227 protein-coding genes, 2 tRNA genes and 14 pseudogenes (1 of these 243 cut by a window edge) are annotated in these 217,989 nt (G+C 68.6%); 144 read left to right on the top strand and 99 right to left on the bottom strand.

Features of this window, described 5'->3' with window-relative positions; translation table 11 throughout:
- Positions 1-300 precede the first annotated feature (300 nt).
- The 10 genes from cofG (at position 301) to IQ220_RS16520 (ending at position 10,422) form a co-directional block, all read left to right on the top strand.
- A complete protein-coding gene (gene cofG, locus IQ220_RS07845; RefSeq protein ID WP_193914150.1) occupies positions 301-1,275 on the top strand; it encodes a 7,8-didemethyl-8-hydroxy-5-deazariboflavin synthase subunit CofG in 975 nt (324 codons plus the stop codon).
- Positions 1,276-1,307: 32 nt separating this feature from the next.
- Entirely contained in the window at positions 1,308-2,888 is a 1,581-nt protein-coding gene (locus tag IQ220_RS07840; RefSeq protein ID WP_225875673.1) for a photosystem II high light acclimation radical SAM protein, read from the top strand.
- Between the two features lie 74 nt (positions 2,889-2,962).
- Complete coding sequence (locus IQ220_RS16525; protein WP_193914148.1) at positions 2,963-5,107, top strand: peptidase domain-containing ABC transporter; 2,145 nt, start codon at positions 2,963-2,965, stop codon at positions 5,105-5,107.
- Positions 5,104-5,787, top strand: coding sequence for an HlyD family secretion protein (locus tag IQ220_RS15695; protein WP_228008988.1), 684 nt, complete (start codon positions 5,104-5,106; stop codon positions 5,785-5,787). The genes IQ220_RS16525 and IQ220_RS15695 overlap by 4 nt, the downstream gene beginning before the upstream one ends.
- On the top strand, positions 5,784-6,212 hold the full coding sequence (locus tag IQ220_RS15690) for an HlyD family efflux transporter periplasmic adaptor subunit (protein WP_370566378.1): 429 nt from the start codon (positions 5,784-5,786) through the stop codon (positions 6,210-6,212). Before IQ220_RS15695 ends, IQ220_RS15690 begins: the two co-directional genes overlap by 4 nt.
- Before the next feature lie 639 nt (positions 6,213-6,851).
- The gene (locus IQ220_RS07825) at positions 6,852-7,094 is read left to right on the top strand and encodes a hypothetical protein (protein WP_193914146.1); all 243 of its coding nucleotides are present in this window, start codon (positions 6,852-6,854) and stop codon (positions 7,092-7,094) included.
- Between the two features lie 142 nt (positions 7,095-7,236).
- The gene (locus tag IQ220_RS07820; RefSeq protein WP_193914144.1) at positions 7,237-9,120 is read left to right on the top strand and encodes a phosphotransferase; all 1,884 of its coding nucleotides are present in this window, start codon (positions 7,237-7,239) and stop codon (positions 9,118-9,120) included.
- Positions 9,096-9,719 (top strand): T3SS effector HopA1 family protein, encoded by a 624-nt coding sequence (locus IQ220_RS07815; RefSeq protein WP_193914142.1) that lies wholly within the window; start codon positions 9,096-9,098, stop codon positions 9,717-9,719. Before IQ220_RS07820 ends, IQ220_RS07815 begins: the two co-directional genes overlap by 25 nt.
- Positions 9,704-10,051: a response regulator gene (locus IQ220_RS15685; protein WP_228008987.1), complete on the top strand. Its 348-nt coding sequence runs from the start codon at positions 9,704-9,706 to the stop codon at positions 10,049-10,051. The genes IQ220_RS07815 and IQ220_RS15685 overlap by 16 nt, the downstream gene beginning before the upstream one ends.
- Before the next feature lie 50 nt (positions 10,052-10,101).
- On the top strand, positions 10,102-10,422 hold the full coding sequence (locus IQ220_RS16520; protein ID WP_228008986.1) for a winged helix-turn-helix domain-containing protein: 321 nt from the start codon (positions 10,102-10,104) through the stop codon (positions 10,420-10,422).
- On the opposite strand, the gene IQ220_RS07805 is transcribed toward IQ220_RS16520, so the two are convergent.
- From IQ220_RS07805 to IQ220_RS07780, 6 genes are all read right to left on the bottom strand, one after another.
- Positions 10,371-10,526, bottom strand: coding sequence for an IS3 family transposase (locus IQ220_RS07805; protein WP_193914140.1), 156 nt, complete (start codon positions 10,524-10,526; stop codon positions 10,371-10,373). The genes IQ220_RS16520 and IQ220_RS07805 overlap by 52 nt on opposite strands.
- Positions 10,523-11,254: an IS3 family transposase gene (locus tag IQ220_RS07800; RefSeq protein WP_228009016.1), complete on the bottom strand. Its 732-nt coding sequence runs from the start codon at positions 11,252-11,254 to the stop codon at positions 10,523-10,525. The genes IQ220_RS07805 and IQ220_RS07800 overlap by 4 nt, the downstream gene beginning before the upstream one ends.
- 8 nt (positions 11,255-11,262) lie before the next feature.
- Positions 11,263-11,592, bottom strand: coding sequence for a transposase (locus IQ220_RS07795; RefSeq protein ID WP_193914138.1), 330 nt, complete (start codon positions 11,590-11,592; stop codon positions 11,263-11,265).
- A 32-nt stretch (positions 11,593-11,624) separates the two neighbouring features.
- A complete protein-coding gene (locus IQ220_RS07790) occupies positions 11,625-12,818 on the bottom strand; it encodes a DEAD/DEAH box helicase (protein ID WP_193914130.1) in 1,194 nt (397 codons plus the stop codon).
- Between the two features lie 193 nt (positions 12,819-13,011).
- Positions 13,012-13,491: a hypothetical protein gene (locus IQ220_RS07785; RefSeq protein ID WP_193914122.1), complete on the bottom strand. Its 480-nt coding sequence runs from the start codon at positions 13,489-13,491 to the stop codon at positions 13,012-13,014.
- Between the two features lie 178 nt (positions 13,492-13,669).
- A complete protein-coding gene (locus IQ220_RS07780; RefSeq protein WP_193914120.1) occupies positions 13,670-13,891 on the bottom strand; it encodes a hypothetical protein in 222 nt (73 codons plus the stop codon).
- Between the two features lie 74 nt (positions 13,892-13,965).
- Here IQ220_RS07780 and IQ220_RS07775 point away from each other — a divergent pair, with 74 nt between their 5' ends.
- The 4 genes from IQ220_RS07775 (at position 13,966) to IQ220_RS07760 (ending at position 16,322) form a co-directional block, all read left to right on the top strand.
- Complete coding sequence (locus tag IQ220_RS07775) at positions 13,966-14,208, top strand: hypothetical protein (RefSeq protein ID WP_193914118.1); 243 nt, start codon at positions 13,966-13,968, stop codon at positions 14,206-14,208.
- A gap of 257 nt (positions 14,209-14,465) precedes the next feature.
- Positions 14,466-15,146 (top strand): hypothetical protein, encoded by a 681-nt coding sequence (locus IQ220_RS07770; RefSeq protein WP_193914116.1) that lies wholly within the window; start codon positions 14,466-14,468, stop codon positions 15,144-15,146.
- The gene (locus IQ220_RS07765; RefSeq protein ID WP_228008985.1) at positions 15,121-15,615 is read left to right on the top strand and encodes a hypothetical protein; all 495 of its coding nucleotides are present in this window, start codon (positions 15,121-15,123) and stop codon (positions 15,613-15,615) included. The genes IQ220_RS07770 and IQ220_RS07765 overlap by 26 nt, the downstream gene beginning before the upstream one ends.
- Complete coding sequence (locus tag IQ220_RS07760; RefSeq protein ID WP_193914112.1) at positions 15,612-16,322, top strand: hypothetical protein; 711 nt, start codon at positions 15,612-15,614, stop codon at positions 16,320-16,322. Before IQ220_RS07765 ends, IQ220_RS07760 begins: the two co-directional genes overlap by 4 nt.
- Before the next feature lie 40 nt (positions 16,323-16,362).
- Here IQ220_RS07760 and IQ220_RS07755 read toward each other — a convergent pair whose 3' ends face one another.
- Both IQ220_RS07755 and IQ220_RS07750 read right to left on the bottom strand, forming a co-directional pair.
- Positions 16,363-16,569: a hypothetical protein gene (locus IQ220_RS07755; protein ID WP_193914110.1), complete on the bottom strand. Its 207-nt coding sequence runs from the start codon at positions 16,567-16,569 to the stop codon at positions 16,363-16,365.
- A gap of 29 nt (positions 16,570-16,598) precedes the next feature.
- Positions 16,599-17,543 carry an AraC family transcriptional regulator gene (locus tag IQ220_RS07750; protein WP_193914108.1) on the bottom strand — a complete coding sequence of 315 codons (945 nt, stop codon included), beginning with the start codon at positions 17,541-17,543 and terminating at the stop codon, positions 16,599-16,601.
- On the opposite strand from IQ220_RS07750, the gene IQ220_RS07745 reads away from it, so the two are divergent.
- Complete coding sequence (locus IQ220_RS07745) at positions 17,542-18,543, top strand: NAD(P)H-binding protein (RefSeq protein ID WP_228008984.1); 1,002 nt, start codon at positions 17,542-17,544, stop codon at positions 18,541-18,543. The two genes, IQ220_RS07750 and IQ220_RS07745, sit on opposite strands and share 2 nt — an antisense overlap.
- 269 nt (positions 18,544-18,812) lie before the next feature.
- Here IQ220_RS07745 and IQ220_RS07740 read toward each other — a convergent pair whose 3' ends face one another.
- The 3 genes from IQ220_RS07740 to IQ220_RS07730 form a co-directional block, all read right to left on the bottom strand.
- Positions 18,813-19,106 (bottom strand): 4a-hydroxytetrahydrobiopterin dehydratase, encoded by a 294-nt coding sequence (locus IQ220_RS07740; RefSeq protein ID WP_186696570.1) that lies wholly within the window; start codon positions 19,104-19,106, stop codon positions 18,813-18,815.
- 37 nt (positions 19,107-19,143) lie between these two features.
- A complete protein-coding gene (locus IQ220_RS07735) occupies positions 19,144-19,500 on the bottom strand; it encodes a hypothetical protein (RefSeq protein ID WP_193914106.1) in 357 nt (118 codons plus the stop codon).
- Positions 19,501-19,590: 90 nt separating this feature from the next.
- On the bottom strand, positions 19,591-20,028 hold the full coding sequence (locus tag IQ220_RS07730) for a secondary thiamine-phosphate synthase enzyme YjbQ (RefSeq protein WP_228008983.1): 438 nt from the start codon (positions 20,026-20,028) through the stop codon (positions 19,591-19,593).
- A gap of 65 nt (positions 20,029-20,093) precedes the next feature.
- Between IQ220_RS07730 and IQ220_RS07725 the strand changes: the two genes are divergently transcribed.
- Positions 20,094-20,567, top strand: coding sequence for a thiol-disulfide oxidoreductase DCC family protein (locus tag IQ220_RS07725; RefSeq protein WP_193914102.1), 474 nt, complete (start codon positions 20,094-20,096; stop codon positions 20,565-20,567).
- Here the strand turns inward: IQ220_RS07725 and IQ220_RS07720 are convergent.
- Positions 20,518-20,991: a DUF2721 domain-containing protein gene (locus IQ220_RS07720; protein WP_186696574.1), complete on the bottom strand. Its 474-nt coding sequence runs from the start codon at positions 20,989-20,991 to the stop codon at positions 20,518-20,520. The genes IQ220_RS07725 and IQ220_RS07720 overlap by 50 nt on opposite strands.
- A gap of 44 nt (positions 20,992-21,035) precedes the next feature.
- Between IQ220_RS07720 and IQ220_RS07715 the strand changes: the two genes are divergently transcribed.
- The 5 genes from IQ220_RS07715 (at position 21,036) to IQ220_RS07695 (ending at position 24,798) form a co-directional block, all read left to right on the top strand.
- Positions 21,036-21,443, top strand: a complete 408-nt coding sequence (locus tag IQ220_RS07715) for an OsmC family protein (protein WP_193815093.1) — start codon at positions 21,036-21,038, stop codon at positions 21,441-21,443.
- Between the two features lie 51 nt (positions 21,444-21,494).
- Positions 21,495-23,033: a carboxypeptidase M32 gene (locus IQ220_RS07710; protein WP_193914100.1), complete on the top strand. Its 1,539-nt coding sequence runs from the start codon at positions 21,495-21,497 to the stop codon at positions 23,031-23,033.
- A 68-nt stretch (positions 23,034-23,101) separates the two neighbouring features.
- Entirely contained in the window at positions 23,102-23,689 is a 588-nt protein-coding gene (locus IQ220_RS07705; protein WP_186696577.1) for an inorganic diphosphatase, read from the top strand.
- A 114-nt stretch (positions 23,690-23,803) separates the two neighbouring features.
- The gene (locus IQ220_RS07700; protein ID WP_228008981.1) at positions 23,804-24,421 is read left to right on the top strand and encodes a L,D-transpeptidase; all 618 of its coding nucleotides are present in this window, start codon (positions 23,804-23,806) and stop codon (positions 24,419-24,421) included.
- A 125-nt stretch (positions 24,422-24,546) separates the two neighbouring features.
- On the top strand, positions 24,547-24,798 hold the full coding sequence (locus tag IQ220_RS07695) for a hypothetical protein (protein ID WP_193914222.1): 252 nt from the start codon (positions 24,547-24,549) through the stop codon (positions 24,796-24,798).
- A 77-nt stretch (positions 24,799-24,875) separates the two neighbouring features.
- Here IQ220_RS07695 and hemC read toward each other — a convergent pair whose 3' ends face one another.
- The 3 genes from hemC to rpoD form a co-directional block, all read right to left on the bottom strand.
- Positions 24,876-25,841, bottom strand: coding sequence for a hydroxymethylbilane synthase (gene hemC, locus IQ220_RS07690; RefSeq protein ID WP_193914098.1), 966 nt, complete (start codon positions 25,839-25,841; stop codon positions 24,876-24,878).
- An 86-nt stretch (positions 25,842-25,927) separates the two neighbouring features.
- Positions 25,928-26,323, bottom strand: coding sequence for a DUF1824 family protein (locus tag IQ220_RS07685; protein ID WP_193914096.1), 396 nt, complete (start codon positions 26,321-26,323; stop codon positions 25,928-25,930).
- Between the two features lie 24 nt (positions 26,324-26,347).
- On the bottom strand, positions 26,348-27,712 hold the full coding sequence (gene rpoD / locus IQ220_RS07680) for an RNA polymerase sigma factor RpoD (RefSeq protein ID WP_193914094.1): 1,365 nt from the start codon (positions 27,710-27,712) through the stop codon (positions 26,348-26,350).
- A gap of 532 nt (positions 27,713-28,244) precedes the next feature.
- On the opposite strand from rpoD, the pseudogene priA reads away from it, so the two are divergent.
- Positions 28,245-30,505, top strand: a pseudogene (priA, locus tag IQ220_RS07675) (primosomal protein N').
- A gap of 15 nt (positions 30,506-30,520) precedes the next feature.
- Here priA and IQ220_RS07670 read toward each other — a convergent pair.
- The 3 genes and pseudogenes from IQ220_RS07670 to IQ220_RS07660 form a co-directional block, all read right to left on the bottom strand.
- Positions 30,521-31,627: a DUF3153 domain-containing protein gene (locus IQ220_RS07670; protein WP_193914092.1), complete on the bottom strand. Its 1,107-nt coding sequence runs from the start codon at positions 31,625-31,627 to the stop codon at positions 30,521-30,523.
- A 2-nt stretch (positions 31,628-31,629) separates the two neighbouring features.
- Positions 31,630-32,532 (bottom strand): acetylglutamate kinase, encoded by a 903-nt coding sequence (gene argB, locus IQ220_RS07665; protein WP_186696582.1) that lies wholly within the window; start codon positions 32,530-32,532, stop codon positions 31,630-31,632.
- A gap of 67 nt (positions 32,533-32,599) precedes the next feature.
- Positions 32,600-33,144: pseudogene (locus IQ220_RS07660) on the bottom strand (DUF2854 domain-containing protein).
- Between IQ220_RS07660 and IQ220_RS07655 the strand changes: the two are divergent.
- The gene (locus IQ220_RS07655; RefSeq protein ID WP_186700882.1) at positions 33,139-33,405 is read left to right on the top strand and encodes a hypothetical protein; all 267 of its coding nucleotides are present in this window, start codon (positions 33,139-33,141) and stop codon (positions 33,403-33,405) included. The pseudogene IQ220_RS07660 and the gene IQ220_RS07655 sit on opposite strands and share 6 nt — an antisense overlap.
- Before the next feature lie 3 nt (positions 33,406-33,408).
- Here the strand turns inward: IQ220_RS07655 and IQ220_RS07650 are convergent, their stop codons facing one another.
- Positions 33,409-33,933 (bottom strand): single-stranded DNA-binding protein, encoded by a 525-nt coding sequence (locus IQ220_RS07650; protein ID WP_193914090.1) that lies wholly within the window; start codon positions 33,931-33,933, stop codon positions 33,409-33,411.
- A 123-nt stretch (positions 33,934-34,056) separates the two neighbouring features.
- Here IQ220_RS07650 and IQ220_RS07645 point away from each other — a divergent pair, with 123 nt between their 5' ends.
- Together IQ220_RS07645 and IQ220_RS07640 are read left to right on the top strand one after the other, a co-directional pair.
- A complete protein-coding gene (locus IQ220_RS07645; RefSeq protein WP_193914088.1) occupies positions 34,057-34,539 on the top strand; it encodes a precorrin-6A/cobalt-precorrin-6A reductase in 483 nt (160 codons plus the stop codon).
- Positions 34,536-34,877: a precorrin-6A/cobalt-precorrin-6A reductase gene (locus IQ220_RS07640; RefSeq protein ID WP_193914086.1), complete on the top strand. Its 342-nt coding sequence runs from the start codon at positions 34,536-34,538 to the stop codon at positions 34,875-34,877. The genes IQ220_RS07645 and IQ220_RS07640 overlap by 4 nt, the downstream gene beginning before the upstream one ends.
- Here the strand turns inward: IQ220_RS07640 and IQ220_RS07635 are convergent.
- The 4 genes from IQ220_RS07635 to IQ220_RS07620 form a co-directional block, all read right to left on the bottom strand.
- Positions 34,874-35,875, bottom strand: a complete 1,002-nt coding sequence (locus IQ220_RS07635) for an adenosine kinase (protein WP_193914084.1) — start codon at positions 35,873-35,875, stop codon at positions 34,874-34,876. The genes IQ220_RS07640 and IQ220_RS07635 overlap by 4 nt on opposite strands.
- Before the next feature lie 5 nt (positions 35,876-35,880).
- The gene (locus IQ220_RS07630; RefSeq protein ID WP_186696587.1) at positions 35,881-37,200 is read right to left on the bottom strand and encodes an adenylosuccinate synthase; all 1,320 of its coding nucleotides are present in this window, start codon (positions 37,198-37,200) and stop codon (positions 35,881-35,883) included.
- Between the two features lie 78 nt (positions 37,201-37,278).
- Positions 37,279-37,710: a photosystem II protein Psb27 gene (gene psb27, locus IQ220_RS07625; protein WP_193914082.1), complete on the bottom strand. Its 432-nt coding sequence runs from the start codon at positions 37,708-37,710 to the stop codon at positions 37,279-37,281.
- A gap of 44 nt (positions 37,711-37,754) precedes the next feature.
- Positions 37,755-39,584, bottom strand: coding sequence for a proline--tRNA ligase (locus IQ220_RS07620; protein ID WP_193914080.1), 1,830 nt, complete (start codon positions 39,582-39,584; stop codon positions 37,755-37,757).
- A 155-nt stretch (positions 39,585-39,739) separates the two neighbouring features.
- On the opposite strand from IQ220_RS07620, the gene IQ220_RS07615 reads away from it, so the two are divergent.
- Positions 39,740-40,264 (top strand): resolvase, encoded by a 525-nt coding sequence (locus tag IQ220_RS07615; RefSeq protein ID WP_228008979.1) that lies wholly within the window; start codon positions 39,740-39,742, stop codon positions 40,262-40,264.
- A 406-nt stretch (positions 40,265-40,670) separates the two neighbouring features.
- A pseudogene (locus IQ220_RS07610) lies at positions 40,671-41,203 on the top strand (inorganic diphosphatase).
- On the opposite strand, the gene IQ220_RS07605 reads toward IQ220_RS07610, so the two are convergent.
- Complete coding sequence (locus IQ220_RS07605; RefSeq protein ID WP_186696591.1) at positions 41,200-41,874, bottom strand: class I SAM-dependent methyltransferase; 675 nt, start codon at positions 41,872-41,874, stop codon at positions 41,200-41,202. The pseudogene IQ220_RS07610 and the gene IQ220_RS07605 sit on opposite strands and share 4 nt — an antisense overlap.
- An 83-nt stretch (positions 41,875-41,957) precedes the next feature.
- Between IQ220_RS07605 and IQ220_RS07600 the strand changes: the two genes are divergently transcribed.
- Both IQ220_RS07600 and IQ220_RS07595 read left to right on the top strand, forming a co-directional pair.
- Positions 41,958-42,317, top strand: a complete 360-nt coding sequence (locus tag IQ220_RS07600; RefSeq protein ID WP_186696592.1) for a 2Fe-2S iron-sulfur cluster-binding protein — start codon at positions 41,958-41,960, stop codon at positions 42,315-42,317.
- Between the two features lie 19 nt (positions 42,318-42,336).
- A complete protein-coding gene (locus tag IQ220_RS07595) occupies positions 42,337-42,696 on the top strand; it encodes a Spx/MgsR family RNA polymerase-binding regulatory protein (protein ID WP_193914078.1) in 360 nt (119 codons plus the stop codon).
- Here the strand turns inward: IQ220_RS07595 and IQ220_RS07590 are convergent.
- Positions 42,647-44,161 (bottom strand): hypothetical protein, encoded by a 1,515-nt coding sequence (locus IQ220_RS07590; protein ID WP_186696594.1) that lies wholly within the window; start codon positions 44,159-44,161, stop codon positions 42,647-42,649. The two genes, IQ220_RS07595 and IQ220_RS07590, sit on opposite strands and share 50 nt — an antisense overlap.
- A 72-nt stretch (positions 44,162-44,233) precedes the next feature.
- Between IQ220_RS07590 and lepB the strand changes: the two genes are divergently transcribed.
- Complete coding sequence (lepB, locus tag IQ220_RS07585; RefSeq protein ID WP_228008978.1) at positions 44,234-44,986, top strand: signal peptidase I; 753 nt, start codon at positions 44,234-44,236, stop codon at positions 44,984-44,986.
- Here lepB and IQ220_RS07580 read toward each other — a convergent pair.
- Together IQ220_RS07580 and IQ220_RS07575 are read right to left on the bottom strand one after the other, a co-directional pair.
- Positions 44,919-46,235: a dihydroorotase gene (locus IQ220_RS07580; protein ID WP_193914076.1), complete on the bottom strand. Its 1,317-nt coding sequence runs from the start codon at positions 46,233-46,235 to the stop codon at positions 44,919-44,921. The genes lepB and IQ220_RS07580 overlap by 68 nt on opposite strands.
- 9 nt (positions 46,236-46,244) lie before the next feature.
- On the bottom strand, positions 46,245-47,660 hold the full coding sequence (locus IQ220_RS07575; protein ID WP_370566377.1) for a histidine phosphatase family protein: 1,416 nt from the start codon (positions 47,658-47,660) through the stop codon (positions 46,245-46,247).
- A 222-nt stretch (positions 47,661-47,882) separates the two neighbouring features.
- Between IQ220_RS07575 and IQ220_RS07570 the strand changes: the two genes are divergently transcribed.
- From IQ220_RS07570 to IQ220_RS07550, 5 genes and pseudogenes are all read left to right on the top strand, one after another.
- Positions 47,883-49,223 (top strand): lysostaphin resistance A-like protein, encoded by a 1,341-nt coding sequence (locus IQ220_RS07570; protein WP_370566376.1) that lies wholly within the window; start codon positions 47,883-47,885, stop codon positions 49,221-49,223.
- A gap of 56 nt (positions 49,224-49,279) precedes the next feature.
- Positions 49,280-49,789 carry a hypothetical protein gene (locus IQ220_RS07565; RefSeq protein ID WP_186696598.1) on the top strand — a complete coding sequence of 170 codons (510 nt, stop codon included), beginning with the start codon at positions 49,280-49,282 and terminating at the stop codon, positions 49,787-49,789.
- Positions 49,790-49,828: 39 nt separating this feature from the next.
- Positions 49,829-51,678: pseudogene (locus IQ220_RS07560) on the top strand (peptidoglycan D,D-transpeptidase FtsI family protein).
- 100 nt (positions 51,679-51,778) lie between these two features.
- A complete protein-coding gene (locus IQ220_RS07555) occupies positions 51,779-52,951 on the top strand; it encodes a transaldolase (RefSeq protein ID WP_193914070.1) in 1,173 nt (390 codons plus the stop codon).
- Positions 52,952-53,008: 57 nt separating this feature from the next.
- Positions 53,009-53,385 (top strand): annotated as a pseudogene (locus IQ220_RS07550) (Crp/Fnr family transcriptional regulator).
- 11 nt (positions 53,386-53,396) lie between these two features.
- Here IQ220_RS07550 and IQ220_RS07545 read toward each other — a convergent pair.
- From IQ220_RS07545 to pyrH, 3 genes are all read right to left on the bottom strand, one after another.
- On the bottom strand, positions 53,397-54,551 hold the full coding sequence (locus IQ220_RS07545; protein ID WP_193914068.1) for an NAD(P)/FAD-dependent oxidoreductase: 1,155 nt from the start codon (positions 54,549-54,551) through the stop codon (positions 53,397-53,399).
- Between the two features lie 10 nt (positions 54,552-54,561).
- The gene (gene frr, locus IQ220_RS07540) at positions 54,562-55,101 is read right to left on the bottom strand and encodes a ribosome recycling factor (protein WP_186696603.1); all 540 of its coding nucleotides are present in this window, start codon (positions 55,099-55,101) and stop codon (positions 54,562-54,564) included.
- Positions 55,102-55,220: 119 nt separating this feature from the next.
- The gene (gene pyrH, locus IQ220_RS07535; RefSeq protein ID WP_186700482.1) at positions 55,221-55,931 is read right to left on the bottom strand and encodes a UMP kinase; all 711 of its coding nucleotides are present in this window, start codon (positions 55,929-55,931) and stop codon (positions 55,221-55,223) included.
- Positions 55,932-56,054: 123 nt separating this feature from the next.
- Between pyrH and IQ220_RS07530 the strand changes: the two genes are divergently transcribed.
- Positions 56,055-56,246, top strand: coding sequence for a hypothetical protein (locus IQ220_RS07530; RefSeq protein ID WP_193914066.1), 192 nt, complete (start codon positions 56,055-56,057; stop codon positions 56,244-56,246).
- A gap of 23 nt (positions 56,247-56,269) precedes the next feature.
- Here IQ220_RS07530 and cobO read toward each other — a convergent pair whose 3' ends face one another.
- On the bottom strand, positions 56,270-56,935 hold the full coding sequence (gene cobO, locus IQ220_RS07525; RefSeq protein WP_193814478.1) for a cob(I)yrinic acid a,c-diamide adenosyltransferase: 666 nt from the start codon (positions 56,933-56,935) through the stop codon (positions 56,270-56,272).
- A gap of 34 nt (positions 56,936-56,969) precedes the next feature.
- Positions 56,970-58,214: a site-specific integrase gene (locus tag IQ220_RS07520; RefSeq protein ID WP_193914064.1), complete on the bottom strand. Its 1,245-nt coding sequence runs from the start codon at positions 58,212-58,214 to the stop codon at positions 56,970-56,972.
- Positions 58,215-58,356: 142 nt separating this feature from the next.
- Between IQ220_RS07520 and hemH the strand changes: the two genes are divergently transcribed.
- The 5 genes from hemH (at position 58,357) to IQ220_RS07495 (ending at position 62,658) form a co-directional block, all read left to right on the top strand.
- Positions 58,357-59,532, top strand: a complete 1,176-nt coding sequence (gene hemH, locus IQ220_RS07515) for a ferrochelatase (RefSeq protein WP_186696606.1) — start codon at positions 58,357-58,359, stop codon at positions 59,530-59,532.
- Complete coding sequence (locus tag IQ220_RS07510; RefSeq protein WP_228008977.1) at positions 59,519-60,133, top strand: M23 family metallopeptidase; 615 nt, start codon at positions 59,519-59,521, stop codon at positions 60,131-60,133. The genes hemH and IQ220_RS07510 overlap by 14 nt, the downstream gene beginning before the upstream one ends.
- 139 nt (positions 60,134-60,272) lie before the next feature.
- Positions 60,273-62,060, top strand: coding sequence for a biosynthetic-type acetolactate synthase large subunit (ilvB, locus tag IQ220_RS07505; RefSeq protein WP_370561810.1), 1,788 nt, complete (start codon positions 60,273-60,275; stop codon positions 62,058-62,060).
- Positions 61,991-62,434 carry a hypothetical protein gene (locus tag IQ220_RS07500; protein ID WP_228008976.1) on the top strand — a complete coding sequence of 148 codons (444 nt, stop codon included), beginning with the start codon at positions 61,991-61,993 and terminating at the stop codon, positions 62,432-62,434. Before ilvB ends, IQ220_RS07500 begins: the two co-directional genes overlap by 70 nt.
- On the top strand, positions 62,431-62,658 hold the full coding sequence (locus IQ220_RS07495; protein WP_193914063.1) for a GIVxVP protein: 228 nt from the start codon (positions 62,431-62,433) through the stop codon (positions 62,656-62,658). The genes IQ220_RS07500 and IQ220_RS07495 overlap by 4 nt, the downstream gene beginning before the upstream one ends.
- A gap of 66 nt (positions 62,659-62,724) precedes the next feature.
- Here IQ220_RS07495 and IQ220_RS07490 read toward each other — a convergent pair whose 3' ends face one another.
- On the bottom strand, positions 62,725-63,120 hold the full coding sequence (locus IQ220_RS07490) for a hypothetical protein (protein ID WP_186696610.1): 396 nt from the start codon (positions 63,118-63,120) through the stop codon (positions 62,725-62,727).
- Between the two features lie 202 nt (positions 63,121-63,322).
- Between IQ220_RS07490 and ppsA the strand changes: the two genes are divergently transcribed.
- Positions 63,323-65,776, top strand: coding sequence for a phosphoenolpyruvate synthase (ppsA, locus tag IQ220_RS07485; RefSeq protein WP_193914061.1), 2,454 nt, complete (start codon positions 63,323-63,325; stop codon positions 65,774-65,776).
- Between the two features lie 46 nt (positions 65,777-65,822).
- On the opposite strand, the gene IQ220_RS07480 is transcribed toward ppsA, so the two are convergent.
- Positions 65,823-66,596, bottom strand: a complete 774-nt coding sequence (locus IQ220_RS07480) for an MBL fold metallo-hydrolase (protein ID WP_193914059.1) — start codon at positions 66,594-66,596, stop codon at positions 65,823-65,825.
- A gap of 67 nt (positions 66,597-66,663) precedes the next feature.
- Positions 66,664-66,792: a hypothetical protein gene (locus IQ220_RS16030; protein ID WP_255510870.1), complete on the bottom strand. Its 129-nt coding sequence runs from the start codon at positions 66,790-66,792 to the stop codon at positions 66,664-66,666.
- A 136-nt stretch (positions 66,793-66,928) separates the two neighbouring features.
- On the opposite strand from IQ220_RS16030, the gene IQ220_RS07475 reads away from it, so the two are divergent.
- Complete coding sequence (locus IQ220_RS07475) at positions 66,929-68,608, top strand: NAD(P)/FAD-dependent oxidoreductase (RefSeq protein WP_193914057.1); 1,680 nt, start codon at positions 66,929-66,931, stop codon at positions 68,606-68,608.
- A 4-nt stretch (positions 68,609-68,612) separates the two neighbouring features.
- Here IQ220_RS07475 and IQ220_RS07470 read toward each other — a convergent pair whose 3' ends face one another.
- Entirely contained in the window at positions 68,613-68,975 is a 363-nt protein-coding gene (locus tag IQ220_RS07470) for an AbrB family transcriptional regulator (protein WP_193815814.1), read from the bottom strand.
- A 62-nt stretch (positions 68,976-69,037) separates the two neighbouring features.
- Here IQ220_RS07470 and IQ220_RS07465 point away from each other — a divergent pair, with 62 nt between their 5' ends.
- Positions 69,038-70,723 (top strand): FAD-binding domain-containing protein, encoded by a 1,686-nt coding sequence (locus tag IQ220_RS07465; RefSeq protein WP_193914055.1) that lies wholly within the window; start codon positions 69,038-69,040, stop codon positions 70,721-70,723.
- Positions 70,724-70,764: 41 nt separating this feature from the next.
- On the opposite strand, the gene pgeF is transcribed toward IQ220_RS07465, so the two are convergent.
- The 3 genes and pseudogenes from pgeF to IQ220_RS07450 all read right to left on the bottom strand — a co-directional run bounded on the left by pgeF (position 70,765) and on the right by IQ220_RS07450 (position 73,787).
- Positions 70,765-71,568, bottom strand: a complete 804-nt coding sequence (gene pgeF, locus IQ220_RS07460) for a peptidoglycan editing factor PgeF (RefSeq protein ID WP_193914053.1) — start codon at positions 71,566-71,568, stop codon at positions 70,765-70,767.
- A pseudogene (locus IQ220_RS07455) lies at positions 71,561-72,528 on the bottom strand (Tab2 family RNA-binding protein). Before IQ220_RS07455 ends, pgeF begins: the two are co-directional and overlap by 8 nt.
- Positions 72,525-73,787 (bottom strand): S1 RNA-binding domain-containing protein, encoded by a 1,263-nt coding sequence (locus tag IQ220_RS07450; RefSeq protein WP_193914051.1) that lies wholly within the window; start codon positions 73,785-73,787, stop codon positions 72,525-72,527. Before IQ220_RS07450 ends, IQ220_RS07455 begins: the two are co-directional and overlap by 4 nt.
- Positions 73,788-73,936: 149 nt before the next feature.
- On the opposite strand from IQ220_RS07450, the gene IQ220_RS07445 reads away from it, so the two are divergent.
- The 6 genes and pseudogenes from IQ220_RS07445 to folE all read left to right on the top strand — a co-directional run bounded on the left by IQ220_RS07445 (position 73,937) and on the right by folE (position 79,263).
- A complete protein-coding gene (locus IQ220_RS07445) occupies positions 73,937-74,749 on the top strand; it encodes a creatininase family protein (protein ID WP_186696616.1) in 813 nt (270 codons plus the stop codon).
- 94 nt (positions 74,750-74,843) lie between these two features.
- Positions 74,844-75,587, top strand: coding sequence for an aldehyde oxygenase (deformylating) (locus IQ220_RS07440; protein ID WP_228008975.1), 744 nt, complete (start codon positions 74,844-74,846; stop codon positions 75,585-75,587).
- Positions 75,588-75,648: 61 nt separating this feature from the next.
- Complete coding sequence (locus IQ220_RS07435) at positions 75,649-76,698, top strand: long-chain acyl-[acyl-carrier-protein] reductase (RefSeq protein ID WP_193914049.1); 1,050 nt, start codon at positions 75,649-75,651, stop codon at positions 76,696-76,698.
- Between the two features lie 36 nt (positions 76,699-76,734).
- Positions 76,735-77,723, top strand: a pseudogene (locus IQ220_RS07430) (acetyl-CoA carboxylase carboxyltransferase subunit alpha).
- A 79-nt stretch (positions 77,724-77,802) separates the two neighbouring features.
- Positions 77,803-78,513, top strand: coding sequence for an SDR family oxidoreductase (locus tag IQ220_RS07425; protein ID WP_186696619.1), 711 nt, complete (start codon positions 77,803-77,805; stop codon positions 78,511-78,513).
- A gap of 6 nt (positions 78,514-78,519) precedes the next feature.
- Complete coding sequence (folE, locus tag IQ220_RS07420) at positions 78,520-79,263, top strand: GTP cyclohydrolase I (protein ID WP_186696620.1); 744 nt, start codon at positions 78,520-78,522, stop codon at positions 79,261-79,263.
- A 34-nt stretch (positions 79,264-79,297) separates the two neighbouring features.
- On the opposite strand, the gene IQ220_RS07415 is transcribed toward folE, so the two are convergent.
- Together IQ220_RS07415 and IQ220_RS07410 are read right to left on the bottom strand one after the other, a co-directional pair.
- Positions 79,298-79,828 carry a hypothetical protein gene (locus tag IQ220_RS07415; RefSeq protein WP_186696621.1) on the bottom strand — a complete coding sequence of 177 codons (531 nt, stop codon included), beginning with the start codon at positions 79,826-79,828 and terminating at the stop codon, positions 79,298-79,300.
- 63 nt (positions 79,829-79,891) lie between these two features.
- The gene (locus IQ220_RS07410; protein ID WP_186696622.1) at positions 79,892-80,551 is read right to left on the bottom strand and encodes a phosphoribosylanthranilate isomerase; all 660 of its coding nucleotides are present in this window, start codon (positions 80,549-80,551) and stop codon (positions 79,892-79,894) included.
- Positions 80,552-80,665: 114 nt separating this feature from the next.
- On the opposite strand from IQ220_RS07410, the pseudogene IQ220_RS07405 reads away from it, so the two are divergent.
- Positions 80,666-81,921 (top strand): annotated as a pseudogene (locus IQ220_RS07405) (site-2 protease family protein).
- On the opposite strand, the gene IQ220_RS07400 reads toward IQ220_RS07405, so the two are convergent.
- Positions 81,901-82,686 (bottom strand): lipoate--protein ligase family protein, encoded by a 786-nt coding sequence (locus tag IQ220_RS07400; protein WP_228008974.1) that lies wholly within the window; start codon positions 82,684-82,686, stop codon positions 81,901-81,903. The pseudogene IQ220_RS07405 and the gene IQ220_RS07400 overlap by 21 nt on opposite strands.
- 9 nt (positions 82,687-82,695) lie before the next feature.
- On the opposite strand from IQ220_RS07400, the gene IQ220_RS07395 reads away from it, so the two are divergent.
- Positions 82,696-83,463 carry a sulfite exporter TauE/SafE family protein gene (locus IQ220_RS07395; protein ID WP_225875572.1) on the top strand — a complete coding sequence of 256 codons (768 nt, stop codon included), beginning with the start codon at positions 82,696-82,698 and terminating at the stop codon, positions 83,461-83,463.
- Here IQ220_RS07395 and IQ220_RS07390 read toward each other — a convergent pair.
- Positions 83,460-83,990 (bottom strand): CRR6 family NdhI maturation factor, encoded by a 531-nt coding sequence (locus IQ220_RS07390; RefSeq protein ID WP_186696625.1) that lies wholly within the window; start codon positions 83,988-83,990, stop codon positions 83,460-83,462. The two genes, IQ220_RS07395 and IQ220_RS07390, sit on opposite strands and share 4 nt — an antisense overlap.
- A gap of 88 nt (positions 83,991-84,078) precedes the next feature.
- On the opposite strand from IQ220_RS07390, the gene psaM reads away from it, so the two are divergent.
- The 3 genes from psaM (at position 84,079) to IQ220_RS07375 (ending at position 85,906) form a co-directional block, all read left to right on the top strand.
- Entirely contained in the window at positions 84,079-84,183 is a 105-nt protein-coding gene (gene psaM / locus IQ220_RS07385) for a photosystem I reaction center subunit XII (protein ID WP_186696626.1), read from the top strand.
- A 343-nt stretch (positions 84,184-84,526) separates the two neighbouring features.
- A complete protein-coding gene (locus IQ220_RS07380; protein ID WP_228008973.1) occupies positions 84,527-84,829 on the top strand; it encodes a hypothetical protein in 303 nt (100 codons plus the stop codon).
- A 39-nt stretch (positions 84,830-84,868) separates the two neighbouring features.
- Positions 84,869-85,906: a protochlorophyllide reductase gene (locus tag IQ220_RS07375; RefSeq protein WP_193914045.1), complete on the top strand. Its 1,038-nt coding sequence runs from the start codon at positions 84,869-84,871 to the stop codon at positions 85,904-85,906.
- Here the strand turns inward: IQ220_RS07375 and IQ220_RS07370 are convergent.
- Entirely contained in the window at positions 85,871-86,413 is a 543-nt protein-coding gene (locus IQ220_RS07370) for a hypothetical protein (RefSeq protein WP_370566375.1), read from the bottom strand. The genes IQ220_RS07375 and IQ220_RS07370 overlap by 36 nt on opposite strands.
- A 294-nt stretch (positions 86,414-86,707) precedes the next feature.
- Here IQ220_RS07370 and IQ220_RS07365 point away from each other — a divergent pair, with 294 nt between their 5' ends.
- Entirely contained in the window at positions 86,708-87,454 is a 747-nt protein-coding gene (locus tag IQ220_RS07365; protein ID WP_186700500.1) for a BMC domain-containing protein, read from the top strand.
- 11 nt (positions 87,455-87,465) lie between these two features.
- Here the strand turns inward: IQ220_RS07365 and IQ220_RS07360 are convergent, their stop codons facing one another.
- The gene (locus tag IQ220_RS07360) at positions 87,466-88,044 is read right to left on the bottom strand and encodes a non-canonical purine NTP pyrophosphatase (protein WP_193914043.1); all 579 of its coding nucleotides are present in this window, start codon (positions 88,042-88,044) and stop codon (positions 87,466-87,468) included.
- Between the two features lie 466 nt (positions 88,045-88,510).
- Here IQ220_RS07360 and IQ220_RS07355 point away from each other — a divergent pair, with 466 nt between their 5' ends.
- The 7 genes and pseudogenes from IQ220_RS07355 to IQ220_RS07325 all read left to right on the top strand — a co-directional run bounded on the left by IQ220_RS07355 (position 88,511) and on the right by IQ220_RS07325 (position 95,543).
- The gene (locus IQ220_RS07355) at positions 88,511-88,825 is read left to right on the top strand and encodes a BMC domain-containing protein (RefSeq protein ID WP_006909739.1); all 315 of its coding nucleotides are present in this window, start codon (positions 88,511-88,513) and stop codon (positions 88,823-88,825) included.
- A gap of 62 nt (positions 88,826-88,887) precedes the next feature.
- Positions 88,888-90,299, top strand: a pseudogene (locus IQ220_RS07350) (form I ribulose bisphosphate carboxylase large subunit).
- A 94-nt stretch (positions 90,300-90,393) separates the two neighbouring features.
- A complete protein-coding gene (locus tag IQ220_RS07345; protein ID WP_193815429.1) occupies positions 90,394-90,735 on the top strand; it encodes a ribulose bisphosphate carboxylase small subunit in 342 nt (113 codons plus the stop codon).
- Between the two features lie 136 nt (positions 90,736-90,871).
- Complete coding sequence (locus IQ220_RS07340; RefSeq protein WP_193914041.1) at positions 90,872-93,262, top strand: CsoS2 family carboxysome shell protein; 2,391 nt, start codon at positions 90,872-90,874, stop codon at positions 93,260-93,262.
- A gap of 7 nt (positions 93,263-93,269) precedes the next feature.
- Positions 93,270-94,994, top strand: coding sequence for a carboxysome shell carbonic anhydrase (locus IQ220_RS07335; protein WP_193914039.1), 1,725 nt, complete (start codon positions 93,270-93,272; stop codon positions 94,992-94,994).
- Between the two features lies 1 nt (position 94,995).
- A complete protein-coding gene (locus IQ220_RS07330) occupies positions 94,996-95,292 on the top strand; it encodes a carboxysome peptide A (RefSeq protein ID WP_186696633.1) in 297 nt (98 codons plus the stop codon).
- The gene (locus IQ220_RS07325) at positions 95,292-95,543 is read left to right on the top strand and encodes a carboxysome peptide B (RefSeq protein WP_193815878.1); all 252 of its coding nucleotides are present in this window, start codon (positions 95,292-95,294) and stop codon (positions 95,541-95,543) included. Before IQ220_RS07330 ends, IQ220_RS07325 begins: the two co-directional genes overlap by 1 nt.
- On the opposite strand, the gene IQ220_RS16515 is transcribed toward IQ220_RS07325, so the two are convergent.
- A complete protein-coding gene (locus IQ220_RS16515; protein WP_193914037.1) occupies positions 95,540-95,974 on the bottom strand; it encodes a hypothetical protein in 435 nt (144 codons plus the stop codon). The two genes, IQ220_RS07325 and IQ220_RS16515, sit on opposite strands and share 4 nt — an antisense overlap.
- Here IQ220_RS16515 and IQ220_RS16510 point away from each other — a divergent pair.
- The 7 genes from IQ220_RS16510 to cbbX all read left to right on the top strand — a co-directional run bounded on the left by IQ220_RS16510 (position 95,973) and on the right by cbbX (position 102,605).
- The gene (locus IQ220_RS16510; protein ID WP_193815484.1) at positions 95,973-96,281 is read left to right on the top strand and encodes a BMC domain-containing protein; all 309 of its coding nucleotides are present in this window, start codon (positions 95,973-95,975) and stop codon (positions 96,279-96,281) included. The two genes, IQ220_RS16515 and IQ220_RS16510, sit on opposite strands and share 2 nt — an antisense overlap.
- A gap of 5 nt (positions 96,282-96,286) precedes the next feature.
- Positions 96,287-96,754 (top strand): ferritin-like domain-containing protein, encoded by a 468-nt coding sequence (locus IQ220_RS07310; RefSeq protein WP_186700502.1) that lies wholly within the window; start codon positions 96,287-96,289, stop codon positions 96,752-96,754.
- A 79-nt stretch (positions 96,755-96,833) separates the two neighbouring features.
- Complete coding sequence (locus tag IQ220_RS07305) at positions 96,834-98,696, top strand: NAD(P)H-quinone oxidoreductase subunit F (protein WP_193914035.1); 1,863 nt, start codon at positions 96,834-96,836, stop codon at positions 98,694-98,696.
- A complete protein-coding gene (locus IQ220_RS07300) occupies positions 98,693-100,225 on the top strand; it encodes an NADH-quinone oxidoreductase subunit M (RefSeq protein WP_193914033.1) in 1,533 nt (510 codons plus the stop codon). Before IQ220_RS07305 ends, IQ220_RS07300 begins: the two co-directional genes overlap by 4 nt.
- On the top strand, positions 100,225-101,400 hold the full coding sequence (locus tag IQ220_RS07295) for a CO2 hydration protein (RefSeq protein WP_193914030.1): 1,176 nt from the start codon (positions 100,225-100,227) through the stop codon (positions 101,398-101,400). Before IQ220_RS07300 ends, IQ220_RS07295 begins: the two co-directional genes overlap by 1 nt.
- Before the next feature lie 9 nt (positions 101,401-101,409).
- A complete protein-coding gene (locus tag IQ220_RS07290; protein WP_193914028.1) occupies positions 101,410-101,694 on the top strand; it encodes a 4a-hydroxytetrahydrobiopterin dehydratase in 285 nt (94 codons plus the stop codon).
- A 5-nt stretch (positions 101,695-101,699) separates the two neighbouring features.
- Positions 101,700-102,605: a CbbX protein gene (gene cbbX / locus IQ220_RS07285; protein ID WP_193815939.1), complete on the top strand. Its 906-nt coding sequence runs from the start codon at positions 101,700-101,702 to the stop codon at positions 102,603-102,605.
- A 26-nt stretch (positions 102,606-102,631) separates the two neighbouring features.
- Here the strand turns inward: cbbX and IQ220_RS07280 are convergent, their stop codons facing one another.
- Positions 102,632-102,922 (bottom strand): hypothetical protein, encoded by a 291-nt coding sequence (locus IQ220_RS07280; RefSeq protein WP_225875578.1) that lies wholly within the window; start codon positions 102,920-102,922, stop codon positions 102,632-102,634.
- Positions 102,923-103,060: 138 nt separating this feature from the next.
- On the opposite strand from IQ220_RS07280, the gene IQ220_RS07275 reads away from it, so the two are divergent.
- Positions 103,061-103,597: a hypothetical protein gene (locus IQ220_RS07275; RefSeq protein WP_228008972.1), complete on the top strand. Its 537-nt coding sequence runs from the start codon at positions 103,061-103,063 to the stop codon at positions 103,595-103,597.
- A gap of 13 nt (positions 103,598-103,610) precedes the next feature.
- Here IQ220_RS07275 and dnaA read toward each other — a convergent pair whose 3' ends face one another.
- Positions 103,611-105,020 (bottom strand): chromosomal replication initiator protein DnaA, encoded by a 1,410-nt coding sequence (gene dnaA, locus IQ220_RS07270; protein WP_193914206.1) that lies wholly within the window; start codon positions 105,018-105,020, stop codon positions 103,611-103,613.
- Positions 105,021-105,140: 120 nt separating this feature from the next.
- Between dnaA and IQ220_RS07265 the strand changes: the two genes are divergently transcribed.
- Genes IQ220_RS07265 through IQ220_RS07255 form a run of 3 tightly spaced genes read left to right on the top strand, consistent with a single transcriptional unit; the run spans position 105,141 to position 107,756 of the window.
- Complete coding sequence (locus IQ220_RS07265; protein ID WP_193914027.1) at positions 105,141-106,289, top strand: trypsin-like peptidase domain-containing protein; 1,149 nt, start codon at positions 105,141-105,143, stop codon at positions 106,287-106,289.
- Positions 106,290-106,298: 9 nt separating this feature from the next.
- Positions 106,299-106,949, top strand: a complete 651-nt coding sequence (locus tag IQ220_RS07260; protein WP_370566374.1) for a TIGR04282 family arsenosugar biosynthesis glycosyltransferase — start codon at positions 106,299-106,301, stop codon at positions 106,947-106,949.
- 3 nt (positions 106,950-106,952) lie between these two features.
- On the top strand, positions 106,953-107,756 hold the full coding sequence (locus IQ220_RS07255) for a TIGR04283 family arsenosugar biosynthesis glycosyltransferase (RefSeq protein ID WP_193914025.1): 804 nt from the start codon (positions 106,953-106,955) through the stop codon (positions 107,754-107,756).
- Here IQ220_RS07255 and IQ220_RS07250 read toward each other — a convergent pair.
- Positions 107,656-108,144, bottom strand: coding sequence for a GNAT family N-acetyltransferase (locus tag IQ220_RS07250; protein WP_193914023.1), 489 nt, complete (start codon positions 108,142-108,144; stop codon positions 107,656-107,658). The genes IQ220_RS07255 and IQ220_RS07250 overlap by 101 nt on opposite strands.
- Before the next feature lie 35 nt (positions 108,145-108,179).
- On the opposite strand from IQ220_RS07250, the gene IQ220_RS15675 reads away from it, so the two are divergent.
- The 3 genes from IQ220_RS15675 to IQ220_RS15665 are packed head-to-tail and all read left to right on the top strand — an operon-like array spanning position 108,180 to position 108,972.
- Positions 108,180-108,458, top strand: coding sequence for an alpha/beta fold hydrolase (locus IQ220_RS15675; RefSeq protein WP_228008970.1), 279 nt, complete (start codon positions 108,180-108,182; stop codon positions 108,456-108,458).
- Complete coding sequence (locus IQ220_RS15670; protein WP_228008969.1) at positions 108,458-108,799, top strand: hypothetical protein; 342 nt, start codon at positions 108,458-108,460, stop codon at positions 108,797-108,799. The genes IQ220_RS15675 and IQ220_RS15670 overlap by 1 nt, the downstream gene beginning before the upstream one ends.
- A complete protein-coding gene (locus IQ220_RS15665; RefSeq protein WP_228008968.1) occupies positions 108,799-108,972 on the top strand; it encodes an alpha/beta fold hydrolase in 174 nt (57 codons plus the stop codon). The genes IQ220_RS15670 and IQ220_RS15665 overlap by 1 nt, the downstream gene beginning before the upstream one ends.
- Before the next feature lie 25 nt (positions 108,973-108,997).
- On the opposite strand, the gene ppk2 is transcribed toward IQ220_RS15665, so the two are convergent.
- From ppk2 to hisG, 3 genes are all read right to left on the bottom strand, one after another.
- Positions 108,998-110,002 carry a polyphosphate kinase 2 gene (gene ppk2 / locus IQ220_RS07240; protein WP_228008967.1) on the bottom strand — a complete coding sequence of 335 codons (1,005 nt, stop codon included), beginning with the start codon at positions 110,000-110,002 and terminating at the stop codon, positions 108,998-109,000.
- A 97-nt stretch (positions 110,003-110,099) separates the two neighbouring features.
- Positions 110,100-111,899, bottom strand: a complete 1,800-nt coding sequence (locus tag IQ220_RS07235; protein WP_193914021.1) for an ABC transporter ATP-binding protein — start codon at positions 111,897-111,899, stop codon at positions 110,100-110,102.
- Positions 111,899-112,558 carry an ATP phosphoribosyltransferase gene (hisG, locus tag IQ220_RS07230; protein WP_186696646.1) on the bottom strand — a complete coding sequence of 220 codons (660 nt, stop codon included), beginning with the start codon at positions 112,556-112,558 and terminating at the stop codon, positions 111,899-111,901. Before hisG ends, IQ220_RS07235 begins: the two co-directional genes overlap by 1 nt.
- 71 nt (positions 112,559-112,629) lie before the next feature.
- Here hisG and gloB point away from each other — a divergent pair, with 71 nt between their 5' ends.
- Entirely contained in the window at positions 112,630-113,409 is a 780-nt protein-coding gene (gene gloB, locus IQ220_RS07225) for a hydroxyacylglutathione hydrolase (RefSeq protein ID WP_193914019.1), read from the top strand.
- Between the two features lies 1 nt (position 113,410).
- On the opposite strand, the pseudogene IQ220_RS07220 reads toward gloB, so the two are convergent.
- Positions 113,411-114,546, bottom strand: a pseudogene (locus IQ220_RS07220) (ABC transporter ATP-binding protein).
- A gap of 45 nt (positions 114,547-114,591) precedes the next feature.
- Here IQ220_RS07220 and IQ220_RS07215 point away from each other — a divergent pair.
- Complete coding sequence (locus IQ220_RS07215) at positions 114,592-115,005, top strand: Rid family detoxifying hydrolase (RefSeq protein ID WP_186696649.1); 414 nt, start codon at positions 114,592-114,594, stop codon at positions 115,003-115,005.
- 140 nt (positions 115,006-115,145) lie between these two features.
- A complete protein-coding gene (locus tag IQ220_RS07210) occupies positions 115,146-115,583 on the top strand; it encodes a hypothetical protein (protein WP_193914017.1) in 438 nt (145 codons plus the stop codon).
- Positions 115,584-115,611: 28 nt separating this feature from the next.
- On the opposite strand, the gene IQ220_RS07205 is transcribed toward IQ220_RS07210, so the two are convergent.
- Entirely contained in the window at positions 115,612-116,973 is a 1,362-nt protein-coding gene (locus tag IQ220_RS07205) for a DUF2254 domain-containing protein (protein WP_193914015.1), read from the bottom strand.
- Between the two features lie 35 nt (positions 116,974-117,008).
- Between IQ220_RS07205 and IQ220_RS07200 the strand changes: the two genes are divergently transcribed.
- Entirely contained in the window at positions 117,009-117,500 is a 492-nt protein-coding gene (locus IQ220_RS07200; RefSeq protein ID WP_370566373.1) for a TspO/MBR family protein, read from the top strand.
- A 508-nt stretch (positions 117,501-118,008) separates the two neighbouring features.
- On the opposite strand, the gene IQ220_RS16505 is transcribed toward IQ220_RS07200, so the two are convergent.
- On the bottom strand, positions 118,009-119,757 hold the full coding sequence (locus tag IQ220_RS16505) for an SDR family NAD(P)-dependent oxidoreductase (protein WP_370566372.1): 1,749 nt from the start codon (positions 119,755-119,757) through the stop codon (positions 118,009-118,011).
- Positions 119,758-119,782: 25 nt separating this feature from the next.
- Here IQ220_RS16505 and IQ220_RS07190 point away from each other — a divergent pair, with 25 nt between their 5' ends.
- The 9 genes from IQ220_RS07190 (at position 119,783) to IQ220_RS07155 (ending at position 126,002) form a co-directional block, all read left to right on the top strand.
- Positions 119,783-120,592, top strand: coding sequence for an ABC transporter ATP-binding protein (locus tag IQ220_RS07190; RefSeq protein WP_193914004.1), 810 nt, complete (start codon positions 119,783-119,785; stop codon positions 120,590-120,592).
- Between the two features lie 29 nt (positions 120,593-120,621).
- Positions 120,622-120,695 (top strand) — tRNA-Pro (locus tag IQ220_RS07185).
- Positions 120,696-120,868: 173 nt separating this feature from the next.
- Positions 120,869-121,327 (top strand): hypothetical protein, encoded by a 459-nt coding sequence (locus IQ220_RS07180; protein WP_193914002.1) that lies wholly within the window; start codon positions 120,869-120,871, stop codon positions 121,325-121,327.
- Positions 121,328-121,541: 214 nt separating this feature from the next.
- Positions 121,542-122,459, top strand: a complete 918-nt coding sequence (locus tag IQ220_RS07175) for an ArdC family protein (protein ID WP_228008965.1) — start codon at positions 121,542-121,544, stop codon at positions 122,457-122,459.
- A gap of 205 nt (positions 122,460-122,664) precedes the next feature.
- The gene (locus IQ220_RS07170; RefSeq protein ID WP_370566371.1) at positions 122,665-123,021 is read left to right on the top strand and encodes a type II toxin-antitoxin system PrlF family antitoxin; all 357 of its coding nucleotides are present in this window, start codon (positions 122,665-122,667) and stop codon (positions 123,019-123,021) included.
- Positions 123,022-123,023: 2 nt separating this feature from the next.
- Positions 123,024-123,527: a type II toxin-antitoxin system YhaV family toxin gene (locus IQ220_RS07165; protein ID WP_370566370.1), complete on the top strand. Its 504-nt coding sequence runs from the start codon at positions 123,024-123,026 to the stop codon at positions 123,525-123,527.
- A 392-nt stretch (positions 123,528-123,919) separates the two neighbouring features.
- On the top strand, positions 123,920-124,438 hold the full coding sequence (locus tag IQ220_RS15655; RefSeq protein WP_228008964.1) for a DUF6880 family protein: 519 nt from the start codon (positions 123,920-123,922) through the stop codon (positions 124,436-124,438).
- Complete coding sequence (locus tag IQ220_RS07160) at positions 124,369-125,256, top strand: DUF6880 family protein (protein WP_228008963.1); 888 nt, start codon at positions 124,369-124,371, stop codon at positions 125,254-125,256. Before IQ220_RS15655 ends, IQ220_RS07160 begins: the two co-directional genes overlap by 70 nt.
- Before the next feature lie 98 nt (positions 125,257-125,354).
- Positions 125,355-126,002 carry a hypothetical protein gene (locus IQ220_RS07155; protein WP_193913998.1) on the top strand — a complete coding sequence of 216 codons (648 nt, stop codon included), beginning with the start codon at positions 125,355-125,357 and terminating at the stop codon, positions 126,000-126,002.
- Between the two features lie 62 nt (positions 126,003-126,064).
- Here IQ220_RS07155 and fetB read toward each other — a convergent pair whose 3' ends face one another.
- Both fetB and IQ220_RS07145 read right to left on the bottom strand, forming a co-directional pair.
- On the bottom strand, positions 126,065-126,877 hold the full coding sequence (fetB, locus tag IQ220_RS07150) for an iron export ABC transporter permease subunit FetB (protein WP_193913996.1): 813 nt from the start codon (positions 126,875-126,877) through the stop codon (positions 126,065-126,067).
- Positions 126,874-127,524 (bottom strand): ATP-binding cassette domain-containing protein, encoded by a 651-nt coding sequence (locus tag IQ220_RS07145; RefSeq protein WP_193913994.1) that lies wholly within the window; start codon positions 127,522-127,524, stop codon positions 126,874-126,876. Before IQ220_RS07145 ends, fetB begins: the two co-directional genes overlap by 4 nt.
- A 453-nt stretch (positions 127,525-127,977) precedes the next feature.
- Here IQ220_RS07145 and IQ220_RS07140 point away from each other — a divergent pair, with 453 nt between their 5' ends.
- Positions 127,978-128,643, top strand: coding sequence for a sterol desaturase family protein (locus IQ220_RS07140; RefSeq protein ID WP_228008962.1), 666 nt, complete (start codon positions 127,978-127,980; stop codon positions 128,641-128,643).
- On the opposite strand, the gene IQ220_RS07135 is transcribed toward IQ220_RS07140, so the two are convergent.
- Positions 128,640-129,611, bottom strand: coding sequence for a glutathione S-transferase family protein (locus IQ220_RS07135; protein WP_193913989.1), 972 nt, complete (start codon positions 129,609-129,611; stop codon positions 128,640-128,642). The genes IQ220_RS07140 and IQ220_RS07135 overlap by 4 nt on opposite strands.
- Positions 129,612-129,717: 106 nt before the next feature.
- On the opposite strand from IQ220_RS07135, the gene IQ220_RS07130 reads away from it, so the two are divergent.
- Positions 129,718-129,960: a chlorophyll a/b-binding protein gene (locus IQ220_RS07130; protein WP_186696742.1), complete on the top strand. Its 243-nt coding sequence runs from the start codon at positions 129,718-129,720 to the stop codon at positions 129,958-129,960.
- Positions 129,961-130,101: 141 nt separating this feature from the next.
- Here the strand turns inward: IQ220_RS07130 and IQ220_RS07125 are convergent, their stop codons facing one another.
- A complete protein-coding gene (locus IQ220_RS07125) occupies positions 130,102-131,394 on the bottom strand; it encodes a chloride channel protein (protein ID WP_193913987.1) in 1,293 nt (430 codons plus the stop codon).
- 154 nt (positions 131,395-131,548) lie between these two features.
- Between IQ220_RS07125 and IQ220_RS07120 the strand changes: the two genes are divergently transcribed.
- The gene (locus IQ220_RS07120; protein WP_193913985.1) at positions 131,549-133,795 is read left to right on the top strand and encodes an FdhF/YdeP family oxidoreductase; all 2,247 of its coding nucleotides are present in this window, start codon (positions 131,549-131,551) and stop codon (positions 133,793-133,795) included.
- Here the strand turns inward: IQ220_RS07120 and IQ220_RS07115 are convergent.
- The 3 genes from IQ220_RS07115 to IQ220_RS07105 form a co-directional block, all read right to left on the bottom strand.
- Positions 133,782-134,342 carry a phosphate-starvation-inducible PsiE family protein gene (locus IQ220_RS07115; RefSeq protein ID WP_186696745.1) on the bottom strand — a complete coding sequence of 187 codons (561 nt, stop codon included), beginning with the start codon at positions 134,340-134,342 and terminating at the stop codon, positions 133,782-133,784. The genes IQ220_RS07120 and IQ220_RS07115 overlap by 14 nt on opposite strands.
- A 182-nt stretch (positions 134,343-134,524) precedes the next feature.
- On the bottom strand, positions 134,525-135,475 hold the full coding sequence (locus tag IQ220_RS07110) for a hypothetical protein (RefSeq protein ID WP_186696746.1): 951 nt from the start codon (positions 135,473-135,475) through the stop codon (positions 134,525-134,527).
- Positions 135,476-135,491: 16 nt separating this feature from the next.
- On the bottom strand, positions 135,492-136,283 hold the full coding sequence (locus IQ220_RS07105) for a prohibitin family protein (RefSeq protein ID WP_225875596.1): 792 nt from the start codon (positions 136,281-136,283) through the stop codon (positions 135,492-135,494).
- Between the two features lie 793 nt (positions 136,284-137,076).
- Here IQ220_RS07105 and IQ220_RS07100 point away from each other — a divergent pair.
- From IQ220_RS07100 to IQ220_RS07060, 9 genes are all read left to right on the top strand, one after another.
- Entirely contained in the window at positions 137,077-137,541 is a 465-nt protein-coding gene (locus IQ220_RS07100; RefSeq protein ID WP_193913983.1) for an Hsp20/alpha crystallin family protein, read from the top strand.
- Positions 137,542-137,923: 382 nt separating this feature from the next.
- Positions 137,924-138,598, top strand: a complete 675-nt coding sequence (locus tag IQ220_RS07095; RefSeq protein WP_193913961.1) for a TIGR02117 family protein — start codon at positions 137,924-137,926, stop codon at positions 138,596-138,598.
- A gap of 158 nt (positions 138,599-138,756) precedes the next feature.
- Entirely contained in the window at positions 138,757-139,038 is a 282-nt protein-coding gene (locus IQ220_RS07090; RefSeq protein ID WP_193913959.1) for a hypothetical protein, read from the top strand.
- 54 nt (positions 139,039-139,092) lie between these two features.
- The gene (locus tag IQ220_RS07085; RefSeq protein WP_193913957.1) at positions 139,093-139,500 is read left to right on the top strand and encodes a hypothetical protein; all 408 of its coding nucleotides are present in this window, start codon (positions 139,093-139,095) and stop codon (positions 139,498-139,500) included.
- On the top strand, positions 139,497-139,904 hold the full coding sequence (locus IQ220_RS07080; RefSeq protein ID WP_193913955.1) for a hypothetical protein: 408 nt from the start codon (positions 139,497-139,499) through the stop codon (positions 139,902-139,904). The genes IQ220_RS07085 and IQ220_RS07080 overlap by 4 nt, the downstream gene beginning before the upstream one ends.
- Positions 139,905-139,931: 27 nt before the next feature.
- Positions 139,932-140,090: a hypothetical protein gene (locus IQ220_RS07075; protein WP_193913953.1), complete on the top strand. Its 159-nt coding sequence runs from the start codon at positions 139,932-139,934 to the stop codon at positions 140,088-140,090.
- A 40-nt stretch (positions 140,091-140,130) separates the two neighbouring features.
- Positions 140,131-140,667, top strand: a complete 537-nt coding sequence (locus IQ220_RS07070) for an aromatic acid exporter family protein (RefSeq protein WP_193913951.1) — start codon at positions 140,131-140,133, stop codon at positions 140,665-140,667.
- Between the two features lie 45 nt (positions 140,668-140,712).
- Positions 140,713-140,970 (top strand): DUF2164 domain-containing protein, encoded by a 258-nt coding sequence (locus tag IQ220_RS07065; protein WP_193913949.1) that lies wholly within the window; start codon positions 140,713-140,715, stop codon positions 140,968-140,970.
- 178 nt (positions 140,971-141,148) lie between these two features.
- Positions 141,149-141,661, top strand: coding sequence for a hypothetical protein (locus IQ220_RS07060; protein ID WP_193913947.1), 513 nt, complete (start codon positions 141,149-141,151; stop codon positions 141,659-141,661).
- A gap of 216 nt (positions 141,662-141,877) precedes the next feature.
- Here IQ220_RS07060 and IQ220_RS07055 read toward each other — a convergent pair whose 3' ends face one another.
- A complete protein-coding gene (locus IQ220_RS07055) occupies positions 141,878-142,294 on the bottom strand; it encodes a hypothetical protein (RefSeq protein WP_370566368.1) in 417 nt (138 codons plus the stop codon).
- 137 nt (positions 142,295-142,431) lie between these two features.
- Here IQ220_RS07055 and IQ220_RS07050 point away from each other — a divergent pair, with 137 nt between their 5' ends.
- Positions 142,432-144,156, top strand: coding sequence for a mechanosensitive ion channel family protein (locus tag IQ220_RS07050; protein ID WP_193913945.1), 1,725 nt, complete (start codon positions 142,432-142,434; stop codon positions 144,154-144,156).
- Positions 144,157-144,215: 59 nt separating this feature from the next.
- Positions 144,216-145,268 carry a transglycosylase SLT domain-containing protein gene (locus IQ220_RS07045; RefSeq protein WP_193913943.1) on the top strand — a complete coding sequence of 351 codons (1,053 nt, stop codon included), beginning with the start codon at positions 144,216-144,218 and terminating at the stop codon, positions 145,266-145,268.
- Here IQ220_RS07045 and IQ220_RS07040 read toward each other — a convergent pair.
- From IQ220_RS07040 to IQ220_RS07030, 4 genes are read right to left on the bottom strand one after another with little or no spacing between them, the layout of a single operon-like run.
- Positions 145,262-145,963 (bottom strand): sulfite exporter TauE/SafE family protein, encoded by a 702-nt coding sequence (locus IQ220_RS07040; RefSeq protein WP_370566367.1) that lies wholly within the window; start codon positions 145,961-145,963, stop codon positions 145,262-145,264. The genes IQ220_RS07045 and IQ220_RS07040 overlap by 7 nt on opposite strands.
- Positions 145,960-146,088 carry a hypothetical protein gene (locus IQ220_RS16025; RefSeq protein WP_255510864.1) on the bottom strand — a complete coding sequence of 43 codons (129 nt, stop codon included), beginning with the start codon at positions 146,086-146,088 and terminating at the stop codon, positions 145,960-145,962. The genes IQ220_RS07040 and IQ220_RS16025 overlap by 4 nt, the downstream gene beginning before the upstream one ends.
- The gene (locus IQ220_RS07035; protein ID WP_186696757.1) at positions 146,085-146,639 is read right to left on the bottom strand and encodes a rhodanese-like domain-containing protein; all 555 of its coding nucleotides are present in this window, start codon (positions 146,637-146,639) and stop codon (positions 146,085-146,087) included. The genes IQ220_RS16025 and IQ220_RS07035 overlap by 4 nt, the downstream gene beginning before the upstream one ends.
- A gap of 55 nt (positions 146,640-146,694) precedes the next feature.
- On the bottom strand, positions 146,695-147,783 hold the full coding sequence (locus tag IQ220_RS07030; RefSeq protein ID WP_193914190.1) for a rhodanese-like domain-containing protein: 1,089 nt from the start codon (positions 147,781-147,783) through the stop codon (positions 146,695-146,697).
- A 192-nt stretch (positions 147,784-147,975) separates the two neighbouring features.
- Between IQ220_RS07030 and IQ220_RS07025 the strand changes: the two genes are divergently transcribed.
- From IQ220_RS07025 to IQ220_RS07005, 5 genes are all read left to right on the top strand, one after another.
- Positions 147,976-148,314, top strand: a complete 339-nt coding sequence (locus IQ220_RS07025; protein ID WP_193913941.1) for a helix-turn-helix transcriptional regulator — start codon at positions 147,976-147,978, stop codon at positions 148,312-148,314.
- Positions 148,315-148,524: 210 nt separating this feature from the next.
- Positions 148,525-149,559 (top strand): amino acid ABC transporter substrate-binding protein, encoded by a 1,035-nt coding sequence (locus IQ220_RS07020; RefSeq protein WP_193914188.1) that lies wholly within the window; start codon positions 148,525-148,527, stop codon positions 149,557-149,559.
- Positions 149,559-150,617, top strand: a complete 1,059-nt coding sequence (locus IQ220_RS07015; RefSeq protein WP_193913939.1) for an ABC transporter permease subunit — start codon at positions 149,559-149,561, stop codon at positions 150,615-150,617. The genes IQ220_RS07020 and IQ220_RS07015 overlap by 1 nt, the downstream gene beginning before the upstream one ends.
- Before the next feature lies 1 nt (position 150,618).
- A complete protein-coding gene (locus IQ220_RS07010; RefSeq protein ID WP_193913938.1) occupies positions 150,619-151,872 on the top strand; it encodes an amino acid ABC transporter permease in 1,254 nt (417 codons plus the stop codon).
- A gap of 33 nt (positions 151,873-151,905) precedes the next feature.
- Positions 151,906-152,679: an amino acid ABC transporter ATP-binding protein gene (locus IQ220_RS07005; protein WP_193913936.1), complete on the top strand. Its 774-nt coding sequence runs from the start codon at positions 151,906-151,908 to the stop codon at positions 152,677-152,679.
- Positions 152,680-152,689: 10 nt separating this feature from the next.
- Here the strand turns inward: IQ220_RS07005 and IQ220_RS07000 are convergent, their stop codons facing one another.
- From IQ220_RS07000 to psbA, 3 genes are all read right to left on the bottom strand, one after another.
- Positions 152,690-153,949, bottom strand: coding sequence for an FAD/NAD(P)-binding oxidoreductase (locus IQ220_RS07000; protein ID WP_370566366.1), 1,260 nt, complete (start codon positions 153,947-153,949; stop codon positions 152,690-152,692).
- 14 nt (positions 153,950-153,963) lie between these two features.
- Positions 153,964-154,608, bottom strand: coding sequence for a DUF3365 domain-containing protein (locus IQ220_RS06995; protein ID WP_186696763.1), 645 nt, complete (start codon positions 154,606-154,608; stop codon positions 153,964-153,966).
- 77 nt (positions 154,609-154,685) lie between these two features.
- Positions 154,686-155,765 carry a photosystem II q(b) protein gene (psbA, locus tag IQ220_RS06990; protein WP_186696764.1) on the bottom strand — a complete coding sequence of 360 codons (1,080 nt, stop codon included), beginning with the start codon at positions 155,763-155,765 and terminating at the stop codon, positions 154,686-154,688.
- Positions 155,766-155,894: 129 nt separating this feature from the next.
- On the opposite strand from psbA, the gene IQ220_RS06985 reads away from it, so the two are divergent.
- Positions 155,895-156,461, top strand: a complete 567-nt coding sequence (locus tag IQ220_RS06985) for an EamA family transporter (RefSeq protein ID WP_370566380.1) — start codon at positions 155,895-155,897, stop codon at positions 156,459-156,461.
- Positions 156,398-156,880, top strand: coding sequence for an EamA family transporter (locus IQ220_RS06980; RefSeq protein WP_193913932.1), 483 nt, complete (start codon positions 156,398-156,400; stop codon positions 156,878-156,880). Before IQ220_RS06985 ends, IQ220_RS06980 begins: the two co-directional genes overlap by 64 nt.
- Positions 156,881-156,919: 39 nt before the next feature.
- Here IQ220_RS06980 and IQ220_RS06975 read toward each other — a convergent pair whose 3' ends face one another.
- Positions 156,920-157,135: a hypothetical protein gene (locus IQ220_RS06975; RefSeq protein ID WP_228009019.1), complete on the bottom strand. Its 216-nt coding sequence runs from the start codon at positions 157,133-157,135 to the stop codon at positions 156,920-156,922.
- 120 nt (positions 157,136-157,255) lie between these two features.
- Between IQ220_RS06975 and IQ220_RS06970 the strand changes: the two genes are divergently transcribed.
- Positions 157,256-157,831, top strand: coding sequence for a hypothetical protein (locus IQ220_RS06970; protein ID WP_193913930.1), 576 nt, complete (start codon positions 157,256-157,258; stop codon positions 157,829-157,831).
- A 29-nt stretch (positions 157,832-157,860) separates the two neighbouring features.
- Here the strand turns inward: IQ220_RS06970 and IQ220_RS06965 are convergent.
- A pseudogene (locus IQ220_RS06965) lies at positions 157,861-158,987 on the bottom strand (NAD-binding protein).
- Between the two features lie 176 nt (positions 158,988-159,163).
- Between IQ220_RS06965 and IQ220_RS06960 the strand changes: the two are divergent.
- The 5 genes from IQ220_RS06960 (at position 159,164) to IQ220_RS06940 (ending at position 166,821) form a co-directional block, all read left to right on the top strand.
- Positions 159,164-161,233, top strand: coding sequence for a transglutaminase family protein (locus IQ220_RS06960; RefSeq protein ID WP_228008961.1), 2,070 nt, complete (start codon positions 159,164-159,166; stop codon positions 161,231-161,233).
- Positions 161,234-161,362: 129 nt separating this feature from the next.
- A complete protein-coding gene (locus IQ220_RS06955) occupies positions 161,363-162,673 on the top strand; it encodes a ferredoxin:protochlorophyllide reductase (ATP-dependent) subunit N (protein ID WP_193913926.1) in 1,311 nt (436 codons plus the stop codon).
- Positions 162,673-164,292, top strand: a complete 1,620-nt coding sequence (locus tag IQ220_RS06950; RefSeq protein ID WP_193913924.1) for a ferredoxin:protochlorophyllide reductase (ATP-dependent) subunit B — start codon at positions 162,673-162,675, stop codon at positions 164,290-164,292. The genes IQ220_RS06955 and IQ220_RS06950 overlap by 1 nt, the downstream gene beginning before the upstream one ends.
- A 61-nt stretch (positions 164,293-164,353) precedes the next feature.
- Complete coding sequence (gene bchL / locus IQ220_RS06945) at positions 164,354-165,238, top strand: ferredoxin:protochlorophyllide reductase (ATP-dependent) iron-sulfur ATP-binding protein (protein ID WP_186696772.1); 885 nt, start codon at positions 164,354-164,356, stop codon at positions 165,236-165,238.
- Positions 165,239-165,279: 41 nt separating this feature from the next.
- The gene (locus IQ220_RS06940) at positions 165,280-166,821 is read left to right on the top strand and encodes an AAA family ATPase (protein WP_193913921.1); all 1,542 of its coding nucleotides are present in this window, start codon (positions 165,280-165,282) and stop codon (positions 166,819-166,821) included.
- On the opposite strand, the gene IQ220_RS06935 is transcribed toward IQ220_RS06940, so the two are convergent.
- Positions 166,809-167,930, bottom strand: a complete 1,122-nt coding sequence (locus IQ220_RS06935) for a DUF389 domain-containing protein (RefSeq protein ID WP_193913919.1) — start codon at positions 167,928-167,930, stop codon at positions 166,809-166,811. The two genes, IQ220_RS06940 and IQ220_RS06935, sit on opposite strands and share 13 nt — an antisense overlap.
- Before the next feature lie 79 nt (positions 167,931-168,009).
- Between IQ220_RS06935 and IQ220_RS06930 the strand changes: the two are divergent.
- Positions 168,010-168,755 (top strand): annotated as a pseudogene (locus IQ220_RS06930) (SDR family NAD(P)-dependent oxidoreductase).
- 50 nt (positions 168,756-168,805) lie between these two features.
- Entirely contained in the window at positions 168,806-169,705 is a 900-nt protein-coding gene (locus IQ220_RS06925) for a potassium channel family protein (protein WP_193913917.1), read from the top strand.
- Here IQ220_RS06925 and IQ220_RS06920 read toward each other — a convergent pair.
- The 3 genes from IQ220_RS06920 to IQ220_RS06910 form a co-directional block, all read right to left on the bottom strand.
- A complete protein-coding gene (locus IQ220_RS06920) occupies positions 169,697-172,849 on the bottom strand; it encodes an efflux RND transporter permease subunit (protein ID WP_193913915.1) in 3,153 nt (1,050 codons plus the stop codon). The genes IQ220_RS06925 and IQ220_RS06920 overlap by 9 nt on opposite strands.
- Positions 172,850-172,913: 64 nt before the next feature.
- On the bottom strand, positions 172,914-173,129 hold the full coding sequence (locus IQ220_RS06915; protein WP_186696778.1) for a DUF3136 domain-containing protein: 216 nt from the start codon (positions 173,127-173,129) through the stop codon (positions 172,914-172,916).
- A gap of 42 nt (positions 173,130-173,171) precedes the next feature.
- A complete protein-coding gene (locus IQ220_RS06910) occupies positions 173,172-174,731 on the bottom strand; it encodes a bifunctional orotidine-5'-phosphate decarboxylase/orotate phosphoribosyltransferase (RefSeq protein WP_193913913.1) in 1,560 nt (519 codons plus the stop codon).
- A gap of 148 nt (positions 174,732-174,879) precedes the next feature.
- Here IQ220_RS06910 and IQ220_RS06905 point away from each other — a divergent pair, with 148 nt between their 5' ends.
- Positions 174,880-176,277 (top strand): cation:proton antiporter, encoded by a 1,398-nt coding sequence (locus IQ220_RS06905; protein WP_370566365.1) that lies wholly within the window; start codon positions 174,880-174,882, stop codon positions 176,275-176,277.
- Positions 176,278-176,290: 13 nt separating this feature from the next.
- Here the strand turns inward: IQ220_RS06905 and pyrC are convergent, their stop codons facing one another.
- Positions 176,291-177,340, bottom strand: coding sequence for a dihydroorotase (pyrC, locus tag IQ220_RS06900; protein WP_193913909.1), 1,050 nt, complete (start codon positions 177,338-177,340; stop codon positions 176,291-176,293).
- A 184-nt stretch (positions 177,341-177,524) separates the two neighbouring features.
- Here pyrC and IQ220_RS06895 point away from each other — a divergent pair, with 184 nt between their 5' ends.
- From IQ220_RS06895 to IQ220_RS16495, 3 genes are all read left to right on the top strand, one after another.
- Positions 177,525-177,752, top strand: a complete 228-nt coding sequence (locus tag IQ220_RS06895; protein ID WP_186696782.1) for a DUF3136 domain-containing protein — start codon at positions 177,525-177,527, stop codon at positions 177,750-177,752.
- 142 nt (positions 177,753-177,894) lie between these two features.
- Complete coding sequence (locus tag IQ220_RS16500) at positions 177,895-178,467, top strand: FAD/NAD(P)-binding oxidoreductase (RefSeq protein ID WP_370566364.1); 573 nt, start codon at positions 177,895-177,897, stop codon at positions 178,465-178,467.
- The gene (locus tag IQ220_RS16495) at positions 178,464-179,129 is read left to right on the top strand and encodes a hypothetical protein (RefSeq protein WP_370566363.1); all 666 of its coding nucleotides are present in this window, start codon (positions 178,464-178,466) and stop codon (positions 179,127-179,129) included. Before IQ220_RS16500 ends, IQ220_RS16495 begins: the two co-directional genes overlap by 4 nt.
- On the opposite strand, the gene IQ220_RS06885 is transcribed toward IQ220_RS16495, so the two are convergent.
- Positions 179,107-180,201, bottom strand: a complete 1,095-nt coding sequence (locus tag IQ220_RS06885) for an acetate/propionate family kinase (protein WP_193913907.1) — start codon at positions 180,199-180,201, stop codon at positions 179,107-179,109. The genes IQ220_RS16495 and IQ220_RS06885 overlap by 23 nt on opposite strands.
- A gap of 86 nt (positions 180,202-180,287) precedes the next feature.
- Between IQ220_RS06885 and IQ220_RS06880 the strand changes: the two genes are divergently transcribed.
- The 3 genes and pseudogenes from IQ220_RS06880 to IQ220_RS06870 all read left to right on the top strand — a co-directional run bounded on the left by IQ220_RS06880 (position 180,288) and on the right by IQ220_RS06870 (position 183,618).
- Entirely contained in the window at positions 180,288-181,250 is a 963-nt protein-coding gene (locus IQ220_RS06880) for a CHAD domain-containing protein (RefSeq protein ID WP_193913905.1), read from the top strand.
- A gap of 135 nt (positions 181,251-181,385) precedes the next feature.
- A pseudogene (locus tag IQ220_RS06875) lies at positions 181,386-182,851 on the top strand (iron uptake porin).
- Between the two features lie 192 nt (positions 182,852-183,043).
- Positions 183,044-183,618 (top strand): annotated as a pseudogene (locus tag IQ220_RS06870) (ferritin).
- A gap of 23 nt (positions 183,619-183,641) precedes the next feature.
- On the opposite strand, the gene IQ220_RS06865 reads toward IQ220_RS06870, so the two are convergent.
- The 3 genes from IQ220_RS06865 to IQ220_RS06855 all read right to left on the bottom strand — a co-directional run bounded on the left by IQ220_RS06865 (position 183,642) and on the right by IQ220_RS06855 (position 186,305).
- Entirely contained in the window at positions 183,642-183,920 is a 279-nt protein-coding gene (locus IQ220_RS06865; RefSeq protein WP_193913903.1) for a hypothetical protein, read from the bottom strand.
- A gap of 106 nt (positions 183,921-184,026) precedes the next feature.
- Positions 184,027-185,280 carry an organoarsenical effux MFS transporter ArsJ gene (gene arsJ / locus IQ220_RS06860; protein ID WP_193913901.1) on the bottom strand — a complete coding sequence of 418 codons (1,254 nt, stop codon included), beginning with the start codon at positions 185,278-185,280 and terminating at the stop codon, positions 184,027-184,029.
- Entirely contained in the window at positions 185,280-186,305 is a 1,026-nt protein-coding gene (locus tag IQ220_RS06855; RefSeq protein WP_193913899.1) for an ArsJ-associated glyceraldehyde-3-phosphate dehydrogenase, read from the bottom strand. Before IQ220_RS06855 ends, arsJ begins: the two co-directional genes overlap by 1 nt.
- 121 nt (positions 186,306-186,426) lie before the next feature.
- Here IQ220_RS06855 and arsB point away from each other — a divergent pair, with 121 nt between their 5' ends.
- The 10 genes from arsB to IQ220_RS06810 all read left to right on the top strand — a co-directional run bounded on the left by arsB (position 186,427) and on the right by IQ220_RS06810 (position 194,470).
- A complete protein-coding gene (gene arsB, locus IQ220_RS06850) occupies positions 186,427-187,452 on the top strand; it encodes an ACR3 family arsenite efflux transporter (RefSeq protein WP_193913898.1) in 1,026 nt (341 codons plus the stop codon).
- 62 nt (positions 187,453-187,514) lie between these two features.
- On the top strand, positions 187,515-188,726 hold the full coding sequence (gene gltS, locus IQ220_RS06845) for a sodium/glutamate symporter (protein WP_193913896.1): 1,212 nt from the start codon (positions 187,515-187,517) through the stop codon (positions 188,724-188,726).
- 17 nt (positions 188,727-188,743) lie between these two features.
- Entirely contained in the window at positions 188,744-190,177 is a 1,434-nt protein-coding gene (locus tag IQ220_RS06840; protein WP_193913894.1) for a flavin monoamine oxidase family protein, read from the top strand.
- Positions 190,178-190,250: 73 nt separating this feature from the next.
- Positions 190,251-191,045, top strand: a complete 795-nt coding sequence (locus IQ220_RS06835; protein WP_193913892.1) for a substrate-binding domain-containing protein — start codon at positions 190,251-190,253, stop codon at positions 191,043-191,045.
- A complete protein-coding gene (locus IQ220_RS06830; RefSeq protein ID WP_193913890.1) occupies positions 191,042-191,293 on the top strand; it encodes a hypothetical protein in 252 nt (83 codons plus the stop codon). The genes IQ220_RS06835 and IQ220_RS06830 overlap by 4 nt, the downstream gene beginning before the upstream one ends.
- Before the next feature lie 89 nt (positions 191,294-191,382).
- Positions 191,383-191,532 (top strand): hypothetical protein, encoded by a 150-nt coding sequence (locus IQ220_RS16490; RefSeq protein WP_370566361.1) that lies wholly within the window; start codon positions 191,383-191,385, stop codon positions 191,530-191,532.
- Positions 191,529-191,771: an ArsR/SmtB family transcription factor gene (locus IQ220_RS06825; protein ID WP_370566360.1), complete on the top strand. Its 243-nt coding sequence runs from the start codon at positions 191,529-191,531 to the stop codon at positions 191,769-191,771. The genes IQ220_RS16490 and IQ220_RS06825 overlap by 4 nt, the downstream gene beginning before the upstream one ends.
- Before the next feature lie 134 nt (positions 191,772-191,905).
- A complete protein-coding gene (locus tag IQ220_RS06820) occupies positions 191,906-192,541 on the top strand; it encodes a Crp/Fnr family transcriptional regulator (protein WP_186696807.1) in 636 nt (211 codons plus the stop codon).
- Between the two features lie 86 nt (positions 192,542-192,627).
- Positions 192,628-193,320: a response regulator transcription factor gene (locus IQ220_RS06815; RefSeq protein WP_193914186.1), complete on the top strand. Its 693-nt coding sequence runs from the start codon at positions 192,628-192,630 to the stop codon at positions 193,318-193,320.
- On the top strand, positions 193,313-194,470 hold the full coding sequence (locus tag IQ220_RS06810) for a cell wall metabolism sensor histidine kinase WalK (protein ID WP_228008960.1): 1,158 nt from the start codon (positions 193,313-193,315) through the stop codon (positions 194,468-194,470). The genes IQ220_RS06815 and IQ220_RS06810 overlap by 8 nt, the downstream gene beginning before the upstream one ends.
- Here IQ220_RS06810 and IQ220_RS06805 read toward each other — a convergent pair.
- Entirely contained in the window at positions 194,457-195,377 is a 921-nt protein-coding gene (locus tag IQ220_RS06805) for a phycobilisome rod-core linker polypeptide (RefSeq protein ID WP_186696808.1), read from the bottom strand. The two genes, IQ220_RS06810 and IQ220_RS06805, sit on opposite strands and share 14 nt — an antisense overlap.
- A 284-nt stretch (positions 195,378-195,661) precedes the next feature.
- Here IQ220_RS06805 and IQ220_RS06800 point away from each other — a divergent pair, with 284 nt between their 5' ends.
- Positions 195,662-195,931, top strand: coding sequence for a hypothetical protein (locus IQ220_RS06800; protein WP_193913888.1), 270 nt, complete (start codon positions 195,662-195,664; stop codon positions 195,929-195,931).
- Here IQ220_RS06800 and IQ220_RS06795 read toward each other — a convergent pair.
- The gene (locus tag IQ220_RS06795; RefSeq protein WP_193913886.1) at positions 195,921-197,558 is read right to left on the bottom strand and encodes a peptide chain release factor 3; all 1,638 of its coding nucleotides are present in this window, start codon (positions 197,556-197,558) and stop codon (positions 195,921-195,923) included. The genes IQ220_RS06800 and IQ220_RS06795 overlap by 11 nt on opposite strands.
- A 209-nt stretch (positions 197,559-197,767) precedes the next feature.
- Between IQ220_RS06795 and nrdJ the strand changes: the two genes are divergently transcribed.
- Complete coding sequence (gene nrdJ / locus IQ220_RS06790) at positions 197,768-200,098, top strand: ribonucleoside-triphosphate reductase, adenosylcobalamin-dependent (protein WP_193914182.1); 2,331 nt, start codon at positions 197,768-197,770, stop codon at positions 200,096-200,098.
- Between the two features lie 74 nt (positions 200,099-200,172).
- A tRNA-Ser gene (locus IQ220_RS06785) sits at positions 200,173-200,257 on the top strand.
- Between the two features lie 319 nt (positions 200,258-200,576).
- Here the strand turns inward: IQ220_RS06785 and IQ220_RS06780 are convergent.
- The 4 genes from IQ220_RS06780 to IQ220_RS06765 all read right to left on the bottom strand — a co-directional run bounded on the left by IQ220_RS06780 (position 200,577) and on the right by IQ220_RS06765 (position 204,248).
- Entirely contained in the window at positions 200,577-200,900 is a 324-nt protein-coding gene (locus IQ220_RS06780) for a type II toxin-antitoxin system HicB family antitoxin (RefSeq protein ID WP_228008959.1), read from the bottom strand.
- Positions 200,901-200,905: 5 nt separating this feature from the next.
- Complete coding sequence (locus IQ220_RS06775) at positions 200,906-201,160, bottom strand: type II toxin-antitoxin system HicA family toxin (protein ID WP_193913882.1); 255 nt, start codon at positions 201,158-201,160, stop codon at positions 200,906-200,908.
- A 1,088-nt stretch (positions 201,161-202,248) separates the two neighbouring features.
- Positions 202,249-203,886, bottom strand: coding sequence for an alpha-amylase (locus tag IQ220_RS06770; RefSeq protein ID WP_193913880.1), 1,638 nt, complete (start codon positions 203,884-203,886; stop codon positions 202,249-202,251).
- Between the two features lie 8 nt (positions 203,887-203,894).
- Positions 203,895-204,248 carry a hypothetical protein gene (locus IQ220_RS06765; protein WP_228008958.1) on the bottom strand — a complete coding sequence of 118 codons (354 nt, stop codon included), beginning with the start codon at positions 204,246-204,248 and terminating at the stop codon, positions 203,895-203,897.
- Between the two features lie 87 nt (positions 204,249-204,335).
- Here IQ220_RS06765 and IQ220_RS16020 point away from each other — a divergent pair, with 87 nt between their 5' ends.
- Positions 204,336-204,464 (top strand): hypothetical protein, encoded by a 129-nt coding sequence (locus IQ220_RS16020; protein WP_255460158.1) that lies wholly within the window; start codon positions 204,336-204,338, stop codon positions 204,462-204,464.
- Positions 204,465-204,486: 22 nt separating this feature from the next.
- On the opposite strand, the gene IQ220_RS06760 is transcribed toward IQ220_RS16020, so the two are convergent.
- The 4 genes from IQ220_RS06760 to IQ220_RS06745 all read right to left on the bottom strand — a co-directional run bounded on the left by IQ220_RS06760 (position 204,487) and on the right by IQ220_RS06745 (position 206,382).
- Positions 204,487-204,843 carry a hypothetical protein gene (locus IQ220_RS06760; protein WP_193913878.1) on the bottom strand — a complete coding sequence of 119 codons (357 nt, stop codon included), beginning with the start codon at positions 204,841-204,843 and terminating at the stop codon, positions 204,487-204,489.
- On the bottom strand, positions 204,840-205,088 hold the full coding sequence (locus tag IQ220_RS06755) for a hypothetical protein (RefSeq protein WP_186696821.1): 249 nt from the start codon (positions 205,086-205,088) through the stop codon (positions 204,840-204,842). The genes IQ220_RS06760 and IQ220_RS06755 overlap by 4 nt, the downstream gene beginning before the upstream one ends.
- A gap of 105 nt (positions 205,089-205,193) precedes the next feature.
- Positions 205,194-205,814 carry a DUF4335 domain-containing protein gene (locus IQ220_RS06750; protein ID WP_193913876.1) on the bottom strand — a complete coding sequence of 207 codons (621 nt, stop codon included), beginning with the start codon at positions 205,812-205,814 and terminating at the stop codon, positions 205,194-205,196.
- A 7-nt stretch (positions 205,815-205,821) separates the two neighbouring features.
- A complete protein-coding gene (locus IQ220_RS06745) occupies positions 205,822-206,382 on the bottom strand; it encodes a DUF3038 domain-containing protein (protein ID WP_193913874.1) in 561 nt (186 codons plus the stop codon).
- Between the two features lie 41 nt (positions 206,383-206,423).
- Between IQ220_RS06745 and IQ220_RS06740 the strand changes: the two genes are divergently transcribed.
- Positions 206,424-206,948: an adenine phosphoribosyltransferase gene (locus IQ220_RS06740; RefSeq protein WP_186696824.1), complete on the top strand. Its 525-nt coding sequence runs from the start codon at positions 206,424-206,426 to the stop codon at positions 206,946-206,948.
- 14 nt (positions 206,949-206,962) lie between these two features.
- Here the strand turns inward: IQ220_RS06740 and IQ220_RS06735 are convergent, their stop codons facing one another.
- The 5 genes from IQ220_RS06735 to dapB form a co-directional block, all read right to left on the bottom strand.
- Positions 206,963-207,175 (bottom strand): DUF2949 domain-containing protein, encoded by a 213-nt coding sequence (locus tag IQ220_RS06735; RefSeq protein WP_186696825.1) that lies wholly within the window; start codon positions 207,173-207,175, stop codon positions 206,963-206,965.
- 25 nt (positions 207,176-207,200) lie between these two features.
- Positions 207,201-208,376, bottom strand: coding sequence for an FAD-dependent monooxygenase (locus IQ220_RS06730; protein WP_228008957.1), 1,176 nt, complete (start codon positions 208,374-208,376; stop codon positions 207,201-207,203).
- A gap of 111 nt (positions 208,377-208,487) precedes the next feature.
- Positions 208,488-208,733 (bottom strand): high light inducible protein, encoded by a 246-nt coding sequence (locus IQ220_RS06725; protein ID WP_186696826.1) that lies wholly within the window; start codon positions 208,731-208,733, stop codon positions 208,488-208,490.
- Between the two features lie 112 nt (positions 208,734-208,845).
- The gene (locus IQ220_RS06720) at positions 208,846-209,493 is read right to left on the bottom strand and encodes a hypothetical protein (protein ID WP_193913870.1); all 648 of its coding nucleotides are present in this window, start codon (positions 209,491-209,493) and stop codon (positions 208,846-208,848) included.
- A 34-nt stretch (positions 209,494-209,527) separates the two neighbouring features.
- The gene (gene dapB, locus IQ220_RS06715; protein ID WP_193913868.1) at positions 209,528-210,409 is read right to left on the bottom strand and encodes a 4-hydroxy-tetrahydrodipicolinate reductase; all 882 of its coding nucleotides are present in this window, start codon (positions 210,407-210,409) and stop codon (positions 209,528-209,530) included.
- Positions 210,410-210,512: 103 nt separating this feature from the next.
- Here dapB and IQ220_RS06710 point away from each other — a divergent pair, with 103 nt between their 5' ends.
- Positions 210,513-214,520, top strand: a complete 4,008-nt coding sequence (locus tag IQ220_RS06710; protein WP_193913866.1) for a magnesium chelatase subunit H — start codon at positions 210,513-210,515, stop codon at positions 214,518-214,520.
- A 25-nt stretch (positions 214,521-214,545) separates the two neighbouring features.
- A complete protein-coding gene (locus IQ220_RS06705; protein ID WP_193913864.1) occupies positions 214,546-215,316 on the top strand; it encodes an SDR family NAD(P)-dependent oxidoreductase in 771 nt (256 codons plus the stop codon).
- Here IQ220_RS06705 and folP read toward each other — a convergent pair.
- The 3 genes from folP to IQ220_RS06690 are packed head-to-tail and all read right to left on the bottom strand — an operon-like array spanning position 215,313 to position 217,154.
- Positions 215,313-216,155, bottom strand: a complete 843-nt coding sequence (gene folP / locus IQ220_RS06700; RefSeq protein ID WP_193913862.1) for a dihydropteroate synthase — start codon at positions 216,153-216,155, stop codon at positions 215,313-215,315. The genes IQ220_RS06705 and folP overlap by 4 nt on opposite strands.
- Positions 216,156-216,158: 3 nt before the next feature.
- Complete coding sequence (tpiA, locus tag IQ220_RS06695; RefSeq protein ID WP_193913860.1) at positions 216,159-216,899, bottom strand: triose-phosphate isomerase; 741 nt, start codon at positions 216,897-216,899, stop codon at positions 216,159-216,161.
- A gap of 45 nt (positions 216,900-216,944) precedes the next feature.
- The gene (locus tag IQ220_RS06690) at positions 216,945-217,154 is read right to left on the bottom strand and encodes an RNA-binding S4 domain-containing protein (RefSeq protein ID WP_193913858.1); all 210 of its coding nucleotides are present in this window, start codon (positions 217,152-217,154) and stop codon (positions 216,945-216,947) included.
- Positions 217,155-217,178: 24 nt separating this feature from the next.
- Between IQ220_RS06690 and IQ220_RS06685 the strand changes: the two genes are divergently transcribed.
- Positions 217,179-217,989 carry the start of an ABC transporter ATP-binding protein gene (locus IQ220_RS06685; protein WP_193913856.1) on the top strand. Its footprint extends 974 nt past the window's final position, so 811 of the gene's 1,785 nt are visible here — the first part of the coding sequence; the start codon lies at positions 217,179-217,181; the stop codon falls past the right edge of the window.

Genomic DNA, 217,989 nt, shown 5'->3' with positions numbered 1-217,989 from the left:
GTAGAGGCGGTTGTTGGTGGAGGTGACCCACTCGCAGAACTGCGCCCAGCTGCTGGCGCCGGAGCGCTGCTGGAGAGTGGTGGTCATGAGAACAGGTGATGGGTGCTCGAAAGAGCAGGTAAGTAGGTCGGCAGAAGCTCTCCTGGGCAAAGCCCGGAAGCAGGAACGGCCGCGGGACGGAACCCCGTCGCTGCTTAACGTAACAGAACGTTGCGGGGTTTGTGAAGAGGGGTTGAGTGTGGTGAACCGACCTTGCGCCTGGCGCCGGCCCCCTCGGCGTCTCCTTTCGGCTCGCGGGCGATGAGGGGTCGATCAAAGCTGGTCACCTGGAGCCCGAGCGTCACCCTGGTGCCCACCTCCAGCTGCTTCAACCACTGCGGCTACTGCGGCTTCCGCCAGACGCCCCACCTACAGGATCCCCTGGCGGACGCCCTCACAGAGCCCGAAGCGCAGGCCAGCCTCGAGCGCCGCCCCGGGGCCCGGGAGGTGCTGTTGCTCAGCGGTGAGGTGGCCCCGCAGGCGCCCCAGCGCCGGCCATGGTTGGCGCTGCTGCTGCGCCTCAGCCGACTGGCCCTGGCCAACGGCCGCCTGCCCCACACCAATGCCGGCCCTCTCTCGCTCCACGAAATGGCGGCTCTGGGGCGCCTCAATCCCTCCATGGGCCTGATGCTCGAAGGTCTGGGCCCGGTCTGGCAGCGCTGGCATCGCCAGGCCCCCAGCAAGCGGCTGGAGCTGCGCTTGCTGCAGCTGGAGCAGGCCGGCCGCCTCGGCATCCCCTTCACCACCGGCCTCCTGCTCGGGGTGGGCGAGAGCCCCAGGGATCGGCGCCAGGCCCTGGAGTTGATCGCCCTGCTGCAGGCCACCTGGGGCCATGTGCAGGAGGTGATCCTGCAGCCCTACCGCCCTCCCGGTCTGTCGCCGGCTGAGCTCGACCCGGCCCGCTGCGACGAACTGCTTGATCTGATCGGCGAGGCCCGCCACATCCTGCCGCCGGAGGTGCACCTGCAGCTGCCCCCCAACCTCTGGCCGCGACAGCGGCTGCTGGAGGCCCTCGAGGCCGGCATCGATGACCTCGGCGGCATCGACGGCGATCGGGATGTGATCAATCCCGCCTATGCCCAGCCCTCGCCTGAGGCGCTGACACGGCAGCTGGCGGCAGCCGGCTGGGAGCTGCGCCCACGGCTGTGCGTGCACCGGCCCTGGCTGGATCGGTTGCCGTCGCCCCTGCGGCAGCGGGCGCAGGCCATGGCCCAGCAGCTCGATCGCCCTGGTTAGTGTCGCGCCATCGCAGACGAGAGTGACGGCCGTTGAGCACCACCAGTTCCCACAGGGTGCTGCTCGTGAGGCTGCCCTGCAATCCGATTTTTCCGATCGGCCCCGTCTATCTCGCCGACCATCTGCACAAGCAGTTCCCCGATCTGCCGCAGCGGTTTCTCGACTTGGCCGCACTGCCGGTGCTGGATGTGGAACGCATCCTGGCCGCCGTGGTGGACAGTTTCCGCCCCACCGTGCTGGTGTTCTCCTGGCGTGACATCCAGATCTATGCCCCGGTGGATGGCCGCAGTGGCAACCCCCTGCAGCACTCCTTCGAGGTGTTCTACGCGCGCAATCCGCTCAAACGGCTGCGCGGAGCCCTGGGCGGCCTGGGCCTGATGCGGGCCTTCTACGCCGAGCTCTGGCGCAACCTGCGGCTGGTGCGGCAAGGGGTGAAGCGCGCCCGGCGCTATCAGCCCGAAGCCCGGGCCGTGATCGGTGGCGGTGCTGTGAGTGTGTTCTATGAGCAGCTCGGGCGGCAGCTGCCCGCTGGCACGGTGGTGTCGGTGGGTGAGGGCGAACCCCTGCTGGAGAAGTTGATCAGGGGCGACTCCCTGGCCGGAGAGCGCTGTTTTGTGGCCGGCGAGGAGCCCCGCCCGGGCCTGATCCATGAGCAGCCGGGCAGCCTGGAGAAAACGGCCTGCAACTACGACTACATCGCCTCGATCTGGCCCCAGCTCGACTGGTACCTCGAGGGGGGTGATTTCTACGTGGGCGTGCAGACCAAGCGGGGCTGCCCCCACAACTGCTGTTACTGCGTGTACACGGTGGTGGAGGGCAAGGCGGTGCGGGTGAATCCCGTTGAGGAGGTGATCGCTGAGATGCGGCAGCTCTACCGCCGCGGCGTGCGCGGCTTCTGGTTCACCGATGCCCAGTTCATCCCCGCCCGGCGCTACATCGAGGATGCCAAGGCCTTGCTGCGGGCGATTCAGGCTGAAGGCTGGGACGACATCCGCTGGGCCGCCTACATCCGCGCCGACAATCTCGATGCCGAACTGGCCGAGCTGATGGTGGCCACCGGCATGGAGTATTTCGAGATCGGCATCACCTCGGGATCCCAGGAACTGGTGCGCAAGATGCGCATGGGCTACAACCTGCGCACTGTGCTCGAGAGCTGCCGGCTGCTGGCTCGGGCCGGCTTCCGACACCATGTGTCCGTGAACTACTCGTTCAACGTGATCGATGAGCGCCCCGAAACCATCCGCCAGACCGTGGCCTATCACCGCGAGCTGGAGCGCATCTTCGGCGCCGACAAGGTGGAGCCGGCGATCTTCTTCATCGGCCTGCAGCCCCACACCCACCTGGAGCAGTACGGCTTCGAGCAGGGCCTGATCAAGCCGGGCTACAACCCGATGAGCATGATGCCGTGGACCGCCCGCAAGATGCTCTGGAATCCCGAGCCGATGGGCAGCACCTTCGGCCGCATCTGCCTGGAGGCGTTCGACCGCAATCCCGGCGACTTCGGCCGCACGGTGATGGACCTGCTGGAGCGTGATTACGGCCTGGCGCCCCTGGATGAGGCCCTCAGGGCTCCGGTGGAAGGCCGCCGCGCCCTGGCGAACGCGGTGCGTTGAAAGCCTGCGCGGCCAGAAACGGAGTCTTGAGCCGACTCCCTCCCTAGCTTGGAGCACCGCGATCCCGCTGCACGGTGCGTTACGAGTGGGTCGAGCAACATGCCGAGGAGGACTGCGGCGCCGCCTGCCTGGCGACGGTGGCCCGGCACCATGGCCGCCGGCTGGCCCTCTCCCGGGTGCGGGAACTGGTGGGCACCGGCACCCGGGGCACCACCCTGCTGGGTCTGCGCCGGGGGGCTGATGCTGTTGGTTTCCATGCCCGGGCCGTTCGGGCTGACGGGGCTCTGCTCGATCGCCTGGAGGCGTTGCCGCTGCCGGCGATCTGCCACTGGCAGGGCAACCACTGGGTGGTGCTGTACGGCCGGCAGGGTCGCAAGCTGGTGATCGCCGATCCGGCCGTCGGCATCCGCCGGCTGTCCCCTGAGGAGTTTCGGGAGGGCTGGGGCAACGGCGTGCTGCTGTTGCTGGAGCCAGACCTCAACCGGCTGCTGCAGCAGCCGCAGGAAGAGCGGCTGCCGTTCCTGCGCTTTCTGCGGCTGGCCTGGCCCTACCGGGGTCTGCTGCTGCAGGCCCTCGCCATCAACGTGGTGATCGGCCTGCTGGCTCTGGCCATGCCGCTGCTGATGCAGCTGCTCACTGATGACGTGCTGGTGCGCCGGGACAACCAGCTGCTCACCAGTCTCGGCCTGGCGATGCTGTTTCTGTTTGTCTTCCGCAGCGTCATCAGCCTGATCCAGGGCCACATCGTGGGTCATTTCGCCCAGCGCCTTCAGCTGGGGATGGTGCTGGAGTACGGCCACCGGCTGCTGCGGTTGCCGATGACCTATTTCGACAGCCATCGCAGTGGCGAGGTGGTGAGCCGGATCGGCGACATCAGCCGCATCAATGCCCTGATCAGCGATCTGGTGCTGGGCCTGCCCAGTGACTTCTTCATTGCCTCCATCTCGCTGGTGGTGATGCTGATCTACAGCCCGCCCCTCACGGCCGTGTCCCTGCTGGCCTTTGGCGTGCTGATCGCCGCTGGCCTGCTGTTCCTGCCGGCGCAATACGAAAAGAGCCGCCGGCTGATTGTGGAATCGGCTGAGAACCAGGGCTTTCTGGTGGAGATCTTCCGGGGTGCCCAGGTGCTCAAAACCACTGAGGCTTCGCCCCAGGCCTGGGATGAGTACCAGCGCAACTTCGGCAGCGTGGCCCACCTGCGCTGGGATGCCCTGCAGCTCTCGCTGTTCAGCGGCACCACCACAGGGCTGTTGTCACGCGTCACCACCCTGGCCCTGCTCTGGTATGGCAGCAGCTTCGTGATCTCGGGCCAGCTCTCGATCGGCCAACTACTGGCCTTCAGCGGCATGAGCGGCAATGTGCTCGGCTTTCTGGAAGCCCTCGTCGACTTCACCGACGACTACCTCACGGCCAACGTCGTGATCCGGCGGCTGTCGGAGGTGCTGGAGGGCAGCCTCGAGGACCCGAAAGCGATGGACAAGCCGTGGGTGGCCCTGCCCCAGGCGTGCGAGATCGACTGCCGCAACCTCAGCTTCCACCACGCCGGACGGCTCGATCTGCTCAGCAACCTCAACCTCACCCTGCCCGGGGGGCGCTGCACCGCCTTGATCGGTGAATCCGGCTGTGGCAAGAGCACCCTGGTGAAGCTGCTGGCCGGCCTCTATCCACCCCAGAGCGGCTCCATCCACTACGGACCCTATGGCCGCCACGACATCTCGCTGGAATGCCTGCGCCGCCAGGTGGTGCTGGTGCCCCAGGAGGCGCAGTTCTTCAATCGCACGATCTTCGAAAACTTTCGTTTTGCCTATCCGGATGTGAGCTTTGATCAGGTGGTGGCGGCCTGCGACCAGGCCCTCGCCGATGAGTTCATCCGCGACCTCCCCGATGGCTACCAGACCGTGCTGGGCGAATTCGGGGCCAATCTTTCGGGCGGCCAACGCCAGCGCCTGGCGATCGCCCGCGCGCTTGTGTCTTCCCCCTCGGTGTTGATTCTGGATGAGTCCACCGCAGCACTGGATCCAGTGCTGGAGCGCCGCTTGATGGACAATCTGTTGGCGGCACGCCGGGGACTGACCACAGTGATGATCAGCCACCGCCCCAGCGTCATCCATCGCTGTGATTGGCTCGTTTACCTGGAGCGAGGCCATGTTGTTTCCCAGGGTCGGCCGCAGGACCTGGGCAGCAGCGCACCCCTGGCCCCCTACCTCCTGCCGGCATGAGCGAGCAGCTGCGCCCGGCCTCCGTTCAGGAGTTCCTGCCCTCGGTGCGTCCCTGGGTGCGCCTGGCCGGCGCCGTGCTGGTGGGGAGTTTCCTGGCCGGCGTGGCGCTGATGGCGGTGTGGCCCTACCGGGTGGTGGTGAGGGCCTCTGGTTCGGTACGTCCCAGTGGCGAGACCAGCCTGGTGCACGCGCCGCGGGATGGGCGGGTGAGGGAGATCCGCATCCAGTCCAATCAGCAGGTGGAACGGGGTGAGGTGCTGGCGGTGATGGACCCCGACGATCTGGAGGGCAGGGAGCTGAAGCTGCAGCAGGGCGGCACGTCTCTCGACAACCAGCTGGCGGCGCAACGCAGGGAGAACACGGCTGCCCTGGAGGCGGCGCGACTGGAAGTGGAGAAGGCCCGGGCCAGCCTTGATCTGGCCCGTTCGGAGTACCAGCGCTACAGCCAGCTCGTCAGCAGTGGTGCCGCCTCCCGCGAGCAGATGGAGGAGAAGCGCGCCAGCCTGAGCGTGGCGGAATCCAACCTGGCCAAGGCCCAGCGGGATGTGGAGCAGCAGCAGTCCCGGGGAGAAAATGCCCTGGCGCGCCTGGGCCAGCAACAGAGCGAAAACCAGGCCGAACGGGCCCAGCTCAGCCGTGATCTCGGACGCCAGCTGATCAGGCGCCGGTGGGTGGGGTGATCTTCTCCCTCGCCCTGCGCAACCCCCTCCAGGTGGTGACGGCCGGCCAGGAGCTGGCGCAGATCGCGCCCGAGGGAGCGCCGTTCCTGGCGAAGGTGCTGGTGTCGTCTTCGGACATCGCCAACGTGGAGGTGGGCCAGCGGGCCGATCTGCGTCTGGCGGGCTGCCCCTTCCCCGACTTCGGCACCCTGCGGGCCGAGGTGGTGTCCGTGGCTCCCGATGCGGCCGCGGCTGCTGCGGCCCCGGGCGGGGCGGCGGCCAGCGGCTATGCGGTGACGCTGCGCCCGGAGCAGACCGAGCTGCGCTCATCGTCCCGGAGCTGCGGGCTGCGGCTGGGCATGGACCTCACCGCTGACATCACCACCCGGGTCGAGACCGTGCTCCAGTTCCTGCTGCGCAAGACCAGGCTGCTGGTGGGGCTGTGATGGCGGGTGGCTCCATCGCCGTTCAGGCGTGGTGAGGTCGGCGCTGGCGGTTGCCCGCCCAGCCTCAACGGGAACACAACAGGGCGGGTAAGAGTTTTCTTGCCGCTTTCCTGTCGTTTTCTTGCCAACCGGCTTCTAAGTTCTTCGAGTTGAGTTGATCAAGCGAAACAGCCAGTGCATACATAATCCACGCAAGACGTGACATTGCTGGGGCTCAATCTGCTTTCTGGAGCAGAGAGCTTCATCCACGATCTCAACCCAGAAGATGAAGCCTCAATCGCAGGCGGCAATCGCAGGCGCAGCCGCAGCCGTCGCCGCAACCTCCGCAGCCGTCTGCGCAGCCGTCGCAGTCGTCTGCGCAGTCGCCGCAGGCGCTAGGAGGAGGGTTAACCCAGCCTGTCCATGGCCGCCACCGCAGGAAAACGGTAAGACCACTCTTACCGTTTTCCTGCCGTTCTCTTGCCGTTCAGCCGTTACACTCCCTTCAATCCAGCCAGGAAGGCCGGACAGGTGGAAGGCTAGGCTGCAGATCGCAGATCGCAGATCGCAGATCGCAGAGCACTGATGATCTCGCGCCGCCAACGGTTCTCTCCATCGCTCAACCAACCCTGGCCCTTTGCCGGAACGGAGTCATACCGCATGAACACCCAACCCACCACCGACGTTGCCTTGCTGGGCCTCGACCTGCTGCTCGGGCCCGATAGCCTGATCAGCGAGCTCAGTCCCGAAGATGAGGCCTCGATCTCGGGTGGCCGCCGTCGCCGCAGCCGCATCAGCCGCCCCAGCCGCCGCAGCCGTCCCACGCGCCGCCGCCGTCGCAGCCGCCCCAGCCGTCCCAGCCGTCCCAGCCGCAGCTTCAGCCGCAATCGCAGGCGCCGTTGAGCAAGCCACTGACAGTAGGGGCCCCTCCCTGTCGTGAGCTTCAGACCCCGGGGCTGCTGGATGGCAGCCTCGGGGTTTTTCTATAGCCTTGATCAAGCCGCTTGGGGCTGGGGATGGTCGTTGACGTGGTGAGTCTGGAGTCATGGTCGTTCGTTTGAATTCGGCGGGCATCCACGAGTATTTGATGCATCAGGGCCTGTGCGATTCAACGGATGTTGTTGAAGACGTTCAACAGTTGCTGGGCAAAAATCTGAATCTGCTGGTGCAGATCAGAAAGCATGATGCCCCACCTTCAAGCGCCAGTCAGTTGCTGATCAAGCAGGCGCCGATCGGCCGCACTGAGCTTCCCAGGCAGGATTTTGAAGAGGAATGGAGAATTCACCAGCTGCTGGCCTGCCACGAACCACTGTTGCCCTTGCAGGCCTTGCTGCCGCAGGGTCTCAAGTTTGATGCCGACAATGCCATTCAGATCTTTCGATACCTTGGGCCCTATAGCGATCTGGGCGACTTCTATGACGATGCCGAGCAGTTTTCCGCCAAGATCCCTGTGGCCATCGGTAGCGCCCTTGCCACGCTGCACCAGGCCACTTTTCAACGCCAGGACTACCATCTGGAATTAGACCCAGAAAGCGCTGGACATGAGGTTGAACCACCTGACTTCCGTGACGAGCTTGAAAATCTGACTCCAGAGATCCTTCGGCAGATCTCGATTGATGGCTTGAAGTTCTACAGGCTGTATAACCGCTCAAAGGAGCTCTCAAAGGCCATTGCTGAGTTGGAGCATGACTACGAGCCATGCTGTCTGGTCCACCATGACTTGAAGTTCAGAAATATCTTGCTTCACGATGATTGGTTCCGCTGGCAGCCCCCGCCCTGCCTGCCTGCTGCTGTCGAGGCGTTGTGTCTGCCCGATGCACAGGGCCTTGTACGCCTGATTGATTGGGAGCAGTGGGCATGGGGAGACCCGGCCTTTGATGTTGGCGCCCTGGTGGCTGAGTATCTGCGGCTGTGGTTGAAGAGTCTGGTGCTCAGCCGCGATGTAGACCTGTCGGTGGCCTTGCAACTTGCTGCTGTGCCCCTGGACAGGCTTCAGCCCTCCCTCTCGGCTTTCATGCAGGCCTATCTGGCCCAGTTCCCGGGAATCCTGGCTGCGTTTCCGGCCTTTCCGGAACGGGTGCTTCGCTTCGCAGGCCTGGGTTTGATTGGAGCGATTCAGGATCGCCTGCACTATCGGGAGTCTTGTGGAAATCTGGAAATCGCGATGCTGCAGGTGGCCAGGTCATTGCTCTGCAATCCCGAAGCGGCCATGGTCACGGTGTTTGGCCGCAGCCATTTTTCACCTGACGACTTTCAACCTCCCGGCCCCGAGCCTGACCTTGAGCCAGACCGTGGAGGCATCGGCAGCACGTGTTCTGCCGCCCCATCTCCTCTGGACACGTTGGAGCTGCAGGCCGAGGTGCCTCAGCCTCACTGGCTGCAGCATGGCTCTGGCCAGGAGGCCCTCGCCGATCTGATCAACCATGTTCGCATTGAGCCTCCATTGATTTGTCATCCGGCCTATGCAGACCTCGATCTGGTGCACCCAGGGGAGCCTGTGAGCACGGGAGTGGATCAACGGCAGCAACGCTTGAGCAAGCTGCCCGAGCAGCTCCGCCAGGCCTATGTCGTTGGTCAAGTGAGAAACTACCTGCATGATATCTACTTCAGCGGAGAGCAGGAGAGGAAGAGCGCCGGCTCTGGGGTGACCAAGGAGTTCAAGAACGATGCTGTATCAGGACTCAACGTGGATTACTTTCATCGGATCCAGCTGGCCAATGGCGGCACTGGCTTCCTTGACTCCGACTGGGTGGTCATCGGCTGGGATGAGCATCGTGCCCAGGTCGAGAAGGATGGTCTGCGGCTTTGGGTTGATCCCAATATTGATCTGGTGTTGCAAGACGGCTTGAAGGCAGGCTGCGGCAGTGCCGAGCTGCGCCGGCCGCTGTGGGGACAATGGTGGTGTTGCGGCTGCCCAATGCCGTTCTGACGGAAGAGAGCTACAGCGCGATTGGCAATGCGGGAGAGCCAGCTCTCGATCAGGCTGGTATCAGCATCTACTTCAATATCAGTGCTGAAGGTGCTCTTGTGCTGATGGATGTTCTGACCAAGGCCCTGAATCCGCGGGATTTTCCCTTTGCTTTGACCATCCTCACCGATCCTGAGTCCTACAGCCGATACAATAGTGCCACCTTGATGATTGAGGCCGCTCACTACGAAGCCGTCCGCGCGCTGCTCTGCCAGCACCTGGTCAGACTGCAGCCCCATCTGAGCCATCCGATTCCCCTGTTCACCTGGCCTCTAGCCCCTGGCATCGGTCTGGCCGAATCCCCACAGGGCCAGGACGACTTCGGTCTGGATCGGTGTCAGATCCTGGCCGAAGCGTTGATCCTGGCTGATGCCAGTCCCCAGTCCCGGCGGCAAGCCATCCAGGACAAGTTTGCGGAGCGCAAGCTGAACTGGCAGCGCCCCCACCTCAATCCTGGGTCAGACTCCCAGTACCCACCCCTGCAGCCAGCGGCCCCTGTCGGGGCCGCAACTGTCCATCCCAACGAACCAGCGATCAGGATGCGATGCGAATTCTATTGATTGAAGATGATTCTGGGATCTCCAGGTTCATTCAGCAAGGACTGAGCGAGGCTGGCTATGCCATTGACGTGGCTTCTGATGGCCCCGAAGGCGTGCGGTTTGCCGAGGCCGCTGACTACGATGCCGTCGTGCTGGATGTGCTGCTGCCCGGCCAGGATGGCTTGAGCGTCCTGAAGATCCTGCGCCAGCGGGGGCTTCAGACCCCGGTGCTGCTGCTCACGGCCCTGGATACCGTCGAAGACCGGGTGCTGGGTCTGGATGCAGGGGCTGATGACTACCTGACCAAACCATTTGATTTCACAGAGCTGCTGGCGCGCTGCGGGCCTTGCTGAGGCGCCCGCCTCTGCATGCGGATGTTGTGCTCAAAGTGGGTGATCTGAAGATGGACACAGCCCACAGGATCGTCAAGCGGGATGAGCACCAGATTGATCTCAGCCCACGGGAGTACTCCCTGCTGGAATACCTGATGCGCAATGCAGATCACGTTCTCAGTCGCACCCAGATTGCCCAGCATGTCTGGAGTTTTGACTTCTATGGCGACTTCAAAGTCATTGATGTCTATGTTGGCTACCTGCGCCGAAAAATTGATCAACAGGGGTCCCCTTCGCTGATCAGGACTGTTTGGGGTTCCCCCGATTCCGTGGACACTGATCAGGGGTTCACAGGAGTGAGTGTACGGGCAGTGATGAACTGCTGCTCGTAGTCGATCGGACTTAGGTAACCGATCGTTGAATGGCGCCGTTCCCGGTTGTAGTAGCCCTCGATCCAGAAGGCCAGATCCCGCTGCAGCTGCTGGGGTGAGATCAAGGTGTCTCGATTGTCATCGAGACCGAGCTCCAGTTCATGGTGGAGAAGAAGCTCTCCACCACAGCGTTGTCCCAGCAGCAGCCCTTGGCGGACATGCTGCGGACGATCTTGCGCTCCCTCAGCAGGTCGCCGTAGTCGGTGGCCCGGTACTGGSYGSMYTGATCCGTGTGCAGCAGCAGCTGCTCCGGTTCCACCTGCCGGTGGCCGAGAGCCCGGTTGAGGGCCTCAACCACCAGGGCGGCATCCATTCGCTGATCGAGCGCCCAGCCGACCACCCGGCGGCTGAACAGATCGATCCAGACGGCGAGGTAGCGCCAGCCGGCGGTGGTGCGGATGTAGGTGATGTCGCCCGCCCAGCAGCGATTTGGAGCCGGGGGCTGAAAGTCCTGCTGGAGCAGGTTCTCCACCACCCCAACGGCTCCTCTGCTGGCCCTGGAGCAGGGCCTGAACGGCTTGCGGGTCCTGGCCCTCAGCTCGGCCCGCTGCATGAGCCGGGCAACGCGGTGGCGCCCGATCCGCCGGCCTGAGGCCCGCAGCTCCTGGTGGATCCGGGGCGAGCCGTAGAAGCCCCGGTGCTCGCCGAACACCGCCTTGATCTCAGCGGTGATCAAAGCGTTCTCGGCCGCCCGCTTTCCCGGCGCCTCCTGCCGCTGCCGCCAGGCGTAGAAGCCGCTGCGGGCCACACCCAGCTGCCGGCACAACCAGGCCACCGAGTGCTGAGCGGCCAGCTGATCGATCAGGCGAAACCTCTCGGCGGCAGCTGCTCTTTCGCAAAGTGCGCTGCCGCCAGCCTGAAAAAATCCTTCTCTCTCCTGAGCTCTCGAACCTCCTTGCGGAGCCGGCTGAGTTCAGCGCGCTCCTCGCTGGTGAGGAGGCCCTGGTCGCGGGGACCGGCCTGGCCTCGATCAATGCGGGCCTGCCGCACCCAGCGGGCCAGGCTGCTGGAGGGAAGACCAAGCCGCTCAGCGACGGCATTGCAGGAGAGGCCCTCCTGCAGGCAGAGCTCCACGGCCTCCGCTTTCTGCTGCGCCGTGAACCGACGCCTGGTTCTGGTGGGGTTGGTCATCGATGGACAGTCTGGTGGTCATGACGTGACCCTTACCGACCTGTCCTCAAAACCGGGGGAACCCCAACTCCGCTCAGGGTGGAGAGTTCGTCGGCTGCTTCGCGGAAAGCCCGCGGGTTGGAGCGAACCCACTTGCCATCGGCACGGTCGTCTTCCCGCCGTAGCCCCAGCTTCAGTTCGACCCAGCGCGCCAAAGGGTGGCGGCGCAGGCTCTCGACATCCCCGGTGAGGGCCTTTCCTTCAAGGGCCTGGCGCAATTCTTCTTGACCGGGATGCTCTCCTTCGGTGACACGTTCCAGCGTTTCTGTGACAACGTTCTCAGCCGGAATCGTGGTGCCGAACAACTTGCTGGCGACCGACGCCACCAGGGCATTGCGCTCGTCGGCGCTGCCCTCGCTGGCCATCGTCGCTGAGGTGCCGATGCAGATCAGTTTGTGATCGGGCGACAGACGTTGCCGTACTCGACGCACGAGCATCGCCACATCCGCGCCTTGTCGGCCCCGGTAGGTATGGAGCTCATCGAGCACGAGAAACTCCAGCCCCTGGGCCGCACGGATCACCTGCTGATCCAAGGGATTCTGGCGGGTGAGGATGTATTCCAGCATCACGTAGTTCGTGAGCAGGATGTCGGGGGGATTGTTCTGGATCTTCTCCCGTTCTTCTATCGACTCCTGGCCTGTGTAGCGAGCAAAGGTGACACGCTCAGAGCCCTTGGGAAAACCAAGGCAGAGATACTTCTCAAGCTCCTTGTATTGGCTATTGCAAAGGGCGTTCATCGGGTAGATGATGATCGCTCGAATCCTTTTGCTGGTGTCTCCATTTTCCTTGGCTTCGATGATGCGTTGCACCATCGGCAGGATGTAACCGATCGACTTGCCTGAACTGGTGCCGGTGGTGATGATTGCGCAGCCACCAGCGAGCACGATCCTGAGCGACTCCAACTGGTGCAGGTGCAGCTGCAGTTCCTGCCCCTCGCCGTTCTCCTTGCCCCAGCGGAAGATCTGCTGGCACTCCGGGTGCAGCAGGCCCTGCTCAACAAGCTCGCCAATGCACCCCCCGCCCACGAAGCTGGGGTTGAGCTGAATCAGCGGAGAGGGCCAGTACTCCTCATCCCCATAGCGGCCATCCACGAACTCGCGGATGTCATCGGCCCTGATCGTGGTGAAGCTGCGACTGAACTGTCCGTAGTCCTGGACGACCCGGTCTCGGAAGGAGAAGACGTCCATCAGCGGGTGGCCCCCAGCAGAACGGAAGGCTGGGCCTGCATCTTGAGGGGGAACGCTCGTCTCCGGGCAGTCTGCGCCCTGCAGCCGCTCCTGGAAACCACTAGCGCTGAAGTCGCACGATCAATCCGCGCCGCTATGAACCAAACACATACCTTCTCCACCGGGAACCTGGCTGCTTTGGCTGTCTGCTTGGTCATGCCCCCTCCCTGGTGATCAGTCCTGGCAGGCAGCGCAGCTTCTTCGCGGTGTGGGCCAGCACCGCCTGCTGTCGCCAGCCGGCCGGCAGCACCAGCCACAGCGGAAGGTGCAGTGGAACCGCCAATGGCAGGCGCAATAGCGGCTCCCACCAGTAGGCGGGCTCCAGCTCGGCCAGGGGCATCGCTAGAGGTGAGCATTCCAGGCGCTGCAGCCACTGGGCAGTGGTCTGGCAGGTGTTGCCCACAGTTTTCATGCTGAGTCCGCGCTCCGCCAAAGCCCGCTGCAGGCCCTGCGCCACCACGCGATTCGGCACGAGCACCAGAGGAAGGGGGGTGCTTCGCTCCGGCGCCATGTTGCTGGCCTCCGCCAGACCCAGCGGCAGCGCGCCCAAGGGCAGCAGCTCCAGCTCACTGGTGTTCAGCCGTTCGTTGCCCCGCAACTCCACCAACCCTGAGACCAGGGCCCCATCGAGCACGCCCTGGCGCGGGCCTCGTCGCCATCGCCATGGCGCAGCAGGTATTGATCGATGGCCTCACGGATGCACGCACTGCGGCTCATGCCCAACTGCTGCCCCACCGTGTCGAGCCGTTGTTCATGGCTGCACGGCCCCGCCGAGCTTGTCGGCGTGCAGGGCGTACGCGGCGGCGATCTGATCAACCAGGTCTGTCGCCCCAGCGGTACTCAGCAAACACCGCATCCCACTGGCGCGGATCCTCGCCGAACACCACCACTCTCAACCCTGCGGCATCGAGGGCCGAGCGCTGGCGTTCATCCAGCTGCTGCTGCAGCGGCTGCTTGTGGTGCGGCCCATCCACAAACACCAGCGCGCCGGCCTCCACGTCGGTGAAGTCGGGCACCACGGAGTGATCAAGCACCGGCGCCTGAACTGGGGGAGCCCCACCATGTTTTTCTATCCTCAATATCTGACTTCCCGCCTATCCCTGTGGTGTTGAGTCGGGAGAATCTGAACAGCACCTACCGCGAGCTATGCAACTGCTACAAGAGCTCGATTCGCAGCCGCGGGCAGCACCGCAGCCTGGCCAACAAGGCACGAGATGAAAAGGCACCGCTCAAGCAGCGCTTGCTGGATCTCGCCGCCCTGAAAGCCTCCGTTCGCAAGGACGTGTACGAAATGCTGGGGATCGTAACGCCCTGGCTGGTGACATTGAAGACGCTGGCGACGATCTGGTGAATGAATTCGGCCGCTACAAGCTTGGCCGTAGGACCTATCAGGGGGCTCCTTTCTTGGCGGCCTGGTTCAAGCGGTGATCCGCTTCATCAACTGCTGAACCCACACCAAAGAGAAGGTGGTGCAGCTGGACCAGAAACGCCAGGAGTTCATCGAGAAGACCAAGGAGCTCCCGCCGCTCACCTTGGGGGGCAATGGCCACAAGGGCCCCGTGAGCCAGTCAGAACCGGTTGCGCCAGCAAGGGTGGAGACGGAGGCCCATGGGCCAGATCACTGACAGCCTGCGGGCCACGCTGCGAGAGCTGGCCCAGTCCGATGCCCGCCTCTACCGCGGTCTGCAGGAGGAGCTGGGCGACACGCCCCAGGCCACCAGCCCTCCAGCACCGGTGCTGGAGGGTGATGCCCCTGCCAGTCGGGAGGAACTGGCGGGCTTGTCCATCGCTGCGCTCTGGACGCTCTGCAAGGCACGCGGGATCAAGGGCCTCTGCAAAGGCCCGGTGGAGAAGCAGGTGGACGCCCTGCTCAGCCATCCCGCAGGTCCCTCCCTGCGCAGCGCGCTTCCCGTCAAAGCGGCCAAGGGCGGCAGAGCCAGTGGCAAGTTGGCAGCCAGCGTCAGGAGCAGCGGCAAGGCCAGCAGCAAGGCCAGCAGCAAGGCCAGCGGCCCTGAGCTGCAGCAGCTGGAGCAATGCCTGGATCGGTTGGAGCAGCTGGTGGCGTTGATCGCCCAGCAGGTTGGCGTGTCCTATGAAGCGATCGAGCGGCTGCTGCCTTCCGCCCCCCATCCCTCTGAGGTGGCAGGGCGATCAAACCAGCTTCAGCGCTCTATATTCGCTATTCGCGAATGGCGAATTGCCGTCTCCGACGTTGGCCCGCTCCCCCTCCAACCCTCAGCTCGTCCTGCGTCCACAGGATCTGGTGGTGCTGCTGCGCCTGACCCTTGATCAAGGCCCGGCGCCCACCTATGAGGCCCTTGGCGGCGAACTGGGTATGACCGCCTCTGAGGCCCATGCGGCGATCAAGCGTGCCATAGCCGCCAAGCTGGCGATCAAAGATGCCGATGGCAAGCCGTCGGTGGTGCGTGCGGCCCTGAAATCGTTTGTGCAGCACGGCGCCCGCTACTGCTTCCCGGCCAGCCAGGGCGGTCTCTCCCGCGGCGTTCCCACTGGTTACGCCGCCTCCCCCCTCAAGGAGCAGATCCGGCCGGGCAACGACCCGCCTCCGGTCTGGCCGTGGAAGAAGGGCACGGCCCGTGGCATCGCCTTCTACCCCCTCTACCCCAGTGTCCCCGAGGCGGCGGCGCGCAACCCGGCGCTGGGGGAGTTGCTGGCTCTGTTTGACGCAGTGCGAGGCGGCAGCGCCCGTGAACAGGCCCTGGCCGTGGCCCTGCTCGAGAAGCGACTGCAGCCATGAACCCCAACGATCCCAACGTCAGCCTGCTCGAACGGGCGGCCGAGCATCTTGGCGATGCCCTGCTCGAGCAACTGGTGTTTGTCGGCGGGGCGGTGGCCGGCGTGCTGATCACAGACCCCGCCATGCCGGACATCCGGCCCACCCAGGATGTGGATGTGATCTGCCGAGTTATCGCCAGAGCCGACTACTACCAGCTGGGGATGCAGCTGAGGGGGCGAGGCTTCCAGGAAGACACTCGGCCCGGCGCACCCCTCTGCCGCTGGTGCATCGAGGAGATCATCCTCGATCTGATGCCAACCCAGGGCGAGATTCTTGGCTTCTCCAATCGCTGGTATCCCCTGGCGGTGGACACCGCCCAGCCTCAGGTGTTGCCGAGCGGCCGCTCGATTCAGATGGTGAGCGCACCGGTGTTTCTGGCCACCAAGCTGGAGGCCTTCCACGGCCGCGGCCAGGGAGATTTTCTTTGCAGCCATGATCTGGAGGATCTGATGGCGGTGGTCGATGGTCGTGAGTCGCTGCCGGAGGAGTGTCGCCTGAGCCCGCCTGAGCTGCGGAGCGAGCTCGCAGCACAGTTCAAAGACCTCTTGGCGACGCCCGCCTTCATTGAGGCACTTCCTGCGTTCCTCCCACCTGATCAGGCGAGCCAGCAACGGCTACCGGACCTGCTGGAAACGCTTCGTGCGATCGCAACTCTGGCTGAGCCATGACCTGATCCCTCCCGGCAGATGGGGCTCCAGAGGATGCCAGCTACTCCGGCAGCTTGGTGATGAAGCGCCGGCTCAGGTGGGTCTTCACCGCCTTGACCAGGGCCTGGCCGTAGGCAGAGGCCTGGCCGTCTGAGGTGGTCACATCCAGCTGCACCGTGCTCGTCGTGCCCCCCTGCTTCACCCGCAAGGTGTCGCCGACGCCGATCAAGAGCACCGCGGCCTGCCGGGGTTTCGCGACCGCGTGCACAGGCAGCAGCGAGCGCTCCGCTTTGCAGATCAAGGCGCCGGCCTCGCCCGCGCGCGGTGCTCCTGCGGGCTGATGCCGCGCACCCGCTTGAACGCCGTGCTGAGCGCGAAAGGCGTGCTGTAGCCGAGCGCGTGGGCCACCGTGCCGACGCTCGCCTCCGGATCGCAGAGCATGTCGGCGGCGAGGGCGAGTCGCCAGCTGGTCAGGAACTTCATCGGTGACTCCCCGACGACGTCCTGGAACCGCCGTGAAAGCGCGGCGCGCGAGGCTCCGACCTCCCGCGAGAGCTTCGCGAGCGTCCAGGGACACGCCGGGTCGTCGTGCATCGCCTGCAGCGCACGACTCACCACCGGGTCGCTCTGCGCCCGGTACCAGGTCGGGCTGTCGGCATCGGGTCGCGTGAACCAGGCGCGCAGGATCGCGATCAGCAGGAGGTCGATCAGACGATCCAGCACGGCGGCCTGGCCAGGACCCTCCTTGGCCATCTCGTCGCACAGCAGGGCGATGAGCGGCGAATTCCACCTGTCGTTCGACAGCGACAGCAGCGGCGGCAGGGCGCGCAGCAGGCGGTCGCTGATGTCGCTGGTCGACTCGTAGGCGCCGACGAGCATCAGCGTCGAACCGTTCGGGTCGTTGCCCCAGGTCCGGGCGCCGTGCATCAGCTCAGCCTCGATCGACTCGCCGTCGCGGTTGCAGCAACGCTGGCCGGGGTGGATCACAATCTCGGGCACCGTCGCCGGATTGTCCGCGACGTTGTAGTGAGCCGGTGCGCGGGTCACGGCGACATCACCGGCGTCAAGGCGCACCGGCTGGCCGTCGTCGGGGACGACCCAAGCGTGTCCGCGCACGATCGCCAGCACCGTGATCGGCGACTCGGCGATGATCCGCAGCGACCACGGCGGCGTCATCACGGTGCGGAGCGAGAAGGCGCCCCGCGCGCGCGGACCGTCGAGCAGACCTGCGAATGGATCCATGGCCGGCACGGTATTGGCTGGACGCTCGGATATGGAACTGAGCCTCTCGGCGATGGCCCAGGCGGCGCTCCCCGCAGAGGATTCAGAGGCGCCCTCAACAGGCTCGGCAGGCCGGGCTGGGGGTGAGACCCACCACCACCCCATCCACCTCATGCAGAACACGAATGTCAACGGCACGACCCTGGTGATCGGAGCGAGCGGCAAGACCGGCCGTCGCGTCACGGACCGCCTCATCGCCGAGGGACGGCGGGTCCGGCCCGTCTCCCGCTCCACGCAGCTGCGCTTCGACTGGCAGGACGACAGCAGCTGGGCCCCAGCCCTCGACGGCGTCGAGGCCGCCTACATCACCTACTTTCCCGACCTGGCGCTGCCCGGGGCGGCCGAGACCGTCGATGCGTTTGCGCGCCTTGCCGTCGCGCGCGGCGTGCGGCGCCTCGTTCTGCTCTCCGGCCGCGGCGAGGCGGGTGCCCAGCGGGCCGAGCGCTACCTGCAGAACTCCGGCGCCGATTGGACGATCGTCCGCTGCGCCTTCTTCAACCAGAACTTCGACGAGAATTTCGTCGACTCCGTGCGGCACGGGATCGTGGGGATGCCGGCGGGCGACACCGCCGAGCCATTCGTCGACGCCGACGACATCGCCGACGTCGTCGTCGCGGCGCTCACCGATGACCGCCACATCGGCGAGCTCTACGAGCTGACAGGCCCGCGCCTGCTCACCATCGCCGAAGCCGCCCACGCGCTCGGTGTCGCCATCGGCCGCGAGGTGCGCTACATCCCGCTGACCGCCGAGCAGTTCGGCGCCGAGCTGGGCGCGCACGGGATGCCGGAAGCGGACGCCACGCACCTCGCCGAGCTGCTCAGCGAGGTGCTCGACGGCCGCAGTTCCCACCTCGGCGATGGCGTGCAGCGGGCGCTGGGACGCCCGGCCCGCGACTTCGCCGACTACGCGCGGGACACGGCCGCGACGGGCGCGTGGAACCCTGAGGCCGTGGCGGCGTGACAGCGCTGTTCGCGCTGCTGCTGGTCGCAGCGGTGCCGCCCACCTGGCGTAGCTGAGGATCCCGAGCTGCTTGACCACCAGGATGCGGAGGCCGGAGATCAGCAGGATCTGACTCTTCGTGCCACCGCCCAGGTGTCGCGGGGAGTGCCCTCGGGCCAGTGGGAGTGATCGAGCTGACGCGTTTGCCGCAGAGGTGACACAGTTGGCGGCACTGGTCTTCACCACAGCAGAGCACTCCCTTGAAACGGAACACCGTTTCGGGGAGCTGGTTACTGCCCCCCCGCCAGCGCATCAATGCGCTGCGCGAGCTGCAGGTCGAGGTTCGAGAGGCCGCCGGTGTCATGGGTGGTGAGATCCACTGTGACCCGGTTCCAGACATTGCTCCACTCGGGGTGGTGGCCCATGGACTCCGCCACCAGGGCCACCTGGGCCATGAAGCCGAAGGCGGCCACGAAGTCTGTGAAGCGGAATTCGCGGTGCAGCTTGCCGTTCACCAGGCTCCAGGCCGGCAGGGTGCTGGCGAGATCGGCAGTCTGCTGGGGGGTGAGGGGAATGGCGGCCACGGCTCATACGCAGAACTGAGGCCATGTTGGCGCAGGCTCAGGCGCTGGGGCCGAACAGGATCGGACGCCGGGTGGGAACGGCGTCTTCGGCGTCGCTCCAGTCGATGCGGCAGGTGATGCTGCGCTGGCCTTCCTCGCCGGAGCGCCAGAAGTGCATCCGGGTGACGATCGAATCGGCGGGCCTCAGCATCTGGGCACGGTTGCAGGCGTCCACCTCAGAGATGGAGGAGGTGTAGGTCTCGCTGCCCCTCAGCGGTTGGGGGATCGGCTCGGCGACGGCCTCCGGGGCGGTGCTGGGCTCAGCCTCGGCCGGCTGGGCCCTGAGGGGAGCGCCGGCCAGGCCCCAGCAGCACAGCACGGACAGCAGGGAAGAGGAGAGGAGGGAGCGGATCATGGACCGAAGCGGCGGCAGGCCTGGGTGGGCTGGAGGCAACGTAGGTCCAATGGCCGGCAGGACAACGCCAAACCTGGAACCCAGGCACCTTCAGGCCCCGATCAGATGCAGGCTCAGCCGCCGCCGCTGCCCGGCCCGTCGGTGCTCCCAGAGGTACACGGCCTGCCAGGTGCCGAGCAGCAGGCGCCCCTGCTGGAAGGTGAGGCTGAGGCTCGTGGCGGTGAGGGCCGTGCGGATGTGGGAGGGCATGTCGTCGGGCCCCTCGTCGTTGTGGCGGTAGGGCTGCCAACCGCTCTGGCCGGGCAGAGGGGCCACGCCCGCCTCCGGTGCCAGGGCGGCAAAGGCCGCCGTGAGGTCGTGCAGCACCCGGGGATCGGCGTTCTCATTGATGGTGAGCGAGGCACTCGTGTGCTGGCACACCAGGGTGGCGGTGCCCAGCTGCAGACCGCTGGCGGCGATCTCGAGGTTGAGGCTGCCGGTGAGGTCGGTGAAGCCGGCGCCGGCGGTGTCCACCTCAAGCACCTGCATCGACTGGCTCAGCATCGGGACCCGCGGCGCAATCTCCCTAGCATCGCGCCACTGCCACCAGCCCATTGCGCATCCTCTACGACGGCGGCTGTCCGCTCTGCCTGCGGGAGGTGCGGCTGCTGCGGGCCCGCGACCACCAGCGCCACGGGGATCAGCCCGTGCTCGCCTTCATCGACATCGACGCCGCCGGCTACGACCCCAGCGCCCACGCGGGCATCACCTACCGCGACGCCATGGGCACCATCCATGGCATCAGTGGCGATGGAGAACTGCTCAGCGGTGTGGAGGTGTTCCGCCGCGCCTACGGCCTGGTGGGCCTGGGTTGGATCTATGCCCCCACCCGCTGGCCCCTGGTGCAGCCCCTGGTGGAGAGCCTCTACCGGCTCTGGGCCCGCTGGCGGCTGCGGCTCACCGGCCGCCCTGGCCTGGAAGAGCTCTGCCGGAACCGCTGTGCGGTCTCGAGCGTTGCGGAGCCGGCCCTCGGCGGCGTCAGAACCACCGCCGCAGCTGAGCCGCCGCCAGCTGCACCTCGCGCATGAACAGCAGCACCGCCACCATCAGGCAGAGCATGGCGGCCACGAACAGGGGCACCACCACCAGCGCCAGGTCGATGGCGGTGACGACACTCACAAACACGATCGCCACCACTAGCGCCACCAGCAGGATCGTCACGGTGCAGAGCTCGATCGCCTTGAGCACCAGGGTCATGCGCCGCTTCTGCAGCTGCAGCTCCTGCTTCGACTGCCTCGCCCTCGAGACAGTGGCATCGCCCATCTGCTCCTGCAGGCGACGGGAGCGATCGACAATGCGGGCCAATCGGTTGGTGAGCACCACCAGCAGACCGCCGATGCCGGCCAGCAGGAACACTGGCGCCACCGAGAGCTGGATGGCCCGTGCCAGGGTCTCCACCGTTGCCGTCTGCGCCGCCGCCAGGAGTGGATCAGGTGCCAGCAGCAACGGCATCGCAGGGCCACAGTGGGTGCCGTGAAGCTACCGGGCCAGGTGCCATGACCAGCATCAGCTGCCACTACAGCGGCTCCCTGGGCTGCAGCGCGGTGCATGGGCCCTCCGGCGCCACCCTCCACACGGATGCTCCCGCCGACAACCACGGCCAGGGCGGTGCCTTCTCCCCCACCGACCTGATCGCCACCTCCCTGGCCACCTGTCTGCTGACGATCATGGGGCTGGTGGCCGAACGCCATGGCTGGCGCATGGAGGGGGCCTCGGCCCGGGTGGAGAAGACCATGAGCCAGGAGCTGCCGCGCCGGATCGCTGCCCTGGAGGTGTGGCTGGTGCTGCCGGCCTCCCTGGAGGCCGGCGCGCGGGCCACCCTGCAGCGCGCCGCCGAAGGCTGTCCGGTCAAGGCCACCTTGAAGGGCGCCGTGCCGATCACCCTGCACTGGGATACGGCCTGAGCCACCTCACCCCGTCCAGCCGCCATGCTGAGCAGCTCTTCCCCCATCCCCATGAGCGCAACGGGCACGGCCCTGGCCCAGCTGCGGGCCTATCTGCACGAAACCCGCCTGCTCGGATCGATCAGCAGCGCCCTCTATTACGACCAGAACACGGTGATGCCTGCGGCCGGCGCGGCCTGGCGGGGCGAACAGCTGGCCCTGCTCGCCACCGAGCTGCACCGGCGCCAGGTGGCGGCTCCCTACGGCGACCTGCTGCAGGCCGCCGAGGCTGAAGCTGAAGCCACACCCCCCGAGGCCGGCCAGGCCGCCGTGAGCCGCAACCTGGAGCTGCTGCGCCAGGACCTGGAGCGCCAGCGTTGCCTCGACCCCGCCCTGGTGGCCGCCCTGGCGAAGGCCCGCTCGCGGGGCTATGCCCTCTGGCAGGAGGCCCGCGCCAAGCAGACCTTCGCCCTCTTCGCCCCGGCCCTGGAGGAGATGATCGGGCTGCGGCGGCATCAGGCAGGCCAGCTGGCCGCCGCCGAAGCAGCCGGCAGCAGCCCCTGGGAGATCCTGGCCCAGCCCTTCGAGCCGGACGTGCGCCAGGCCAGGCTGCAGGAGCTTTTTCTGCCCCTGCGCGAGCAGCTGCCCCGGCTGCTGGAGGCTGTGCGCAGCGCCCCTGGCCCGGCCAGCGAGGCGGTGGACATCCCTGAACCGGTGCAGGACAACCTCTGCGAGGCCCTGCTGCAGAGCTGGGGTTACGACCCCAGGCACTGCCAGCGCTCGCGCTCGCCCCATCCTTTCTCCTGCACCCTCGGCCCCGCCGACTTCCGCATCACCACCCGGGTGGTGCCCGGCCAGCCCCTCTCCGCCTTCCTGGCCACGGCCCATGAGTGGGGCCACTCGCTCTACGAGCAGGGCCTGCCCCGTGGCGATGACCACTACTTCCCCTGGCCCCTGGGGGAGGCCACCTCCATGGGGGTGCATGAATCGCAATCGCTGTTCTGGGAGTGCCGCATCGCCAGGGGAGAATCCTTCGCCAGCCGCTGGCAACCGCGCTTCACGGCGGCCCTGGGCCGCGATCCCTGGGGCGGCAGCCGCGGCTTCTGGCGGGCCCTCAACCCCATGCAGCCGGGGATGATTCGGGTGGAGGCCGATGAGCTGAGCTATGGCCTCCATATCGTGCTGCGCTTCGAACTGGAGCTGGCCCTGCTGGAGGAGGACATGCCGGTGGCGGAGCTGCCTTCTGCCTGGAACCGTCGCCACCAGGACCTGCTGGGCCTCACTCCGGCCAACGACGCCGAGGGCTGCCTGCAGGATGTGCACTGGAGCGAGGGACTGTTCGGCTATTTCCCCTCCTATGCCCTTGGCCACCTGATCAGTGCCCAGCTGGCCGAGGCGATGGAGTGCGATCTCGGCGGCCCCGGCGCCATCGAGGATCACGTCGCCCGTGGTGAGGAGGGGGAGCTGCGGCAGTGGCTGGGGCAGAAGGTGTGGCCGCTGGGCCGTCAGCTCAACGGCGAGCAGCTGGTGCAGCGGGTGAGCGGCAGGCCGCTGAGTGCCGGGCCCTTCCTGCGTTATCTGGAGCAGAAACTGGAGCGCCTCAGCGGCTGAGCCCCACCGCTGGAGTGGGGTGGCGCGGTGCCCTCCGTAGGATGCGCCACGCCGATCCACCTTGTTTCATGGCGAACATCGACCACGCTCCGAGCCGCACGATGCTCAACCTCCTGCACGTGCTGCCGGCCTTTGCCGATGAAGCCGAACTGCGCCTCAACGCCATCGTGGAGTTGAACTCCATGACCATCAACAAATACGAGCTGATCACCGAAACCGGCCATCTCAAGCTGGATCGCGTCGGCTATTCCTCCCTGGCCTATCCCTTTGCCTACGGCTGCATTCCCCGCACCTGGGATGAGGATGGTGATCCGCTCGACATCGAAATCGTGGGCGTGACCGAACCCCTGGTGCCGGGCTCCCTGGTGGAAGCACGCATCATCGGGGTGATGAAATTCGATGACGGCGGCGAAGTGGATGACAAGGTGATTGCCGTGCTCGCCGATGACAAGCGCATGGATCACATCACCAGCTTCACCCAACTGGGCGACCACTGGCTGAAGGAAACGCAGTACTACTGGGAGCGCTACAAAGACCTCAAGAAACCCGGCACCTGCAAGGTGAATGGCTTCTTCGAGGCAGCCGAGGCCGTGGCGATTGTCAAGGCCTGCGAGGCCCGCTATACCACCAGCATCGATCCCAGTCTGGTGAACTGAGGCCAGCCCGTCCTGCCGAGTTGAAACGCTGCTTGCCTGGCTTCAACCAGCAGCTCTGGCCGCCGATTCTGACCATCCGTTCTGATCCCGCCGTCTCACCCGCAGCCTCAATCGATGTCCCACCAGCGCATCCCACGCCCCGTGCTCGCCGTCAGCGCTCTGTGGCCGGGGCTCGCCCTGGGAACGGGGCTTCTGCTTGCCGCCGGGACCCTGCTGCCGAGGACGGCCCTGGCGCTGCCCCCAGTTCCACCGGCTCCCGAGGTTGCTGCAGCTGAGGAAGCACCAACAGAGCAAGCAGCAACGGAGGAGGCACCTGCGGCGGCCGCGATTCAGCGGCAGATCGTGCTGGAACTGGGTCGACGCCAGATCAGCCTCAAGGAGAACGGCACCGTGGTGGGCAGCTGGCCGGTGGCCATCGGCGACCCCAGCACCCCGACCCCGGTGGGCAGCTTCACGGTGCAGAACAAGGTGGTCAACCCCCAGTACCAGAGCACCCGCAGCGGCAAGATCAATGCCACCGTGGGCCCCCAGGCTCCGCTGGGTGACCGCTGGATCGGCTTCAAGCAGAGCGGCCTCAACCAGTACGGCATCCATGGCACGCCCACGGCCTGGGCCTGGACCGTGACCTCGCGCGCCGCCGTGTCCAACGGCTGTGTGCGCATGCTCACACCCCATGTGCGCGAGCTGTTCGAGAAGGTGGAGATCGGCACGCCCGTGATCGTCAAACGCTGAATGGCCAGCCGGAACTGAGCGGCAAGCCGGGCAGCTCAGATCCGGAAGACTTCCTGGAGATGCCTGCGGTTCGGTCAGGAAACCGCGGCTTTCACCTGTAAGTTTTCCTCTGCGTTTCCGGTTCGATGGTGCCTGCTTTCCGACCTCACCCCTCCACAGGACGGCAAGCCCCAGGCTCCGAGACCTTCATCTCGAACCGTCCAGCCGCTGATGAGCCCGGCCCCACCGTGGTGGCCGAGCCCAGCACCACCTTGAAATGGTCCAGTGACGGCGAACTCTCCGCCCTCGATCTGCATCGCATCATCGACCGGCTCGCCGATGCCGATCCGGTGGCCAGCAGCCTCACGGTGAGCCAGTTCGGCATGGAGAGCCGCTAGGCCCCAGAGGGGCTTTCAGCTGACCGCGTTCGCCCACCCAACTGGGGCGGCCGGGGGCCGCCACGCCCGGAGCAGCGTCAGGCCTCGGGGCGGACGGCGGCAAAGATCTCGGCCAGGATCTCCCCGGCGCCCTGGGCCTTGAGTTTGTGGGCCAGGGCCACACCGATCGCCTCGGGGTCGTTCTGGGGACCCTCGGCCTGATCGCGGATCAGCCGCAGCCCATCAAGGCTGGCCACCATGCCGGTGAGCTTGAGGCTGCCGCTGGCCTCGGGGCCGGAGAAGCTGGTGTTGACGCCGATCGGCACCTGACAGCCTCCTTCAAGCTCCCGCAGGAAGGCCCGCTCGGCCAGGCAGCGGCGCGCGGTGGGGGTGTGCTCCAGCACCTTGATCTGATCCAGCACCGCCGTGTCGCCGTGGCGGCATTCGATGCCGAGGGCCCCCTGCCCCACGGCGTGCAGCGAAATGGACGGGTCGATCAGCTCGTGAATGCGCCCGCCCAGCCCCAGCCGGCCCAGACCGGCGGCGGCCAGGATCAGACAGTCGAAGCCGCCGGCATCGAGCTTTTCCAGGCGGGTGATCACATTGCCGCGCACATCCTTGAAGGTGAGGTGCGGGAAGTGGTGGCGCAGCTGGGCCAGGCGGCGCAGGGAGCTGGTGCCCACCACGGCGCCTTCCGGCAGGGTGGCGAGGCTCTTGTCCTTGTGCTTCTCGTGCACCACCAGCGCATCGGCGGGATCCTCCCGCTCGGTGATGCAGCCGAGCATCAACCCCTCGGGCAGGTGGGTGGGCAGATCCTTGAGGCTGTGGACGGCGATGTCGGCCTGGTCCACCAGCATCTGGGCCTCGAGTTCCTTGGTGAACAGGCCCTTGTCGCCGATCTTGGCCAGGGCCACATCGAGGATCTTGTCCCCCTGGGTGGCCATGGCCTCGATCGTGATCGTGAGGTCGTCATGGGCCCTGGCCAGCTCATCGCGCACCCAGTGGGTCTGCACCATGGCGAGCTGGCTGCGGCGGGAGGCAATGCGCAGGGTGGAGCCGGCCATCGAGAACCTTCGGTTGGCAGTCAGCCTGCCGAGTAACAGCCGTCCACCCTAGGCACTGGCCCGCCGTTCTCCCTGGGGAGATGGTCTCAGCCGAAACACTGCAACGGCAGCGGCCCCCAGGTGTCCTGGGCGGCGGGATCCACCAGGCTGTGGCCCGTGATCAGCACCCCCTCGCCCAGACCCTGCTCCAGACGCAGCTGGTAGCGGCCGTTGTTCTGATTGGCTTTGAGAAACACCGGGCCCTCCGGGCCTTCGAGGGCAGTAGCGCCGGGATCCAGCTCCAGCGTGGGCCAGCCACAGATCTGCTCCAGCCGGCGCAGGCTGGCCACAGCGGCTGCGGCCGTGGGGGCCATCACCCCCACCGTGAACCACTCGCAGAGGGCCATCTTCTGGAGCAGTTCCTCCAGGAGCGCAGCGGTGGTCTGCTCATCGAGGCGCGGGGCGGTGCGGAGGCCCCGCAGAGAAGCCAGGGTCTCGGCCATGCCGGTGGTGCAGCGGCTGGGAGGTTACTTGATGTACTCCTTGAGCACGCCGTTGCGGTTGGGGTGACGCAGCTTGCGCAGGGCCTTGGCTTCGATCTGACGGATCCGCTCGCGGGTGACATCGAAGATCTGGCCGATCTCCTCGAGGGTCTTCATGCGGCCGTCATCGAGGCCGTAGCGGAGCCGCAGCACATCGCGCTCGCGGGGGCTGAGGGTGGCCAGCACCCCTTCGAGGTCTTCGCGCAGCAGGTTCTTGGCCACATCCTGCTCGGGGTTCTCGATATCGGCTTCGATGAAGTCGCCCAGGCGGGAATCCTCCTCCTTGCCGATGGGGGTCTCCAGGGAGATCGGCAGCTGAGCGCTCTTGGCGATGAAGCGCAGCTTCTCGATTGTCATCTCCATCGACTCGGCGATCTCCTCCTCGGTGGGCTTGCGGCCGAACTCCTGGGAGAGGGTCTTGGTGGTTTTCTTGATGCGCGAGATCGTCTCGTAGAGATGCACCGGCAGGCGGATGGTGCGACTCTGATCGGCGATGGCGCGGGTGATGGCCTGGCGGATCCACCAGGTGGCGTAGGTGGAGAACTTGTAGCCCTTCTCGTGGTCGAACTTCTCAGCCGCCCGGATCAGGCCGAGGCTGCCCTCCTGGATGAGGTCCTGAAAGCTCAGGCCCCGGTTCATGTATTTCTTGGCGATCGACACCACCAGGCGCAGGTTCGACTGCACCATCTTTTCCTTGGCGCGGCGGCCGAGCATCAGCCGGCGCCGGAACTTGATCGGCGGCATCTCCACCAGCACGGCCCACTCCTTGTTGTCGGGGTGGTGGCCGTGGTCGGCCTCGAACTGGGAGGCCAGCTCCTCGAGGTGCAGCAGGTCGGCGATCTTGCGGGCCAGCTCGATCTCCTCATCCGGCCGCAGCAGACGGATGCGGCCGATCTCCTGCAGATAGACGCGGATCGAGTCCTCGGTGTAGACGCCCTTGGGGCCCACCTTGATGCTGGCCAGGGCCTTGGCGGCCTTGTCGTCCTTGGCGCTCACGGCATCCCCTTTGGCCAGGGCGGCGGCACCAGAGGTGGTCGCCTCAGCAGCGGGGCTGGCGGCGGCGGCCTTGGCGGCAGCTGCTTTGGAGGCAGCGGCCTTGGCAGGGGTGGCCTTGGCAGGGGCGGCCTTGGCTGAGCTGGCCTTTGAGGAGGCGGCTTTGGCGGAAGCAGCCTTGGCGGAAGCAGCCTTGCCCGCAGCGGCCTTGGCAGAACCTGGCGGGGACTTGCGGGAGCGCGCCTTGGGGGTGGTCTTCACCTTGCCCGCCGCGTCCTCGCTGGCCCGGGCGGCATCGGTGGCAAGCGGGTCCTGGGGCTTCGGCCGCACCGTGTCGCCCTTCGCCGTCGCCACCATCACGACCTCAGCGGCTGGCTTGGCTTTGGGGAGTGCAGTACTCATCGCGGGAGGGGAGACAGGACAGGGAAGGGGAGAAGCGTTTGCGGGTCACACCCGGAGAGAGGCCCAGCCGGGGAGCGGTGACCACGGTTGATCAGGTGCCGAGGCGTCAAAGGCAGCCAGAGGGATCCACGAGCGCAGGGCCTCACAACATCGGCAGGACAGGATCTGATTCGCCAGGCGAAACAAACCTCTGCCGTGGGACCGATGCAGCGGATGCCGTTACCGCGCTATGGAGGAGACAGGACGCTTCAACAAATCAACGGGCAGCCCGGGAGCGGGTGGCGGACTGCAGCAGCAATGGAAAGGGGCCGAGGCCGGGGGCAGGGTTGTCAGGGGTGGTCGCAGACCGTGAGAGCGCGGTGGAGGGATACTCCGGGCCTCTCTGTACGTGTCTTCCCGCTGGACGGAACTCTGCCGTGTTCCGACGGCAGCCTGCAGCTGCCCAACACCACCATCCTATGAATAGCTCCAGCGATGTGCAAGTTCGTTGAGCCAGTGGCTCCAGATCTGGCTGGAGGCCGGCCGCGAGGGGCAGGTGTTCACCTACGCCCGTCCGCCGGAGCTGGCCGTGAAGCTGGGCGACCTCGTGCGGGTCCGGCTGCAGGGGCGGCCCCACAGCGGCCTGGTGGTGGAGGAGCTCGAAGCCTTGCCGGAAGCCCTCGCAGGCAAGGCCATCCAACCCGTGGAGGCCGTGCTGCAGAGCGCCGCGGTGGACGAGCACTGGCGCGCGCTGATCACGGCGGTGGCCCGCCAGTGCCACACCAGCAGCTTCCGCACCCTCAAGAGCGCCCTGCCGCCGGGTTGGCTTGGCCAGCGCGGCCATCGAGCCGGGGCGAACCGCCAGCCGCTGCTGGCCCTGCGGGCGACCCGCCGGCCCGAACCCCACGAGCGCCTCAGTGCCCGCCAGCAGGAGCTGCTGAACCAGCTCGCTGCCGCCGCCGGCCCCCTGCCGCTGCGGCAACTGTGCCGGCCCGGAGGCTTCAGCCGGGGCGTGGCCCAGGCGCTGGAACAGCGGGGGCTGGTGGAGCGGCTCTCCCTGCCAGCCGAGGCCTTTCCCCAGGCCTTGCTGGCGGCGCACGTAGCAGGGGCTGATCCAGAACCCCGGAACGTGGGGCTCGAACCGCTCCAGCCGCTCACCCCTGCCCAGGCCGAGGCCCTGGAGGCGATTCTGGCGGCCCAGCCGGGCCAGACCCTGCTGCTCTGGGGCGTCACCGGTTCCGGCAAGACCGAGGTGTATCTGCAGGCCGCCGCCGCGGCCCTGGCCCGGGGGCGCAGCGCCCTTGTGCTCACCCCGGAGATCGGCCTGATCCCCCAGCTGCTGGAGCGCTGCCGCCGGCGCTTCGGCACTGCCGTCGTGGAGTACCACAGCGGCCTCAGCGACGGCGCCCGGGTGGCCGCCTGGCGGCGCTGCCTGCAAGGCCGCCCCCTGCTGGCGGTGGGCACCCGCTCCGCCGTGTTTCTGCCCCTGGCCCGGCTCGACCTGATCGTGCTGGACGAGGAGCACGACAGCTCCTACAAGCAGGAGAGTCCGATGCCCTGTTACCACGCCCGCGACGTGGCCCGGATCAGGGTGCGGCAGGGCGGGGGGCGCCTGCTGCTGGGCAGTGCCACGCCGGCCCTGGAGACCTGGCTGGCCTGCCAGGGAGAGGCAGCCGAGCCGGTGCGGCTGTTGCGGCTGCGCGAGCGCATCGGCGGCCGCCCCCTGCCGCCGGTGCGGCTGGTGGACATGCGCCATGAGCTGGCCGAGGGGCACCGCAGCCTGCTCAGCCGGGCCCTGCTGCAGCGGCTGCAGGGGGTGCAGGCCAGGGGGGAACAGGCCGTGGTGCTGGTGCCCCGCCGCGGCTACCACACCTTCCTGAGCTGCCGCAGCTGCGGCGAGGCGGTGCTCTGCCCCCACTGCGACGTGCCCATGACGGTGCACCGCGGCAGCGGCGGCCGGGAGTGGCTGCGCTGCCACTGGTGCGACCACCGGGCCGACATCAGCCACCGCTGCGGCCACTGCGGCTCCACGGCCTTCAAGCCCTTCGGCGCCGGCACCCAGAGGGTGCTGGAGCAGCTGGCCCAGGAACTGGAGGGCCTGCGGGTGCTGCGCTTCGACCGCGACAGCACCCGCGGCCGCGATGGCCACGGCCAGCTGTTGGCCCGCTTCGCCGCCGGGGAGGCCGACGTGCTGGTGGGCACCCAGATGCTGGCCAAGGGGATGGACCTGCCCCGGGTGACCCTGGCGGCCGTGCTGGCGGCCGACAGCCTGCTGCACCGGCCCGATCTGCGCTCCTCCGAGCACTGCCTGCAGCTGCTGCTGCAGCTGGCGGGCCGGGCCGGCAGGGGCGAGCTGCCCGGCGAGGTGCTGGTGCAGACCTACAGCCCCGAGCACCCGGTGATCGCCCACCTGGTGGACGGCCGCTACGACCGTTTCCTGGCCAGCGAACTGGCCCTGCGCCGCAGCGGCGCCCAGGTGCCCTTCAGCCGCGCCTGCCTGCTGCGCTTCAGCGGCCCCAGTGCCAGTGGCACCGCCACCGCGGCGGCAGCGATCGCCGAGCTGCTGCGGCCGGCCTCGAGGCCAGCGGCTGGTGGCTGATCGGCCCGGCCCCGGCACCGGTGGCCCGGGTGGCTGGCCGCAGCCGCTGGCAACTGCTGCTGCACGGTCCTGCCGGCGCGCCCCTGCCCCTGCCGGGTGAGGCGGAGCTGCGGCGCTCCCTGCCGGCCGCCGTGGCCCTGGCGATCGATCCCGATCCGCTCAGCCTGTAGCTGCAGGCACCAGGCCTAGGCCGGCAACTGGGGCAGACCAAAACCCAGCTGCTGGCGCAGCCGACTCAGCGCGGCCACCAGCCCCAGGGCGAGCAGAATCAGCCCCGCCCCCAGGCCCAGGGGACTCCAGCGCCAGCAGCTGAGCTCCAGCCGGTTCTCAGCGCCCAGGCGCAGCGGCCAGCGCACGCCCCTGGTGCCAGGAATGGTCTGCACCGATTCCGGACCGGCCCGGCGGATCGCCGCCAGCCTCAGCGGCTCAAGGTCGAGGCTGAAGTCGGCGCCAGGCACGGGATCCGCGCCGCGCAGATCCACCGCCACCGACAGCCGCTGCTGCACCCCCAGCAGCCAGTTGCGCTCCTGCCAGCGCAGCTGCGGCACAGGCAGCTCCACCCCCGCCAGGCGAGCAGCGTCTTCGAGATTGGCCGCCAGCAACTCCAGGGCCTGGGCCGCCGGCATCGTGGCTCCCAGCACGTGGTCGTGACCGGGCTCACTGGCGCCGTCGGGCCTGAGGCCCGCCTGCTGCAGTGCCTGCAGCACGCCCCGCTCCCAGGGGGTCGCCACAGCCGTGGGGCCCCGCTCCAGCCGCTGGCCCACCTGCAGCCGGCCCGGTCCGTGGAAATGCAGCTCAGCGCGCACGCTGCCGCAGCCCCCCAGCAGCAGGCTGAGCAACAACAGCACCAGCACCAGGGCCGCGAAGCCCAGGGGCGCCCGGGTGGGGCCCACCGGCGGCGCCGGCGGCGGCGGCGGCCGTTGGGCGCGACGGCTGCGGGCCACCTGCTGCAGCCGGCCGGTGACCGATTCGGCCTCACCCAGCTCCGGCAGGGTGATCGACCAGCGGCGAGGTCGCTCCAGGGCCGGCGCCTCCAGCACCTCCAGCAGGTCCTTGGCCTGGGCGCGAAGGGTGGCATCGGAGCAGCGTTTCACCTGGCGGCAGCAGGCGATCGCCCGCACCGCATTGCCCTGCCCCATCCAGGCCGTGGCCATCAGCAGCTGGATCTGGGCCCCCTCCGCCGTGGCGGGCGGAAAGCTCGACACCAGGGGCTCCAGAGCGCCAAGGGCCTGGCCGTAGTCGCCGCGCTCCAGGCAGCGCCGGGCCCCGGCGCACGGATCCTCGGCCTCCATGCTCACGGCCTGCCGTCCAGCAACTGGGGACTGCCCACCACCATCGTGCCGATGCCGGCATCGGTGAACACCTCCAGCAGCACGGCATGGGGGACACGGCCATCGATGATGTGGGCGGCGGCAACCCCCTGGGCCAGGGCCCGGATGCAGCACTCGGTCTTGGGGGTCATGCCCCCCTCCACCACGCCGCTGGCGATCAGCTCGCGGGCACCGGCCAGGGTGAGCTGGCGCACCAGGGTGGAGGGATCGTGGCGGTCGCGCAGGATTCCGGGGGTGTCGGTGAGCAGGATCAGCTTCTCCGCCTGCAGGGCTGCGGCCAGCTCCCCCGCCACCGTGTCGGCGTTGATGTTGTGGGCCTGGCCCTCGGGGTCGGCGGCCACACTGGAGATCACCGGCACGTAGCCGGCCTCGAGCAGGGGCAGCAGCACGGCGGGATTCACCGCAGCCACCTCCCCCACCAGGCCGTTGCGGCCCTCGCCGTAGGGCCTGGCCGTGACCAGGGACCCATCGCTGCCGCAGAGCCCCACGGCCCTGCCCCCCAGCCTGTTGAGGCCGTTGACGATCTGCTTGTTGACCCGGCCCACCAGCACCATCTCCACCACATCCATGGTTTCGGGGGTGGTGACCCTCAGGCCTCCCTTGAATTCGGGCTCGATCTGCAGACGGGCCAGCCAGTCGTTGATCTCCGGGCCGCCGCCATGCACGATCACCGGCCGCACCCCCACCGAGGTGAGCAGGGCCAGATCGCGGTACACAGCCTGCCTCAGATCGGCGCGGGCCATGGCGGCGCCGCCGTACTTCACCACCACCCGGCGACCTCGGAAGCGCTGGATGTAGGGAAGGGCCTCGCTGAGCACGGACACCCGCAGGGCATCGGTGTGGCTGATGGCGTTGTCGGAGCTCACGGCAACAGGAGGGCTGAAATCTGGAGGGGGAAAGGGGGGCCGCCAGGGGCCCGGGCAAGGGCCGAGCTCAGGCGGCCGGGGAGAGCAGGAGACGGAGGTTGAAGCGGCGGCCGTCCAGGGGCTCGAGCTCAGCGGTAAGGCCCTCGCCGAAGAAGCGACCCAGGCGCTCCTGCTTGGCCTGCCAGCGCTCGAAGGGCACGCCGCCGGCGTCAAAGCAGAGCCTGAGGCCATAGCGCCCCTGCTCATCCAGCTCCTGCACGGACAGCAACTGGGGCGGGGCATCCTCATCCCAGAGCTTGAGCACCTCCAGCGAGCTCTCCAGGTGGGCCTTCTGGCCGTAGCGCCAGCGCATCACATCGCCGAGCAGCTTGCGCAGGGGTTCGCTCTCGGGCAACTGACGCAGGGCGCTGTGGACAGCGGCCGGTGTGAGGCGCCGTGGCGGCGGCAGCTCCGACGACTTCAGTGCCAGCCCGCCCAGCAGGATGGGGATGCCATAGAAGATCGTCGCAGGCTCAGGTTCGGGTTGCCGGAGGCATAGCCGATCCAGCCGATCACCGAGAGGGCGGCCCCGGCCAGGGTGACCAGGCTGCCGGGCGAGAAAAGTGCTTGCATGACGCCATCTTCCTGTACGCCGTGGGCCCCGAGATGATCAGTGATCCAAGCCGCCCCGTGGACGGCCCCGGCGAGCCGGAGCCCGCAGCCGCGATCAGCACGGCGGATCTGATCAGCCAGCTCCAGGCGGACCGCCTGTGGCTGCTGCGCCAGATCGACGCCGGCGCCTGGCCGGAATGGCGCCTGGATCTGGCCGCCCTGGAACGCGAACTGGGCGAACTGCTGGATCGTGTCGGCCCCGACCAGGCCAACGCCGGCTGAGGCTCAGAACGGAATGTCGTCGTCTCCCTCCGGCAGGTCCGGCACCAGGGGCGAGGTGTTCCAGGTGGGGGGCTCGACGCGGGCGGGCTGAGCCGCGGCGGGCGGAGCGGAGCGGGCCGCTGTCGGAGCGGCAGGAACAGGGCGCGCTGGAGCGGCGCCCGTGCGGGTCGCCCCGGGGGCCGGAGCCCCCGACTGGGCAGCGGCCATCGGGGCGGACGCCATCCCTGCTCCAAGGGGGTGGAGGCGCGACAGGGTGAACTCCGCCCGTTTCTCCTTGACCCCGTCCTGCCGGGTGACCGTGCTCATGCGCAGGCGGCCCTCGATCATCAGCCGCTGACCCACCTGCACCCGGTTCTGCAGATCCTGGGCCAGGTTGCCCCAGCCCACCACTTTGAGCTGGCCGGCCGGATCGTCAGGCCGCAGGCCGTCGAACTGCACCGCCATCTCGGCGACGGGCGTCTGGTTGTCCTGGGTGTAGCGGATCTGGGGTGCTTCCAGCACATCCACTTCCAACAGACAGTGATTCACGCCCCAGCCAGCGGCACAGCGTGTCCATCTTGCCGGATGCCAGAGGGCTTGCCGGATGCCGGAGGGCTTCGGGGGCAGACTGATGCAGCGAGGGGGGATTCGATGCCAGGCTCCCGGGCACCGGTGCTTGCCGCGCGCGGCCGCCTCTGGCTGTTCGCCGGCACGGGGGAGGGGCCTCCCTTGGCCGCTGCCCTGCAACGGCAGGGCTGGTGCCTGCGGGTGAGCGTGGTGAGCCCCGAGGCCGGCCAGGCCTATGGAGAGCTGCCGCACCTCGAGCTGTTCAGCGGAGCCCTGGCCGGCCCCCAGGCCCTGGAGCTGGCCCTGCGGCAGGCCCAGCAGCAGGGGGATCCCTTTGCCCTGGTGCTCGATGCCACCCATCCCTTTGCGACCACGATCAAGGCCACCCTGGCCGCCGGCTGCCGGGCAGCGCGCCTGCCCCTGTTGCGGCTGCAGCGCCCCTGGTGCGATCAGCAGGAGGGCGACGGCCCCGGGGCGGACGCGGCCGGCGCCGCCCTGCTGGCCGGGTTGGCGGCACTGGAGCATGAGCCGCTGGCGGGCACCCGCCTGCTGCTGGCCCTGGCGCGCGCCAGCTGCCGGCTGCGGTGAGCCGCAGCCCGGGGGCACGCCATCACGCCCGGCTGCTGCCGACGGCCTTCGGGCTGCAGCAGGCCATGGCGGCGGGACTGCCGGCCGAGCGGGTGGCCTGCCTGCGGCCCACGCGCTCCGGACAGGTCGAAACCGCCCTGCTGCGTCGCTGGGGGATCGAGGTGATCCTGGCGCGCCAGTCTGGCGGCGAACCGGAGCAGCGCTGGCGCCGGATCGCCCACAGCCAGGGCTGCCGGCTGTTGCTGCTGCGGCGCCCGCCGGAGGAGCCCGGCCGGACGGTTCTGAGCCAGGAGGCCTTGCTGGCCCACCTGGCCGCCTGGCCCGGGGCGACCGGCTAGGCGCCCGCGCCCAGGTGTGCGGCCGCCAGGGCCTGGAGGTCCTGCTGGGGCCTGGGGCCGAGCTGGGTCACCACCTGGCCGGCGCAGAGGGAGCCGAGGCGGCCACAGCGCTCGGCGCTCCAGCCCTGGGCCAGGCCGTGCAGGAATCCGGCGGCATAGAGATCGCCGGCGCCGGTGGTGTCCACCAGCGGGCCCAGCCGGAAGGGCTCGATCACGTGGCTGCTGGGACCTTCCAGCACCAGGGATCCCGCCTCGCTGCGGGTGAGGGCGGCGATGCGGCAGCGCCCCCTCACCTGCTCCACCGCCGCCTCGAAGCTCTCGCTTCCATACAGCGACAGGATTTCCTGTTCGTTGGCGAACAGGATGTCGACATGGCCATCGACGAGCTCCTGGAAGCTGTCGCGGTGGCGCTCCACACAGAAGGCATCCGAGAGGCTGAGGGCCACCTGGCCACCGTGGGCGCGGGCCACCTCCGCCGCCGCGATGAAGGCCTGCTTGGCGGCCTCGCTGTCCCAGAGATAGCCCTCCAGGTAGAGCAGCTTGGCGTCAGCCACCATCGAGAGGTCGAGATCGGCGGGATCGAGGCCCACCGACGCGCCCAGGTAGGTGCACATGGTGCGCTGGGCATCCGGGCTCACCAGGATCAGGCAGCGGGCCGTGGAGGGACCGCTGGTGGCCGCGGGCGTGTCGAAGCGGGCCCCGGCGGCGCGGATGTCATGGGCAAAGATGGCGCCGAGCTGGTCGTCACGCACCCGGCCGATGAAGCCGGCCCGCCCGCCCAGCTGGGCCACCCCGGCCAGGGTGTTGGCGGCCGAACCGCCGGAGGTTTCCAGCCCAGCTCCCAGCCGGGCGTAGAGCTGCTCAGCCTGCTCGGCATCCACCAGGGCCATGCTGCCCTTGGTGAGGCCTTCGCTGACGAGGAAGGCGTCGTCGGCGTGCACCAGCACATCCACGATGGCGTTGCCGATGCCGACGACATCGAGACTCTTGACTGTCATGGGGTTCAGGCGCTGAGGAGGGCGCGTTTGGGGCCGTGGATCGGGTCTTCCATCACGATGGTCTGGTCGCGGTCGGCCCCCAGGGAGATGATGGCGATCGGCACCTCCATCAGCTCAGCCAGGAAGCGCAGGTAGCTCATCGCCGTGGCGGGGAGCTCATCAAAGGTGCGGCATTCGGCCGTGGAGCTCTGCCAGCCCGGCAGGGTCTCGTAGATCGGCTTGCAGCGGGCGAACACCTCGGCGCTGCTGGGGAAGTGCTCGATGCGCTGGCCGTCGAGTTCGTAGGCCACGCACACCTGGATGGCATCGAGTTCATCGAGCACGTCGAGCTTGGTCACCGCCAGGCAGTCGAGCCCGTTCACCTCCACGGCGTAGCGGCCGATCACGCCATCGAACCAGCCGCAGCGCCGGCGGCGCCCGGTGGTGGTGCCGTACTCGCCGCCGCGATCGCAGAGGTGATCGTTGAGGCTGCCCTCCAGCTCAGTGGGGAAGGGGCCCTCGCCGACCCGGGTCGTGTAGGCCTTGGCCACGCCGATCACCCGGTCGATCAGGGTGGGGCCCACGCCGGCGCCGATGCAGGCGCCGCCGCTCACCGGATTGGACGAGGTGACGTAGGGGTAGGTGCCGTGGTCGAGGTCGAGCAGCGTGCCCTGGGCCCCCTCGAACAGGATGTTCTGGCGGGCGCGGGCCGCCTCGTGGATGGTGCGGGTGCAGTCCACCACGTGGGGGGCGAGGCGCTCGCCGTAGCCCAGGTAGTCCTCCACCACGGACTCAAAGTTGAGGGGCTCGATGCCGTAGAGCTTCTCGAGGATTTCGTTCTTCTCGGCCAGGGGACCGGCGAGGCGATCCCGCAGCCGGTCGCCATCGAGCAGGTCGATGACGCGGATGCCGTTGCGCTCGGCCTTGTCGGCATAGGTGGGGCCGATGCCGCGGCCGGTGGTGCCGATGCGCCGGTCGCCGCGACGCTGCTCCATGGCCTGATCCAGCAGGCGGTGGTAGGGCATGGTCACATGGGCCGTGGAGGCGAGCCGCAGGCCGCTCACGTCGATGCCGAAGCCCAGCAGCATGTCCAGCTCCTCCAGCATCACCCGCGGGTCCACCACGGTGCCCGAACCGATCAGGCAGATGGTGTCGGGATAGAGGATGCCGGAGGGGATCAGGTGCAGCTTCAGCACCTTGTCGTCAACGACGATCGTGTGGCCGGCGTTCACCCCGCCCTGGTAACGCACCACCACATCGGCCGAGCGGCTCAGCAGATCGGTGATCTTGCCCTTGCCCTCGTCACCCCACTGCGCACCGATGACGACGACGTTGGCCAAGGACACGGCGGCCCGCAGCCGCTTCAGAGCACAACTGCAGAGACTCTCAGATCAAGGTCCCGTTCGTCAAAAGAACCGGCCGGCTCAGGCGCCGCGCACCACGTTCTTCTCGGCCTTCAGCAGCTCCTTGCTGACCCGCTCACGCAGGGCCTCGGGCAGGGGCCGGTTGGGGTAGTTGGCGTAGTGCCCGGCGAGGGAATTGAGCGCCGTCTGCATCGTGGTGAAGGAGGAGAGCCCATTCACGGCGTTGCGGGGGCGGTAACGGGCCATGTACTCATTGATCAGTCTGCGGGCCTCCTGCTCCGCCTCGGCCCGGGAGGGATCGTCGGCTTCGAGACCCACCGTGGTGATCAGCACGTCGGCCACCGCCACCGTGTCGTCCACGTAGCTGCCGCTGAGCCCATCGGCGCTGCTGCAGCCGGCGAGCAGCAGACACAGCCCCAGGCAACCGGCCAGCAGGGATCGGCTCCAGCGTCCCAGCAGGCGCCGAAGGGAGCTCAGAAGGTCGGCGGCCATGGCGTGGGTGCGGATTGGGCGATCCTACGGACCCCGGCTGTCGCCTAAGCCGCGGGCAGCCCGCGGCGCTCGGCCGTCAGACGGGGCAGCAGATGATCGAGCAGCCCATCGGCCGCCAGGTCGGTGCGCTGACTTCCGGCCCGCTGCACCAGTTCCACCTGGCCGTCGGCCGCACCCCGGCCCACCACGACCCGCCAGGGAATGCCGATCAGATCGGCATCCTTGAACTTCACCCCGGCCCGCTCGCTGCGGTCGTCGAGCAGGGTCTCCGCCCCCGCTGCCGTGAGCTCGGCGTAGAGCCGCTCGCCCAGGGCCAGCTGCAGCGGCTCCCCCGTGTTGGCCACCACCACGATCACCTCGAACGGCGCGATCGCCGTGGGCCAGCAAATGCCGCTGGCGTCATGGTGCTGCTCCACCGCCGCCTGGGCCAGGCGCGACACGCCGATGCCGTAGCAGCCCATCCACAGGGCCTCCTCACTGCCGCATTCGGTGCTCACGGTGGCCCCCAGGGCCGTGGCATAGCGGCGGCCCAGCTGAAAGATGTGGCCCACCTCAATGCCGCGGCTGGCCTCCAGGCACTGGCCCGGATCGTGCCGGCAGCGGTCGCCGGGCTGGGCGGCCCGCAGGTCGAGGGCCTCGGGCCTCGGGCAGAGCGCACCCCAGGCCGCTCCCAGCCGGTGCTGATCCAGCTGGTTCGCGCCGCACACAAAGGCGTCCAGCTCTGCGGCGGTGGCATCGGCCAAGCGCAGGAAGGCCGGAGTCCAGCGGCGGGCACCCGCGAGGCAGGCGTCGGCCAGATCGGGCCCGAGATAGCCGAAGGGGAGCGGGGCCAGCCCCTCCCTGGCCACGGCCTCCTCGCTGAGGGGGACAATCTCCAGCAGAGTGCCGTGGCTGGGGGAACAGCTGGCGCTCACCACATTGGCCAGCTTCACGCTGTTGAGCTGCTGGTCGCCCCGCAGGCTCACCAGCAGGGGCAGCTCGGCCCCGTCGTCGAAGCGGGCCAGCAGCAGCAGCACCTTGAGGATCTGGCTGGCGTCAACGTCATGGGCCTGGACCAGGGCCTCGATCGTGCCCTGGCCCGGGGTGCTGAGCAGCTCTCCGGCACCGGCCAGGCGGGGGCCACCGATCAGGGGGCGGGGCTCGGGGGCCAGCGCGCTGGCCCGTTCCTGGTTGGCGGCGTAGCGGCCATCTGGGCTGCTGAGGATCAGGTCCTCGCCGGCCTCGGCGGTGACCATGAACTCCTGGCTGGCGGAGCCGCCGATGGCACCGCTGTCGGCCTCCACGGCCACGGCCCGCAGGCCGCAGCGGCGAAAGATGCGGCTGTAGGCCTGATCCATGGCCCCATAGGTGCGGCGCAGGCAGGCCTCATCGGCATGGAAGGAATAGCCGTCTTTCATGATGAATTCCCGGCCCCGCATCAGGCCGAAGCGGGGCCTGATTTCATCGCGGAACTTGGTCTGGATCTGGTACAGATGCACCGGCAGCTGGCGGTAGGAGCGCAGCAGATCGGCGGCCAGAACGGTCACCACCTCCTCGTGGGTCGGACCGAGGCCGAGTTCGCGCCCCTGGCGATCCTCCAGGTGGAACATGATCCCCTCGCCGGCGGTGTAGCCGCTCCAGCGGCCGCTGCGCTGCCAGAGCTCGGCCGGCTGCAGCTGCGGCAGGAGGGTTTCCAGCGCCCCGGTGGCCTCCATCTCCTGGCGCACGATCGCCTTCACCTTCTGCAGCACCCGCCAGAGCAAGGGCAGGTAGGCGTAGATGCCGCTGCCCAACCGGCGGATGTAGCCGGCCCGCAGCAGCAATTTGTGGGAGAGAATCTCGGCCTCGGCGGGATCGTCCCTGAGCGTCACCAGCATCAGGCGGGAGACGCGCATGGCCGAGGGTTCCGAAGAGGTCGGAAGCTACCACCGCTGACCCCTGAGGGCGGCAGGAGCGCTGGGCACACGGGCGGCAGTAACGGCTGCCACAGCTGCCGGCCGGGGGCTCTGCTAGCTTTTCAAAGCAATCCAATTCATCTCATCTGAGACTCATGCGTTCCCCCGCGGGTGACGCCCCTGCCCCGGCACCACCGTCGCTCCAGCCCTACGCGACCCTTGCTGATGGGCGCCCTGCTCAGGATGGGCGGGCCGACCTCACCACCCCTGCGGAAACCGGGAATGCCGATGCTCTGATCAGCATCGATGAGGTGCAGAAGGTGCTCAGTCGATCGAGGGCATCGGTGTATCGCTACACCAACACCGACCCCCGCAACCTCAATCCCCCCTTCAATCCCCGCCGCCTCAACCCGGAATACCGCAGCGATCAGAAGGATCCCCTCTTGTTCCACCCCCATGAGGTGGCCCGCTTCGCCAGGGACGTGCTGCGGATCAAGGAGGTCACCGTGGAGGTGCTCAACGCCCCTTCCACCGCCACCCATCAGCTGCTCGGCGCCATTCTCGATGAACTGCGCTCCATCCGCACCGAGCTGGCCCGGGTGAGCCCCCCTCCAGCCATCGCGGTGGCCCCGAGTGAACTCTCCTCACGCCACGACAATCAGTCGCGCCCAGCAGCCTGAAGGCCAGAGGCAGCGACAGCTCGCCTGGAACCTGCCCCCCACCGCCTCAGGGGGTGCCAGAATCAAAACGGTAATTTTCCTTCTGTCAGTCCGGTCTTCCCCGGGCCCCATCCACCCAGCTGAACAGACCATCGTTTCAGCCGGCGTGATCGGGCCTTGACCGTCCCCATGACCTCCACCATCTCCAGCTTCAGGCCCTCTGAATCGGCCCCAGCGTCCACCCGGTCTTCCAGCGACGCGAGCCCCTCAGCGGCCGCCCTCCCTGACCCCAGCGATGACCCCCACAGTCCGGGCGGAGAACCCCTTGCCTTCCTGATGGGAGCGGCCATCGCCCTGCTCACCGCCATCGTCCCCCTGGCCACCGTGGTGGCAGGACGTCCCAGCCCCCCGGGCCCCTACCTGTTCTATGGATCTCAGCCACCTGCCGGCATCCCCAGCGCCAGGGCTGGTGAACCTGGTGGTGGAGATCCCCGCCGGCAGCCGTAACAAATACGAATACAACAGCGTCGCCGGCGTGATGGCCCTCGATCGGGTGCTGCACTCCTCCGTGCGCTACCCCTTCGACTACGGCTTCATCCCCAACACCCTCGCCGACGACGGCGCTCCCCTGGACGCATGGTGATCATGGAGGAGCCCACCTTCGCGGGCTGTCTGATCCGGGCCCGGCCGATCGGGATCCTCGACATGGTGGATGAGGGCTGCCACGACGGCAAGCTGCTGTGTGTGCCGGAGGTGGGATTCCGCCAGCAGCACATCCACTCCATTCGACAGATCGCCCCCGACACCCTCGAAGAGGTGGCGGAGTTCTTCCGCACCTACAAGAACATGGAGGGGCGGATCACCCTGATCCAGGGTTGGCTCGACCCCGAGGCGGTGCCAGCCCTGCTGAAGCACTGCATCCAGGCAGCACTCCAGAGCCAGCCCAGCCCCCGGAGTTAGCTGGCGCGCTGCAGCAGGAAGCCCTCGTAACCCAGGGCCTGGAACACCCTGGCCGGATCGCTGAAGCCGGCGGCATTGACCAGGGCCGTGAGCCGGGCCACCCCGATCGGGTGCAGACCGTGGGTGAGGGCCGTGAGCTCGCCGTCTGCGCTGCTCGCCAGAGCCTCGAGGCCGCTGGCGCGCTGGAACCCCAGCCAGGCCTGCTGCACCTGGGCCTCCAGCGGCGAGCGCTCGGGGGCCATCAGGTCAACGAGCACCAGCTGGCCGCCCGGCTCGAGGCTGCGGGCCAAGGCGGTGAGGAAGGCCAGCTTGGTGCCGTCATCCGGCAGCGACTGCAGCACCAGCACCGACAGGGCGCCGGCGAAGCAACCCCTGGTCTCCAGGTCTTCCACCCTGGCCTGGCGCCAGTCAATGCCCTCGCCGCCAAGCCGCTGGCGGGCCGCCGCCAGCATCTCCGCTGAGGGATCGAGGGCGGTGATGCGCCAGTCGGGGCGCTGGGCCCGGGCCTCGACCAGCTCGGCGCCGGTGCCGCAACCCGCCACCAGCACCGCAGCCCCCTCGAGGCCAGCCCGGGCGGAGGCGGCCAGCAGAGCCACCGAGAGGCGGGCCAGGCTCGCGTAGCCCGGGATCAGCTGCTGGGCGGTGAGGTCGTCAGCCTGGGGAACAGCCAAGAACGCGCAACAAGTGCTTCGATGCTAGGCAGGGGGTACCCGGGGGCCTTAGGTTTGCGGACGCGTTTCACCCTTGATCGGCCGTGCCCACCATCCGATTCGAACAGGAAGGCCAGCAGGTCGGTTGCATCGAGGGGGCCAACCTCCGCAAGGCCGCTCTCGATGCCGGCATCAACCCCTACAAGGGCTTCAACAATGTCAATAATTGCGGCGGCATCGGCCAGTGCGGCACCTGCGTGATGGAGGTGCTGGAGGGCCTGCAGAACCTCTCCCCCCGCAGCGATGTCGAGGAGGTGTACCTGGCCGATCGCCCCGCCAACTACCGCCTCAGCTGCCGCACCAGTGTCAATGGCGACGTGACAGTGCGCACCCGCCCCGCCGATGGCGTGGGCAAGGGCACCAACAGCCTGGTGGGCGCCCTCAAGGCCCTGGTGGGCCGCTGAAGCTCGGCCCCGCCCGGCCATGAAGCTCTACAGCTATTCCGGCTGCAGCACCTGCCGCCGGGCCATCGCCTGGCTGCGGCAGCACGGCCTGACGGTGGAGCTGATCGACATCACCCTCACCCCGCCCGGCCGGCCCCTGCTGGAGCAGGCCATGAAGCAGCTCGGCCGGGGGCGACTGTTCAACACCAGTGGCCAGAGCTACCGGGCCCTGGGCGCCGCCACCGTGAAGGCCATGGACGACAGTCAGGCCATCGAGGCCCTGGCCGCCGATGGCCGGCTGATCAAGCGCCCCCTGCTGGTCAGCGACGACGGCCGCCTGCTGATCGGCTTCAAGCCCGAGGAGTGGCAGACCCTGCTGGAGGAGGGGGCGGCACCGTGAGGGCATCCAGCTCCTGCAGCAGCGACTCGATGCCGGCGCGGCTGATCTGGGTGAGGTAAGACCCCTTGAGCTGCTCCAGCAGGGCACAGAGCAGGCCCTGGGAGCGCTCCAGGGCCGGTCCGCTCTCCAGCGCCACGGCCAGTTCCTCCCAGAAGCGGTCCACGAAGCGCTGCAGCAGCTCCAGCTGGGCGTCATCGCGGCGCGACAGGCTGCTGCCGGCATTGCGCGAGAGCTCCAGCAGGCTCTCCACCATGCCGTTGGCCAGCTGGCGGCTGAGACCGCTCTCCATCTGCATCAGCGGCTGCAGCTGCCGCAGCGGCGGCGGCACCACCGTGCGATCCAGGCTCTGGCGCAGGCTGTAACTCAGCACCCCCTGGAGCTCCGGAGCCAGGCGCGGGGCCACCTGACTGAGCAGCAGGGGCGCCCAGATCCGCACCAGCTCGGCCAGCTCCCGCTCATCGCGGCTGCTGGCCACGCTCTGGTGGCTGCGCAGGCTGCGGATGCGCTGCGGCCACTGGCGCGAGCGGATCAGACCCTGGATGCCATCCAGCAGCTGCAGGGCCAGCACCTCGAACAGCTCCACCGCCAGGAGGGCAACCACGCCCCTGCTCACCACGGCCCGCAGGGGCTCCAGATTCACCAGCCCGGAGGTCTGCAGCCGCTCCCCCACGGGCACGATGCGCAGCCAGCGCCAGAAGGGCAGCAGCAGGGGCAGGTCGGTCCAGCGCCTCAACAGCACCTCGTGCCAGGCCAGGCCAGGCAGCCGCCGCTTGATCCGGATCAGCCGCTGCAGGATGTCCAGCAGGAACACGCTCTGGAACAGCAACAGGTCGATACGCCAGAAGTGGTCCGTGGGCCGGCCGTTCTCGTCGATCGAACGCCAGTAGTTGGTCTCCACCAGGGGCAGCACCTGGTCGGCCCAGAAGCGCCGCTCGCCCGCCCAGGGGTTGCTGGCCAGCCACTCGGGGCTGAGCAGCCGCTGGGCGGAATCCTTGGAGGAGTCGAGGTCGGCGCGCTGGCGCAGGCGGTTCTTGATCTTCTCCAGCGTGCCGGCCCGGTCGGAGGCCAGGAAGGGGTTGCTGTCCACCATCTGGGCCATCAGATCCGCCTGGCGCTGCAGCAGCCTCGTCTTCAGGGCGGGGTCGGCGGCAGGCTGGTCCATCACCCGCTCCAGCTCCTGGAACTGCTTCAAGAAGGTGCTGGTTTCCCGATGGGGCTCAATCCCCTTGATCGGATCCACCCAGGGGGTGATGTCCGGGATGAAGGTGAGCGGCACCGCCAGGGGCACCGAGGGAATCGGATAGAGGTTGCGCTGCAGCCAGAAGGTGCGCAGGGGCACATAGGTGATGTCGAAGGCCACCCAGAGCAGGTTCAGCGTGGCCCAGATCGCCACGAACCGATCCCAGGCGATGGCCCCCAGGCCGGCGGGAACAGGTCGGGATCGCTGCCAGCGGGGACGGGCCATCGGCAGGGCTGGGGGTAAGGCGTGCCTAATCTGCCCCGACGAGCCGTCATCCCGTCGCGGAGAGTTCAGGAGTTGAACCAGGAGAACAGGCCGATCGAGGCTGAGGATCCGGCGGAGGGCGCCCGCGTCACCCCGGCGCAGCAGCCGGAAAGCCCGTGGGTGTTCTGGCGCAGCGTGGTGCTCACCCTGGCGGTGGCCCTCGGCATCCGCCAGTTCGTGGTGGAGGCCCGCTACATCCCCTCGGGCTCGATGCTGCCCGGCTTGCAGCTGCAGGACCGGCTGCTGGTGGAGAAACTCACCTACCGCCGCGAGGCGCCCCAGCGCGGCGAGATCGTGGTGTTCCGCTCCCCCTACAGCTTTGATCCGGTGCTGGCCGGCGCCGGCGAGCCCAATCCGCTGCGCTGCCTTGTGGTCAACATCCCGTTTCTGGGTTCTCTGCCGGGGGTGAACGATCCGGCCTGCGACGCCTACATCAAGCGGGTGGTGGCCCTGCCAGGCGAACAGGTGGCGGTGAACCCGAAGGGCGAGGTGTTCATCGACGGCCAGAAGCTCGAGGAGCCCTACGTGGAGAACTACTGCCCCGTCGATGAGCGGGGCATGGGACCCTGCCGCACCCTGAAGGCGCAGGTGCCCCCTGGCCACGTGCTCACCCTGGGGGACAACCGGGCCAACAGCTGGGATGGACGCTTCTGGCCAGGGGGGGCCTTTCTGCCGAGCAGCGAGATCATCGGCCGGGCCTTCTGGCGCTTCTTCCCGTTCAACCAGGCGGGAACGCTGCTGCCCCAGGCGCAGCCGGATCCAGCCACCACTGATCCGGCGCCGTGAGCCCGGTGGCCCGCACGGCTCCCGCAGAGGCCTGCGGCGGCCCGGGTTGATTCGCCGCCAGCGAGCCGCCGCCGCCGCCCCAGGCGCTCGGCTGGGCCTCGGGATCAAACAGCAGCCAGCGGCGGCTTCCCGCTACCAGCCGCTCGGCCGGCTGCTGCAGCAGGCCTGAAGGCCCCCAGCTCAACACCTGCCACAGCTGGGACGCACTCCAGCCGCGGCCCCTCACCAACGCGTGCCAGAGCGCCGGCAGCACCAGTCCGTGGTGGCCGCCATGACCGGCTATCCCTGGAGGCCGCTGGTCGAGGGGCAGCATCTGCTCCTCCGCATCGAGGGCCTGATGGTGCACCGCCACGGCGCTGAGCGTGCCGGCGGCGAGAGCGGCGATCAGGGCCTGCCGGTCGGCGGGAGTGCCGAGGGAGGGCTCCAGCCGCCAGCCCTCGGCCGTGGGCGAGAGGCTGCCACTGTCGGCCACCAGATGCCACCAGGCCACCGTGGCCGGCGGGCGCCAGGGGGCCCGCTCCAGGGCGGCCACACCGGCCGCGGTGGAGAGGTTCATCAGGTTGAGCACCTGGCCACTGCCCGTGGCCGCCAGGGTGAGCAGGGATTGCAGGGGCAGGGTCTCGCTCACCTGGGGATCGATCGGCCAGCCGGCCCGCAGCGCCTCCACGCCCTCCCGCACGAAGCCGCCACTGGTGAGCGCCAGCTGGCGCGGTGCCACCAGCAGGGGCTGCCGCGGCGCCTCGGCCAGCAGCAGACCGCGCTCCAGCAGCGCCAGGGGCGGACACTCCGGCCCGCCTGCCAGGCCGATGGCGCCGGCGGCGACCTGGAGGGCGTGCAGGGCCAGATCGGTGTCGGCGCCGTCGCGGCTGAAGCTGCCCCAGAGCAGCAGTTGCAGCGGGGCCGGCCAGCTGAGATTGAGGCGCTCGGGTCGGTCGCGCCAGGGCCGTGCCCAGGGCAGCAGGGCCACGGTGCCGTAGCCGCCCCTGGCGGCGGCCTCGGCCAGGCTGGTGAGGGTCTCGGCCTGGCCGGTCCAGGGATCGTCCAGCACCGAGTGGGGATCGACCAGCACCGGCGCCAGCAGGGAGCCCCCGGCCGGCCGGGGGCTGAGGCCCAGACCAGCGGCCCGGCGGCTCGCCTCCACACCCAGGGCTTCGAGGCGGCCGTCGGCGCCCAGCAGGGCATCACCCAGCTCCAGCTCGGCCCCGGGACCGCGCAGCAGCTGGACCTGATGCAGCCAGATCGCCTTCATCGCGCTGCCCTAGAGGGCCCCGGCGGCGGTGCGGTCGAGCACCCCGCCGAGGTGGGGGGTGAGGTTCAGGGCGGCCACCATGGGCAGCTCCTGGGCTCCGTGGGGATAGTCGATCACGGTGACGCCGCCGTTGCCCTGCTTGATGGCCCAGATGTCAGCGGGCTTCAGCCCCAGCAGGCCACAGAGGATGGTCTTGTTGACGGCGTCATGGGCCACCACCAGCGCCGTCTCGTCGGGGCCCAGGCTGGCCACGATCCGCGCCCAGGCGGCCAGGGAGCGATCCCACACCTGCTGGAGCGTCTCCCCTTCGGGCATCTGCACGGTCTGGGGGGCCCGCTTCCAGTCAGCAAGGAGCTCTGGCCAGCCGGCCTGGATCTCAGGCTCCAGCTGGCCCTCCCAGAGCCCATGGCCGATCTCCACCAGGCCGCTGCAGGTGGTGAGCGGCACGCCGGGGTGGGAGGCCAGGATCGCTTCGGCGGTCTGGCGGGGCCGCGACAGGCCACTGCTGTAGGCCCGCTGAATGCTGATCGGCCCCAGGAAGCCGCCAGCCGCCTCCGCCTGGGCCAGGCCATGGGCATTGAGGGGGATGTCGATCTGGCCCTGGAACCGGCCCTGGCGGTTCCAGTCGGTTTCGCCGTGGCGCACCAGCAGCAAGCGGGGGCCCGATCCCTTCTTGGGCAGGGGCTCCCCGAGGTGGGCGGTTCCGTTCAGCGACTCCAACTGCACGGCCGGATCCGCACTGAGTTCGGGGCCGCCGGGGTTCGCGCCGCCTGGGGAGGGGCTGAGGTTGGGGCTGAGGTTGAGCACCGAGATCGAGCCGTTATCGATGCGCAGACGGCGAAAATCCGAGGCGTCGAGCTGCAGCAGGCGCAGCACCAGGCAGCGCAGAATCGCGTTGTGGGCCACCACCAGCACGCTGGCATCGGCTGCAGCGGCCTGGAGCCCCGACGGCTGAGGCTCCGCGTCAATCGCGGCGCCATGGCGCTGGAGCAGCCCCGTCAGGAAGCGATCGGCCTGCTGCATCAGCTCGGGAAGCGGCTGATAGTGGCGGCCATCGGCATGCTGGAGCGTCAGGGTGTGGGGCGCCTCCCGCCACAGCCGCTCCCCGTCGGGAAAGCGCTGGCCCAGCTCCTCACGGGTGACGCCGCTCCAGGGGGAGAGATCGATCTCGACCAGGTCGTCATCGTGGATCGCTTCCAGCCCCTGGCCATGGGCCTGGAGCAGGCTGGCGGCGGTGTGGCTGGCCCGGCGCAACGGCGAGGCGTAGGCCGCGCTGAAGGCCACCGCTCGCAGGGCCTCTCCAGCGCGGCGGGCCTGGTCGTGCCCCTCCGGCGTGAGCGTGGACAGATCGTCCCGTCCCTGGATGCGCCGCTCGGCGTTGAAGCTGCTGAGGCCGTGGCGAACCAACACGATCCGTAGGGCCACCGGCGCTCTGGCTGCTGGCGCCATCGTATGGGAGCACTGTGGAGGCCCCTGGCCGGGCCGCAGGGATCAGCCCCAGGCTGGCGTGCGGTCTGCGCCGGCAGCAGCGGCCCAGGGCGCGCAAGGACAGAATCGGGCCATCACCTTCCCTCCGCAGGACGCCAGCTTGAACGCCCGAGCTCGAGAACGCCAGCCTGGAAATCGCTTCTGGCCCTGCTCTGCCTGGTGATCACAGGCCTGCTCTGGCTGAACGGCCTCCTGCTCAGCCTGGAGAAACCCACCGTCACCGGGGCCCTGGACCAGCGGCAGCTGGAACTGCGGGCCCTGGCCATGCCTGCAGCGCCCCCCTCGCTGCAGCCCCTGCTCACCGGGGTCGATCCACTCGAGGAGCTGCGCCAGTCACTGCTCGCTCAGGACGATGCCGATCCGGGCCCAGGCCAGGGCGAGCCCCTGCTGCAGCTCGCCCTGCTGCAACAGCGCCAGGGCCAGGACATCAAGGCCAGCCAGCTGCGGGATCGCCTGCAGGAGCAGATCCCCAGCGACCAGAGAGCCCTGGTGACGGCCCTGGAGCGGGGACAGCGGCTGGAGCGCTCCCAGCTGGACACCCTGCAACAGCCCTGGAGCCTGCGGCCGCTCACCCAGAGACTGCTCTGTGAGGGGCTGAGCCAGGACCCCCAGGGGTGCGGCACCAGCACCGCAGCGCAACAGGCCGTGTGGCGGCTGGTGGGGGTGAGCTGGGCCCCGGGGCTGCTGCTCCTGCTGGGCGTGGGGCTGCTGCTGCGCCAGATCTGGCAACAGTGGCGGGGCCAGGCCCCGGCGGCACCGCGGCTGGAGGGGCCGCCCCTGGATCTGGTGGATGTGACCCTGCTGATCGCCGGCGGTTTCGTGGTGCTGGGGGAACTCACCGTGCCCCTGCTGCTGAGCCCGGCCCTGGGTGCCCTGCTGAGCCCCCTCAACGGCGAACCTGCCCTGCAGCAGGGCCTGCAGGTGCTGCTGCTCTATCTGGGCCTGATGCTGGCGCCCCTCACCATTCTCTGGGTCCAGATGCGAGGCCGCGCCAGCGAGCACATGGGGGAGGGCGAACCGACAGCCGGGCTGCAGTGGCACTGGCGCCCCTTCGGCAGCAGCGCCCTGCAGGCGCTGCAGGTGATGCTGATGCTGCTGCCGATGGTGGCCCTGGTGGGCTGGATCACAGACCGGATCGCCGGCGACCAGGGCGGCAGCAACCCTCTGCTGGAGCTGGTGCTGACCACCGGACAGCCCCTGGCCCTGGCCTGTTTCGCGCTGACAGCGGTGCTGCTGGCTCCCCTTTTTGAGGAAACCCTGTTCCGTGGTGTGCTGCTTCCGGTGCTGGGTCAGCGCGTCGGCCCGGGCCTGGCGGTGCTGCTCAGTGCCCTGATCTTCGCGGCCGCCCATCTCAGCCTCAACGAGCTGGCCCCGCTGATGGTGCTGGGGCTGGGGCTCGGCTGGCTGCGGCTGCGCAGCGGCCGGCTCGGCAGCTGCGTGCTGGTGCACGCGCTGTGGAATGGGTTCACCTTCGCCAATCTGCTGTTGCTGGCCGGATAGAAGCCTTGCTGAGGCCGCGGCGGGGTGGTTCACTTGCGCAGAGTTCCGCAGCATCCGTGGTCGCCTCGTTCGTCCCCCGGCAGGCCTCCACCCGCCAGCCCCTTGAGGGCCCCACTTCCGTGTTTCCTGCCCCTGCCACCCGGGCCACGGGAAACCGTCGCGCTGTCGACGGCGCCCCGCTCCAACTGATCCAGGGCTCGCTTTCGGGTCAGAAGGTGGCCCGGCGCGCCCCCTGGCTGGCTGGATTGCATCGGGTGGCCGATGGTGCCCTGGTCGGCCTGGGGCTCTGCATGCTGGGGCTCAGTGGCCTCACCCTGCACTGGCAGAACCACTGGGGGCAGAGCTATCAGGCCCTGGAAGCGGCCCAGGTGCTGGAGCACCGGCTGCAGGAGTCGGCTGCCCTGCTGGAGCAGCACCACCTCAGTGCCGTGGGTAAACCCGGCCGGCTCGTGCCCACCGCCAGCCACCAGCTGATCCACCTGCCCATGGCCAAAGGCCAGCCGCCCCACCCCGCCGAGCCCCTGCTCAGCAGCCTCGAGATCCGCCGGATCCCTGCCGGCTACTGAGTCCTACGGCCGCAGCCCACCCCCCGGCCCTCCCCAGCCATGGCGCAGCAAGCCCCTCCCCACACCCCCCGCCTGCCCCGCACCGCCAGGCCGGGCCGCCCTGGCCGCTCCGAGCGGGTGGTGGCCATGCAGCCCCTGCCGACGCACCGCCTGCTGCTGGTCTATGGCCTGCTGGCCACGGCCCTGGTCGGTCTTGGAGCGCGGCTGGCCTGGCTGCAGGTGATCGACACCCAGAACCTCCAGAACCGGGCCCGGGCAATCCAGACCCAGTCGGTGGCGCCGCTCGGCAAGCGGCGCACGATCGTGGATCGCAACGGCCGCCTGGTGGCCCTCGATGAGCAGCGCTTCACCCTCTGGGCCCACCCGCGCTACTTCAACTTTCCCGGCGACGATCCCCAGAAGCTGCGCCGACCCGACGAGGTGGCCAGCCGTCTCGGCGCGGTGCTGGCCCAGCCCAGCGAGACCCTGCTGCAGAGAATGGCGGGTCGCCCCAGCGGCGTGAAACTCGGCACCGACATCGATCCCGAAACCGCCGACCGCATCCGCCGGCTCAACATCAGCGGCATCGATCTTGAGGCCTACCCCCAGCGGGTGTATCCCCAGGGCAGCCTGTTCGCCAATGTGGTGGGCTTCCTCAACCTGGAGCGGGTGCCCCAGGCAGGGCTCGAGCAGAGCCGCAACAGCGACCTGCAGCGCAACGAGACCACCCTGCGCATGCGCCGCGGCGCCGACGGCACCCCGCTTCCGGAGGGCATGGCCGCCGGCTCGCTCTATGGCGACGACCTCAGGCTGCAGCTCACCCTCGACGCCCGCCTGCAGCAGGTGACCCAGAAGGCCCTGCACGACCAGGTGAAGAAGTGGAAGGCCAAGCGCGGCGCGGCTCTGGTGATGGACGTGCGCAACGGCGAGATGCTGGCGCTGGCCTCGGTGCCCACCTACGACCCCAACCGTTTCTGGAGTTTCAATCCGGGCCTGTTCCGTGAATGGTCCGTGCAGGACCTCTACGAGCCGGGCTCCACCTTCAAGCCGATCAACCTGGCTCTCGCCCTGCAGGAAAAGGCCATCCAGGCCGACGGCAAGGTGTTTGATAACGGCTCCCTGAGCATCGGCGGCTGGCCGATCTTCAACCACAACCGCCAGGGCAACGGCCTGATCGACTTCCCCACGGTGCTGGAGGCCTCCAGCAACGTGGCGATGGTGAAGGCCATGGGCAAGGTGAAGCGGGAGCGCTTCTGGCAGTGGCTGAGCACGATCGGTATCGACGAGCGCCCCGACACCGACCTGCCCGGGGCCGTGGCTGGCGAACTCAAGGACCGCAAGACCTTCGTGAGCCACCCGATCGAACCCGCCGTGGCGGCCTTCGGCCAGGGCTTCTCGCTCACGCCTCTGAAGCTGGCCCAGCTGCACGCCATGCTCGCCAACGGCGGCCGCCTGGTGAGCCCCCACATCACCCGGGGCCTGCGCTCGGGAGACGCCCTGGCTCCGGCCCCCGGCGGCGGGGGCCTGCAGGTGCTGGATCCGGAGGTCACCAAAGTGGTGATGGGCTGGATGGAAACCGTGGTGGCCAACAGCAAGAGCCTGGGCATCCACATTCCCGGCTACCGGATCGGCGGCAAGACGGGCACCGCCCAGAAGGCCGAGCGCGGCGTGTACATCCCTGGAGCCTGATCACCAGCTTCGTGGGCCATCTGCCGATCGACGATCCCCGCTATGTGGTGCTGGTGGTGGTGGATGAGCCCAAGGGCGGCAACACCTACGGCTCCACCGTGGCGGCGCCGGTGGCCCGCAAGATCATCGACGCCCTGCTGGTGCTGGAGCAACTGCCCCCCTCCGATCCCAAGGCCCTGGGCGTCAGTCGAAGCAAGGCGGCCAACCCTTCCGCGGGCTGAGCGGGCCCCGCTGTGTGGCCATTCGCGCAAGGAGCAAGGGCCTTGAGGGGCGGCAGCGGCGTTCTGGCTAGCGTGACCAGGCACCGGCACCCCACCAGGCATGGCCAATCTGCTCGACCAACTGTCCGCCATGACCGTGGTGGTCGCGGACACCGGCGACATCGAGGCCATCCAGCAGTTCACGCCCCGCGACACCACCACCAACCCCTCCCTGATCCTGGCGGCGGCCCAGATCCCGGCCTACCAGGAGCTGATCGACCGATCCCTGCGGGAGTCGAGAGCGGTGATGGGAGCCGAGGCCGGCGCCGATGCGGTGGTGCGCGAAGCTCTCGATGAGATCTGCGTCACCTTCGGCAAGGAGATCCTCAAGATCGTGCCGGGCCGCGTGTCCACCGAGGTGGATGCGCGGCTCAGCTACGACACCGAAGCCACGATCGCCAAGGCCCGGCGGCTGATCGAGCTCTACGCCGAAGCCGGCATCGGCAAGGACCGGGTGCTGATCAAGGTGGCCTCCACCTGGGAGGGCATCCGGGCCGCCGAGGCGCTGGAGCAGGAGGGCATCCACTGCAACCTCACCCTGCTGTTCTCCTTTGCCCAGGCCGTGGCCTGCGCCGAGGCCGGCGTCACCCTGATCTCCCCCTTCGTGGGCCGCATCCTCGACTGGTACAAGAAGAGCACCGGCCGCGACAGCTATCCCGGCCCCGAGGATCCGGGCGTGGTGTCGGTGACGGAGATCTTCAACTACTACAAGACCTACGGCTACAAGACCGAGGTGATGGGGGCCAGCTTCCGCAACACCGAGGAGATCATCGAACTGGCCGGCTGCGACCTGCTCACCATTTCCCCAGCCCTGCTGGCCCAGCTGCGTGGCACCCAGGGGGCCCTGGAGCGCAAGCTCAACGCCTTTGACCCGGCCCCGACCCGCCCCCAGATTCATCTCGACGAGGCTGCCTACCGGGCCATGCTGGCCGAGGACCCCATGGCCACCGAGAAGCTCGATGAGGGGATCGGCGGCTTCATCAAGGCCATCGAAACCCTGGAGGCCCAGCTGGCGCATCGGCTGGGGGAACTTGAGGGAGGCGCCGCCTTCGGCCATGCGGTCCACGAGATCTTCCTGCTCAACGACCTTGACGGCGACGGCTGCATCACCCGCGAGGAGTGGCTCGGCAGTGACGCCGTCTTCGACGCCCTCGACACCGACAAGGACGGCCGGCTGGCGCCTGAGGATGTGCGCGGCGGTCTCGGGGCGGCCCTGGCCCTGGCCGGTCGCTGAGCCGCAGCCCCACCGCCGCGGTGCAGACTGTCAGCCCTGCCCCATTGAGTCGGCTGCGTGAACGCCCTCCGCACCATGCGCGCCCTCGCCAGCACAGGCGAGGTGGTCAGCGTTGAACCCGGTGCCCTGATCTTCGGCTCGGGAGAATCCGGCGACTGCATGTTCGGCCTGCTCGAGGGCCGGGTGGAACTCACCTGGAACGGTGACCAGGGCCATGAACAGATCAACGCCGGCGATGTGTTCGGCGCAGGAGCCTGGTCACCAGTGAGCACCGCCGCTACGGCAATGCCCGGGCCCTCACCCCCTGCCGGCTGCTGGTGATGAACCGCGAGAAGTTCCTGTTCGCCGTTCAGGAATCACCGATGTTCGCCATCGAACTGCTGGGCTCGATCGACAAGCGCCTGCGCCAGCTCAAGGACTGCACCCGCATCTGAGTGCGCCGGCTTCAGCCGTTGCGCAGCAGCAGCCGGCGGATCACCCGCTGGGCGATGTCGCCATAGCCCATCTCCCCGGAGAGAATCTGGGCGATGCGCCGCGGCGCCGTGGGGCGCTTGATGCCCAGCTGATAACCCACCCGGGGCACCCGGTAGAACACCTGGGCCATGCGCCGGCCCCAGGCCATCGACTCGCCCCACTCCCGCCGCATCGTGGCGCTGTAGGCCGCCAGCGCCCCGGCCTCACCGCCCAGCCAGCGATCGATGGCGAAGGCGGCCTGGCAGCCACTGAGCAGGGCCGGTCGCAGGCCCTCGGCCAGGAAGGGATCGCACAGGGAGGCCGCATCACCGGCCAGCACCACCCCATCGCCATGCAGGGCGTGGTGGCCATCCCAGAGCCGCAGCTGGCCGGCGCTGCGCACCCCGGCCCCGGGGGCAAAACCGAGGCTGGGCAGCAGGCGCGTCAGCACGGCTTCGGCCGCCACCGGGTCGCGGCCCACAAAGGTGCCGAGGCCGATGCTGTAGCCACCCTGGCGCGGGAAAGCCCAGCAGAAGCCCTGGCGCACCAGGCCGAAATCAAAACGGGCCGCCGCCGGGTCGCTCACCTCGCCCTCCAGTTCCACCGACACGGTGGAGGCGAAGCGGGGCCGCCGCGGGCCAAGGCCCAGGGGGCCCGCCAGCCGGGAGCCGGAACCATCCGCCACCACCACGGCCCTGGCCTGCAGGCCCTGCGGCGTCCCATCAGGGCCCTGCACCTCCACTCGCCAGCCGCCCGCAACGGGCCTGAGGGAGCGCACCTCGGTGCTGGGCTGAAAGTCCACGCCGGCCGCCACACCCTGTTCGGCGAGGAAGGCATCCAGGCGGGAGCGGCGCACGATCCAGAAGGGGGCCTCCCCAGGCAACTCCGCCAGCACCGGATCCTGCAGGGCCCAGGTGAACCGCACCCGCTCAACCACGGTGTCGACGGCGGGGCGCAGATCGAAGGGAAACCAGCGCTGCACGGAGGCCGCCATGCCGCCGCCACAGGGCTTGCTGCGCGGGAAGGCAGCAGCGTCGAGAAGCAGCACCTCGCGGCCGAGCCGGGCCAGGTGGAAGGCCGCCGCCGCGCCGGCGGCACCGGCACCCACCACGATCACCTCGGGCCTGCAGCCCGCCAGCTCACTCACGGGGGAGCGCTCACACCTTGAGAATCTCGGCTTCCTTTTCGGCCAGGTGCTTGTCCAGCTCAGCGATGAACCGGTCGGTGAGCTTCTGCACCTTGTCCTGCTCGTCGCGGCTCTGATCTTCGGAGAGCTCGCCGTCCTTCTCCTGCTTCTTGATCCGGTCGATGCCGTCGCGCCGATTATTGCGCAGGGCAACCTTGCCCTCCTCGGCATACTTGGACGCGATCTTGCAGAGCTCCTTGCGCCGGTCTTCGGTGAGGGGAGGGATGTTGATGCGGATCAACCGGCCGTCGTTGTTGCAGGTGAGGCCGAGGTCGCTCATGGCGATCGCCTTTTCGATCAGCCCCATGGCGCCCATGTCGAAGGGCTGGATCTGAATCGTCTGGGAGTCGGGCGTGGAGAGGCTGGCCAGGGATTTGAGCGGCGTTTCAGCGCCGTAATACTCCACGCTGATCTTGTCGAGCAGTGAGGGGTTGGCCCTGCCGGTGCGGATGGTGTTGAAGTTGCGCAGGGCGGCATCCACCGATTTGCGCATGCTGGCTTCGAGGTCCATGGCGGGTGGTGCGGGGGCAGGGCGAAGAAAGGGAGGGCAGGTGCTGCCGAATGGCCGGGGCTTTCGGACTCGCTGATCGGGAACCGTGGGGAGAGTACTCACGGCTGCGGGCGGGCGCCTCAGGCGGGATGGATGCGGGTGCCGATCGGCTCGCCGGCCACGGCTCGGCCGATGTTGCCGGGCCCGAACAGGTCAAACACCACGATCGGGATGGCGTTGTCCTTGCAGAGGGCGATCGCCGCGCCATCCATCACCTCCAGCTCACTGCTGAGCACCTCCAGGAAGGAGAGGCTCTCAAAGCGGCGGGCATCGGCATGCTTGGCCGGGTCCTTGTCGTACACGCCGTCCACCTTGGTGGCCTTGAACACCACATCGGCACTGATCTCAGCGGCCCGCAGGGCGGCGGTGGTGTCGGTGGTGAAAAAGGGATTGCCGGTGCCGGCCGCAAAGATCACCACCCGCCCCTTCTCCATGTGGCGGATGGCGCGGCGGCGGATGTAGGGCTCCGCCACGGCCTGCATCGAGATCGCGCTCTGCACCCGGGTGGGCACCCCGGCCCGTTCGAGGCCGTCCTGCAGGGTGATGGCATTCATCACGGTGGCCAGCATGCCCACGTAGTCGGCGGTGGCCCGGTCCATGCCGGCGGCACTGCCCTTGAGGCCACGGAAGATGTTGCCGCCGCCCACCACGATCGCCAGCTGGGTGCCGTCGGCCACACAGGCCGCCACATCGGAGGCGATCGCCTTCACGATCTCCGGATCGATGCCGTAGCCCTGCTCTCCCATCAGCGCCTCACCGCTGAGTTTGAGGAGCACCCGCTGATAACCCATCGACACCACGGATTTGCCGCACCGTAGCAATGGCCCTGCTGTCGGCCCCGTCTCTGCCCTCGGCGGCGGCCAGGCTTGCCAGCCGCCAGGCCCGGCGCTTCACTGCTGCAAAGCAGCACAGCCATGGCTCCCCCGCCGAAGCCGCCCACGGTGCGGTCCTGTCAGCTGATGGCCCGGCTGACCCTCTCGGCCCTGGGTCGCGCCGCAGAGCAGCCCGGCGTCTGGAGCGAACCTGCTGTGCACCGGGCCGTGCTGATCAGCGGCCTCTCGGTGCTGGTGAGTGGCCTGGCCCAGCTGCAGGACGACCTGGGCTGATCGGGCAGCTTCGGTGCAGGTTTTCAGTATTCGATGCCGGCCTGGGCCTTGACGCCCTGCTCCCGGAACGGATGGCGCACCAGGGTCATCTCGGTGACGAGATCGGCCCGCTCCAGCAGCTGCGGCGGGGCGCCGCGTCCGGTGAGGGCAACGTGGGTGAGGGGCGGCCGCAGGGCCAGGCCCTCCAGCAACTGCTCCACCGCCAGGTAGCCCAGCTTGAGGGCCACGTTCACCTCATCCAGCACCACCAGCTTGCGCTCCGGGTCAGCGAGGTAGGCGCAGGAGCGCTCCCAGGCCTGCTGCACCAGGGCGCGGTCGCGCTCGCGGTCCTGGGTTTCCCAGGTGAAACCCTCACCCAGGGCATGCCAGTGCAGCGCCTCTCCGAACACGGCCAGGGCCCTGGCCTCCCCGGGCTGCCAGCCGCCCTTGATGAACTGCACCACCGCCACCTTCTCGTCGTGGCCCAGGGTGCGCAGCACCAGGCCCAGGGCCGCCGTGGTCTTGCCCTTGCCCTGGCCGGTGAACACCAGCACCAGCCCCTTCTCCAGGGAGCGCTCCCCCACCCGCTGCTGCTGCACCTCCTTGCGGCGGGCCATGCGGCGCTGATAGCCCTCCCGATCAGGCTCTGGAGCGAGGGCGCCGCCGGGGCCGAGGTCCTGGGCGATCTGATCGAGGCTGGAATCAGGCATCGGGGGGAGAGGGGAACGGGGAGACGGCGCCGGCTCACTCTGACCTGCCCCGGGCCAGGGCCGCGTCGACGGCCTGCTGCTGGTCGCGGCGGGTGATCCAGTGGTGGTAGGTGCGGGTGTGGATCGCCACGGAGTGGCCCATCATGCGGGCCGCCACCGTGTCGGGCAGGCCGATGTGGATCGTGCGCACGGCCCAGGCGTGGCGCAGGTCGTAGGGGGTGATCGGCAGCCCGTAACGCCGGAACTGCTCCGCCACCCGGCGGCCCACCTGCTGCAGGGTGGTGCGGCTCAGGTTGGTGGTCACCGGCGGCAGGGCGGCGGCGCCGCCGGCGATGGCCGCCAGGCCGAAGTGATCCACCCAGTGCGGCTGAAACGGCCACACCTGGTGTTCTCCGGTCTTGCTGGTGGGCAGCACCCGGATCACCCGGTCAGCCCCCGGGGCCAGGGCCGAAAGATCAGCGAAGAACGCCTCGTGGTTGCGCAGGCCGTAGGTGGCCAGCAGCCCGTACACCAGCCGCCAGCCGGGGTTGGGGATCTGCTCCACCAGCGCCAGGATCTCGGCGTCGCTGGGCAGCTGGCGGAAGCGGGCCAGATGCAGCCCGTAGCCGCTGGCCTGGGCGGCCCACTCCGGCGGCAGCACCAGCTGGCACTCGCGGGCCAGGGCGGCCAGGGCTGTGCCGCACTGCTGACGGCTGCGGCTACCCGGCGGGTAGCTCTCGAGGGTGCGCAACAGCAGGTTCTCGCCACCTGGGCCCGACTGCTCTGCGCTGAGCCGCAGCAGGCGGCGCAGATAGGGGCGGTAGGCGGCACTCCAGGTGGTGCGACTGCCAGCCGGGTTGAGCTGCCGGCGCGGATCGGCGAAGAAGGCGAGCTTGAAGGCCTGCACCTGGGCCCGCCAGCTGCCGGCATCCCCAGGGGCCGGACTGGGGGCCGCCGCGGCGGCATGGGTGGAAGGGATGATCGACGACACCGCCTGGCGCCGGCTCCAGCGGGCCCAGTCGAAGCGGCCCAGCTCCAGCTGGCGCTGCACCTCCCGCAGGGTCTCGAGAGCCTCCGCCACGCCAGCCGCCGTGGCGGGCAGGGCCAGGCTCAGCCGCTGCACCCGCCAGGCCCCGGCCCCGCTGCGGCAGGGCAGGGGGCCCCGCAGGCTGAGCTTGCCGCCGCGCATCTCCAGCCGCAGCCTGAGGCCGGCGGCCGCCAGACGCCGGTTGTGCTGCTGGATCAGCCTGGCTGTGGCGGCGGTGGAATCCACCCCAGCCAGGGCCCCGGAGGTGCCCATGGCAGGGCTCACGGCAGCAGCTGATCGGGGCGCGATGGCTCCGGTGCGTAATGCGCCGACCTTATCGATCGTCGTCGTGCACCGCTAGGGCCCGGCCTGCAGCGTTACGCTCACGGCCAACACGCCGAACGGAACAGAAGGCATGGCCAAGGTTGGCGTGCTGCTGCTGAACCTCGGGGGTCCCGAGCGGATCCAGGACGTGGGGCCGTTTCTCTACAACCTCTTCTCCGACCCGGAGATCATCCGGCTGCCCAATCCCGCCCTGCAGAAGCCCCTGGCCTGGCTGATCAGCAGCCTGCGGGCCGGCAAGTCCCAGGAGGCCTACCGCTCGATCGGCGGGGGTTCACCGCTGCGCCGCATCACCGAGCAGCAGGCGCGGGAGCTGCAGAGCAGCCTGCGGCAGCGGGGCATCGAGGCCACCAGCTACGTGGCGATGCGCTACTGGCACCCGTTCACCGAGTCGGCCGTGGCCGACATCAAGGCCGACGGCGTCGATGAGGTGGTGGTGCTGCCCCTCTACCCCCACTTCTCGATCAGCACCAGCGGCTCCAGCTTCCGGGAGCTCAAACGCCTGCGCCAGGCCGACCCCGGCTTCGAACGGCTGCCGATCCGCTGCATCCGCAGCTACTACGACGACCCCGGCTACATCAGCGCCATGGCGGGCTTGATCGCCAGGGAGATCGAGCAGTGCCCTGACCCGGCCACGGCCCATGTGTTCTTCAGCGCCCATGGCGTGCCGAAGAGCTACGTGGCCGAGGCCGGCGACCCCTACCAGCGGGAGATCGAAACCTGCGCCGAGCTGATCATGGCCAGGCTGAAAGCTGATCTGGGCCACTCCAACCCCTCCACCCTGGCCTACCAGAGCCGGGTGGGCCCGGTGGAGTGGCTGCGGCCCTACACCGACGAGGCCCTCGAAGACCTCGGCGCCCAGGGCGTGAAGGACCTGGTGGTGGTGCCGATCAGCTTCGTGAGCGAGCACATCGAGACGCTCGAAGAGATCGACATCGAATACCGCGAGATCGCCACGGAGGCAGGCATCACCAACTTCCGGCGGGTGCCGGCCCTGGACACCACGCCGGCCTTCATCACCGGCCTCGCCGACCTGGTGCAGCACGCCCTGGAGGGACCGGAAGTGAACCTGGATCAGGCCGCCGCCCTGCCCACCAAGGTGAAGCTCTATCCCCAGGACAAGTGGGCCTGGGGCTGGAACAACAGTTCCGAAGTGTGGAACGGCAGGCTGGCCATGGTGGGCTTCTCCGCCTTCCTGCTGGAACTGCTCAGTGGACGAGGACCGCTCCATGCCCTTGGGCTGCTCTGAAGGCATGGCCGTGCTCAGGGCCGCAGGGAGGGCAGTGACGCCGGCACGCCTGCTGCTGGCCTCCCTGGTGCTGACGCCCCTGCTGGCCGGCCCACCCTCCGCCCGTGCCGAAAGCTGGCGGCTCGGGGCCTTCCCCGTGGCCAGCTTCGCCGGCTTCACCAGCGCTTTCGGCATGCGCGTGCACCCGATCGGGGGCGACGTGCGCCCCCACTACGGTCTGGACATCGCCGCTCCCCTGGGCTCCCCGGTGCGCAGCTGGTGGGGCGGCGTGGTGCAGGAGGTGATCAACGACGGAGGCTGCGGCGTGGGGCTGGTGATCCGCTCCGGGGCCTACGAGCACATCTATTGCCACCTGGCGGGCCGGGGCTCAGCAGGTGTCTACCGCAGCGGCGCGGTGCAGCTCAGGGTGGGCCAGGGCGTGCGCACCGCCCAGCTGATCGGCCATGTGGGGATGAGCGGCAGCACCACCGGCCCCCACCTGCACTGGGGGTTGCGCCAAGGCGGGCGCTGGATCGATCCGGCCCAGGTACTGCGGGCCATGGCCCAGGCCAGACAAGCTCCAAAAACCGCTCCAGCGCCTAGGGTTGCTGGTGTCCGATAGTGGCCCCATTGGTGGGCCTGCTGCAGCCGTGACGCTTACGCCCCTCGCCTCTGCGGCCCAGTCCGCTCCCGCCCCAGCCGCGCTGGCTGAGAGTGAGGGCGGCCGGCGCAGCCAGCGGGTGACAGGCGGCTATGCCCTGATGGATGCCCTGCACCGCCATGGGGTGGAGCACATCTTCGGCTACCCCGGCGGGGCGATCCTGCCCATCTACGACGAGCTGCACCAGGCCGAGAGCCGCGGCTGGCTCAAGCACATCCTGGTGCGCCACGAGCAGGGGGGCACCCATGCCGCCGACGGCTACGCCCGCGCCACCGGCAAGGTGGGCGTGTGTTTCGGCACCTCCGGGCCCGGGGCCACCAATCTGGTCACGGGCATCGCCACCGCCCACATGGACTCGGTGCCCATGGTGGTGATCACCGGCCAGGTGCCACGGGCCTCGATCGGCACCGACGCCTTTCAGGAAACCGACATCTTCGGCATCACCCTGCCGATCGTGAAGCACTCCTGGGTGGTGCGCGATCCGCGCGAGATCGGTCGCATCGTGGCTGAGGCCTTCTTCATCGCCGCCACCGGCCGGCCCGGTCCGGTGCTGATCGACGTGCCCAAGGACGTGGGCGCCGAACAGTTCGACTACGTGCCCGTGGAGCCCGGCACGGCCATTCCGGCGGGCTTCCGCCTGCCCCCCCGGCCCGATCCCGACCGGATCCACCAGGCCCTGGACCTGATCGGCCAGGCTCGCCGCCCCCTGCTCTATGTGGGCGGTGGCGCCATCAGCAGTGGCGCCCACGACCAGGTGCGCCAGCTGGCCGAGGCCTTCCGCCTGCCCGTCACCACCACCTTGATGGGCAAAGGCGCCTTCGATGAAACCCACCCCTTGTCCGTGGGCATGCTGGGCATGCACGGCACCGCCTACGCCAACTTCGCCGTCACCGAGTGCGACCTGCTGATCGCCACGGGCGCCCGCTTCGATGACCGGGTGACCGGCAGGCTGGATGGCTTCGCCCCACGGGCCCAGGTGATTCACATCGACATCGACGCCGCTGAGGTGGGCAAGACCCGGGTGCCCGATGTGCCGCTCGTGGGTGACGTGCGCCAGGCGCTCGAAGGCCTGCTCCAGGCCGCCGGCGTCGACGGCTCCGGCACCGACCGCTCCCAGGGCCGCACCGAGGCCTGGCTGGAGCGCATCGACAGCTGGAAGCACCAGTACCCCCTGGTGACGCCGGCTCCGGAGGGTGAGATCGCCCCCCAGGAGGTGATGATCGCCCTGCAGGAGCTGGCCCCCAGTGCCTACGTCAGCACCGATGTGGGCCAGCATCAGATGTGGGCGGCCCAGTACCTGCACAACGGACCGCGCCGCTGGATCAGCAGTGCCGGCCTGGGCACGATGGGTTACGGCATGCCCGCGGCCATGGGCGTGCAGACCGCCTTCCCCGACCAGCAGGTGATCTGTGTGGCCGGCGATGCCTCGATCCTGATGAACATCCAGGAGCTCGGCACCCTGGCCCAGTACAACCTGGCCGTGAAGGTGGTGGTGATCAACAACGGCTGGCAGGGGATGGTGCGCCAGTGGCAGGAGAGCTTCTACGACGAGCGCTATTCCGCCTCCGAAATGACCGGTGGGATGCCGAACTTCGAAGCTCTGGCTGAGGCCTTCGGGGTGCGCGGCGTGTTGATCACCGAGCGCTCCAGCCTGCGCCAACAACTCCAGGAAGCCCTCGACCACCCCGGCCCGGCCTTCATCGATGTGAAGGTGCGCCGCAACGAGAACTGCTACCCGATGGTTCCCCCCGGCGCCAGCAATGCCCAGATGGTGGGGCTCCCCTCCCACCCCGAACTCGCCATCGACACCACCAGGCAATGCAACAGCTGCGGCATCAGTACAGCCAGCGACCACCGCTTCTGCCCCAGCTGTGGCGCCAAGCTCTGAGCCTGCTGCTGGCACTTCTGGCCGGATGGCTGCTCTGGCCCAGCGCGGCCCAGGCTGCTGAGGTGCTGCAGGTGCGGGGCAACGGCCAGTTGCAGGTGGGCGACGGCAACCGCAGCTACACCGTGGCCCTCGCCTGCATCCGCATTGACCCCTCTGGCCAGGCCGAAGTCGCCGACTGGCTGCGCAGCGAACTGCCCCGCCGCAGCCGCGTCAACCTGCGGCCGATGGGCACAGCCGATGGCATGCTGCTGGCCAGGGTCACCCGGCTGGCACCAGAGGGCTCAGACCAGCTCGACCTGGGTGCCAGCCTGGTGCAGCGAGGCCTGGCCACCCCTGACCCGGACGGTGGCGAGGACTGCCGGAGCAGCTCATGAGCCTGAATCGCACCGCCAAGGGGGTTGTGCTGGTGCCCACCCTGCTGCTGGGGGGCGCCTTCCTGGCGGCTGCCGTGTGGAGTGACGGGCCAGGGGGCGACAACCGCACCCTGGCCGCCGTGCTGGGCGGCCTGCTGATGGGCTCCGGGCTGCTGGCCCAGCTGCTGCCGGAGCCCGCCGCGGAAAACGTCCGCGACAGTCAGCGAACAGAAGAACAGTCCTGAAACGTGTCAGACAACGTCTCAGATCTGATGGCTCCGGACTGATGGCTCTGGACTGATGGCTCCGGACTAGTTCCTCTGAACGGCGTTGGAGTACTCAGTGATCACGTCATCGACAAACTTCTTGTCGGCGCCGGCGAGTTTGGCATAGCAGCCCTGGCGCACCCGGCCCACCACCTGAATGATCGCGCCATTGGCGATCTGCTCGGGCTGAAGCGTTCCGGCGTTGGCCACCTGGCTGCCGTAGCGGCTGGTCACCACATAGGTGATGGCCTTGGCGTTGGAGAGCACGACCTGTTCCACCGGAACCTTGGACTCCACGGCGAGCTCGCACACGTTGACCGCGGCGGCGAGGGCCATGTCATTCATCAACTCCATCGAGGCCGGCTTGGCGGCCGCCTGAGCCAGGGCCGCAGGAGCCAGGGAGGTCGCTGCCGCCAGCGCCACCGCCAGGGAGGTGGTCACGGATGCAGCAGTGGTGGCAAGCATCCGTGCGCTGAGGGCGGGGCCGGCCTGGGAGAAACGAAACACGAAAACCGTGGGTGGGGCGTGCTGAATCACTCCACTGTGCCACCCGGAATCGGGCTCACCCAGTCTTTAGGCCCATTCACAGTCGGAGCGCAGACTGTCCATCCGGGCCAGATTCAGCTCAGCCGCACCGCCGCTGATGGCCCCTGCCGACCCCCTGGTGCTGCCGCTGGCAGCGGTGGATCTGAAGGCCCTGCCCCAGGTGGGCGGCAAGAACGCCTCCCTCGGAGAGATGATCCGGGAGCTCGGCAGCCAGGGGGTGCAAGTGCCCGGCGGCTTTGCCACCACGGCGGCCGCCTACCGCCACTTCCTCGCCGTCAACGGCCTCGAACCCCAGCTCAAAGACCTGCTGGATGGGCTCGACAGCAGTGATCTCGGCGCCCTGCAGGCCGCAGGCGCGGCCTGCAGGGCGCTGCTGCTGCGCTCCCCCCTGCCGCCAGATCTGCAGCAGGCGATTGTGGAGGCCTTCCGAGCCCTGGAGCCCGGCGGCGCCCCGCCGGCGGTGGCTGTGCGCTCCAGCGCCACGGCCGAAGACCTGCCCCAGGCCTCCTTCGCGGGCCAGCAGGACACCTTCCTCAACGTGCGCGGGGAACAGGCCCTGCTGGCCGCCTGCCGCCGCTGCTACGCCTCCCTGTTCACCGACCGCGCCATCTCCTATCGCCAGATCCACGGCTTCGAGCATCTGGAAGTGGCCCTCTCGATCGGCGTGCAGCGGATGGTGCGCTCCGACCTGGCCGCCTCAGGCGTGATGTTCAGCATCGACACCGAGACGGGGTTCCGGGACGCGGTGCTGCTCACCGCCGCCTACGGCCTGGGGGAAACGGTGGTGCAGGGCGCGGTGAACCCCGATGAATATCTGATCTTCAAGCCCACCCTGGAGCAGGGATTCGACGCGATCGTGCACCGGCGCCTGGGCAGCAAGGCGATCCGGATGGTCTACGCCGACCCCCCTCCGAGCGGCGACGGCGCCCCCGAGCCCGGCCATGCCAGCACCCTCACCCAGCCGGTGCCGGAGCAGGAACGCTGCCGCTTCGCCATCAGCGATGCCGAAGCCCTGCAGCTGGCCCGCTGGGCCTGTGCGATCGAGCGCCACTACAGCGCCCAGCGGGGTGCCCCCACCCCCATGGACATCGAGTGGGCCAAGGACGGCGGCAGCGGTGCGCTGTACGTCCTGCAGGCCCGGCCGGAAACGGTGGAATCCCGCCGATCAGCCGCGGTGTTGAAAACCTGGAATCTGGCACCCCACAGCGCCGAGCCACTCGCCCAGGGGAGAGCGATCGGCGCCTCGGTGAGCAGCGGGCGGGCCCGGATCCTCAGCCATCCCGGCGAGATCGGCCGGTTCTCCCCGGGGGAGGTGCTCGTCACCGAGCGCACCGATCCCGACTGGGAGCCGATCCTCAAACGGGCCAGCGCCGTGATCACCGACCAGGGCGGCCGCACCTGCCACGCGGCGATCATTGCCCGCGAGATGGGGATCACGGCCATCGTCGGCACCGGCGACGGCAGCCGCCGCATCCCCGATGGGGAAGAGGTCACCGCCAGCTGCTGCGAGGGCGATCAGGGCCGGGTGTACCGCGGCGCCCTGCCCTTCAGCGTGGAGGAGAGCCCCCTGGACAACCTGCCCTCCACCCGCACCCAGATCCTGATGAACGTGGGCAACCCCGAGGAGGCCTTCAAGCTGGCGGCCATCCCCTGTGACGGGGTGGGGCTGGCCCGGTTGGAGTTCATCATCGCCAACCACATCCGGGTGCATCCGCTGGCCCTGCTGGAGCCGGAACGGGTGACGGACGCCGCTGAGCGCCAGGCGATCGCCCGGCTCACCGCTGGCTATGCCGAGGCCAGTGAGTACTACGTGGATCGCCTGGCCCAGGGCATGGCGCGCCTTGCCGCGGCGTTCTACCCCCGACCGGTGATCCTTCGCTTCTCGGATTTCAAGAGCAACGAGTACGCCCGACTGCTGGGCGGCGGCGGCTTCGAACCCCGCGAGGACAACCCGATGCTCGGCTGGCGCGGCGCCTCCCGCTACTACGCCCCGGCCTTTCGAGCGGCGTTCGGCCTCGAGTGCCGTGCCCTGCGGCGGGTGCGGCAGGCCATGGGGCTGGTGAACGTGATTCCGATGGTGCCCTTCTGCCGCACCCCCGAGGAGGGGGATCGGGTGTTGGCCGAGATGGCGCAGCACGGACTGGTGCGCGGCCAACACGGCCTGCAGGTGTACGTGATGTGCGAACTGCCCAGCAACGTGATCAGCGCCGAGGCCTTCGCCGAGCGCTTCGATGGCTTCTCGATCGGCTCCAACGACCTCACCCAGCTCACCCTGGGGCTGGATCGCGATTCAGCCCTGGTGGCGGACCTGTTCGACGAACGCGACGCCGCCGTGAAGGCGATGATCCAGCTGGCGATCCGCACGGCCCACCGCTGCGGCCGCAAGATCGGCCTCTGCGGTCAGGCCCCCAGCGACCATCCCGACTTCGCCGCCTTCCTGGTGGAAGAGGGCATCGATTCGATCAGCCTCAACCCCGATGCCGTGCTCAGCAGCCGCATCGCCGTGGCCGCGATCGAAGCCGAGCTGGCGGGCCGCAGTGGTGCCTGCTGAGGGGTCTCCGTCCAGCCACTCGCCCGGGGCGCTCCCGGCACGGCCATCACCCCGGCCGCGTCAGCCGGTAGGACTCGCCGGGAATCGGATCAATGAAGCGCGCAGGCTCAGCTACGGCGGCGATGGCTCCGGCAGCCTCGGCTGCACTGCCCCGCTGCCAGAGGGCGCGGCTGAGCAGGCCATCGAAACGCACCTCGCCACCGGCCGTGCTGGCCAGCACGGTGGAGGGCCGCAGCCGCTCCAGCAGCTGCGGCAACACCTGCCGGCCCCGCACAAAGGCCCCTGCCAGGGGAAGGCCCAGGTCCACCACCGGCGTGATCACCGCATCGAGGGGTTCGGCCGCCAGGCTGGGATCGAGGTAGCCGTGGGGCTCGAGGTAGAGGCTGCCGGCGGCATGCTCAAGCCGGTAACCGTTCTCCACCTGGGGCACCGGGGCCCCTGCGGTGGCAAGGATGGTGAGCCCTTGGATGCTGTGGGACTGCCCTGGTGCCAGGGCAGTCACCTGCTGAAAACCCAGCTCCCGGGCGCGGCGGGCCGCCGTGGGGGAGGCCACCACGGGCAGCTGTAGATCCAGCAGCGCCAGGCTGGCGGGATGGCAGTGGTCGGGCAGGCCCTGGGTGAGCAGCAGCAGATCCAGCCGTTCCGGGGCGGGCCAGGGGCGGGGCAACTCTCCGCGGAACAACCACGGGCCCGGCGGGAACTCCAGGGTGCCGGTGAGCCAGGGATCCACCAGCACCCTCAGCTGATCGAACTGCAGCAACCAGCCATTGGCACCGAAGTAGGTGACTTCGAGTCCGCAGACCTCGGGGACGGAAGACATGGAGGCAGGCGCTGCGAGATCGGGGTGGGAACGTGCACAGACTCGCCTGAGCCCCTGCCCCCGGACGCTAGGAGGTTGGCATCGGCAGCGGCACGGCAGCGGGCCTCAGCTGCCAGAGCTGCATGGCATGGGCGCCGCTGCGGAGCACGCAGAGCACCGCCAGGGCGACACAGAGAGGGCAGTGGGCCAGACCCATGGGCAGCGAGCAGGTCCCTGATGGGCACGGCGTTGTCCCCACCATGGCAGGGGCGCCGGGTGAGGAGGGTGGCGGAGCGGCACGATTGCAACAGAACCGGGCCGATCTACAACGGGAGCACCCTCCAGGAGATCCCTTGCTGCGGCTGAGTGAGCTGAAGCTGCCCCTGGACCATGGAGAGGCCGAGCTGCCGGCGGCGATCTGCCGGCGACTGCGGCTCAGGCCTGGCCAGCTGCGCGACCACCACCTGGTGAAGCGCAGTGTCGATGCACGCCGCGGCAAGCCGATCCAGCTGGTGTACAGCCTGGATCTGGTGCTTGATCTCAGTGAGCGTGAGCAGGAGCGGCTGCTGCAGCGCTTCCGCGGCGATCCCCACCTGAGGCCCAGCCCCGACAGCGCCTATCACCCCGTGCTGCCCGCCGGCAGCGGCAGCAACGGCGCCGCCACCCGGCCCGTGGTGGTGGGCGCCGGACCCTGCGGCTACTTCGCCGCCCTGCTGCTGGCCCAGATGGGGCTGCGCCCCCTGCTGCTGGAGCGGGGGCCGGCCGTGAAGCAGCGCAGCGCCGACACCTTCGGCTTCTGGAAGGGCCAGCTGCCGTTCAACCCGGAGTCGAATGCCCAGTTCGGCGAGGGCGGTGCCGGCACCTTCTCCGACGGCAAGCTCTACAGCCAGGTGAGCGAACCCCTCCCCTACTGCCGCAAGGTGCTGGAGGAACTGGTGGCGGCAGGAGCCAACCCGGAGATCCTCACCCTGCACCACCCGCACATCGGCACCTTCAAGCTGGCGACGGTGGTGCGGGGGCTGCGGCAGCGGATCGAGGCCCTCGGCGGGGAGGTGCGCTTCGGCAGCAGGGTGGAGGGGCTGCTGCTGGCCCCAGGCAGCCGCAGGGTGCAAGGGGTCAGACTGGCCGATGGCCACACGATCACCACCTCTGCGGTGGTCTTGGCGGTGGGTCACAGCGCCCGCGACACCTTCCTGAGGCTCGAGGAGTGCGGCGTCGCCCTGGAGCCCAAGCCCTTCGCCATCGGCCTGCGGATCGAGCATCCCCAGCCCCTGATCGACCGGGCCCGCTGGGGCGAGGCCGCCGGCCACCCCCGCCTGGGCGCCGCCGAGTACAAGCTGGTGCATCACTGCAGGGGGCCTGGCCTGAAAGGCCGCAGCGTCTACAGCTTCTGCATGTGCCCGGGCGGCCTGGTGGTGGGGGCCACCTCGGAGGCCGGCGCGGTGGTGACCAATGGCATGAGCCAGCACTCCCGCAACGAGCGCAATGCCAACAGCGGCCTGGTGGTGCCGGTGACACTTGAGGATCTTCGGCCCTACGGCCGCTTCGAAGACGACCCCCTGGCCGGGGTGGCCTTCCAGAGGCACTGGGAACAGCTGGCCTTTGCCGCAGGTGGAGGCACCTACCAGGCACCGGTCCAGACCGTTGCCGACTTCCTCACTGGCATCGACCCAGACGGACAGGGCGAAGGGGGCAGCACGGGCGTGGTTGCCTCCTACCAGCCAGGGGTGCGTGGGGCCAACCTGGGTGGGTGCCTGCCGCCCTATGTGCTGGAGGCCCTCAGGGAAGCGCTACCGGCCTTTGAGGCCAGGCTTGCGGGGTTCTGCAGCTCCAGTGCCCTGCTCACCGGCGTGGAAACACGCACGTCATCACCGGTGAGGATTCCACGCGATCGCACCAGCCTGGAAAGCCTCAACACCCCCGGGCTCTACCCGGGAGGTGAAGGGGCTGGCTATGCCGGCGGCATCCTTTCAGCCGCCATCGACGGCATCAAACTGGCTGAGCAGGTGGCTCTGGCCGTGGCTCAATCCTGAGCAGTCACTCGTCCTCGTCCTCACCACCGAGGGGCACCAGACGGATCTGCTTGCGACCCAGCTTGATCTCGAATTCATCTCCGGGCTCGAGGCCGAGCAAAGCGGTGTAGGCCTTGCCCACCATCAAGTTGCCGTTGAACTGTACCTTGGTGGAAAAGCTGAGCTTGCGCCCTCCCTTGCCGGTGGAGGGAGCAGCACCGAAATCCACCCCCTTCGCACTCAGAAGGGCTTCGTAGAACGCTGTGAAGTTCAGCCGCTCGCTGCCGTCTTTCTTGGTGGACACATACCCGCAAGCTCTCACGAGATCGGATTTACCAACATCGCCCAGCTCTTTGACCTTGGTGAGGAGGTCTGTTCCGGTCAGCATGAAATCAGAATCGCACTAATCACAGCTTAACCATTCAACCCAACCGATTGCAAGCAACGATCATGACTCTGCAGGTTGTCTGGTTTCGTCGGGATCTTCGGCTCAGCGATCATCCAGCCCTGTGTCATATCAGCTCCAGCGCAAGGGTTTTACCGCTTTTCATACTGGACCCTGCCCTGCTGAGGCATCCCGAAACGGGGGCCGCCCGTGTGGCCGTCATGCTGGACAGCCTGGCCAGCCTTGAGCAGGATCTCAGAGCCCGTCAGTCACGGCTGGAAGTGCGCTGGGGCGAACCAGCCACCACCCTCCTGCAGGTTGTCCGCGACTACGGCGCCGATGGCGTTGTGGCCCATGTGGACACAGAGCGCATCGTAGGCCGGGTCCGCGATGCCCGCGTCAATAGGATGTTGGCAGAGGCCAGGATTCCCATCCATTGGATAGAGCCTCCGGGAGCAGTCGCTCCACTGCTGGCCTATAGCGATTTTCGGCGATCCTGGCACGCGGCGATGGCGCAGAAACCGCTGCCTGCTCCCACCCGGCTGCGCACCCCTCCCCATCCCGGCGGACGCCCCTCGTCCATCCCGAATCTGACGGCCCTCGGTCTGCTTGACGATGGCAAACCCCGGCCGCCGGCCGGCACAGCAGCAGCCCTGAAGCGGCTGAAGCTGTTCTGCAGCCAGGGCGTGTCGTCGCGCTACTACTGGCAGCTCAGCTACCCCGCTGCCCGCGCCAGTTCCGGCCTCAGCCCCTACCTCAAGTTCGGGGTGGTGAGCCATCGCCAGTGCCTCGATGCCATCGCGCCGCTGCAACGGGGGGACAGCGGCCAGCAGCGCAGCTGGCGGCAGCTGGTGAGCCGGCTGCGCTGGGGGGCGGGTATGGCCCAGCGCTTTCGCTACCTCCCCCAGCTGGAACTGGAGCCCCTCTGGCACTGCCACCAGCAGGAGACCCGACTCAACGCCCGCCAGGAGGAGCTGTATCGGCGCTGGCAGGAGGGGCGCACCGGCTTCCCGATCGTCGATGCCGCCTCCCGTTGTCTGCTGTCCACCGGCGGCTGGCACGAGCTCAACTTCCGCAGCCGGGCCATTCACGCCAGCTTCCTCACCAATCTCTGCGGCATCGACTGGCGCTACGGAGCTCTCCACTACATGCGCCATCTGCTCGATGGCGACTGCCCCATCGATCACTACCAGTGGGCGATGCAGGCGGGCGTCACCACAGGTGGCGGCCAGCAGAGTGGCGGTGAGCGGGGCGACCAGGGAGCCTGGACCCGCATCTACCATCCCGGCCAGCTGGCGGTGGACCGCTGCGATCCCCAGGGGGTGTTCGTGCGTCGCTGGCTGCCGGAGCTCGCCGACCTCACCAACGACCAGCTGGGCCAGCCCCCTGCCATGGCCGACTATCCACCGCCGATGCTCGACTACACCAGCGCCCGAGCAGACCGCCTGGCCTGGCTGCAGCAGCGACGCCAGGGATGGAGCCGCGGCGGCTTCAGTGCCATGCCCAGCGATGTGACCCCCTTCGGGGCCAGCCGCATTCCCGGCAGCTGCCTCGACTGGTGCCAGGAGCGCCATCCGGCCCTGTTTCCCGAAGGCCTCGATCCCGGCAGCCTGGACAGAGAGCAGCAAGCCGCGCTGGAGAGCTGGTTCATGGGCGGGCCCACACCTGCTGAACGGCCCCGTTCCAGCCGGCGTCAGCGCAACAGCACCATGCAGCAACTGGAGCTGTTCGGCGGCGAGCGGGGAGACTGAACCGGGCGGCCCGAATCGGGCGGCCTGGAGCCAGCCAGGGATCAGCCCTGAGCCACGATGCCGCTCCACTGCACCGCCTTGACCTGGTCACGGCGCCAGGAGTGGAAGAGCTCGGTTTCGGTCACGGTGCAGAGGGGACAGGTGGCGATCTGCTCGGCGGGGATGCCGCCGAGCAGCAGCTGGGCCTGGGCAGCCGCCCGGATGTCGAGCCGGTCGTGGCCGGGCTGGGGATCGTTCAGCAAGGCACCACAGGCCTGGAGAACCTCCAGGGCCGCAGCGATCGGTTCAGGCGCAAGGCTGAGGGCCACCTGTTCGCTCACCTCGCGCCGCACCTGATAGCACTCGCCGGACACGGCGGGACCCAGGGCCACCCGCAGGTCAGCCGCCCGGCTGCCGGCCGCCTCCAGCTGGGCCACCGCAGCCGGCAGGATGCGTGACGCCACGCCCCGCCAGCCGGCATGGCAGGCCGCCACCCTGCCGCTGCGGGGGTCGGCCAGCAGCACGGGGGTGCAGTCGGCACCGCACACCCACAGGCTCTGGGCAGCGGCATCGCTGACCAGCCCATCCGCCTCGGGCCAGGGCTCCAGCGCCGCCGCGCTGGCGGGCAGCACCAGGGCTCCATGGACCTGCTGGGGTCGATGCACCGTGACGCCGGCGCTGAGGTAACCCACCAGCACCTCGGGAATCCGGCCCTGCCACTGGCGGGTGAAGAAGCCATGCTCAAAGCCTTCCAGCAGGTCGGCCTGCAGGTAATAGCCGCCGTAACAGCCCACCCAGGTCCAGCCAGCCAGTTGATTGAATCCCGCATCAGGCCGATCGAACGGCGGTGGCACGGCCTCAGCCATCGGGCAGATCCCGCAGCAGCCAGAAGCCCTCGAAGCGCTGATCGCTCTCGCGGCTCTGCACGGCGATGAACTGCAGGCCCGCTGCCTGCTGCCGCGAACTGGCGAAGGCCTGGGCCGCCGCCTCGGCCTCAGCCTCGGGCAACGAGGCCAGCAGCCAGCGATCATCCATGCCCGCTTCCAGCACCAGCTGGGTGCCCACGATCTCCAGGCGCACCGGCTCGAGGCCAGCCAGCCAGCCCGCCACCGCCAGGGCGCGGCTGGAGCTGAACAGGCGCAGACCCGGCACGCCAGCGTCAGCGGCGGCGGCCTCCGGCAGGGGCACCAGGCCCGAAAAGCCGCTGTCCCAGGCCTTCGCCCCGGCCAGGGCACTCACCGGCAGGCTGGCCCAGGCCCAGCTGTCACCTCGGGCGCCTCGGGCAGGGGCACCGGCACCGGACGCACGGCCTGGGGCGGCGGTGCCAGGGGACCGGCCAGGTAGCCCTCCTGCTGGGGATAGACCTCCCGCTCGCGCTGCTGCAGCCAACCCACCAGGGCATAGGTGCGGCGGCTGGGGATGAGGTCCAGCCCCAGGCCCTCGGCGGCCCGCTGCACCATGGTGCGCATCGAGGCCCGCCAGCAGCGCAGCCGCCGCGGCGGCGCCACTCCAGCGGCCGTCGCATCGGCCTGGGCCGCCTGCAGGGCCTCCCTCAGCCAGATCGAATTCACGCTGGAGGCCGGGCAGGTCCGCACCCAGCGAAAGCTGTCACTGGCCGCAGCGCCGTCCTCACCCACCTCGGGGGTGGAGCAGATCAGCAGCTCCCAGCGTTTTTTGCCCTCGGGATCCAGGATCGGACGGGAATAGAAATCGAGCTCCCAATCGGGGCCGATCGCCGAGCCAGCGGCCGCCGAGGCGAGGGCCGCCGACTCAGGCGATGGGGGTGGGGCCGAAGCGGCAGGTATTGGAGGGTTCAGATCGCTCATCCGGCTGCCTGCTCCTGCTGGCGCAGCTGGGAACGGGCCCGGTTGGCCCTGTCGGCAGCCTCCTCCATCACCCGCTGTTTGTCCGCCAGCAGCTCGCCGGCCTGGCCCTCCAGCAGGGCCGTGTTCAGGGCAATGCGACCGCGCCCGGGGTCGAGGTCGGTGACCAGGGCGCAGAGCCGCTCGCCCTGGCTGAAGGCCTGGCGCAGATCGCGCAGGTCGGCACCGGTGATGCAGCTGGCGTGCAGCAGTCCGCTGATGCCGCCCAGATCCACAAAGAAGCCGTAGGGCTTCACCGACACCACCACGCCCTCCACCAGCTGACCCACTTCCAGCTGGCTGAAGCGCGCCGCCGTGGCCGCCTTCTTCTCCGAAAGCACCAGCTTGCGGGTCTCGGCATTCACCTCCAGGAAGGTGACACCCAGGGTCTTGCCCACCAGGGCCTCGTGGTTCTCTCCCTCCACGAGCTGGGAGCGCGGGATGAAGCCCCGCAGCCCCTCGAGATCGCAGGTCACACCGCCACGATTGAAGCCGCTCACCTTCACCTGCACCACTTTGCCGTCCTTCTCGAGCGCCCTCACCTTCTCCCAGCTGTGGCGCAGGGCCAGGGCCCGGGCACTCACGGTGACCATGCCGTCGGCGTTCTGCTCCCGGGTCACCAGCACCTCCACGGCCGTGCCGCTGGGGAAGCGCTCCTTGAGATTGGTGATCACGCCCAGGGCGGCCTCCTTCTTGGGCATGAAGCCGGGAGCCTTGCCGCCGATGTCCACATAGACACCATCGCTCTCGAGGCCCACCACCACACCCGTCACCACCTCACCGGTGGAGCCCACGAAGTCTTGCTCGTCAAGGGCGGCGAGAAAGGCCTGCTCATCAAAGTCGAACTCATCGACGCTGCGGCTGACGGGACGATCAGCGGACTCGGCGGCTCGGGGGCGCCCCTGGCGGGAGCCATCGGGCCCCAGCAGGTCGGCCATGGTGAGACCCTCCATCCCCCCCAGGTCAAACAGCTCGTCGTCCGTCCGCGGGGCTGCCGGGGGCTGGCTCTGGGGCGGGTGGACCGGGGCTGCAGCCCGAGGGCTGGCTGGCGCCTGCTGGCCAGCTGCCGGCGCAGCGGCAGGAACCGGAGCCGCGGGCTGATCCTTCTTGATCAGCAACACCTGGGGGGGCTTGCGCTGGGGGGGCTCCGCGCCAGAACGGGGCGGCCTCGGCGGCACGGGCCGGGAGGACGGGGCGGGCGAGCTGTTGCCTGATCCGGCCATCGGTGCGGCTGCTGAGCGCAGCACACTGTAGAGATCGGATTCATGGGGATTCGGTGTGCGTCAGGGCCGCCCCGCCCCGATGCCCCGCTCCAATGCCCCGCCCCGATGCCACACCACGCGCCCCTTCATTCCGACCCCAGCCATCCCCCATGCCCCTGCAGCGCGAACTGATGGCTCTGACCTGGCCCGCGCTGCAGCGGGCGGGGGCTCGCAAGGGCAGCACCGTGGTCTGGCCCTGGGGCGCTGTGGAGCAGCACGGCCCCCAGCTGCCCCTCGGCACCGATGCCGTCTTCGCTGAGCGCCTGGTGGAGGCGGTGCTGGCCCGGCTGCCGGACGATCGGCCGATCTGGCGGCTGCCGCTCCAGTCCCTGGGGTTCTCGCCGGAGCACCTCGGCTTCCCCGGCACCCTGAGCCTGCCGGCCAGCCTCGTGGTGGAGCTGGTGCAGGGCATCGGCCAGCAACTCGCTGCTGCCGGATTCCGCAGGCTGGTGCTGCTGAACGGCCACGGCGGCCAGATCGCCCTGCTGCAGGCGGCAGCGCGGCAATTGCGGGCCGCCGCGCCCCAGATGGCCGTGTTGCCCTGCTTCCTGTGGAGCGGGCCGGAGGGGCTGGGCCCGCTGTTGCCCCAGGCCGAACGGCTGCAGGGCCTCCATGCCGGTCTGGCGGAAACCAGCCTGATGCTGCATCTCGCCCCCGAACTGGTGGGACCCGAGCGCCCCCGCGATGGCGTGGATGGACCGACGCCCCCCGAGGGCTGGAGCCTGGAGGGGGCGGCACCCTGCGCCTGGCTGAGCCACGACCTCACCAGCAGCGGCGTGATCGGTGACAGCCAGGGGGCCACGGCGGCCCTGGGGGCCGACCTGTTCGAGCGCCTGGTGGACGGGTGGACGCGCCGGCTGGAGTCCCTGCTGGCCAGCGACTGGCCGCCCGTTCCCCCGCAGAGGCAACGGGCGGGGGCCTGAACAGGGCAGGCCCGGGGTGGCTGTTCGGACAACCGCTGGGCCCAGTTCCACCCAAGGTGGTTACAGTCTGGCGATTGCTTGACCTGCGGCCCCTATGGCATCTGTCGCCCACCCTGCTGTCATCGAAACCACCAGTGCCGCCGGCAGCGGCCAGGCTCCGGCCGACGGTCTGCCGGATTTCGCCAGCTCCACCTACAAGGACGCCTACAGCCGCATCAATGCCATCGTGATCGAGGGTGAGCAGGAAGCCCACGACAACTACATCTCCCTGGGCACCCTGATTCCTGACCAGGCCGATGAGCTGGCCAAACTGGCCCGCATGGAGCTGAAGCACATGAAGGGCTTCACCGCCTGTGCCAACAATTTGAGCGTCACGGCGGACATGCCGTTCGCCAAGGAATTCTTCTCCCCGCTGCACAGCAACTTCCAGAAGGCACTGGCGGAAGGCAAGGTCACCACCTGTCTGCTGATTCAGGCCATCCTGATCGAAGCCTTCGCCATTTCGGCCTACCACATCTACATCCCGGTGGCTGACCCCTTCGCCCGCCGCATCACCGAGGGGGTGGTCAAGGATGAGTACACCCACCTCAACTACGGCCAGGAGTGGCTCAAGGCCAATCTGGACACCGTGCGCGAGGAGCTCGAGCAGGCCAACCGGGAGAATCTGCCTCTGGTGCGCAAGATGCTCGATCAGGTGGCCGATGACGCCGCCGTGCTGCTGATGGACAAGGAAGATCTGATGGCCGATTTCCTCAGTTCCTACCAGGAAGCCCTGATGGACATCGGCTTCACCGGCCGCGAAATTGCCAAGCTGGCCGCTGCTGCTCTGGTCGGCTGACGCGCTGCCCCACACACCCCATGGGAGGATGTAGCGTCCGCGACATCCTCCATCTCTGCGCATGTTCGGCCTCATCGGGCACTCCACCAGCTTTGAGGAGGCCAGGGCCAAGGCTCGCTCCCTTGGATTTGACGAGTTCGCCGATGGGGACCTCGACATGTGGTGTTCAGCGCCTCCCCAGCTCGTCGAGCACGTGGAGGTGACCAGTCGAACCGGCAAGGTGATCAAGGGCGCCTACATCGATTCGGTGTTCGTGCCAGAGATGTTGCGTCGTTTCAAGACGGCCAAGCGCAAGGTGCTCAAGGCCATGGAGCTGGTGCAACGCTCCGGCATTGACATCACGGCCCTCGGTGGTTTCACCTCCATCATTTTCGAAGATCTGAATCTGCTGCGTGAAGAACGCATCAGTGCCGTTCAGCTCGACTGGCAGCGCTTCACCACCGGCAACACCCACACAGCCTGGGTGATCTGCCAGCAGGTGGAACGCAACGCCCCGAAACTGGGCATTGACCTGGCCAGGGCCAAGGTGGCCGTGGTGGGCGCCAGCGGCGACATCGGCAGTGCCGTCTGTCGCTGGCTGCAGCGCACGGGCGTTGGCGAGCTGCTGCTGGTGGCCAGGCGGCCCCAGCCCCTGGTGGCGCTGCAAGAGAGCCTGGGAGAAGGCAGGATCCTTCCCCTGGAGGAGGCCCTGCCGGAGGCCGACGTGGTGGTCTGGGTGGCCAGCCTGCCCCAGAGCCTCACCATCGACACGGACAGCCTCAAGCGTCCCTGCCTGATGATCGACGGCGGTTACCCCAAGAACCTCGACACCAAGGCCGCCGCCGCCGGCATCCACGTGCTCAAGGGAGGCATCGTGGAGTTCTGGCAGGACATCGGCTGGCAGATGATGGAGCTGGCCGAGATGGCGGTGCCGGAGCGGCAGATGTTTGCCTGCTTCGCCGAGGCCATGCTGCTCGACTTCGAGGACATCCACACCAACTTCAGTTGGGGGCGCAACAACATCAACCTGGCCGCCATGGACCTGATCGGCGAGGCCTCCCTGCGCCACGGCTTCAAATCCCTGGGCCTGGAGCCGGCCAGCTCCTCGTCGCCCGCCCTTTCGATCGCCTGACCAGGGCGTTCATCCTCCCCGATCCCCAGCCACCCCATGGCACGCCGCGCTCTGCTCGAATTCGAGAAACCTCTGGTGGAACTGGAGGATCAGATCGAGCAGATCCGCCAGCTGGCCCGCGATTCGGAGGTGGATGTGAGCCAGCAGCTGCTGCAGCTGGAAACCCTGGCCACCAGACGCCGCAAGGAGATCTTCGACGGCCTCAGTGCCGCCCAGAAGATCCAGGTGGCCCGTCACCCCCAGCGGCCCAGCACGCTCGACTACATCCAGCTGATCACTGACAGCTTCCTGGAGCTTCATGGCGACCGCCGCGGCTCCGACGACCGGGCGCTGGTGGGCGGTGTGGGCCGGGTGAACGGCATCAGCGTGATGCTGCTGGGCCACCAGAAGGGACGGGACACCAAGGAGAACGTGGCCCGCAACTTCGGAATGGCCTCCCCCGGTGCTATCGCAAGGCGATGCGCCTGATGGAGCATGCCGACCGCTTCCGACTGCCGATCCTCAGCTTCATCGACACCCCTGGCGCCTATGCCGGTGTGCTGGCTGAGGAACAGGGCCAGGGCGAGGCGATTGCCGTGAACCTGCGCGAGATGTTCCGGCTGCGGGTGCCGATCCTGGCCACGGTGATCGGGGAGGGGGGATCCGGCGGTGCGCTCGGCATCGGCGTGGCCGATCGGCTGCTGATGTTTGAGCACAGCGTCTACACCGTGGCGTCCCCGGAGGCCTGCGCCTCGATCCTGTGGCGCGACGCCGGCAAGGCTCCCGAGGCCGCTGAGGCCCTGAAGATCACCGGATCAGATCTGCTCAGGCTCGGAATTGTGGATCAGGTGTTACCGGAACCCTCCGGCGGCAACCACTGGGCGCCCCTGCAGGCAGCCGACACGCTCAAGGCCGCCCTGCTCGATCACCTCGGCCAGCTGAGCAGCCTGGACGCAGCCGCTCTGCAGCAGGCGCGCTACGAGAAGTTTCGCCGCATGGGCCAGGTGCTGGAATCAGGTGCCCCAGAGCGCTCGCTCCGCTCTTAAGGTTTGAGTCAATCGCCTGGAAGGTCCTCACCGAGGTCCTCGGTCTCCAACCTTCCGAGCCGTCGTCGCCCCGCCCCCCTTGCCCACAGTTCTGATCACAGGCTCGTCCCGAGGGATTGGGGCTGCAGCAGCTCGGCGGTTTGCGGCAGCAGGTTTCGATCTGCTGCTGCTGGCTCGCGACGGCCAGGCCCTGGCTGAGCAGGCGGCTGAGCTGGCTGCCCTGGGCCAGCGGGTAGAGGTCGAGCCCATCGATCTCGGCCAGCCCGAGCGCGTGGCAGCGGGCCTGGCGGATCTCTGCTCCCGGGGACTCGAACCAGATGTGGTGATCAACAATGCGGGCATGGCCTGCACCGGGGCTCTGACCACCATGGCCCTGGCCCAGTGGCAGCAGCTTCTGCAGCTCAATCTCACGGCGGTGTTCCAGGTCTGCCAGTGCCTGGTGCCTCGACTGCGGGCCCGGGGAGGGGGATTGATCATCAACGTGAGCAGCCATGCCGCGCATCAGGCTTTCCCCGACTGGGGCGCCTATTGCGTCAGCAAGGCGGCCCTGGCTTCGCTCAGCCGCTGCCTGGCTGTCGAAGAGCGTGAACACGGCATTCGCGTCAGCACGCTCACCTTGGGTGCGGTGAATACTCCCCTCTGGGACAGTGAAACCGTCCACAGTTCATTCGATCGCCATGCCATGCTTGATTCCGAGCGGGCCGCCGATGCCCTGCTGTACCTGGCCCAACAGCCCGCCACCCAGGTGGTGGACGATCTGACCCTTATGCCGGCCGCCGGCGCGCTCTGAACTCCTATGACGTCCACGTTCCCTTCCAGCCTCAGTGCCAGCGGCTCGGCACCGAACACCGCTCCCACGCCCATTTCCCTGCGGATTCGGGATCGCCTCGAGAAGGAGGGTGTGTCCTTCTTTGCCAACGACAACATCGCCAATCACCTGCAGGATGGTGAGCTCGATCAGCTTGAGATCGAAGTGGCGGGCAAGGTGCGCGAACTGCTGCGCAGCCTCGTGATCGATATCGACAACGACCACAACACCGAGGAAACCGCGGAGCGCGTGGCGCGCATGTACCTGCACGAGGTGTTCAAGGGTCGCTACCACCACCAGCCCAAGATCGCCAGCTTCCCCAACGTGAAGAAGCTGGATGAGATCTACACCGTTGGCCCCATTTCTGTGCGTTCGGCCTGCTCCCACCACCTGGTGCCGATTCTCGGCAACTGCTGGATCGGGATCAAGCCCGGCGATCAGGTGATTGGCCTGTCCAAATTCTCCCGCGTGGCCGACTGGGTGTTCTCCAGGCCGCACATCCAGGAAGAAGCCGTGATGATCCTGGCTGATGAAATCGAGCGCCTCTGCAAGCCCCAGGGCCTGGCAATTCTGGTGAAGGCCCAGCATTACTGCATGAAGTGGCGTGGGGTTAAAGAACCCCAGACCAGCATGGTGAACTCCATCGTCCGCGGAGATTTCCGCCATGACCCGAGCCTCAAGTCCGAATTCTTTGAGCTCGTGAAACAGCAGGAATCCGTTCTCTCCACCTGAGCCCGAGCCGCAGGGCCTCTCAGCTGAGGCGTGCTCAGGGTCGAATCGGCCCCACCGGCGGGCTGGCCTGCCGGCGGCTAGCTGGCTTCGCCGTCGATTCGGAACGGCCAGCCCCGCCATCCACGCTGATCACGAGCATCACCTCCCGGCCCACATCCTCAGGCTGGAGCCGATAGGTGGGGCCTGCGGCCGTGCTGATCAACAGCCAGGTGCTGTCATCCGGCGCCAGGCGATACCAGTGGTAGGCCGAAGCGGGCAGCGCCGCCAGGGCATCGGCATCGGCCACCGCCTGGAGCAGGGCTCCCTCGCTGGCCTCGCCCGCCAGCTCCAGGGATTCCAGGCCCTTGATGCTCTGTTCCACCGCATCCTCCTGGCTGATGGTGCCGGCGATCTGCCGGCGCAGAGCCCGGATCTGGGCCTCGGGATCGGTGCTGACCCCAGGCACACAGGAGAGTTGCCCATCGAGGAGCTGGCATCCCACCAGGTCCTGGGCCTGGCTGGACATGCCGCTCAGCACCAGCAGCGCGGCGAGGCCGGCCTGGCGCAACGCTTGCGGAGACAGCATGGGCTTGGTCGTGATGGGCCCCCAATCCTGACGGGTCACAGGACCGTGGCGCTCCGACCCGCCTCAAGGCGCCGCAGGGCGACCCCGCACGGCGCTCACAAGGGCCGCCACGCGGTTGAGGTCCTTGTCTGCCGGAGCCCGCTCAACACCGCTCGAGGCATCCAGCCCGGTGGGACGCACCCTGGCGAGCACCTCGGCGACCCGTTCGGGCGCCATGCCGCCGGCCAGCCACCACGGCAGGGGGCTGGACCACCGCTCCAGCCAGTCCAGGGGAATCCGATGACCCGTGCCGCCCAGCTGATCCGGTACCCAGGCATCGAGCAACAGGGCATCCACATGGCCTTCATAGGCCTGGGCCTGGTCCAGATCGGCGCCAGAGCGGATCCGCAGGGCCTTCCAGAGCGTGCAGCCCAGACGCCGCCGCAGGGCACTGCACTGGTCAGGACTCTCGCGGCCATGCAGCTGCAGGATGCGGTGGCCCCGCTCCGGCAGCAGCGCGGCAAGGCCCTCCTCGCCGGGGTCCGCCACCACCAGCACACCGGCACAGGCAGGAGCGACGGCCTCGATGGCGGCGAACAGGGCAGGTCGCCTGGCCTCTGCCACGAAACGGGGCGAGGACGGCACCGCGATCACGCCGATTGCCTCCACCCCAAGGGCTGCCACCGCAGCAGCCTGGCTGGGATCGCGCAGCCCACAGATCTTGAGTTGGGTGGTGGGCCGCATCGGCATCGGTCTTGGCGGCGGGGAGGCAAGCAGCTTTCTAGGATCAGGGACAACCGCCGGAGCGCCGCCTGTATCCGGGACGAACGCCGTGGGTGAACGCTATGGGTGAACGCCGTGGGTGAGGGCTGGCAGCTGATGAGCATCCGCGGCATCCCGCTGCGGATTCACCCGAGCTGGTTTGTGATCCTGCTGGTGGCCACCGCGGCCTTCCAGCAGCAGTACAGCGCTGGCCTCAGTGCCAGCGTTGGAGCCGCCGGCCTCTGGGGTCTGGGCCTGGGCACGGCCCTGCTGCTGTTCGTGTCCGTGCTGCTGCATGAGCTGGGCCACTCGTTTGTGGCCCTGGGGGAGGGCGTGAAGGTGCGCAGCATCACCCTCTTTCTGCTGGGGGGAGTGGCCAGTGTGGAGCGGGAGTGCAGCACGGCCATGGGCGCCCTGAAGGTGGCGGCGGCCGGCCCGGCCGTGAGCCTGGTGCTGGGGGTCTCGCTGCTCGCCTCCACCCATGCGGCCAGCCACGTGGCCCCCTGGCTGGGGGCGATGGTGTCGGAGCTCGGCACCCTCAACATGGTGCTGGCCCTGTTCAATCTGCTGCCCGGCCTGCCCCTGGACGGCGGCCTGATCGTCAAGGCGCTGGTGTGGCAGGCCAGTGGCAGCCAGCGCCGCGGCGTGAAGTGGCCAATGCCTGTGGCCGCTTTCTGGCCTTCGGGGCCATGGCCCTGGGCACCTTGCTGCTGCTGCGGGGGGCGGGCATCGGTGGAGCCTGGCTGATCCTGCTGGGCTGGTTCGGTCTGGGCGCCGTGCGCAACCAGCAGCAGCTGCTGGCACTCCAGAGTGCCCTCAGCACCCTTCAGGTCAAGGAGGCCGCTGCGCGCCGCTTCCGGGTGCTGGAGGCCAATGCCTCCCTGCGGGAGGTGAGCCGCGTGCGGCTCACCGAGCCCAGTCCGGTGGGCAGCGCCGACTGGCTGCTGGTGTGTGAGCGCGGTCGCTGGCAGGGGGTGATCGACGACGCCACCCTCAAGGAGATTCCCGTGCAGCGCTGGGACACCGACCGCATCGCCGACCATCTCAGGCCCCTGTCCAGCCTGCCGTCCATCCCCGAAACGGCGCCGCTCTGGCAGGCGGTGCAACTGCTCGAAACCGACCAGACCACCAGGCTGCTCGTGCTCAGTCCGGCAGGGCTGCCCTGCGGCACGCTGGAGCGCCCCGATCTGGGCGAGGCGGTGCTGCAGAAACTGGGTCTGAAGCTGCCTGCACCACTGCTGGAAGCGGCCAGGCGGCAGAACATCTACCCGCTCGGCCTGGCCCTGCCCCAGGTGGTGCGCGGCATGGTGGCCTCCGGTGAGGCCCAGTCCTCAGCCAACGCCGGCACCTGAAACCTCGCCGAGCCCCAGCAGCTCCGCCACTGCGGCCAGCTCCTTGGCACGCAACGGCTCAGGACTGAGCTCCGCCAGTGGGAAGGGCAGGTACTGCCGGGCCGCTGTGTGGAGCACCGCTTCAAGCTCAGCACCGGCGCAGGCAAGCGGCCTCAGGCAAGGTGCTGGCCTGCCGAACAGCTCCTGCCAGAGGCCGGCAGGGGGGGCGAGCTGGATCGAACCGTGCTGGAGCAGCCGGCCACCACGCCAGAGCTGGGCGCTGCCGATCCGCTTGCTGCCATCGGCATGCACCAGGTCGGCGGCCGTGGCCAGCTCAAAGCAGTTGGCCGAGGCCAGCGAGCACCGGTCGTTGCCCCTCAGCAGAGGCTGGCCGAGCTGCGCGAAGGCCCGGCGCAGCCAGGTGCTGGCCTCGGCGTAGGCCTGCACTTTGCTCGGCGGGGGCGTGGGCCAGATCAGCGCGTAGCTGAGATCACCGCCATGGAGCACAGCCCTGCCGCCACTGGGGCGACGCACCAGCTCGATCCGGCCCGCGGCAGCGAGCTCCTGCCAGTGCTCGGGCCAGCGGCGCTGATGACGGCCCAGAGAGAGGGTCGGACGCAGCCAGCGATAGAGGCGGAAGGCGGGGCGTTCCTGGGCCAGCAACCAGGCGTCGATGGCCATCTGCCAGTCACCCCCCAGGCTGCTGCCAGGCAACCAGCGCCCGGGGCGGCCCCCCTCGGGGCCGTCCCGCCCAGGACTGGAGAATGCTGGTGCCGTGGACTGCATCCCTCCAGATTGATCCCTCAAGCAAGCGAGCTGCTGCCCTTCCTGCCGCTGGGCCTGCTCGCTGGAGTGCTCTCGGGCCTGCTGGGCGTGGGCGGGGGGCTGGTGTTCTCACCGCTGCTGCTGTTGCTGGGGCTGGAGCCCCACCAGGCCCTGGCCACCAGCACCCTGGCGATTGTGCCCACCACCCTGGGCGGCACCTGGACGCACCTGCGCAGCCGCACCCTGCCCCTGCGCAGCGGGGCGGCCATCGCCCTGGGTGCCAGCCTCGGCGCCGCCTTCTGCAGCCGCCTGGGCATGGGCCTGCAGGGCTCACTGTTGCTGGCCCTGCAGGCCACCCTCTACGTGGGGCTGGCCCTGCTGATCAGGCCCCGCGCGGTCCAGGCCGCAGCGGCGGCTCCGCGGCAGGCGACCCTCGCAGCCCTGGGGAGCGTGGGGGCCGTGGCCGGCCTGGCCAGCGGCCTGCTGGGCGTGGGCGGGGGGCTGTTGATGGTGCCCCTGCTCGGCCAGGGGCTGGGGGTGCCCCTCCACCTCGCCATCCGCTACAGCACCCTGGCCGTGCTGGCCTCAGCGGCCACAGCGAGCGCCACCTTCGTGGCCGATGGACGGGGCCTCTGGACGATCGGCCTGGCCCTGGGAGGCCCAGCCGCGCTGGCGGCGCAGTGGTCGGCAGCCCGGATGGAGCGCTTGCCCGAGCACCTGCTCGTGGTGCTGTTGCGGGGCCTGACGCTGCTGCTGGCCGCCGACAGCAGCCGTCGGGCCCTGGCCCTCTGGGGCTAGGGCTGGGGGAGGCTCGACGCAGGGGCCAGAGGCAGGGGCTGCCAGAAGGCGGGGTCCACCTCCAGACCCAGCACCGCCGCCATCTGCCCCAGGCCGTGGCGGCAGTTGAGGCCGTGGCCCCGGGCCCAGGTGTCGAGCAGGAACAGCCGATGGGGCAGCCAGAGCTCCAGGGCCTCAGGGGCAAAGCGCAGACCCTCCGTCCGGCTGAAGCCATGGGGCAGGAGCATGGCCACGTGGCGGGTGAGCTGGCCGCTGCTGCGATCGATCAACAGCGGCAGCCAGGGCAGAGCCGCATCGGCCCGCAGGCACCACAGCCTCACCTCGGGGATCTCGGAGAGTTCGCGGGGGTCGTCAGCCTGGCGGGGCCACTCCAGGCTGAGGCTGAGGGTGCCGCCCAGCCGAACCAGCTGCTCCGGCGGCAGGGCGATCCAGGCGCTCAGGGGGCTCAGGTCCAGGGTCCTGATCGCCTCGGGATCCACCTGGACAGGGCCGGGCTGGGGAGGAGCAACCGGGGGAGGGGGGGGCATCAAGAGCTGTGACAGCAAGGCGCCTGCGGCTGGACCGTAGCGAGATCAGGCCAAACAATGGTGGAGTCATCCGATTGCCCCTACTGCCATGGTCTCCGCTCTCAATCAAGCCGAGATTCTGATCGCCCTGGTGGTGGCGGCCCACGCCGGAGTTCTGGCCGTGCGGCTCTGCTTCAGCCTCTACAAGGCCTGAACCAACCCTTGGCAAGGGGGCCTGAACCCGTTAGAAGCATGAAGCACTCCTTGAGGCTTCTGCCTTGGCACCCCCGCTGCGGCCCCCAGCAGTCCCACGCCTGAGCGGGCCCGTCAGTGCACCCCGCCAGCAGAGTGCCCTGCGGCAGCGAGCGACCCCAGGCTCCCCGGCCCAGAAACCGTCTGGCTCCGACCCAACGCTCACTGACCCAACGCTCACTGACCCAATCCTCTCTGACCCAGCAGCCCTGACTCCTGTCTCCCAGGCGGCGCCTGCCGGTTCCGCCCTCGCCCTCTCTGCCGCCAGCACCCTGTCGCTGGAGCGGCGCGAGCTGGTCTGCAGCGTGGTGGGGCTCACCATCAAGGCGGCCCTGGCCATCGTGGCCGGGGTGAGCCTGGTGAGGCTGGCCATGGCCTACCAGGAGCGGATGGAGCGCCAGGGAGAGCTCTCGGCCGTGCTGCAGATCGAGAAGGCCAAGCTCACCAAGGCCCGCGAGCGCTTTGACCAGCTGTTCACCACTGAAGGGGAGCAGCGCCTGCTGCGCGAACAGAGCCAGTGGATCGCCCCCGATCGCCTGCGGGTGGTGTGGAAGCAGGCCCCGTTTCCTTCTGTTGAGCAGGCCGGATCGGGCCCGAGCAAACCCTGACCCTGTCCTTAGGTTGGGCGCCAGTTCCTCTCCCCTTCCATGGCTGCTGCCCAGACCCCAGGAACGGTCCTGATCACCGGCACCACCTCGGGAGTCGGTCTCAACGCCGCCAAAGCTCTGCTCGATCGGGGCTGGACGGTGGTGACCGCCAACCGCGACCCGATCCGGGCAGCGGCGGCGGCCGAGTCGCTGGGACTGCCCTCCGACCGCCTCCACCATCTGCGCATTGACCTCGGCGATCTCGACAGCGTGCGCGCCGGCGTCGAGACGCTGGTGTCTTCCCTGGGCCTGCCCCTCGACGCCCTGGTGATCAACGCGGCGGTGTACAAGCCGCGGCTGAAGCAACCGGAGCGCTCTCCCCAGGGCTACGAACTCTCGATGGCCACCAACCATCTGGGCCACTTTCTGTTGATTCAGCTGCTGCTGAGCGAACTGCAGCGCTCCAGCCATCCCTCCCGGCGGGTGGTGATTCTGGGCACCGTGACGGCCAATTCCAAGGAGCTGGGCGGCAAGATTCCGATCCCCGCTCCCGCCGACCTGGGCGACCTCTCAGGCTTCGCCGCCGGCTTCAAGAGCCCGATCGCCATGGCCAGCGGCAAGGCCTTCAAGCCTGGCAAGGCCTACAAGGACAGCAAGCTCTGCAACATGATCACCACCCAGGAGCTGCATCGCCGTCTCCATGCCGACACCGGCATCGTGTTCAGCTCTCTCTATCCAGGCTGCGTCGCCGACACGCCGCTGTTCCGCAACACGCCCAGGCTGTTTCAGAAGATCTTCCCCTGGTTCCAGAAAAAGATCACCGGTGGCTACGTCACCCAGGCCCTGGCCGGGGAACGGGTGGCTCAGGTGGTGGCCGATCCCGACTTCGCCCTATCGGGCGTCCACTGGAGCTGGGGGAACCGGCAGAAGAGCGGCGGCAAGCAGTTCAGCCAGGAACTCTCCGACAAGGCCAGCAACCCCGACACCGCCCGCAAGACCTGGGAGTACTCCCTGAAGCTGGTGGCCCTCGATCCAGAGGCCCCGAGCTCAGAGCCAGACCCGTTACCTGAGGGCAGCGCCGCCTCCGTCAGCGCCTGAGACGGGGTTGCCGTCAGAGGGGTTGTGGTCAGAGGGCTTGTGGTCAGAGGCGTCGCCGGAAACCGTCGTTGAAGCTGGCGGGGGGCGACTCCAGGCGGCTGAGCTTCCACACATTGCGCTCAACCGGCGCGCCCGCAGGCCGCCCCGCTCCACCACGGCAGATCCGGGGCGGGCGCCCAGCAGGGCACTCACTTCAGCGGTGCTGAGCGGGGCACCGGTCTGCAGGGCCAGGTTCACCATCTCCAGGCGCTGGCGCAGGCTGATCAGATCCGCCGTGCCGCCGTCTTCGGGCTCATTCCAGGCCCAGGCGATCTCCTCACCGGCAGCGGCCATCTTCTGCATCAAGCCGAGGCCGATCAGGGCGAGGGCCTGCTCGGGCTTCACTCCCTGGGCTGAAGCGGCAGCGATCCAGTCGGGGAGCGTGCTGCCAGCGGAGGAGTCGGGCATCGGATCGGCCTGGGCCGGCCTCGATGTGGCGGAACTGGCGGCACTGCGCTTGGTGGCCATGGCGGATGGTTCAGCTTGTGCGGACGGTATCGGCTTCCCGCCGGGGGGCAAGGGCCACCCCGACGCCCGCTGCCGCAGCGACAGGTAAAGTCCCCCAAGACCAGGAAACCTCGGGACAGCGTTCGAGCCGAACGGTTGCCTGTGCCATGTTCGGTCCCGCTCTCGCCTGCCGCCCCGCCGACCGAGGTTGTCCGCCGCCCCATGCCCCCGAGCCCGCGCACTCCAGATGATCGGGCCTCAAGGCAGCGTCGTTCCCTGCGCCAGGCCCCGGCCCGGAGTGAGGGTGCCGGGCCGCTGATCACCGGCACCGTGGTGCGCCCGGACTCCGACGGCGCCAGCTGTGTGATCACCACCGACAGCGAGGGCTCGAGGCTGGCCCGCCTGGACAGCCAGGTGCAGTCGATCGAGCTGCGCACCTACGTGTTCCTCGACTCCCTGCAGCCCCAGCTGGCGGCCTACATGGGCACCGTGAGCCAGGGCTTCCTGCCCATCCCGGGCGACGCCTGCCTCTGGTTGGAGGTATCCCCTGGCATGGCCGTGCACCGGGTCACCGACATCGCCCTGAAGGCCAGCACGGTGCGGCTGGGCCAGATGATCGTGGAGCGGGCTTTCGGCTCCCTGGCGCTCTACCACCGCGACCAGAGCAATGTGCTGCACTCCGGCGATGTGGTGCTGGAGGCGATCGGCAACACCGTGGAGCAGCGCAGCCGCTGCGAGGTGAGCTGGACGGAGATCATCCGCGCCATCACCCCCGACCATGCCGTGCTGATCAACCGTCAGAACCGGCGCGGCTCGATGATCCAGGCCGGCATGAGCATGTTCATCCTGGAAACGGAGCCGGCCGGCTATGTGCTGATCGCCGCCAATGAGGCCGAGAAGGCCTCCAACATCACCGTGGTGGACGTGAAGGCGGTGGGTGCCTTCGGGCGTCTCACCCTGGCCGGCCGCGAAGGTGACGTGGAGGAGGCCGCCGCCGCCGCCATGCACGCCATCCACCACATCAACACCACCGCCAAGGGTTCAGCCCGCGGCCGGGGCTGAGCCCCGCCCACTCAGCTGAGGCCCATCAGGGCGATCAGCCCGGGGGCCAACTGGCGAGCCGCCTTGCCGCGACTGCCCAGGCGACGGCGCAGATGCTCCCCCATGCGGGCGTAGCTGCTGGCGGCCTCGCGCACGAAGAAGATCGGTGCATAGCCCGGCCCCTCGCCATCGGCCCTGGTCAGCACCTGGCCATGGCAGAGGCCCTCGGCCTCCAGCACGGTCTTACCGGCGGGATTGGCCAGGGCCATGGCCGTGCAGAAGCGCGCTGCCCGGTAGGGCGTATCGCCGAGCTCCCGCAACAGGCGCGCCACCCGCTCGGGGTCGCTGGGGGCGTAGCGGGCGGAATAGAGGCCCGGAGCTCCTGCGAGGGCATCCACCTCCAGACCCGAGTCGTCGCCCAGAGCCCAGCTGCCGGTGCGCCGAGCCGCGGCCTCGGCTTTCAGGCGGGCGTTCTCGGCGTAGGTCTGCCCCGTCTCTTCCACCTCCAGGTCGCGGGGCTGGGGCGAGACCAGCACGTTGAGGGGCTCAAGCATGGCGGCAATTTCCGCCAGCTTGTGCGGATTGCCGCTGGCGATCACCAGGGAGGGCAAGAAGGGTTGATGCCGCGGAGGCCAGTGTTGCAGCAGGCCCGCAGCATCCGCCCTGCAGGCCCACTCTTGGCAGGGTCGTGGAGCGTTGGCGTCAGGGGGTGAGCGAAAGGGGTGGGACCGGATGGCTTGAACATTCCACCCCTGGCAAACCCAGAAGGATTCCGGCCCCCGCTCACGCTAGGCATAAGTGCTGAATGTTCAGGCTTTCGGCTGTGATGCCGGATCGGGCAGGCCGGGCCCCACACGCCGGTGGGCCGCTGGAACAGGGCGGAGCGAAAGCCCCAAACAGCAGGCCATGACTGGGCCGGCAAGCAGAAGCTAACGAAATGTATGCGATCAATCAGAGTCGCTTATCAGTAATGACCCAAACGGTGATCACCCAACCAGGGCCTTTTGCTTGACGGAGGGTTTGGCGGCGGACCATGGTTGCGAGCGAACATTCCACCCCCTCCATAAGGAGCAGGTAATGGCTAACGAAACCATGGGCATCGCCCTCGGCATGATTGAAACCCGCGGTCTGGTGCCCGCCATTGAAGCGGCTGATGCCATGACCAAGGCCGCCGAAGTGCGTCTCATCGCCCGCGAGTTCGTCGGCGGCGGCTACGTGACCGTGATGGTGCGCGGCGAGACCGGCGCTGTCAACGCTGCTGTGCGCGCCGGGGCTGACGCCTGTGAGCGCGTGGGCGACGGCCTGGTGGCCGCCCACATCATTGCTCGCCCCCACCGCGAAGTGGAGCCTGCCCTGAGCGGCAGCGCCGGTTTCGTGGGTTCCAAGGACTGAGGCCCTGAGCGCCTGAGGCGTTCTTTCGTCATTCCCTTAACCGACCCAACCGGAGAATCTCCATGAGCAAGAAGTACGAGTCAGGCGTTAAGGAGTACCGCGACACGTATTGGACTCCTGATTACGTCCCCCTCGACACCGACCTGCTGGCCTGCTTCAAGTGCACCGGCCAGGAAGGTGTTCCCAAGGAAGAGGTGGCTGCCGCCGTGGCCGCTGAATCCTCCACCGGCACCTGGTCAGCGGTGTGGTCTGAGCTCCTCACCGACCTCGACTTCTACAAAGGCCGCTGCTACCGCATCGAAGACGTGCCCGGCGACAAGGAGGCCTTCTACGCCTTCATCGCCTACCCCCTCGACCTGTTCGAAGAAGGGTCCGTCACCAACGTGCTGACCTCCCTGGTCGGCAACGTGTTCGGCTTCAAGGCCCTGCGCCACCTGCGCCTGGAGGACATCCGCTTCCCCCTGGCCTTCATCAAGACCTGCATGGGTCCGCCGAACGGCATCCAGGTCGAGCGCGACCGGATGAACAAGTACGGCCGTCCTCTGCTGGGTTGCACGATCAAGCCGAAACTCGGCCTGAGCGGCAAGAACTACGGCCGGGTGGTGTACGAATGTCTGCGTGGTGGTCTCGACTTCACCAAGGACGACGAGAACATCAACTCCCAGCCGTTCCAGCGCTGGCAGAACCGCTTCGAGTTCGTGGCCGAGGCCGTGCAACTCGCCCAGGAAGAAACCGGCGAGAAGAAGGGGCACTACCTCAACTGCACCGCCGCAACTCCTGAGGAGATGTATGAGCGGGCCGAGTTCGCCAAGGAACTCGGGCAACCGATCGTGATGCACGACTACATCACCGGTGGCTTCACGGCCAACACCGGCCTGGCGAAGTGGTGCCGCAGGAACGGCATGCTGCTTCACATCCACCGAGCCATGCACGCGGTGATCGACCGTCACCCCAAGCACGGCATCCACTTCCGGGTGCTGGCCAAGTGCCTGCGTCTCTCCGGTGGTGACCAGCTCCACACCGGCACCGTGGTGGGCAAGCTCGAGGGCGATCGCCAGACCACCCTCGGCTTCATCGATCAGCTGCGCGAGTCGTTCGTGCCCGAAGACCGCAGCCGCGGCAACTTCTTCGACCAGGACTGGGCCTCCATGCCCGGCGTGTTCGCCGTCGCCTCAGGCGGTATCCACGTGTGGCACATGCCGGCCCTGGTGGCCATCTTCGGCGACGACTCCGTGCTCCAGTTCGGTGGTGGCACCCACGGTCACCCCTGGGGTTCGGCCGCTGGCGCCGCGGCAACCGGGTCGCCCTCGAAGCCTGCGTCAAAGCACGCAACGCCGGTCGGGAAATCGAGAAGGAAAGCCGCGACATCCTCATGGAGGCCGCCAAGCACAGCCCCGAGCTGGCCATCGCTCTCGAAACCTGGAAGGAGATCAAGTTCGAGTTCGACACCGTCGACAAGCTCGACGTCAACTGATCACCCCATGACGGCAGGAGCCGGTGGGTTCACCCCCCTGCTCCTCCGGTGATCCAGAACCGCATCCATTCATCCCATCCGCAACAGGATCCCCATGCCCTTCAAGAGCACCGTGGGTGACTATCAAACAGTCGCCACCCTGGAGACCTTCGGCTTCCTCCCGCCGATGACCCAGGACGAGATCTACGACCAGATCGCCTACATCATTGCCCAGGGTTGGAGCCCCCTGATCGAGCACGTTCACCCCAGCCGCTCCATGGTCACCTACTGGTCGTACTGGAAGCTGCCCTTCTTCGGCGAGAAGGATCTGGGCGTGATCGTCAGCGAGCTCGAGGCCTGCCACCGGGCCTACCCCGACCACCACGTGCGTCTTGTGGGCTACGACGCCTACATCCAGAGCCAGGGCTCCTGCTTCGTGGTGTTCGAAGGCCGCTGATTGCAGCTGCCTTTGACAGACCCCAGACGGTTGCAGCACCACCTGCAACCGTCGCCTCTTTCCGTCGGCGGCGCCGGCGGCTGAAGATTCAGGCCCCGAAGGCCTATTCACAGCGATCTCAACACGACGGGCGGACATGGCCAGCACATCCAGTCGGGAAGCAGCACTCGAGCGCCGCCGGGCCCTCACCACGGGCGGCAAGAAGGCTGCCGGGAGATTCATCTCCAGCCCGAGTCGGGTGCGCACCGTCGAGGACCTGCGGCAGGCCCGCTCGATCGAGACCGCAGCCCCGGTGGCGCCAGAGCGTCAGAGCGCTGCCAGCCCCAGAGCTGCTGCCAGCCGTCCGAGTCTTTCCCTCAGTGCCCCTGAGGCCCCACGCAGCAACCCCGGCAGAAGGGTTCTCAACCACAGCCGCGAGCTGGCGCTGGCCCGCCGCCAGGCCCTCACCCAGAAGGGCAAGCGGGCCAGCACGTCCCGCGATCGCACCCGAACGGACCTGGGGCTGACGGTGAGCCGAGGCACCAGCGCCTCCAGCGGCAGCGCCCCCGAGGCCAGTCCCATCGCTGCGGCCAGCGCCACCAGCAGCGCTCCCAGCAGCCGTTCCTCCCTCAATCTCAGCCTGTCGAGCTCACGCCTCGGCTCCGGCAGCGGCGGATCCGCCGAGCGCCGCACCATGAAGCGCGCCCAGGCCCAGCACAACCCCAGCCGGGCCCTCGTGCTGGCCAGACGGGAGGCCCTCTCCAAGCGCGGCAAGTCCGCCAACGCCCCCACCAGCAGCACCGCTGCCACCCTGGCCCGCCAGGGCAATCCAGACATCAGCACCCGCGAACTGGCCCAGAAGGTGCGCGAACTCAAGGCCAAGGTGGGCAGTGCCGGCTCCTGCCGCAGCGGTGGCACCCGCCCCTGCGGCCCCAACCGCCATGGCGCCCAGCAGGCCGCCACGGCCGATGCCCACTGGAAGGTGGGCATGAGTGAAACCACCTCCGGCCAGGTGGTGACCGGCACCCAGGCCAACCGCTCGCCCAAGACCACGGGCAACGAGGCCGCCACCTGCCGTGCCATCACCGGCACGGAGTATCTGGGGGCCGAGGTGTTCCAGACGTTCTGTCAGAGCGACGCTCCCAGCCGTCAACCGGCCAAGGTGCGCCTAACGGACACCAGCCACGGCAATCGGGTCACCGGCAACGAGGTGGGCCGCTCTGAAAAGGTCACCGGCGATGAACCTGGCACCTGCAAGCTGGTCACCGGCACCGAGTACGTGTCGGCCAACCAGATGGCCTCCTACTGCGGCACAAGCCAAGCCAGCCCCCGCAAGGTGGGCAAGAGCCAGACCCTCGGCGGTCAACCCGTTTCTGGGGTGATGGTGGGCCGCTCCGAGCGGGTCACCGGCGATGAACCCGGCTCCGGCCTGCAGCTCACGGGTGACCAGTACCTCGGTGCCGAGCCGCCGGCTCCGGGTCGGGCCCCCACCAAGGTGGACTCGCTTCACACCCTGCGGGGCACCAACGTGACCGGCACCCACGTGGGCCGGGGCCAGCGGGTCACCGGCGATGAACCCGGCAGCTGCCGCCTGGTCACCGGCGATGAATACGTGGGCAGCCAGCAATACGCCGCCTTCTGCGGCTCGGTTCCTGAACCTGAAGCCCCCAAGGTGGGTTTCAGCGTGACCAACCGCGCTCAGGTGGTGAGCGGCACCCGCACCGGCCGCAGCGACAAGGTCACCGGCGATGAACCCGGAACCTGCAAGTCGGTGACCGGCACCCCCTACGCCGGCCTGGAGCAGGCCTCCGACTACTGCGCAACGCCCGCCGTGCGCGAGATCCGTCAACGCACCCCGGTGCGCGGCTCCAGCCGCATGAGTGGGATCCAGCCCGGCATCGGCGGCGTGATGACCGGCGCCGAGCGAGGCGCCTGTGAACCCATCACCGGCACCCCCTACGTGGGGGGTGACCAGCTGGCGGCAGCCTGTGGTGCCGCCAGTGGCCAGGATGCCGACTACCCCCAGCCCCTCGAAACAGCCCCCTGGCAACGGTTCAGCGTTCAGTCACCGGCCCGCGCCGCCCAGACGGCGCGCCAGCAGGCCGGCGGTGTCACCGGCAACGCCTACGAACAGGGAGGCCGCATCACCGGCCCTTTTGACCTGGCCGCCGGACAGGTCACCGGCACCGAACAGTTTCGCTTTGATCGCAAGGGCCCCCAGCTCTCCCGCGGGCCGATCCAGGTCTCGCCGGCCCCTGTGAGCGTGGACCAGGACGTGCGCCCCACCTCCAGGGTCACCGGTGAAGGCATCTCCGCAGGCCTCAAGATCACTGGCGACGACTGGGATCGGGGCGAGCATGTGACGGGAACGGAAGGCCGTTCCGCCCGCCGCCGCAACCCCACCCGCGTGGGCCCGATGAGCGCCATGCCCGGTGCCCAGCCCAAGCGCAACGACGCGGTGCCCGAACCGGTGAGCCTGGTGACCGGCTCCAGCGGCAACACCCAGGCCGGATCCCTGATCACGGTTTCCGGTGGGGCCCGCGGCTGATTCGCCCATGCCCCGCCGATCCTTCCGCCCCAGCCAAGCGTCGCTCGCCCCCACGGCCCAGCGCCGCCGCCCGGGATCCAGCCGCGATCCGGAGATCCTCCCTGCTGACAGCGGCGCCCAGCCTGCGGTTCCCCTGCGGGGCACCCGGGCCAGGGCCGCCATGCAGGCCGCCCGGCCTTCAGCAACGCCGAGCGGCGCCAGCCGGGCGCAGCGGACCCGCCTCTCCGGTGCAAAGGCCACCAGCCTCGGCCGGTCCGGAACGCGCACAGCAGCCTTCAGCAGTTCCTTCCCCAGCCGGGCCGTGGCCAGCGCCGGGCGCGGCTCCAGCACCCATCCGCTCACCGATCCGGGCGCCAACCGGGCGCTGCAGGCCTACGACGAGGGAGTGAAGCAGGCCTTCGACCGCATCGTGCCGGTGCTCAAGCAGCTGTCAGGTCTGCAGCACGAGGACGACTTCGTGGACCAGGCCCAGGCGATCGCCCAGGACCAGCTGGGCTATGCCCTGCCCCTGCCGATCCTGGAAACCGCCTGGGTGAGCCAGCTCGACATGCGCACCCTGTTTGCCTGGTGTGTGTTCGAGACCTACGAGCAGACCAGCGCCGCCTTTTTCAACCGGGATCCCCTTGGCGGCCAGGCCGGCAGTGAGGCCTCCCAGGCCTTCAATGCCTTCCTGCTGGAGTGTGGCTTCCACCTGCTCGACATCACCCCCTGTGCCGACGGACGCCTGGCCCACGCCATCGCCTATGGCCTGAGGCTGCCGTTCAGTTCTGTGCGACGCCGGCCCCACGCCGGTGCCCTGTTCGATGTGGAGAACACGGTGAACCGCTGGGTGAAGACCGAGCACCTCCGCTATCGGGAGGGGATCCCCAATCCAGCCCATGCCGATACCCGCTACCTGAAGGTGGCGATGTATCACTTCAGTTCCAGGGATCCAAGCCATGAGGGCTGCGCCGCCCATGGCAGCGACGACAGCCTGGCGGCCTCCTGCGGGCTGCTGCGGCTGCAGGACTTCCAGCAGGCGGTGGAGAACAGCTTCTGCTGCGGGGCCTCGGTGGATCTGCTGCTGCTGGGCATCGACACCGACACCGATGCCATCCGGGTGCATGTACCGGGCATGGATGGCAGCACCAACCTGGAGCGCTGGCTGGATGCCCAGGACGTCTATGCCGCCACCGCCGACCTGAACCCAGAGCAGGCCCGCCAACAGGTGCAGCAGATGGTGCGGCAGGCCGCGGCCTCCGCCCCTGACCCCGGCATGGTGAGCCTCGTGGCCCGCCTTCTGGAGCACAACATCTCCCAGATCGACTACGTGCGCCAGTTCCATGGCGGCGCCTACGACGACGCCAGCCATGCGGAGCGCTTCATCGGCGTGGGGATCGGCTTCAAGGAAATCCATCTGCGCAACCTCACCTACTTCGCCTACATGGACACCGTGGAAGAGGGCGCCGCAGACCTGGATGTGGGCGTGAAGATCTTCCGGGGGCTGAATGTGTCCCGGGGCCTGCCGGTGCCCGTGGTGGTGCGCTTCGACTACCACGGCCAGGTGCCCGGTGCCCGGGAGCGGGCCGTGCGCCATTGCCAGCGGGTGCAGGCCGCCATCGAGAGCCGCTACGCCGAGCTCTTCCAGCAGGGCCTGCTGCACGCCCTGCTCACCATCCGCGACCAGGATCGCCACATTCCCGCCGAAATCGTGGCCTCCACCATCGTGTTCGCCGCCACGGGAGGTCATTGAGATGCTGATCTGCAAGGTGCTCAAACCCCTGGTCTCCACCAACCGCATTCCCGGTTTCGAGCACAAGCTGCTGCAGGTGGTGCTGGATGGCAGCACCAAGAAAGTGGCGGTGGACGCCGTGGGCTGCATCCCCGGTGACTGGGTGATCTGTGTGGGCAGTTCGGCGGCCCGAGAAGCCGCCGGCAGCAAGTCGTATCCCAGCGATCTCACGATCGTGGGGATCATCGACCACTGGGATCCCGACGCCCCCAAACCGGCGGCCCCACCGCCCAGCTCGGAACCGGGAGCAGGCACCTGATGGAAATCATGCAGGTGACCGGCTCCCTCGTCTGCAGCCAGCGGGTCAGTGGCATGGGCCATTGGAACCTGAGGGTGCTGCGCAACGTCAAAGGCAAGCTCTCGGTGGCCGTCGATCCCGTCGGCGCCTCCGTCGGCAACTGGGTGTTCACCTCCAGCGGCTCCGCCGCCCGTTTCGCCTGTGGTATCCCCGATGCCCAGATCGATCTGACCATCTCCGGAATCATTGATTTCTGGGAACCCGATGGCTAGCTGACGCCCCGACGGCTGCTGCTTCCCGCGGCGGCCGCTGTGCCGATCTCACCCTGTTCCCGTCCCCCCGCGCCCCGCCATGGCCACACCGACCACCCGATCGACCGGCAAATCCGCCGCCTCAGAGGCGCCGGTGACGCCAGCAGCGCCAGCGCCAGGCCAGCGCCGGCAGCGACGACGCCCACCAGCCAGGCGGCGACGCCACCCCCCACCTCCCAGAAGCCCGCCTCTCTGAAGTCCAGCTCCACCAAGCCCAGCCCGGCTGCCGCGGCCACCACCACGGCCCGTTCCGCAGCCAGCACCACCAGCCGGTCCAGGGCTCTGCCCCCCGCCTCCAGCACCAGCCAGCGCTCCAGCAGCAGCCGCCGCTCCGGGGGCTCCAGTGGCACCCGGCCCCCCGCCTCTTCGTCCTCCTCCGCAACCTCCCCCATGGCTCCCACCGTTAACGGCATCGCCCTCGGCATGATCGAAACCCGCGGTCTGGTGCCTGCGATCGAGGCGGCTGACGCCATGACCAAGGCCGCTGAGGTCACCATGGTGGCCCGCGAATTCGTGGGCGGTGGCTACGTCACCGTGATGGTGCGGGGGGAAACCGGCGCCGTGAACGCCGCGGTGCGGGCCGGTGCCGACGCCTGCGAGCGCGTGGGTGACGGCCTCGTGGCTGCCCACATCATTGCCCGCCCCCACACCGAAGTGGAGCCCGCTCTGCAGAGCACTGAGACCGTTCGCCGCCTGTGATGCCGATGGACGCCGCCCATCCGCGCGTCCTGGGCTATCTGGGTCGCGCCCTGAGCCTCGAGCTCACCGCCGTGCAGCAATACATGACCCAGGCCTCCCTGCTGGAGATCTGGGGCAATGCCGAGGCCGCCAAACGCTTCCGCGAGGAAACCGTGGAAGAACTCCGCCATGCCGAAAAGCTGGTGCAGCGGATGCTCAGCCTCGGCGTGGCTCCGGCCGCTTCCCAGTTGCAGCCGGTGGCCCACGCCCCCGATCTGCCTGGGTTGCTGCGCCACAACAGCGCCATGGAGGCCGAACTCATCAATCATTACGCCGAGGCCGTGCGCTTCTGTGTTCAGATCGGAGACGGAGAGAATGAAGCCTGCTTCCGTGAACTGTGGCGCGACGAGCAATCCCATGGGGAGGAGCTGGCCATCTGGCTGCGTCAGCTGGGCGGGCAGCCAGGCCCGGGCCTCGAGCGCGCGACCTTCTGAGCCAGCAGCGGCGTGGCAGCCGCCGCCCTGAGCTCAGCTGGCTCCAGGCCGCCTGAAGGGCCAGCCAGTGACAGATCCCGTGCCCCTCCTGCCCCTGCCCCTCCAGCTGGCCTGGCTGATCCCGCTGTACGGGTTCAGCGGCATGCTGCTCTCGCTGCCCTGGGCCTGCGGCTGGCTACCGCGCCAGGGTCCGCGGCCGGCGGCCTACCTCAACCTGCTGGTCACCCTGCTGGCCGTGGTCCACGGCGCTCTGGCGGCCTGGCAAGTGAGCCGCCACGGCCCGGCCCACCTGGCCATCCCCTGGTTTTCCGCCGCCGACCTCAGCCTCAGCCTGGGCTTCGACCTCTCGCCCACCAACCTGGCCGCCCTGGCGCTGGTGACTCTGCTGAGCCTGCTGGCCCAGGTGTTTGCCCTTGGCTACCTCGACAAGGAGTGGTCGCTGGCGCGCTTCTACGCCCTGGTGGGCTTCTTCGAAGGCGCCCTCTGTGGGGTGGTGCTGAGCAGCAACCTGTTCATGAGCTATTTCCTGCTGGAGATGCTCACCCTCTCCACCTACCTGCTGGTGGGGTTCTGGTATGCCCAGCCGCTGGTGGTCACGGCGGCCCGCGATGCCTTCCTCACCAAGCGGGTGGGTGATGTGCTGCTGCTGATGGGCGTGGTGGCCCTCTCGGCCTGGGCCGGCTCGTTGGAGTTCACCGATCTCTACAGCTGGGCCGCAGCCGCCCACGCCGACGGCAGCCTCACCCCCCTGGCCGGCACCCTGCTGGGCCTGGGGCTGATCGCCGGACCGATGGGCAAGTGTGCCCAGTTCCCGATGCACCTGTGGCTCGATGAGGCCATGGAGGGCCCCAACCCGGCCTCGATCCTGCGCAACTCAGCCGTGGTCACCGCCGGAGCCCTGGTGCTGCTCAAGCTGATGCCGCTGCTGCTGCTCTCTCCGGTGGCCACGGACGTGCTGCTGGCGGTGGGCACGATCAGCGCCCTGGGCGGAGCGCTCGTGGCCCTGGCCCAGGTGGACCTGAAGCGGGCCTGCTCCTACGGCACCACCTCCTATGTGGGGCTGGTGTTCATTGCCATCGCCCTGCAGCAGCCCGGTATCGCCGTGCTGCTGCTGTTCTCCCACGCCCTGGCCAAGGCGCTGCTGTTCATGGGTGTGGGCAGCGTGATCGCCGCCACCAACTGCCAGGACCTCACCGAGCTGGGCGGCATCGGCAGCCGCATGCCCGCCACCGCCACGGCCTTTGTGGTGGGGAGCGCCGGCCTGGTGGGGCTGCTGCCCCTGGGCTGCTTCTGGTGCTTCGGCCTGGGCGTGGAGGCTCTGCTGGCCGGTGCCCCCGCCTTCGCCGCGGTGCTGCTGATCACCAATGCCCTCACGGCCGTGAACCTCTGCCGGGTGTTCCGCAGCGTGTTTCTGGGTGCCGTGAGGCCCAAGACCCGCCGCACGCCGGAGGTGATCTGGCTGATGGCCCTGCCGATGGTGAGCCTCAGCGTGCTGGTGCTGCTCACCCCCCTGCTGCTGGCCCGGCTGGATCCGGTGCCTGGCCTGGCCTCCTTCGCCTGGCCCATCGGCCTGGCGGTGGCAGGCAGCGGGCTGCTGGGGGTGGGGATCGGCGTCTGGCTGCCCCTCGATGCAGTGCGCAGCCGCTCCAGCCCCCTGGCCCTGCGCGGTCTGCAGGACCTGCTGGCCTTCGACTTCTACAGCGAGGCGGCCTACCGCAGCACGCTGGTGGCCCTGGTGGCGGCCCTGGCCCGCCTCAGCGACGGGCTGGATCGACGCCTGGTGAACGGCGTGGTGAACGGCTTCGGTCGGCTCTCGCTGCAGAGTGCCGAGGGTCTGAAGCTGGGGGTGAGCGGGCAGCTGCAGTCGTACCTGCTCACCGCCGTGGTGGCGATCGTGACGCTGACCGCCTGCCTGGCCTGGCTCGGCGGAGGCGGCCCATGAGCGAGCTGCCCCTGCTCTCGTTGCTGTTGCTGCTGCCCCTGGCCGGCGGCCTGGGCCTGCTGGCCTGGCCGAGGCAGGCCACTGCCGCCCGGCTGCGCCAGGCCTGCATCGCCCTGCTCAGCCTGCAGCTGGGCCTCAGCCTCGCCGTGCTGCTGGCCTTCGACCCCGGCCAGAGCGGCCTGCAGCTGCAGGAGGTGCACGCCTGGCTGCCGGGGCTGGGCCTCGACTACCGGCTCGGGGTGGATGGCCTGTCGCTGCCGCTGGTGCTGATGAACGCCGGCCTCAGCCTGGTGGCCGTGGTCTGCAGCCGCGACCTGAGCCGACGACCGCGCCTCTACTTCGCCCTGCTGCTGCTGATCAGCGGGGCCGTGAACGGGGCCTTCCTGGCCGACAACCTGCTGCTGTTCCTGCTCTTCTACGAGCTCGAACTGATCCCCCTGTGGCTGTTGATCTCCATCTGGGGGGGCGCCGGGCGGGCCTACGCGGCCACCAAGTTCCTGATCTTCACGGCCCTCTCAGGAATGCTGATCCTGGCGGCCTTTCTGGGCCTGGCCCTGCTCAGCGGAACGGTGAACTTCAGCCCCACCGCCGTGACGACCGAGCAGCTGGGACTGGGTAGCCAGATCGTGCTGTTGCTGGCACTGCTGGTGGGCTTCGGCATCAAGATGCCGCTGGTGCCCTTCCACACCTGGCTGCCGGATGCCCACACCCAGGCCTCCACGCCGGTGTCGGTGCTGCTGGCCGGCGTGCTGCTGAAGCTGGGCACCTACGGCCTGCTGCGCTTCGGCATGGGGCTGTTCCCTGAGGCCTGGACCGTGCTGGCGCCGGGGTTGGCGGTGTGGGCGGCGATCTCGGTGGTGTTCGGATCACTGGCGGCGATCGCCCAGCAGGACATGAAGCGGATGGTGGCCTACAGCTCCGTGGGGCACATGGGTTACATCCTGCTGGCGGCGGCGGCGGCGTCGCCGGTGAGCCTGCTGGGCACCGAGTTCCAGATGGTGAGCCATGGCCTGATTTCGGCCCTGCTGTTCCTGCTGGTGGGGATCGTGTACCGCAAGACGGGCAGCCGCGATCTCGCGGTGCTGAAGGGTCTGCTCAACCCCCAGCGGGGTCTGGCGCTCACCGGCTCACTGATGATCCTGGCCGTGATGGCCAGCGCGGGCATGCCTGGCATGGCGGGCTTCATCGCCGAATTCCTGGTGTTCCGGGGCAGCCTCGGCCCCTACCCGCTGGCCACCCTCTGCTGCATGGTGGGCTCAGGGCTCACGGCGGTGTACTTCCTGCTGCTGGTGAACCGGGCCTTCTTCGGCCGCCTGGCCATCACGGCCGCCGAGGATCCGCTGCAGTCGAGCCGGCTCGACATCCAGCTGCCCGCCGTGGCGGCGCGCGAGACGGTGCCGGCCATCGCCCTTGCCATCGGCGTGGTGCTGCTGGGCCTGGCGCCCGGCGGCCTCGGGCACCTGAGTGAAGCCACCACCACCGCCATGGCGGCGCTGGCGGGGCAGCTGGCCTCCGGGGGCAGCGGCTGATGCCTGTGATCCCGGCCGATCTCACCGTGCAGGGCGGCAGGCTCACAGCGACTGAGCTGGGCCAGCGGCTGCTCAGCGGCCAGACCCTGGTGGCCGACTCGGCGGAGCAGCGGCTGCAGGTGGTGGGGGTGCTGGAGAGCTATGGCGCCGTGCTGGATGCCTACAGCACCAACCTGATCTTTCAGGCCGAGCGCCAGTTTCTCAATCCCTTCCCCCTGCTCAAGTATCTGGATGGGGATCCGAGCCCGGCGCGGATCTGGCGCAACCTCCGGCACGACCGCATCAATTACGAGTACGCCGAGTACTGCATGAAGACCATGCTCTGGCACGGCACGGGCGGGCTGGATGGGTATCTCGACTCAACCGACTTCGCCGCCGGCTGCGCCGGCATCATCGCCGCCAAGCTCCGGCGTGATCCCCTGCTGGCCCTGCTCCATCCGCTGTTCCCGGGTTTCCTGCCGGAGCAGATCCGCGCCGCCGCCACCACCCATGCCCTCGGCCAGTTCTGGCGGGTGATGAGCGATCTGTTCCTGGCCCTGGCGGTCGAGGAACGCGAGGGCCGGATCGGCACGATGGCCGCTGTGGTGGATTACATCCGGCAGGGGCTGGTGCAGGCAGCTGCCGCTCCGATCACCTACGCCGTGGAGCTGGGCGGCCAGCGGCACTGGGTGTTGCCCCCCGAGGCAGGCCTCAGCTTTCTGATGGATGTGGCGGTGCCCTACGTGGAGGCGGTGTTCCTGCGCGGCACGCCATTCTTCGGCACGGTGAGCTTCAACGCCCAGGCCCAGCAGATCGCTCCCGACCAGGCCCGTTTCGCCTACGGCGCCCTCTACGCCGATCCCCTGCCCACCATGGGGGCCGGCATCCCGCCCAGCCTGCTGATGCACGACATGGCGCGCCATCTGCCCGAGACCCTGCACAGCTGGTACGACCAGCACGGCCGCGGCGAGGGCGACATCCACGTGAACATCTGCCGCAGCTTCCAGAAGGCGATGTTCTGCGTCACCGAGGCCGCCATCCAGGGCACCATGCCCCACGGGCTGGCCTGCAGCGAGGCCAGCCAGCAGGCCGCCAACCAGGCCTATGCCAGCGCCTGGGCCGAGCGCCTCGCCGTGGCTCGCACCGACTGCCTGACGGAGAGTCACTGGGTGCGCCCCAACCCAGCGCTGGCCTAGGGTCTGACCATGGAGCAGACCTGGACTCCCCGGCCCAAGCCCGACCGCGCCGAGCGCCTGGAGCGGCGCATCGAGTTCGGCGACTACGGGGCCACCCGCGCCTTCCTCGAGCAGCTCAACGATCTCTCAGAGCAGCTGGGGCGCTATCCGGACATCAGCTTCGGGCGAACCTATGTGAACCTCACCCTGCGGCCTGAGCCTGAGCAGCAGCTGATCGGGCCTGAGGACGAGGCCTTCGCCGCCGCCATCGATGCTCTCTGCCCCGCCGCCCCCCCAGCTGACGGCGGCCCGTGACGGATCTGGGCCTGGCGGTGGACCTGAGGGCGGCCTACGAGGGGGCCGGCGTGCAGGAGGTGCTCGATGAACTCGACCGTGAGCTGATCGGCCTGCGGCCGGTGAAGGCGCGCATCCGCGAAATCGCCGCCCTGCTGGTGGTGAACCGGGCCCGCCAGCAGGTGGGCCTGGAAACGGCGCCGCCCTCGCTGCACATGTCCTTCACCGGTCGGCCGGGCACCGGCAAGACCACCGTAGCCGAGCGGATGAGCAAGATCCTGCACGGGCTGGGCTATGTGCGCAAGGGCCATGTGATCACCGCCACCCGCGATGATCTGGTGGGGCAGTACATCGGCCACACCGCTCCCAAGACCAGGGAGATGCTCAAGAAAGCCATGGGGGGCGTGCTGTTCATCGATGAGGCGTACTACCTCTACCGCCCCGAAAACGAACGCGATTACGGCGCTGAGGCGATCGAGATCCTGCTGCAGGTGATGGAGAACCAGCGCGATGATCTGGTGGTGATCTTCGCGGGTTACAAGGATCGGATGGACATCTTCTACCAATCCAACCCCGGCCTTTCATCGCGGGTGGCCAATCACATCGACTTCCCCGACTACAGCGCCGAGGAGCTGCTGGCGATCGCCCAGCTGATTCTCGCGGCCGAGAACTACCGCTTCAGCGATGAGGCCCGTTCCGCCTTCGCCGACTACATCCAGCGGCGCATGAAGTTGCCCTTTTTCGCCAATGCCCGCTCGATCCGCAACGCCATCGATCGCGCCCGCATGCGCCAGGCCAACCGGCTGTTCAGCCGCATGGGCAGCGCCCTCACCAAGCTGGATCTGATGACCCTGGAGGCCGAGGACATCACCGCCTCCAGGGTGTTCCAGGGGGAAGTGGAAGGTCTGGATCCCGCCCGTCCCCTCACCTGAGGGAGAAGACGGAGTGGGGGGCAGGCTCAGTTCGGGAAGAGTTCGATACGGGGAGCTGCCGGCCGGCGCCCTTCATCCCCCTCCAGACGGGTGCCGCACGTGATCTCCCCATCACTGCCGGTGGTGCAGTTTTCCGGCACCACCTTTGACCCCGCCGCTGGCGGAGCGCCCTGCCGCTGCCAGATCTGGGTCTGGGCCAGGGCGGGGCCGGCGACCAGGCTGCCACCGAGAGCAGCGGCCAGGGCGGCCGCCAGGCTGGCGGCTGCTGGGAGGCGGAGCTGGGGAGTGGTGCGGGTGGAAGAGCGACGTTGCTTCATGCCGGACATGGGGCAACAGCAAGGAATCTCTCGACCTTACCCGGCCCCATGAGGATCTCCGGGCGGAAGGCACAGAGAGCGGCCAGCCTCGCGGTGTCAGCAGACAACAGCCCACCTCCAGATCGCGATCTACGCTCGATGGCGAACACGTTCAGCCCTGCAGTGCAGGATTCCTTCGCAGTGATCCAGTCGTCCAGCAAGCAGCGTCTGCAGTCTCTGGTCGGCGGCTCAGCCGCCGCCCTCACCCTCGCGCTGACCTCCGCCACCACGGCGCAGGCCGAAACCTGCAGCTTCCTGCAACCCATCGGTGGCGACGGCCAGACCCCCGTGGTGTCCAAGACCGTGAGCCGCGCCAAGCTGCTGGGCCGCACAAACTGGAACACTGATTTCATCGTGGATCGTCCCTACCAGAAGTACAAGTTCTTCTTCACGGCCAACTCCTCGGATGCCAACGCCGAATATCCGGTGGAGGGCTACATGAAGTTCACGGATGGCACCAGCCTGCAGGTGATCAACGCCAGCATGACTCCCCCTGTCGGCACTGGTAAGGAGTTCGGACCGTTTGCCGCGGTGCCCGGCAAGCAGGCCAGCCAGATGAATTTCAAGGTGGGTGCCAGCAACGACCCCGGGGCCCTGGGCTTCAGCTACCGCATCTCGGTGCAGGGCTGCAACTGAGGCCCCGGGGTCCTCAACGGCGCTTGCGCGAGTCGATCTGCAGCAGGTCGCGCACCTGCTGCACCTGCCGGGCCAGGGAGGGATCGGCATGGAGCTTCTTTTCGATCTGCTCCACCGCATACATCACGGTGGAGTGATCCTTGCCGCCGAACACCTCACCGATGCGCGGCAGCGAGAGGTTGGTGCTGTGGCGCATCAGATACATGCCCACCTGGCGGGCCTGGCTCACGGCCCGCTTGCGGCTGGGGCTGCGCATTTCATCGCCCCCCACGCCGAACACCTCCGACACCTTCTCGAGCACCTGCTCGGGCTTCACCTCCACGTCCCGGCCGGCCGGATCGAGCATCGGTGCCACCGACTCCACCGTCATCGGCAGACCGGTGATCGAGGCGAAGGCCACGGCCCGGGTGAGGGCCCCCTCCAGCTCGCGGATGTTGGAGGTGAAGCGCCCGGCGATGAACTGGATCAGATCGCGGGGCAGGGCCATCTGCTCCTGTTCGGCCTTCTTGTGCAGGATTGCCATGCGCGTTTCCAGGTCCGGGGCCTGGATGTCGGCGATCAATCCCATCGAGAAGCGCGAGATCAGCCGCTCCTGCAGGCGCGGGATCTGGCTGGGGGGCCGATCGGAGGCGATCACCACCTGGCGGCCGGCCTCGTGCAGGGCGTTGAAGGTGTGGAAGAACTCCTCCTGGGTGTACTCCTTGCCCTCGATGAACTGGATGTCATCCACCAGGATCAGATCGGCAGCGCGGTAGCGGTCGCGGAAGGCCTGCATGCCGTCCTTGCGGATCGCCTGGATCAGGTCGTTGGTGAAGGTTTCGGTGGACACGTAGAACACCCTGGCCTCCGGATTGATCTCCAGGCGGTAGTGGCCGATGGCCTGCATCAGATGGGTCTTGCCCAGCCCCACCCCGCCACAGATGAACAGGGGGTTGAACTCCCGGCCGGGGGCCTCCGCCACGGCCAGGGCCGCGGCATGGGCCATGCGGCTGTTGGGGCCCACCACGAAGCGGTTGAACACGTAGCGGGGGTTGAGCCCACTGCCTGGCGATCCGGCAGGGCCGGGTCTGCCATTGGCGGTGGTGCCACGGGCGGTGATGGCACGGGCTGTCTGAACCGGAGCCGCTGCAGGGGTCGCCCCGTTGGAGCCGGGCTGATCGGCAAGGTGCTCGTCGGGGGCGGCGGTGCCGATCTGAATGCGCAGCGGCCGACCGGCGAGTTCGCTGGCCACAGCCTCGATGGTGTCGAGATAGTTTTTACGCAGCCAGCCGCAGGCGAAACTGTTGGGCGCCTCGAGCAGCAGGACGTCAGCCTCCATCCCCAGGCAACGGGCCGGACGGATCCAGGTTTCGAAGGTGGGTTTACTGAACCGGGCCTGGAGGGCCTGCTGAACCTGGTGCCACAGCTCGTCTCTCTGCTGCACCAAGGGCCCCCACGCGGGTGCTGAATATAGGCAGATCACCCGCCCCCGCTCCGTCTTAAATGTGCCCCAGGCCCACCGGGGCACAACCCCCGTCCCTTCTGCCGTCCCCCTGAGTCGACCATGCCCTGCTTCCGCCCCTGGCCCAGTGCCGGACTGATCGGCACGTTGCTGCTCACCGGCTGCACCAGTGGCCTGCCACGACTGCCGAATCTGCCCCAGCTGCCGCAGCTGCCCGGCCAGCCGGACGAGGGCAATGTGCGCATCAGCGACGCCGCCCCCGTGCCGCCGCTGCAGCCCGGCAACAACGTGATCGTGGACGCCGTGGCGAAGGTGGGACCTTCGGTGGTGCGGATCGACACCACCAAACGGGTGATCAACCCACTTGGAGGTCTGTTCGGCCGCGGACCCACCATCCAGGAGCAGCAGGGCCAGGGCTCCGGCTTCATCACCCGCTCCGACGGCGTGCTGCTCACCAATGCCCACGTGGTGGATGGGGCCAGCGAGGTGAGCGTGACCCTGCCCGATGGCCGCAGCCTCACCGGCAAGGTGCTCGGCAGCGATCCACTCACCGATGTGGCGGTGGTGAAGGTGGTGGCCACGGACCTGCCCGTGGCTCCCCTGGGCGACTCCGCCAAGCTGCGGCCGGGCGAATGGGCGATCGCCATCGGCAACCCTCTGGGGCTCGATAACACCGTGACGGCCGGCATCATCAGTGCCATTCAGCGCACCAATGCCGTCGGCGAGGGCCAGCGGGTGCCCTACATCCAGACCGACGCCGCCGTGAACCCCGGCAACAGCGGCGGGCCGCTGATCAACGACCGCGGCCAGGTGATCGGCATCAACACCGCCATCCGCCAGGCCCCGGGCGCGGGCCTCAGCTTCGCGGTGCCGATCAATGTGGCCCGCCAGATCGCCGCCCAGATCCTTGAGCGCGGCTTCGCCAGCCACCCCTACATCGGTGTGCGGCTGCAGGCCCTCACCCCCCAGCTGGCCCGGGAGATCAACGCCACCACCGACCAGTGCCGGCTGCCGGAGGCCAATGGCGTGGTGGTGGTGGATGTGATGCAGAACAGCCCGGCCGCCAAGGGGGGCCTCAAGCCCTGCGACCTGATCGAGTCGGTGGGCGGGCGCCGGGTGCGCAACCCCTCGGAGGTGCAGCTGGCCGTGGATCAGGGCAAGGTGGGCGATGACCTGGCGGTGGTGGTGCGCCGCGGCAGCGCCACCACCAACCTCACCCTGCGACCCGCCGAACTGCCCCGGCAGAACTGAGCCACAGGCGTGAAACAGGCCAGCCAGGGGAGCGCGTCAGGGGCACTGCAGCTGGTGGTGATGGCCCGCTGGCCGGCGCCGGGGCGCTGCAAGAGCAGGCTGGCCAGGGGGCTGGGGATCGGGCGCGCGGCCGCCATCCAGGGCCGCCTCACCGCCCACACCTTCGCGGTGGCCCGCCGCACCCGCAGCCGGGTGGGCTGCCGTCTGGTGCTGGCGGCCCAGGGTCTGGGGCCGCGCCAGCGGCAGCGCTGGGCCGGCTGCCTGGGCTGTGATGGCTCAACCGACCAGGGGGCGGGCAGCCTCGGGGTGCGCCTGCAGCGCCAGGTGTTGCGGGCCGTGGCGGAGGGGGCCGAGCGGGTGGTGCTGATCGGCAGTGACCTGCCCAGCCTGGAGGCGGCCGATCTGGAGGCGGCCTTCGAGCTCCTGGGCCAGGCGAAACCTGAAGCCCCCTCCCTGGTGCTGGGGCCAGCCGCTGATGGCGGCTATTGGCTGATCGGCCTGACCCACGCCAGGGCTGAGCTGCTGAGCGGCATCCCCTGGGGCAGTGGCGAGGTGCTGGAGCACACCCTGGCGGCGGCGGCGGCCCTGGGCATCGAGCCGCGCCTGCTGCCCCTGCGCCACGACCTCGACCGCGCCATCGATCTGCGGCCCTGGCGCTGAGCCGTGGCAGCCTCCTCACCCTGGCTGAGCGTGGTGCTGGCCACCCGCAACGAAGGCCATGCCCTGGCGGGTCTGCTGGCCCAGCTGGCCAGCGCCCCCGGCCTGGTGCGCGAGGTGCTGGTGGTGGATGGCGGCAGCCAGGACGGCACCCCGGAGCTGGCGCGGCTGGCGGGAGCGCGGCTGCTGCGCAGTGCGCCCGGGCGCGGCCGCCAGCTGGCCCTCGGGGCCCGGGAGGCCCATGGGCCATGGCTGCTGCTGCTCCATGCCGACGTGCGCCTGCCGCCGGACTGGGCCACTCGCCTCACCCAGGCCCGGCGGAGGCCGGCGGAGGCCTGGTATTTCGATCTGGGGATCGACGGCCGCGGCCTGGCCCTGCGGCTGGTGGAACTGGGGGTGAGCCTGCGCAGCCGCTGGCGGCAGCTGCCCTACGGCGACCAGGGCCTGCTGTTGCCCCTGCAGCACTACTGGGCCAGCGGTGGCCTCAGGCCCCTGCCCCTGATGGAGGACCTCGACCTGGTGCAGCGCCTGCGGCGTCGCGGGCGCCTGCGCAGCCTCGGTGGCGCCGTGCGGGTGGACGGCCGCCGCTGGCGCAGCCGGGGCGTCTGGCGCACCACGATCGACAACGCCCGGCTGCGGCGGGCCTGGCGTCGGGGCGCCGATGCCGAGGCCCTTGCCCGCTGCTACTACGGCCCTGGGGCGGGTCGCCCTAAGGCGCGTACCAGAAGGCGCAGCGACGCTCCAGGGGCTCCAGATCCCAGCCCTGGGACCGGTAGAAGGCCACCACCTGGGGATCGGCAAACAGGGTGACGCGATCCACCTGCATGCTGCGCAGCTGATCGAGCACGTAGACCATCAGCGCCTTGCCCAGCCCCAGGCCCTGGTAGTGGGGATGCACGGCCACGTCCCAGACGGTGGCTTCCACCACGCCATCGCCGGTGCAGCGGGCAAAGCCCACCAGCCTGGGCAAGCGGGGATCATGGCGCCAGAGCCCCACCCGCAGCAGGCTGTGCTGGAGCGCCTTGCGCACCCGGCGCAGCGGCCTGCGGCTCCAGCCCACGGCATCACACAGCTGCTCCAGCTCGATCAGGTCGATCTCCCGTTCGGCGCTCAGCACCAGCGACACTTGGCTCTTGGGCGTGGGGCAGAGCCGGTGCTGCTCCCCGTAGAGCGTGGTGAGCTGGAGGGCCGGATCCACGGAACAGCGATGGCGGGATGCCACGATCCTGACTGATGGCAGCCGCGTCCGCTCCAGCACAGATCGCCCCGGAGCGACTCCCGGCCAGGCAACGGCCCCTGATCGTGGCCCTGCACGGCTGGCTGCTGGCGGGCCGGCTCTGGGATCGGCTGGCGGCGGAGCTGGGGCCTGACTGGGAGATCTGGGCGCCGGATCTGCCCGGTTTCGGCGGCCGGGAGCGGCCCCGGGGCCTGCAGGCCAGCCTGGCCACCTACGGCGCCTGGGTGGCCGAGCAGGCACGGCGGCAGGCCCAAGACGCCGGCCGGTGGTGTTGATGGGCCACTCGCTCGGTGGCAGCCTGGTGCTCCACGCCGCCGGCCCCCTCGGCAGCCAGCTCGCCGGCGTGGTGCAGATCGCCGTGGGCGGAGGCGTGTACCAGCCGCGGCCCTTTGCCCAGGTGCGGCGGAGCGGGGTGGTGTTCCTGCAGTTGAGACCCCGCTGGCTTGTTCACGTGCCCGGCAGCAGCTCCCTGCACAGCCCCCTGCTGGCGGATCGGCGGGCGGCCCAGGGGCTGCTGGCCTGCAGCATGAGGCGCAGCGCCGTGCAACAGCTGCCTGGCTCACCGCCGCCCTCAGCGTGCCCAGCCTCTGGATCGCCGGCAGCAACGACCGGGTGATGGAACCCCGCTACGTGCGCCACCTGGCGGGCTACGCCAGCCAGCACGATCTGAGGGTGCTGGAGGGGGCGGGCCATCTGCCGATGCTCGGGCGGCCCCGGGAGCTGGCCGACACCATCCGCCCCTGGCTGGATCAGATCGCCCCGCCGCGACCCACTCCAGTTGAGCCGTAGTCGGTCAAGGCAGGAGTCGGTCAGGTCAATAGATGGTGGGCACGAAGAACTGCTCGTTCATGGGGGGGCGCTGGTAATCGCTGCCACTCTTGCGGGGGGGCAATTCGATCGCGTCGGGGGTCATGTCTTCATAGGGAATCTTGCTGAGCAGGTGGCTGATGCAGTTGAGCCGGGCGCGACGCTTGTCATTGGCCTCCACCGTGAACCAGGGCGCCTCAGGGATGTTGGTGTGGGCAAACATCTCATCCTTGGCCTTGGAGAATTCCACCCAGCGATCGCGCGACTCCAGGTCCATGGGGCTGAGTTTCCAGCGGCGGGCGGGGTCTTCGAGCCGTGAGCGGAAGCGGGACTCCTGCTCGTCGTCGCTGACGGAGAACCAGTATTTGATCAGCACGATGCCGCTGCGCACCAGCATGCGCTCGAACTCCGGGCAGGAGAGCATGAACTCCTCCACCTGCTCTGGTGTGCAGAAGCCCATCACCTTCTCCACCCCGGCGCGGTTGTACCAGCTGCGGTCGAAAAGCACGATCTCGCCGGCGGAAGGGAAGTGCTCTACATAGCGCTGGAAATACCACTGGGTTTTCTGCTGATCAGAGGGGGTTCCCAGGGCCACCACATTGCAGCCGCGTGGGTTCAGAGGCTCGGTGATGCGCTTGATCGTGCCGCCCTTGCCGGCCGCGTCCCTGCCCTCGAACAGCAGCACAACCCGATAACCCACGTGCTTGATCCAGTACTGCATCTTGACCAGCTCCACCTGCAACCGGGTCAGCTCTTTCTCGTAGAACTTGCGATCGAGCTTGGGGAGGTGGCCTTCCGAATGCTTGGCAAAGTCATCAAAGATCGGAGAGGGTTTGTACTTGTCAGCAGAGAGTCCTTTTTTGTCGTTCTTGCCCTTGCCGCCCTTGGCTTTTGCAGGGCTCTTGGACTTGGCCTTTTTCTCGGCTTTCTTCTCCTTCTTGTCCTTTTTGCTCTTTTTCTCACTCCCGTCCATCATCGGTGCAGCGCTCTGGAGCAGGTCAGCGTCATTCATGAACAGGGAGAGTCACCAGAAATGAAAACGTCCTAGGCCCTCACTTGAACCCCGTGTGGCAGCCACCACTACCAATGGCCAGGTTCTGTCGCAGCCGCTAGAGGGCCGCCAGCCCCTTGTCCTGCAGCTCGGCGAGGCGGGCGTAGAGGCCACCGGAATCGCGCAGCTGGCGATGGGTGCCCTCTTCGATGACGCGGCCCCGCTGCAGCACCAGGATGCGATCGGCGGCCTCCACGGTGGCCAGCCGGTGGGCGATCACGATCGCCGTGCGCTGCTGGAGCAGCCGGTCGAGATCACGCTGCAGGGTGGCCTCAGTGGCCGGATCCAGGAAGGCGGTGGCCTCGTCCATCACCAGCACGGAGGGATCGCGGATCGCCACCCGAGCCACCGCCAGCAGCTGCCGCTCGCCGGAGGAGAGATTGCCGCCGCGCTCGCGCAGCTCGGTGGCGAGCCCCTCAGGCAGACGGCGCAGCAGCTCCGCCAGGCCCAGCTCACGACAGAGGCGCTGCAGGTCGTCGCTGGAGATGGGGGCATCGAGGCGCAGGTTGTCGGCCACATTGCCGCTGAACAGGAAGGTGTCCTGCAGCACCACCCCGAGGCGCTGGCGCAGGGTGGGGATCGGCAGCTCGCGGATGTCCACCCCATCGAGCAGGATCCGGCCGCTCTGGGGCTCGTAGAGGCGGCAGAGCAGGCGGATCACCGTGGTCTTGCCCGATCCGGTGGGCCCCACCAGGGCGACATGCTCGCCGGGAGCGATGCGGAAGGACAGATCCGTGAGGATCGGATCGTCCTCGCGGTAGGCGAACGACACGTGCTCAAACACCACCTCTCCGGCGCTGCTGCGCTGGCCGCCGGAGCGATGGGCCGCCGCCGAGCGCTGGGCGGCGGGAAGCTCCTGGATCTCAATCGGCTGCTCCAGCAGTTCGCCGATGCGCTCCACCGCCGTGAGACCGCCCTGGATCTGGGTGAAGCGCTCCGCCAGCTGGCGCAGGGGATCGAACAGCCGCTGGGAGTAGAGGATGAAGGTGGTGAGGGTGCCCAGCCCGAGCACGCCGCCGGACACCATGCTGCCGCCTGCGGCCAGCACCACGGCCACGGCCACCAGGGCCACCCACTCGATGAAGGCGGAGATGGAGCTGTCGAACAGGATCGTGCCCGTCACGGCCTGGCGGTAGGCGTCGGTGGTGCGGGCGAAGCGGGCGCTGTTGACGTCCTCGCGGCGGAACATCTGCACCACCTCCAGCCCCTGCAGGTTCTCCTGCAGGTCGGCATTGAGGGCGCTGAGTTCCTCGCGCACGCGGTAGTTGGCCCGGCGGTAGCGCTTCTGCAGCCACAGCATCCCCAGCACCACGGGCACCTGGGAGGAGAGCAGCAGCAGCGCCAGCCGCCACTCGATGCTGAGCATGGTGACGGCGATCACAAACAGGGTGACCAGATCGGCCAGCACCCCCACGGCGCCGCTGCCGAAGACCTCGGCCAGGGCATCGACATCACTGGTGAGCCGGGTGAGCAGCTTGCCCACGGGCGTGCGGTCGTGAAAGCGCAGCGACAGTGCCATGGCATGGGCGAAGAGGTCGTCGCGGATGCGGGCGGTGAGCCGCTGGCCCACGGCCTGAACGCTGTAGCTCTGCAGGCCCTGCAGGCCCAGCCGCAACAGCACCGCCGCCAGCAGCACGATCACCAGCAGCCGCAGGGCCTGGTCCACCGGCATGCCGCTGAGGAAGGCGAGGGTGGGCTCACCCCGCAGCACGGCGATCGCCTGACCCACCAGCAGCGGCTGGATGGCCGCGGCCGTGGCCACCGGGATCAGCAGGGTGAGGGTGAGCAGCAGGCGGCGCTTGTCGCGGCCCAGGTAGGGCAGCAGCCGCAGCAGCCGTTCGCGGTCGAGGGCCGCCATCAGGCCACGCCCGCCGGGGCGGGAGCCGTGGCGACGGCCGCAACCCGGTCGACGATCGTCTGCAGGGCGCCGCCATCGAGGCGCAGGGCCAGGGGATGGCCCACCAGGCGGGCCGTGGACTGGAACAGATCCTCAATGGCTATCAGGCCGTTGTCCTTGAGGGTGCGGCCGGTGGCCACCAGATCCACGATCGCCTCACTCATGCCGGTGATCGGGCCCAGTTCCACCGATCCGGCCAGGTGGATCAGCTCCACCGGCAGATCGAGAGCTTCGAAATAGGCCTCGGCGCAGCGGGTGAACTTGCTGGCCACGCGGCAATGGGCCGGCAGATCCACGGCCCGGCGGTAGGGGCTGCTGGCCTTGACGGCCACACTCATGCGGCAGCCACCGAAGCCCAGGTCCACCAGCTGGGCCACCGGCAGCTGGTGCTCCTGCAGCACGTCGTAACCCACCACCCCCAGCTGCGCCTGGCCATAGGCCACATACACGGGCACATCGGCGTTGCGCACCAGCAGGGCGCGGGCCGTGCCGCAGGCACTGGGCACCATCAGCAGGCGGTTGCCCGGCTCGAGCACGGCGGAAAAATCAAGGCCGGCGGCGGCGAAGCGACGCACCGAATCCTTCAGCAGGGCACCCTTGGCCAGGGCAACGGTGATCATGGAGACACGTCTCTGTTCGAACTGTAACGATGGGCCCGAATCCCCGAGAGAGCCCCGCAGGAGCCCCGCCAATGAAAGCGGAATCGCCACAGGTGAAACCCTCCGGAGAGGAGACGCTGGCGGTGGAGCTGATCCCCGTGCTCAACGACAACTACGTGATGCTGCTGAGCAGGGGCCAGCAGGCTGCGGTGGTGGACCCCGCGGTCGAGGCCCCGATCCAGCAGCGCCTGGAGCAGCGGGGCCTGGAGCTGGTCTGCATCCTGCAGACCCACCACCACAGCGACCACATCGGCGGCAGCCCGGGGCTGCTGCGTCGCTGGCCCGACTGCGCCGTGGTGGCCGCCCGCGACGACCTGGAGCGCATCCCCTTCCAGACCCAGGGCGTGGCCGATGGCGATCAGCTCAGGCTGCTGGGAGAGCCGGTGGAGGTGCTGGCCGTGCCGGGCCACACGCGGGCCCACCTCGCCTACTGGTTCCCCCGGGCCGGGCACCTGTTCTGCGGCGACACCCTGTTCGCCGGCGGCTGCGGCCGGCTGTTCGAGGGCAGTGCCGCCCAGATGCAGGCCTCGCTGCAGCGGCTGGCGGCCCTGCCCGGCTCCACCTGGGTGTGGTGCGCCCACGAGTACACGGAGGCCAACCTGCGCTGGGCCGTCGCCAGCGTGGCCAGCGACGACCCGGCGGCGGCACCGATCCGGCAGCGGCTGGACGCGGTGCTGGCCCAGCGGGCCCTGGGCCAGGCCACGGTGCCCAGCCAAATCGCCCTGGAGCTGGCCACGAACCTCTTCCTGCGAGCCCCTGATGCCGCCAGCCTGGCCCGGCTCAGGGAGCAGAAAGACCACTGGCGCGGCTGACTCAGCACACCTCCAGGGGCAGACCCTGGGGAAACAGCGTGGCGCCGTGGCCCCGGCGCAACTGCAGCCGGCAGCGCTGGCCGTGGCCGTATTCCTCGCCCAGAGGCAGCCGCAGCCGCAGATTGAGGTCGGCCTGGCGCAGCTGGTAGAGCCACTCCCGGCCCAGAAACTCCCGCCCCAGCACCCGGGCCTCTCCGGCGCGATCGGGCACCAGAGCGATGGCTCGGGGCTCACCATCACCTCCGCGGCCTGTTCTGCATCCAACCGCTGAGGTGTCGGATCCAGGGGCCTGAGCTGACCCAGGGGGGTGGTGAACAGGCCGCGGCTGGCGCGCACTGGCAACAGATTGCCCTGCAGCACGAAACGGCCCACAAAGGAGGTGGCGGGCCGTTGCACCAGCTCCCTGGGGGTGGCGCACTGGTGCAGAACACCATCACAGAGCACGGCCACCCGGTCGCAGATCGCCAGGGCCTCCTCGGGGTCGTGGGTCACGATCAGCCCGCAGGCTCCGCACTGGCTGAGCACCTGGGGCAGTTCGGCCCGCAGGCGCAGGCGCACCTCCACGTCGAGGTTGGAGAAGGGCTCATCCAGCAGCACCACCGAGGGCCGCGGCGCCAGGGCCCGGGCCAGGGCCAGGCGCTGGCGCTGGCCGCCGGAGAGCTCGTGGGGATAGCGGCGCTCCAGGCCGTCCAGCCCCAGCAGCTCCAGCAGCCAGGCGGCGCGGGCGGTGTCCTCGCCGCGGCGCAGCCCGAAGCAGAGGTTGCGCCAGGCGGTGAGGTGCGGGAACAGGGCGTAGTCCTGGAACACCATCCCCACGCCGCGCCGCTCCGGCACCAGCCAGCGCTCCTCGCCAGCCACCTGGCGGCCGGCGATCATCACGGCACCGCGCTCGGGCCGCTCAAAACCGGCAATCAGCCGCAGCAGGGTGGTCTTGCCGCAACCGGAGGGCCCCAGCAGCCCCACCAGCTCGCCCGGGCGCAGCTGCAGATCAATGCCGCGCAGGGTGTAGCCCTCGGTGCCCTCGTAGCGGTGCCACAGCCCGCTGAGCTCCACATGGGACTGGTGCAGCGGGTCGGCAGGGGAGGGGGCGGTGAGGGTGGCGCTGATGGGTCCTTGGCCCCTGGGGCCAGCGGGCATGCAGGACCATGATGCGTCATCCGCCTGTCAGCCAGTCGCCCAGCGATGACCACTCCCCAGCCCTCCTGTTCCGCCGCGATCGCCGTGAACACCGCCGCTGCCCCGGCTCCGGTGGGCCCCTACAACCAGGCCGTGCAGGCCGGAGGCCTGTTGTTCTGCTCCGGCCAGATCGCCCTGGATCCCCTCAGCGGCGCCCTGGTGGGCGACGGGGATGTGGAGGCGGAAACGCGCCAGGTGCTGAGCAATCTGGAAGCGGTGCTGGCGGCGGCGGGTGCCACGCCGGCCCAGGTGGTGCGCACCACGGTGTACCTGGCGGATCTGGCCGATTTCGCCGCCGTGAATGCGCTCTACGCCGCCACCTTCAGCGGCGAGGTGGCGCCGGCCCGCGCCTGCGTGGAGGTGGCCGCTCTGCCCAAGGGGGCCCGGGTGGAGATCGACTGCATCGCCCTGCTGAGCTGAGGCCTGGCGGTCCAGGGGAAAGCAGACGGCCGGAAGGATCCGGTCACACCTGCAGGCCCAGCCGTTCATGACCCAGACACACGGGATCGGTTGAGTGAGGTCATCCCCCCAAGGGGACCCTTCCTCACCCGTTCATCACCATGACCAACCTCACACGTCCCGGTCGCCTGTTCCTTCTGCTGGGCGCCGCCGGGCTGCTGAGCCTCAGCGCAGCCCCCGCAGCCCTGGCGGGCCCACGCGGCTGGCAGCGCCACCACACCTATGTGCTGGTGCCGGCCCGCCAACTGCCCGCCAGAAGGGTGCGCACGGTGGAGCGCAGCCCCAGGAGCTATAGCAATTATCCGGTGCAGACCGTGCCCTACCGCCGCGAATCCCGGGTTGACCAGCTGCGGGCCGAGCTCGAGCGCGACGCCCGCCGCTGCAACACCGGTCGGCTGGTGGGGGGCCTGCTGGGCGGCGGCGCCGGCTACGTGGCCTCCCAGGATGAGGGGAGAGCCTGGGCGGTGCCGCTCGGAGCCCTGCTGGGATCCCAGGTGGGCTGCAATGTGGGCGGCGGACGCAGCCCCCTGCCCTGGTGAGCCGCCGGGCCAGGCGATGGGCAGGCCCTCACCCTGATGGCGGCAACACCCAGGCGGCCGCCCGTCGCAGACGCTCACGCTCCCGCTCCAGCCTCAGGGCCAACTCGCCATGCTCCAGGGCCAGTTCTGCCTGGCGCATGGCCGCCTGGCGCAGCGCCGGCAGGGGCAGCAGGCTCAGCTGATGCAGGCCCTTCTGCAGGCGCAGCCCCACCTCCAACGACGCCGCGCCATCGCGGGCCGTGGCGGCAAAGCCATCCTCCAGCAGATCCTCGAGAGCCAGCTCAGGCAGCCAGAGGCGGCCGAAGCGCGTTGCCGAGGCCGGCGCACGACTCTCCTCCAGACTGGTCTGGGCCCAGTCGGTGAGCAGCCGCACCACGCTGCCGATCACATGGATCGCCGTGCCGGGGTCGTTCACGGCCGGCGAGAGAGCGCGGCTGGCGATCTCCGAGAGCACCACCAGACCAAAGCGGGGGTCATCGTCAAAGGTGCGCCGATCGCCGATCAGGAAGGTCTGGGCGATCCGCTCCAGTTGCTCGGCTGGCAGGGAGTCCTGGGCTTCCACCTGGGCCAGGGCCCGGGCGGGGGTGATGAAGGCTCCAGGCAGGCACAGCACCTGAATCTCCGCCTCGGCGGCCTGGGCCAGCAGCTGCAGGGCACCGAGATCAATGCGTTGCAGGTAGCCCACGCCGGAGGCCAGCACCGGCTGGGCCGCTTCGGCTCCTGGGGCCACCACCGGCGAGGGGCCCAGCAGCCGGCCCCCCAGGGTGGGCTGGCGGGCGCGCTCCTGCAGGGCCAGGTCGGCGACAGCCTCCACCCGACCGATGGTGTTGGTGACCCGGCCCAACCGGGCGATCCGATCGACCCAGGTGACGAAGCTGAGCAGCACCACCGCCAACACCACCAGGGTGAGCAGGAACAGCGCGAAACGGCCCGTGCGGCCGTAGAGGCCGTTCATCTGGGCGATCAGGGCCACGATGCCGAAGATGAAGGCACCGATAAACGTGGAGAGGGCGTACTGCGACACGTCATCGGCCACCACCACGGCCAGGGCCCGCGGCGTGGCAGTACTGCCGGCGGAGGCGTAGGCCGAGAGCATCGAACCCGCGGCAAACACCGCAATCACGAGCATGCTCGAGGAGATGATCCGCAGCAGCGTTTCCAGGGTGTCGGCGCTGATGTCGGGCAACAGCAGCCCCGGCGCCAGGCGATCGGCCAGGTAGGCCAGCCACACGCCCAGCAGCGACACCAGGCACAGGAGCAGGGGCTTGGCCCAGAGCTTCTCACCGAGCCGGTTGAGCGCAAAGGCCAGCCGGCCGCGCAGGCTCAGGGTGATCGGGTGCTGAGGATTGGTCACGGGGAAAGGGCCGAAGCGGGAGCGGCTGGCAGCCATGCTCGCCCGCACCGGATCGGCCCGCCATCGCGCTGGTGCTGCGAAGCTGGCCTGTCGAGCTGACCCCCGCAACGACACCTGTGCTGGCTGCTGCTTTGATCCTGGCAACGATGCTGGCCGTGGCCGCATTGCTGAATCCATCCCGCCAGGACTTCGCCTGGTTTCTGAAGCAGCGGCGCCCGGCCTGGCTCAGCTTTGAGCGGCTGATTCCCCTGATCTGGATCACGATCTATGCCTGTTTCTATGGCTCGGCGCTGCTGAGCTGGAGGGCGAGCGGCAGCTTTGCGCTGATGGGCGGTTATCTGGGGCTGCTGGTGCTGGTGCAGAGCTACACGCTGGTGATGGGCCGCACCCGCAGCCTGCGCAACGGCACCCTGGTGGGTCTGGCGGGCTGGGTCTGGGGCGTGGCACTCTGCATCGCTGTGGCACCTCTCGGCACGGCTGCCTGGTTGCTGCTCGTGCCCTATCTGCTGTGGAGCCCGGTGGGCAGCCTGGTCACCTGGCAGATGCAGCGCCTGAACCGCTGAGGCCATGGCGCCAGACCATCGCTGCGCCCACAACAAAGCCCGACGTGTGCAACGCCGGGCTTTGTCTGTTTGGCTTGGGCTGAAGATGGATCGCTTCAAGCCCCTAAGGCGCGATCAATGAGATCGTCAGAAACGTGTGATTCCGTTGAATTGTATTCAGTTGTAGGGCGGAGCTGCCTGACAAGGGCACCTGGGGCCATGGCTCAACAAGGACGTTCCGGTAACTCTGGGGCACCTGATGGCCAGGGATGACCTGAGCCGATAGGCGATGCGGAAAGAGTGTGCCTCAACGGTGCCATGGGCACCGGTTGTGCACTGGAACAGTCAGAAATGGTTCGAGATTGTTGGAGCAGGGTCCGAACGTCAGTTCGCTCCTGTCATCTGGTTGGGCGGAGTGTCGTCCAAAGGAGCCTCCGAGATCTGTTGTGCACAGCTTCGGAGCAAACAGCAATCACGTCCAGGTGAATCGCCGCACTCGACATCGCTCTTCATCGATGGACAAGGAGCTTCACAGTGGTAGCGGCGGCAAGCCCACCAGATCGGCACTGATCGTCCACAGACGCTCCGCCAGGGCGTCATCGCAGGCTTCAGCGCTGGGCTCCACCAGGGCCTCGCGCAGACGCCCCGGACCCAGCACCTGGTTGCAGCGGTAGCGGAAGCCGGGGGCGCCTTCCTCGGCATCGGTGGCCAGGCGTGCCAGCAGGGCGCCGGCCTGGGCCGGGCTGGCGGTGACGCGCAGCAGATCGCGGGCCACCAGGGCGAACAGCCGCTGACCCAGTTCGTTGTGGCGGCGGCTGGAGCGGAAGAAGCCGCCGTTGTGGCGCGGGATCACCAGCCCGGGGCTCCAGGCCAGCACCGGCAGCGGCCTGCCCCGCTGGCGCAGACGCCGCTCCAGCGCCCGGGCAAAGAGCATGTTGCAGAGCTTGCTGTCCTTGTAGGCCTTGTCGGCCTGAAAGGCCACGCCGCCAGCCACCATCTCGAAGCCGGGGCCGGAGCGCAGACCCTCCAGATCGCCGAGGCCCGCCGGGGGCCCGACCCGCCCGCCAGGGGTGGTGGGGTCGTGCACCTCCGAAGCGGTGACCACCAGCCGCGGGGCCTGGCCGGCCTCGACCAGGGGCAGCAGCCGCAGGGCGAGGGCCTGGTGGGCCAGATGGTTGACGGCGATGGTGAGCTCATAGCCCTGGGCGGAGCGGCGGGGCTGCTTGGCACCGCTGTCCTGCAGGCCGGCGTTGAGCACCAGGGTGTCGATCGGCTCGCCATGCTCCAGCAAGGCATCAGCGCAGCGCTCGACGCTGCTGAGGTCGGCCAGATCCGCCACCGGGGCGCTGAGCGCAGGTTCAGGAAGGCCGGGCCCGGCACCGCCGAGGGCAGCCCTCAGCCGGGCGACGGTGGCCTCGGCGGTGACGGCATCGCGGCAGGGAAGGATCAGCCCATGGCCCTGCTCCAGCAGCAGCCGGGCTGCCGCAAAGCCGATGCCGGAGCTGCCGCCGGTGAGCAGGATGCGCCGCGGCACGGTCGTGGGGGGAGGGTGTTGCAGCTGAAAGTATGGGCGTTCAGCCAGCCGCCAGCCCGCGGCAGTAGGCCAGGGTGCAGTCAATCGCCGCTCCCCAGGCGCCGGCGCAAAGGGGTGGCGGTCGCCATGGCCCGGCAGCAGCCAGCGCACATCGAGATCCCGCAGCAACTCCACCGAGGCCACCTGGCTCGGCCAATCCCACCAGCAGTAGGTGCGTGAGGCCACCACCGCCCGCTGCCCCGGACTCCACCAGAGGTGGTCGCCGCTGAACAGGATCTGCTCGCCCAGCAGGGCGACCATCGAGCCGGCGGTGTGGCCGGGGGTGGGGATCAGGCGCAGGCCGGGATTGAGCAGCACCGGCGCCTGGCCCTCCACCAGCTGCTCGGCGCCGGGGGCAGCATCGGCATCGGCGCGGTGAATCCAGCGGGGACAGCCGAAGCGCTCGGCCCAGCAGGCGTGGTCGGCCACGTCATCGCGGTGGGTGAGCAGCATGGCCGCCACGCCGCCGAGGGCCTCCAGGCGGCGGGCCAGGTGGCCGTTGAAGCGCGGGCTGTCGATCAGCACGTTGCCCTCGGGGCGCACCACCAGATAGCTGCTGGCCCCGAAGCTGCGGCGCGACGTCCAGCCGCAGTAATGGACGTCGCCGGCCGGGTGGGACAACAGCAAGGCCGGGAAGCCCTCGGCCGGGGTGTGGCGCAACAGCTCGGGGGTGGCGCCGATCGCAGAGCGCCAGAATCGCAACATCAGCGCCTGCAGGGCTCCAACACCGATGGCAGAGCCCTACATCGAGCTGCGTGCCGTGACCGCCTACCTGGGCCCACGGCCGGTGTTCGAGAACCTCAGCCTGCAGCTGTTCCCCGGCGAGCACACGGTGATCCTGGGCCCGAACGGCTCAGGCAAGAGCTCGCTGATCAAGCTGCTCTGCCGCAGCCTCTACCCGGTGGTGCAGCCGGGCTCCTGGCTGCGGATCTTCGGCAGCGACACCGTGAACCTCTGGGCCCTGCGCAGCCGCATCGGTGTGGTGTCAGAGCACCTGCAGGCCCACTACAGCGGCGGGGTGCGGGGGCGGGATGTGGTGCTCTCAGGCTTCTTCGGCTCCGTTGGCCTGGGCCGCAGCCAGGAGCCCAGCGCCACCCAGCAGCAGCGGGTGGCGGAGCTGATGGCCGAGCTGCACCTGGCGGATCTGGCCGAGCGGCCCTTCCGGGAGCTCTCCGACGGCCAGCGCCGCCGCCTGCTGCTGGCCCGGGCCCTGGTGCACGACCCCGAGGTGCTGGTGCTGGATGAACCCACCAACGGCCTCGATCTCAAGGCCCGCCACCAGCTGCTCGCCATCCTCAGGCAGCTGGCCCGGCGCGGCACCACCCTGCTGCTGGTGACCCACCAGATCGAGGCGATCATTCCGGAGATCAGCCGCTGCCTGCTGCTGCGCCAGGGGCAGCTGGAGGCCGATGGCCCGGCGGCTGAGCTGCTCCAGGCCGGCCCCCTGAGCGCCCTTTTCGACACCCCCCTGCAGGTGATCGAGGCCCATGGCTACCGCCAGGTGCTGCCGGCCGCCGATGGGGCAGGCAGCCCGGGCTGAGCGGCACCGAGCGGTAAAGTCTGCCCCGGCGGGGCGTGGCGCAGCTTGGTAGCGCGGGTGCTTTGGGAGCACTAGGTCGCAGGTTCGAATCCTGTCGCCCCGATTGATTGTTCGGCGGTTGGGCCCCCCGGTGGAACAGGGGCTGGACAGAAGCCCCGCCACCTGACTGGGGGCTTACCGGCAAAGGAATGGAGATCCGAAACCGGCCATGTCGAGAGCTGTGCACCTCGGACGGGGTGAGATCAAGCTGAGCGAGGACGCGCTGATCGAACTTTCATGGGAGTGTTACGACCCGGAGACGGCACCTACGGCATGACATCCGGCGAAGACCACAGCCACCGCCCTTCCTGCCGCGGTCCGTGCCCGCCGCGGCCGCTGCTGGCGTTGCCGGCGCTGCTGCTGACCTGGACGGCGCTGCAGCTGGGCCGTTCAGCCCTGGCCTCCCCCATCAACATGATCTGCTCGTTAGCGCCTGCCTCGGTGGGGGGCCTGGGGACCCTCGTTGATTTCAACCTCCGCGAAGGCTCTGCCAGTGGTTCGTCGTTCTGGCCGCTCAGCGGCCAGCGCCGAGCAGTGCAGGCCAGGGTTGGCAGTGGACAGATTCAAATCCTGCAGCCCGGCAGCCAAGTGGTGCTGTTCAGCATCGATCGCCTCAGCGGTAGAATCGCCACCCCAGCTGGTGAGCAGGGACGCTGCACGAACGCCGGCTACGTGCGGGTGGATCGGGCCATTTAGAAGCGTGCCGCTCAAGGGCTGGCGCAAGCCGGTCCGCGGCAGGAGATGGGACACCTGGGGCATTGGTTTCTGTGAGCGCTGCGGCCGGCCCTTGACGCTGGCCGCGGTGGCGCTTGCGGTCCTGCGCTTGCCACCCGTGGCTGTTGCTTCCACATCACGATCCACCACCACACCGAAAGGCACTCCCGGCCCCAAGCTCTCGCCAGAAGAGAAGATGGTGGCCTCCCTGGTCGCCCAGCTTGAGGCGGGCACCACCCCCTGGCGGCGCGAGTGGGATGCCGCCGCTGGCGGGCACCACGTGAATCTGCTCTCCGGCCGTCGCTACCGCGGTGCCAATCCGGTGCTGCTCACCCTGGGCATGCACCTGCGGGCTTCAGCGCTGCCCTATTGGTGCGGCTTTGCCGAAGCCAAGGCGCTGGGGATCATCCCCCGCAAGGGGAGCAAGGCCGTGCACGTGCTGCGGCCCCAGGTGCATCAGCGGGGAGAAGGCCAGCTGGCCGAGGCTGATCCGGCCGATGCGGCTGGCCGCCGCTGGGTGAGCTACCGGCCGGTGGCGGTCTTCAATGCCGCCGATCTGGAGGGCGAGGCGCTGGAGGGGCTCCTCCAGAAGCGCCGCCAGGCCGAGGCGGTGATCCAGCGGACTGAGCCCGAGCGGCTGGCATCGGCTGAGGCCGTGCTCAGTTGCTGGCCGGTGCCGGTGCGCCATGGCGGCGATCGGGCCTGCTATCTGCCAGGGCCGGATCGCATCCAGCTGCCGGATCGCTCGGCCTTCCATTCAGCGGCGGCCCTCTATGCCACCTGGGCCCATGAGGCGATCCACTCCTCCGGCCACAGCTCCCGGCTGGCCAGGGATCTCTCCGGCGGCATGGGCGAGGGCGGCGATGGCGGCAAGGCCTATGCCCGTGAGGAGCTGGTGGCTGAGCTGGGGGCGGTGCTGCTGGGCGATCGGCTCGAGATCGGCAGTGCCATGGCCAATCACGCCGCCTATCTGGGCCACTGGGTCGAGCTGCTGCGCGAATCGCCCCGGGTGCTGCTGCAGGTGCTCAGCGGTGCCAGGAAGGCCGCCGATCTGATCTGCCCTGAGGGGCCAGAAGTGCCCAGCCCCACGACGCTTCAGCGGATAAGGCCCTGATCCGGGCGGCCAATCAGCAGCAGCCGCTCCGGCACCCTTCCTGGCGACATTGGTCCAAGTCGGGCGCAAGGGGCCTGCCCGCCGATTCGTTCGCGCTGAGCTGCTGGCCCCCACCCCCAAGGCAATGCACATGCATTACCATCGAAAAGTCTCCGGTGGGTCTCCAATGGCCGCTCTCTCTTCCCCCACTGTTGAAGCCTCGAGCGTGGGCTCACCACCGGAGGAGGTGGAATCGGCCCTGACGGATCGCTATCAGACCACCGTGCCGCAGCCGGTGCGCAAGGCCCTGGGGCTTCGCAAGCGCGACCGGATCCGCTACGCCTTTCGCTCCAATGGTGAGGTGGTGCTGCAGCGCGTCAGCCCGGCGGTAGAAGTCGACGATCCGGCGTTGGCTCCCTTTCTGACCCTGCTGGAGCAGGACATCAGCCAGCATCCAGACCGCTTGCGGCCCATCACCGCTGATCTGGTGAGCCGCTTGCAGGATCTGGTGGGTGCCATCGATGTAGACATCGATCAGGTGCTTCCCGACGACGACGACATCGCCAGCGACGAGCCCGCCTGACGGTGAGCACCGCTGCAGGATCGCCCGCGGTGATCAACGGGTGGAGGGTCTATGCGCACCCGTTGTTTCTCGATCAGCTGGCGTCGTTGCTCGCAGATGTGGAGAAGCTACGCCGCAAAGACCCGCCGGGATACGGCAGCAAGAACGCCAGCAAGCGCCCGGCGGCCATCGCCCGCCTGATGCTCCAGGACATTCCCCGGGATCCCAGCCGCAAGGAGTACCAGCAGGGATCCACGCTCGGGGCTGAGCATCGCCACTGGCGACGGGCCAGGTTCTTTCAGCAATACCACTTGTTCTTCCGTTTTCACACCCGCTCACGGCTGATCGTGCTGGGCTGGGTGAACGACACCGGCACCAAACGCGCCTACGGCAGCAAGACCGATGCCTATCGGGTGTTCCAGTCCATGCTGACCAGCGGCCATCCGCCAGATGGCTGGGAGGAGCTCTTGCCAGAGGCGGGGCAGGCCACCGGGCGTTTGCAGCAACTCACAGATCAGCTGCCTTGAGCTGAAGCGGAAATTGGCATGCTGTCTGCCACCTCCTCAGCTGGTATCCGTTTGCCGTTCTGCCGGCCTATCGAACCAGAAGGTGCGTGCTGCAAATCAGCAGAAGACAACATCAATGCACCCAGAGCCTGCTGAAGCCAGCGGCATCTGCGGTGCTGCACCATTCCAGCCTGGCGTAGCTTTCAGCCTCTAAATTTGGACAGAGCGCGGCCAAGCAGGCGCCTCGGGCGCAGTCCAACCCACTGACCACATCGCCGATCGCCTGCGCCAGGCCGGCCTGCAGGATGATGACCAGATCGAGATCGTCGTTGGGCCCAATAGCAGGCTGAGCGTGGAGCCTGGGCAGCAGCTGGATCGCTCCTGTTTCTGAACCCCCGCCCTGCCGTAGCCCAGTGGCCAACAAGCGCACCCTCAAGGCCAGCAACCTGGAAGCCCTGGGGGCTGCCGTCCTGGCGGAGCTGCTGATCGAGGTGAGCGGTGGCAACGCCGTGATCCAGAGGCGGCTGCGGCTAGCCCTGGCCGCCGCCGAGGGGAGCGACGCGGCCGCTCAGGACGTGCGCAAACGTCTCAGCGCCATGGATCGGGCCAGCAGCTTGGTGGACTCGCGCAGGCGCAAGGCCCTGGTGAGTGAGCTGGAAGCTCAGCTCCAGGCGATCAGCGGCCCGATCGCCGCCGCTGACCCGAAGCTGGCCTGCGATCTCCTGCTCCGTTTGCTGGAACTCGCCGAAGGGGTGCTGCAGCGCTGCACAGGCAACACCAGCACGGTGGTCGCCGTGTTCGAGCGGGCCGTCAAGCAGCTCGGGCCGCTGGCCCAGGCCGCCCAGCTGGAGCCGGAAGCCTGGTGGAGCAGGTTGCCGAGCTGCTGGCCGAGAACGGCCATGAGCAGTTCGATGGGCTGGTGCCGGTGCTGAGCGAGGCCCTGGGCCAGAGCGGCCTGAAGCGGCTGGAGAGCAGCTGCCGCCAGCGCGGCGGCCGCAACGGCGACACCCACCTGCTCCAGATCGCTCTGGCCCGGGGCGATGTGGAGGGCTACCTGGCCCAGTTCGATGCTGAGGATCTGCGCTGGCGCGACATCGCCGCCGGCGTGGCCCAGCAGCTGCTGAGGTGCGAGCGGGCGGAGCAAGCCCTGCAGATTCTCGATGCAGCCACGGAAGAGGTCGCAGATCTCGAGGAGTCGGCGTGGCACGACAGCCGCATCGCCGTGCTCGAGGCCCTCAACCGCCGGGCGGAAGCCCAGGAGGTGCGCTGGCAGTGGTTCAGCCACAGCCTCTCGATCCCCCACCTGCGCGATTACCTGCAGCGCCTGGACGACTTTGCGGATGTGGAGGCGGAGGAGCGGGCCCTGCAGCTGGCCGGGCAGCATCCGGAGAGCCTGCGGGGGCTGCAGTTCCTGGTGGCATGGCCGGCCCTCTCCCGCGCAGCCCGCCATGTGCTGGCCCATGCACGCGAGTGGGATGGGGAGGCCTACACGATTCACTGCGCCGCCGCCGAGCGCCTCAGTGCTCAGCATCCCCTCGCGGCCACGCTGCTGCTACGGCCGCTGGTGGTGTTCGCGCTGGAGATGGGGCGCGACAAGCGCTACCGCTACGCCGCCGAGCAGCTGCGCAGCTGCGACCAGCTGGCGGCCCGCATCGACGACTGGCAGGGGCACCCAGACCACGCCACCTACGTCGAGAGCCTTCATGACAGGTTCGGAGGAACCTGGCAGTTCTGGGAAAGGCTGGAGTGATGGAGAGGTCAAAGGCGATGATTTGCAGACTCAGCACGACACGCAGCACAACACCCACCACGCGTCTTCACCAAAAGCGGAGCAACGAGATCTTGTCCATGCCGCTGCAGCTGTTTCGCCAGTTCCGATGCCTCGCCTGCCAGGCTTCGATCTTCGCCCTGGCCCTGGCGCCGTTGCTGGCGACGGCAGCACCCAACGGCACATGGCTGTCGCAGCCCCAGATCTGGTATTACAGCTCCACCAACAGGATGGGCGAGCTGATGGCTCGGATTCGAGCCGTGCGCTATCGCGTGGTCTTTCTCGACTACCGCAAGGTCTCTGATGCCACGCAACAGCAGGTGGCCCGGGAGGCCCGCCAGCAGGGATTGATGCCGGTGGTGTGGGTTCAATCCCCCCAATACCGCTCCCTGAGCGTGCCCGACCTGTTGCATGAAGCACGCCACGGCGATGGCATTCAGGTGGATGATCACTTTTTTGCCAATTACACGCTCTACGATTTCTATCGGCTTCGCCAGCTCTACACCAAACCGATCTTCTGCAGCATCCAGCCTTTCCAGGTTGGCCTGGTGCCTCCCAGGGGATGCAATCAGCTCGATGTTCAATGCTACACAGCCCAGACGTTCCAGCAATGCGTCAAAACGGCCGACCGACTGGGCGCCGTTGTGAGCTTGTCAGAGAAAAACACCCTGGGCTATCAGAACAGCATCGGCACGCGCTACTTCAATACGTTTTTGTGGCCGGGCTGATTTGTGGCCGGGCTGACTCTGCCGAGACTCCATCGCCAGAACTCAGGCGCCGCCATCGCCCTCTAATCGCCCACCATCACCAGCCGGTCGAGGCGCAACTGGTGCTCCGGGCTGGTAAGCCGCCCATAGGCCAGGGCGACGACGCCGAACACGCCCAGGGCCGTGGCAGAAGCCACCATGAACAGGATCACAATCTGGTAGCGCACGGCTGCTGCGGGCGCCGCTCCCTGGAGAATCTGGCCGGTCATCATCCCCGGCAGACTCACCAGCCCCATCACCATCATGGAATTGATCGTGGGAATCATCGCCACGCGGATGGCATCACGCACCACCTCCTGACAGGCCTCCCAACGCGTGGCACCAAGGGCCAGGGCCGTCTCCACCCGATCGCGCCCGCTGCCCAGGCCCTCCATGAAACGATCCAGGCCGAGGGAGATGCCGTTGAGCGCATTGCCCAGCACCATGCCCAGCAGGGGAATCAGGTACTGGGGGTTGTACCAGGGCTGGGGTTGGATCAGCCCCGCCACCGCCAGCCCCGTGACCAGGGCCGAGGCCGCCAGCACCGACAGCAGGCTGTTGAGATAGATCCCCACGAAGCGGCGCCGGGTGCGCTGCACCGCCGAGATCCCGGCGATCATCGCCATCGCCGCCCCGAGCAGCACGATCAGCGGGGCATTGTCCTGGCGAAACAGCCACTCGAGCACCGAGCCCACCAGCAGCAACTGCACCACCATCCGCACGGAGGCCACCAGCAGGCTGCGAGCCAGGCCCAGGCGCAGCGCCAGCGACAGGCCCACATTCACCAGGATCAGCAGGGCCGACAGCGCCAGACGGCCATCGCTGATCGCCAGGGCTCCGGCCTCCGATGCGGTCATGGCTGCAGCTCCAGGGTGCGGGTCGCCAGGCGCTGAACCTGGTCGCCGTCATGGCTGGTGAACAGCAGCGCCCGGGGGCCTGCGGCCAGCCAGCTGATCAGCAGGGTCTCGACGGCGTTGGTGGTGGTGCCATCGAGGGAGGCCGTGGGTTCATCCAGCAGCAACACGCTGGGGTCGAACTGCAGGGCCCGCAGCAGCGCCAACAGCTGCAGCTCGCCGCCAGAGAGCCTCTCGGCGTCGTAATTCAAAAAGGAAGGATCTCGGCCCAGGGCCGCCAACCAGGAGGTGATGCGCCCGGGCCTCCAGCCAGCCTGGCGCCGCCGCTCCTGAAAACGCCAGGGGCTGCGCAGGTTGGCCTCCACCGTGCCCGCGTGGGCGACAGGCCGCTGGGCGAGGTAGAGCACCAGCGAACGCCAGCGGGGCAGTCCCCAGCCCTGCGGCGATCGCCCCTGCAGGCGGATCGAGCCTGCCTGAAGCGGATCCAGCAGGGCCATCGCTCGCAGCAACAGCGTCTTGCCCGCCCCCGAAGGCCCCAGCAGCCCCAGGCGCTCGCCGGCGGCCAGCTCCAGATCCAGCCGGCTCCAGAGCCGTCGATCGCCCAGCTGGCGCTGTAGCCCTTCGGCGCGCAGGAGCAGAGGACAGTCCACGGCGGAGAGCGGATTCAGAGCCCAGTCTGCTCAGACCCGGCCCGGCTTAACCAAAGCTGTGATAGGCCCACCTCCGCGCTGCCATCGTGAGGCCCTGAAGTGCAATCGCAATCGCCGTATCGCGACCAACCGACAGCATCCTGAGAAAAACATCAGGAGCAGAGCGGGACCGTCCAAGGCCAAGGGTGGCACCGTGCAACGGCTTCATGGATGTCAGGACCAGCGCTACACCAGCCGGACGTTGAGTCCAAGGACACCTGTGCCTCAGTGGTCGCAGGACAGCTCAAAAACAAAAAACCCACCTAGGATGGTCACGGCTCGAAGAAGGGGAAATAGGACACCATGACCACGCCACTGAGCCAAGCAGAAGCCCTCACAGCACGCCTCGCTGATCACTCGCTCGCCTTTTACGGATTCAGCATCTTTGCCATCATTCTGATTCGTTATTTCGTGATGGCCGGTGTCTCCTGGTGGCTGCTGTACGCGCGCTCCGAGCAGGTCGGCGATGGAATCCGCCGTGACATTTACCTCTCTGTGCTCTCGGCCGGCGTGTTTGCCCTGGCGACGGCGGGGTTGATCACACTGCAGACCATGGGGCTCACCCGGCTCTACAGCCAACCGCAGCAGTACGGCTGGTGGTATCTCGGGCTCAGCTATGGCGCCGTGCTGATCCTGCAGGACGCCTTCTTCTACGCCAGCCACCGGCTCTTCCATCACCCCGCCCTCTACCCCTGGTTCCACCAGGGCCATCACCGCAGCCGCCAGCCCACCCCCTGGACGTCCTTTGCCTTTGACCCCCTGGAAGCGGCCGTTCAGGCGCTGTTTCTGGTGGCGGTGGTGATGCTGCTGCCCCTGCACCCGGTGACGCTGCTGGCGGTGCTCACCACCATGACCATCTGGGCGATCGTGAACCACCTCGGCCTCGATCACCTGCCGTTGCGCTTTCCGCACCACTGGCTGGGGCGCTGGCTGATCGGCCCGGCCCACCACTCGATCCACCACCGTCGCCAGGGCTTGCACTACGGGCTCTACTTCACCCTGTGGGACAGGGTCTTCGGCACCGAAGACGCCACCTACGCCCAGCGGCTTCAGGCCAGGGGCGGGGCGATCCTCCCCTAGCCGCGCCCGTGGGGCTCCAGCCAGTCCAGATCAGGCCCCAGGGGCACCACCCCGGTGGGATTGATGGTGGCGTGGCTCTGGTAATAGTGGCGCTTGATGTGATTGAAATTCACCGTTTCGGCCACCCCCGGCACTTGATAGAGCTCACGGCTGTAGGCCCAGAGCTGGGGATAGTCCACCAGCCGCCGCAGGTTGCACTTGAAGTGACCCACATACACCGGATCAAAGCGAAGCAGGGTGGTGAACAGGCGCCAGTCCGCCTCGGTGATCACCTCCCCCACGAGATAGCGCTGGCCTGAAAGACGCTGCTCCAGCTGATCCAACAGGTCGAACAGGGGCTGCAGGGCTTCTTCATAGGCCTGCTGGGTGGTGGCGAAACCACAGCGATACACGCCGTTGTTCACCTGCCGGTACACCTGATCATTGATGGCATCAATCTCCTGCCGCAGTGAGTGGGGATAGAAATCACCCGGCAGGGCACCGAGCTGATCAAAGCTGGAGTTGAACATCCGAATGATTTCAGATGATTCATTGCTCACGATCGTGCGCTGCTGCTTGTCCCACAGCACGGGAACGGTGACCCTGCCGCTGTAGCTGGAATCAGCCAGGGTGTAGAGCTGATGCAGCACCTGGGCCCCCTCATTCGGGTCGCCCACCACGCCCTCGCCTGGGTTGAAGGTCCAGCCCTGATCCCCCATGAACCAGTGCACCACCGACACAGGAATGAGCGTCTCGAGACCCTTGAGGGCCCGGACGATCAGGGTGCGGTGGGCCCAGGGGCAGGCCAGCGACACATAGAGGTGGTAGCGGCCTGGCTCGGCCTCAAAACCGGCCTGGCCGGAGGGGCCGGCCTGGCCATCGGGGGTGATCCAGTGGCGGAACGCCGCGCGGGAACGCTCGAAGCGCCCGCCGCTCTGGCTCGTGTCGTACCACTGGTCGCGCCACACACCCTCCACCAACAGGCCCATCGGAGTGCCGTCGCTGGGTCGACCGTAATGGACCCCTCCAGCCGGCCAAGGGGACGGCTCATGAGAACGGCGTGTTACGTTTCGTTGCATTGCTTTACGAAACGCCATGACCTCCAGTTCCGCCGGCCAGCGCCCCGCATCCCTTGACAGCCAGGAGCTGCAGCAACGGCACCTCGAGCAGCTGCAGAACGCCGAGCGCTTCAACGGCCGGGCCGCCATGGTGGGGCTGGTGATCGGCGTGGTGGTGGAAGGGCTCACCGGCTTCGGCATCGCCCACCAGATCGGCCTCGGCGCCCTGGTGGATGGCTATGCGGCCTGCAGGACCAACTTGCTGCCCTTCTGCTTCTGAGCCCCGCCCACCTGCTCCACCGTGATCCTCACCCTCGCCATCGAGCTGGCCTCCACCGTGCTGGGGCTGCCCCTGCGCCAGATCGGGCTGGCCCTGGGCTTTGCCCGGGTGCTGGTGCCCATCGCCTGAACGGTTGCCGGCTCAGGGGGCGCGGAGGGCTGCCCTCTGCGCCTCGTTCCAGCTGGGGCCGCCCAGCCAGCGGCCCAGGGCGGCGGCAATCGCCGAGGCCGTGAGCAGCCAGGGCAGCAGGGCCCCATTGCCCTGAAGGGTGAACACGAACAGGGCGCAGAACAGCGGCGTGCGGCAGGCGCCGCTGAACAGGGCAGCAGCCGCCACCCCCGCCAGGGCCGCCTGTTGCTGCGGCGGCAGACCGCCCAGCCAGGGCGTCACCAGCACGACCCCGAGGCTCATCGAATCGTGCATGAGGCCGCCGGGGGCTCCGATCGCGATGCTCAGCAGAGGCCCTAGCAACCGCGGCCCGGCGCCCCACCAGGCCGTTGTGGGGGCACCGGCCAGGGCAGGTCCCAGCACCAGCGAGCCGTCGTTGAGGCTGAGGCCACCGCTGAGCACGGCCAGCAGCGCCAGGGCCAGCACAACGCCAAGGCCGCTGAGCCAGGCGGAGCGGCCCCGCAGCTGCCGGGCCAGCTCTCCCGCCAGGGGAAGCAGCAGCCGCACCAGCAGCACCCCCAGCAACGCCGTGATCACGGTGATCAGCAGCGCCAGCGGCAGCAGACGGAACTCCAGAGCCGCCCCCATCCCCTCCGCCAACCGTGCCGGCTGGCCCAGGCGTGAATTGAGCGCGCCGCCGAGGCCGGCGAGGATCAGGGTGGGCACCACCAGCGGCAGGCCATGCACAGCGCTGAGTTCTTCCAGGGCATAGGCGGCCCCCAGCAGTGGCGAGCGAAATGCCGCCCCGAGGCCGGCACCCCCGCCGATGGCGGCCAGCAGGGCCAGGGGCACCTGGCGCAGCAAGGGCAAGCGCTGGCGCAGGGCCAGCAGCGTCGAGGCCCCCAGGGCCGCAGAGGGCGATTCCGTTCCCACGCTGAGGCCGGCCACATGGGTGAGGGCCACCAGCGGCAGGCGTGCCAGCTGATGCTTCAGATCAAGGCTGGCGCTGGCCCTTTGGCGCTCCTCCTCCCCGACGGCGTCCTGCAGCACCAGCACGCCGGTGATGCCGCCGCCGCGGCCGCCCGCCAGCGGCCCCCAGGCCAGGGGAAGGAACAGACCTGTGCCCAACAGCGGCAGCAACAGCAGCCAGGGCCGCTGCGCCAGCCCTCCGCCACTCCAGAGCTGCTGCAAACGAAAGCCCAGCTCCGAGAGCCACTGGTAGGGAAGCTCCACCAGGCCGATCACACCACCCGCCAGCAGCAGAGTCAGCGACCAGGCCAGCGCAGCGCGCAGGCTCTGGGCAGGGGAGCGGCGAGGGCCGGTCATCGGCTGCTGGAGGGCACGGCGATCATGCCGTTGGGGCGGCTGAACGCCTAGGGGATGTGTCGATCCAACGCGCTGGAGGTTCCGGCAGCCACAGGGCCAGCCTGCCCGCAGCGGCGCGCGCCATGCTGAATCCATTGGCACCAGAGGCAATGTCGTGAAGACAGACGAGCCCGGGTCCCCCAGCGTCGGCGGCGGTTGGCCGGTGATCGACGGCTGGGCCAGAGCCACCCTCTCGCCGAAGGGCCCCCTGCTCTGGCAGACCCTGCTGCACAAGAGCGCCTGCCTCTCCTGTGCCTGGGGCACCGGCGGCCAGAACGGCGGCTTCCGCGACGAGCTGGGCGAGCCCCTGCAGCGCTGCCTCAAGAGCGTGGAGGCGATCAGCGCCGAACTGCAGCCGGCGGTGTCCGAGGCCGTGTTCGGCCAGCGCAGCCTTCGGGAGCTGCAACAGCTCAGCTCCCTGGAGGCCGACCGCCTCGGCCGCCTCAGCCACCCCTTGATCCTGCGCGAGGGCCGCAGCCACTACGAACGGCTCGGCTGGGACGACGTGTTCGAGCTGGCGGAGGCCGCCTTCCGCCGCCCGCCGGAACGGGTGGCCTCCTACAGCTCCGGCCGCTCCTCCAACGAGGCCGCCTACCTGCTGCAGCTGCTGCTGCGGGCCTGGGGCTCCAACAACCTGGCCGACTGCTCCGACCTCTGCCACGCCCCCTCCACCGTGGGCCTGGCCGAGGTGTTCGGCTCGGGCACCTCGATGGTGAGCCTGGAGAGCCTGCAGCAGGCCGACTGCGTGGTGCTGGTGGGCTCCAACGCGCCGGCCAACCACCCGCGGCTGATGAATGAGCTGATCCGGCTGCGGGAGCGGGGCGGCACGGTGCTGGTGATCAACCCGGTGCTGGAGGTGGGACTGCTCAAGTTCGGCTCGCCCGCCTTTCCGATCAAGTCGATGCTGCGCGGTTCGGAGATCGCCTCGCTGTTCCTGCAACCGGTGCCGGGCAGCGACACGGCGGTGTTCCTGGGCATCCAGAAGGCGTTGCTGGAAGCCGGCTCGATCCAGTGGGACTTCCTCAAGGCCCACACCGAGAACTGGCAGGCGGTGCTGGAGCCGCTGCAGGCCACCTCATGGGAGGCGATCTGCGCCTGCTGCGGCCTCAGCCGCGAGGAGATCGAGCAGGCCGCCGCCATGATCAGCCACGCCCGAGGCGTGGTGTTCGCCTGGGCGATGGGCATCACCCACCACGTGAACGGCACCGCCAATGTGCAGGCGATCGCCAACACCGCCCTGCTGAGCGGCAATGCCGGCCGGCCCGGGGCGGGCACGATGCCGATCCGGGGCCACTCCAACGTGCAGGGCTTCGGCTCGATGGGGGTGTCGGTGAAGCTGCGGGCGGCGATGCAGGAGGCCCTCGAAGCCCTGCTGGGGCGCCCCCTCAGCCGGGTGCCCGGCTACGACACCCGCGCCCTGATCGAGGCCGCCGACAGCGGGGCCGTGGACACGCTGCTCTGCCTGGGGGGCAACCTCTGGGGCGCCAATCCCGATTCGCAGCAGGCCCGCCGCGCCCTGGGCCGCATCGACACGGTGATGTATCTGGCCACCAAGCCCAACCAGGGCCATTTCCATGGCCTGGCGGCCCAGACCACCCTGCTGCTGCCGGTGTTCAACCGCTTCGAAACGCCGCACCGCACCACCACCGAGTCGGGCAACAACTTCGTGCGGCTGAACGAACCCGGCAGCACCCACCTCAAGCAGGCCGATCTGATCAGCGAGGTGGGTTTCCTGGCAGAGCTGGCCCGGCGGCTGATGGGCAGTGAGCCCGTGGACTGGGGCCGCCTGCAGGATCCCGCCTACATCCGCGAGCTGATCGCCCGCACCGTGCCGGGCTACGGCCCGATCGCCGCCATCGACTCCACCAACAGGGAATTCAGCGTGGAGGGGCGGGTGTTCGACAGACCCCACTTCCCCACCCCCTCAGGGCGGGCGCGGATGCGGCCCACGCCCCTGCCGGCGCTGTCGTTGCCGGGGCCCGATCACTTCGGGGGCCTGGCCCCTCGCGAGAAGGGCCTGGTGCTGGCCTTGATCACCGCCCGCAGCTACTCCCAGCACAACACCGTGGTGTACAAACCCGGCGATGCCTACCGGGGCATGCCCCACCGCAACACCATCCTGATGAACCGGGGCGACCTGGCCCGCGCAGGCCTGGAGGCCCACCAGCGGGTGACGGTGCAGGGGGAGGCCGGCAGCCTGGAAGCCGTGGAGATCATTCCCGGCGAGATCCGCGAGGGGGCGGCGCTGATGTTCTACCCGGAGGTGAACGTGCTGATGACCCCCCGGGTGGATCCCCGCTCGGGCACCCCGGCCTTCAAGCGGGTGCCCGTGCTGGTGCGGAGTGGGGTCAGTGGGCCTTGAGCTCGGCCTTGAAGCGGGCCGACACCTTGGACTCTGGATCCACCCCCTCAAAGGTGGCGGGCAGCCAGACGCGCACCACCATCAGCACCGCCATGGTGATCAGGAAGAGGCACACCGCAAGAATCTGGTGCCAGTCGGTTTCCAGCACCCCATTCACGATCACTTCCCGCAGCACCGACACGATCGCAATCTCCACCGATACCCCGATCGACACCCGCTGTTCCTGCAGATAGATGATCAGCAGGCGGAATAACTCCACCAGGATCAGGATGAACAGGATGTCTGCCGTGATGGCGTGGAACTGGGGTTCCTGCAACAGAGAGGAGAACAGCACCTTCATCTGCAGCACCATCACACAGAAGATGCCCACGCACAGGGTGATGGCGATCAGGTCCTGAACCGCCTCCAGCGACTGCACGATCTGAACGCGGCGCAACTGCTGATGCCAGGCCAAGCGGACCTGGGGTTCCGGGGCAACAGGGGAGCTGGGCTTGACGGCGGCGGTGGGTGGTCGTTCGGCGGGGAGCTGGGCGGTACTGCTGGTCATCACTGAATCAGCTCAGAGAACGGAACATCCGCGGCCCGCGTTGAGGCGGAGAGGCGAACGCCCTGGAGTTGGTGACGGAACGTTAACCGGCAGTTTTCTTATGGGTCAATGAATTTCTGATCAGTCCTGATGATCGCAGTGATGGCCATGCCCGGCACCAGCCGTGCCCCGAAAGGCCGGGATCAGGCCAGCGGCCTTGGCCTGGGTGGCTGGGCCTGACGGGACGGCCAGCCGCCACTGGCCAGCATCACGCCTCCCACCACGACCCCCGTGCCGAGCAGCACCGTCGGCCCCGCGGCCTCCCCCAGCAGGGCTGCCGCACTGAGCACCGCCACAGCGATCGTCAGGGATCCCACGATCGCCACGCGGGCCACGCTGAAGTGCTGGTAACAGAGGCGCAGGCTCCACTCACTGCCCAGCACCAGGGTGATGGCGTAGAGGCCGATCACCCCCGCCACCCACCAGAGCTGCAGGTGCATGAAGTGCTCCGGCCCATACAGCACCAGGCCCAGCACCAGAAACAGCAGGGCCGCCACCAGGGAGGGCAGGCCGGTGGTGAGGCCGATCCCCAGGCCCTCGCAGCCGAGCCGGCGGGCCGTCACGGCGCTGCAGGAGAAGCCGACCACCCCCGCCAGGCCCCAGCCCAGCCCAGCCAGACGGCCGCTGGCCATCGGCATGCCCGAGCCCAGGGAGGCCAGGGCCAGGCCAGCGGCAATCAGACCACTGGTGAGCCAGAAGCGGCGCGGCAGCGGTTCACCCAGCCACAGCAGGGACAGCAGCGCCGAAGCCGGCAGCACCAGGCTGAACAGCAGCGTCTTCTCGATCACCGCCAGGGCCTCGATCGCCACGTAACTGCCGAACGGCCCCACCAGGCTCCCGGCCAGCATGTCCAGCCCCAGCCAGCGCAGTTGCCCCGGGCTCAGCCGGGGCAACTGGCGGCGGATCGCCCGCCGGTCGATGGCCACGCTGCTCACCCCCACCACCACCAGGGCGAAGAAAAAGAGGTTGCAGGCACTGATCGGGTTGGCGCCGTCGATCGGATGGGCGGCGCCCTGCAGCTGCAGACCACGCACCACCGTGCTCTCCAGGCCCTTGAGCACCACGTAGGCCAAAAGGGCCAGCAGGCCGGTCATGAGCGCTGCTCCGCCCTCAACGACGGCCGTTGACGATCACTGAGGGGCTGCCGCCAGCCAGCCCCGGCAGGGCGGGTACCACGGAGGTCTGGCCGTCCCACTTGTCGAGGAAGAGCTTGTAGAGCACCTGGTCATCGAGGCTCTGGTTGAGGATCTCGTAGCGCTTGGCCTCCTGGTCGGCGATCTTCACTTCCGTCTGGGCGCGCAGCAGTTGCTGTTCAGCGATCTGCTTCTGCTCGATCGCAGCCCGGTATTCCTCGGCGATCTGCAGACCGGTGAGGTCAAGGCCCTGCACGATCACGTAGTTGAACTTGCTGAGTTCGCCGGCCACCTTGTCCTGCACCAGTTCGGAGATGCTGTTCCACTCGGTGGCGATCGTCACCAGTTCGTACTGGGAAAACACTGATTTCAGCGCCTTGAGCAGCGAAGGCTGGATCACCCGGGCATAGATCTGGGAGTTGTCGGTGGCGATCGTCTCAAAGATCCGTCCCGCCTCGACGGGCTTCACGGCGTACTTCACGGTGGCCGTGGCCTCGATCACCTGCAGGTCTTTGGTGAGGGTGGAGAACTGCTCAGGGCGCACCTGGGTGCGCACGTCGAAAAAGGAGATGGCCTGCACCAGGGGAACCTTGAAATTGGCTCCAGGATTGCGCTGTCCCCCGGTCACCTTGCCCAGGGTGGTGACCACCGCCACGGTGCCCGCCGGAACAATGAAGATGGTCTGGCTCACCAGGATCAGCAGGGCCAGAGCCCCCGCGATGATCAGCTGAAAGGCCGAGCCGAGCCCCCCTCCACCGGCTGGACGCATGGAACCTTGCATGAAGACGGAGTGCCGGGTGAGCCCAGACCCTAGACAGCTGGGCTGGCAGCCAGGACGCCAGGATCCTGGGCTGAGGTCAGGGCCGGGTTGACAACCTTCTTGATGAAGGACCATGGCCGCCGGTGAAGACCCATGACGGCTGCAGGGGCTCAATGGACAGCACCTGCACACCTGAACCAAGCTCAACCCATCGGGATTCGGAGGCTCCACCGATGGAAGACACCCCCCCGCAGCAGACAGCAGGAGCGCGCTGACGATCCGGCCCCTGCTCCAACACTCTCAACGGATCACCGACGTTCCAGGCCTGTCGCAGGCTGAAGGGCCGTGAAGCTGTCTTCGCAGTCTCACTCCCTCCACCCCCAGCCTTCGCCATCCACCGCATCGCTCACCGGACCTGTCCTCGACCATGTCCCCAGGTGCCCCGGATCCCAACGGAATGTCCCCTTGGACACCTGGCCCCAGGTGCCAGCGCCAGCAGCTCCGCCAAACCAACACGCTGCCACTGCGATCGGAAGGTCTGCGGTGGCAGCAACAACAAAGCCCGGAGCTCCCCTCCGGGCTTTGTTGTTGCTCAGAATGATGGCCTGATCAGGCCGTGGAAGGGCCCGGCAAGACGCCATGATTCGGTTCTCCACCCGCAGCCTGGGGGTGAACCGACTGTTGTCGTGGGGGCCGAATCAGATCGTTCGGTTCACCCCATCCCAGCATCGGCCCAGCTGGGCGATGGTTGTTGCACGGGGGCGATGAGACCCCGCACACAAGCAACTTCGCCACCAGAACCATGCTCAATCTGCGCACCACTTCTCCCTTTGAACTGTTCGATCGGCTCGATGAACAGCTCTCCCAGCAACGTCAGGAGGCCGGGCGTGTGCCCGCCGCTGAAGTGCATGACACCGCCGAGGCCTATACGATCAGCCTGGAACTCCCTGGGGTTGACCGCAACGCCATCGATGTGAAGGCCACCGAGCGCACCCTGCAGATCAGTGCCGAACGCCGCTCCACGCTGGACTCGGAGGCCCAGGACGCCCCGAGCCCCGAGCTGGGATCCCAGCCGGAAGCCACGGCCCAGACGCAGCGGCAACCCCTGATCAGCGAGTTCCGCTACGGCACCTGGAGCCGCAGCTTCCGCTTCGCAACCCCGATTGATCCCCAGCGGATCAGTGCCGTCTACCGCGACGGCGTGCTCACCGTGACGGCGCCCAAGGCCCCGCAACACACCAGCGTGTCGGTGAAAGTGGAGGGTTGACTGCCCGAGGCTTCCCCATAGCCCCAGGCAGCAAGAGCCGGGATCTGCAACAGGTCTGAGAACACTGCGCCCCCGGTTGGTCCCGGGGGCTTTTCTGCGGCTTGGTGGGGTTCTCACTGCAGGCCATTGACGATCGAGCGGGAAAAGCGAAGGCAAGCAAGCTGGCAGACAACAGTGATGCGCTTGTGAAGACGGGCCACTTTCCCTAGGCTTAGAGCTAAGCAACTGATCGGCTTGGCACACATCACTGCAGCGGGAGGAATTTGCCGCATGCAAGATCGGGAAGACAGCTCGGCACGATTGCAGATTTCATTAATGCCCACCATGGCTGACCCAGCACATGCCTTAGCAGTGAACCTAAGCTCTTGAGCTTCATCCCTCAATGAAACTGGCTGGAATTCTTTTTGGGGCTGTGGCCCTCACAGCATGCTCGAGCAGCCCCACTGTCGTTGGACCAGCCCAGGATTCATCTCATGCTTTGAGGTCTCATCCGGTGCATGTCGTGAATCATGGCTGGCATGCCGGCTTGATCATTCCAGCACGTCACCTGAATCGGGAGATTCCTGAACTCAAGCAGGGATTTGGTCCGGCGGCTTACTATGAAATTGGCTGGGGTGATCGAGCCTTTTACCAGGCTCAACACACAACGGCTGACCTGGGCTTGCAAGCTCTGTTTCGCTCCAAGGGCTCAGTCCTGCACGTCGTTGCCATTCCAGACTCCCCCGCCAAAGCATTCAATCACCTGGACGTCGTCAGCACCTGTCTCACGAAACAAGAGATGGCATCTGTTGTGGAGTTTGTGGCCAACAGTTTTGTCCGTGGCCATCGTGGGTCCGTGCTGCCGATCAACCAGGGCCTCTACGGCAACAGCCGGTTCTTTGCTGGCACGGGGAGCTATTCCTTGCTAAACACCTGCAACACGTGGATTGCAAAAGGCCTAAAGAGTGCTGGGCTGGATCTGTCCCCATCCTTGACCCTCACCTCAGGAAGCGTGATCAGCGCCGTGCGATCACGTCGACAGCTCTGTACACCAAGGCCCCATCCGACAGCTCAATAGACCCTTCAGGGCCGGGACAACCAGGCGGGGTAGCACTGGAGACCAGCCAACTCCAGAACCATAGAGCGAATCGATCGCCAAGCCGCTGATGAATCCCGAGCTGGAGCCGCTGATTCCGATTATCCTCATTATATCTTTTCTGGTCGTGAGATTTCGGTATGTCCCCTTCCGCCAGCCCTTCCCAGACTCCAGCTGCCGGCTCACCGCTGGAGTTACCAGACCTGCTGTATCCGCCCCTTCCCTGGGGCTTTCAGAAGGCCGCTCCGAAAACCTCCCTCAGCCCCGCCCTCGCCCATACGGCACGCCCCCTGGTGCTCAACCTGGTGGAGTTGATCCACTGGGCCTCCTTCCCCCTGGGCTTCTGGATGCTCGCTTACATTTTCGTGCATGCCGATGTGATCGCCACCCACGTGGATGGCGATCTGATGCGGGTGTTCTAGCTGCAACTGGGTATCGCCTGCCAGGTGTTCGGCGGAGGCATCAGCGGCATCCTGATGCACGAGTACGAAGGCTGGCAGATCACTCCCTTCCGCAACATTCTTGGCCTCCAGCAGAACGCGCCATCGGAGGATGTGGCCCAGGTGCTGGTGCCGAATTTCAACAATGTCTGGCTGCGGGCGGTGGCCTATCAGATGTTGTTCAGCTTTCAGAGCGCCGGGCTCGGCTTCTTCACCCTCGGGGTGTTTGGCGCCCAGCCCCTGCCCTTGCTGCTGCTGTTCGGGGGCATCGCCATTGCCCTGTTGGGTCCTTCGAAACTGCGCACAAGTTTGTTCCGTGTCGTCGACGGGGAAGCGCGGCCGGTGCTACCGCTCTCCTGGTCGTTGCTGATCGTGTTTGCGCTCAATGCGCTCGCCAATCTGATCAGTGCGCACCACTTCTTTGGCCCCACCTTCCCTTTGTGATTCTCACCCTGGGGTTGGCCTGGCTGTTTCCCCCGGCCGCCTGGTGGAGCGGCGGCCTGTTGCTGCTGATGGGCGTGATCCTGCTCGCCTATCGCCTCGGTTGGAACGGGGAGCCGCTGGTGCTGGAACCCACCGAGGCAGCTGGCCCGGAGCTGGCGGTGGTGTTCATCCAGGGGGAAGGGATCCCGCCCGAGCGCTACCGCCCCGTAGCCGAAGCGATCCAGCGCCACTGCGCCTCGCGGCGACTCTGGGTGGCGTTGCCGCGCTTCCTCGGCGACTCGCCCATTCGGCGTGAAACCCCACTGGTGGTGGCCCAGGCCCGCCGCGCGCTGGAGCAGCGCGGCATGGCGGCCGGCAGCCCCTACCTGTTCGTCGCCCACGCGGCAGCCAGGGGCTTTCACTAGTGTCAGCTGCTCTCACCGGCCGCCGCGATGGAATGGATCTACATTGACGCTCTGAGAAACAAGGCATCGCTTTCGGGCCGCCTGTTCATCTACGGGCCGGTCGCGGGTTTCGACAAGGCCGCCGCCTACCTGGGCCGCGCCCTGGTCAACCAGACCCGCACGGCTTCACTGCTGCGGCGCCGCTGAGGCGATCCTCCTTTCCAGGCCAGAAGGCATGAGTGAGCGCATGGGTTCCTGGATTGCGGCAGCCACGATGCGCGCCTGGGCCCTGCACGCGGCCCGCACCACAGTGGCTGCGACGCTGGCACTGGGGCTGGCCAGCCTGGCTCGTCTTCCTGATGCCTACTGGGCTCCCATCACCACCCTGATTGTGATGCAGTCCAGCCTCGGAGCCGCCTGGGCTGTTTCGAAGGATCGGCTGATCGGCACAGTGCTGGGCTCATTCTTCGGCGCACTGCTGGCCAGCTCCATCGCGCCAGCAAGCCTGGCGTTTGCGATTGGTGTGTTCGTGGTGGGGCTGCTGTGTGGCGTGCTGAAACTCAATCTGGCGGCTTACCGGTTTGGTGGCGTCACCTTGGCTGTCGTGGTCCTTGTGACGAGTGGGCAGCCCACCTGGCTGGTGGGCCTGCACCGGCTGCTGGAAGTGTCTCTGGGGATCGTGGTTGGCCTCGCCACAACCGCCCTATGGCCGGGGGATCAGACGCTGGCAGGGGGCAGCCGCTCCACCAGGACACGAAACCCCGGCCATCGGGAACAGAGATGAGCCACTGTTTTAGATGCTAGCCTCGAAATAAGAAGAAGAGTTTCCATGTCAGTCAACCTGACCAAAGACGTGCGTAGAAAAGCAACTGCCTCACTTGCGCGATACTTTGAAGAAGTCAAAGAAGAAGAAATCGGTGTCATCGCGGCAAACAGACTACTTGACTTCTTCGTGCAGGAAGTAGGACCGAGCATCTACAACAAGGCGGTGGCTGACGTTCTGCAACGCCTTCAGGCGCAACTCTCAGAGATAGACATCGATTGCCATGAAGGAGAATTTCAATACTGGCCCGAGCGGGGGCAATAGGACAGCAACAACCATCACATCAGAGGATCGCAACAGGCGCATGACGTGGGATCACGATGTGCCTCGCTGGTGGGTCTCAGACTTCACCATGACCACTGCAGTGATGGCCGTTCGTCGGTAGCCCTGGCGGGGATGCGTCGATCTGGGCCAGAATGATGGCTGAAGATCCATCTCTGCCATGGGCCGCGACCGTGATCCCTTCCGCATCCCGCGTGCCGGCTGGGAAGTGGCGCCACTGGCGGGGCTTGCCTCGATCGATCTCAACGGCAGCGGCGGCCCCCTCAGCGGCGCCGAGTTCGTCAGTGAATCCGCCGTGGGTGGGGTGGCGGTGTACGCCATCTACCAGGCCCTGCTGGCCGCACTGCGCACCGAGGCGATGCGCCGCCGTGGCGAGATCGACCGGGCCGCCCAGCTCCAGAGCATTGCCGCCACCGTGTGGGAATCGAGCAAACAGGGCGCCGTGGTGAGCGCAGCCCTCGGGGTGGTGCTGCTCGTGTTCCCCTGGCTGAGCCTGCCGCTGACGCTGCTGGGCGCCGTGGGCATGGGCAAGGCCTCGCTCGACCTGTTTCATGCCTTCTGGGATGGCCTCAGCCCCGAGCAGCAGGCCGAGCTCACCAGCAGCGCCTTCGAAGCAGGCGTGAACCTGCGGCGCTTTGTTGAGGGCGCCGGCACTGGCCCCCAGGCAGCCTGACCTCACGACCTAACGGGCCTGCGGCGCGGCCAAGCCCGCCCCGTCGCGGGCGGCCATGGTGTCGCGCAGATCCGAGACCAGGGCCTTCCAGCGCGGGGCTGCCGAACGCCCCGGGGGGCACCGCAGCTGCCTGTGTGACGCAGGCGTGGGTCACCGAGGCGCAGAACGGGGCGGAGGGCCATGGCCCTCCGGCAAGCACCGCTCCAGCCAGACGGCTCAGGGCGTGGCAGGCCAGGGCGTCAAGCGAACCGGCTCGCGCCTGGCGATCGAGGCCGTCCAGCCCCGCAGGCTCAGGCTGGCCAGGCCCGCCAGCAGCGCCGCCGTGGAGCCGCCGGCCAGCCAGTCGCGCTTCAGCAGCGGCAGCCGCTCGCTCATCAGCTCCAGCGGCATCTCCAGCAGCAAGAGGCCGGGGTCTTCCGCCCGCTGCAGGGGCCCATCGCCGCTGCGTTGCCACAGCCGCAGCAACAGCTCCAGGGCCAGCTGCTCAGCCATGGGGCCCGGCGCCTCTGAGGCTGGCTGCGCCGGCAGAGAGAGGCCCGTCAGCGGCAGGGCTCGCTCCCCCGCCACGGTGCAGAGGGCCAGGGCGACCAGGTAGGGGGCATCGGCCATGGCGCTGAGAGTCGCAGGCTCCACCTTGCACCAGGCAGGAATCCAGCGGAATGTGTCACGATCCGCCCAGAACGCCGAGGGCGATGCTGAGAGCCAGCGCACCAAGGCAGCTCAGGTGGCTCCTGTCGCCGCCCCGGGCGCTCGGCCGCCCCCTGCAGCGGATGCTGCCCCTCGCCCTGGGGCTGCTTCTCGCCCTGGTGGCCCTGGCGCCCGCCCTGGCGCAGATCAATCTGGGCGAGAACCTCACCGGCGGCAATGGCCGCACGATTCCCGATGGCGTCAAACGCTTCGGCGAGATCGAAGTCACGGAGGTCACCTCGCCGATCGACGGCGAGGTTCTGTTCAAGATCGCCTCCCCAACAGTTCTCGACCGCAGTCAGGTCGCGGAGGGGCAGCACCCTGTGGAGCAGCGCGCCAGGGAAATTCAGGCCCGGGTGGATCTGGCGGCGGTCGAACGCCAGATGGATGGCGACAGCCTGCGGGTGGAGAAGGCCACGCTGAACAACGTAATGGTGATCACGGCGCGGGATGACAAGCACTCCCGCCCGCTCGTGCTGGCCTCGGTGACCAACGCCGACGCGAACTATTACGGCCTTCCCGTGGAGGAGGTGGCCGAAACCTGGCGCAAAGGACTGGAAAAGGAGATTCGCGACTTCAGCTACAGGCTCAGGCCCGAAAACCTGGCCCGCAGTCTGTGGCGCTTCCTCAGCATCCTTCTTGTGATGGCCGTCGGCACGGCCCTGATCCTGCTGATCAAAAACCGCATTCGTCGCCGGCAGCAGGTGCTTCAGACGCGCCTGGACACCTGCCTGGAATCCCTGCGTCAGAGCGACGCCACCCCCGCTGAGGAGGGTAGCGAGGGGCGGAACGACAACCTGAACGAGACCACGCTCAAGACGGTTCGACTCCGGCGTCGGCTCGGTCTCTGGGGACTGTGGCAGTGGCTGTTCTTCTGGATGCTGCTGGTGCTGCTCTATGGGGGCACCTACCTGCTGCTCAGCCAGCTTCCCGGCCAGGCCACGCTCACGAGAAGCCTCGTTGACGTGCCCCTGAAGCTGCTCACGGTGTGGTTCTGCGCCACCCTGGCGATTCGCTTCTCCATCCGCCTGCTGGATCGCTTCGAGGCCCGCTGGCTGGATCGCCAGGCCAGCCGGGGCGGCGACGGCAGCCAGAGCAAGCGGCTGCGGCTGCGCTTCTCGACGATTCTCGATGCCGGCCGGGGCTTGCTGGTGGTGGTGATCTCGGTAGCGGGGTTGCTCTCGGTGCTGGGGGTGCTGGGGGTGCCCAGCAGTTCGATCCTGGCCATCAGTGGCCTGCTCGGCCTGGCGATCAGCTTCGGGGCGCAGAACCTGGTGCGCGACCTCGTCAATGGCTTTCTGATCCTGGCCGAAGACCAGTTCGCCATCGGCGATGTGATCAACGTGGGCGGCTACAGCGGCGCCGTGGAACGCCTGAATCTCCGCGTCACCCAGTTGCGCAGTGCCGATGGGGAGTTCATCACCCTGCCGAACAGCACCATCAGCCAGGTCAAGAACCTCACCCGCAACTGGTCGCGCGTGAACGTCAGTGTCGACGTGGACGTGGACAGTGACCCCGATCTGGCTCTGGCCGTCACCCGCCGCACCGGCGAGCAGCTGCAGCAGGATCCCGACTGGGGCGGCTTGATTGTGGCGCCGCCGGCGGTGCTGGGCATTGATGCCATCGGCCACGGCGGCATCAGGGTGACCACCTGGATCGACACCGCCCCCGGCCAGCACTGGGCCGTGAGCCGGGAGTTCCGCCTGCGCCTGCTGCGGGACCTCCACCAGGCGGGGATCCGGCTGGGCAGCCCGCGTCAGACGTACCTGGGCCAGCCCCCGCAGCTCGAGGCATTCCAGGACCCCTAGACCGGGCTTCCACGCCATAGCCTCAGCGGTCTTGGCCCTTGGAGAACGCGCCGATGCCGATGACCTGCCGTCGCCGTCTGCAGCTGACCCTGCTGAGTGCGGGCTTGATTGCTGTGGGCACCGGGGTCTGGTGGCGCCCCTATCTGGCCGAATCCCTCAGCGGCCTGGCCCCGCAGGGCCCTGGAGCAGGGCGCACAGCCGCCTCCTTGCCCCCCCCGACTGAGGCGCAGTCCAACGAGGCGCCCACCAGCGTGGCTCTGCCCAGCGCGGCCGATCTGAGCCGCAGCGCCGACGGCCGTCATTACCCCCTGCTGCCGGCGGAGCCTGCGGCCATCGCCGCCCTGCTGAGCGCGGTGGAGACCGCCCTGCGCGACCCGGAGACCCCGGCCCAGGAGCTGCCGGCGCTGGGCCACCAGCAACAGGTGATCTACCGGGTGCTTTCCCACCAGGAAGCCCTGGCGGCCCAGGTGCGTGCTGGCCTCGATCCCCGCTGGCAGAGCGTCTTCGACCGCCACCTGGAGGCCCGGCAGGCCTTCCTGGCCATGCACCGCAGCGGGCCCAAGGCCACCACCCTGCCGGCCTGGCGCATCATCCAGCCACCGCCCGCCGACACTCTGATCGGTTTCTACAAGCAGGCAGAGGCCGCCACCGGCATCGCCTGGGAGGTGCTGGCGGCGGTGAACCTGGTGGAAACCGGCATGGGCCGTATCGATGGCGTGTCGGTGGCCAATGCCCAGGGGCCGATGCAGTTCCTGCCCACCACCTGGGCCCAGGCGGGGGTGGGCAAGGGGAACATCCGCGATCCCCACGACGCCATCCAGGCCGCCGGCCGCTACCTGGTGCGCCGCGGCGGCCTCCAGGACATCCGCAAGGGCCTCTGGGGCTACAACAACAGCGACAACTACGGCCGCGCCGTGCTGCTCTACGCCTCCCTGATCGAGGAGGACCCGCGCGCCTACCTGGGCCTCTACCACTGGGAGATCCACTTCGCCACCGCCGCCGGCGATCTCTGGCTGCCCGTGGGCTACAACCAGGCCAAGCCAATCCCGCTGCAGGCCTTCCTGCAGCAGTCGCCGGCCAGCGCGCCGCCGCCGGGTTCCTCGGGCTACTGAGCCCGCTCAGTCGCGAGCGGCGACCCTTGCTGCCGCTGCCAGGCCTCCGCACCCGTGAGCAGGGCCGAGCCGATCAACAGCAGCGCAAAACCCTGGCGCAGCCGCCGCTCCGGCAGGTGGGGCGCCAGCCACTGGCCCAGCAGCCCGCCGGCAGCTCCCCCCAGCAGCAACGGCACCAACAGCGGCAGCGTCGTCTGGGGCCAGTGACCCAGAGCCACCAGGGCCACCGCGGCATTGGCGGAGATCAGCACCAGGCTGGTGCCACTGGCTACGGCCATCGGCAGTCCGGCGAGCAGCACCAGGGCCGGCACGATCGCAAAGCCACCGCCCACCCCGGCCATGCCGGTGAGCAGGCCCACCCCCAGACCCTGGACGGCCAGAGCCACCGTGGCAGCACGGCTGAGGCCTCCGGAGCGGCCGGCGGGCCGGCCATCCCGGCGCAGCAGCAGCCAGGAGGCCGTCACGGCGGCAACGCTGAACAGCCCCAGCTGCAGCACTTCTGGAATCAGGCCCGCCTTCACCAGGCTGCCGCCGACCCAGCTGCCCGCCAGGGCGGGCAGGCCCAGGATCAGGGCAGGCCGCAGCGCCAGCTGGCCGCGGCGCAGGTAGGGCCCCAGGTTGGCCAGGGCCAGCAGCGCCACCACCAGCAGCGACAGCGGCACCGCCTCGCGCGTGGCCAGGGCCGCGCCGCTCACCAGCAGGGGCAGCAGCAGGATCGAGCCCCCGCCCCCAGCACGGCCAGCAGCAGGCCGATCAGGGCGCCGCCGGCCAGCAGCAGCAGGGTGGGGGCCGTGAGCAGCTCAACGGCCGCGGCCGTCACGGGCTCACCCGGTTCCAGGGCATCAGCGCCAGCAGCCGCGCCATGCCGCAGAAGCCGCTGAGGCCGGCGAACACCAGCCCGGCTCCCACGAAGGCGCTCAGAGCCATCCAGGCCGGGGCAACGGCCTGGCTCAGGATCACCCCGAGCAGCACCAGGGATCCGGCGGCGATCTGAACCTGCCGCATCAGGGGCAGGGGGGCCCTGGCCCTGGCCAGAAGCGGCAGGCCCGCCTGCTGCCAGGCCTCGATGCCTCCCTCCAGATCGCTCACGGCCCGGGAGGGGTTGCGGCTGAGCAGCTGCTCCCGGGCGGTGGTGCTGCGGTGGCCGCTGTGGCACACCAGCACCAGGGGGCCCTCGGGCAGCGGCTCGCGAGCGAGGCGGGCCAGGGGCACATTGCGGCTGCCTGCGATGTGGCCGCCCAGCAGCTCCACCGGCTCGCGCACATCCACCACGGTGACGGCCCCCCGGGCGAGCTGATCGGCCAGTTCAGGGGCGGAGACCCGTCCTGGGGAGAGGCGTGTGGATGGAGCTGCGGCAGGGGTGAGGGTCATGGCTGTCGTCGGTGCAAAGGGTGTTGAGAGGCCCTGTTGGGCGTGAGACGGGGCCTCAGGGGTTGCTGCGCTCCAGCGGATAGCCCTCATCCCCCCAGCGCTGCAGGCCGCCGCGCAGGTTGGCCACCTGCTGGTGGCCGCTGCGCAGCAGGTGCTGGGTGGCCAGGGCCGAGCGGCTGCCGGAATGGCACACCACCACCAGCGGCCGGTCGGAAGGCAGCTCGACGCTGCGGGCCTCCAGCTCGGGCAGGGGCAGCAACAGGCTGCCGGCGATGCGGCCATCGGGCCCCTCGAACTCCTCCGCGGAGCGCACATCCAGCAGGGTCAGAGCGGCGGCATGGGCCGCCACCCAGGCGGGGGTGAGTTCGGGCAGACCGGCATAGCTGCGGCTGAGCGGGGCCCAGCTGACCGCAGGTTCGGGGTGCAGGGGACGGCCGGAGCGCAGGTTGCCGGGCAGGGCCTCGGCGATGCGGTGCGGATGGGGCAGGCGCAGGTTCTGCATGTGACCCACGAAATCGCGCTCACTGGCGCTGCCGCCGAGGCGGGCATTGAAGGCGCGCTCCTCCGCCACCGAGGTGACCGAACGGCCGGTGTAGTCGTGGCCGGGATAGAGCAGGCAGGCCTCCGGCAGGGTGAGGATCTGCTCGGTGATCGAGGCCCACAGGGTGTGGGCGTTGCCCTGCTGGAAATCACAGCGGCCGCAGCCCCGCACCAGCAGGGCGTCGCCGCTGAAGGCGGCGCTGTGGTCGTCGAGCACATAGGTGAGGCAGCCGGCGGTGTGGCCGGGGGTGGCGCGCACCTGCAGATGGCGTCCGCCGAAGGCCACCGTGTCGCCCTGGCCCAGGGGCAGGGTCACGTTCTCGGCGCCGGCGCTGGCCGCCAGGCCGATGGCGCACCCCGTGGCCTGGTGCAGCAGCCAGCTGCCGGTCACATGGTCGGCATGGGCGTGGGTGTCGAGGCTGGCCACCAGCACCAGGCCGAGCTCCTGGATCAGGGCGAGATCGCGGTCGTGCCGCTCGAACACCGGATCGATGATCAGGGCCTGGCGGCTGCTCACCTCGGCCAGCAGATAGGTGTAGGTGCCGGTGGCGGCATCAAACAGCTGGCGCAGCAACAGCGGAGCGCCCCCGGCGGCGGCGGCCAGGAGGCCTGTCGAGGCGGCGGCCTGAGCGGGCGGCCCGGCGGGAGGGGCCTGAATCCCAGGGGGAGCGGCGAAAGCGGCAGTCACGGCAGGACTCCTGCAAACTGTTATGACGATAACCGCATAAAGGGACTTAAAGCAAGTCGCTTGCAGTGGGGCGGCGGCATACTTGTCAGCAACCACCCAGCTACAGCCATGGCTTGCCCGGAGCCACCGCCCTCCCCCCAGTTGCTTGAGGAGTTCAGCCAGTTCTTCCGGATCCTGAGCGAACCGGCGCGGCTGCAGCTGCTCTGCCAGCTCAAGCAGGGGCCCATGGATGTGGCCTCCCTGATCGAGGCCACGGGCTTCTCCCAGTCGCACATCAGCCGCCAGCTGGGCCAGCTGCAGCGAGCCACCCTGGTGCGTTGCGAGCGCGATGGGGTGCGCACGATCTGGCACGCCGACAGCGATCTGGTCGACGACCTCTGCAACCTGGTACAGAAACGCCTCAGGCAGCGGCTCGAGGCCCAGCTGCAGCAGCTCAAGGCCGTCTGACGCCAGACCCTGGCCAGCCTGCCTGCATCGCCACACCACAGGCGAGCTGGGCATGACAGGATCCCGCCACCTCTGGCCCCCGGGGCCCAGATCCCCATGCCCCGAGCCCTGCCCCCCCGTTGTCCTGCGGCTGCCATGGCTTGCCCCCCTGAGCGCACTGGCCCCGCCGCCGGCCCCACCCGAGCCCGCAAGCCGGCGGGGCTCGCCCTGATGGCGCTGCTCGCGGCGCTCCCCCTGGCGGCCTGCGCGCCCGAGGGGGGGGCCGGCAGCCAGAGCCCGAAGCTCTCCGCCATCACCGGCCGCGACAAGCTCGTCTGCGGGGTGGAGGGCACCCTGCCGGGCTTCAGCTTTGTGGAGGCCGACGGCACCTATTCCGGCCTCGATGTGGACACCTGCAAGGCCGTGGCCGCCGCCGTGCTCGGCGATCCCGGCAAGGTGGAATACCGCAACCTCAACTCCAGCGAGCGCTTCGCCGCCCTGGCCAGCGGCGAGGTGGACATGCTCGCCCGCAACACAACGGCCACCCTCAGCCGCGATGCCGCTGGCGGCAACGGCCTGAGCTTCGCGCCCACCACCTTCTATGACGGCCAGGGCGTGATGGCGCCGGTGAGCCGGGGCATCAGCGGCCTGCGGGATCTGGCCGGCCAACCGATCTGCGTGGAGAGCGGCACCACCACGGAGCTCAACCTGGCCGACCGGATGCGCGAGATCAACGTGCCCTACACCCCGCTGAAGTTCCAGACCAGCGATCAGACCTACGCCGCCTATCTCGGTGGCCGCTGCGTGGCCGTGACCAGCGACCGCTCGCAGCTGGCCGGCAAGCGCAGCAGCTTCCCGGCTCCCGATGAGCACCAGCTGCTGCCCGACGTGCTCAGCAAGGAGCCCCTCTCGCCGGCCAGCACCAATGCCGATCCGGCCTGGGCCGATGCCCTGCGCTGGGTGGTCTTCGCCCTGATCCAGGCGGAGGAGTGGGGCATCACCCAGGCCAATCTCGAGGCCAAAGTGGCCGAGGCCGAGGCCAACACCAACCTGGCCGATCTGCGCCGCTTCTTCGGGGTGGAGGGCGACTTCGGCCGCCAGCTCGGCCTGCCCGCCGACTTCACCGTGCAGGCGATCGCCGCCGTGGGCAACTACGGCGAGATCTTCGAGCGCAACGTGGGCACCAGCTCGCGCCTGAAGCTGGAACGGGGCCTCAACAAGCTCTGGAATGAGGGCGGCATGCTGTACGCCCAGCCCTTCCGCTGATGGCGCAGCCCCCCCGCCCCGGCCGCTCCAGAGCTGGGGCACCGGTTGCTCCCAACACCAGCTCAGCGATCGGTTCAGCCGATCCCGCCGTGCCCTGGTGGCGCAACCGGCGCGTGTTGCCCTGGGTGGTGCAGGCGGCCGTGGCCCTGGCGGTGCTGCTGGTGGCGGTGTTCCTGCTCGGCAACCTGATCCGCAACCTCACCGCCGCCGGTCTGCTGCTCACCTGGCGCTGGCTGGGCCAGCCCGCCGGCTTCCCGATCGGCGAAACCACCATCCCCTTCGACGCCACCATGCCCTACTGGCGGGCGCTGCTGGCGGGGCTCGCCAACACCCTGCGGGCCGTGCTCTCGGCCCTGGTGGGGGCCACTCTGCTGGGCACGGCGGCGGGCATGGCCAACTTCAGCAGCAACGGCCTGCTGCGCCGGCTGGTGCGGGCCTACGTGGAGGTGGTGCGCAACATCCCGCTGCTGGTGCAGCTGGTTTTCTGGTATTTCGTGGTGTTCCTCTCCCTGCCCAACGGCGCCGCCGCCATCCAGCTGCCGGGCCTCACCCTGGCCAAGTCCGGGCTCTACCTGGCCGGCTTCGGCAACGGCTGGAGCTGGGTCGGGCCCAGCCTGGTGAACGGCGTCTGGCAGGCGCCGCTGCGGCTGAGCGTGGAGTTCGGCGCCCTGCTCTGCGGCCTGGTGGTGTATTCCGGCGCCTACATCGCCGAGGTGGTGCGGGGCGGCATCGCCGCGGTGACCCAGGGGCAGTGGGAAGCGGCGGCCTCCCTCGGCCTGGGCTGGTTCTCCACCCTGCGCCATGTGGTGCTGCCCCAGGCCCTGCGCGTGATCGTGCCCGGCCTCAACACCCAGTACATCTCCCTGGCCAAGAACTCCTCCCTGGCGGTGGCCGTGGGCTTTCCCGACCTCTACGCCGTGGCCGAGACCACCCTCAACCAGACGGGCCGCGCCGTGGAGGTGGTGATCCTGCTGCTGGCCTCCTACCTGGTGCTCGATCTGCTGATCTCCGCCCTGATGAACGGCCTCAACCAGCTCGTGCAGATCAGGGAGCGCTGAGATGGTGCCCTCCGCCACCCCCAACGGCTCCGGCCGGCCGGGCCTGCTGGCTGCCCTGAAACGGGAGCTGTTCGCCAGCCGCGGCGACACCGTGCTCAGCCTTGCCCTGATCGCCCTGATCGGCAGCGCCCTGTTCGCCCTGCTGCGCTGGGCCCTGGGCTCCGCCAACTGGGCGGTGATTCAGCTCAACAGCACCCTTTTCGCCGTGGGGCGCTATCCGCAGCCACAGCAGTGGCGCCTGTGGCTGCTGCTCGCCCTGCTCTGCGCCGCCAGTGGCCTGAGCTGGGGCCTGCTGCGCAGCCAGCCGCGGCCCGACCGCCGCGGCAACCCCTGGCCCAACTCCGATCGCTGGGCCTGTGGCCTGATCGCCGGGCTGGCCCTGTGGACGCCCTGGGCCCTGCAGCTCAGCCCCGCCATCGCCGGCCGTTGGGCCGCCCTGGCCGGCCTGCTGCTGGCGCTGCGCTGGCTCACGGGACGCTGGGCCCAGCGGCTGGGGCCGGAGCTGGGGTCGCGGGCGCTGCGGGGGCTGGCCCTGCTCTGGCCGGGGCTCTACCTGCTGGGCATGGTGCTGATCAGTGGCGGCTTCGGGCTGACGCGGGTGTCCAGCGCCGAGTGGGGAGGCCTGCTGCTCACCCTGCTGGAGGCCAGCTTCGCCATCCTGCTCTGCTTTCCCCTGGGGGTGCTGCTGGCCCTCGGTCGCCGCAGCTCCCTGCCGCTGCTGCGCTGGGGTTCGGTGCTCTACATCGAGTTCATCCGCGGGGCGCCGCTGATCACCCTGCTGTTCCTCGGCCAGAACATCCTCGGCTTTCTGCTGCCGGGCGGCCTGGCCCCGGAGCGGGTGTGGCGGGCCGCCTGGGTGCTCACCTTCTTCGCGGCGGCCTACCTGGCCGAGGCGGTGCGGGCCGGCCTCAGCGCCGTGCCCGCCGGCCAGCTGGAGGCGGCGCGTTCCCTCGGCCTCGGGCCGCTGCAGGCCCTGCAGCACGTGGTGCTGCCCCAGGCCCTGCGGGTGGCCCTGCCGGTGATGGTGAGCCAGTTCATCTCGCTGCTGCAGGACACCACCCTGCTGTCGCTGATCGGCCTGCTGGAGCTGCTCGGCACCGCCCGCGCCGTGATGGCCAACCCCGCCTTCCTGGGCCACTACGGCGAGGTGTACCTCACCCTGGCAGTGCTGTTCTGGGGCTGCTGCACCGCCCTGGGCCTGGGCAGCCGGGCCCTGGAACACCGCCTCGATCCCCGCCACAGCTCCAGTGGCTGAGACACCGCTCCAACCCCGCCCCTTCTGATCCCCATGGACTCCAGCGCCACCACCAGTCCCCAGAGCCGCGCCCGGGCCCCGATCCTGCGGGCCGAGGCCGTGCACAAGTGGTATCCCAACGGCTTTCAGGCGCTCAAGGGGGCCAGCCTCACGGTGGAGCGCGGCGAGGTGGTGGTGATCATGGGCCCTTCCGGCTCCGGCAAGAGCACCTTCATCCGCACCTTCAACGCCCTGGAGGACTTTCAGCAGGGCAGCATCCACATCGATGGCCGGCCCCTCTCCGCCGACCTGCGTGACATCGATGCCATCCGCCGCGAGGTGGGCATGGTGTTTCAGCAGTTCAACCTCTTCCCCCACCTCACGGTGCTGCAGAACCTCACCCTGGCGCCGGTGCTGGTGCGCCGCCGCAGCCGCTCCGAGGCGCAGCGGCGAGCTGTTCAGCTGCTGGAGCGGGTGGGAATTGCCGAGCAGGCGGACAAATACCCCGGCCAGCTCTCCGGCGGCCAGCAGCAGCGGGTGGCCATCGCCCGCTCGCTGTGCATGGACCCCCAGCTGATGCTCTTCGACGAGCCCACCAGCGCCCTCGACCCCGAAATGGTGCGCGAGGTGCTGGAGGTGATGCAGGACCTGGCCGCCGAGGGCATGACCATGGTGGTGGTGACCCACGAGGTGCGCTTTGCCCAGCAGGTGGCCCACCGCGTGGTGCTGATGGATGGGGGCGAGGTGGTGGAGGAAGCACCGCCGGAGCGGTTCTTCTCGAACCCGAGCCACGAACGCAGCCGCCGCTTCCTCGAGCAGATCCTCTGATTCGCCCGAGTCAGCGCTGCCAGCGCATCAGGCCCAGCCGCCGGGCCAACCCCGTGAACGGCTTCAGGTAGGCGCCCTCGTGGGGCTGGGCCTTGAGCATCCGATTCCAGTAGATCCAGGGGAAGCCCCAGCGCTCCAGCAGCCAGGCGAACCAGCGCTCCTTCACCGGATCCACCAGAAAGCTGCTCACGGGCTTCTTGGTGTAGTCGAACTCCACCATCATCACGCTGTGATCCGTGGTGATCAGCGGGCAGGCGCTGTAGCCGTCGTAGCCCCCCTGCACGCTTCGCCCCTGCAGCACCGCCTGCACATTGGCCGCCACCACCGGCGCCTGCAGACGCACCGCGGCCGCTGTCTTGGAGGTGGGAAAGGAACCCACGTCGCCGATGGCGAACACATCCGGATAGCGGAGATGCTGGCCGCTGTGCGGGTCCACCTCAACCCAGCCCTCGGTGGGATTGACGGCCAGCGGACTCTCGGCCACCACCCGTGGAGCGGCCATCGGCGGCACCACGTGCAGCAGATCGAAGCCGAGCTCGAGCTCGTGGCTCTGGCCGCCTTCCTGCTCCCGGACCCGGAACACGGCCCGGCGCTCGGGGCCGTTCACGGCCACCAGGTCGTGGCGGAAGCGCACCTCGCTGCCATGGGCGGCGGCGATCGCCCCCATCGCCTCGCTGAAGGCAGGCACGGGGAAGAGGTTGCTCTTGGCGGTGCAGAAGATAAGCCGGGACTTCACGCCCACGCCACTGCGGCGCTTGAACTGCTGATCGGCGATGTGCATGATCTTCTGGGGTGCCCCCCCGCATTTGATCGCCGTGGCGGGCTGGGTGAACAGGGCCGTGCCGCCCTGGAAGCGCCGCAGACAGTCGCGGGTGTACATCGCAAAGCGGCGGCTGTAGATGCTGCAGACCCCGTGGCGACCCAGGGCCGCCGGCAAGCCGTCCACGGCGCTCCAGAGCAGATCGAGGCCCAGGGCCACCACGAGCACCCCATAGGTGATCCGCTGGCCATCGATCAGCTCGACGGCGTGCTGCTCGGGATCGAAGGCCACCACCTTGCTGCAGATCCAGCGCACCCCCTCGGGCATCACCGAGGCCTCGCTGCGCTCGGTTTCAGCCATCGGCACGAAACCGCCGGCCACCAGCACCCAACCCGACTGGTAGTCGTGAGAGGAGGAGGGCTCCACCACGGTGACATCGAGCTCGGGGGCCAGGCGGCGCAACCAGCTGGCCAGCGTGATCCCCCCCGTTCCGCCTCCCGCGATCAGCACCTGGCAATGCATGGTCAGCCTCCCTCAGAGGCCCTGAGCACCTCCTGCACCTCGGGAATGAACACGGCATACATGCCGCGCAGATCGCCGGGCTTGAAGTTGAACGCCTTGTCGGCGGGGTACCTCTCGCTCACGAATCCGGGGCGGCTGTCCTTGGTTCCATGACAGGCCAGACAGCTGGGTTGCACATCGATGCGGCGGTAATAGTTCACACCAGCGGTCTGGCCGGCGGTGGCCGGCTCCCACAGGCCGGTGATCTCGGGGTACCTGGCCAGCAGATCGATCACCTGGCTCTCGTGGCTGTTGGCGGGGGCATGGTCGGGGTTGCGGTACTTGCTGGCCACCTGGCGCACGGTCCAGCCGTTCTCCTGAGCGATGGCCATGGCCCGCTGCCCCACCGGCTTGCACACCTCCCGCATGGTGTCCATGGTGGGCTCCTCGTCGCTGCCCTCGAGGCTGGAGGCCAGCTGCGTGCGCAGCTGATCCAGTTGCTCCATCGCTGCGACGGCCCGGGGGAGATCAGCCGGACTGGCGGACGCCTCCAGGGCGAGGGCGGGCGCGGGGCAGAGGCTGAGCAGCGCGCTGCTCAGCAGGGCGAGGGCGGCGGCCACCGCCATCAGGGGCAGCAGGCGCCGCAGGGTGGGAAACAGGAGGTCCATGGCAGAGCCAGGCAGAGGAACGGAGAAGACGCAGGCGCACGGGGGGGGCAAAAGGGCGCCACTGGGGCGCCCCTGCATCAGCCGAGGGCTGGCGCGGTGAGCGCCACGGGAAGGCTGTCCACCCGGGCCAGATCGAGGGGGAAGTTGTGCACGTTGCGCTCGTGCATCGCCTCGATGCCGAGGCCGGCGCGGTTGAGCACATCGGCCCAGGTGTTGATCACCCGGCCCTGGGCATCGAGCACGGAGTGGTTGAAGTTGAGGCCGTTGAGGTTGAACGAGAAGCTGGCCACCGCCAGGGCCGCGAACCAGATGCCCACCACCGGCCAGGCGGCCAGGAAGAAGTGCAGGCTGCGGCTGTTGTTGAAGGAGGCGTACTGGAAGATCAGACGCCCGAAGTAACCATGGGCGGCCACGATGTTGTAGGTCTCCTCCTCCTGGCCAAACTTGTAACCCCTGTTCTGGGACTCGGTTTCCGTGGTTTCGCGCACCAGGGAGCTGGTCACCAGCGAGCCGTGCATGGCCGCGAACAGGGCGCCGCCGAACACGCCGGCCACGCCGAGCATGTGGAAGGGGTGCATGAGCACGTTGTGCTCAGCCTGGAGCACCAGCATGAAGTTGAAGGTGCCGGAGATGCCCAGAGGCATGCCGTCGGAGAAAGAGCCCTGCCCGATCGAGTACACCAGCAGCACGGCGGTGGCGGCGGCCACGGGAGCGGAATAGGCCACGGCGATCCAGGGGCGCATGCCGAGGCGATAGCTGAGTTCCCACTCACGGCCCATCCAGCAGAAGATGCCGATCAGGAAGTGGAAGATGATCAGCTGATAGGGCCCACCGTTGTAGAGCCATTCATCGAGGCTTTTGGCGGCCCAGATCGGATAGAGGTGCAGACCGATGGCGTTGGAACTCGGCACCACCGCCGCCGTGATGATGTTGTTGCCGTAGAGCAGGCCGCCTGAGACGGGCTCACGCACGCCGTCGATGTCGACGGGGGGAGAGCCGATGAAGGCGATCACAAAGCAGCAGGTGGCCACCAGCAGGGTGGGGATCATCAGCACGCCGAACCACCCCACGTAGAGGCGGTTGTCGGTGCTGGTGACCCAGTTCTTGAACGCTTCCCAGAGCGGGATCCGGGAGGGAGGCAGGGAGGTTGTGGTCATGGGATCCAGGCGATGCGTGGACGAGGAGCCCTGCACCGGCAGCGCCGCGAAGGGCCGCGCCGGGGAGCTCCTGCCATCAACGATAGCTTGCTATCGCTGTAAGCGCATAAAAGACGATGGAAGCCTCGCATCGGCCCCCCACTCCGCCCCTCAGAATGGCGCCGCGGCGCTGACTTCCCCATCACCCCCTACGCGCCCTGGGCGCTGCTGGCCCTCGGCACGGCGGTGCTGGAGACCCTGCGTGATCTGGCCCTGCGCCGGGTGCTGCGCCAGTCCGGCTGGAGCACCCTGCGGGTGATCGGCCTGAGCAGTGCCCTGGCCGCCCTGCTGCTGGCAGTGCCCCTGCTGCTGGCCCAGAGCCAGCCCCTCGATGGCTGGGCCTTCCTGGCGGCCCTGGCCGTGGGCGGCAGCCTCAATGCCCTGGCCTTCTGGGGCTATGGCCGCGCCATCGCCCTGGAGGACCTCAGCCTGGTGCTGCCGCTGATCAACCTCTCTCCCCTGGTGCTGCTGCTGGCGGGCTGGTGGGTGCTGGGGGAGCGACCCTCCCCGAGCGCGGTGGCCGGCGTGGGACTGCTGGTGCTGGGGGCCTGCTGCTGGGCCGCAGCCGCCGAGGCGGGCCGTCGCCGGGGGGCATGGCGGGGCTGGGCCAGCTCTGGGCCAGCCCCGGTTGCCGCTGGATGCTGCTGGTGGCGGTGATCTGGGGGGTGGCCGCCACCATGGACAAGCTGGGAGTGCAGGCGGGCGGCAGCGTGCTGTGGGTGCTCTCCCTGCAGCTGGTGATCGGCGGCAGCCTGCTGGGGCTGTCGCTGCCGGGAGGCCAGGCGAGCGGGCCCGCCGCTGCCAAGGCCGCCGGCCAAGCCGGGACCGGCTGGGGACGGGTGCTGCCGTTCCTGCTGGTGGCCGCCCTGGCCGGGGCCGTGGGCACGGTGTGGCAGATGGAGGCGATCCGGAGCACCGCCGTGGTGCATGTGATCGCCATCAAACGGCTCAGCACCCTGTTCGGCAGCGGCATCGGCGTGGTGGCCCTGGGCGAGGCCGAGGGGCGACGCCGCCTGCTCGCCGCGGCCGTGATGGTGATCGGCGCCGCCACCGTGCTGTGGAGCGCGCTTCCCTGAAGCCAGAGTGGGGCGGGGCTGGTGCTCAACCGGCCGGGCTCAGAGGCCGGCGGGGCGGGGCTGCACACCCATCAGCTGGGCCACGAGGTCTTCACTCATCGAGGCCTGCAGCTGCCAGGCCTGGAGCAGGCTCTTGGCCACGGTGCGCAGCTCCTCGACGTTGTCGCAGGAATCGATCGCCCGGGCATGGGCCTCCATGGCGAATTGGCGGCTGAGGGAAAGGGTCTCCATGGCGTCGTTTTCGCGTTCGTTCACAACACGTTACAAAGCTGCCGTCGGTTATGGGGTGCGGGTCCCCGAAGGACCGCCCGGCGAGCGCTTCCCGCCCAGGAGGGGCACAGTGGGGGGCAGGGGCAGGCAAAACAGGGCATGGGCATGCGCGCACGACTGGGTCAGTGGCTCCGCCGCGTCGGCGATCGGCTCGATCCAGAGCGCGATCCCATCCTGGCGCTGGAGCGCCAGCCGGCTCTGCTGGCCGGAGCGGCCAACCCCAAGCTGCCCTCGATGGTGGGGCTGGATGAGGCCCCCGGCGCCAGCGAAGACAGACTGCCCTCAGCGCCCTGGCAGGGCGTGCGGGAGCGGGCCCTCAGCAAGAGCCTGCTCACCCTCCGCTCCGAGGCCGTCTACAGCCTGGGGGCCCTGCACGCAGCCCATCTCGCCGCCGCGGCCGTGTTCGACGACCGGCGCCTGGCGGTGGCCCTGGCCCAGCGCCGCGGCGACCCCATGGACGACGAGGTGCTCACCAAGCTGGCTGAGGCCGCTTCGATCTGGCACCGCGACAGCGCTTCGCTGGGGGTGGCCCTCACCGCGATCGGCACCGCCCAGGTGCCCGATCTCACCCTGGCGGAAGCCCTGCAGGTGGACGACGAGGAGGAAGCCTCCCTGGAGGCGATGGTGGAGGGCTATCAGATCGAGCTTCAGCGCCAGATCCTCGAAGAGGCCGAGAGCTGAGAGCAGCCCGCCCCTGAGCCAGCCTGCCCTCAGCTCGCCATGTGCTCGATGCTGATCAGGGCGGTGCCCAGCAGGCTGGTGACTTCGTGCAGCTGGTTCTTGCTGCCCATCACCACCAACATCTGCCCCGGGGCCAGGCGGTGATCGCTGCCCGGATTGGCGATCAGGCTCTGCTCCTCGAGCTTGTAGGAAGTGCCCCGGTACTGGCGCACCACCTCCTGGGCAGGGGGCGCCGGCTGCACGGCCAGCACCAGGCGCCGGTGCGCCGCCCCAGCTGCAGCTCCCCCAGACTCATCCCCAGCAGCCGACCCAGATCGCCCGGGTTGGCGCTGAGCCGGAACTCCTCCACCTCGCAATCGCTGCCGGCCAGCAGATCCATGAAGGTGACGGCCAGGGGCCGCAGGGCGGTGGCGGCCATCGTGCGGCCGCCACTCACGTAGGGGCTCACCACCTGGTCGGCCCCGGCCAGGCGCAATTTGCGCTCCGCCTCATCGCTGTCGGAGCGGGCGATCAGGCGGCAGGAGGGGGCCAGCCCGCGGGCGCTCAGCACCACGTAGAGATTGGCGGCGTTGCTGGGCAGGGCCGCCACCAGGGAGCGGCACTGGTGAATGCCCGCCTCCACCAGGGTTTCATCGAGGGTGGCGTCGGCTACCAGCACCGGCAGACCGCGGTCCTGGGCGGCCGTGCTGCGCTCCTGGTCCAGCTCCACCACCAGCAGCGGCACCCGCTCGCGGCTCAGCTGCTCGGCGATCTCACGGCCGATGCGGCCGTAGCCGCAGAGAATCACATGGTCTTGCATGGTCTTGATCCAGCGGCGGAAACGGCGCTCACGCAGGCGCCTGAAATAGCCCGATTCGGAGAGGCCGAGCACTCCCTGGATGCTGATCTGCACCACCACCAGGCCGCCCAGGATCAGCAGCACCGTCACCAGGCGTCCAGCCGGCGAGAGGGGCTGCACCTCGCCGAAGCCGATCGTGCTGATCGTGATCGCCACCATCCAGTAGCAGTCCGCCCAGCCCCAGCCCTCCGTGAGGCGATAGCCCAGGGCAGCCAGATTCACCAGCACCACCAGGGCAAGCGGGGCCCGCCAGGGTCGGCGAATCCGGGTGGATGGGGGACGGCGTCGGCGCCAGAGGCGCCAGCGGAGGCTGGCCATGGAGATCCGGATCCGACGGCCGGATCGCTGCGCCATTAAACCAATGCTGCGCTGACGCTGCAGGTCACGGTCGCAGCAGGTCCCGGTCAGGCCACAGCGCAGGATGGAGCGGTGGTGCGGCCCGCAGTCGTGCCCTGTCCCCACCCACTGCACCGCCGATCGCCACGATGTCCTGGATGGAGGAAGCCGCCCGGCGGGCTGAGGGGCGGCTGGAGGCTGCCGGAATCACGCTCACCCTCGGCGGTGAGCCCACCCTGGTGCCCCTGGAGCCCGAGGGCCTGGAGTGGTCGGTGGCGGCGGATGGCCCCACCAAGCTGCCCGTGGCCCGCGCCCTGGCGGCGGCGATCCAGCAGCGCACCTGGCCCGGCAGCACGCTGCTCTACTGCAGCGGCAAGCGCTACGAAGGCGAGGTGAACCCCCGCTGGGCCCTGCGGCTGATCACCGGCCGCCACGGCGCTCCCATCGCCCCGTGGCCCACGCCAGCCGCCACGGGCGCAGCGCTCACGGCCCCGGCCGGGGTGCCCTGGCTGCAGCGGCTGGGCGAGCGCCTCGGCGTTGCCCTGGCGCCCCTGCGCCTGCTGGATGAGCGCGATCCAGAGCGGGCCGTCTGGGCGGTGCCACTCACCTGGGATGAGGAGGAGGGCTGGAGCAGCGGCTGCTGGGAGCTGCCCCTGGAGCAGCGTCGCCTCACCGCCGCCCCGGGGCCGGCCGGGCTGCGGTTGCCGCTGGAGCACTTCCCCGACGACCTGCCCTGCCAGCTGCTCACCCTGGAGATCGGCCCCGGCGGCTTTGGAGCCGCCGGCTGGGGCCTGTTCCTGCCGCCCCTGGAGCGGCAGCCCACGGAGCAACTGCTGCAGGCCATCAGCGCCGAGGCCAGCTGTCCGCTCACGGCCGCAGCCCTGGCTGAACCCGATCTCAGCGGCCTGCTGCCGGTGGATGCCAGCGAGGGCTGGGAGGTGCTGGGCCTCACCGCCGATCCGGGCGTACTGGAGGTGAACCTGCCGGTGTGCGACAGCTGGAGCGCCTACCGCGACTGGCTGCGGCTGATCGAGGCGGCCGGCGCTGCGGTGGGCCTGCGCAGCTGGAAGCAGAGCGAGGCGGGCGGCCAGCAGGGCACCGGCGGCGGCAACCACCTGCTCTGGGGCAGCCGCGACCTGGAGCAGCATCCCTTCTTCCCTCGCCCCGAGTGGCTGGTGGGAATCCTGCGCTATTTCCAGCACCACCCCAGCCTCGCCTATCTGTTCAGTGGCGCGAGCGTGGGCCCGTCCTCCCAGGCGCCGCGGCCCGATGAGGCCCTCGGCGAACTGTTCGACCTGGAGCTCGCCTACACCGTGCTGGAGCGGGCCCGCGGCGAGCAGCGCCAGCTGATCGGTGAAACCCTGCGCCATCTGCATGCCGACCGCTCCGGCAACAACCACCGCAGCGAGATCAGCCTCGACAAGTTCTGGAATCCGGGCGCACCGGCCGGCTGCCTCGGGCTGATCGAATTCCGGGCCCTGGAAAGCATGCCCCAGGCCGACTGGATGGCCGCCATCGCCCTGCTCTGGACCCATCTGGCCGCCCTGCAGCTGGATCCGGCCCGGCGACCGCGGCGGCTGCACCCCTGGGGCGGAGCCCTGCACGATCGGATGCTGCTGCCCAGCCAGCTCTGGGCCGACCTTGAAGCCGTGCTGGCCGATCTGGAGGCCGCCGGCCTGCCCCTCGATGCCGCGCCCTACCGCACCATCTGGGAGTGGCGCTACCCGCCGCTGCTGCGCTGGCGCGACGCCGCCGCGCCGGGCGCCCCCGAACTGACCCTGCGGCCGGCCCTGGAGCCCTGGCCACTGATTTGCGACACCCCGCGGGAAGGGGGCTTCACCAGCCGCTTCGTGGACGGCTCCCTGCGCCGCTTCGAGCTGCTGGGCGCCGGCGCCCTGGCCGAGCACTACGCCCTGGTGCTGAACGGCCGCCCCCTGCCCCTGCAGCAGCCCGGCCCCCTGGCGGTGCGCTACCGCGCCAGCGCCCTCTACCCCTGCTTCCACCCCGGCATCGAGCCCGAGATGCCCCTGGTGCTGCAACTGGTGCCGCTCCCCGGCAGCCGTGCTGGCGAAGGCCTTGGCCCCTGGCCCCTGGCCCAGTGGGAACTGGAGCCCGAGGCCCTCCGCTTCGCTCCAGTGGAGCCGACGCCCCTGGCGTGGCCCCTGGCGGCGCCCTGGCAGACCGGGGCTGAGCGGCCCTGCACGGTGGACCTGCGGCTGGCCCCCTGACCTCATCTCCTGACACGGCGGCTCCCACATCACAAATCCCACTGATCCCAGCCCAATCCGGGGACCGGGCACTGCCACGGGGGCCGATCCCCCCTAGCAGTGGGTGGCAACGCAGCAGTGGATCACCGCATGGGTGGATCGACAACAGTGGCGGCGGCCACGGCGCCGGCGCTGGAGGTTCGCAGGGAAAGCGGCCAGCGCGAGGTGTTCTGCGGCCTCACCTCGATCGTGTGGCTGCACCGCCGCATGCCCGATGCCTTCTTTCTGGTGGTGGGGTCCCGCACCTGCGCCCACCTGATCCAGAGCGCCGCCGGCGTGATGATCTTCGCCGAACCGCGCTTCGGCACAGCGATCCTGGGGGAGCGCGACCTGGCCGGCCTCGCCGATGCCAACGAGGAGCTGGACCGGCTCGTGGCCGACCTGCTGCAGCGCCGCCCCGAGATCCGCACCCTGTTCCTGGTGGGCTCCTGCCCCAGTGAGGTGATCAAGCTCGACCTGGCCAAGGCCGCCGAGCGCCTCAACACCCGTCTCGCCGGCCAGGTGCGGGTGCTGAACTACACCGGCAGCGGCATCGAAACCACCTTCACCCAGGGCGAGGACCAGGCCCTGCTGGCGATGGTGCCGCTGATGCCCAGAGCTCCGGCCGCCCCTGCCGCTGAGGGGGCGGCCCCGGCAGCAGCGCAGGAGCTGTTGATCGTGGGCACCCTGGCCGACGCGGTGGAAGACCGGCTGATCAGCCTGTTCGGCCGCATGGGCATCGAGCGGGTGCGCAGCCTGCCGCCGCGCCACTCCCGCGACCTGCCCGCCATCGGTGCCGGCACCCGGGTGCTGCTGGCCCAACCCTTCCTCTCCGCCACCGCCCGGGCCCTCACCGCCCTCGGCGCCCAGCTGATCTCAGCTCCCTATCCCCTCGGCGTCGAGGGCAGCGCCGCCTGGATGGCCGCCGCCGCCGCCGCCTTCGGCCTGGACGATGCCCGGGTGGCCGCCGTGCTCGATCCCCTGGTGGAGCGGGGCCGGCGGGCCGTGGCGCCGCACCGCGAGATCCTGGAGGGCAAGCGGCTGTTCCTGCTGCCCGACTCCCAGCTGGAGCTCTCCCTGGCCCGCTTCCTGCAGCGCGAGTGCGGCATGGAGCTGGTGGAGGTGGGCACGCCCTATCTGGATCGCGCCCTGCTCGAATCCGAGCTGGCCCTGCTGCCCGCCGGCACCCCCCTCACCGAGGGCCAGCACGTGGAGAACCAGCTCGATCGGGTGCGGGCCGCCCGGCCGGATCTGGTGGTGTGCGGCCTGGGGCTGGCCAATCCCCTGGAGGCGGAGGGCATCGCCACCAAGTGGTCGATTGAGCTGGTGTTCAGCCCCATCCACGGCTGCGACCAGGCCGGCGATCTGGCCGAGCTGTTCTCGCGACCCCTGCGTCGCCGCAATCTGCTGCGTTTCTCCTGATGGAACTCACCCTCTGGACCTACGAAGGTCCTCCCCACGTGGGGGCCCTGCGCATCGCCGCCTCGATGGAGGGAGTGCACCTGGTGCTGCACGCGCCCCAGGGCGACACCTATGCCGACCTGCTGTTCACGATGATCGAGCGGCGGCAGCGGCGCCCACCCGTCACCTACACCACCTTCCAGGCCCGCGACCTCGGCGGTGACACCGCCGAGCTGGTGAAGCGCTCGATCCAGGAAGCGGTGGACCGCTTCCAGCCCGAGGCCCTGCTGGTGGGCGAGAGCTGCACCGCCGAGCTGATCCAGGACCAACCGGGCTCCCTGGCGGCCGGCATGGACCTGGGCGGCGCTCCCGTGGTGAGCCTGGAGCTGCCCGCCTACTCCAAGAAGGAGAACTGGGGAGCGGCCGAGACCTTCTACCAACTGGTGCGGCACCTGCTCAAGGCCCAGATGCCGGCCCCGGGCACGCCGCCGCCGTCGCCCCAGCGCTGGCGGGCCGAGGGCCGCCGGCCCCGGGTCAACCTGCTCGGCCCCAGCCTGCTGGGGTTCCGCTGCCGCGACGATGTGCGCGAGCTCACCCGCCTGCTGGGCGCCGAGGGCATCGATGTGGGCGTGGTCGCGCCGCTGGGCGCCCGCCCGGCCGACCTGGCGCGCATCCCGGCGGCCGATGCCAATGTCTGCCTCTATCCGGAGGTGGCCGGATCGGTGTGCAGCTGGCTGGAGCGGCGCTTCGGCCAGCCGGTGGTGCGCACGGTGCCGATCGGCATCGGCGCCACCCGCGACTTCCTGGGCGAGCTGCGCCAGGTGCTCGGCCTCGAGGAGCAGCCGATGGCACCGGAGAGCTCCTCCCAGCTGCCCTGGTACTCCCGCTCGGTCGACTCCACCTACCTCACCGGCAAGCGGGTGTTCATCTTCGGCGATGCCACCCATGCGATCGCCGCCGCCCGGGTGGCCAGCCGGGAGCTGGGCTTTGAGGTGGTGGGCCTGGGCAGCTACAGCCGCGAGCTGGCCAGGGATGTGCGGGCCGCGGCCCGGGAGCTGGGCCTCGAAGCCCTGATCAGCGACGACTACCTGGAGGTGGAGCGGGCCATGGCCGAGGCCATGCCGGAGCTGGTGCTCGGTACCCAGATGGAGCGCCACAGCGCCAAGCGCCTCGGCATTCCCTGCGCCGTGATCAGCTCCCCCCTGCATGTGCAGGATGTGCCGGCCCGCCATGCTCCCCAGATGGGCTGGGAGGGCGCCAACGAGCTGTTCGACAGCTGGGTGCATCCGCTGATGATGGGCCTGGAGGAGCACCTGATCGGCATGTTCCGCCACGACTTCGAATTCGTGGAGGGCCACCGCAGCCACCTGGGCGGCCAGGCCCCGGCTGAACCAGCCACGGCTCCAGCCTCCACCGTGGCTCTGGCCTCCGGCTCCCCAGGCCCCGGCAGCGAAGAGCGAACTCCGGTCGGCACCAGCGACCCCAGCTGGGACCCGACCGGCGAGGCCGAACTGGCCAAGATTCCCTTCTTCGTGCGCGGCAAGGTGCGGCGCAACACCGAGGCCTATGCCCGCGAGCAGGGGCTGGCCCTGATCGACGGCGAGGCCCTCTACGCCGCCAAGGCCCACTTCTCCGCCTGAGTCCAGCGTCCTGGGTTCTGAGTCGAGCGTTCCGTTTTCTCCTTTTCCTGAGTCCACCCCCATGACCACCACCCTGCGCCGTCCCGATGGGGAAGGCAGCCTCCAGGTCCATCTGGACCCCAAGGACGACATCGCCACAGGCGCCCTGGTGATCGCCGTCTACGGCAAGGGGGGGATCGGCAAGAGCACCACCTCCTCGAACCTCTCGGCCGCCTTCTCGAAGCTGGGCAAGCGGGTGCTGCAGATCGGCTGTGATCCCAAGCACGACAGCACCTTCACCCTCACCAAGAAAATGGTGCCCACGGTGATCGACATCCTCGAAACCGTGGATTTCCACAGCGAGGAGCTGCGCCCCGAAGACTTCGTGTTCGAGGGCTTCAACGGCGTGCAGTGCGTCGAATCGGGCGGCCCTCCGGCCGGCACCGGCTGTGGCGGCTACGTGACCGGGCAGACGGTGAAGCTGCTCAAGGAGCACCATCTCCTGGAAGACACCGATGTGGTGATCTTCGATGTGCTGGGCGACGTGGTGTGTGGCGGTTTTGCCGCGCCCCTGCAGCACGCCGATTACTGCCTGATCGTGACGGCCAATGATTTCGATTCGATCTTCGCCATGAATCGGATCATGCAGGCCATCAATGCCAAGGCCAAGAACTACAAGGTGCGGCTCGGCGGCGTGATCGCCAACCGCTCCGAGCAGACCGACGAGATCGACAAGTTCAACGAGCGCACCGGTCTGCGCACCATGGCCCACTTCAAGACCGTGGATGCGATCCGCAAGTCGCGCCTGAAGAAGTGCACGATCTTCGAGATGGAGCCCACGCCTGAGGTGGAGGAAGTGCAGAAGGAATACCTGCGCCTGGCCCAGGCCATGCTCGAGAACGTGGAGCCCCTGGAGGCCGAATCCCTCAAGGACCGCGAGATCTTCGACCTGCTGGGCTTCGACTGATCGACCAGCACGGCTCCCTGCCGCCCCTGATTCAGGGGCTGTTGCGCCCTGAGGCCTACCCCCACCGGGTGGGCCCGATCCGCCTGCTGCAGACCCACATCTCCTGGGTGCTGCTCACAGGAGGCACGGCCTACAAGGTGAAGAAGCCGGTGGATTTCGGCTTCGTCAACTTCAGCACCCTGGAGCTCCGCCGGCAGCTCTGCCACGAGGAAGTGCGCCTCAACCGGCGCCTCAGCCCCGGGATCTACCAGGGCGTGGTGGCCATCGGGGGGAGTCCGGAGCGGCCGCGCCTGGCCGCTGAATCGGCGGGGCCCGCCAGCCTGGAGTACGCCGTGCGCATGGCCGAATTCCCCCAGGAGGCCCTGCTGCCGGCGGCCCTGGGCCGGGGCGCCGTGGGGCCCGAGCAGATCGATTCCCTGGCCGAGCGGCTGGCCCGCTTCCACGCCGAGGCGGCCCAGGCCGATCCGGGCGGGCCCTATGGCACCCCAGAGGCGGTGCTGGAGCCGGTGCAGGCCAACATCACCAGCCTGCTGGAGCATGGCGATCCGGCTCTGGCAGCCAGGCTGCTGCGGCTGCGCAGCTGGATCGACAGCAGCTTCGGCACGCTGCAGCAGCCCTTTGCGCAACGCCTGGCCACCGGCCGGATCCGTGAAGGCCACGGCGATCTGCACCTCGGCAACATGCTGCTGCGGCAGGGGCGCATCGAGGTGTTCGACTGCCTCGAGTTCAGCCCTGCCCTGCGCTGGATCGATCCGATCAGCGACCTGGCCTTCCTGGTGATGGACCTGCAGGAGCACGGCGAGCAGGCCCTGGCCTACCGGCTGCTGAACGGCTGGCTGGATCAGAGTGGCGACTACGGGGGGCTGCGGCTCTGGTCCTGGTATGCGAGCTACCGGGCCCTGGTGCGGGCCAAGGTGGCGGCCCTGGCTGGGCAGAGCGAGCCGGTGGAGCGCTATCTGCAGCTGGCCGAGCGCCTCTGTCAGCCGCCAGCGGCAGCTCTGCTGCTCTGCCATGGGGTGTCGGGATCGGGGAAGTCCCACAGCAGCGGCCTGCTGCTCGGGCGGCTCGGCGCCATCCGGCTGCGCTCAGACGTGGAACGCAAGCGCCTGTTCGGCCAGTGGGGGGTTCAGCGGCAGGGCCATCCCCAGCCCGATGGCTCCGCCAGCCGCAGCGGCGAGCTCTACAGCGCCGAGGTGAGCGCAGAGCTGTTCGAGCAGCGGCTGCCCCAGCTGGCCGCGCTGCTGCTGGCCGCCGGCTTCCGGGTGATCGTGGATGCCACCTTCCTGCGCCGCAGCCACCGCCAGGCCATGGCCGCCGTTGCCAGGGCCGCCGGGGTGCCGCTGGTGATCCTGAGCTTCCCGGTTGCGGCGGAGCTGGCGGAGCAGCGGCTGCGCCAGCGGCAACGCCTGGGCCGCGACCCCTCCGATGCCGACCTGGATGTGCTGCGCTCCCAGTGGCGCCAGGCGGAACCCCTCGATGCCGAAGAGCGGTTGCTGACCCTGGCAGCAGAGACAGGCGACGACAGCGAGGCCATCGCGGATCTGGCTGCCCGCCTCGAGAGCCGCCTGGGTCAGGGCAGCTGAGGCTCGGGGGCCTCGGTGCCGGGTGTGATGGCCTCCGGCAACGGTGGCACCGAGGGCACGAAGGGGGTCGATGGTTCCTCGGGGGGCACCTCCACGGCCCTGGGGTTGGGGGCGGTCTCCGGGCCGATCACATCGATGGAGGTGCGCTGCACCAGCAGCCGGTAGCGGATCGTCTGGCGCGCGTTGATGAAGTCCTGCACGGCTGCCACCTGCTCGGGCGTGGGCAGGTTGGGCTTGCTCACCCGCACCGAAGCGCGAATCAGGGGCGGGTTCTGCTCCCAGTCGATGCTGATGCCCACCAGCTCGGAATCCTGGCCCAGGGTGATGGTTTCAGTGCGCAGGCTCTCGGCGATCGCCACTTCCACCCGGTTGAGGGAGGCCTGGCGCCTGGCCTGGCCGATCAGGCCCACGAAGCTGGTGCTGAGGGGCACCAGCAACAGGCCGGTGAGCAGCAGGCTCACGAAACCCAGCCGACTCTGCAGCAGCCGCTGACGCAGTTCCGGCCGGGTGATCCCCAGGGTCACCAAGGCGCCGCTGAGGATTCCCAGCAGGTTGGCGGCGAACAGCAGCCCTGCCCCCTGGGCCCGCTGCCATTCGCCGGCCGCCACCAGCAACCCGAACACACACACCGGCGGCACCAGGGCCACGGCGATGGCGGTGCCGGCCAGCGAGCCCACCGCCTTGACGCGCACCTTGGCGTAGGTGGCGATGGCCCCGGCCACGATGGCGATGGCCAGGTCCAGCAGATTCGGACTGGTGCGGCCGATCACCTCGGAGCCGAACACCGGCAGCCCCACGATCAGCCCCAGGCCGGCCGACAGCACCACGGTGGTGGCCACGCCGATGGCCAGGGTGAGCAATCCCCGCCCCACCAGCGGCAGCCGGCCCTGCAGGATCGCGAAGGCCGTGGCCCGCAGGGGCAGGATCCAGGGGGCGATCAACATCGCGCCGATCACCACGGCGGCGCTGTTGGCCAGCAGGCCGAGACTGGCGATCAGGCTGGAGGCCATGGTGAGCACCACGAACTCCTGATCCAGGCTGGCCTCGGCGCGGAACTGCCGGGTGAGCAGGGCCGCCGGCAGAACGGCGGCAGGAACAACAGACGCCATGGGCAGGCAGGGCCAGCAGCCCATCATCCTTCAGCTTCTGCGGCTCGGGGAGGATTGGTCCTCCGGGATGTCCTCCTCCATGGCCTCAGCCTCCTCCAAGCGCACGGTGATGGTGAGCGGGGCCAGCCGCGGCATCGGCCTGGCGGTGGCCCTGAACCTGCTGGCTGAGGGACACCGGCTCAGCCTGGGGGTCCGCGATCCGGCGGCCCTGCGGCACAGGTTGCAGCAGCTGGGCTGGAGCGAAGACGCAGCCAGCCTGTCGATCCACCCCTATGACGCCCTGGCCGCCCCGGATCAGCCCAACAGCGCTGAGACCTGGGTGGCCGCCACGGCCGAGCGCTGGGGCGGGGTGGAGGCCCTGGTGCCGAGCGCGGGCATCCTGTCGCGGGCCAGGGTCTGCTACAGCCCGGGCGAGGAGGCCGAGATCGCCCGCCTGCTGGATGTGAACCTGATGGGCCCCTGGCGTCTGGGCCGCGCCGCCTGGCCCCAGCTGCAGCCTGCGGCGACGGGCGGCTGGTGATGCTGGTGTCGATGAGCGGCAAGCGGGTGAAAGGCCGCCTGGCCGCCTACGGGGTGAGCAAGTTCGCCCTGCTGGGTCTCTGCCAGGCGATGCGCAACGAGGGCTGGGAGTCGGGCATCCGCGTCACCGCCCTCTGCCCCGGCTGGGTGAACACCGCCATGGCCGCTGCCGTGAGCAGCATCGACAAGCAGGCCATGACCCAGCCGGAGGATCTGGCCGCCACGGTGGCCCACCTGCTCTCTCTGCCGGCCTCGGCGGTGCCGTTTGAGCTGGCGGTGAACTGCCTGCTGGAAAGCGGCTCCTGAGTCAGGCCGCGCCGCCCGGACTGTGGCGGCAGCCCCCGCCCGGGTGTTGCATGGGGACTGCTCCCCAGGTCGCCATGACGCGCCGGCGCACCCGACTGCTGCGGCTGCACCTCACCTACAAGCTGCTGCTGGGGACCTGCCTGCAGGTGATGGTCTGCCTGGCCCTGCCGCCACCGTGGTACAGGCTGTCGTCTGCGGGCTACCTGGGCCTCGGCGTGGTGATGATCCTGGGCCTGGGAGAGCCGGTGGAGCAACTGCGCTTCGGGGAAACACCGCGGAAGCTGTTCAAGCTGCTGGGCTGGGGGGCCCTCGGCACCGCCTTGCTCTGGTACCTCACGCCGGTGCAGCTGCGGCAATCGGGGCTGCCGGTGCTGATCCTCTGGGCCCTGTTCAGCCTCTGGAGCGCGGTGCGGCTGATCCGGGGGCTGGCGCTTGAGCGCCGGGTGACCCCCGATGTGCTGCGGGGCTGCATCGCCGGGTATCTGATGCTGGGCCTCGCCGGTGGCCTGATCTGTGCCGCCCTGGAAACAATCCAGCCGAACAGCTTCAGCAACGTCGACTTCACAGCTTCGGTCGTCACCAGCGAAGCAGATGTCTACCCGGTATGGAGTGTCAACTTCGTGCGACTCAATTATTTTGCTTTCGTGAGCCTCACCACCGCGGGGTATGGCGACATCACACCACTCACGCCTGTAGCCCAGATGATCAGCGTGGGCCTGGCAATTGTGGGCACCTTCTACATCGCGGCGGTGATGGGGCTGCTGGTGAGTCGGTTCTCAACCAGTACCTGGGTGCAGGAGCCCGAGCAACCCATACCCCAGGAGCCGGTGCTGCCAGCGGTGCAGGCCCCCCAGTTCCCCCAGCCCAGGCTGAGGCTGTCCTCTCCACGGCAGCCGCCAGCGGCGGACCCCCCGCCAGACAACGGCCCCCCGGAGGGGGACTCAGCCTGAGCTGGCGCCATCGGTGGCGGGATTGAGCCGCCCGGCGCGGCCCAGCTCCCAGCCCTTGACGATCCGGTACACCACCGGAACCACGAACAGGCTCAGCACTGTGGCCACCAGCAAGCCAGCGAACACCACGGTGCCGATGCTGGTGCGGCTGGCCGCTCCGGCGCCGCTGGCGAACAGCAGCGGCAGGAAGCCCGCCAGCGAGGAAATCGCCGTGAGCAGGATCGGCCGCAGACGGGCCACCGCGGCGCCGTGGATCGCCTCCTCCAGGGGCAGGCCGGCGGCCAGGCGCTGGTTGGCGAACTCCACGATCAGGATGCCGTTCTTGGCCGCCAGGCTCACCAGCACCAGCAGCCCCACGCGGCCATAGACATCCAGGGGCAGGTCGCGGATCGCCAGGCCGGCCAGGCCGCCCAGCAGCCCCAGGGGCACCGTCACCAGGATGATCATCGGGTCGATGAAGTTCTCGTAGAGCCCCGCCAGCACCAGCAGCATCACCAGCACCGCCAGCAGGAACACCCCCTCGTTGGCGCCGCCGGCGCGGGCCTCCTCCCGGGCCAGGCCAGCCCATTCCAGGTCGGTGGCGGTGCTGCCCAGCTCGCGGCGCACCTGCAGCAGCCGGTCCATCGCCTGGCCGGTGCTCACCCCGGCCCGGGCCTGGGCGCGGATGGCGATCGAGCGAACCAGCCGGGTGTGGTTGATCACCGTGGGACCGGTGCTCCGCTCCACCCGCACCACCTGGGCCAGGGGCACGAGGGTGTCATCGCGGCCGCGCACCTGCAGGGCGAGCACGTCCTGCACATTGCGGCGCTCGGAGCCCTCCAGCTGCACGATCACGCGGCGGATGCGATCGCCCTCGAAGCTGTCGTTCACGTACTCACTGCCGAAGCTGGCGCCGAGCACCTCCACCACCTCCTCGAGGTCCACACCCAGGGAGGCCAGCTGCAGGCGATCGGGCTCCAGCCGCACCAGGGGGGCATCGGCCCGGAAGCGGGTGTCCACCCGCTCGAAATCGCCACTGGCCTGGGCGGCATCGATGAAGGCCTGGGCCGCCTCCTGGAAGGCACTCAGGCTCAGCCGCCCGCCGCTGGTGTCCAGCAGGTCGAGTTCGATGCCGCCCTCGCTGCCGAAGCCCCGCACCGTGGGGGCCTCGATCACCACCACCTGGGCGTTGTCGATGCGCCCGGCAAGCTCGCGGTTGAGCTGGCCCGCCAGGGCCGCCGGGGTTTGCTCCCGCCCGGGGCGCTCCTCCACCGGCTTGAGGCGCAGGAAGAAGATGCCCTTGTTGGGGCTGCTGTCGCCGAAGGAGCGGCCGGCATAGAAGTTGCCCGTCACGATCTGGGGCACACCGGCCACCACCTGGCGCACCTGCTCCATCACGTCTTGGGTGCGCTGCAGGGCCATGCCATCGGGCAGCACCACGATGCCGCGCAGCTGGCTGCCGTCCTCCTGGGGAATGAAGGCCTTGGGGCGCTGCTGATAGGCGAAGGCCGTCACCACCAGGCCCACCAGCAGCAGGGCCACGATGCGCCGGCGCCAGCCCAGGGCCCGGGTGAGCCAGCGGTCATAGGGCCCCTCCAGGGATTCGAGCGCCCGCCGCGGCGGATCGATCAGGCGCAGCAGCCAGCGGGCCTCCTGGCCCTGGGCCTTGAGCAGCCGGCTGGCCGCCACCGGTGTGAAGGTGAGGGCGTTGAAGGTGGAGAACACGATCGTGGCGCCGATCGTGAGGCCGATCGGCGCAAACAGCCTGCCGGTGCTGCCCCCCAGGGTGAGCACCGGCAGGAACACCGCGATCAGCACCAGGGAGGTGGCCACCACAGCACCACCCAGCTCCGCCATCGCCTCGCGGGCCGCCTGCTGGGGCGGCTGGCCGCGCTCCATGCGGCGGCCGATGTCCTCGCTCACCACGATGGCGTCGTCCACCACCAGGCCGGTGGCCAGCACCATGCCGAACAGGGTGAGGGTGTTGATCGAGCTGTCCGTGAGCCGCAGCACGGTGAGGGCCCCCACCAGGGCCACGGGCACCGCCAGGGCGGAGATCAGGGCCAGACGGCTGTTGCCCAGGCCCAGCAGCAAGGCGAGGAACACCAGCAGCACCGCATCCCGCAGGCTCGTGAGGGTGCGGTCGATGTTCTGCTGAACGGTTTCAGCCTCATCGATGATCACCTGGAAATCGAGGCCTGGCGGCAGGCTTTCGCTGATCTCGTCGAGGGCCGCGGTGATGCCGGCGCTCACCTCCAGGGCATTGCTGCCATCCCGCTGGAAGATGCCCATGGCCACGGTGGGGCGGCCCTGCAGGTTGGTGGCGATGGCGCCGTAGTCCTCACTGCCCAGGGTGACGCGGCCCACGTCACGCAGCAGGGTCACGCCGCCCTCATCGGTGGGGGCCACCACCAGGTTTTCGAACTCCTGCACGCTGCGCAGGCGGCCCTCCATGCGCAGGGGCAGGGTGAGCATCTGGTCGTCGGGGGAGGGCGCCTCGCCGGCCTGGCCCAGGGCGGCCAGCACGTTCTGCTCCTCGAGGGCATCGCGCACATCGGTGATCGTGAGCCCCAGCTGGTTCAGCCGGGCCGGATCGAGCCAGAGCCGGAAGGCCAGGGGACTGCCCCCGAACAGCCGCGCCTCGCCGACGCCGGACACCCGCTGCAGGCGATCGATCACCACCTGCTCCACCCAGCCGCTGAGGAAGATCTGGTCGTAGGTGCCCGGCTCAGCGCTGAAGCTCAGCACCATCAGCAGATCGTCGGAGCTGCGCCGCACCTGCACCCCGAAGCGGGCCACCTGGGGCGGCAGCCGCGGGTTCACCACCGCCGCCTCGTTCTGGGCGTTGATCTGGTTGATCTCGGGGTCGCCGCCCTCGAAGCTGAGGGTGATGCTGCTGCTGCCGGCCGAGCTGGTGGAGCGGATCTGATCGAGGCGCTCCAGGCCGTTGAGCTGCTTCTCCAGCAGGGTGGTCACCCCCTGCTCCACCACCTCGGGGCTGGCGCCGGGATAGCTCGTGCTCACCGACACCCGCCCGGGGGCGATCGCCGGCAGGTTTTCAATCTGGAGCCCCGGCAGGCTCACCAGGCCGCTCAGCAGCACCAGCAGGCTGATCACCAGGGTCAGCACCGGCCGGCGGAGAAACGGATCCGAGATCGACTTCACGCAGGCTTCTGGCTGGCTCTAGGGAAGGGGGGAGCCCGATCAGGCCGCCCAGACTCGCGCTGTTCTAGGCGAGATCGCGCTTGAGCACGACGCAGAGGTAGTCCGGAGCCTTGTAGCGGCTCGGCAGGCAGAGGTGCAGCTGGGCCAGGCGGCTCCAGCACACGGTGCGCTCAATGGCGGTGCGGCTGCGGCCTTCCTGCAGCAGCCGGCGCAGGGCTTTGCAGTACAGCGAGTAATTGGCCTCGAGCTCCCCGATCGTGAGGCCTGTGCTGCTGCTCATGGCGGAGGGGGCGTCCGGGTGTAGCAGGGACGCACTTTCAGCCTACGGGCCGACCGCTCCCGCCCCGGCCCCGGGCAGCAGCAGGCTGGCCTGGGTGTCGGTGAGGCGTCCGGAGCGGTGCAGCACCGCCGTGATCGTGTCGATGCCCAGCACGGCATGGCAGTTGTAGCCGGCTGCCGCCAGGCGCTGCTTGGCCCGGCGGTCGTGGTCGCCGCCGTGGTCGATGAACACCACCACATCCTGCACCTGCAGCCCGGAACTCTCCAGCTTGGCGATGCCCGCCAGCACGCTGTTGCCGGTGATCAGGATGTCGTCCACCACCACCACCAGATCCCCCTCCTCGAAGTCGCCCTCGATCAGCCGCCTGGCGCCGTGGGCCTTCACCTCCTTGCGCGGATAGATCAGGGGCTTGTGCAGCAGCAGCGACAGACCCGTGGCCGTGGGCAGGGAGCCGTAGGGAATGCCGGCGATGCGATCGAAGGCCAGCTCCTCCATGCGGCCCGCATAGGCATGCAGCACCCGATGAAAGAGGTTGGGGTCGGAGATGATCTGGCGCAGGTCGATGTAGTAGTTGAACACCGCCCCTGAGGCCTGCACGTAGTCGCCGAACAGCAGGCAGCCGATGTCGAACAACTCCACGATCAGGGCATCGAGGTCAGCAGCGTCGGCGGGATTGGGGCCCGGGGGAGAGGCCTGCAGCGTGCCGTTGCGGGGGGCGGCGGTGCGCAGGGGTGGGGCCGCCGGCAACCACAGCTCGCAGCGGTCCTGCACCGCCTGGGCGCGCTGCTCCAGCCACTGGTTGCGGGTGGCGTTGATCTGCAGCTTGAGGGCCTCGGCGCGCTCAGAGATGTCGTCTTCCACCAGCAGGTTCTGGGGCAGGGGCAGCAGCAGCCCATCGCCGGCGGCGGAGAGGCCCGCCGCCAGCATGGCTTCCAGGTTTTCCTCCACGCCCCAGAGGCTGCGCAGGATCAGGAACCGCCCCGGTGCCTCCTGCCGCACCCGCGCCAGCACGGCCGCGTCGCTGGTGCCGATCTCCAGCAGCAGCTGCTCCGGCGTGGCCCAGAGCATGCACTCGCGCACGATACGCAGGTAGAGGGGCTGCTCCTCGCTGGGGTAGTGCTGGATCAGCCGCGCCGCCTGGTTGGAGCTGTGGCAGGTGATCACCACCGCCTTGTCCGGGTAGAGCAGGAAGGGGGCGGCGATGTCCTGGCCGGCCAGGGGCGAGAGGGTCACGGCATCGGCGGCCAGCTCCTTGAACAGGTACTGGGCCAGAACCGAGGAGGAATTGAGATCGCCGTGCTTGCTGTCGATGATCAGCGGCAGATCCCGCGGCACCAGATCGCGCACCTCCAGCAGCAGCTCCAGCCCCACGGGCCCCAGGGCCTGGTAGAAGCCGAGGCTCGGCTTGTAGGCACACACATGGGGGGCCGTGGCCTCCACCACCGCCTTGATCCAGTGGCGGGCCTGGCTGAGGAAGGAGCGGGCCGACATGCCGCGGCGACCCACCCAGCTCTGCAGCATCTCGGGGTTGGGGTCCAGACCGGTGACCAGGAGGGACTGGCGAGCGGCGATGGCGTCAGTGAGGCGAATGAAGAACCCCATCGCGCTGAGGCTGGCTAGGCCTGTTGCTAAGACAGGCCATCAGGGCTGGAGCTGCCGCTGACATAGCTCTTATTGATGAGCCCCGGCAACGGCGACGGCCAACCAGGCCGCCTACGGTCGCCCTGTTCGATTGAACGAGCCAGAGCTGGTGACGTTTGACTGCCTCATCGGAACGCTCGGCGGCCTCAACGACGTGCCGATCCAGGGGCGTCTGCTGTTCGTGGGGGTGTTGTTTCTGGGCACGCTGGCGGTGAGCCGCTTCTCGATCCGCCTCGGCATTCCCGGCGTGCTCGGGGTGCTGCTGCTCGGGCTGGTGGTGAATGTGAACCTGCTCGATGTGACCCATGTGGAAGCGGAGAACCTGCAGGTGTTCGCCCTGGCCCTGCTGCTCTTCTACGCCGGTCTGAAAACCGATCTGAAGGCGATCCGGGGCTTCATCGAATACGGGCTGTTGCTGGCCCTGGGGGGGGTGCTCATCACCTCCTGCGTGCTGGGGGGAATGATCTGGTGGCTCTCCTCCGCCACCGCCAGCGGCCTGGCCCTGGGCTTCGGTAACGGCATCCCCCTGGGCGCCGCCTTCCTGCTGGCCGCCTGCCTGGGCTCCACCGACGCCGGCGCGACCCTGAGCGTGCTGGCCCAGGTGAAGCCGCCGGTGCCCCTGCGGCTGCAGCACCTGCTGGAGTTCGAATCGGCCGTGAACGATCCGGCGGCGCTGTTGGTGTACGGGCTGCTGATCGAGCTGTTCAGCCAGGCCGCCGGCGGCGCCGCCGGACAGCCGCCAGATCTGGCCGCGGCCGAGACGCTGCTGACCACGGCCGTGCTCGACAGCCTGCGGGTCTTCGTGCAGCAGATCGGCTCCGGGCTGATTCTGGGCGTGCTGTTCGGCTACGTGGCCAAGTTCGTGATCGATGTGCTCGTCACCGAGCGGGCCCAGCTGCTGGTGGTGGCGATGTCGATCGCCTTCGCCGATTACGGCCTCACCGATCTGCTGGGCGGCTCGGGCTTCATCGCCGTCTACGTCACCGGCGTGTTCATGACCAACATGACCTACCGGCGGCCGGAGGTGACCCACGAGTCGATCCAGGAGGTGTTGCTGCCGTTCAACACCATGACCGAGATCACGGTGTTTCTGCTGTTCGGGCTGCTGGTGTCGCCGCCTGATCTGGTGGGGGCCATTCCGATGGGGCTGGTCACCGCCGCGGCCCTGATGCTGGTGGCCAGGCCGCTGGGAGTGCTGGCCTTTCAGCCGCTCTCACCCTTCAGCCGCCGGGAGGGGGTGCTGGTGGCCTGGTGCGGGCTGCGCGGTGCCGTGCCCCTGGCCCTCTCCTATCAATTGGTGGCGGCCATTCCCCAGCTGGCGGGCGTCGATGCGGCCCTGGCCCTGCCGCTGGCCCGCAATGCCCAGGGCATCGTGTTTGTGGTGGTGGTGCTGAACCTGCTGCTGCAGGGATTCACCCTGCCGCGGGTGTGCAGCGCCATCGCCCCGAAGCCCCCCCGGGCCCAGCCCCCGGCCACGAGCCAGCCTCCCAGCCCCCAACCGCAGTGACCTGCAGGGTCTCTCAGCTGAGTTGCCAGGGCAGGGTCTCGCCGCTGTGGAAGGGCACCAGCTCCACCGGCTGGCCGGCGCTGTCGTGGAGCTCCAGACGCCTGGGCACCTGCCTGGGCTCCCGCACCAGAGTGATGCGGCCGCTGTTGAGGGGCAGCCCATAGAAGCTGGGGCCGAACTCACTGGCGAAGGCCTCCAGCCGATCGAGGGCCTGCTCCTGCTCGAACACCGCCGCGTAGCTCTCGATCGCAAACGGGGCGTTGAAGATGCCGGCACAGCCACAGGCCGATTCCTTGGCGCCGCGGCTGTGGGGCGCCGAATCAGTGCCCAGGAAGAAGCGCGGATCGCCGGAGGTGGCCGCCGCCCGCAGGGCCAGGCGATGCAGCTCCCGCTTGGCCACCGGCAGGCAGTAGAAGTCGGGCCGCAGGCCCCCCTGGAACATGGCGTTGCGGTTGATATGCAGATGGTGGGGGGTGATCGTGGCCGCCAGCTCGCCCGAGCCAGCGCGCACGAACGCCACCGCATCGCTGGTGGTGATGTGCTCCAGCACCGCCTTGAGGCCCGGGTGGCGCTGCAGCATCGGCGCCAGGTGGCGCTCGATGAACACGGCCTCCCGGTCGAAGATGTCGATGCTGGGGTCGGTCACCTCGCCGTGCAGCAGCAGGGGCATGCCGATCCGCTCCAGGGTGTCGAGCACGGGGGTGAGCGCCTCGATGTCACTGACCCCGGCATCGGCATTGGTGGTGGCCCGGGCCGGATAGAGCTTGCAGGCCACCCACACGCCGGCGCGGAAGCCACGCTCCAGCTCAGCCGGATCGGTGTGGTCTGTGAGGTAGGCCGTGAGCAGGGGTTCAAACCTGGAGCCCGGCGGCAGGGCCTCACGGATGCGGCCCGCGTAGGCCCTGGCCGCAGCCACGCTGGTGACGGGCGGCGTGAGGTTGGGCATCACGATCGCCCGGGCGAACTGGCGGGCGGTGGCCGGCAGCACCGCCTCGAGCATGGCCCCATCGCGCAGATGCACGTGCCAGTCGTCGGGTTGGCGCAGGCTGAGCTCGGTAGGCATCACGATCGCGGCGGCAGGGCCTCCAGGGGCCCTTCCCACCCTGCCAGCGGGACGAGGAGGCATGGCGGCGGCTCGATTCCAAAGAATTCTGTGGGTCTGGCGCCTTGGAGTGGATTCGGGTACCAAACCTTCTTAAGGTTTGCTTTGTAAAAGAAGGCTTCCTTCTACACGTGGTTGAGTTGGCATGAGCGTTGAGGCCAGGCTCACGATCGGCGAACTGGAGGCGGGTTATCCCACCTACTGCAAGGCCCTCAGACTCTTGATCAAAAACGGCAAATCCCGCGACTCGATTCAACGCACGGTCTGCTGGGAACGCTTGACATTGCTGCAGAAAAGCCTGCCCAACCGCTACAAGTCTCCGGACTACCTCTATGCCCTGCTCAAGCGCGATGTGGAGGAGCTGGCCGCCTGAAGGGCGCTGAGCCAAGTCAGGGGATGCTGGCAGTGCCGTCGAAGATTCCCATCAGTCAGGAGGGAGCTTCCGTAAGGGCACCCTCGGCATGACTCAATAGAACGAGACCCTCACGGCGCGGCCCAGCGCGCTGCGCTGCCCCATGGCCCACCACCAGATTCTGATCGTCGGCGGCGGCGCCGCCGGGATCACCGCCGCGGCCCAGCTGAAGCGGGCCCGCCCCGGGCTCGATGTGGCCATCCTTGAGCCCTCCAGCGAGCACTACTACCAGCCGGGCTGGACCCTGGTGGGGGGCGGCGTGTTCAGCCTGGAGGAAACCCGTCGCGCCGAAGGCGATGTGATCCCCTCGGGCGTGCAATGGATCCGCGCCGGGGCTGCCGCTTTTGATCCCGAGCGGGCGGTGGTGACCAGCACCGAGGGCGAGGCGATCCACTACGACGTGCTGATCGTGGCCGCCGGCCTGCGGCTCTGCTGGGAGAAGATCGAGGGGCTCAGCGAGGCCCTCGGCAAGGGCGGCGTCTGCAGCAACTACTCCAAGCACTACACCGCCTACACCTGGGAGGCTATTGAGGCCTTCAAGGGTGGCAGCGACGGCGCCAGCGGCAATGCGGTGTTCACCTGCGCGCCGATGCCGATCAAGTGCCCCGGTGCTCCCCAGAAAATCGCCTATCTGGCCGATGACGTGTTCAAGAAGAAGCGTCTGCAGGCCAGGTGATCTATGCCACCGCCACGCCGGGCATCTTCGGCGTGCCCACCTACGCCGCGCCGCTGCGGGAGGTGGTGAAGCGCCACGGCATCGACGCCCGCTACAACCATGTGCTCACCGCCGTGCGCCCGCAGAGCCGCGAGGCGGTGTTCCAGGTGAAGGACGGCGACAAGAGTCATGAGGCCGTGATTCCCTACGGCCTGCTGCATGTGACGCCGCCGATGGCGGCACCGGAGGTGGTGGCCAGCAGCCCCCTGGCTGCCGCCAGCGGTTTCGTGGAGGTGGACAAGTTCAGCCTGCAGCACCTGCGCTTCGCCAACGTGTTCTCCCTGGGGGATGTGAGCGGCATCCCCAACTCCAAGACCGCCGCCGCCGTGCGCGGCCAGGCCCCGGTGCTGGTGGCCAACCTGCTGGCCTTCCTCGACGGCCAGCCCCTGGAGGCCGCCTACGACGGCTACAGCTGCTGCCCGCTGATCACCGGCTACGGCAAGGCGATCATGGCCGAGTTCAACTATGAGCAGCAGCCGGTGCCCTCCTTCCCCCTGGATCCCACCCAGGAGCGCTGGAGCATGTGGTTCATCAAGCGCAAGATCCTGCCCTCGCTCTACTGGAACCGGATGCTCACCGGTGGCCAGCACGAGCGCCGCTTCATCCCTGGCGTGAAGCGCTGAGCGCCCGGCGGCAGGCGCGCGCGATCAGCCCCTCCTCATCCGCCGGCACCCTCACCAGAGCGAAGGGCGGCAGCCAGCTGAGGGCCTGCTCCAGCTCCTGGCGCAGGGCGTCGTCGTGTTCGCCGATGCCTCCGGTGAGGGCGATCACCTCCACGCCACCGAGGTTGGCCGCCATGGCGCCGATCCCCTCCAGCAAGCGCTGCCGAAACACCGCCAGGGCCAGGCGGGCGCCGCCATGGCCGCCGGCCGCGGCCTGGCGCAGTTCCCTCATGTCGCCACTGAGTTCGGAGAGCCCCAACAGGCCGCTCTGGCGGTTGAGCGCCTGGTCGATCTGGTCGGCGCTGAGCCCCTGGCGCAGCTGGTGCAGCAGCAGCCCGGGGTCGACGCTGCCGCTGCGGCTGGCCATCACCAGGCCCTCCAGGGGCGTGTAGCCCATGGTGGTGGCCACGCTGCGCGGAACCGCCCCGGGCTCCAGCCGCACGGCGCACAGGGAGCAGCCGGCCCCCAGGTGAGCACTGATCAGGCGCCGGGCCTGGGGGAAGCGAGCCTGCACCACCTCGGCCACGTGCTGGTGGTTGAGGCCATGGAAGCCGTAGCGCCGCAGCCCCTGCTGCCGCCAGGCGGCCGGGATCGCATAGGTGCGGGCCGCCTCCGGCAGGGAGGCGTGAAAGCCGGTGTCAAAACAGGCCCACTGGGGCAGGGTCTGGTGCTCCCGCTCCAGCCAGGCGGCCCACCAGCGGATCGCCTGCAGGGCCGGGCCGTTGTGCAGGGGTGCCAGGCACGCGATGGCCTCCAGGCTGGCGATCACCGCTGGCGTGAGCCGGGTGGGCCGGCAGAACGGCTCGCCGCCATGGACCACGCGGTGAGCGATCCGCTCCAGCTGCGGCAGCCAGGGCCGCACCGCCGGCAGCAGCCAGCGTTCCAGCAGACCGCCCATGCCGCCGGACTCCGCTGGATCCCAGCCGTGGTTCTCCTGCCAGGGGCGGGAACCATCGGGCGCCAGCAGCGAGGCCTTGAGGCTGGAGCTGCCGGCGTTGATCACCAGGGTCAGCGCGGAGCCGGGGGAAGCCATCGGGTCGGGAGCTTGAGGCGGCCAGTCTCGCTGTGGTTTGGGCTGCGCGGGTGCAGCATGGAGACAGCCCTCCGGCCCTCCCCTGCATGGGTGAATCTGGCCCCGATCCGATCAGTGCGGGCCGCCATGCCCAGCGCCTGTTGCAGCGGCACAGCCAGCGCCTGATCACCCTGGGCGGAGCGGTGCTGCTCGACCGCGACCCCGAGCCCCTGCACCAGATGCGGGTGACCCTGCGGCGGCTGAGCACCGTGCTGCACCAGTTCGGCCCGGCCCTTGAGCTGCCCGAGGCCGTCAGCCCCAGGCGCCTGGCCAAGACCGTGCGGCGGCTCGGCCAGGCCAGGGATCTCGATGTGCTGATCGAGCGACTGGAGCAGCAGCTGCTGCCCGCCCTGCCCAAGGCTGAGGCCCGCCAGCTGAAGCCGGTGCTGAAGCACCTGCGACGCCGCCGCCGCCACAGCCATGGGCACCTTCACGGCGTGCTGCGTGGCGACGGCTACCGCGCCACGGTGAGAGCCCTGGAGGCCTGGCTGGCTGCTCCGCAGCTCACGCCCCTGGGGCAAGAACCCCTGGCCGACTGGCTGCTCGAATGGCACTGGCCCTGGATCGGCAGCCTGCTGCTGCATCCGGCCTGGAGGCTGCAGACGCCTGAGGGCCGTGGCAACGTGCGCCAGCTCCACGACCTGCGCAAGGGGATCAAGGAGGCCCGCTACCGGCTGGAGAACCTGGAGGGCCTGGCCGTGCCGGGTGTGGGCATGGGTGTGGGCGGGGCAGTGAAGCAGCTCAAACAGGGCCAGGAGTCGCTGGGCGAACTCCACGATCTGGCGGTGCTGCGCTCCGAGATCTCGGCCGTGTTGCACAAGGGCGCCGCCGGGACTCACCTGGGTGCCCACCTGGCTCAGCTGGAGCTGACCCTGCGCGATCAGGAGCGCCAGGCCTGGCAGAGCTGGCGGCTCACGGCGGCAGCGCTCACGGCCCTACCGGGCGCAGAGCCTGGTGACCAGCCTGCTGGCAGCTCCTCAGGCAGACGAAACCAGCGCAAAAGGTGCTGATGCACACCTCAGACCCGCTTGAAAGTATCCCAGAGCACAGTCAGACACGCTCCACAACACTTCAACAACGCTGCAGAGGCCATTACGTTCCAGCGGACGTCTTTCTGACGTCGTCGTATCGGTGTGAGGACCCCGATGAAACCTTTTCAGAAACTTCTGCTGGCCACGGCCGGCACAGGGCTTCTGGCACCCCTTGGTGTCAGCGCCTCCGAGCTCAACATGGGGGCGGTGAACCACTACGCCTCTGAAGAGCAGGTCACCAGCATCTCCCAGTTCTCGGATGTGCAACCCACGGACTGGGCCTACCAGGCTCTCTCCAACCTGATCGAGCGCTACGGCTGCGTCGCCGGCTATCCCGACGGCACCTACCGCGGCCAGCGGGCCATGACCCGTTTTGAAGCCGCCGCGCTGCTGAACGCCTGCCTTGACCGCGTCACCGAAGTGACCGACGAGCTCAAGCGCCTGATGGCCGAGTTCGAGAAGGAGCTCGCCGTGCTCAAGGGCCGCGTGGACGGCCTCGAGGCCAAGGTGGGCGAGCTGGAGGCCACCCAGTTCTCCACCACCACCAAGCTCAAGGGTGAAGCCAGCTTCATTCTGGGCGGCGCCCCTGATTTCGAGCTTGCCGGCGAAACAGACCCCAACAACACCACCTTCAACTACGACCTGCGGCTGGTGTTCGACACCAGCTTCACCGGCAAGGATCTGCTGCGCACCCGCCTGCGGGCTGGCAACTTCGAGTCGCTTCCCTTCGGCAGCAGCTCGCAGATCTTCAAGCTCGACAAGGCTGAGGGCACCGACGACTCGGTGATCATCGACCGTCTCTTCTACCGTTTCCCCGTCGGCGATTCCTTCAACTTCACGGTGGGCGCCCTGGTGCGCAACACCGAGATGGTGGCCTTCATCCCGAGCGCTACAAGTCCAGCATCCTGGACTACTTCGGCTTGGCTGGTGCCTCAGGCACCTACAACAAGGCCACCGGTGCTGGCGCCGGCTTCAGCTGGAGGCAGCAGGTTGAAAAAGGCCGCCCCTATGCCACCTTCTCCGCCAACTACGTGTCCAGCGATGGCTTCGCTGATTCCACCGTTGGCGCCTTCAATGAAGAGGGCGGCATCAATGCCCTGGCACAACTGGGCGTGAAGGGCAGCAACTGGGGCGCTGCTGTGGCCTATCGCTATGGCTCAGAAAACTCCAGGATCCGCGTACCCAACTTCAGCGGCACCGTGGAAGCAGGCGAAAGCACCAACAGTGTGGCCGTCAATGCCTACTGGCAGCCGATTGACTCGGGCTGGATTCCCTCGATCAGCCTCGGCTACGGCTTCAACGATGGCAGCGGTGGCTTCCCCGACTCCCAGTCGTGGATGGCTGGCCTGCAATGGGATGACGCCTTCATCAAGGGTAACAAGGCGGGCTTTGCGGTGGGCATGCCCCCCTTTGAGGATGGTGATGACAGCGACGAAGCCTGGCTCTATGAGATCTTCTACAAGTTCCAGGTGACCGACAACATCTCCATCACCCCGTCACTGTTCTATGGCACCAACGTGCGCTCCAACGACGGCAACGATGCCTGGGGCGGCGTGATTCAGACCACGTTCAAGTTCTGACCTCGCGTCAGAGCAGTCCAAGGCGGCCCATTCCACACCTCACGTCCAAGCCCCCGTCAGGGGGCTTTTTGCTGGCGGATTCATGGCAGTGCTTCGGGCGCCGGCCTCGGCGCACTCCTGAACACCCGGACAGTAGAAAGCCTCTGTAGATTAAGAAAATCGAAAGCACGCCACCGGCGGACCCAACCCTCCATGACCCTGTCCACCGACCTCTCGGCCCGTTCTGTCGCCACCGGTCCTGCCGGCAGGGCGATGGCCCAGCCCATGGACAGCACCCTGCTGGAGGGGCTGCTGGAGCACCTCAGCATGGAGCGGCGGGCCAGCACGGCCTACTTCGCCTTGGCGCTGTGGTTCGCCGAGCGGGAGCTGCGCGGCTTTGCCGCCTACCTGCACGCCGAGGCCGCCACCGAGCAGGCCCATGCCGCCCAGCTGGCCGAGTATCTGATTGCCCGGGGCCAGACCGTGCTGCTGCAGGAGATTCCCGCCCCACGGCAGATCTGGACCAGCCCTGAAGAGCCTTCACGGCGATCTTCGAGATGGAAACCGACGTGACCACCTCGCTGCAGCAGCTCTACGCCATGGCCGAGCGGGCCGGCGATGTGCGCACCACGGTGGTTCTCGATCCGATGGTGCAACAGCAGATCAATGCCGAAGATGAGGCGGCCCACCTGCTGGGCCGGGTGCGTTTCGCCCGCAACGAACCAGCGCCCCTGCTGATCCTCGATGCTCAGCTGGCTGAGGACGCCGCCAAGGCCACTGCCGCCTGAGCCTGTGGTGAGTGAGCCGCTGCTCAGGCCACCGGGATCGGCCGGCTGCTGAGCTCCACCAGCAGCTCCAGGGCGAGGGAGTGGCCCCGGCCCTGACGCTGCCAGGCCCTGGCCACCTCCAACAGTTCCTGGCGCCGGCGCAGCACCTGGAGCGATTCGGCGCCGAGGCGATCCCTCAGGGAGCGATCACAGCAGCGCTCCAGGGCCTGGGCCAGCTGGATGGCGCGGCCCCGCAGGGTCTGGGCCTCGCGGCAGAGGCTGCCGAACAGGGATTCGGAGGTGGAGAAGAGGGGGGCGTTCAACGCAGTCATGGCGACCAGGCCCCAATGGCCTGTGGCGATGACGCTAGCGAGTCGAGGCGCTTCTTTGCAAGAGATTCTCAATAGCATGTATTGAGCATCGGGGGCGTCAGGACGCCGCCGTCTGCAGCGCCCTCGGCGAGGGCAGGCGCAGGCTCACCAAGGCGGCAAGACCCACCAACAGCGCGGAACACCAGAGGCAGGCCTGCAGGCCCCCCTGCAGGAACAGCCAGCCTGAGAGCAGGGTGCCCAGCAGGCGCCCCGCCGCATTGGCCATGTAATAGAAGCCCACGTTGAGGCTCACCGACTCAGCATCGGTGTAGGCCAGCACCATGTAGCTGTGGATGGAGGAATTCATGGCGAACACCACCCCGAATACGGCCAGGCCCACCACCACCGTGAGTGCGGGGTTGCCTACCTCGCGCCAGAGCGTGATCGCCATCAGGGCGGGGATGGCGGTGAGCAGGGCGGCCCAGAACTGCACGGCACTCGGGCCAGGCGGGCTGGTCTGCCCCCAGGCGCGGCGCAGGCTCGGCACCGCCCCCTGCACGATGCCGTAGCCGATCACCCACAGGCCCATGAAGCCGCCCACTTCCCAGAAGCGCCAACCCAGGGTGGTCTGCAGAAACACCGGCAGGGCCACCACGAACCACACGTCGCGGGCGCCGAACAGAAAGAAGCGCGCCAGCGAGAGCACGTTGATGCCCTCGCTCTTGGAGAACAGGGCCTTGAAGGCGGGCTTGGTCTTCATCCTGCCGATGTCCCGCGGCAGCAGCAGGGTGACCAGAAAAGCCAGGGCCAGCCAGGCCGCCATCACGATCACGGCCTTGTTGAACCCCACCGCGTAGAGCAGCAGGCCTCCCACGAAGAAGCCCAGGCCCTTGAGGCCATTCTTGGCGCCGGTGAGGATGGCCACCCAGCGGAACAGCTGCTGCTCGCCCCTGGCGTGATCGTCCGGGGTTTCCGGCACCACCACCCGGATGGCGCTCTTGGCGCTCATCTTCTCCAGATCCTTGGCGATGCCGCTGATCGCCTGGGCCACCATCACCCAGACCACCGAGAGCCCCTTGGGCCAGGTGTCAGCCACCGGCACCAGCAGCAGCAGGGCGCCGATCTGAAGCAGCGTGCCGATCCAGAGGGTGAGCTTCAGGCCGAAGCGGGCCCCCAGCCAGCCGCCGTAGAGGTTGGTGAGAATCCCGAAGAACTCATAGAAGATGAACAGGAAGGCGATCTCCAGGGTGGTGTAACCCAGCTGCAGAAAGTGGAACACCACGAGCATGCGCAGCGCCCCATCGGTCACCGTGAACGCCCAGTTGTTGGCGGTGATGATCCCGTACTGCTGCAGAGGGGAGAGGGCGCGCATCACTTGTCCTCCAGGCTGGCCACGTGGCAGGCCAGGTCGGCCATGCGGCAGCTGTAGCCCCACTCGTTGTCGTACCAGGCGAACACCTTGAGCTGGCTGCCGTTCACCACCAGGGTGGAGAGGGCATCCACGATCGAACTGCGGCTGTCGTTGAGGTAATCCACCGACACCAGCGGCCGGGTTTCGTAGCCGAGGATCCCCTTGAGCGGGCCCTTGGCCGCCGCCTCGAAGGCGCCGTTCACCTCCTCCACCGTGACGCTGCGCTCCAGCTCGAACACCGCATCGGTGAGCGAGGCGTTGAGCAGGGGCACGCGCACGGCGTGGCCGTTGAGCTTGCCCTGCAGCTCAGGGAAGATCAGGCCGATCGCCCGGGCCGAGCCGGTGGTGGTGGGGATCAGGCTCTGCAGGCAGGAGCGGGAGCGGCGCAGGTCGCTCTTGAAGCCGTCGATCACCACCTGGGTGTTGGTCACGTTGTGCAGGGTGGTGATCGAGCCGTGGCGGATGCCGAAGCTCTCGTGCACCACCTTCACCACCGGCGCCAGGCAGTTGGTGGTGCAGGAGGCGGCGGTGATCACCCGGTGGCGGGCGGGGTCGTAGAGGCTGTGGTTGATGCCGTACACGATGTTCAGCACCTCCTCCCCCGCCACGGCCCCCTTCACCGGGCAGGCCACGATCACCCGCTCCACGCCCAGCGCGGCGATGTAGGGCGCCAGCGTTTCCGGCGTTTTGATCTTGCCGCTGCACTCCAGCACCAGCTCCACCCCGGCCTGCCGCCAGGGCACGGCGGCCGGATCACTCGCCTGCGAGTAGCCGATCGCCTGCGATTCCACCTGAAGGCCGTCGTGGCTGGCACCGACGGCGTGGGTCCAGCGGCCGTGCACCGAATCGAATTCCAGCAGGTGGGCGGCGGCGTGGGCATCGCCGGCCCGCTCGTTGATGTGAACCAGCTCGATGCCGGGCCGGCCCCACAGGGCGCGAAACGCCAGCCGGCCGATGCGGCCGAAACCGTTGATGCCGATGCGCACAGTGAACGAGCGGGTTGCCGTATCCTCACATCAACAGGAGTTGATGGGTCTTATGGGCAGGTTAAGGGGGGTGCGCTGCGCTCCTGGGGCGGCGGCGCCGCTCATCCCTGCTGCACCGGCGATGGGCAGCTTCGAACGTTGGCTGAGTCTCTGGGTGGCCCTGGCCATCGCCGCCGGCATGGTGCTGGGGCAGTGGTTCCCCGGACTGTTCACCCTGCTGGGGGGCTTGGCGGTGGCCCAGATCAACCTGGTGATCGCGGCCCTGATCTGGCTGATGATCTACCCGATGATGCTGGCGGTGGACTTCGGTGCCGTGCGCCGCGTGGGCCGCAACCCGCAGCCGCTGCTGGTGACGGTGGGGATCAACTGGCTCGTGAAGCCCTTCACCATGGCGCTGCTGGCCTGGGTGTTCATCCGCGGCCTCTATGCCGCCTGGATCCCGCCCGAACTGGGTGATGAACTGATCGCCGGCATGATCCTGCTGGGGGTCGCCCCCTGCACGGCGATGGTGTTCGTCTGGAGCCAGCTCTGCCGCGGCAACGCCACGTACACCCTGGTGCAGGTGGCGGTGAACGATCTGATCATGGTGGTGGCCTTCGCCCCCACCGCCGCCCTGCTTCTGGGCGTGAGCCAGGTGGTGGTGCCGTGGGACACCCTGCAGCTCTCGGTGGGGCTGTTCGTGGTGATCCCGCTGGCGGCCGGCTGGCTCACCCGGCACTTCATGGACAGCGAGCGGGCGATCGAGCACCTGGAGCAACGGCTCAAGCCCTGGGCGATCGTTGGCCTTCTGGGCACGGTGGCGCTGTTGTTCGGCTTCCAGGCCGGCACCATCGCGGCGAAGCCGGGCCTGATCGTGCTGGTGGCGATACCCCTGATCCTCCAGACCCTGCTGATCTTCCTGCTCGCTGCTCTGGGGATGCGGGCCTGCCGGCAGCGGCACGACGTGGCCGCCCCCGGGGCCCTGATCGGCGCATCCAACTTCTTCGAGCTGGCGGTGGCGGTGGCCATCAGCCTCTTCGGCGTGCGCTCCGGCGCAGCCCTGGCCACCGTGGTGGGGGTGTTGGTGGAGGTGCCGGTGATGCTGGCCCTTGTGGCCATCGCCAACCGCAGCGCCTGGCTCTTCCCTTACCGCAGCCCAGAGGGCTGAGCCAGCAGGGCTGGAGTAAGCCCGGTCCCTAGGCTGCCGCCGCCCTGATCCAGCGCCCGCCCATGCAGCTCGCCGGTTTCGCCACGTTCAATGTGGCCATCATGGTGCTGGCTGCGGGCAAGCTGCTCACCCGCCGGCTGCGCCTGCTCAGCGAGTTCAGCATCCCCGAGCCGGTGAGCAGCGGCCTGCTGGTGTGCCTGCTGCTGGCCCTGCTGCAGCGGCTCACGGGCGTGGAGGTGGGCTTCGACCTGGCCACCCGTGATTTCCTGCTGCTCTATTTCTTTGCCGGCATCGGCCTCAATGCCGATGTGCGGGTGCTGCTGGCCGGGGGCCGGCCGCTGGCCATCCTGGTGGCGCTCACCATGCTGTTCCTGGTGGCGCAGAACCTCACCGGCATCACGGTGGCCTCCCTGCTCGGCCTGGATCCGGTGATCGGTCTGCTGGCGGGTTCCACGTCCCTGGTGGGGGGCCATGGCACCGCCATCGCCTGGGCACCGCGCTTCGCTGAGCAGCACGGCATCGCCAACGCCCTTGAAATCGGCGCGGCCTGCGCCACCTTCGGCCTGGTGCTCTCCTCTCTGATGGGCGGACCGATCGCCCGCTTCCTGATCCGGCGCCACCGGCTCTCCACCCCGGCTGGCGCAGCGGCCACCCCGGCAGCATCCTCCAGCGGTCGGCCCCCCACTGCCGGCCAGGCGGCCCCGGTGACCAGCTTCAGCCTGCTGGCCACGCTGTTCTGGCTGAACGTGAGCCTGGCTCTGGGCGAGCTTCTGGAGGAGGGCTTCGCCGCCCTGGAGATCAAGTTGCCCCTGTTCGTGTGCTGCCTGTTCGCGGCGATCGTGATCACCAACACCGTGCCGCGGCTGCTGCCGATCCCCTGGCCCGCCCAGTCGCCGTCCCTCGCCCTGGTGTCGGAGGTGTCGCTGGGGATCTTCCTGGCCATGTCGCTGATGAGCCTGCAGCTCTGGACCCTGGCCGGCCTGGGCGGGCCCCTGCTGGTGATCCTGGCGGTGCAGTTCGCCGTGGCGGTTCTGTTTGCCGCCCTGCTCGTGTTTCCCGCCATGGGCCGCGACTACGAGGCGGCGGTGGTGTGCGCCGGCTTCGGGGGCTTCTCCCTTGGTGCCACCCCCACCGCCATGGCCAACATGGCCGCGGTGGCTGGGCTCTACGGGTCAGCGGAACGGGCCTTTCTGGTGGTGCCCCTGGTGTCGGGCTTCTTCATCGACATCAGCAACTCCCTGGTGATCCAGGGTTTTCTGCAGCGCATGGGCTGAGCTGGGAGGCTGGGCAGATGGTGTCAGCTCGCCAAGGGCGTCAGAGCCCGATCCTCGCGGACCCCGTGGATGTGGTGGTGGTGGGGGCCGGCCTGTCGGGCCTGGTGGCGGCCCGCTGGCTGCAACAGGCCGCCTGCTCGGTGCGCTTGATCGAGGCGGCTGAGCAGCCCGGTGGCCGCATGCGGGGAGCGTGGCTGCCGCTCGCTGGCGGAGCTGAGGGCCCCGGCCGCAGGCCCTGGATCGACCTCGGCGGCCAGTGGGTGGGCCCCAGCCAGACCCGCATGCTGGCCCTGCTGGAGCGCCACCGCATCCGCCGCTTCGCGTCGCCCCACAGCGGCGACACCGTGCTGGTGTTCGGAGAGCAACGCTGCCGCTTCAGCGGTTTCTTCCAGGGCTTCCCCGAGGGCCAGCCCCCCGCCGTGCCCGAGGCCGACTGGGCCGATGCGATGGCGGCCCTGGAGCAGTTCCAGGCCCTGGTGGCCCAGCTGCCCGAGGGTCACCCGCACCACCATCCCGCCGCAGCGGCGCTGGATCGCCTCAGCTTCCAGGACTGGATCGACGCCCACACCCACACCCCGTTTGCCGCCTGGTACTTCGCCTATTTCTGCCGGGCCGTGGGCTTTCTCGGCCCGACCGAGCCGGAGCAGGTGTCGCTGCTGCACGTGCTCTGGGGTCAGCGCACCGCCCCCCAGGGCGAGCACCCCGAGGAGTGGCTTCTGCATGGGGGAGCGGGCCAGCTGCCGGCTCTGCTGGCGGCCGAACTGGGGGAGAGCCTGCTGCAGCTGGGCGAGCCGGTGCGCGGCGTGGAGCAGGAGGGGCCTCACCGCGTGGTGGTGCGCACGGACCGGGCCCACTACCCCTGCCGCGCCGTGATCGTGGCCATGCCGCCGGCGATGGCGAACCGGCTCCAGTTCACTCCGGAGCTGCCCGGCGACCGGAAGCAACTCCAGGCCGAGATGGCGATGGGAGCCTGCGCCAAGGTGCTGGTGGCCTATGCCAGCCCCTGGTGGCGTGAGCAGGGGCTGGCGGGGATCGCCATCGGTGATCGCCCCACGGTGGAGCTCTGCGCCGACAGTTCCGACCCTGAGAGCGGCTCCGGGGTGCTGGCCGCCTTCGTGGCGGGCCACCGCTACCACCGCTGGGCCGCCTTGGCGGAGGCAGAACGGCGCCGGGCGGTGCTGGCGGATCTGGCGGCCTACCTGGGCCCCCAGGCCCGCGCGCCCCTGGCCTACCGCGAAAAGGACTGGCCGACGGAGCCCCACGTGGGCGGCGCCTACGCCGGCTGGATGCCACCCGGCCTGTGGACGTCCTGCGGCGACGCCCTGCGCCGGCCCCATGGGCGGGTGTTCTGGGCCGGCACCGAGGTGGCTGAGCGCTGGCCGGGCTTCTTCGAAGGGGCGGTGCGCAGCGGCGAGGAGGCGGCCGCCGCAGTGCTGGTGGAGCTCTGTTGAGCAGCACCATTCCTTAACCAGCAAGTCTGGTTGATTCACCAAGCTGGAACGGTCCGGGTTCTCCCCTGCTCCCATGACCACCCACCAACGTGGTGCGCTCACCCTGGCCACACCCCTGGCCCTGGCCGCCCTGCTGGCTGGCTGCGGCCAGGCGCCAACGCCGCAGGCCGGCCCCATTCGCATCACCGGCTCCAGCACGGTGTTTCCGATCCTGAAGCTGGCCGTGGCCGGCTACGGGGCCACGGCACGGGGCCGCGACGTGACGGTGGAGCTCAGCGAAGTGGGCACCAGCGCCGGCCTGCGGGCCTTCTGCGCGGGGGAGGCCCCGATCGCCAACGCCTCCCGCCCGATCAGCACCAAGGAGCTCCAGGCCTGCGCCGCCAAGGGGATCACCTTCATCGAGCTGCCCCTGGCCTTCGATGCCATCAGCGTGGTGGTGAGCGGCGGCAACGACTGGGCCTCCTCGATCAGCACCCAGGAACTGTCCCGCACCTGGTCGGCGCCGGCCCAGGGCACGGTGAAGGCCTGGAATCAGGTGAACAGTGACTGGCCCGAGCGTCCTCTGCGCCTCTGCAGCCCTGGCAAGGATTCGGGCACCTTCGACTACTTCAACGAGGCGATCAACGGCAACAAGGCCAACAGCCGCACCGACGTGGAGACCAGCGAGGACGACAACGTGATCGTGGCCTGTGTGGCGGATGACCCCAACGCCATGGGCTACCTGGCTTTGGCTACTACAAGGCCAATGCCGAGCAGCTCAAGGCCCTCGCGGTTGACGCGGCCGCTGGCAGGGCTGTCGCCCCCTCGCTGCAGGCGGTCCAGGACGGCAGCTACCAGCCGCTGTCGCGACCGCTGTTCATCTACGTGAACGACCAGGAGATGCGCGCCAACGACGCGATCCGCAGCTTCGTGGGGTTCACGGTGGGCAATGGGCTCCGCTTTGTGGAGGAAGCGGGCTCCATCCCCCTGCCGCCGGACACCTACCGACTGGTGGAATCGAAGCTCTACCGCCACATTCTCGGCACCTCCTTCGGCGGTGACCTGCCGGTGGGCCTGCCGATTGCCGAAGCCCTGCAGCGCAGCTTCGATGACACCCGCAAACCGGAGTACCGCTGAGCAAGCTTCCAGGCCCCCCGAACAGGCCACAGGCCAGGGAATTCTGATCGTCTGTCACGGGCCCCAGCTCGACCCCTGAGAATGGCCCGATGACCCTGACCAGCCCCCCTGTTGCGCGGCCCGTCGACACCGCTTCGAGCCTGGCTGACAGCGCTGCGGGCAGCTCAGCGGACAGCCTCGACAACGCCCAGGCCCGTCAGCTGCTCAAGCGCTCGGGGATCCCCTGCGGCTGCAGGTGATCGAGGCCCTCGCGGGCGGCGAGCGCTGCGTCTGCGATCTCACCGTGGACCTGGGCCTGGCCCAGTCGAAGCTCTCCTTTCACCTGCGGGTGCTCAAGGAGGCTGGCCTGCTGGAGGGGCGCGAGCAGGGCCGCTGGATCTACTACCGCCTGCAGCCTGAGGCGATCACCGCCCTGCAGCAGTGGCTGGGCCGGCTCAATGCCCAGTGCCAGCGGCCCGCCAGCCCCTGTTGCGACTGAGCCCCCGCCAGCGGCCCGTTGCCGGTGGCCACAGGCGTGCAGTGCTAACCAACTCTTAAACGGCTGACCATCGGGCCTTGACCGAGGGGCGGCTTGCCCCCCATAGGGTTTTGGCACCCTTCGGCCGCAGCCCCATGGTGTTCACGCCTTCCCAAGCTGCTGAGCATCGCGACAGCTTCAGGGAGCTGCTGGAGGCCAGCTTTGAGAAACGCAGCCTGGTGCATCTGCCGGCCGGCAGCCCGATTCCCCTGCTGCGGCGCAACCTCTGGGTGGTGGTGCGCGGCATGGTGAAGCTCGGCGCCATCTCCTACCAGGGCGATGCCCTGCTGCTGGGGCTGGCCGGGCCCAATGAGCCCTTCGGCGATCCCCTCAGCAACCAGCCCGCCTACGAGGCCACCACGCTGGTGGCTAGCGACCTGCTCTGCCTCAGCTGCGATGAGATCCACGCCTCTCCCCATCTGGCCATCGGCATCCTGCAGGGCATGGCGTCGCGCTACCGCCAGAGCGAGGCGATGCTGGCCCTGCTCGGCCTGCGCCGCATCGAAGACCGGGTGAAGGGCTTTCTGGAGCTGCTGGCTGAGGAATACGGCCAGCCCTGCGACCGCGGCCTGCGGCTGCCGCTGCGGCTCACCCACCAGGACCTGGCCAGCGCCCTGAGCACCACCCGGGTGACGATCACCCGGCTGCTGGGCCAGCTGCGCGCCGAGGGCTGGCTCGATCTCGATCTCGAACGCCACCTGGTGATCAGCCACCAACCCCTGCGCCGATGAGCCGCCCGGGATCGGTCCTGCGGCCGGTCAACAGCTTCTGGGATCTGGAGGGCGGCGGTCAGAATGGAGGCGGTCAGAATGGCGGCATGAGCGCCCGCCTGCTGGTCGTCGAAGACGATGAAACCATCCGCGACACCCTGCAGGAGGCCCTGCAGCTGGAGGGCTTTGCCGTGACGGCCTGCGGCAATGGCCGCGATGCCCTCAACCTGCTGCAGCGCAGTACGGAGGAGAACGCCTACGGCCTGGTGGTGCTCGACCTGATGCTGCCGGGCCTGGGCGGCCTCGATGTCTGCCGCGCCCTGCGGGCAGCCGACATCCTCACGCCGATCCTGGTGGTGAGCGCCCGCGACACGGAGACCGACCGGGTGCTGGGCCTGGAGGTGGGGGCCGACGACTACCTGGTGAAACCCTTCGGCATGCGCGAGCTGGTGGCGCGCTGCCGGGCCCTGCTGCGCCGCACCACCAGCCAGGCCAACCAGGCCAAGGTGCTCGAGCATGCCAACCTCAGGCTCTACCAGGAGGAGTGCCGCGTCACCCGCGACGGCCTGCCCGTGAACCTCTCGCCCAAGGAATACCGGCTGCTGGAGCTGTTCATGCAGCATCCGCGCCGGGTCTGGAGCCGCGACAAGCTGCTGGAGCAGGTGTGGGGTGTGGACTACTTCGGCGACAGCAAGACCGTGGACGTGCACATCCGCTGGCTGCGCGAAAAGCTGGAGGCGGAGCCCTCGTCTCCCGCCCACCTGATCACGGTGCGGGGCTTCGGGTATCGCTTTGGCTGACAGCAGTCGCGGCGGCTGGCCAGGCGCAGGCCGCCCCTGGTGGCGCCGGGGGGCGGCGGCCCTGCCGGAGCCGAGCAGCCGCCAGCTGCTGAGCTGGATCGACCAGGCAGCGATGGGCTGGGTGCTGCTCGATGGCGACGATCGGATCTGCCATATCAGCCCCCGGGCCGAGCGCGTGCTGCTGGCGGAGCTGGAGGGCGGCACGGCGGTGGGAAGTGCAGCCGCCAGAGCAGCAGGGGTGCGGTTGCTGGGCACACCCCTGGCCCGGATCTGCAACGATCCCACCCTGCTGAGCTCCATTGGCCTGGCGCGTCGCCAGGAGCGCGCCCAGCGCCTGGAGTGGCGCTATGGCCTCCTGGACTACGACCTGGCCGTGGTGCCGGGCCGCGACGGCTGGCTGGCGCTGCAGCTGCAGAGCCGGCGGTCGCTGGAGGCCCAGCTCGATCAACAGGAGCGCTGGGTGAGCGATGTGGCCCATGAGCTGAAAACGCCGCTCACCGCCCTGCTGCTGGTGGGGGACAGCCTCGCCGCCCAGGTGACCGATGGCAACGCCCGGCTGGTGGAGCGGCTGCAGCGGGAACTGCGGCGCCTGCAGGACATGGTGGTGAATCTGCTGGAGCTCTCCCGCCTGGAGAACGCCATGCCCGGCCAGGGCCTCAGCTTTGAGGTGGTGGAGCTGGAGGGGCTGATGGAGCAGGTGTGGCAGAACCTGCGCCCCGTGGCCGAACAACGGGGCGTGAGCCTGGCGCTGCAGGCGAGTGGGCCGCCCGAGCAGCTGCGGATCCAGGCTGATCAGGCACGTCTGCACCGGGCCCTGCTCAACCTGCTCGACAATGCGCTGCGCTACAGCCCCAGTGGCGGCGTGGTGGAGGCAAGAATCGGCAGCCGCGGCGGCTGGTGTCAGCTGAGCATCCGCGACCAGGGGCCGGGGCTGAGCGAGGACGACCTCAACCACATGTTCGAGCGCTTCTACCGGGGTGACAGCTCCCGGGTGCGCCAGGAGCGCACCGGCAGCGGCCTGGGGCTGGCGATCGTGCAGCAGATCGCGGCCACCCACGGGGGCAGGGTGCAGGCGCGCAACCACGGCGATGGTGGCGCCCTGCTGGAACTGATCCTGCCCCAGGAGCCCGCCGGGCTCAGCGCACGCTGACCTCCACCACCCGGCCACCGAGCCGGTTGACCCGCTGCAGCGCCTGGTTCATGCGGGTGTAGGGCACGCGGATCACCGTTTCAGCGGTGCGGGAGTAGGCGTTGTTGGCCACGCCGGTCACCACCAGGGTGACCAGACGGCCGCTGCTGCCATCGGTGCCCCGGGCTCCGGCCATCACCGGCAGGCCGCTGATGCGATCGGTGCGCTCGCTGTTGTAGACGGCCATCGGTGCTTCGCCGTCGCCGCCGTAGGCGCCTGAGCCCACCGAGGAGCGGAAGTAGGAGGGGCCGGAGCTGGGCGGATTCACCGGCACGGGGCGGTTGCGGTGCACCACGCGGTTGAGGCGCGACTGCACGCCGCTGCTGTCGCCCTTCACCGAGGCGGCCGCACCGCGGGCCAACTGGAACACCCAGGAGAACTGGCGCCCCTGCTGGCCAACGGAGTAATCCCAGCCGTGGATGTAGGGAACCACATCCTGTCCGAAACGGCCCTGATACTCGTCGCTGTCGATGTAGGAATCGATTTCAGCGTCGTAACCGTGCTCCTGGAGGATGGTGAAGTGATCGAGCATCTCCTGGGCGGTGTTGGGGGCACGGCCGAGCAGATGCTTGTGATTCAGCTCAATGAAGCGGTAGGGGTTGCAGTTCTCGAAGAACTTCTCCTTGTAGAGGCCACTCTTGGCCACCAGGCGCACGAATTCGCGCACGCTGAGATCACCGTTGCGGAACAGGGATTCGAGCCCATTGAGCCGCTCGCTCTTCATGATGTACTGATTACCCAGCACCTGCTGATACACCGCACGCACGATTGTCTTGCGGTCGTCTTCTGTGGCGTGGGCCCAGTTTTCCTTGTTGCGAGCGCCAGCGAAGCGTTCAATCCCCAGTGCGGGGGCTTTGACCAGTGCCATGGGCGGGGAGGCGTAGGGCGAGGATCGGGAAGGGAGAAAGCAGCATGCCGAAGCAGGCGCTGGCACGACGCTAAGCCGATCCCGCGGGCCTGTGATCAAGATTCATTGAACGTTGAGAAGGCATGAAGAGCTGTAACGAAGCCATGGCCTGGAGGGCCTGCCCTGTGGCAGCCACACGCGATCGCTAAAGTAAAAACAGACACCAAAGGTTGATCGGCGGAGACCGATCCAGGAGGTTCACTGTGCTGCATTTCTGGGCTCCTGAGATTGATCCCGCCCACCCGATGGCGTGCACCCAACCGGAGCGCTACGCCATCCGCCGGCTGGAAGACGGCCTGTTTCTGGCCGTGCAGGGCACGGACCAGCAGGTGGCGCTGGTGGCGGAGCCGGGCGAGGCCTATCTGTTTCACACCCACGAGGCCGCTCTGCGGGCCGCCCTGCAGCTCAACAGCTCCGGGCGTGGTCCGGTGGATGTGGTGAAGATCGAGTGGGAACCCACGCCGGGAGGCGTCGCATCCGCTGGGGTGGCGGAGCCAGCCAGCCTCAGAGGCTGATCGGCTCGACGCCGCTCACCACCGGCGCCACCACCGCCAGTTCGAGGTCGGGGTGGTCGTCCTGGAGCTGGCGCAGATTCCAGGCGTTCTTGAACAGCAGCACCGGCCGATCCCAGGCATCGCGCACGGTCTTGCAGTTGAAGATGCGGCCCACGGCGTCGAGGGCGTCCCAGCCGCCGCACACCCAGCGGGCCACGCTGAAGCCCATGGGCTCCAGACGGGTCTGCACGCCGTATTCGTGCTCGAGCCGATACTGCACCACCTCCAGCTGCAGCTGACCCACCGCCGCCAGGATCGGGTCACGTTTGCTCTGGTCGGTGTCGTAGAGGATCTGCACGGCCCCCTCCTCGCGCAGTTCATTCACCCCCTTGCGGAAGCTCTTGAAGGCGGAGGGGTTGGGGTTGCGCAGCCAGGAAAAGATCTCCGGGGAGAAACAGGGAATGCCCTCGTATTCCACCTTGGCGCCCAGGTAGAGGGTGTCGCCGATGGCGAACATGCCGGGGTTGTTGAGGCCGATCACATCGCCGGGGAAGGCATCGTCCACCACTTCGCGGTCCTGGCCGAACAGCTTCTGGGGCCGCGACAGGCGGATCGCCTTGCCGGTGCGGGCGTGCTGCACGGTCATGTCCTTCTCGAAGCGGCCGCTGCACACCCGCACGAAGGCCACCCGATCGCGGTGGCGGGGGTCCATGTTGGCCTGCAGCTTGAACACGAAGCCGCTGAACCCGGGCGCCACCGGATCCACCGCCCCGCCACGGCTCTGGCGCGGCACCGGCTTCTGGGCCAGCTCCAGGAAGGCATCGAGGAAGGGGCGCACGCCGAAGTTGGTCATCGCCGAGCCGAAGAACACCGGGCTGAGCTCGCCGGCCTGCACCAGGGCCAGATCCAGCTCGGCGCCGGCGCCATCGAGCAGCTCCAGTTCCTCCAGGGCGGTGGCCAGCAGGTCGGGCTCCACCAGATCCGCCAGCTCAGCACTGCCTGCCAGCAGCCGCTTCTCGGTGGCCTGACGGCCCCGCTCGGCCCGCTCGAACAGGATCACGTCGCGGCTGCGGCGATCGATCACGCCGCGGAAGCGGTCGCCACTGCCGATCGGCCAGTTCACCGGCCAGCAGGTGAGGCCCAGCTCGCTCTCGATCTCATCGATCAGCTCCAGGGGCTCACGCCCTGGCCGGTCCATCTTGTTGATGAAGGTGAAGATCGGCACCCGCCGCAGCCGGCACACCTCAAAGAGCTTGCGCGTCTGGGGCTCGAGCCCCTTGGCGGCGTCTTCCAGCATCACCGCGTTGTCGGCAGCGGCCAGGGTGCGGTAGGTGTCTTCCGAGAAGTCCTGGTGGCCGGGGGTGTCCAGCAGGTTCACCGTGGTGCCGGCGTAGTCGAACTGCAGCACGGTGGAGGTGATCGAGATGCCGCGCTGCTTTTCGAGGTCCATCCAGTCGGAGGTCACCTTGCGCTGCTCCCCCTTGGCCTTCACGGCGCCGGCCTGCTGGATGGCACCGCCATAGAGCAGCAATTTCTCGGTGAGGGTGGTCTTGCCGGCGTCGGGGTGGGAAATGATCGCGAAGTTGCGGCGCCGCTCCACGGCCTCCGCCAGGGATTCGAGATCGATGCCGACGGGGCTGCTGGTCATGGCCCCAGCCTGCCAGAGCCAAGGCGGGGCCTGGGTCCTGCCCCGCAGCGGCGCCTGGGGTCGCCCTCCTGGGGGCCACGCTGGCTGTGGTGGCAACGGCGTCTTGCAGCCACCACTGGTGGCGTTATGGTGCACGCCAACCCCCGGATCGCCCTGCCGTGACCCTCTCCGCCCAACCCCTGTCGGATGCGGCCCGCCAGGCTGCCGAACTGGGTTATGCGGCCGCCGATGCGACGCCGGCTGGCCCGCTGGCTGGCGGCGATTTCCCGGCCACGGCGCCAGCGGCGAACCCGGTGTTTTACCGCACCTATTCGCGCCGCACGCCCCAGGGCCGCGAGAGCTGGCAGCAGGTGGGCGAGCGCAACCTGGAGGGCCTGCGGCGCCTGGGCCACCTCACCGAGGCGGAAGTGCAATTGCTGCGGCGCATGCAGCAACACCAGAAGGCCCTGCCCTCCGGCCGCTGGCTGTGGATCGGCGGCACACCCTGGATCGAGCAGAGCGAAAACTTCTCCGGCTCCTACAACTGCACCTCCACCAACCTGGTGGACTGGCAGGCCTTCGCTCTGATGATGGACCTGGCGATGATGGGCTGCGGCACCGGCGCCATCATCGAGCCGCACCTGATCAGCCGCCTGCCGGTGCTGCGCAACCGGCTGGTGCTGGGCAGCGTCACCGACATCGGCTCCACCCCGGCGGGCCAGCGCCAGGAGCACACCAGCCACACGATTGAGGCGAACAGGGTTCACATCAAGGTGGGCGACACCCGCCGCGGCTGGGTGGACAGCTACCAGCTGCTGCTGGAGCTCAGCAGTGATGAGCGCTTCTGTCAGCACGGCGCCGCGGGCGAGATCCAGGTGAGCGTGGACCTCTCCGATGTGCGCCCCGTGGGCGAAACCCTCAAGGGCTTCGGGGGGATGGCCAACCCGGTGAAGCTGAAGGACCTCTACGGCCGTGTGGCCCAGATCCTCAACCGCGCCAACGGCCGCCAGCTCACCTCGGTGGAGTGCTGCCTGCTGATCGATGAGGCGGCCGTGACGATCGTGGCCGGCAACATCCGCCGCAGCGCCGGCATGCGCCAGTTCGCCGCAGGCGACACCGCCGCCTCCACCGCCAAGGACAACCTCTGGCAGCAGGACAGCGAGGGCAACTGGCGCATCGATCCGGAGCGCGATTCGCTGCGCATGGCCAACCACACCCGCGTGTTCCACACCAAGCCCAGCCGCGATGTGGTGCTGGAGGCCGTGACCAAACAGTTCCAGAGCGGCGAGGGCGCGATCCAGTTCGCCCCCGAGGCGATCGCCCGCTCCAATGCCGATCTGCTGCCCACGCCTGAGCTGCGCCAGGAGTTCATCGCCCTCTACTGCGAGCAGGGCCGCGAGCAGGCCGGCGCCTGGCTGCAACAGCACCACCCCGGCATCGAGGCCGATGAGCTGGAGCACCGCCTCGGCCGCTACGGCCTCAACCCCTGCGGCGAGATCCTCGGCGCCGACTTCCACTGCAACCTGGCCGAGATCCATCTCAACCAGATCCACCCCACCGATTTCCAGGCCCAGGAAGACGCCTTCCGCGCCGGCGCCATCTCGGTGGCCTGCCTGCTCAACCACCGCTTCGAGGTGGAGCGCTACCGCCAGAGCCGCGCCTGGGATCCGATCGTGGGGGTGAGCTTCACGGGGCTGTTCGACTTCTTCGTGCATGCCTTCGGCACCCCCTGGCTGCGCTGGTGGGAAGCGGGCCGCCCCGACAGCGAGGAGGGCCGCACCTTCCGCGCCCAGGAGGCCGATTACCTGGCCCGCTGGAAGCGGATCGTGAATGAGGCGGTGTGGGAATACTGCGACCGCCACGGCCTGCGCCGCCCCAACCGCTGCACCACGGTGCAACCGGCCGGCACCAAGAGCCTGCTCACCGGCGCCTCCCCCGGCTGGCATCCGCCCAAAGCGCAGCGCTTCATCCGCCGCATCACCTTCCGCAAGAACGATCCGGTGGCCCTGGCGTGCCTCGATTACGGCTACGCCATCGTGCCCTCCCAGAGCGATAAGGACGAGCAGGGCCGCCTGCTGGATGATCCCTTCGACCCCCGCTGCACGGAGTGGCTGGTGGAGATCCCCACCGAAGTGAGCTGGGCAAACATCCCCGGTGCCGATGCGGTGGAGATCAACAACTTCTCGGCCCTGGCCCAGTTCGACTTCTACATGCAGGTGCAGCAGCACTACACGGCCCACAACACCTCCGCCACGGTGGAGTTCCGCGAGAACGAGATCGAGCCGCTGGCCGAGGCCATCCACCGGGCGATCGAGGGCGGCCAGGGCTACATCTCAGCCGCCCTGCTGGCCCGCTTCGATGCCAACGCCACCTTCCCAAGGTTGCCGTTTGAGCCAATCGACCTGGCCACCTACGAACGCCTGAACAGCGAGGTGGCCGCCCGCCGCCGCACCGCCGACTTCTTCGAGGCCCTGCAGCGCTACGACGGCGGCGAACTGCAGGAGGCCGGCCCCGCCGGCTGCGACTCGGACAAGTGCCTGCTGCCCCTGACCAAGCCCTGAGGCAGCCCCCGCGGGCTGGGCCTGGCAGGGGTCCCGTGGGAAGATGGTGGCTCCCGGTCTACGGGCCGGGGATGGGAGAGGTGGTCGAGTGGTTGATGGCTCCGGTCTTGAAAACCGGCGAAGGGAAACCTTCCGCGGGTTCGAATCCCGCCCTCTCCGTTGAAATGGTTTCAACCTATTCCAAGACAGTTGAAATTCCTATGGCCAGGAAGGGGGCGGTTCAGGGCTTCACTTGTTCGGGTCTGCGGAAAACAAAATTGGGAAGCTACCTGATGCCTTTCAGGCCGCTTGATGGAGGTGTTTGAGCATGGCTTGGTCTCCCCTTCTGATTATCATTGGCCGTACATAAATGGAATCGAGTTACAAGAGTTCAGCTGCATGGCAACGACAATGAGGTTAGCGGCGTGTAGAAGCACTTTGAGGCCAAAAAAGCTGCGATCGCCAGCACGTCCGCTACAGTGAAACGTTGGCCGTTCCTCTATGCGGTGACACTTCTCTGGAGTGCTTCCTGAGCGAGCAAATTAAGACTCTTCCCCTGCGCCTCCGCAGTCATCGCCAACTTCTCATGTAGTTCAGGCGGAATCCGAAGATTGAACTTACCTGAATAGTGTCTGCGGGGCTCGATTCCTTGCTCCTTGCAGACCTCAAGAAAGACGTCCAATGACTTTTTGAATTCTCGGCGAAGCTGCTCAGGACTGGACCCATAAAAGTCCGCTCCTCCAGAAAGCCCAAGAATTTCCCCGCGAAACTGATCCGTTTCCTCATCGTAGTCAATTTTGGCGTGGTAGCCATCCACAGTCATGAGATTCATGGTGTCACTCCGTGTTCTTCAAACCATTTGCGGATCGAAGCAACGGCACCCTTGTCTGTATCAGGCGATGGGTGGGGTCTGTGGAAGACCCTGACTTCGCCAAACAGAACGACCGCGACTCGGCTGCCCGCCCTCTCACTGACATCCCCACCAAGCTCCTGAAACAGGGCCTCGATGTCCCTCCACGGCAAGCTGCCGCTTACGGGACGAGAGAAGATCAGCTCAAGGGTGCGCTGGTGCTTCCGCTTCATTACAGCATGGTACTGCTTCTCGGTACCAGACGTGGCTTCCGGTCAACGGCTTGCTGGATACGGATAACGCTCAAGATCAGCGGCGGCATATATCCTTATGCGTAGATTTGGCATCCCTTGCCCCGCCCGCTGGATCTTGATGTTAGACATCACTAGCTACTAGCCTAACCAACAACTCTCCCAAAGCACTGGCGTCGTAGTACATGCTAGATGTGGAAATATCGCCAATGATTACCCCAGTAGAGATTGCCGAACGAACAAGGCCGGCGTAGGAAAGGGCTTGCGCGACATCATTGTCTATTTGTCTGGGATTTCTAGTGTCAGCGTAAAAGCCAATCAGATCAGGGAGGTGCTGGATAGGCAATCGATCAATCGCCGAGGACAGTGACCGGAACTGTCGGCTATCAATCTCACCAAGTACAAATGCTCGGAACGCCTTTCCGACCAATTCAGGTTTCTCCATGTCATCAAGGCGGTCCAAGAGAAGCAGAAGAGCCTCTCCTTGGCGTTGACGCTCAGACCGATCTCGCAATGTTTCACAGTATCTCTGCCTATCCTTCAAAGGAATTGACTGGATTGATCGTAAAAACAGCCCAAGCTTCTTCGCAAGTAATAGGTTGCGAATACCGCCCGCAGCTCGTATGACTCCAATCATTGAGCCAAGAACTGGGACATCCCTTAGAAACCCATCCTGCAGTAGCTGATCAATCCCTGCCTCAGCCAAGTTTGCAAAAGCGTCACAATTCTGGGGCGTGGCAATTAGCTGAAGAATATTTTCCTCAGTCGACTCTTCCTGTTGATTCATGAGTGGTTTCTGAATTTCTAACTAATCCTTGGATGGTTCCGTGAACCACAGCCGCAGGGCCTCCCCCTTCAGATAACCACCCCCAGCAGTCCTCGCCCGCTTCTGGAAATCCCTGGCTCAGCATAGGATTTGAGCATTGCTTCACCAAGCTTAAATGTGGTTCAAGGGTCCGCAAACCACTTGTTCGATTGGCTATAGAAAGTCAACTGGTTTATGGCCCTCAGCGTGCCAGGTTGAGCAAAGGGGTACAGCTCATGGAGCAGCTCAGATCTCGTGAGGGTCTCTACTGCTGCTCCTCCCACCAACTCTCCTCCACCCACACCGACACCGAGCCTCCCTGGCAGTGCCACTCGGCCCAGCCGTGGGCGTTGGTGCTGATCACGGCGGGGTGGTGGCCGGTGAGGTCGCGGAAGCGCGTGTGGGGTTTGCCTACTTCCATCCACTTTGATCCGGCAGGGCCATCGCTCATCAGCACCGCCAGCGCCAGGGGATGGCCGGGGCTGCCGAGGCGGGTCCAGCCGATCGTGTTGAAGTGGTCGAGGTAGTCGTACTGGGGGCCATAGGCGCACTGGGTGCGGGCCAGCAGGAAACGATCGATCAGGCCGCGGTGGGAGGCCATCGACACGCTGTAGCTCTGGCCGTTCTTGCTGTCGCTGTAGGTGGCCCCGTAGTAATCGGCATGGAAAATGCAGGGATAGCCCTCATCGCGCAACAGGATGAAGGCGTAGGCCAGCGGCTTGAACCAGTCCTGCACCGGGGATTCCAGGGCCTGCAGCGGCTGGGTGTCGTGGTTGTCCACCAGGGTCACCGCCAGCAGCGGCGCTTCCTTCATCAAGGTGCCATCCCGCAGCCGGCGCATGTCGTACTGGCCGCCGCCGAGGCTGGCCTGATGGAAATTGAGATGCAACGGCGCATCGAAAAGGCTCATGGCGCCGCCGGTGTTGGCCAGATACCACTGGAGGCTGGCCAGGTCGTAGGTCCAGTACTCGCCCACCACGAACAGATCGCGCTGCACGTGCTGCTCCAGGTGGTCGACCCAGTCCACAAAGAAATCACTGGCGATGTGCTTGATCGCATCGAGGCGGAAGCCATCCACCCCAAAGCTGTCCAGCATCCAGCGACCCCAGTGCTTGAGTTCGCCGCGCACCTCGGGGTGGTTGAGGTTCAGGTCGGCGCCCATCAGGAAGTCGTAGTTGCCCTTTTCGAGGGCCACGTTGTGCTCCCGCAGCGCCCCCTTCACCTGCCACACCGCCTGGTAGTCGCGCTCGAAGCCGTTGTAGTCCACAGCGTCGAAGTGATACCAGTGCCACTGCATCTCTGAATACCGCCCGCCGCGGCCATCGAAGCGGTAGTGGGTCCAGGCGCTGATGGTGCGTTCATCGCCGAGCTTGCGGGTGCGGTCCTGCGGATCGAAGGGGGTGGCCTGGAACTCCTCTTCCGCATCGGCAAACAGCTTGTGGTTGAACACCACATCGACATACACCTGAAGGCCGTGCTCACGGCAGGCCTGCAGGGCCGCCTCGTAGTCCGCTCTGGTGCCGTACTTGGTGCGCACCGTGCCCTTCTGGTCGAATTCGCCCAGATCAAACAGGTCGTAGGTGCCGTAGCCCACGTCGTACCCACTGCCCCCCTTGGTGGCGGGCGGCAGCCACAGGGCCGTGATCCCGGCGGAGGCCAGGGCCGGGGCTTCGGCGGCGAGGCGGCCCCAGTGGCCGCCATCCGCCTCGCTGTACCAGTGGAACCACTGCATCAAGGTGCCGTTGAATTCCGTGGGCTCGGCGCTGCGGCGTGCTGCCGTGGCCGGCCCCTCCCGCTGCAGCCAGCTGCGCAGCAGGGCTGCCACCCCGGAGGCGGTGTCCTGGGCGGGGTCGCGGAACACCTCCAGGGCCTGGGTCTTGAGCTGCCGGGCGACGGGCGACATGCAGCTGCTCAGGAAGCAGGGGGTGAGGCCTGCGGCGGCGGCGTCTCGGGCCCCGGGCCGGCGGTTCGGCGCTCCAGCCGAGGGGCCTCGCCAGCCTGGACGGGCGGATGCTGGGCGCTCTGCCGATTGAGCTCCCGCTCCAGCATCTGAATGCGCATTTCGCGCAGGCAGTACTTGCAGCCGCCGGTGGTTTGCAGATGTTTTTCAGGGGTGATGCAGATCTGCTTCACCGGATGCATCGTGCAGCGAATCTTGATGGGCGACTTATAGCTTTTATAGATGATTTCGCTGTAGTCATAGCGATCGCCAAAGCGCGAACGGGCCCGCTCCAGAAATAAGTCCCGGCTGATCGGATTGCCCATGGCACAGAGATTAGGCACCTGGCCAGCTTCAGAGCCAAACAGACAAGGAACGACACAGCCGCTCAGATGGCAGGCTGAGAGCATCCCTTGCCCGCCACTCCCATGGCCCAGGAGCCCCCCCAGCGCCCCGCCTGGCTCAACTGGCTGTTTCTGGCCGCCTTTCTGTGGTCGAGCTGGCAGCTGGCCGGCCTCTGGTTTTCGCGTCTGCACGGCTGAACCGGGGCCTCGCCGCCGGGGTTCAGGAGCGGCGCGGCAGGCAGGCCCGCACGAGCCGCACCACTCCCCCCACCACCAGCACCAGCGCCCCCAGGGTCACCACCACCAGCAGCACCACGGCGAGCAGCTGCACAAACCCCAGCAGGAAGGTGCTCACGCCCTCGATCAGGTGGACGGTGGCCTCGCTGAGCAGCAGAAACGCATCCAGCCGGGTGGGGATCTGCAGCAGCCCCGCCAGCAAGCCACAGCCCAGGGCGCCCAGCAGCAGCCCGGAGCCGAACTGCCGCAGCCGCGTCGGCCGGTTCCTGCGCCGAAACACCTTGCGCTGACCACCCGGTTTCTGGGGGAGCTGCAGCAGGGGGCGGCGGGAGGAGGTCATGCCTCAAGGGGGTGGCCGGCGCCACGCATCCAGCGCTCGAATTCCATCAGCACCAGCTCGTTGGGGCAGTCGATCAGATGCAGACCGCCCACGGAGCAGTCGCCCTGGCCACCGTGATGGAGGGTGAGCCGAAACGTCTCGCCGCTGAGGCCACAGACCTCGGGGTCGCTGCGCACCACCACATCCAGCGTGGCTCCCAGGCGCGCCACCCGGATCCGCAACTCAGACCAGCTCAGTGTCGTCATCGGCGGGCAGAGCAAGCGGAGAGAACAGGACGAAAGACCGCGCCCTGAGGCCGAGCCCACCTGAATCCTGGCCTCAGTGTGACCAGCCAGGCGCCGGCGTCAAGCTCAGGGGCTGGGAGGGGGCTCAGGCGAGGGGTCTGGCTCAGCGGCCGGGGCCTGTGGGGCAGCCGTGGGCTGGGGACGGGGTTCGGGGAGCAACAGGCTCACTCCCGCCGCGAAGGCCAGGGCCACGGCACCGCCCAACGGCGCCGCCAGGCGCTGGCGCCGCGGCAACCGCCCCTGCACCTCCCGGGGCTTCAGGGGCTGGGGCGCGGGCAGATCCAGGGGCATCTGCAGGCGCGGGTCGAGGCGGAGCTGGTCGAGCACCCGCACCAGATCCGCCAGCTCGGCGTCATCCAGTCCGATCGTGAGAGGCGGGGTGTCGGGCTGGCTGCTGCGCAGCAACAGGGTGTGGGTAGCCCCTGCGGGGCCAATTTCCACCGGCAGGGGCGGGCCGCCGAAGCGGCGGCGCACGCCGCTGATCAGATGGCGGGCATAGGGCAACACCACCTGCATCAGCGCCAGCAGGTGCTCCTTGCGCCCCTCCAGCTCCGGCCGGCCGGCCCAGCGCAGGCTCCAGCCGGTGATGATCCCGATCGCCTCGCCCCGCTGCCCGACCGACACGTCGGGCAAACCCTCCACCTGCAAGCGGCAGCTGAGTTGTTCGAATCGCAGGGTCTGTTTCATGGTGGGCTCAGCCGCCGGGGTCCATCAGGCTGGCGCGCACCCGCTCGAAGCCGCCGATGCCGCCGCCCAGGGCCAGGGTCTGCACCAGCTGATACCGCTGGGGGGCCCCCAGCACGGGATCCAGCAGCCGCTGCACCCCCACCCGGCGGGGATTCATGCGTTCGTTGAGCAGGGCCGCGAGGCGTCCCTGGAACAGCTGCCAGCGCTGCTCGCGCACCTGGGGCGATTCGGACTCCGAAAGCAACGCCCGCAGCAGGGGGTAGAGGCGGTCGGCCAGGGCGCAGAGGATGCGGATCAGGGCGTCTGTCTCGGCCGGATCGAGCTCGCCGCGGCGGGTGGTGCGGCGCAGGGGGTTGTAGCAGCGCCGTTTCCAGAGCTCCACCCGGTTGGGGAACAGGCCGGTGAAGCCCATCTCTTCGCTCAGCCACACCATCGCCTCGCCGCCGTTGAGGTCGAGGGCCTCCACGCTCAGCAGCAGCAGGTCGAGCCGCTCCAGTCCCCGCCGGGGCAGCCTGGTCTGCTCAGCGGGCCGGGGCGGGGCTGGCGGTGCTGCAGCAGGGTCGCTCATGGCTGCGATGATGCCAGCTCCCGCCCCCCTTCGTCACGCCGATGGCCGTTGATCTGCGCCGGTTCGTGCGCGACGTGCCCGACTTCCCCAAGCCCGGCATCCTGTTCCGCGATCTCACGCCGCTGATGCGCGATCCCCAGGGTTGGCAGGAGGTGATCCGCCAGCTGGAGCTGGCCGCCACGGCGCTGCAGCCGGATCTGATCGTGGGCATCGAATCGCGGGGCTTCATCGTGGGCATGGCCCTGGCCACCCGCCTGGAGCTGGGCTTCGTGCCGGTGCGCAAGCCCGGCAAGCTGCCCGGCGCCGTGACCGGGGTGGACTACGCCCTCGAATACGGCAGCGACCGGCTCGAAATCTGCAGCGATGCCCTCCAGGGCAGCCCCAGGGTGCTGGTGGTGGACGATCTGCTCGCCACCGGTGGCACCGCCGCCGCCTGCGCCGAACTGGTGAGCAGTGCCGGGGGCGAGCTGTGCGGCTTCAGCTTCGTGGCCGAACTGGCTGGTCTGGCCGGCCGCAGCCGCCTGCCCGAGGCCCAGTCGATCACCTCGTTGATCATTTACGACTGAGATCAGAGCCTCGCCTAGAGGTTGCTGTCCTGCCAGCTCCACACCTGCTCGAGCTGCTCCAGGCTGATCAGGCCGTAGCGCCACAGCACCGCCGGCAGGGGCGCCTGCTCCAGCTGGGACTGCTTGATGCCGAGCGCCAGGGCGCTCTCGCTCAGGCCCAGCTGGTTGCGCAGATAGCGCAGCAGGGCCTGGGGAGGCGGCGACTGGGGGCTGGAGCTGATGACCATGGTCAGGGCGTCATCAGCAGAGACCTCACCATGGCTGGCAGGGGCCGTGGGTCATGGCCCCCAGGCTGAGCCGGCGCAATGGAGCCAGTGAGGCCAGCCCCGCCAGGCCCAGCCGCCGCAACGGCAGCAGCAGCCTGGCACGGTTGGAGAACAGGCGCATCAGCAGATCGGTGGCCGCCAGGGTGAGCAGCAGGTCGGGCCAGCGGCGGCGGCCATAGGCCGCCGGCAGCCGTTCGGGCCGTAGCCGCCCGGCGGTGGCCCGCCGGGCCAGGCGGTGCAGCACGGCCACATCGCGCCAGCAGAGATTGAGCCCCTGGCCACCCACGGGATGGCAGCGGTGGGCGCTCTCCCCCACCAGCAGCGTGGTGCCGGAGCTCAGCCGGCGGGCCAGCAGCAGACCCACAGGAAAGGCCCTGGGCTGATCCAGCAGTGCATCGGGCTGCAGGTTGCCCGGGAGGCTGGCGGCCAGTACATCCAGAAAGGCATTGGAACCGAGGCTCTCCAGCCGGCGACAGCGGCCACTGGCCGCGCTCCACACCATCTGGGCCTGGCCGGCCGCCAGCGGCAGCACGGCGAAAGGTCCCTCAGGCCGGAACAGCTCCCAGGCCTCATCGGCGGCGGCGCCGCGCAGGGCCACCTGGGCCGTGAGGCAGCTCTGGCGGTAGGTGTGCTGCCACACGCCGATGCCCAGGGCCTCGCGGTGGGGGGAGTGGGGACCATCGGCGGCCACCACCAGATCGGGGGCCTCGCGGCCCGCCTCGGCCTCCAGGCAGGCAGCGGGCTCCAACCCACTCCCCAGCTGCAGGGACACCGCCGGGTGGGCCTGCAGCCGCGCCAGCAGCAGCTCCATCAGGGGCCGGTGCAAGCCCACCCAGCCCACGGCGGCTCCGGCACCACGGCGCAGGGCCGGGGCCAGATCGCCCAGCCCGAACGGCACCGCCGCCCCCACCGCCTGATCACAGAGCAGCAGGCGCCGAAACGGCACCATCACCTCCTGCAGGGCCACCCAGAGGTCGAGCTGCTCCAGCAGGCGCCGGCTGGCGTGGCTGAAGGCGTAGGCCCGCTGGCGGCTGCAGAGCTGCTCGGCGTCCAGGGGGTCAGTCAGGGTCACCTGCCAGCCGGCAGCAGCCAGGGCCAGGGCACTGAGGGAGCCGGTGGGGCCGGCCCCGTGCACCAGGGCCCGATAGGGGGTGGTCGCCATCGCGTAGCCAGGCATCAAAAAAGCCGCAGGTCAGTCTGCGGCTCAGGGAGAAAGGATGCTCAGAGAGCCGCGCTCAGAAAGGCGCCCTCAGAGCAGCGCCAGCAGATGGGATCAGCCGATGCCCAGCAGGCCGCGGGTGAACGCTTCGCCGCCCAGGGCCAGCTCGGTGGCGAGCAGGGCAATGAAGCCCAGCATGGCCATGCGGCCGTTCAGCTTTTCGGCACGCTCATGGAAACCCCAGCCGCTCTCGGGGCTCACCACTTCCATGCGGGGCTCGCTGGCGAAGGCGTTGAGGCGGCCACCGTCTTCGGTGGTCACGGTGGCGCCGCGGATGATGGCGGGATTGGCTTGGGTCATGCGGGAACCTCGTTCACTGCATGAAATGTAACACATTGTTGCGCTGTGTGACGAGCTGTTGCTCAGGGGCTGGCTGATCTGGCGGCCCTGGGCCGTCCTGGCCGGCTCGTCCCTACCGCAGGCGCCGCAGGCACAGCTCCTCGAACGCAGGCTTGAGCAGGAAGGGATACTCGCCCACCCACAGCTTCAACTGGGGCAGCCAGGCGTCGGTGATGGCGCCGATGCGGGAGAAGTCGCGCCGCTCGCTCAGCACCAGCAGCCGCACCACCTGGCCGCGCCGGATCAGCTGATGCTTCTTGTCCATCGGAAAGCGCAGCTTGCCCAGGTAGCCCTCCTCGTCTTCCAGCTCCAGCGTCAGCCAGGTGCGGCGGTTCTCCACCAGCTCCAGCCGCCCCCCCTTGTCGGCCTGTTCGCGCCGGTTCTCCACCACCTCGGTGGTGTAGAGGTCGCCCACCTGGCCCTCGAAGATCGCCGCGGCGGGGTATTTGCGCAGGATGGCGTTACGGCGGCCGGCCTCCAGGATCGGCCCCCACAGCATGTAGAGCAGGAACACGAAGCCCGTCACCAGCATGATCGGACCGGCCTGGCTGGAGAACAGCAGCGTCTGGCTCACCAGCAGGCTGATCACGCCCCCGATCACCGAGATGAAGAAGCGCTGCAGCAGCTTGCGGGGCGAGCCGCTGCAGGCGTTGAACTGGGGGCCGGTGGCCACCGCCGGAATCAGCCTGTTCAGCTCCCCCGGCTTCAGCGGAATCAGCATCGCCCCACCCTGCCGGGCCTGAACCTGGCGCCCATCACAGCAGGCGCTCCAGGCCATACACCAGGCCCGGCAGCGACCGCACCCGCCGCACCGCCAGCAGCACCCCCGGCATGTAGGCGGCCCGCTCGATCGTGTCGTGGCGGAGCGTATAGGTTTCGCCCGCCGCGCCGAACATCACCTGCTGGTGGGCCACCAGCCCGGGCAGGCGCACCGCATGCAGGCGCAGACCGCTCTCGCGCTGGCCACCGCGGCAGCCGGCCAGGCTTTCGTGCTCCTCCACCTGCAGGGGATTGAAGCGTTTGCCCAGCTCCTCCATCAGCTCGGCCGTCTTGATGCAGGTGCCGCTGGGGGCATCGGCCTTGCGGTTGTGGTGCAGTTCGGTGAGCTCGGCGAAGTCGTAGAAGCGGGCGGCGGCGGCGGCGGCCTGCTGCAGCAGCACCATGCCCACCGAGAAGTTGGGAATCACGGCGCCGCCGATCGAGGCCTTGCCCGCAAACACCGCCAGATCGTTGAGCTGCTCCGGGCTCAGCCCCGTGGTGCCGATCACCGGGTGCACGCCATAGGCGATGGCGCCGCGGGTGTGCTCATACACCACCTTCGGATGGGTGAAGTCCACCAGCACCGCCCCCTGGCCGGGGCCGTCCTGGCGCACCAGCTGGCTGGCCTGGCAGAGGCAGCCCTCGAAGTCAGCCGTGACGGCCACCTCCAGCTCGCCCAGGCCCAGCTCCAGACCCACATCGGCACCCTCCTTGCCGGGGGTGGTGTCGATCGCCCCCACCAGGCGGCAGTCGGGCGAAGCCAGCAGGGCCCGGATCACCTCCGCGCCCATGCGGCCGAGGGCGCCGGCCACCACCACCGCGATCGAGGCGGGGCTGCTGGACGCTGCGGTGGGGGCACTGGCGGCGGTGCTGGTCATGGCCTCGAAACCGTTCTCATCAACGCTTGCTGCAGAGCCTATGGGGCAGCCACCGCCCCAGGGAGAGGGTTCGTAAAGTCAGTCCACCCACTTTCACGCCCGCATGTTCACGCAGGTCCGCTCCGCCAACCGTCGGGTCAGCCCTGCCGCCTCCCATTGCGGTGCGGTGATGAAGGCCGTCTACGTGGTGCTAGAGCCCCAGTACCAGAACGCCCTCACCCAGGCAGCCACGGCGCTCAACGACCAGAACGGTCCCCTGGCGATCGAGCTGAGCGGCTATCTGATCGAGGAGCTGCGCGATCCCACCAACTACGCCGACTTCTGCGCCGATGTTGCGGCGGCGGATGTGTTCATCGCCTCGCTGATCTTCATCGAGGACCTGGCCCAGAAGGTGGTGGAGGCCGTGGCGCCCCACCGCGACAAGCTCAAGGCGGCCGTGGTGTTTCCCTCCATGCCGGAGGTGATGCGGCTCAACAAGCTCGGCACCTTCTCGATGGCCCAGCTGGGCCAGAGCAAGAGCGCCATCGCCGGCTTCATGAAGAAGCGGAAGGAGGCCGGCGGCGCCGGTTTCCAGGACGCGATGCTCAAGCTGCTCAACACTCTGCCCACGGTTCTCAAGTACCTACCGGTGGAGAAGGCGCAGGACGCTCGCTCCTTCATGCTCAGCTTCCAGTACTGGCTGGGCGGCACGCCGGACAACCTGCGCAACTTCCTGTTGATGCTGGCGGACAAGTACGTGTTCCCCCGCGGCAGCGGCAGTGAGCGGGCGGCGGTGGCGGTGGCCGAACCGGTGGTGTTCCCCGACCTGGGCATCTGGCACCCCCTGGCGCCGTCGATGTTCGAGGACCTGAAGGAATACCTCAACTGGAGCGCCAGCCGCACTGATCTGAGCGAGAAGGCCCGCAGCGGCCCGGTGATCGGCCTGGTGCTGCAGCGCAGCCACATCGTCACCGGCGACGAGGCCCACTACGTGGCCGTGATCCAGGAACTCGAATACCGCGGCGCCACCGTGATTCCGGTGTTCTGCGGCGGCCTCGACTTCACCCGTCCGGTGAACGCCTTCTTCTACGACCCGCTCAAGCCAGGCAGCCCCCTGGTGGATGGGGTGGTGTCGCTCACCGGCTTCGCCCTGGTGGGTGGTCCGGCCCGCCAGGACCACCCCAAGGCGATCGAGGTGCTCAAGAGCCTCAACCGCCCCTACATGGTGGCCCTGCCGCTGGTGTTCCAGACCACCCAGGAATGGGAGGAGAGCGACCTGGGCCTGCACCCGGTGCAGGTGGCCCTGCAGATCGCCATCCCCGAACTCGATGGCGCCATCGAGCCGATCGTGCTCAGCGGCCGCGACGACGCCACCGGCAAGGCCCACACCCTGCAAGACCGGGTGGAGGCGATCGCCGAGCGCTCGATCCGCTGGGCCTCCCTGCGCATCAAGCCCCGGGCCACCAAGAAGCTGGCGATCACGGTGTTCAGCTTCCCGCCCGACAAGGGCAATGTGGGCACCGCCGCCTACCTCGATGTGTTCGGCTCCATCCACCGGGTGATGGAGGAGATGGCAGCCCAGGGCTACGACCTCGGCAGCCTGCCCTGCACGCCGAAAGAGCTGATGGAGTCGGTGCTGCAGGATCCCGAAGCCCTGGAGGGTGCCCCCGAACTGGCCATCGCCCACCGCATGAGCGTGGCGGAGTACGAGCAGCTCACCCCCTACTCCGAGCGGCTGGAGGAGAACTGGGGCAAGCCCCCCGGCAACCTCAACTCCGACGGCACCAACCTGCTGATCTACGGCCGCCACTTCGGCAACGTGTTCGTGGGGGTGCAGCCCACCTTCGGCTACGAGGGCGATCCGATGCGGCTGCTCTATTCGCGCAGCGCCAGCCCCCACCACGGTTTTGCCGCCTACTACACCTACCTGGAGAAGGTGTGGGGCGCCGACGCCGTGCTGCACTTCGGCACCCACGGCTCGCTGGAGTTCATGCCCGGCAAGCAGATGGGCATGAGCGACACCTGCTACCCCGATTCCCTGATCGGCGCCCTGCCGAACCTCTATTACTACGCCGCCAACAACCCCTCAGAAGCCACGATCGCCAAGCGGCGCGGCTACGCCGAAACGATCAGCTATCTCACGCCACCGGCCGAAAATGCCGGCCTCTACCGCGGCCTCAAGGAGCTGGGTGAGCTGGTGGGCTCCTACCAGCAGCTGCGCGAGAGCAGCCGCGGCGTGCAGATCGTCAACGCGGCGGTCGAAACCGCCCGCCAGTGCAACCTCGACAAGGACGTGGCCCTGCCCGAAGGCGATGCAGCCGAGCTCGACCTGGCCGCGCGCGACGCGGTGATCGGCCAGATCTACCGCCAGCTGATGGAGATCGAGAGCCGCCTGCTGCCCTGCGGGCTGCACACCATCGGCAAGCCCCCCACCGCCGAGGAGGCCATCGCCACTCTGGTGAACATTGCCGCCCTCGAGCGCGAGGAGGACGGCCTGCGCTCCCTGCCGGCCCTGCTGGCCGAGAGCCGCGGCCGCACGATTGCCGAGGTCTACAAGGGCAACGACGAGGGCGTGCTCGCCGACGTGGAGCTCAATCGGGAGATCACCGAAACCTGCCGCGCTGCCGTGGGGGCGATGGTGAAGGCCGTCACCGGCAGCGATGGCCGCGTCACCCTGCGCCGCAACTTCGCCTGGTTCTTCAACCTGCTGGAGCGCTTCGGCTTCAAGCTGCCCAGCCCCTGGCTGGGTGCCTGCTGCTCGGCCGGCTTCGCCCAGGTGAACCAGGCCGACCTCGATCAGCTGTTCGGCTACCTGCAGTTCTGCCTGGAGCAGATCTGCGCCGACTTCGAGATGCAGAGCCTGCTGCGGGCCCTCGATGGCGAATACGTGCTGCCGGGCCCCGGCGGTGATCCGATCCGCAACCCCGGCGTGCTGCCCAGCGGCAAGAACATCCACGCCCTCGATCCCCAGGCCATCCCCACCAAGGCCGCCATCGCTGCTGCCAAGGTGGTGGTGGACCGTCTGATCGAGCGCCAGAAGGCCGAGCAGGGCACCTGGCCGGAAACGATCGCCTGCGTGCTCTGGGGCACCGACAACATCAAGACCTACGGAGAATCCCTGGCCCAGATCCTCTGGTTCATCGGCGTGCGCCCGGTGGCCGATTCCCTGGGCCGCGTCAACAAGCTGGAGCTGCTCTCGCTCGAAGAGCTGGGCCGGCCACGCATCGACGTGGTGGTGAACTGCAGCGGCGTGTTTCGCGACCTGTTCATCAACCAGATGGGCCTGATCGACCAGGGCGTGAAGATGGCCGCGGAGGCCGATGAACCGCTGGCGATGAACTTCGTGCGCAAGCACGCCCAGGAGCAGGCCGAGCAGGAGGGCATCTCCCTGCGCGATGCCGCCACCCGGGTGTTCTCCAATGCCAGCGGCAGCTACAGCTCGAATGTGAACCTGGCGGTGGAGAACAGCACCTGGGAGGAGGAGGGTGAACTGCAGGAGATGTACCTCTCCCGCAAGACCTTCGCCTTCAACGCCGACAACCCCGGCGAGATGAACCAGAAGCGGGGCGTGTTCGAGTCGGCGATGAAAACCGCCGACGTGACCTTCCAGAACCTGGATTCCGCCGAGATCTCGCTCACCGATGTGAGCCACTACTTCGACTCCGACCCCACCAAGCTGATCGCCGGCCTGCGCGACGACGGCAAGGCCCCCACCAGCTACATCGCTGACACCACCACCGCCAATGCCCAGGTGCGCTCCCTGAGCGAAACGATCCGCCTGGATTCGCGCACCAAGCTGCTCAACCCCAAGTGGTATGAGGGCATGCTCAACTCCGGCTACGAGGGCGTGCGGGAGGTGGCCAAACGGCTCAACTTCACCCTCGGCTGGAGCGCCACCAGCGGCGCCGTGGACAACTTCGTGTACGAAGACGCCAACGACACCTTCATCAACGATCCGGAGATGCGCCAGCGGCTGATGGAGCTCAACCCCCACAGCTTCCGCCGCATCGTGGGCACCCTGCTGGAAGTGAACGGCCGCGGCTACTGGGAGACCTCAGACGAGAACATCCAGCAGCTCCAGGAGATCTACCAGGAGATCGAAGACCGGATCGAGGGGGTCACGGCCCCCTGAGGTCCTGCCATCGGATCCCCCCACCATGAAGGCTTTTCGACTGGATGGCCAACGCGCCCTGATCTCCGGCGGCTCCAAGGGCCTGGGGGCTGCCATCGCCAGCAGCTTCGCCGAGGCCGGTGCTGACATCGGCCTGATCGGCAGGGACACCGACGGCCTGAACAGGGTCAAGGCCGTTGTCGAGAGCTACGGGCGCCACTGCTGCCTGATCGAAGCCGATCTCGGCTCGGTGGAGGGTGCCAGGCGCGCCGGGGAAACAGCCCTGGAGCTCTTTCCGCAATGGGATGTGCTGGTCAACAACGCCGGCATCGCCAGGCCCGCTCCGATCCTGGAGATCAGCGAAGCCGATTGGCAGGACACCTTCGCGGTGAACCTGCGCTCCGCCTTGATCCTCTCGCAACTGATCGTTCCCCAGATGATCAGCAGAGGCCGCGGCAAGGTGCTGAACATCTCGTCGTTGGGTGCCTTTCTTGGCACCCCTGGATTAGGCGCCTATGCCGCCTCCAAGGCCGCCATCAACCAGCTGACCCGAACCATGGCCGTGGAATGGGGGCCGGCCAATGTTCAGGTGAATGCCCTTTGTCCCACCGTGATCCTCACCGAGCTGGGCCATGAGCTCTGGGACAGCCCTGCCATGCAGGCAGCCAGACAAGCCAAGGAAAGCAGGATTCCCCTGCACCGCTTTGCAGAACCCGAGGAGGTGGCCCGGGTGGCCCTGTTCCTGGCCAGTGCCGCTGCTGATTTCATCCAGGGCGTGTGCCTGCCCCTGGATGGGGGCCTGCTGATCGCCCCCTAGGGCTCAGCCCGCACGATCGCATCCACCATGCGGGCGGTCTGCACGATCGGCCCCACGTCGTGCACCCGCAGCACATCGGCGCCGGCGCTGATCGCCTGGGCGCAGACCGCCGCGGTGCCCCAGAGCCTGGCCCTGGGTCGGGGCTCCCCGAGCACTGCGCCGATGAAGCGCTTGCGGGAGGGGCCCAGCAGCAGGGGGAAGCCCTCCTGCCGCAGCGCCGCCAGCCCCCGCAGCAGGGAGAGGTTGTGCTCGGTGGTCTTGGCAAAGCCCAGGCCCGGATCCCAGATCAGCTGATCCGCCCGCACCCCCGCCGCCAGAGCGGCGTCGGTGGCCCGCAGCAACTCCTGGCGCACCTCCGCCACCACGTCGGTGTAGACGGCCAGCCCATCCATGCTGCGGCTGTCGCCGCGGCTGTGCATCAGCACCAGCGGGCAGCCCGCCGCCGCCACCACCTGCAGCAGGGCGGGATCGCGTCGGCCGCCGCTCACGTCGTTGATCCAGTCGGCCCCGGCCTGCAGGGCGGCGTCCGCCACCGCGGCGCGGAAGGTGTCGATTGAGAGCAGCGGCCGCTTCGCCGGCAGCCGGCCCTCAAGCAGGGCGCGCAGCACCGGCAGCACCCGGGCGGCTTCCTCGGCAGCACCCACCTCGCTGGCGCCAGGACGGGTGCTCTGGCCGCCGAGATCGAGCACGTGCGCACCCTCGCGGCTCATGCGGACCGCCTGAGCCACGGCCGGCTCCAGATCCAGGTAGCGGCCGCCATCGCTGAAGGAGTCGGGGGTGAGGTTGAGCACCCCCATCACCAGCGTGCGCTCACCCCAGCGCGGCGGCTGGCTGGCCATGGCTCACACCGCCGCCGACACCTGGAAGTTGGCGATGCGCGCAAAGCTCTCGGGATCGAGCGAAGCGCCGCCCACCAGCACGCCATCGATGTCGCTCTGGGCCATCAGATCATCGATGGTGGCGGGATTCACCGAGCCGCCGTACTGCACCGTGACCTCGGGGTTGCCCACCCAGCCGCGGATCAGGCCGCAGATGCGGTTGGCCTCCTCGGCGGGGCAGGTCTTGCCGGTGCCGATCGCCCAGATCGGCTCGTAGGCCACGATCAGCCGCGACGGATCCACCGCCTCCAACCCCTGCTCGATCTGACGGTGGATCACCCGTTCGGTTTCCGCCGTCTCGCGCTGGTCGAGGCTCTCGCCCACACACAGAATCGGCACCAGCCCGTGCTTCTGGGCCGTGCGGGCCCGCAGGTTGATCTGCTCGTCGGATTCGCTGAAGTACTTGCGCGGCTCGCTGTGGCCCACGATCGCGTGGGTCACGGCATGCTCCACCAGCATCGGCGCCGACACCATGCCGGTGTAGGCCCCCTGCTCCTCCCAGTGCACGTTCTGGGCGGCGATCGCCACGCCGGCGCCCTCAAGGTGGCGGCTCAGGGTGGGGATCGCCGTGAACGGCGGCGCGATCACCACCTGGCGGTCGCCCGGCAGGTCGGCGATCAGGGGCCGGAAGGCGGCAGCGAACTCCCGCGCCTCGGCGCAGGTCATGTGCATCTTCCAGTTACCTGCGATGACAGCCTTGGCCAAGGGTCCTCTCCCAGCGACGTGCTGCAAAAGCTAATGGGCCGCCTGTCAGCGGCCGTTGGCCCCGGGCGTGACGATCAGCTCGCGGCCGTCCACGCTCACCGCATCGCCAAGGGCCAGCTGGCGACCCCGGCGGGTTTCGATCAGGCCGTTGACGCGCACATCACCGCGCTGGATGCGCAGCTTGGCTTCGCCGCCGGTGGCCGCCAGCCCCTGATATTTGAGGAATTGGTCGAGCTTCACGGCGAATCTGCCCATGGGGACGGGCGATAGCGTGCCTTGATGCCCGCACCGCCTCCGGACAGCCTGCCCCAGCTGCAGCGGACCTCTGCCCCCAGCCTGGCCGGCACGGTGCGACGGCTGTGGCCCCTGCTCAGACCCCACCGCCGCCGCCTGCTGGCCGGCGGCGCCTGCATCCTGGTGTTCGTGCTCTGCTGGCCTGTGCTGGCCTGGCTGGCGGGGCGGCTGATTCCCGCGATCGGCGCCGGTGACGTGGGGCTCACCCTGCAGTCGATCCTGGCCGCCCTGGCGGTGTTCATGGTGCAGAAGGCGGCCCAGTACGGCCAGGACACGCTGCTGGCCAACCCGGCCCTGCGGGTCAGCCAGGCCCTGCGCCAGCAGCTGTTCGCGCGGCTGCAGCAGCTCGACTTCAACGCCCTGGAGAAACTCTCCGCCGGCGACCTCACCTACCGCCTCACCGAGGATGCCGACCGGGTGGGCGAGGTGATCTACAAGACCATCCAGGACACCACCCCCAGTGCCCTGCAGCTGGTGGCGGTGCTGGGTTACATGGTGTGGCTCGACTGGCCCCTGGCCCTGGCCACCCTGCTGCTGGCCCCCCTGGTGGCCCTGCTGGTGAGCGGCTTCGGGGCGCGGGTGATGGGGGCCGCCGAGCGCAGCCAGGAGCAGGTGAGCGAGCTGGCCAGCCTGCTGGGCGAGGCCATCTCCGGGCTGCCGCTGGTGCGGGCCTTCGCCGCCGAGCCCTGGCTGCAGCGGCGCTTTGACCAGGAGATCGACCTGCACCGCCGGGCCCGCTACCGCACCCTGCGGCTGCTGGCCCTGCAGCATCCGGTGGTGGGATTCCTCGAGGCCG

The sequence above is a fragment of the Cyanobium sp. LEGE 06113 genome (assembly GCF_015207615.1).
Note: the sequence above shows the minus strand (reverse complement) of the source record. Positions and strands in the feature narration are given on the sequence as shown.

Bases quoted from the DNA above. Each gene is read 5' to 3' on its own strand.
- cofG (WP_193914150.1), top strand. From the start codon at position 301: ATGAGGGGTCGATCAAAGCTGGTCACCTGGAGCCCGAGCGTCACCCTG.
- IQ220_RS15695 (WP_228008988.1), top strand. From the start codon at position 5,104: ATGAGCGAGCAGCTGCGCCCGGCCTCCGTTCAGGAGTTCCTGCCCTCG.
- IQ220_RS07825 (WP_193914146.1), top strand. From the start codon at position 6,852: ATGAACACCCAACCCACCACCGACGTTGCCTTGCTGGGCCTCGACCTG.
- IQ220_RS07820 (WP_193914144.1), top strand. From the start codon at position 7,237: ATGGTCGTTCGTTTGAATTCGGCGGGCATCCACGAGTATTTGATGCAT.
- IQ220_RS15685 (WP_228008987.1), top strand. From the start codon at position 9,704: ATGCGAATTCTATTGATTGAAGATGATTCTGGGATCTCCAGGTTCATT.
- IQ220_RS16520 (WP_228008986.1), top strand. From the start codon at position 10,102: ATGGACACAGCCCACAGGATCGTCAAGCGGGATGAGCACCAGATTGAT.
- IQ220_RS07795 (WP_193914138.1), bottom strand. From the start codon at position 11,592: ATGACCAACCCCACCAGAACCAGGCGTCGGTTCACGGCGCAGCAGAAA.
- IQ220_RS07790 (WP_193914130.1), bottom strand. From the start codon at position 12,818: ATGGACGTCTTCTCCTTCCGAGACCGGGTCGTCCAGGACTACGGACAG.
- IQ220_RS07770 (WP_193914116.1), top strand. From the start codon at position 14,466: ATGGGCCAGATCACTGACAGCCTGCGGGCCACGCTGCGAGAGCTGGCC.
- IQ220_RS07760 (WP_193914112.1), top strand. From the start codon at position 15,612: ATGAACCCCAACGATCCCAACGTCAGCCTGCTCGAACGGGCGGCCGAG.
- IQ220_RS07745 (WP_228008984.1), top strand. From the start codon at position 17,542: ATGGCCGGCACGGTATTGGCTGGACGCTCGGATATGGAACTGAGCCTC.
- IQ220_RS07750 (WP_193914108.1), bottom strand. From the start codon at position 17,543: ATGGATCCATTCGCAGGTCTGCTCGACGGTCCGCGCGCGCGGGGCGCC.
- IQ220_RS07735 (WP_193914106.1), bottom strand. From the start codon at position 19,500: ATGATCCGCTCCCTCCTCTCCTCTTCCCTGCTGTCCGTGCTGTGCTGC.
- IQ220_RS07730 (WP_228008983.1), bottom strand. From the start codon at position 20,028: ATGCAGGTGCTTGAGGTGGACACCGCCGGCGCCGGCTTCACCGACCTC.
- IQ220_RS07720 (WP_186696574.1), bottom strand. From the start codon at position 20,991: ATGCCGTTGCTGCTGGCACCTGATCCACTCCTGGCGGCGGCGCAGACG.
- IQ220_RS07715 (WP_193815093.1), top strand. From the start codon at position 21,036: ATGACCAGCATCAGCTGCCACTACAGCGGCTCCCTGGGCTGCAGCGCG.
- IQ220_RS07710 (WP_193914100.1), top strand. From the start codon at position 21,495: ATGAGCGCAACGGGCACGGCCCTGGCCCAGCTGCGGGCCTATCTGCAC.
- IQ220_RS07705 (WP_186696577.1), top strand. From the start codon at position 23,102: ATGGCGAACATCGACCACGCTCCGAGCCGCACGATGCTCAACCTCCTG.
- IQ220_RS07700 (WP_228008981.1), top strand. From the start codon at position 23,804: ATGTCCCACCAGCGCATCCCACGCCCCGTGCTCGCCGTCAGCGCTCTG.
- IQ220_RS07695 (WP_193914222.1), top strand. From the start codon at position 24,547: ATGGTGCCTGCTTTCCGACCTCACCCCTCCACAGGACGGCAAGCCCCA.
- hemC (WP_193914098.1), bottom strand. From the start codon at position 25,841: ATGGCCGGCTCCACCCTGCGCATTGCCTCCCGCCGCAGCCAGCTCGCC.
- IQ220_RS07685 (WP_193914096.1), bottom strand. From the start codon at position 26,323: ATGGCCGAGACCCTGGCTTCTCTGCGGGGCCTCCGCACCGCCCCGCGC.
- rpoD (WP_193914094.1), bottom strand. From the start codon at position 27,712: ATGGTGGCGACGGCGAAGGGCGACACGGTGCGGCCGAAGCCCCAGGAC.
- IQ220_RS07670 (WP_193914092.1), bottom strand. From the start codon at position 31,627: ATGGAGGCCGAGGATCCGTGCGCCGGGGCCCGGCGCTGCCTGGAGCGC.
- IQ220_RS07635 (WP_193914084.1), bottom strand. From the start codon at position 35,875: ATGACAGTCAAGAGTCTCGATGTCGTCGGCATCGGCAACGCCATCGTG.
- psb27 (WP_193914082.1), bottom strand. From the start codon at position 37,710: ATGGCCGCCGACCTTCTGAGCTCCCTTCGGCGCCTGCTGGGACGCTGG.
- IQ220_RS07620 (WP_193914080.1), bottom strand. From the start codon at position 39,584: ATGCGCGTCTCCCGCCTGATGCTGGTGACGCTCAGGGACGATCCCGCC.
- IQ220_RS07615 (WP_228008979.1), top strand. From the start codon at position 39,740: ATGCGTTCCCCCGCGGGTGACGCCCCTGCCCCGGCACCACCGTCGCTC.
- IQ220_RS07595 (WP_193914078.1), top strand. From the start codon at position 42,337: ATGAAGCTCTACAGCTATTCCGGCTGCAGCACCTGCCGCCGGGCCATC.
- IQ220_RS07590 (WP_186696594.1), bottom strand. From the start codon at position 44,161: ATGGCCCGTCCCCGCTGGCAGCGATCCCGACCTGTTCCCGCCGGCCTG.
- IQ220_RS07580 (WP_193914076.1), bottom strand. From the start codon at position 46,235: ATGAAGGCGATCTGGCTGCATCAGGTCCAGCTGCTGCGCGGTCCCGGG.
- IQ220_RS07555 (WP_193914070.1), top strand. From the start codon at position 51,779: ATGGCCAATCTGCTCGACCAACTGTCCGCCATGACCGTGGTGGTCGCG.
- frr (WP_186696603.1), bottom strand. From the start codon at position 55,101: ATGGACCTCGAAGCCAGCATGCGCAAATCGGTGGATGCCGCCCTGCGC.
- pyrH (WP_186700482.1), bottom strand. From the start codon at position 55,931: ATGGGTTATCAGCGGGTGCTCCTCAAACTCAGCGGTGAGGCGCTGATG.
- IQ220_RS07530 (WP_193914066.1), top strand. From the start codon at position 56,055: ATGGCTCCCCCGCCGAAGCCGCCCACGGTGCGGTCCTGTCAGCTGATG.
- cobO (WP_193814478.1), bottom strand. From the start codon at position 56,935: ATGCCTGATTCCAGCCTCGATCAGATCGCCCAGGACCTCGGCCCCGGC.
- IQ220_RS07520 (WP_193914064.1), bottom strand. From the start codon at position 58,214: ATGGGCACCTCCGGGGCCCTGGCTGGGGTGGATTCCACCGCCGCCACA.
- hemH (WP_186696606.1), top strand. From the start codon at position 58,357: ATGGCCAAGGTTGGCGTGCTGCTGCTGAACCTCGGGGGTCCCGAGCGG.
- ilvB (WP_370561810.1), top strand. From the start codon at position 60,273: ATGGATGCCCTGCACCGCCATGGGGTGGAGCACATCTTCGGCTACCCC.
- IQ220_RS07500 (WP_228008976.1), top strand. From the start codon at position 61,991: ATGCAACAGCTGCGGCATCAGTACAGCCAGCGACCACCGCTTCTGCCC.
- IQ220_RS07495 (WP_193914063.1), top strand. From the start codon at position 62,431: ATGAGCCTGAATCGCACCGCCAAGGGGGTTGTGCTGGTGCCCACCCTG.
- ppsA (WP_193914061.1), top strand. From the start codon at position 63,323: ATGGCCCCTGCCGACCCCCTGGTGCTGCCGCTGGCAGCGGTGGATCTG.
- IQ220_RS07480 (WP_193914059.1), bottom strand. From the start codon at position 66,596: ATGTCTTCCGTCCCCGAGGTCTGCGGACTCGAAGTCACCTACTTCGGT.
- IQ220_RS16030 (WP_255510870.1), bottom strand. From the start codon at position 66,792: ATGGGTCTGGCCCACTGCCCTCTCTGTGTCGCCCTGGCGGTGCTCTGC.
- IQ220_RS07470 (WP_193815814.1), bottom strand. From the start codon at position 68,975: ATGCTGACCGGAACAGACCTCCTCACCAAGGTCAAAGAGCTGGGCGAT.
- IQ220_RS07465 (WP_193914055.1), top strand. From the start codon at position 69,038: ATGACTCTGCAGGTTGTCTGGTTTCGTCGGGATCTTCGGCTCAGCGAT.
- pgeF (WP_193914053.1), bottom strand. From the start codon at position 71,568: ATGGCTGAGGCCGTGCCACCGCCGTTCGATCGGCCTGATGCGGGATTC.
- IQ220_RS07450 (WP_193914051.1), bottom strand. From the start codon at position 73,787: ATGGCCGGATCAGGCAACAGCTCGCCCGCCCCGTCCTCCCGGCCCGTG.
- IQ220_RS07445 (WP_186696616.1), top strand. From the start codon at position 73,937: ATGCCCCTGCAGCGCGAACTGATGGCTCTGACCTGGCCCGCGCTGCAG.
- IQ220_RS07440 (WP_228008975.1), top strand. From the start codon at position 74,844: ATGGCATCTGTCGCCCACCCTGCTGTCATCGAAACCACCAGTGCCGCC.
- IQ220_RS07435 (WP_193914049.1), top strand. From the start codon at position 75,649: ATGTTCGGCCTCATCGGGCACTCCACCAGCTTTGAGGAGGCCAGGGCC.
- folE (WP_186696620.1), top strand. From the start codon at position 78,520: ATGACGTCCACGTTCCCTTCCAGCCTCAGTGCCAGCGGCTCGGCACCG.
- IQ220_RS07415 (WP_186696621.1), bottom strand. From the start codon at position 79,828: ATGCTGTCTCCGCAAGCGTTGCGCCAGGCCGGCCTCGCCGCGCTGCTG.
- IQ220_RS07410 (WP_186696622.1), bottom strand. From the start codon at position 80,551: ATGCGGCCCACCACCCAACTCAAGATCTGTGGGCTGCGCGATCCCAGC.
- IQ220_RS07400 (WP_228008974.1), bottom strand. From the start codon at position 82,686: ATGCAGTCCACGGCACCAGCATTCTCCAGTCCTGGGCGGGACGGCCCC.
- IQ220_RS07390 (WP_186696625.1), bottom strand. From the start codon at position 83,990: ATGCCCCCCCCTCCCCCGGTTGCTCCTCCCCAGCCCGGCCCTGTCCAG.
- psaM (WP_186696626.1), top strand. From the start codon at position 84,079: ATGGTCTCCGCTCTCAATCAAGCCGAGATTCTGATCGCCCTGGTGGTG.
- IQ220_RS07375 (WP_193914045.1), top strand. From the start codon at position 84,869: ATGGCTGCTGCCCAGACCCCAGGAACGGTCCTGATCACCGGCACCACC.
- IQ220_RS07370 (WP_370566375.1), bottom strand. From the start codon at position 86,413: ATGGCCACCAAGCGCAGTGCCGCCAGTTCCGCCACATCGAGGCCGGCC.
- IQ220_RS07355 (WP_006909739.1), top strand. From the start codon at position 88,511: ATGGCTAACGAAACCATGGGCATCGCCCTCGGCATGATTGAAACCCGC.
- IQ220_RS07345 (WP_193815429.1), top strand. From the start codon at position 90,394: ATGCCCTTCAAGAGCACCGTGGGTGACTATCAAACAGTCGCCACCCTG.
- IQ220_RS07340 (WP_193914041.1), top strand. From the start codon at position 90,872: ATGGCCAGCACATCCAGTCGGGAAGCAGCACTCGAGCGCCGCCGGGCC.
- IQ220_RS07335 (WP_193914039.1), top strand. From the start codon at position 93,270: ATGCCCCGCCGATCCTTCCGCCCCAGCCAAGCGTCGCTCGCCCCCACG.
- IQ220_RS07330 (WP_186696633.1), top strand. From the start codon at position 94,996: ATGCTGATCTGCAAGGTGCTCAAACCCCTGGTCTCCACCAACCGCATT.
- IQ220_RS07325 (WP_193815878.1), top strand. From the start codon at position 95,292: ATGGAAATCATGCAGGTGACCGGCTCCCTCGTCTGCAGCCAGCGGGTC.
- IQ220_RS16510 (WP_193815484.1), top strand. From the start codon at position 95,973: ATGGCTCCCACCGTTAACGGCATCGCCCTCGGCATGATCGAAACCCGC.
- IQ220_RS16515 (WP_193914037.1), bottom strand. From the start codon at position 95,974: ATGGGGGAGGTTGCGGAGGAGGACGAAGAGGCGGGGGGCCGGGTGCCA.
- IQ220_RS07310 (WP_186700502.1), top strand. From the start codon at position 96,287: ATGGACGCCGCCCATCCGCGCGTCCTGGGCTATCTGGGTCGCGCCCTG.
- IQ220_RS07300 (WP_193914033.1), top strand. From the start codon at position 98,693: ATGAGCGAGCTGCCCCTGCTCTCGTTGCTGTTGCTGCTGCCCCTGGCC.
- IQ220_RS07295 (WP_193914030.1), top strand. From the start codon at position 100,225: ATGCCTGTGATCCCGGCCGATCTCACCGTGCAGGGCGGCAGGCTCACA.
- IQ220_RS07290 (WP_193914028.1), top strand. From the start codon at position 101,410: ATGGAGCAGACCTGGACTCCCCGGCCCAAGCCCGACCGCGCCGAGCGC.
- IQ220_RS07280 (WP_225875578.1), bottom strand. From the start codon at position 102,922: ATGAAGCAACGTCGCTCTTCCACCCGCACCACTCCCCAGCTCCGCCTC.
- IQ220_RS07275 (WP_228008972.1), top strand. From the start codon at position 103,061: ATGGCGAACACGTTCAGCCCTGCAGTGCAGGATTCCTTCGCAGTGATC.
- IQ220_RS07265 (WP_193914027.1), top strand. From the start codon at position 105,141: ATGCCCTGCTTCCGCCCCTGGCCCAGTGCCGGACTGATCGGCACGTTG.
- IQ220_RS15675 (WP_228008970.1), top strand. From the start codon at position 108,180: ATGGCAGCCGCGTCCGCTCCAGCACAGATCGCCCCGGAGCGACTCCCG.
- IQ220_RS15670 (WP_228008969.1), top strand. From the start codon at position 108,458: ATGGGCCACTCGCTCGGTGGCAGCCTGGTGCTCCACGCCGCCGGCCCC.
- IQ220_RS15665 (WP_228008968.1), top strand. From the start codon at position 108,799: ATGGAACCCCGCTACGTGCGCCACCTGGCGGGCTACGCCAGCCAGCAC.
- ppk2 (WP_228008967.1), bottom strand. From the start codon at position 110,002: ATGAATGACGCTGACCTGCTCCAGAGCGCTGCACCGATGATGGACGGG.
- IQ220_RS07235 (WP_193914021.1), bottom strand. From the start codon at position 111,899: ATGGCGGCCCTCGACCGCGAACGGCTGCTGCGGCTGCTGCCCTACCTG.
- hisG (WP_186696646.1), bottom strand. From the start codon at position 112,558: ATGATCACCGTTGCCCTGGCCAAGGGTGCCCTGCTGAAGGATTCGGTG.
- gloB (WP_193914019.1), top strand. From the start codon at position 112,630: ATGAAAGCGGAATCGCCACAGGTGAAACCCTCCGGAGAGGAGACGCTG.
- IQ220_RS07215 (WP_186696649.1), top strand. From the start codon at position 114,592: ATGACCACTCCCCAGCCCTCCTGTTCCGCCGCGATCGCCGTGAACACC.
- IQ220_RS07210 (WP_193914017.1), top strand. From the start codon at position 115,146: ATGACCAACCTCACACGTCCCGGTCGCCTGTTCCTTCTGCTGGGCGCC.
- IQ220_RS07205 (WP_193914015.1), bottom strand. From the start codon at position 116,973: ATGGCTGCCAGCCGCTCCCGCTTCGGCCCTTTCCCCGTGACCAATCCT.
- IQ220_RS16505 (WP_370566372.1), bottom strand. From the start codon at position 119,757: ATGTTGCGATTCTGGCGCTCTGCGATCGGCGCCACCCCCGAGCTGTTG.
- IQ220_RS07190 (WP_193914004.1), top strand. From the start codon at position 119,783: ATGGCAGAGCCCTACATCGAGCTGCGTGCCGTGACCGCCTACCTGGGC.
- IQ220_RS07180 (WP_193914002.1), top strand. From the start codon at position 120,869: ATGGGAGTGTTACGACCCGGAGACGGCACCTACGGCATGACATCCGGC.
- IQ220_RS07175 (WP_228008965.1), top strand. From the start codon at position 121,542: ATGGTGGCCTCCCTGGTCGCCCAGCTTGAGGCGGGCACCACCCCCTGG.
- IQ220_RS07155 (WP_193913998.1), top strand. From the start codon at position 125,355: ATGCCGCTGCAGCTGTTTCGCCAGTTCCGATGCCTCGCCTGCCAGGCT.
- fetB (WP_193913996.1), bottom strand. From the start codon at position 126,877: ATGACCGCATCGGAGGCCGGAGCCCTGGCGATCAGCGATGGCCGTCTG.
- IQ220_RS07140 (WP_228008962.1), top strand. From the start codon at position 127,978: ATGGCCGGTGTCTCCTGGTGGCTGCTGTACGCGCGCTCCGAGCAGGTC.
- IQ220_RS07135 (WP_193913989.1), bottom strand. From the start codon at position 129,611: ATGGGCCTGTTGGTGGAGGGTGTGTGGCGCGACCAGTGGTACGACACG.
- IQ220_RS07130 (WP_186696742.1), top strand. From the start codon at position 129,718: ATGACCTCCAGTTCCGCCGGCCAGCGCCCCGCATCCCTTGACAGCCAG.
- IQ220_RS07125 (WP_193913987.1), bottom strand. From the start codon at position 131,394: ATGACCGGCCCTCGCCGCTCCCCTGCCCAGAGCCTGCGCGCTGCGCTG.
- IQ220_RS07115 (WP_186696745.1), bottom strand. From the start codon at position 134,342: ATGACCAGCAGTACCGCCCAGCTCCCCGCCGAACGACCACCCACCGCC.
- IQ220_RS07110 (WP_186696746.1), bottom strand. From the start codon at position 135,475: ATGACCGGCCTGCTGGCCCTTTTGGCCTACGTGGTGCTCAAGGGCCTG.
- IQ220_RS07105 (WP_225875596.1), bottom strand. From the start codon at position 136,283: ATGCGTCCAGCCGGTGGAGGGGGGCTCGGCTCGGCCTTTCAGCTGATC.
- IQ220_RS07100 (WP_193913983.1), top strand. From the start codon at position 137,077: ATGCTCAATCTGCGCACCACTTCTCCCTTTGAACTGTTCGATCGGCTC.
- IQ220_RS07095 (WP_193913961.1), top strand. From the start codon at position 137,924: ATGAAACTGGCTGGAATTCTTTTTGGGGCTGTGGCCCTCACAGCATGC.
- IQ220_RS07090 (WP_193913959.1), top strand. From the start codon at position 138,757: ATGTCCCCTTCCGCCAGCCCTTCCCAGACTCCAGCTGCCGGCTCACCG.
- IQ220_RS07085 (WP_193913957.1), top strand. From the start codon at position 139,093: ATGCACGAGTACGAAGGCTGGCAGATCACTCCCTTCCGCAACATTCTT.
- IQ220_RS07075 (WP_193913953.1), top strand. From the start codon at position 139,932: ATGGAATGGATCTACATTGACGCTCTGAGAAACAAGGCATCGCTTTCG.
- IQ220_RS07070 (WP_193913951.1), top strand. From the start codon at position 140,131: ATGGGTTCCTGGATTGCGGCAGCCACGATGCGCGCCTGGGCCCTGCAC.
- IQ220_RS07065 (WP_193913949.1), top strand. From the start codon at position 140,713: ATGTCAGTCAACCTGACCAAAGACGTGCGTAGAAAAGCAACTGCCTCA.
- IQ220_RS07060 (WP_193913947.1), top strand. From the start codon at position 141,149: ATGGGCCGCGACCGTGATCCCTTCCGCATCCCGCGTGCCGGCTGGGAA.
- IQ220_RS07050 (WP_193913945.1), top strand. From the start codon at position 142,432: ATGCTGCCCCTCGCCCTGGGGCTGCTTCTCGCCCTGGTGGCCCTGGCG.
- IQ220_RS07045 (WP_193913943.1), top strand. From the start codon at position 144,216: ATGACCTGCCGTCGCCGTCTGCAGCTGACCCTGCTGAGTGCGGGCTTG.
- IQ220_RS07035 (WP_186696757.1), bottom strand. From the start codon at position 146,639: ATGACCCTCACCCCTGCCGCAGCTCCATCCACACGCCTCTCCCCAGGA.
- IQ220_RS07025 (WP_193913941.1), top strand. From the start codon at position 147,976: ATGGCTTGCCCGGAGCCACCGCCCTCCCCCCAGTTGCTTGAGGAGTTC.
- IQ220_RS07020 (WP_193914188.1), top strand. From the start codon at position 148,525: ATGGCGCTGCTCGCGGCGCTCCCCCTGGCGGCCTGCGCGCCCGAGGGG.
- IQ220_RS07015 (WP_193913939.1), top strand. From the start codon at position 149,559: ATGGCGCAGCCCCCCCGCCCCGGCCGCTCCAGAGCTGGGGCACCGGTT.
- IQ220_RS07010 (WP_193913938.1), top strand. From the start codon at position 150,619: ATGGTGCCCTCCGCCACCCCCAACGGCTCCGGCCGGCCGGGCCTGCTG.
- IQ220_RS07005 (WP_193913936.1), top strand. From the start codon at position 151,906: ATGGACTCCAGCGCCACCACCAGTCCCCAGAGCCGCGCCCGGGCCCCG.
- IQ220_RS06995 (WP_186696763.1), bottom strand. From the start codon at position 154,608: ATGGACCTCCTGTTTCCCACCCTGCGGCGCCTGCTGCCCCTGATGGCG.
- psbA (WP_186696764.1), bottom strand. From the start codon at position 155,765: ATGACCACAACCTCCCTGCCTCCCTCCCGGATCCCGCTCTGGGAAGCG.
- IQ220_RS06980 (WP_193913932.1), top strand. From the start codon at position 156,398: ATGGCGGGGCTGGGCCAGCTCTGGGCCAGCCCCGGTTGCCGCTGGATG.
- IQ220_RS06970 (WP_193913930.1), top strand. From the start codon at position 157,256: ATGCGCGCACGACTGGGTCAGTGGCTCCGCCGCGTCGGCGATCGGCTC.
- IQ220_RS06960 (WP_228008961.1), top strand. From the start codon at position 159,164: ATGGAGGAAGCCGCCCGGCGGGCTGAGGGGCGGCTGGAGGCTGCCGGA.
- IQ220_RS06955 (WP_193913926.1), top strand. From the start codon at position 161,363: ATGGGTGGATCGACAACAGTGGCGGCGGCCACGGCGCCGGCGCTGGAG.
- IQ220_RS06950 (WP_193913924.1), top strand. From the start codon at position 162,673: ATGGAACTCACCCTCTGGACCTACGAAGGTCCTCCCCACGTGGGGGCC.
- bchL (WP_186696772.1), top strand. From the start codon at position 164,354: ATGACCACCACCCTGCGCCGTCCCGATGGGGAAGGCAGCCTCCAGGTC.
- IQ220_RS06935 (WP_193913919.1), bottom strand. From the start codon at position 167,930: ATGGCGTCTGTTGTTCCTGCCGCCGTTCTGCCGGCGGCCCTGCTCACC.
- IQ220_RS06925 (WP_193913917.1), top strand. From the start codon at position 168,806: ATGGGGACTGCTCCCCAGGTCGCCATGACGCGCCGGCGCACCCGACTG.
- IQ220_RS06915 (WP_186696778.1), bottom strand. From the start codon at position 173,129: ATGAGCAGCAGCACAGGCCTCACGATCGGGGAGCTCGAGGCCAATTAC.
- IQ220_RS06910 (WP_193913913.1), bottom strand. From the start codon at position 174,731: ATGGGGTTCTTCATTCGCCTCACTGACGCCATCGCCGCTCGCCAGTCC.
- pyrC (WP_193913909.1), bottom strand. From the start codon at position 177,340: ATGCCTACCGAGCTCAGCCTGCGCCAACCCGACGACTGGCACGTGCAT.
- IQ220_RS06895 (WP_186696782.1), top strand. From the start codon at position 177,525: ATGAGCGTTGAGGCCAGGCTCACGATCGGCGAACTGGAGGCGGGTTAT.
- IQ220_RS16500 (WP_370566364.1), top strand. From the start codon at position 177,895: ATGGCCCACCACCAGATTCTGATCGTCGGCGGCGGCGCCGCCGGGATC.
- IQ220_RS06885 (WP_193913907.1), bottom strand. From the start codon at position 180,201: ATGGCTTCCCCCGGCTCCGCGCTGACCCTGGTGATCAACGCCGGCAGC.
- IQ220_RS06880 (WP_193913905.1), top strand. From the start codon at position 180,288: ATGGGTGAATCTGGCCCCGATCCGATCAGTGCGGGCCGCCATGCCCAG.
- arsJ (WP_193913901.1), bottom strand. From the start codon at position 185,280: ATGCGCGCCCTCTCCCCTCTGCAGCAGTACGGGATCATCACCGCCAAC.
- arsB (WP_193913898.1), top strand. From the start codon at position 186,427: ATGGGCAGCTTCGAACGTTGGCTGAGTCTCTGGGTGGCCCTGGCCATC.
- gltS (WP_193913896.1), top strand. From the start codon at position 187,515: ATGCAGCTCGCCGGTTTCGCCACGTTCAATGTGGCCATCATGGTGCTG.
- IQ220_RS06840 (WP_193913894.1), top strand. From the start codon at position 188,744: ATGGTGTCAGCTCGCCAAGGGCGTCAGAGCCCGATCCTCGCGGACCCC.
- IQ220_RS06835 (WP_193913892.1), top strand. From the start codon at position 190,251: ATGACCACCCACCAACGTGGTGCGCTCACCCTGGCCACACCCCTGGCC.
- IQ220_RS16490 (WP_370566361.1), top strand. From the start codon at position 191,383: ATGACCCTGACCAGCCCCCCTGTTGCGCGGCCCGTCGACACCGCTTCG.
- IQ220_RS06820 (WP_186696807.1), top strand. From the start codon at position 191,906: ATGGTGTTCACGCCTTCCCAAGCTGCTGAGCATCGCGACAGCTTCAGG.
- IQ220_RS06815 (WP_193914186.1), top strand. From the start codon at position 192,628: ATGAGCGCCCGCCTGCTGGTCGTCGAAGACGATGAAACCATCCGCGAC.
- IQ220_RS06805 (WP_186696808.1), bottom strand. From the start codon at position 195,377: ATGGCACTGGTCAAAGCCCCCGCACTGGGGATTGAACGCTTCGCTGGC.
- IQ220_RS06800 (WP_193913888.1), top strand. From the start codon at position 195,662: ATGGCGTGCACCCAACCGGAGCGCTACGCCATCCGCCGGCTGGAAGAC.
- IQ220_RS06795 (WP_193913886.1), bottom strand. From the start codon at position 197,558: ATGACCAGCAGCCCCGTCGGCATCGATCTCGAATCCCTGGCGGAGGCC.
- IQ220_RS06780 (WP_228008959.1), bottom strand. From the start codon at position 200,900: ATGACTGTGGATGGCTACCACGCCAAAATTGACTACGATGAGGAAACG.
- IQ220_RS06775 (WP_193913882.1), bottom strand. From the start codon at position 201,160: ATGAAGCGGAAGCACCAGCGCACCCTTGAGCTGATCTTCTCTCGTCCC.
- IQ220_RS06770 (WP_193913880.1), bottom strand. From the start codon at position 203,886: ATGTCGCCCGTCGCCCGGCAGCTCAAGACCCAGGCCCTGGAGGTGTTC.
- IQ220_RS06765 (WP_228008958.1), bottom strand. From the start codon at position 204,248: ATGGGCAATCCGATCAGCCGGGACTTATTTCTGGAGCGGGCCCGTTCG.
- IQ220_RS06760 (WP_193913878.1), bottom strand. From the start codon at position 204,843: ATGACCTCCTCCCGCCGCCCCCTGCTGCAGCTCCCCCAGAAACCGGGT.
- IQ220_RS06755 (WP_186696821.1), bottom strand. From the start codon at position 205,088: ATGACGACACTGAGCTGGTCTGAGTTGCGGATCCGGGTGGCGCGCCTG.
- IQ220_RS06750 (WP_193913876.1), bottom strand. From the start codon at position 205,814: ATGAAACAGACCCTGCGATTCGAACAACTCAGCTGCCGCTTGCAGGTG.
- IQ220_RS06745 (WP_193913874.1), bottom strand. From the start codon at position 206,382: ATGAGCGACCCTGCTGCAGCACCGCCAGCCCCGCCCCGGCCCGCTGAG.
- IQ220_RS06740 (WP_186696824.1), top strand. From the start codon at position 206,424: ATGGCCGTTGATCTGCGCCGGTTCGTGCGCGACGTGCCCGACTTCCCC.
- IQ220_RS06735 (WP_186696825.1), bottom strand. From the start codon at position 207,175: ATGGTCATCAGCTCCAGCCCCCAGTCGCCGCCTCCCCAGGCCCTGCTG.
- IQ220_RS06730 (WP_228008957.1), bottom strand. From the start codon at position 208,376: ATGGCGACCACCCCCTATCGGGCCCTGGTGCACGGGGCCGGCCCCACC.
- IQ220_RS06725 (WP_186696826.1), bottom strand. From the start codon at position 208,733: ATGACCCAAGCCAATCCCGCCATCATCCGCGGCGCCACCGTGACCACC.
- IQ220_RS06720 (WP_193913870.1), bottom strand. From the start codon at position 209,493: ATGCTGATTCCGCTGAAGCCGGGGGAGCTGAACAGGCTGATTCCGGCG.
- dapB (WP_193913868.1), bottom strand. From the start codon at position 210,409: ATGACCAGCACCGCCGCCAGTGCCCCCACCGCAGCGTCCAGCAGCCCC.
- IQ220_RS06710 (WP_193913866.1), top strand. From the start codon at position 210,513: ATGTTCACGCAGGTCCGCTCCGCCAACCGTCGGGTCAGCCCTGCCGCC.
- IQ220_RS06705 (WP_193913864.1), top strand. From the start codon at position 214,546: ATGAAGGCTTTTCGACTGGATGGCCAACGCGCCCTGATCTCCGGCGGC.
- folP (WP_193913862.1), bottom strand. From the start codon at position 216,155: ATGGCCAGCCAGCCGCCGCGCTGGGGTGAGCGCACGCTGGTGATGGGG.
- IQ220_RS06690 (WP_193913858.1), bottom strand. From the start codon at position 217,154: ATGGGCAGATTCGCCGTGAAGCTCGACCAATTCCTCAAATATCAGGGG.